The organism is Paraconexibacter antarcticus (assembly GCF_024220175.1).
Taxonomy (GTDB): domain Bacteria; phylum Actinomycetota; class Thermoleophilia; order Solirubrobacterales; family Solirubrobacteraceae; genus Paraconexibacter; species Paraconexibacter antarcticus.
In genome coordinates this window covers 3,234,443-3,459,486 of the sequence record NZ_CP098502.1, presented here as the reverse complement: position 1 = coordinate 3,459,486, position 225,044 = coordinate 3,234,443, and the positions used below count along the sequence as shown (strand labels likewise).

Annotated in this window: 208 protein-coding genes, 3 rRNA genes, 2 pseudogenes and 4 riboswitches (2 of these 217 running past the window's edge); of the genes and pseudogenes, 135 read left to right on the top strand and 78 right to left on the bottom strand. The window is 72.8% G+C overall.

Annotated elements, in window-relative coordinates; all coding sequences use genetic code 11:
* From NBH00_RS16900 to NBH00_RS16890, 3 genes are all read right to left on the bottom strand, one after another.
* Positions 1-66, bottom strand: partial view of an acetate uptake transporter family protein gene (locus tag NBH00_RS16900; protein WP_254569767.1) — the 5' portion only. The gene continues 681 nt to the left of window position 1, outside the view; 66 of the gene's 747 nt are visible here — the first part of the coding sequence; the start codon lies at positions 64-66; its stop codon lies off the left edge, out of view.
* A gap of 72 nt (positions 67-138) precedes the next feature.
* Entirely contained in the window at positions 139-2,343 is a 2,205-nt protein-coding gene (locus tag NBH00_RS16895) for an MMPL family transporter (RefSeq protein ID WP_254569766.1), read from the bottom strand.
* 4 nt (positions 2,344-2,347) lie between these two features.
* Positions 2,348-2,983, bottom strand: a complete 636-nt coding sequence (locus NBH00_RS16890; protein WP_254569765.1) for a hypothetical protein — start codon at positions 2,981-2,983, stop codon at positions 2,348-2,350.
* A gap of 290 nt (positions 2,984-3,273) precedes the next feature.
* Between NBH00_RS16890 and NBH00_RS16885 the strand changes: the two genes are divergently transcribed.
* The 6 genes from NBH00_RS16885 to NBH00_RS16860 all read left to right on the top strand — a co-directional run bounded on the left by NBH00_RS16885 (position 3,274) and on the right by NBH00_RS16860 (position 11,279).
* Positions 3,274-3,558 (top strand): hypothetical protein, encoded by a 285-nt coding sequence (locus tag NBH00_RS16885; RefSeq protein ID WP_254569764.1) that lies wholly within the window; start codon positions 3,274-3,276, stop codon positions 3,556-3,558.
* Entirely contained in the window at positions 3,558-6,770 is a 3,213-nt protein-coding gene (gene fdh, locus NBH00_RS16880; protein ID WP_254569763.1) for a formate dehydrogenase, read from the top strand. The genes NBH00_RS16885 and fdh overlap by 1 nt, the downstream gene beginning before the upstream one ends.
* Positions 6,767-7,651 carry a 4Fe-4S dicluster domain-containing protein gene (locus tag NBH00_RS16875; protein ID WP_254569762.1) on the top strand — a complete coding sequence of 295 codons (885 nt, stop codon included), beginning with the start codon at positions 6,767-6,769 and terminating at the stop codon, positions 7,649-7,651. The genes fdh and NBH00_RS16875 overlap by 4 nt, the downstream gene beginning before the upstream one ends.
* Positions 7,648-8,670, top strand: a complete 1,023-nt coding sequence (gene nrfD / locus NBH00_RS16870; protein ID WP_254569761.1) for an NrfD/PsrC family molybdoenzyme membrane anchor subunit — start codon at positions 7,648-7,650, stop codon at positions 8,668-8,670. Before NBH00_RS16875 ends, nrfD begins: the two co-directional genes overlap by 4 nt.
* 6 nt (positions 8,671-8,676) lie before the next feature.
* Positions 8,677-10,290, top strand: coding sequence for a phytoene desaturase family protein (locus tag NBH00_RS16865; protein ID WP_254569760.1), 1,614 nt, complete (start codon positions 8,677-8,679; stop codon positions 10,288-10,290).
* A 167-nt stretch (positions 10,291-10,457) separates the two neighbouring features.
* Positions 10,458-11,279 carry a ferritin-like domain-containing protein gene (locus NBH00_RS16860; protein ID WP_254569759.1) on the top strand — a complete coding sequence of 274 codons (822 nt, stop codon included), beginning with the start codon at positions 10,458-10,460 and terminating at the stop codon, positions 11,277-11,279.
* Here NBH00_RS16860 and NBH00_RS16855 read toward each other — a convergent pair.
* The 5 genes from NBH00_RS16855 to NBH00_RS16835 all read right to left on the bottom strand — a co-directional run bounded on the left by NBH00_RS16855 (position 11,276) and on the right by NBH00_RS16835 (position 15,678).
* Entirely contained in the window at positions 11,276-11,659 is a 384-nt protein-coding gene (locus NBH00_RS16855) for a rhodanese-like domain-containing protein (protein WP_254569758.1), read from the bottom strand. The two genes, NBH00_RS16860 and NBH00_RS16855, sit on opposite strands and share 4 nt — an antisense overlap.
* A 2-nt stretch (positions 11,660-11,661) precedes the next feature.
* The gene (locus tag NBH00_RS16850; RefSeq protein ID WP_254569757.1) at positions 11,662-13,824 is read right to left on the bottom strand and encodes an MMPL family transporter; all 2,163 of its coding nucleotides are present in this window, start codon (positions 13,822-13,824) and stop codon (positions 11,662-11,664) included.
* Positions 13,825-13,942: 118 nt separating this feature from the next.
* Positions 13,943-14,206, bottom strand: coding sequence for a DUF2892 domain-containing protein (locus NBH00_RS16845; RefSeq protein WP_254569756.1), 264 nt, complete (start codon positions 14,204-14,206; stop codon positions 13,943-13,945).
* Positions 14,203-14,541 carry an ArsR/SmtB family transcription factor gene (locus tag NBH00_RS16840; RefSeq protein ID WP_254569755.1) on the bottom strand — a complete coding sequence of 113 codons (339 nt, stop codon included), beginning with the start codon at positions 14,539-14,541 and terminating at the stop codon, positions 14,203-14,205. Before NBH00_RS16840 ends, NBH00_RS16845 begins: the two co-directional genes overlap by 4 nt.
* Before the next feature lie 21 nt (positions 14,542-14,562).
* Positions 14,563-15,678 (bottom strand): MBL fold metallo-hydrolase, encoded by a 1,116-nt coding sequence (locus NBH00_RS16835; RefSeq protein WP_254569754.1) that lies wholly within the window; start codon positions 15,676-15,678, stop codon positions 14,563-14,565.
* A gap of 80 nt (positions 15,679-15,758) precedes the next feature.
* Here NBH00_RS16835 and NBH00_RS16830 point away from each other — a divergent pair, with 80 nt between their 5' ends.
* Positions 15,759-16,220 carry a rhodanese-like domain-containing protein gene (locus tag NBH00_RS16830; protein WP_254569753.1) on the top strand — a complete coding sequence of 154 codons (462 nt, stop codon included), beginning with the start codon at positions 15,759-15,761 and terminating at the stop codon, positions 16,218-16,220.
* On the opposite strand, the gene NBH00_RS16825 is transcribed toward NBH00_RS16830, so the two are convergent.
* Complete coding sequence (locus NBH00_RS16825; RefSeq protein WP_254569752.1) at positions 16,210-16,971, bottom strand: sulfite exporter TauE/SafE family protein; 762 nt, start codon at positions 16,969-16,971, stop codon at positions 16,210-16,212. The genes NBH00_RS16830 and NBH00_RS16825 overlap by 11 nt on opposite strands.
* 311 nt (positions 16,972-17,282) lie before the next feature.
* A complete protein-coding gene (locus NBH00_RS16820; protein ID WP_254569751.1) occupies positions 17,283-19,211 on the bottom strand; it encodes a hypothetical protein in 1,929 nt (642 codons plus the stop codon).
* A gap of 118 nt (positions 19,212-19,329) precedes the next feature.
* Here NBH00_RS16820 and NBH00_RS16815 point away from each other — a divergent pair, with 118 nt between their 5' ends.
* Both NBH00_RS16815 and NBH00_RS16810 read left to right on the top strand, forming a co-directional pair.
* Entirely contained in the window at positions 19,330-19,923 is a 594-nt protein-coding gene (locus tag NBH00_RS16815; RefSeq protein ID WP_254569750.1) for a hypothetical protein, read from the top strand.
* A 25-nt stretch (positions 19,924-19,948) separates the two neighbouring features.
* On the top strand, positions 19,949-20,332 hold the full coding sequence (locus NBH00_RS16810) for a hypothetical protein (RefSeq protein WP_254569749.1): 384 nt from the start codon (positions 19,949-19,951) through the stop codon (positions 20,330-20,332).
* Positions 20,333-20,389: 57 nt separating this feature from the next.
* Here the strand turns inward: NBH00_RS16810 and pstB (NBH00_RS16805) are convergent, their stop codons facing one another.
* Genes pstB (NBH00_RS16805) through pstC (NBH00_RS16795) form a run of 3 tightly spaced genes read right to left on the bottom strand, consistent with a single transcriptional unit; the run spans position 20,390 to position 23,117 of the window.
* Positions 20,390-21,295, bottom strand: a complete 906-nt coding sequence (gene pstB / locus NBH00_RS16805; RefSeq protein WP_254569748.1) for a phosphate ABC transporter ATP-binding protein PstB — start codon at positions 21,293-21,295, stop codon at positions 20,390-20,392.
* Positions 21,292-22,185: a phosphate ABC transporter permease PstA gene (gene pstA / locus NBH00_RS16800; RefSeq protein WP_254569747.1), complete on the bottom strand. Its 894-nt coding sequence runs from the start codon at positions 22,183-22,185 to the stop codon at positions 21,292-21,294. Before pstA (NBH00_RS16800) ends, pstB (NBH00_RS16805) begins: the two co-directional genes overlap by 4 nt.
* Entirely contained in the window at positions 22,182-23,117 is a 936-nt protein-coding gene (pstC, locus tag NBH00_RS16795) for a phosphate ABC transporter permease subunit PstC (RefSeq protein WP_254569746.1), read from the bottom strand. The genes pstA (NBH00_RS16800) and pstC (NBH00_RS16795) overlap by 4 nt, the downstream gene beginning before the upstream one ends.
* Positions 23,118-23,318: 201 nt before the next feature.
* On the opposite strand from pstC (NBH00_RS16795), the gene pstS (NBH00_RS16790) reads away from it, so the two are divergent.
* Positions 23,319-24,350 carry a phosphate ABC transporter substrate-binding protein PstS gene (pstS, locus tag NBH00_RS16790; protein ID WP_254569745.1) on the top strand — a complete coding sequence of 344 codons (1,032 nt, stop codon included), beginning with the start codon at positions 23,319-23,321 and terminating at the stop codon, positions 24,348-24,350.
* Between the two features lie 71 nt (positions 24,351-24,421).
* On the opposite strand, the gene NBH00_RS16785 is transcribed toward pstS (NBH00_RS16790), so the two are convergent.
* Positions 24,422-25,015 (bottom strand): DUF47 domain-containing protein, encoded by a 594-nt coding sequence (locus NBH00_RS16785; protein WP_254569744.1) that lies wholly within the window; start codon positions 25,013-25,015, stop codon positions 24,422-24,424.
* Positions 25,016-25,165: 150 nt separating this feature from the next.
* On the opposite strand from NBH00_RS16785, the gene NBH00_RS16780 reads away from it, so the two are divergent.
* From NBH00_RS16780 to phoU, 6 genes are all read left to right on the top strand, one after another.
* Positions 25,166-25,567 (top strand): winged helix-turn-helix domain-containing protein, encoded by a 402-nt coding sequence (locus NBH00_RS16780; RefSeq protein WP_254569743.1) that lies wholly within the window; start codon positions 25,166-25,168, stop codon positions 25,565-25,567.
* A 31-nt stretch (positions 25,568-25,598) separates the two neighbouring features.
* Entirely contained in the window at positions 25,599-26,711 is a 1,113-nt protein-coding gene (gene pstS, locus NBH00_RS16775) for a phosphate ABC transporter substrate-binding protein PstS (protein ID WP_254569742.1), read from the top strand.
* Positions 26,711-27,751 (top strand): phosphate ABC transporter permease subunit PstC, encoded by a 1,041-nt coding sequence (gene pstC / locus NBH00_RS16770; RefSeq protein WP_254569741.1) that lies wholly within the window; start codon positions 26,711-26,713, stop codon positions 27,749-27,751. Before pstS (NBH00_RS16775) ends, pstC (NBH00_RS16770) begins: the two co-directional genes overlap by 1 nt.
* Positions 27,748-28,635 (top strand): phosphate ABC transporter permease PstA, encoded by an 888-nt coding sequence (pstA, locus tag NBH00_RS16765; protein ID WP_254569740.1) that lies wholly within the window; start codon positions 27,748-27,750, stop codon positions 28,633-28,635. The genes pstC (NBH00_RS16770) and pstA (NBH00_RS16765) overlap by 4 nt, the downstream gene beginning before the upstream one ends.
* Positions 28,636-28,781: 146 nt before the next feature.
* Entirely contained in the window at positions 28,782-29,525 is a 744-nt protein-coding gene (gene pstB, locus NBH00_RS16760) for a phosphate ABC transporter ATP-binding protein PstB (RefSeq protein WP_254573737.1), read from the top strand.
* A 3-nt stretch (positions 29,526-29,528) separates the two neighbouring features.
* The gene (gene phoU, locus NBH00_RS16755) at positions 29,529-30,221 is read left to right on the top strand and encodes a phosphate signaling complex protein PhoU (RefSeq protein ID WP_254569739.1); all 693 of its coding nucleotides are present in this window, start codon (positions 29,529-29,531) and stop codon (positions 30,219-30,221) included.
* A 32-nt stretch (positions 30,222-30,253) separates the two neighbouring features.
* Here phoU and NBH00_RS16750 read toward each other — a convergent pair whose 3' ends face one another.
* From NBH00_RS16750 to NBH00_RS16725, 6 genes are all read right to left on the bottom strand, one after another.
* Positions 30,254-30,808 (bottom strand): phosphatase PAP2 family protein, encoded by a 555-nt coding sequence (locus NBH00_RS16750; RefSeq protein ID WP_254569738.1) that lies wholly within the window; start codon positions 30,806-30,808, stop codon positions 30,254-30,256.
* 200 nt (positions 30,809-31,008) lie between these two features.
* Positions 31,009-31,935, bottom strand: a complete 927-nt coding sequence (arsB, locus tag NBH00_RS16745) for an ACR3 family arsenite efflux transporter (RefSeq protein WP_254569737.1) — start codon at positions 31,933-31,935, stop codon at positions 31,009-31,011.
* 292 nt (positions 31,936-32,227) lie between these two features.
* On the bottom strand, positions 32,228-33,487 hold the full coding sequence (gene arsJ / locus NBH00_RS16740; RefSeq protein WP_254569736.1) for an organoarsenical effux MFS transporter ArsJ: 1,260 nt from the start codon (positions 33,485-33,487) through the stop codon (positions 32,228-32,230).
* A gap of 4 nt (positions 33,488-33,491) precedes the next feature.
* Positions 33,492-34,499 (bottom strand): ArsJ-associated glyceraldehyde-3-phosphate dehydrogenase, encoded by a 1,008-nt coding sequence (locus NBH00_RS16735; RefSeq protein WP_254569735.1) that lies wholly within the window; start codon positions 34,497-34,499, stop codon positions 33,492-33,494.
* A 48-nt stretch (positions 34,500-34,547) separates the two neighbouring features.
* The gene (locus NBH00_RS16730) at positions 34,548-34,901 is read right to left on the bottom strand and encodes an ArsR/SmtB family transcription factor (RefSeq protein WP_254569734.1); all 354 of its coding nucleotides are present in this window, start codon (positions 34,899-34,901) and stop codon (positions 34,548-34,550) included.
* 393 nt (positions 34,902-35,294) lie between these two features.
* The gene (locus tag NBH00_RS16725) at positions 35,295-35,615 is read right to left on the bottom strand and encodes a hypothetical protein (protein WP_254569733.1); all 321 of its coding nucleotides are present in this window, start codon (positions 35,613-35,615) and stop codon (positions 35,295-35,297) included.
* 525 nt (positions 35,616-36,140) lie between these two features.
* Between NBH00_RS16725 and NBH00_RS16720 the strand changes: the two genes are divergently transcribed.
* Both NBH00_RS16720 and NBH00_RS16715 read left to right on the top strand, forming a co-directional pair.
* Complete coding sequence (locus NBH00_RS16720) at positions 36,141-36,671, top strand: tyrosine-type recombinase/integrase (protein WP_254569732.1); 531 nt, start codon at positions 36,141-36,143, stop codon at positions 36,669-36,671.
* Between the two features lie 112 nt (positions 36,672-36,783).
* The gene (locus NBH00_RS16715) at positions 36,784-37,011 is read left to right on the top strand and encodes a hypothetical protein (protein ID WP_254569731.1); all 228 of its coding nucleotides are present in this window, start codon (positions 36,784-36,786) and stop codon (positions 37,009-37,011) included.
* A gap of 367 nt (positions 37,012-37,378) precedes the next feature.
* On the opposite strand, the gene NBH00_RS16710 is transcribed toward NBH00_RS16715, so the two are convergent.
* The 7 genes from NBH00_RS16710 to NBH00_RS16680 form a co-directional block, all read right to left on the bottom strand.
* Positions 37,379-38,428: an FkbM family methyltransferase gene (locus NBH00_RS16710; RefSeq protein WP_254569730.1), complete on the bottom strand. Its 1,050-nt coding sequence runs from the start codon at positions 38,426-38,428 to the stop codon at positions 37,379-37,381.
* A 63-nt stretch (positions 38,429-38,491) separates the two neighbouring features.
* Complete coding sequence (locus NBH00_RS16705; RefSeq protein ID WP_254569729.1) at positions 38,492-38,680, bottom strand: hypothetical protein; 189 nt, start codon at positions 38,678-38,680, stop codon at positions 38,492-38,494.
* 9 nt (positions 38,681-38,689) lie between these two features.
* A complete protein-coding gene (locus tag NBH00_RS16700) occupies positions 38,690-39,328 on the bottom strand; it encodes a class I SAM-dependent methyltransferase (RefSeq protein WP_254569728.1) in 639 nt (212 codons plus the stop codon).
* Between the two features lie 209 nt (positions 39,329-39,537).
* Positions 39,538-41,103, bottom strand: a complete 1,566-nt coding sequence (locus tag NBH00_RS16695) for a sigma-70 family RNA polymerase sigma factor (RefSeq protein ID WP_254569727.1) — start codon at positions 41,101-41,103, stop codon at positions 39,538-39,540.
* 342 nt (positions 41,104-41,445) lie between these two features.
* Positions 41,446-41,525, bottom strand: a riboswitch (cyclic di-GMP riboswitch).
* Positions 41,526-41,557: 32 nt separating this feature from the next.
* On the bottom strand, positions 41,558-42,883 hold the full coding sequence (locus NBH00_RS16690; RefSeq protein WP_254569726.1) for an EAL domain-containing protein: 1,326 nt from the start codon (positions 42,881-42,883) through the stop codon (positions 41,558-41,560).
* Between the two features lie 71 nt (positions 42,884-42,954).
* On the bottom strand, positions 42,955-43,569 hold the full coding sequence (locus NBH00_RS16685) for a hypothetical protein (protein WP_254569725.1): 615 nt from the start codon (positions 43,567-43,569) through the stop codon (positions 42,955-42,957).
* 9 nt (positions 43,570-43,578) lie between these two features.
* Positions 43,579-43,660, bottom strand: a riboswitch (cyclic di-GMP riboswitch).
* 148 nt (positions 43,661-43,808) lie between these two features.
* Positions 43,809-45,062 carry an IS701 family transposase gene (locus tag NBH00_RS16680; protein WP_254569724.1) on the bottom strand — a complete coding sequence of 418 codons (1,254 nt, stop codon included), beginning with the start codon at positions 45,060-45,062 and terminating at the stop codon, positions 43,809-43,811.
* A 295-nt stretch (positions 45,063-45,357) separates the two neighbouring features.
* On the opposite strand from NBH00_RS16680, the gene NBH00_RS16675 reads away from it, so the two are divergent.
* The 4 genes from NBH00_RS16675 to NBH00_RS16660 all read left to right on the top strand — a co-directional run bounded on the left by NBH00_RS16675 (position 45,358) and on the right by NBH00_RS16660 (position 50,623).
* The gene (locus NBH00_RS16675) at positions 45,358-46,515 is read left to right on the top strand and encodes a tyrosine-type recombinase/integrase (RefSeq protein WP_254569723.1); all 1,158 of its coding nucleotides are present in this window, start codon (positions 45,358-45,360) and stop codon (positions 46,513-46,515) included.
* A gap of 131 nt (positions 46,516-46,646) precedes the next feature.
* On the top strand, positions 46,647-46,817 hold the full coding sequence (locus tag NBH00_RS16670) for a hypothetical protein (protein ID WP_254569722.1): 171 nt from the start codon (positions 46,647-46,649) through the stop codon (positions 46,815-46,817).
* A gap of 126 nt (positions 46,818-46,943) precedes the next feature.
* Complete coding sequence (locus NBH00_RS16665; protein ID WP_254569721.1) at positions 46,944-48,125, top strand: acetyl-CoA C-acyltransferase; 1,182 nt, start codon at positions 46,944-46,946, stop codon at positions 48,123-48,125.
* Positions 48,126-48,319: 194 nt separating this feature from the next.
* Complete coding sequence (locus NBH00_RS16660) at positions 48,320-50,623, top strand: bifunctional diguanylate cyclase/phosphodiesterase (RefSeq protein ID WP_254569720.1); 2,304 nt, start codon at positions 48,320-48,322, stop codon at positions 50,621-50,623.
* 36 nt (positions 50,624-50,659) lie between these two features.
* Here the strand turns inward: NBH00_RS16660 and NBH00_RS16655 are convergent, their stop codons facing one another.
* The 3 genes from NBH00_RS16655 to NBH00_RS16645 are packed head-to-tail and all read right to left on the bottom strand — an operon-like array spanning position 50,660 to position 53,220.
* Complete coding sequence (locus NBH00_RS16655) at positions 50,660-51,286, bottom strand: acyltransferase (RefSeq protein WP_254569719.1); 627 nt, start codon at positions 51,284-51,286, stop codon at positions 50,660-50,662.
* 12 nt (positions 51,287-51,298) lie between these two features.
* A complete protein-coding gene (locus NBH00_RS16650; protein ID WP_254569718.1) occupies positions 51,299-51,991 on the bottom strand; it encodes an SGNH/GDSL hydrolase family protein in 693 nt (230 codons plus the stop codon).
* Positions 51,988-53,220: a 4-alpha-glucanotransferase gene (locus NBH00_RS16645; protein WP_367401259.1), complete on the bottom strand. Its 1,233-nt coding sequence runs from the start codon at positions 53,218-53,220 to the stop codon at positions 51,988-51,990. The genes NBH00_RS16650 and NBH00_RS16645 overlap by 4 nt, the downstream gene beginning before the upstream one ends.
* 50 nt (positions 53,221-53,270) lie before the next feature.
* Between NBH00_RS16645 and NBH00_RS16640 the strand changes: the two genes are divergently transcribed.
* The 8 genes from NBH00_RS16640 to NBH00_RS16605 are packed head-to-tail and all read left to right on the top strand — an operon-like array spanning position 53,271 to position 67,473.
* Positions 53,271-55,223 (top strand): alpha-1,4-glucan--maltose-1-phosphate maltosyltransferase, encoded by a 1,953-nt coding sequence (locus NBH00_RS16640; protein ID WP_254569716.1) that lies wholly within the window; start codon positions 53,271-53,273, stop codon positions 55,221-55,223.
* Positions 55,223-56,995 (top strand): maltose alpha-D-glucosyltransferase, encoded by a 1,773-nt coding sequence (gene treS / locus NBH00_RS16635; RefSeq protein ID WP_254569715.1) that lies wholly within the window; start codon positions 55,223-55,225, stop codon positions 56,993-56,995. Before NBH00_RS16640 ends, treS begins: the two co-directional genes overlap by 1 nt.
* Positions 56,992-58,398 (top strand): maltokinase N-terminal cap-like domain-containing protein, encoded by a 1,407-nt coding sequence (locus NBH00_RS16630; RefSeq protein WP_254569714.1) that lies wholly within the window; start codon positions 56,992-56,994, stop codon positions 58,396-58,398. The genes treS and NBH00_RS16630 overlap by 4 nt, the downstream gene beginning before the upstream one ends.
* Positions 58,395-60,317, top strand: a complete 1,923-nt coding sequence (gene glgB, locus NBH00_RS16625) for a 1,4-alpha-glucan branching protein GlgB (RefSeq protein WP_254569713.1) — start codon at positions 58,395-58,397, stop codon at positions 60,315-60,317. Before NBH00_RS16630 ends, glgB begins: the two co-directional genes overlap by 4 nt.
* Positions 60,314-62,050 (top strand): malto-oligosyltrehalose trehalohydrolase, encoded by a 1,737-nt coding sequence (gene treZ / locus NBH00_RS16620; RefSeq protein WP_254569712.1) that lies wholly within the window; start codon positions 60,314-60,316, stop codon positions 62,048-62,050. The genes glgB and treZ overlap by 4 nt, the downstream gene beginning before the upstream one ends.
* Positions 62,047-64,176, top strand: a complete 2,130-nt coding sequence (gene glgX, locus NBH00_RS16615; protein ID WP_254569711.1) for a glycogen debranching protein GlgX — start codon at positions 62,047-62,049, stop codon at positions 64,174-64,176. The genes treZ and glgX overlap by 4 nt, the downstream gene beginning before the upstream one ends.
* Positions 64,173-66,230, top strand: coding sequence for a malto-oligosyltrehalose synthase (treY, locus tag NBH00_RS16610; RefSeq protein ID WP_254569710.1), 2,058 nt, complete (start codon positions 64,173-64,175; stop codon positions 66,228-66,230). Before glgX ends, treY begins: the two co-directional genes overlap by 4 nt.
* 43 nt (positions 66,231-66,273) lie before the next feature.
* Positions 66,274-67,473: a glycosyltransferase family 4 protein gene (locus NBH00_RS16605; protein WP_254569709.1), complete on the top strand. Its 1,200-nt coding sequence runs from the start codon at positions 66,274-66,276 to the stop codon at positions 67,471-67,473.
* Positions 67,474-67,610: 137 nt separating this feature from the next.
* Here NBH00_RS16605 and NBH00_RS16600 read toward each other — a convergent pair whose 3' ends face one another.
* Positions 67,611-67,796 (bottom strand): hypothetical protein, encoded by a 186-nt coding sequence (locus tag NBH00_RS16600; RefSeq protein ID WP_254569708.1) that lies wholly within the window; start codon positions 67,794-67,796, stop codon positions 67,611-67,613.
* Positions 67,797-67,873: 77 nt separating this feature from the next.
* Between NBH00_RS16600 and NBH00_RS16595 the strand changes: the two genes are divergently transcribed.
* The 5 genes from NBH00_RS16595 (at position 67,874) to cysK (ending at position 72,841) form a co-directional block, all read left to right on the top strand.
* Positions 67,874-69,568: an FAD-binding oxidoreductase gene (locus NBH00_RS16595; RefSeq protein ID WP_254569707.1), complete on the top strand. Its 1,695-nt coding sequence runs from the start codon at positions 67,874-67,876 to the stop codon at positions 69,566-69,568.
* 58 nt (positions 69,569-69,626) lie between these two features.
* Positions 69,627-70,445, top strand: coding sequence for a lysophospholipid acyltransferase family protein (locus tag NBH00_RS16590; RefSeq protein WP_254569706.1), 819 nt, complete (start codon positions 69,627-69,629; stop codon positions 70,443-70,445).
* Positions 70,446-70,448: 3 nt separating this feature from the next.
* Positions 70,449-71,462 (top strand): NAD-dependent epimerase/dehydratase family protein, encoded by a 1,014-nt coding sequence (locus NBH00_RS16585; protein ID WP_254569705.1) that lies wholly within the window; start codon positions 70,449-70,451, stop codon positions 71,460-71,462.
* Positions 71,463-71,561: 99 nt separating this feature from the next.
* Complete coding sequence (locus tag NBH00_RS16580) at positions 71,562-71,807, top strand: hypothetical protein (RefSeq protein ID WP_254569704.1); 246 nt, start codon at positions 71,562-71,564, stop codon at positions 71,805-71,807.
* Positions 71,808-71,917: 110 nt separating this feature from the next.
* The gene (gene cysK, locus NBH00_RS16575; RefSeq protein WP_254569703.1) at positions 71,918-72,841 is read left to right on the top strand and encodes a cysteine synthase A; all 924 of its coding nucleotides are present in this window, start codon (positions 71,918-71,920) and stop codon (positions 72,839-72,841) included.
* A gap of 14 nt (positions 72,842-72,855) precedes the next feature.
* Here cysK and NBH00_RS16570 read toward each other — a convergent pair whose 3' ends face one another.
* Positions 72,856-73,455, bottom strand: coding sequence for an RBBP9/YdeN family alpha/beta hydrolase (locus NBH00_RS16570; RefSeq protein ID WP_254569702.1), 600 nt, complete (start codon positions 73,453-73,455; stop codon positions 72,856-72,858).
* 40 nt (positions 73,456-73,495) lie between these two features.
* Between NBH00_RS16570 and epsC the strand changes: the two genes are divergently transcribed.
* Entirely contained in the window at positions 73,496-74,245 is a 750-nt protein-coding gene (gene epsC, locus NBH00_RS16565) for a serine O-acetyltransferase EpsC (protein WP_254569701.1), read from the top strand.
* Positions 74,246-74,263: 18 nt separating this feature from the next.
* On the opposite strand, the gene NBH00_RS16560 is transcribed toward epsC, so the two are convergent.
* Together NBH00_RS16560 and NBH00_RS16555 are read right to left on the bottom strand one after the other, a co-directional pair.
* A complete protein-coding gene (locus NBH00_RS16560; protein ID WP_254569700.1) occupies positions 74,264-74,599 on the bottom strand; it encodes a PilZ domain-containing protein in 336 nt (111 codons plus the stop codon).
* Between the two features lie 48 nt (positions 74,600-74,647).
* Positions 74,648-75,556, bottom strand: a complete 909-nt coding sequence (locus tag NBH00_RS16555) for a queuosine salvage family protein (RefSeq protein ID WP_254569699.1) — start codon at positions 75,554-75,556, stop codon at positions 74,648-74,650.
* A gap of 81 nt (positions 75,557-75,637) precedes the next feature.
* Between NBH00_RS16555 and NBH00_RS16550 the strand changes: the two genes are divergently transcribed.
* A complete protein-coding gene (locus NBH00_RS16550) occupies positions 75,638-78,490 on the top strand; it encodes a UvrD-helicase domain-containing protein (protein WP_254569698.1) in 2,853 nt (950 codons plus the stop codon).
* Here the strand turns inward: NBH00_RS16550 and NBH00_RS16545 are convergent.
* The 5 genes from NBH00_RS16545 to NBH00_RS16525 are packed head-to-tail and all read right to left on the bottom strand — an operon-like array spanning position 78,477 to position 82,405.
* On the bottom strand, positions 78,477-78,692 hold the full coding sequence (locus NBH00_RS16545) for a ferredoxin (protein ID WP_254569697.1): 216 nt from the start codon (positions 78,690-78,692) through the stop codon (positions 78,477-78,479). The two genes, NBH00_RS16550 and NBH00_RS16545, sit on opposite strands and share 14 nt — an antisense overlap.
* Positions 78,689-79,933 carry an NADH-ubiquinone oxidoreductase-F iron-sulfur binding region domain-containing protein gene (locus NBH00_RS16540; RefSeq protein WP_254569696.1) on the bottom strand — a complete coding sequence of 415 codons (1,245 nt, stop codon included), beginning with the start codon at positions 79,931-79,933 and terminating at the stop codon, positions 78,689-78,691. The genes NBH00_RS16545 and NBH00_RS16540 overlap by 4 nt, the downstream gene beginning before the upstream one ends.
* Positions 79,930-81,045: a ferric reductase-like transmembrane domain-containing protein gene (locus tag NBH00_RS16535; RefSeq protein WP_254569695.1), complete on the bottom strand. Its 1,116-nt coding sequence runs from the start codon at positions 81,043-81,045 to the stop codon at positions 79,930-79,932. The genes NBH00_RS16540 and NBH00_RS16535 overlap by 4 nt, the downstream gene beginning before the upstream one ends.
* A complete protein-coding gene (locus NBH00_RS16530; protein ID WP_254569694.1) occupies positions 81,042-82,022 on the bottom strand; it encodes an FAD:protein FMN transferase in 981 nt (326 codons plus the stop codon). Before NBH00_RS16530 ends, NBH00_RS16535 begins: the two co-directional genes overlap by 4 nt.
* Entirely contained in the window at positions 82,019-82,405 is a 387-nt protein-coding gene (locus NBH00_RS16525; protein ID WP_254569693.1) for a hypothetical protein, read from the bottom strand. Before NBH00_RS16525 ends, NBH00_RS16530 begins: the two co-directional genes overlap by 4 nt.
* Positions 82,406-82,492: 87 nt before the next feature.
* Here NBH00_RS16525 and folD point away from each other — a divergent pair, with 87 nt between their 5' ends.
* The 13 genes from folD to NBH00_RS16460 all read left to right on the top strand — a co-directional run bounded on the left by folD (position 82,493) and on the right by NBH00_RS16460 (position 93,001).
* Entirely contained in the window at positions 82,493-83,347 is an 855-nt protein-coding gene (gene folD / locus NBH00_RS16520; RefSeq protein WP_254569692.1) for a bifunctional methylenetetrahydrofolate dehydrogenase/methenyltetrahydrofolate cyclohydrolase FolD, read from the top strand.
* Positions 83,344-83,913 carry a hypothetical protein gene (locus NBH00_RS16515; protein ID WP_254569691.1) on the top strand — a complete coding sequence of 190 codons (570 nt, stop codon included), beginning with the start codon at positions 83,344-83,346 and terminating at the stop codon, positions 83,911-83,913. The genes folD and NBH00_RS16515 overlap by 4 nt, the downstream gene beginning before the upstream one ends.
* 51 nt (positions 83,914-83,964) lie before the next feature.
* Positions 83,965-84,249, top strand: coding sequence for an Asp-tRNA(Asn)/Glu-tRNA(Gln) amidotransferase subunit GatC (gene gatC, locus NBH00_RS16510; RefSeq protein ID WP_254569690.1), 285 nt, complete (start codon positions 83,965-83,967; stop codon positions 84,247-84,249).
* Positions 84,250-84,253: 4 nt separating this feature from the next.
* Entirely contained in the window at positions 84,254-85,702 is a 1,449-nt protein-coding gene (gene gatA, locus NBH00_RS16505) for an Asp-tRNA(Asn)/Glu-tRNA(Gln) amidotransferase subunit GatA (protein ID WP_254569689.1), read from the top strand.
* Positions 85,699-87,147, top strand: a complete 1,449-nt coding sequence (gene gatB / locus NBH00_RS16500; RefSeq protein ID WP_254569688.1) for an Asp-tRNA(Asn)/Glu-tRNA(Gln) amidotransferase subunit GatB — start codon at positions 85,699-85,701, stop codon at positions 87,145-87,147. Before gatA ends, gatB begins: the two co-directional genes overlap by 4 nt.
* Positions 87,148-87,303: 156 nt before the next feature.
* A complete protein-coding gene (locus NBH00_RS16495) occupies positions 87,304-87,528 on the top strand; it encodes a hypothetical protein (RefSeq protein WP_254569687.1) in 225 nt (74 codons plus the stop codon).
* An 18-nt stretch (positions 87,529-87,546) separates the two neighbouring features.
* Complete coding sequence (locus tag NBH00_RS16490) at positions 87,547-88,227, top strand: hypothetical protein (RefSeq protein ID WP_254569686.1); 681 nt, start codon at positions 87,547-87,549, stop codon at positions 88,225-88,227.
* A 123-nt stretch (positions 88,228-88,350) separates the two neighbouring features.
* On the top strand, positions 88,351-88,518 hold the full coding sequence (locus NBH00_RS16485; RefSeq protein ID WP_254569685.1) for a hypothetical protein: 168 nt from the start codon (positions 88,351-88,353) through the stop codon (positions 88,516-88,518).
* 52 nt (positions 88,519-88,570) lie between these two features.
* Positions 88,571-88,741, top strand: a complete 171-nt coding sequence (locus NBH00_RS16480; RefSeq protein ID WP_254569684.1) for a hypothetical protein — start codon at positions 88,571-88,573, stop codon at positions 88,739-88,741.
* A 12-nt stretch (positions 88,742-88,753) separates the two neighbouring features.
* Entirely contained in the window at positions 88,754-89,056 is a 303-nt protein-coding gene (locus tag NBH00_RS16475) for a hypothetical protein (protein WP_254569683.1), read from the top strand.
* A gap of 154 nt (positions 89,057-89,210) precedes the next feature.
* Positions 89,211-90,893: a biosynthetic-type acetolactate synthase large subunit gene (ilvB, locus tag NBH00_RS16470; RefSeq protein WP_254569682.1), complete on the top strand. Its 1,683-nt coding sequence runs from the start codon at positions 89,211-89,213 to the stop codon at positions 90,891-90,893.
* A 5-nt stretch (positions 90,894-90,898) separates the two neighbouring features.
* The gene (gene ilvN / locus NBH00_RS16465; RefSeq protein WP_254569681.1) at positions 90,899-91,456 is read left to right on the top strand and encodes an acetolactate synthase small subunit; all 558 of its coding nucleotides are present in this window, start codon (positions 90,899-90,901) and stop codon (positions 91,454-91,456) included.
* 102 nt (positions 91,457-91,558) lie between these two features.
* A complete protein-coding gene (locus tag NBH00_RS16460) occupies positions 91,559-93,001 on the top strand; it encodes an isochorismate synthase (protein ID WP_254569680.1) in 1,443 nt (480 codons plus the stop codon).
* Between the two features lie 70 nt (positions 93,002-93,071).
* On the opposite strand, the gene NBH00_RS16455 is transcribed toward NBH00_RS16460, so the two are convergent.
* The 3 genes from NBH00_RS16455 to NBH00_RS16445 all read right to left on the bottom strand — a co-directional run bounded on the left by NBH00_RS16455 (position 93,072) and on the right by NBH00_RS16445 (position 95,842).
* On the bottom strand, positions 93,072-93,299 hold the full coding sequence (locus NBH00_RS16455; protein WP_254569679.1) for a hypothetical protein: 228 nt from the start codon (positions 93,297-93,299) through the stop codon (positions 93,072-93,074).
* Between the two features lie 33 nt (positions 93,300-93,332).
* Positions 93,333-95,483, bottom strand: coding sequence for a radical SAM protein (locus NBH00_RS16450; protein WP_254569678.1), 2,151 nt, complete (start codon positions 95,481-95,483; stop codon positions 93,333-93,335).
* 62 nt (positions 95,484-95,545) lie between these two features.
* Entirely contained in the window at positions 95,546-95,842 is a 297-nt protein-coding gene (locus tag NBH00_RS16445; protein WP_254569677.1) for a hypothetical protein, read from the bottom strand.
* Between the two features lie 52 nt (positions 95,843-95,894).
* Between NBH00_RS16445 and NBH00_RS16440 the strand changes: the two genes are divergently transcribed.
* Positions 95,895-96,215 carry a YbjQ family protein gene (locus tag NBH00_RS16440; RefSeq protein WP_254569676.1) on the top strand — a complete coding sequence of 107 codons (321 nt, stop codon included), beginning with the start codon at positions 95,895-95,897 and terminating at the stop codon, positions 96,213-96,215.
* Positions 96,216-96,217: 2 nt separating this feature from the next.
* Here NBH00_RS16440 and menD read toward each other — a convergent pair whose 3' ends face one another.
* Entirely contained in the window at positions 96,218-97,957 is a 1,740-nt protein-coding gene (menD, locus tag NBH00_RS16435; RefSeq protein WP_254569675.1) for a 2-succinyl-5-enolpyruvyl-6-hydroxy-3-cyclohexene-1-carboxylic-acid synthase, read from the bottom strand.
* Between the two features lie 106 nt (positions 97,958-98,063).
* On the opposite strand from menD, the gene NBH00_RS16430 reads away from it, so the two are divergent.
* On the top strand, positions 98,064-98,828 hold the full coding sequence (locus NBH00_RS16430) for an alpha/beta fold hydrolase (RefSeq protein ID WP_254569674.1): 765 nt from the start codon (positions 98,064-98,066) through the stop codon (positions 98,826-98,828).
* Between the two features lie 9 nt (positions 98,829-98,837).
* On the opposite strand, the gene NBH00_RS16425 is transcribed toward NBH00_RS16430, so the two are convergent.
* From NBH00_RS16425 to menB, 4 genes are all read right to left on the bottom strand, one after another.
* A complete protein-coding gene (locus NBH00_RS16425) occupies positions 98,838-99,224 on the bottom strand; it encodes a hypothetical protein (RefSeq protein WP_254569673.1) in 387 nt (128 codons plus the stop codon).
* Positions 99,225-99,324: 100 nt separating this feature from the next.
* Entirely contained in the window at positions 99,325-100,353 is a 1,029-nt protein-coding gene (locus NBH00_RS16420) for a mandelate racemase/muconate lactonizing enzyme family protein (RefSeq protein ID WP_254569672.1), read from the bottom strand.
* Between the two features lie 39 nt (positions 100,354-100,392).
* The gene (locus NBH00_RS16415) at positions 100,393-101,271 is read right to left on the bottom strand and encodes a 1,4-dihydroxy-2-naphthoate polyprenyltransferase (RefSeq protein ID WP_254569671.1); all 879 of its coding nucleotides are present in this window, start codon (positions 101,269-101,271) and stop codon (positions 100,393-100,395) included.
* A 9-nt stretch (positions 101,272-101,280) separates the two neighbouring features.
* The gene (gene menB / locus NBH00_RS16410; RefSeq protein ID WP_254569670.1) at positions 101,281-102,120 is read right to left on the bottom strand and encodes a 1,4-dihydroxy-2-naphthoyl-CoA synthase; all 840 of its coding nucleotides are present in this window, start codon (positions 102,118-102,120) and stop codon (positions 101,281-101,283) included.
* A gap of 24 nt (positions 102,121-102,144) precedes the next feature.
* On the opposite strand from menB, the gene NBH00_RS16405 reads away from it, so the two are divergent.
* The 4 genes from NBH00_RS16405 to ilvC all read left to right on the top strand — a co-directional run bounded on the left by NBH00_RS16405 (position 102,145) and on the right by ilvC (position 107,460).
* A complete protein-coding gene (locus NBH00_RS16405) occupies positions 102,145-103,431 on the top strand; it encodes a class I adenylate-forming enzyme family protein (RefSeq protein ID WP_254569669.1) in 1,287 nt (428 codons plus the stop codon).
* A gap of 66 nt (positions 103,432-103,497) precedes the next feature.
* Positions 103,498-105,543 (top strand): PKD domain-containing protein, encoded by a 2,046-nt coding sequence (locus NBH00_RS16400; RefSeq protein WP_254569668.1) that lies wholly within the window; start codon positions 103,498-103,500, stop codon positions 105,541-105,543.
* 5 nt (positions 105,544-105,548) lie between these two features.
* On the top strand, positions 105,549-106,409 hold the full coding sequence (locus NBH00_RS16395) for a class I SAM-dependent methyltransferase (protein ID WP_254569667.1): 861 nt from the start codon (positions 105,549-105,551) through the stop codon (positions 106,407-106,409).
* A gap of 49 nt (positions 106,410-106,458) precedes the next feature.
* Positions 106,459-107,460 (top strand): ketol-acid reductoisomerase, encoded by a 1,002-nt coding sequence (gene ilvC, locus NBH00_RS16390; protein WP_254569666.1) that lies wholly within the window; start codon positions 106,459-106,461, stop codon positions 107,458-107,460.
* Between the two features lie 81 nt (positions 107,461-107,541).
* On the opposite strand, the gene NBH00_RS16385 is transcribed toward ilvC, so the two are convergent.
* Positions 107,542-108,423, bottom strand: coding sequence for a type IV toxin-antitoxin system AbiEi family antitoxin domain-containing protein (locus tag NBH00_RS16385; protein ID WP_254569665.1), 882 nt, complete (start codon positions 108,421-108,423; stop codon positions 107,542-107,544).
* A 167-nt stretch (positions 108,424-108,590) separates the two neighbouring features.
* A riboswitch (ZMP/ZTP riboswitch) is annotated at positions 108,591-108,680 on the top strand.
* A gap of 27 nt (positions 108,681-108,707) precedes the next feature.
* Here NBH00_RS16385 and serC point away from each other — a divergent pair.
* From serC to NBH00_RS16290, 18 genes are all read left to right on the top strand, one after another.
* Positions 108,708-109,856: a phosphoserine transaminase gene (gene serC / locus NBH00_RS16380; RefSeq protein WP_254569664.1), complete on the top strand. Its 1,149-nt coding sequence runs from the start codon at positions 108,708-108,710 to the stop codon at positions 109,854-109,856.
* Positions 109,853-111,460, top strand: coding sequence for a phosphoglycerate dehydrogenase (gene serA, locus NBH00_RS16375; RefSeq protein ID WP_254569663.1), 1,608 nt, complete (start codon positions 109,853-109,855; stop codon positions 111,458-111,460). Before serC ends, serA begins: the two co-directional genes overlap by 4 nt.
* 162 nt (positions 111,461-111,622) lie before the next feature.
* A complete protein-coding gene (locus tag NBH00_RS16370; protein ID WP_254569662.1) occupies positions 111,623-113,134 on the top strand; it encodes an APC family permease in 1,512 nt (503 codons plus the stop codon).
* Positions 113,134-113,559 (top strand): universal stress protein, encoded by a 426-nt coding sequence (locus tag NBH00_RS16365; RefSeq protein WP_254569661.1) that lies wholly within the window; start codon positions 113,134-113,136, stop codon positions 113,557-113,559. The genes NBH00_RS16370 and NBH00_RS16365 overlap by 1 nt, the downstream gene beginning before the upstream one ends.
* A gap of 20 nt (positions 113,560-113,579) precedes the next feature.
* Positions 113,580-114,590 carry an alcohol dehydrogenase catalytic domain-containing protein gene (locus tag NBH00_RS16360; protein ID WP_254569660.1) on the top strand — a complete coding sequence of 337 codons (1,011 nt, stop codon included), beginning with the start codon at positions 113,580-113,582 and terminating at the stop codon, positions 114,588-114,590.
* 234 nt (positions 114,591-114,824) lie between these two features.
* Complete coding sequence (locus tag NBH00_RS16355; protein ID WP_254569659.1) at positions 114,825-116,453, top strand: 2-isopropylmalate synthase; 1,629 nt, start codon at positions 114,825-114,827, stop codon at positions 116,451-116,453.
* A gap of 3 nt (positions 116,454-116,456) precedes the next feature.
* Complete coding sequence (locus NBH00_RS16350) at positions 116,457-117,716, top strand: M20 family metallopeptidase (RefSeq protein ID WP_254569658.1); 1,260 nt, start codon at positions 116,457-116,459, stop codon at positions 117,714-117,716.
* Positions 117,717-117,939: 223 nt separating this feature from the next.
* The gene (locus NBH00_RS25300; RefSeq protein ID WP_302182644.1) at positions 117,940-118,527 is read left to right on the top strand and encodes a helix-turn-helix domain-containing protein; all 588 of its coding nucleotides are present in this window, start codon (positions 117,940-117,942) and stop codon (positions 118,525-118,527) included.
* A complete protein-coding gene (leuC, locus tag NBH00_RS16335; RefSeq protein ID WP_254569657.1) occupies positions 118,524-119,876 on the top strand; it encodes a 3-isopropylmalate dehydratase large subunit in 1,353 nt (450 codons plus the stop codon). Before NBH00_RS25300 ends, leuC begins: the two co-directional genes overlap by 4 nt.
* 11 nt (positions 119,877-119,887) lie before the next feature.
* Complete coding sequence (gene leuD, locus NBH00_RS16330; RefSeq protein WP_254569656.1) at positions 119,888-120,448, top strand: 3-isopropylmalate dehydratase small subunit; 561 nt, start codon at positions 119,888-119,890, stop codon at positions 120,446-120,448.
* Positions 120,445-121,482: a 3-isopropylmalate dehydrogenase gene (leuB, locus tag NBH00_RS16325; protein ID WP_254569655.1), complete on the top strand. Its 1,038-nt coding sequence runs from the start codon at positions 120,445-120,447 to the stop codon at positions 121,480-121,482. Before leuD ends, leuB begins: the two co-directional genes overlap by 4 nt.
* 10 nt (positions 121,483-121,492) lie before the next feature.
* Entirely contained in the window at positions 121,493-122,494 is a 1,002-nt protein-coding gene (locus tag NBH00_RS16320) for a ketopantoate reductase family protein (RefSeq protein ID WP_254569654.1), read from the top strand.
* Between the two features lie 70 nt (positions 122,495-122,564).
* Positions 122,565-123,533: a branched-chain amino acid transaminase gene (locus tag NBH00_RS16315; protein WP_254569653.1), complete on the top strand. Its 969-nt coding sequence runs from the start codon at positions 122,565-122,567 to the stop codon at positions 123,531-123,533.
* A gap of 127 nt (positions 123,534-123,660) precedes the next feature.
* Positions 123,661-125,313, top strand: coding sequence for a citramalate synthase (cimA, locus tag NBH00_RS16310; protein ID WP_254569652.1), 1,653 nt, complete (start codon positions 123,661-123,663; stop codon positions 125,311-125,313).
* Positions 125,310-126,449, top strand: coding sequence for a DegT/DnrJ/EryC1/StrS family aminotransferase (locus tag NBH00_RS16305; RefSeq protein ID WP_254569651.1), 1,140 nt, complete (start codon positions 125,310-125,312; stop codon positions 126,447-126,449). The genes cimA and NBH00_RS16305 overlap by 4 nt, the downstream gene beginning before the upstream one ends.
* Before the next feature lie 8 nt (positions 126,450-126,457).
* Positions 126,458-126,820, top strand: coding sequence for a hypothetical protein (locus NBH00_RS16300; protein ID WP_254569650.1), 363 nt, complete (start codon positions 126,458-126,460; stop codon positions 126,818-126,820).
* A 56-nt stretch (positions 126,821-126,876) separates the two neighbouring features.
* Positions 126,877-128,217: an argininosuccinate lyase gene (gene argH / locus NBH00_RS16295; protein WP_254569649.1), complete on the top strand. Its 1,341-nt coding sequence runs from the start codon at positions 126,877-126,879 to the stop codon at positions 128,215-128,217.
* Between the two features lies 1 nt (position 128,218).
* Complete coding sequence (locus tag NBH00_RS16290; protein WP_254569648.1) at positions 128,219-128,818, top strand: DNA-3-methyladenine glycosylase; 600 nt, start codon at positions 128,219-128,221, stop codon at positions 128,816-128,818.
* A gap of 15 nt (positions 128,819-128,833) precedes the next feature.
* On the opposite strand, the gene NBH00_RS16285 is transcribed toward NBH00_RS16290, so the two are convergent.
* Positions 128,834-131,239 (bottom strand): transglycosylase domain-containing protein, encoded by a 2,406-nt coding sequence (locus tag NBH00_RS16285; RefSeq protein WP_254569647.1) that lies wholly within the window; start codon positions 131,237-131,239, stop codon positions 128,834-128,836.
* A gap of 120 nt (positions 131,240-131,359) precedes the next feature.
* Here NBH00_RS16285 and tyrS point away from each other — a divergent pair, with 120 nt between their 5' ends.
* From tyrS to NBH00_RS16255, 6 genes are all read left to right on the top strand, one after another.
* Entirely contained in the window at positions 131,360-132,547 is a 1,188-nt protein-coding gene (gene tyrS / locus NBH00_RS16280) for a tyrosine--tRNA ligase (protein WP_254569646.1), read from the top strand.
* Between the two features lie 467 nt (positions 132,548-133,014).
* Positions 133,015-134,559, top strand: a 16S ribosomal RNA gene (locus NBH00_RS16275).
* Positions 134,560-134,962: 403 nt separating this feature from the next.
* Positions 134,963-137,958: ribosomal RNA gene (locus NBH00_RS16270) — 23S ribosomal RNA — on the top strand.
* Between the two features lie 106 nt (positions 137,959-138,064).
* Positions 138,065-138,181 (top strand): 5S ribosomal RNA (rrf, locus tag NBH00_RS16265).
* The 16S, 23S and 5S rRNA genes sit together here, the layout of an rRNA operon.
* A gap of 205 nt (positions 138,182-138,386) precedes the next feature.
* Positions 138,387-139,493 (top strand): isocitrate/isopropylmalate family dehydrogenase, encoded by a 1,107-nt coding sequence (locus NBH00_RS16260; RefSeq protein ID WP_254569645.1) that lies wholly within the window; start codon positions 138,387-138,389, stop codon positions 139,491-139,493.
* Between the two features lie 124 nt (positions 139,494-139,617).
* On the top strand, positions 139,618-140,013 hold the full coding sequence (locus tag NBH00_RS16255) for a hypothetical protein (protein ID WP_254569644.1): 396 nt from the start codon (positions 139,618-139,620) through the stop codon (positions 140,011-140,013).
* Here NBH00_RS16255 and NBH00_RS16250 read toward each other — a convergent pair.
* Positions 139,968-140,552: an HDIG domain-containing metalloprotein gene (locus NBH00_RS16250; RefSeq protein WP_254569643.1), complete on the bottom strand. Its 585-nt coding sequence runs from the start codon at positions 140,550-140,552 to the stop codon at positions 139,968-139,970. The two genes, NBH00_RS16255 and NBH00_RS16250, sit on opposite strands and share 46 nt — an antisense overlap.
* Positions 140,553-140,622: 70 nt before the next feature.
* On the opposite strand from NBH00_RS16250, the gene murA reads away from it, so the two are divergent.
* The 6 genes from murA to hisF all read left to right on the top strand — a co-directional run bounded on the left by murA (position 140,623) and on the right by hisF (position 145,869).
* Positions 140,623-141,942: a UDP-N-acetylglucosamine 1-carboxyvinyltransferase gene (gene murA, locus NBH00_RS16245; RefSeq protein ID WP_254569642.1), complete on the top strand. Its 1,320-nt coding sequence runs from the start codon at positions 140,623-140,625 to the stop codon at positions 141,940-141,942.
* Positions 141,943-142,007: 65 nt separating this feature from the next.
* Positions 142,008-142,976: an ATP phosphoribosyltransferase regulatory subunit gene (locus NBH00_RS16240; RefSeq protein ID WP_254569641.1), complete on the top strand. Its 969-nt coding sequence runs from the start codon at positions 142,008-142,010 to the stop codon at positions 142,974-142,976.
* Complete coding sequence (gene hisG / locus NBH00_RS16235) at positions 142,973-143,608, top strand: ATP phosphoribosyltransferase (RefSeq protein WP_254569640.1); 636 nt, start codon at positions 142,973-142,975, stop codon at positions 143,606-143,608. Before NBH00_RS16240 ends, hisG begins: the two co-directional genes overlap by 4 nt.
* Positions 143,609-143,666: 58 nt before the next feature.
* A complete protein-coding gene (gene hisH / locus NBH00_RS16230; protein WP_254569639.1) occupies positions 143,667-144,320 on the top strand; it encodes an imidazole glycerol phosphate synthase subunit HisH in 654 nt (217 codons plus the stop codon).
* Positions 144,317-145,090: a 1-(5-phosphoribosyl)-5-[(5-phosphoribosylamino)methylideneamino]imidazole-4-carboxamide isomerase gene (gene hisA, locus NBH00_RS16225; protein ID WP_254569638.1), complete on the top strand. Its 774-nt coding sequence runs from the start codon at positions 144,317-144,319 to the stop codon at positions 145,088-145,090. The genes hisH and hisA overlap by 4 nt, the downstream gene beginning before the upstream one ends.
* A 17-nt stretch (positions 145,091-145,107) precedes the next feature.
* Complete coding sequence (gene hisF, locus NBH00_RS16220) at positions 145,108-145,869, top strand: imidazole glycerol phosphate synthase subunit HisF (RefSeq protein ID WP_254569637.1); 762 nt, start codon at positions 145,108-145,110, stop codon at positions 145,867-145,869.
* A 118-nt stretch (positions 145,870-145,987) separates the two neighbouring features.
* Here hisF and NBH00_RS16215 read toward each other — a convergent pair whose 3' ends face one another.
* Positions 145,988-147,568, bottom strand: coding sequence for an outer membrane protein assembly factor BamB family protein (locus NBH00_RS16215; protein ID WP_254569636.1), 1,581 nt, complete (start codon positions 147,566-147,568; stop codon positions 145,988-145,990).
* A 32-nt stretch (positions 147,569-147,600) separates the two neighbouring features.
* Between NBH00_RS16215 and NBH00_RS16210 the strand changes: the two genes are divergently transcribed.
* The 14 genes from NBH00_RS16210 to NBH00_RS16145 all read left to right on the top strand — a co-directional run bounded on the left by NBH00_RS16210 (position 147,601) and on the right by NBH00_RS16145 (position 157,874).
* On the top strand, positions 147,601-148,791 hold the full coding sequence (locus NBH00_RS16210) for a tRNA nucleotidyltransferase/poly(A) polymerase family protein (protein WP_254569635.1): 1,191 nt from the start codon (positions 147,601-147,603) through the stop codon (positions 148,789-148,791).
* Complete coding sequence (locus NBH00_RS16205; protein WP_254569634.1) at positions 148,788-149,576, top strand: purine nucleoside phosphorylase YfiH/LACC1 family protein; 789 nt, start codon at positions 148,788-148,790, stop codon at positions 149,574-149,576. Before NBH00_RS16210 ends, NBH00_RS16205 begins: the two co-directional genes overlap by 4 nt.
* Positions 149,564-150,214, top strand: coding sequence for a YggS family pyridoxal phosphate enzyme (locus NBH00_RS16200; protein ID WP_254569633.1), 651 nt, complete (start codon positions 149,564-149,566; stop codon positions 150,212-150,214). The genes NBH00_RS16205 and NBH00_RS16200 overlap by 13 nt, the downstream gene beginning before the upstream one ends.
* Before the next feature lie 66 nt (positions 150,215-150,280).
* The gene (locus NBH00_RS16195; RefSeq protein WP_254569632.1) at positions 150,281-150,817 is read left to right on the top strand and encodes a cell division protein SepF; all 537 of its coding nucleotides are present in this window, start codon (positions 150,281-150,283) and stop codon (positions 150,815-150,817) included.
* A 48-nt stretch (positions 150,818-150,865) separates the two neighbouring features.
* Positions 150,866-151,606: a pyrroline-5-carboxylate reductase family protein gene (locus NBH00_RS16190; protein ID WP_254569631.1), complete on the top strand. Its 741-nt coding sequence runs from the start codon at positions 150,866-150,868 to the stop codon at positions 151,604-151,606.
* Between the two features lie 5 nt (positions 151,607-151,611).
* Complete coding sequence (locus tag NBH00_RS16185; RefSeq protein ID WP_254569630.1) at positions 151,612-151,920, top strand: YggT family protein; 309 nt, start codon at positions 151,612-151,614, stop codon at positions 151,918-151,920.
* 6 nt (positions 151,921-151,926) lie between these two features.
* Entirely contained in the window at positions 151,927-152,412 is a 486-nt protein-coding gene (gene lspA / locus NBH00_RS16180; RefSeq protein WP_254569629.1) for a signal peptidase II, read from the top strand.
* Positions 152,384-153,304: an RluA family pseudouridine synthase gene (locus tag NBH00_RS16175; RefSeq protein ID WP_254569628.1), complete on the top strand. Its 921-nt coding sequence runs from the start codon at positions 152,384-152,386 to the stop codon at positions 153,302-153,304. Before lspA ends, NBH00_RS16175 begins: the two co-directional genes overlap by 29 nt.
* A 173-nt stretch (positions 153,305-153,477) precedes the next feature.
* Positions 153,478-154,422, top strand: coding sequence for a 30S ribosomal protein S2 (gene rpsB / locus NBH00_RS16170; RefSeq protein ID WP_254569627.1), 945 nt, complete (start codon positions 153,478-153,480; stop codon positions 154,420-154,422).
* Entirely contained in the window at positions 154,415-155,017 is a 603-nt protein-coding gene (tsf, locus tag NBH00_RS16165) for a translation elongation factor Ts (RefSeq protein ID WP_254569626.1), read from the top strand. Before rpsB ends, tsf begins: the two co-directional genes overlap by 8 nt.
* Positions 155,018-155,026: 9 nt before the next feature.
* Positions 155,027-155,761 (top strand): UMP kinase, encoded by a 735-nt coding sequence (gene pyrH, locus NBH00_RS16160; protein WP_254569625.1) that lies wholly within the window; start codon positions 155,027-155,029, stop codon positions 155,759-155,761.
* A gap of 1 nt (position 155,762) precedes the next feature.
* The gene (gene frr, locus NBH00_RS16155; protein WP_254569624.1) at positions 155,763-156,320 is read left to right on the top strand and encodes a ribosome recycling factor; all 558 of its coding nucleotides are present in this window, start codon (positions 155,763-155,765) and stop codon (positions 156,318-156,320) included.
* A 72-nt stretch (positions 156,321-156,392) separates the two neighbouring features.
* Positions 156,393-157,061, top strand: a complete 669-nt coding sequence (gene uppS / locus NBH00_RS16150; protein WP_254569623.1) for a polyprenyl diphosphate synthase — start codon at positions 156,393-156,395, stop codon at positions 157,059-157,061.
* Positions 157,062-157,064: 3 nt separating this feature from the next.
* Positions 157,065-157,874 (top strand): phosphatidate cytidylyltransferase, encoded by an 810-nt coding sequence (locus NBH00_RS16145; RefSeq protein WP_254569622.1) that lies wholly within the window; start codon positions 157,065-157,067, stop codon positions 157,872-157,874.
* Here NBH00_RS16145 and NBH00_RS16140 read toward each other — a convergent pair.
* Positions 157,840-159,063: an SGNH hydrolase domain-containing protein gene (locus tag NBH00_RS16140; protein WP_254569621.1), complete on the bottom strand. Its 1,224-nt coding sequence runs from the start codon at positions 159,061-159,063 to the stop codon at positions 157,840-157,842. The genes NBH00_RS16145 and NBH00_RS16140 overlap by 35 nt on opposite strands.
* 82 nt (positions 159,064-159,145) lie before the next feature.
* On the opposite strand from NBH00_RS16140, the gene dxr reads away from it, so the two are divergent.
* The 5 genes from dxr to NBH00_RS16115 all read left to right on the top strand — a co-directional run bounded on the left by dxr (position 159,146) and on the right by NBH00_RS16115 (position 164,735).
* A complete protein-coding gene (gene dxr / locus NBH00_RS16135; protein WP_254569620.1) occupies positions 159,146-160,300 on the top strand; it encodes a 1-deoxy-D-xylulose-5-phosphate reductoisomerase in 1,155 nt (384 codons plus the stop codon).
* Positions 160,297-161,379: a M50 family metallopeptidase gene (locus NBH00_RS16130; RefSeq protein WP_254569619.1), complete on the top strand. Its 1,083-nt coding sequence runs from the start codon at positions 160,297-160,299 to the stop codon at positions 161,377-161,379. Before dxr ends, NBH00_RS16130 begins: the two co-directional genes overlap by 4 nt.
* A 95-nt stretch (positions 161,380-161,474) precedes the next feature.
* On the top strand, positions 161,475-163,277 hold the full coding sequence (locus NBH00_RS16125; RefSeq protein WP_254569618.1) for an AMP-dependent synthetase/ligase: 1,803 nt from the start codon (positions 161,475-161,477) through the stop codon (positions 163,275-163,277).
* A 1-nt stretch (position 163,278) separates the two neighbouring features.
* Positions 163,279-164,256, top strand: a complete 978-nt coding sequence (locus NBH00_RS16120; protein ID WP_254569617.1) for a magnesium and cobalt transport protein CorA — start codon at positions 163,279-163,281, stop codon at positions 164,254-164,256.
* Positions 164,257-164,258: 2 nt separating this feature from the next.
* Entirely contained in the window at positions 164,259-164,735 is a 477-nt protein-coding gene (locus tag NBH00_RS16115; RefSeq protein WP_254569616.1) for a GNAT family N-acetyltransferase, read from the top strand.
* A 77-nt stretch (positions 164,736-164,812) separates the two neighbouring features.
* Here NBH00_RS16115 and NBH00_RS16110 read toward each other — a convergent pair whose 3' ends face one another.
* The gene (locus NBH00_RS16110) at positions 164,813-165,877 is read right to left on the bottom strand and encodes an alpha-hydroxy acid oxidase (RefSeq protein ID WP_254569615.1); all 1,065 of its coding nucleotides are present in this window, start codon (positions 165,875-165,877) and stop codon (positions 164,813-164,815) included.
* A gap of 42 nt (positions 165,878-165,919) precedes the next feature.
* Between NBH00_RS16110 and ispG the strand changes: the two genes are divergently transcribed.
* From ispG to NBH00_RS16090, 4 genes are all read left to right on the top strand, one after another.
* Positions 165,920-167,170 carry a flavodoxin-dependent (E)-4-hydroxy-3-methylbut-2-enyl-diphosphate synthase gene (gene ispG / locus NBH00_RS16105; protein ID WP_254569614.1) on the top strand — a complete coding sequence of 417 codons (1,251 nt, stop codon included), beginning with the start codon at positions 165,920-165,922 and terminating at the stop codon, positions 167,168-167,170.
* Between the two features lie 10 nt (positions 167,171-167,180).
* Positions 167,181-167,654: a Fur family transcriptional regulator gene (locus tag NBH00_RS16100; protein WP_254569613.1), complete on the top strand. Its 474-nt coding sequence runs from the start codon at positions 167,181-167,183 to the stop codon at positions 167,652-167,654.
* 60 nt (positions 167,655-167,714) lie between these two features.
* The gene (gene nicT, locus NBH00_RS16095; RefSeq protein WP_254569612.1) at positions 167,715-168,851 is read left to right on the top strand and encodes a Nickel transporter NicT; all 1,137 of its coding nucleotides are present in this window, start codon (positions 167,715-167,717) and stop codon (positions 168,849-168,851) included.
* 70 nt (positions 168,852-168,921) lie between these two features.
* Entirely contained in the window at positions 168,922-169,989 is a 1,068-nt protein-coding gene (locus NBH00_RS16090) for a hypothetical protein (RefSeq protein WP_254569611.1), read from the top strand.
* A 75-nt stretch (positions 169,990-170,064) separates the two neighbouring features.
* Here NBH00_RS16090 and NBH00_RS16085 read toward each other — a convergent pair whose 3' ends face one another.
* The 4 genes from NBH00_RS16085 to NBH00_RS16070 all read right to left on the bottom strand — a co-directional run bounded on the left by NBH00_RS16085 (position 170,065) and on the right by NBH00_RS16070 (position 175,438).
* Positions 170,065-171,564 carry a glycoside hydrolase family protein gene (locus NBH00_RS16085; protein WP_254569610.1) on the bottom strand — a complete coding sequence of 500 codons (1,500 nt, stop codon included), beginning with the start codon at positions 171,562-171,564 and terminating at the stop codon, positions 170,065-170,067.
* On the bottom strand, positions 171,561-173,096 hold the full coding sequence (locus tag NBH00_RS16080) for a hypothetical protein (RefSeq protein WP_254569609.1): 1,536 nt from the start codon (positions 173,094-173,096) through the stop codon (positions 171,561-171,563). Before NBH00_RS16080 ends, NBH00_RS16085 begins: the two co-directional genes overlap by 4 nt.
* On the bottom strand, positions 173,093-174,676 hold the full coding sequence (locus tag NBH00_RS16075; protein WP_254569608.1) for a glycoside hydrolase 5 family protein: 1,584 nt from the start codon (positions 174,674-174,676) through the stop codon (positions 173,093-173,095). The genes NBH00_RS16080 and NBH00_RS16075 overlap by 4 nt, the downstream gene beginning before the upstream one ends.
* Before the next feature lie 156 nt (positions 174,677-174,832).
* Positions 174,833-175,438, bottom strand: coding sequence for a superoxide dismutase (locus NBH00_RS16070; protein ID WP_254569607.1), 606 nt, complete (start codon positions 175,436-175,438; stop codon positions 174,833-174,835).
* A 153-nt stretch (positions 175,439-175,591) separates the two neighbouring features.
* Here NBH00_RS16070 and NBH00_RS16065 point away from each other — a divergent pair, with 153 nt between their 5' ends.
* The 7 genes from NBH00_RS16065 (at position 175,592) to NBH00_RS16035 (ending at position 180,649) form a co-directional block, all read left to right on the top strand.
* Positions 175,592-177,277 (top strand): proline--tRNA ligase, encoded by a 1,686-nt coding sequence (locus NBH00_RS16065; protein ID WP_254569606.1) that lies wholly within the window; start codon positions 175,592-175,594, stop codon positions 177,275-177,277.
* A 37-nt stretch (positions 177,278-177,314) separates the two neighbouring features.
* A complete protein-coding gene (locus NBH00_RS16060; protein ID WP_254569605.1) occupies positions 177,315-177,962 on the top strand; it encodes a CDP-alcohol phosphatidyltransferase family protein in 648 nt (215 codons plus the stop codon).
* A 99-nt stretch (positions 177,963-178,061) separates the two neighbouring features.
* Positions 178,062-178,319, top strand: coding sequence for an RsiG family protein (locus NBH00_RS16055; protein ID WP_254569604.1), 258 nt, complete (start codon positions 178,062-178,064; stop codon positions 178,317-178,319).
* Between the two features lie 22 nt (positions 178,320-178,341).
* Positions 178,342-178,815, top strand: a complete 474-nt coding sequence (locus tag NBH00_RS16050; RefSeq protein WP_254569603.1) for a double zinc ribbon and FHA domain-containing protein — start codon at positions 178,342-178,344, stop codon at positions 178,813-178,815.
* Positions 178,815-179,666 carry a transcriptional regulator FtsR gene (ftsR, locus tag NBH00_RS16045; RefSeq protein ID WP_254569602.1) on the top strand — a complete coding sequence of 284 codons (852 nt, stop codon included), beginning with the start codon at positions 178,815-178,817 and terminating at the stop codon, positions 179,664-179,666. The genes NBH00_RS16050 and ftsR overlap by 1 nt, the downstream gene beginning before the upstream one ends.
* A gap of 2 nt (positions 179,667-179,668) precedes the next feature.
* Positions 179,669-180,190 (top strand): adenine phosphoribosyltransferase, encoded by a 522-nt coding sequence (locus NBH00_RS16040; RefSeq protein WP_254573735.1) that lies wholly within the window; start codon positions 179,669-179,671, stop codon positions 180,188-180,190.
* A gap of 9 nt (positions 180,191-180,199) precedes the next feature.
* The gene (locus tag NBH00_RS16035) at positions 180,200-180,649 is read left to right on the top strand and encodes an SRPBCC family protein (protein ID WP_254569601.1); all 450 of its coding nucleotides are present in this window, start codon (positions 180,200-180,202) and stop codon (positions 180,647-180,649) included.
* Positions 180,650-180,658: 9 nt separating this feature from the next.
* Here NBH00_RS16035 and NBH00_RS16030 read toward each other — a convergent pair whose 3' ends face one another.
* The gene (locus tag NBH00_RS16030; protein WP_254569600.1) at positions 180,659-181,735 is read right to left on the bottom strand and encodes a hypothetical protein; all 1,077 of its coding nucleotides are present in this window, start codon (positions 181,733-181,735) and stop codon (positions 180,659-180,661) included.
* Between the two features lie 78 nt (positions 181,736-181,813).
* Here NBH00_RS16030 and NBH00_RS16025 point away from each other — a divergent pair, with 78 nt between their 5' ends.
* Positions 181,814-182,230, top strand: coding sequence for a PaaI family thioesterase (locus NBH00_RS16025; protein WP_254569599.1), 417 nt, complete (start codon positions 181,814-181,816; stop codon positions 182,228-182,230).
* A gap of 38 nt (positions 182,231-182,268) precedes the next feature.
* Here NBH00_RS16025 and NBH00_RS16020 read toward each other — a convergent pair whose 3' ends face one another.
* A complete protein-coding gene (locus NBH00_RS16020; RefSeq protein ID WP_254569598.1) occupies positions 182,269-184,005 on the bottom strand; it encodes an NAD+ synthase in 1,737 nt (578 codons plus the stop codon).
* A 174-nt stretch (positions 184,006-184,179) separates the two neighbouring features.
* Here NBH00_RS16020 and NBH00_RS16015 point away from each other — a divergent pair, with 174 nt between their 5' ends.
* From NBH00_RS16015 to NBH00_RS15995, 5 genes are all read left to right on the top strand, one after another.
* Entirely contained in the window at positions 184,180-184,719 is a 540-nt protein-coding gene (locus tag NBH00_RS16015; RefSeq protein WP_254569597.1) for a sigma-70 family RNA polymerase sigma factor, read from the top strand.
* A 55-nt stretch (positions 184,720-184,774) separates the two neighbouring features.
* A complete protein-coding gene (locus tag NBH00_RS16010) occupies positions 184,775-185,917 on the top strand; it encodes an amidohydrolase family protein (protein WP_254569596.1) in 1,143 nt (380 codons plus the stop codon).
* Between the two features lie 78 nt (positions 185,918-185,995).
* A riboswitch (cyclic di-AMP (ydaO/yuaA leader) is annotated at positions 185,996-186,194 on the top strand.
* A gap of 11 nt (positions 186,195-186,205) precedes the next feature.
* Positions 186,206-186,919 (top strand): septal ring lytic transglycosylase RlpA family protein, encoded by a 714-nt coding sequence (locus tag NBH00_RS16005; protein WP_254569595.1) that lies wholly within the window; start codon positions 186,206-186,208, stop codon positions 186,917-186,919.
* Between the two features lie 81 nt (positions 186,920-187,000).
* Complete coding sequence (gene dinB / locus NBH00_RS16000; RefSeq protein WP_254569594.1) at positions 187,001-188,062, top strand: DNA polymerase IV; 1,062 nt, start codon at positions 187,001-187,003, stop codon at positions 188,060-188,062.
* A 26-nt stretch (positions 188,063-188,088) separates the two neighbouring features.
* Positions 188,089-188,862 carry an alpha/beta fold hydrolase gene (locus tag NBH00_RS15995; protein ID WP_254569593.1) on the top strand — a complete coding sequence of 258 codons (774 nt, stop codon included), beginning with the start codon at positions 188,089-188,091 and terminating at the stop codon, positions 188,860-188,862.
* 23 nt (positions 188,863-188,885) lie between these two features.
* Here the strand turns inward: NBH00_RS15995 and NBH00_RS15990 are convergent, their stop codons facing one another.
* The gene (locus NBH00_RS15990) at positions 188,886-190,001 is read right to left on the bottom strand and encodes an SDR family oxidoreductase (protein ID WP_254569592.1); all 1,116 of its coding nucleotides are present in this window, start codon (positions 189,999-190,001) and stop codon (positions 188,886-188,888) included.
* A 221-nt stretch (positions 190,002-190,222) separates the two neighbouring features.
* On the opposite strand from NBH00_RS15990, the gene NBH00_RS15985 reads away from it, so the two are divergent.
* Entirely contained in the window at positions 190,223-190,711 is a 489-nt protein-coding gene (locus NBH00_RS15985) for a hypothetical protein (protein ID WP_254569591.1), read from the top strand.
* A 7-nt stretch (positions 190,712-190,718) separates the two neighbouring features.
* Here the strand turns inward: NBH00_RS15985 and NBH00_RS15980 are convergent, their stop codons facing one another.
* Positions 190,719-191,462 carry a tetratricopeptide repeat protein gene (locus tag NBH00_RS15980; protein ID WP_254569590.1) on the bottom strand — a complete coding sequence of 248 codons (744 nt, stop codon included), beginning with the start codon at positions 191,460-191,462 and terminating at the stop codon, positions 190,719-190,721.
* A 66-nt stretch (positions 191,463-191,528) separates the two neighbouring features.
* Between NBH00_RS15980 and NBH00_RS15975 the strand changes: the two genes are divergently transcribed.
* From NBH00_RS15975 to NBH00_RS15960, 4 genes are all read left to right on the top strand, one after another.
* A complete protein-coding gene (locus tag NBH00_RS15975) occupies positions 191,529-192,317 on the top strand; it encodes an alpha/beta fold hydrolase (protein ID WP_254569589.1) in 789 nt (262 codons plus the stop codon).
* A 27-nt stretch (positions 192,318-192,344) separates the two neighbouring features.
* Positions 192,345-193,172, top strand: a complete 828-nt coding sequence (locus NBH00_RS15970; protein ID WP_254569588.1) for a thioesterase family protein — start codon at positions 192,345-192,347, stop codon at positions 193,170-193,172.
* A 45-nt stretch (positions 193,173-193,217) separates the two neighbouring features.
* Positions 193,218-193,931, top strand: coding sequence for a class I SAM-dependent methyltransferase (locus NBH00_RS15965; RefSeq protein WP_254569587.1), 714 nt, complete (start codon positions 193,218-193,220; stop codon positions 193,929-193,931).
* 251 nt (positions 193,932-194,182) lie between these two features.
* Positions 194,183-196,528: a S8 family serine peptidase gene (locus NBH00_RS15960; RefSeq protein ID WP_254569586.1), complete on the top strand. Its 2,346-nt coding sequence runs from the start codon at positions 194,183-194,185 to the stop codon at positions 196,526-196,528.
* A gap of 30 nt (positions 196,529-196,558) precedes the next feature.
* Here NBH00_RS15960 and NBH00_RS15955 read toward each other — a convergent pair whose 3' ends face one another.
* Positions 196,559-197,986 carry an MFS transporter gene (locus tag NBH00_RS15955; protein ID WP_254569585.1) on the bottom strand — a complete coding sequence of 476 codons (1,428 nt, stop codon included), beginning with the start codon at positions 197,984-197,986 and terminating at the stop codon, positions 196,559-196,561.
* Positions 197,987-198,099: 113 nt separating this feature from the next.
* Here NBH00_RS15955 and NBH00_RS15950 point away from each other — a divergent pair, with 113 nt between their 5' ends.
* Both NBH00_RS15950 and NBH00_RS15945 read left to right on the top strand, forming a co-directional pair.
* Positions 198,100-199,569: a WS/DGAT/MGAT family O-acyltransferase gene (locus NBH00_RS15950; protein ID WP_254569584.1), complete on the top strand. Its 1,470-nt coding sequence runs from the start codon at positions 198,100-198,102 to the stop codon at positions 199,567-199,569.
* A gap of 16 nt (positions 199,570-199,585) precedes the next feature.
* Positions 199,586-200,080, top strand: coding sequence for a hypothetical protein (locus tag NBH00_RS15945; RefSeq protein ID WP_254569583.1), 495 nt, complete (start codon positions 199,586-199,588; stop codon positions 200,078-200,080).
* A gap of 71 nt (positions 200,081-200,151) precedes the next feature.
* Here the strand turns inward: NBH00_RS15945 and NBH00_RS15940 are convergent, their stop codons facing one another.
* The 3 genes from NBH00_RS15940 to NBH00_RS15930 are packed head-to-tail and all read right to left on the bottom strand — an operon-like array spanning position 200,152 to position 203,237.
* Entirely contained in the window at positions 200,152-200,973 is an 822-nt protein-coding gene (locus tag NBH00_RS15940; RefSeq protein WP_254569582.1) for a polyphosphate kinase 2 family protein, read from the bottom strand.
* A gap of 3 nt (positions 200,974-200,976) precedes the next feature.
* The gene (locus NBH00_RS15935) at positions 200,977-201,495 is read right to left on the bottom strand and encodes a hypothetical protein (RefSeq protein WP_254569581.1); all 519 of its coding nucleotides are present in this window, start codon (positions 201,493-201,495) and stop codon (positions 200,977-200,979) included.
* Positions 201,492-203,237, bottom strand: coding sequence for a right-handed parallel beta-helix repeat-containing protein (locus tag NBH00_RS15930; RefSeq protein WP_254569580.1), 1,746 nt, complete (start codon positions 203,235-203,237; stop codon positions 201,492-201,494). Before NBH00_RS15930 ends, NBH00_RS15935 begins: the two co-directional genes overlap by 4 nt.
* A gap of 80 nt (positions 203,238-203,317) precedes the next feature.
* Between NBH00_RS15930 and NBH00_RS15925 the strand changes: the two genes are divergently transcribed.
* Positions 203,318-204,784 (top strand): carotenoid oxygenase family protein, encoded by a 1,467-nt coding sequence (locus NBH00_RS15925; RefSeq protein ID WP_254569579.1) that lies wholly within the window; start codon positions 203,318-203,320, stop codon positions 204,782-204,784.
* On the opposite strand, the gene NBH00_RS15920 is transcribed toward NBH00_RS15925, so the two are convergent.
* Entirely contained in the window at positions 204,693-205,682 is a 990-nt protein-coding gene (locus NBH00_RS15920) for a YihY/virulence factor BrkB family protein (protein ID WP_254569578.1), read from the bottom strand. The two genes, NBH00_RS15925 and NBH00_RS15920, sit on opposite strands and share 92 nt — an antisense overlap.
* Before the next feature lie 78 nt (positions 205,683-205,760).
* On the opposite strand from NBH00_RS15920, the gene NBH00_RS15915 reads away from it, so the two are divergent.
* Together NBH00_RS15915 and NBH00_RS15910 are read left to right on the top strand one after the other, a co-directional pair.
* Complete coding sequence (locus NBH00_RS15915; protein WP_254569577.1) at positions 205,761-207,464, top strand: NAD(P)/FAD-dependent oxidoreductase; 1,704 nt, start codon at positions 205,761-205,763, stop codon at positions 207,462-207,464.
* A gap of 3 nt (positions 207,465-207,467) precedes the next feature.
* On the top strand, positions 207,468-208,871 hold the full coding sequence (locus NBH00_RS15910) for a sensor histidine kinase (RefSeq protein ID WP_254569576.1): 1,404 nt from the start codon (positions 207,468-207,470) through the stop codon (positions 208,869-208,871).
* A gap of 120 nt (positions 208,872-208,991) precedes the next feature.
* Here NBH00_RS15910 and glmS read toward each other — a convergent pair whose 3' ends face one another.
* The 10 genes and pseudogenes from glmS to NBH00_RS15865 form a co-directional block, all read right to left on the bottom strand.
* Positions 208,992-210,806 (bottom strand): glutamine--fructose-6-phosphate transaminase (isomerizing), encoded by a 1,815-nt coding sequence (gene glmS, locus NBH00_RS15905; protein ID WP_254569575.1) that lies wholly within the window; start codon positions 210,804-210,806, stop codon positions 208,992-208,994.
* Positions 210,807-210,818: 12 nt separating this feature from the next.
* Complete coding sequence (locus NBH00_RS15900; RefSeq protein ID WP_254569574.1) at positions 210,819-211,094, bottom strand: hypothetical protein; 276 nt, start codon at positions 211,092-211,094, stop codon at positions 210,819-210,821.
* Positions 211,095-211,196: 102 nt separating this feature from the next.
* Positions 211,197-211,979 carry an isocitrate lyase/PEP mutase family protein gene (locus NBH00_RS15895; RefSeq protein ID WP_254569573.1) on the bottom strand — a complete coding sequence of 261 codons (783 nt, stop codon included), beginning with the start codon at positions 211,977-211,979 and terminating at the stop codon, positions 211,197-211,199.
* Between the two features lie 39 nt (positions 211,980-212,018).
* Entirely contained in the window at positions 212,019-212,462 is a 444-nt protein-coding gene (locus tag NBH00_RS15890) for a hypothetical protein (RefSeq protein ID WP_254569572.1), read from the bottom strand.
* 66 nt (positions 212,463-212,528) lie between these two features.
* A complete protein-coding gene (locus NBH00_RS15885; protein ID WP_254569571.1) occupies positions 212,529-215,096 on the bottom strand; it encodes a DEAD/DEAH box helicase in 2,568 nt (855 codons plus the stop codon).
* A 68-nt stretch (positions 215,097-215,164) separates the two neighbouring features.
* Positions 215,165-216,360: pseudogene (locus NBH00_RS15880) on the bottom strand (cytochrome P450).
* Between the two features lie 310 nt (positions 216,361-216,670).
* A pseudogene (locus tag NBH00_RS25555) lies at positions 216,671-217,219 on the bottom strand (ferredoxin reductase family protein); the annotation flags it as partial.
* A gap of 462 nt (positions 217,220-217,681) precedes the next feature.
* On the bottom strand, positions 217,682-218,860 hold the full coding sequence (locus NBH00_RS15875) for a BaiN/RdsA family NAD(P)/FAD-dependent oxidoreductase (protein WP_367401337.1): 1,179 nt from the start codon (positions 218,858-218,860) through the stop codon (positions 217,682-217,684).
* Between the two features lie 84 nt (positions 218,861-218,944).
* A complete protein-coding gene (locus NBH00_RS15870) occupies positions 218,945-219,517 on the bottom strand; it encodes a DUF1206 domain-containing protein (protein ID WP_254569569.1) in 573 nt (190 codons plus the stop codon).
* Between the two features lie 71 nt (positions 219,518-219,588).
* Positions 219,589-220,458 carry an LLM class F420-dependent oxidoreductase gene (locus NBH00_RS15865; protein ID WP_254569568.1) on the bottom strand — a complete coding sequence of 290 codons (870 nt, stop codon included), beginning with the start codon at positions 220,456-220,458 and terminating at the stop codon, positions 219,589-219,591.
* Between the two features lie 208 nt (positions 220,459-220,666).
* Between NBH00_RS15865 and NBH00_RS15860 the strand changes: the two genes are divergently transcribed.
* Complete coding sequence (locus NBH00_RS15860) at positions 220,667-221,362, top strand: VldE C-terminal domain-containing protein (RefSeq protein ID WP_254569567.1); 696 nt, start codon at positions 220,667-220,669, stop codon at positions 221,360-221,362.
* 115 nt (positions 221,363-221,477) lie between these two features.
* On the opposite strand, the gene NBH00_RS15855 is transcribed toward NBH00_RS15860, so the two are convergent.
* Entirely contained in the window at positions 221,478-221,663 is a 186-nt protein-coding gene (locus NBH00_RS15855) for a hypothetical protein (RefSeq protein ID WP_254569566.1), read from the bottom strand.
* A gap of 104 nt (positions 221,664-221,767) precedes the next feature.
* Here NBH00_RS15855 and NBH00_RS15850 point away from each other — a divergent pair, with 104 nt between their 5' ends.
* A complete protein-coding gene (locus NBH00_RS15850; protein ID WP_254569565.1) occupies positions 221,768-223,414 on the top strand; it encodes an ABC transporter ATP-binding protein/permease in 1,647 nt (548 codons plus the stop codon).
* A 26-nt stretch (positions 223,415-223,440) separates the two neighbouring features.
* On the opposite strand, the gene NBH00_RS15845 is transcribed toward NBH00_RS15850, so the two are convergent.
* Complete coding sequence (locus NBH00_RS15845) at positions 223,441-224,088, bottom strand: DUF2461 domain-containing protein (protein ID WP_254569564.1); 648 nt, start codon at positions 224,086-224,088, stop codon at positions 223,441-223,443.
* Between the two features lie 156 nt (positions 224,089-224,244).
* Between NBH00_RS15845 and NBH00_RS15840 the strand changes: the two genes are divergently transcribed.
* Positions 224,245-225,044, top strand: partial view of an AarF/UbiB family protein gene (locus NBH00_RS15840; RefSeq protein WP_254569563.1) — the 5' portion only. Its footprint extends 394 nt past the window's final position; the window shows 800 of its 1,194 coding nt (coding positions 1-800); its start codon is at positions 224,245-224,247; its stop codon lies beyond the right edge, outside the window.

Below are 225,044 nucleotides of genomic sequence, written 5' to 3'. Positions count from 1 at the left end.
GCTGGTGGCCTCGGTCGGCGGCGGCGCGCTCTGGAAGTGGTTCGAGCGGGTGGTCTGGGTGGCCATGATGACCTCCTGTCGTGGGTGGTTGGCCCCTCATCGGCTACCCGCGGCCCCCGGGCGGCCTGCACCCCGACGTCAGGCGGGCGACCGCTCGGCGTGGACGTGGTCCGTTGACCGGCGGAGGGCGGAGCCGGGCCACCCGCTGCGCCGCCCGACCAGGACCATGAGCGCAGGGACGAGGACGGTTCGCAGCAGGAGCGTGTCGAGGAGGAGGCCGAAGGTCATGACGAACGCGATCTCGCGGAAGGCGCGGATCGGCACGATCGCCATGAGGGCGAAGGAGCTGGCGAGGACGAGTCCCGCGAGCGTGATCGCCCGGGTGGCCCGGGTGGCCGTGACGGGGATGGCCTCCTCGAGCGGCCGGCGCCGGGCCTCCTGCCAGACCCGACCGACGAGGAAGACGTTGTAGTCGGAGCCGAGCGCCACGAGGAGGACCGCGACCGTGAACGGCACGTAGTAGGTCATCTCGCCGAAGACGTAGGCGGAGACCCCGAGCGAGGCCGCGAAGCCGAGGACGCTGACCCCGACGAGGTAGAGCGGGGCCACGACGGCGCGGAGGTACAGCGACAGGACGAGGAGGATCGCCAGCAGCGCGAGTGGCGCGATCCGCGCGAGGTCGCCGAGGGTCTTGTCGATCGTCTCGGCCGAGAGCGCCGTGTCGCCGGCGAGCGACGCCTGCGCCCCCGACAGGCCGGCGGTGTCGAGCAGGCCCGGCAGCCGTCGCTCGATCCCGCGGACCGCGGCGATCGCCCGCGCCCCGACCGGATCGTCGCGCAGGACCACGAAGTACCGGGCGGCGTTGCCGTCGCGTGAGAGCGTGGCGCCGAAGCGCACGCCGGGGACCGGGTTCAGCCTCGGTCCCACGGCGAGCGCGACGCCCGGCTGACGTTCCAGGGCCCGGCCGAGCCGGGCGAGCGCGGCCCGCCGGCGCACGATGCCGCGCCCTGAGACGACGACGACCGTGGGCGAGAGCATGCCCGGGGCGAATCCGCGGGCGGCCACCGCGTAGGTGTGCCGCGGCTCGCTGCCGCGGGGCAGGCCGCGCACGATCGGGTTGGCGAGCTTGAGGGTCGTGAGTCCCGAGGCCCCGAGGGCGAGCACGACCAGACAGCCGGTGACGGCCCACCGCGGCCGCTCGCAGGCGAGCCGGACCGCGCGCGATCGTCGTGGCGGCGGGCCGGGGGGCGCCGGCCCGGGCGAGTCCGAGAGGACGGTGGCCCGGCCCTCACCCGGGCGGCGCGGCCAGAACAGCCGGCGGCCGAGGATCGCCAGGCACGCGGGGACGAACGTCGTCGCGACGAGCACGCCGACGAGGACCGAGGCGGCGAGGCCGGGGCCGAAGACGCGCAGGAACTCGAGCTGCGCGGCGAGGAGGCTCGCGGTCCCCGCGATGACGGTGATGCCGGCGACGAGGATGATCGGGGACATCTGCGCGGTGGTGGTGCGCGCGGCGGCCAGGCGCTCGCCGCCGGCGCCGAGCAGCGAGCCGAAGCGCGAGAGGTAGAAGATGCTGTAGTCGGTCACCACCCCGAACAGGAGCACGACGATCACGGGCTCGACCTCCTGGGGCACCGCGAACCCGGCCTGCCGCCCGACGAGCGCGACGAGATGGCTCGCGATGAGGTAGGCGATGGCGACGGCCATCAGGGTGACGAGCGGCGGCCCGGGAGCGCGGAAGCGGAACCCGACGGCGAGCCCGACGAGGAGGACCGTGGCGAGCTCGATGATGGGGAGCCGGTTCTTGACGAGCGCGCGCTGCCGTCCGGCGGCGACGGCCTGCCCGGTCACCCCGACGGTCGTGCCGGCCTCGGGAGGGACGTGGTACTTCACGAAGCGCTCGGCGAGATGCGCGCGCGTGTCGACGCTGACGTCGGGCGCGAAGAAGAGATAGGTGATCGTCGTCGTCGACCGCTCGCGCACGAAGGGGGCGGCGCCGATCGCGTTCGTGACCGGGAGCGCCGCGGCGATCTGACCGTAGCCGCGGACCTCGTGCCGGGTCAGCGCCGCCGCCCGCCGGAAGACCGCGAGCTGGCGCGCCGCGGAGAGCCCGTGCGGGTTGCGCTCGACGATCAGGGTCCGGGAGAGCAGGGGGAACCCGAACTTCGTCTTGGACGTCACCTCGGTCTTCACGGCCTGCGCGTTGCGCGGCACGAGCGCCCCGAGCGCACCCGAGTCGGCGTCCTTGATCGCCGGGAGGAGCGTGGCGCAGACGGCCGCCGCGGCGATCCAGAACACGACGATGGGCCACCGCAGGCGGACGAGGAGCGAAGCGATGCGCACGCGTTCAGCTCTCCCGGGCCGGCCAGGAACCGGCGGCGCGCGGCGGGGCGAGCCCGAGGCGCGCGAGCTCGGCGTCGGCGAGCTCCTCCAGGACACCCGGAGCCCAGTGACCGAGCGGATCGGCGTCGAGCTCGAGCAGCACCTGGTAGGGCAGCGTGGCGAGGGCACGGCGCGCCAGGAGCCGCCGGAGGGCGGGGCTCGCCCCGTTCGCCACGACGTGGCGCCGGAGGGTGCGGCGCTCCCGGGCGTCGAGGACCCGGGCGGGGAGGTACAGGGCGAGGACCGGGGCGGACGGGATGACGGCAAGGAACAGCCCGAGCATCCAGCTGAGGTTGTGGATGCTCCGCCGGCTGTGTCGCCCGCTCGCCACGGCGCTGTCGCCCGCGGCCGAGATGTCGCGGCCGGTGCGTCCGATGCGGTCGCCGACGAGGGGCACGCCGCTCAGCCCGTCGACGGTCGAGCCGGTCTGCTCCAGCGCGACGCCGACCCGCCCGACCGTCGTGCTGAGCTGCCGCAGCCCGCGCACCTCGCCCGCGATCGCGAGGCCGAGGACGATCCACAGCACCACCCAGGCGGCGATCAGGACGTCGACCGCGACCAGGGCACGCCCGCGCGGCAGCAGCGCGCGCATCCCGCTCATCGGCCGGGGGCGAGCGGTCGGGCGACGCGGTCCGGGGGGTGCATGTCCGCTGCCTGCCCGCGGCGGGCCCCGAGGCCGCCCGGATGGTCAGGGGAAAGACTCCGCCGCGGCACCGGACGGCCTCGGGGCCGGCGGTGGCGGCGGCGGTGGCCGGTTCGCGTTAGCGGGCCGGGCGCCTCGCCGCACGGCCGCGGTCAGCTGGATGACCGTGGACCGGTGGCCGGGTCGGGCGCACGACCTCGGCGTCGCCGCCGAGGTTGGGGTGCCGCGCTCCGGGGAGGCAGCGGGTCATGGCGACGCGCGCGCAGGTGAACGCCCTCCTGGACCAGGGCCACAGCTACGAGACCGCAGGACGGACGCTCGGCATCCCGCCCGGGCAGGCGTTCATGATCGTGACCGGGCTACCCGCGGACGGCAGCGATGCGCCGGCGCCGGAGGACCTCGCGAGCCGCCGCGCGCTGCCGGGCAGCTCCCAGCACCTCGTGAACCCGCCGGCCATGAACCCGACCCGCAAGGCGAGCGTCATGGCGTGGGTGCAGGGGCGGGCGGCGCGCGACCTGAAGGGCGGCAGCTGATGGCCCCCTCGTCGCGGTGGGCGCTGCTGCGGCAGCTGCAGGGTGGCGATCACCTCGGCCGCGGCGCCGCGGTGAAGTCCGCCCGCTCCAAGCAGCTTCGCCCGCGGACCGCGGACGCCGACATGGTCGTGAAGTCGGTCTGCCCGTACTGCGCGGTCGGGTGCGCGCAGAACGTCTACGTCAAGGACGAGCGGGTCGTGCAGATCGAGGGGGACCCCGACGCGCCGCACAGCCGCGGCCGGCTGTGCCCGAAGGGCTCGGCCACGCTGCAGCTCACGACGGGCGACGCGCGCGAGCAGCACGTCCTGTACCGCCGGCCCTACGGGACCGAGTGGGAGCGGATGGATCTCGAGACGGCGATGGACATGGTCGTCGACCGCGTCGTGCGCACCCGCCGCGAGGGCTTCGAGTGGGAGCACGAGGGCAAGCGCACCCGCCGCTGCAACGCCATCGCGGCGCTCGGCGGGGCGACGCTCGACAACGAGGAGAACTACCTCATCAAGAAGCTCTTCACGGGCCTGGGGATCACGCAGATCGAGAACCAGGCGCGGGTCTGCCACAGCTCGACGGTCGTCGGCCTGGGGACGTCGTTCGGGCGCGGCGCGTCGAGCACGCTCCCGGGTGACCTGCAGCACTCCGACCTCATCGTGCTCGAGGGCTCGAACATGGCGGAGGCGCATCCGGTTGCCTTCCAGTGGGTCATGGAGGCGAAGGCGCGCGGGGCGACCGTCGTGCACGTCGACCCGCACTACAGCCGCACGAGCGCCCTGGCGGACCTGTTCGTTCCGCTGCGCGCAGGGACGGACATCGCCTTCCTCGGCGGCATCATCAACCACGTCCTGCAGACGGGGTCGGACTTCCGCGAGTACGTCCTCGCCTACACGAACGCGCCGACGATCATCCGGGAGGAGTTCGGCGAGGCGGGCGCCGACGGGTTGTTCTCCGGCTACGACCCGGAGAAGATGAGCTACGACCCCACGAGCTGGCAGTACGAGGACGCGTTCATGGCCGCGGCCTCCGGCCAGCGCGACCAGCTGAGCGCGATGGGCGCCGGCGGCCGGGGGGCCGGCCAGGACCGCGACGAGGCCCGCGGCCGCCCGAAGCTCGACCCGACGCTCGAGCACCCGCGCTGCGTCTGGCAGATCCTGAAGCGCCACTACGCCTCCTACACGCCCGAGATGGTCGAGCGGGTCTGCGGCATCCCGCAGAGCACCTTCGCGGAGGTCTGCCGCCTGTTCGTGGAGAACTCCGGCCGCGAGCGCACCACCGCGTTCGTGCACGGCGTCGGCTGGACGCAGCACACGACGGGCTCGCAGTACATCCGCGCGGCGTCGATCCTGCAGCTGCTGCTCGGCAACATGGGGCGCCCGGGCGGCGGCGTCATGGCGATGCGCGGGCACGCGTCGATCCAGGGCTCGAGCGACATCCCGACGCTCTTCGACACGCTCCCCGGCTACATCCCCACGCCCCACGCCCACCAGCACGAGGACCTCGACGCGTTCATCGCCGCCGACGCGCCCGACAAGGGCTTCTGGGGCAACATGCGCGCCTACACCGTCAGCCTGCTGAAGGCGTGGTGGGGCGAGGCGGCGACCGCGGAGAACGACTTCGCGTTCGACTACCTGCCGCGCCTCGTCCGCAGCCAGAGCACCTACGACACCGTGATGGAGCAGGTCAAGGGTCTCGTGAAGGGCTACTTCCTGTTCGGGCAGAACCCGGCGGTCGGGTCGGCGAACGCGCGGATGCAGCGGCTCGGGATGTCGAAGCTCGACTGGCTCGTCGTGCGCGACTTCTCGCTCATCGAGAGCGCGACGTGGTGGAAGGACGGCCCGGAGATCGAGTCGGGTGAATGGCGCACGGAGGAGCTCGCGACCGAGGTCTTCTTCTTCCCCGCCGCCGCCCACATCGAGAAGAACGGCACCTTCACGAACACGCAGCGGATGGTGCAGTGGCACCACAAGGCGCAGGACTCGCGCGGGGACCAGCGCAGCGAGCTGTGGTTCATGTACCACCTCGGTCGCAAGATCCGCGAGCGCCTGGCGGGGTCCACCGACGCCATGGACCGGCCCGTCCTCGACCTCACCTGGGACTACCCCGTCGAGGGACCGATCGACGAGCCCGACGCGCACGCCGTGCTGGCCGAGATCAGCGGGTGGAACGCGGACGGCGAGATGCTCTCGACCTACACGGAGCTGAAGTCCGACGGGTCGACCTCGTGCGGCTGCTGGGTCTACTGCGGCGCGTACGCCGACGGCGTGAACCAGACCGCCCGGCGCACGCCCGCGCGCGAGCAGAACTGGCTCGGCAGCGAGTGGGCCTGGGCGTGGCCCGCGAACCGGCGCATCCTCTACAACCGCGCGTCCGCCGACCCGGAGGGGAGGCCCTGGAGCGAGCGCAAGGCGCTCGTGTGGTGGGACGCGGAGAACGGGAAGTGGACGGGTCACGACGTCCCCGACTTCGAGGCCGACAAGCCGCCGTCCTACCGCCCGCCGGAGGACGCCACGGGTCCCGACGCGATCGCCGGCGACGACCCGTTCATCATGCAGGCCGACGGCCGGGGCTGGCTCTACGCGCCGGCCGGCGTGGCCGACGGACCGCTGCCGACCCACTACGAGCCCCAGGACTCGCCGGTCGTCAACCGGCTGTACGAGCATCAGCGCAATCCGGCGCGGCAGCTCTTCGAGCACCCGGACAACCGCTTCCACCCGGACCCGCAGGCGCCGGGCGCGGACGTCTTCCCGTTCATCGTCACCACCTACCGCCTGACGGAGCACTTCACCGCCGGCGGCATGTCGCGCTGGACGCCGTACCTCGCGGAGCTGCAGCCCGAGTTCTTCTGCGAGGTCTCGCCGGAGCTCGCGGCCGAGCGCGGGCTCGAGCACGGCGGCTGGGCGACGATGGCGACCGCGCGGGGGGTCATCGAGGCGCGGGTCATGGTCACCGACCGGATGACGCCGCTGCGCATCGACGGCCGGGTCGTCCACCAGATCGGGGTGCCCTATCACTGGGGCGCGAATGGGCTGACCACCGGCGACTCGATGAACGAGCTGTCGGCGATGGCCCTGGATCCGAGCTCCCACATCCAGGAGGTCAAGACGCTGTCGGTCGACATCCAGCCCGGCCGGCGCCCCCGTGGGGCCGGGCGGCAGGCGCTCGTCCGCGAGTACCAGCAGCGCGCCGGGATCACCGCGACGACGGGAACGACACCATGAGCACGACCGACTCCGGCCCGCTGAACGTCCTGCTGCGCGGCGGCGATCCCGCGACGCTCGACGGCTACGAGGACGCGCCGCCGCGGATGGGCTTCTTCACCGACACCTCCGTCTGCATCGGGTGCAAGGCGTGCGAGGTCGCCTGCAAGGAGTGGAACCAGATCCCGGAGGACGGCCTGGAGTGGCTCGGCCGGTCCCATGACAACACGGGCGGCCTCGGCGCGGACTCCTGGCGTCACGTCGCCTTCGTCGAGCAGCGCGTGCCGGTCGGCGAGCAGGACACGAACCTCGAGGTCAGCCGTGACGCCGAGGGCTTCCGCTGGCTCATGGCCTCCGACGTGTGCAAGCACTGCACGCATGCGGCGTGCCTCGACGTCTGCCCGACCGGCTCGATCTTCCGCACCGAGTTCGGGACCGTCGTCGTGCAGGAGGACATCTGCAACGGCTGCGGCTACTGCGTGCCCGCCTGTCCGTACGGCGTGCTGAACCGCAGCGAGGCCGACGGCGCCGTCCACAAGTGCACTCTCTGCTACGACCGCCTCGGGGTGGGGCAGGAGCCGGCGTGCGCGAAGGCCTGCCCGACGGACTCGATCCAGTTCGGCCCGCTCGAGGAGCTGCGCGAGCGCGCGGCCGGCCGCGTCGAGCTGCTGCACGAGGCCGGCGTCCCCGAGGCGCGCCTGTACGGCCACGACCCGGACGACGGCGTCGGAGGCGACGGCGCCTTCTTCCTCCTCCTCGACGAGCCCGAGGTCTACGGGCTGCCGCCGGACCCCGTCGTCACCACCCGCGACCTGCCCGCGATGTGGCGCCGGGTCGCCGTCGCGTCGGGCGCGCTGCTGGCCGGCGCCGTGGCCTGCGCCGCCGTCGGGAGGCCCTCATGAGCAGTTCGGAGGTGACCCGGGACGGGCTGGAGGGCGTCCGTCCGGGCCGGGAGGCGCGAACCTGGTCCAAGGGGCGGGCCGCGCGCCGGCCGCAGGCCCACGACCACCCCGGCGGCTCCTACTACGGACGCCCGATCATCAATCCGCCGGTGTGGCAGGAGCTCGACATCGCGGGCTACCTCTTCCTCGGCGGCCTCGCGGGCGGCTCGTCGATCCTCGCGTCCGCCGCGAGCTCCACGGCCCGGCCGTCGCTCGCGCGCCGCTCGGGGCTGTGCGCCTCCGCGGCCATCACCGTGTCGCTCGTCGCGCTCATCCACGACCTCGGCCGGCCCGCCCGGTTCCTCAACATGCTGCGCGTCTTCAAGCCGAGCTCGCCGATGAGCGTCGGCGTGTGGCTGCTGTCGGCGTACACGCCGCTCGCCTACGCGGGCAGCGCGAGCGATCTGCTCCGGCGCGCGCCCCGCACCGGCCGCGTCGCCGGGGCAGGAGCCGCGGTGCTCGGCGCCGGCGTGTGCTCCTACACGGCCGCGCTCATCGCGGACACCGCCGTCCCCGCCTGGCACGAGGGCCACCGCGAGCTCCCGTTCCTGTTCGCCGGGTCGGCCGCGTCGGCTGCGGGTGGGTTCGCGCTGCTCGCCGCGCCGCTCACCGAGACCGGCCTCGCGGCACGCTTCGCCGTCCTCGGCACCGTCGGTGAGCTCGTGGCCGAGCACCGCATGGAGCGCCGGCTCGGGGTCGTCGCCGAGACGCTGCACGACGGCAAGGCCGGCAAGCGGCTCAAGCTCGCCAAGGCGCTCTCGGTGGCGGGCGTCGCCGTCACGGTCGCGGCCGGCCGGCGCCACCGCGGCGCCGCGGCCGCCGGCGGGGCGATGCTCGTCGCCGCGTCGGCGCTCACCCGGTTCGGGCTCTTCGCCGCGGGCATGGCCTCGGCGCAGGACCCCCGGTACACCGTCGAGCCGCAGCGCGCCCGGCGGGCGGCCGCCGGGTCCGCGGCGGCCGCCCGCGGCCGGCCCGCCTGAGCGCGGATGCCGGACGCCATCGTCATCGGCGCCGGCCCGAACGGCCTCGTCGCCGCCAACATGCTCGCCGACCACGGCTTGTCGGTGGTCGTGCTGGAGGCCGAGCCCGACCCGGGCGGCGCGGTCCGCAGCGGCGAGCTGACGCTGCCCGGCTTCGTCCATGACCGCTTCAGCTCGTTCTACCCGCTGGCCGCCGCGTCGCCGTCGATCGTCGACCTGAAGCTCGAGGAGCACGGCCTGCGCTGGCGCCGGCCGCCCCTCCCCGTGGCGCACCCCGCCCGCGACGGCAGCGTGGCCTACATCGGCGGGACCGTCGAGGAGACGATGGCCTGCCTGGAGGGCTTCGGGGCCGGGGACGGCGAGGCCTGGCGCCGCCTCATGGACCGCTGGACGACGATCGACGACGCACTGCTGCAGGCGCTCGCGACCCCCTTCCCGCCGGCGCTGGCCGGCCTGAAGATCGCCCGGCGCCTCGGGTACCGGGGGGTCGTGAACCTCGCGCGCTTCGGCCTGCTGCCCCTGCGGCGCCTGGCCGACGAGGAGTTCGCCGGCGCGGGCGCCGCGCGGCTCGTCGGGGGCCACGCGCTGCACGCCGACTTCAGCCCCGAGCAGCCGGGCAGCTCGATGTTCGGCTGGGTGCTGTGCGGCCTCGCCCAGACCGTCGGCTTCCCCGTCCCCGAGGGCGGCAGCGGCCGGCTGACCGACGCGCTCGTGCGGCGCCTGGAGTCGCGCGGCGGCACGGTCCGCTGCGGCAACCGCGTCGCGCGCATCGAGGTCCGGCGGGGGCGGGCGGCCGGCGTCACCCTCGAGGACGGTGAGCGCGTCAGCGCCGGCCGCGCGATCCTCGCGGACGTCGACGCCCCGCAGCTGTACCTCGAGCTGCTCGACGAGGCCCACGTCCCGCCGCCCGTGCGGCGCGCGCTGCAGCGCTTCCAGTTCGGGTTCTCGACGTTCAAGCTCGACTTCGCGCTCGACGGGCCGATCCCGTGGCTCGCGCCCGACACCGGCCGGGCCGGGACGGTCCACATCGCCGAGGACGTCGACGCGCTCACGCGCGCGATGACCGACATCGCGCTGCGCCAGGTGCCGGCCGAGCCGTTCCTCGTCGCCGGCCAGTACGCGGCGGCCGACCCGAGCCGGATGCCGCCGGGCAAGGAGATCTTCTGGGCCTACACGCACGTGCCGCAGCACGTGACCGGCGACGCCGGGGGCGACGGCCTGACGGGGGACTGGCACGGCGAGGAGCGTGAGCGCTTCGCCGACCGCCTGCAGGCGCAGATCGAGGCGGTGGCCCCGGGGTTCGGCGACCGCGTCCTCGCCCGGCACATCACGGCCCCGCACGAGCTCGAGGCCGCGGACGCGAACCTCAAGGGCGGCGCGCTGAACGGCGGGACAGCCCAGCTGCACCAGGAGCTGCTCTTCCGCCCGATCCCCGGGCTCGGGCGCAGCGAGACGACCGTCGCCGGCCTCTACCTCGCGTCGGCGTCGGCCTGGCCGAGCGGCGGGGTCCACGGTGCCTGCGGCGCGAACGCCGCGCGGTCGGCGCTGCGCGAGGGCAAGCTCATCCAGCGCGGGGCGGCGGCCCTGACCCGACGCCTGAGCGGCGAGGACGCGGAATGACACTGGGCGCGGCCATGCCCGCGCGGCAACGCGACGGGTTCCCCCGTCGACGGTGCGCACGAACACGGACATCGATGTTTCGCGCGTCCGCGGCGACGCGAACGTGCGCAGCCACCGGTGGTTGAAGTCACCTGTCCACCATCCCGCGAGAGCGGAAGGAGTCATCCATGACCGACGTGAGCAACCACCTGTACGAGACCATCGAGCGGCAGCATCGCGACGAGAGCGCGGCAACGCGCCGGCAGCTCATCAAGGGCACCGGTGCCGCGCTCGCCGGAGCCGGGATCCTCGGCCTGGCGACGGGCGCGAGCCCCGCGTCGGCGGCGGTGAAGACCGACCCGGCGAACTCCGTCGAGACGATCCTGGCCGTGGCCGCGACCGCGGAGGTCCTGGCGACGATCGTGAACACCCTCGGCCCGGAGAAGCTCGGCTCGAAGCTCGACAAGACGACCCTGCGCAACATCCGCGCGGCGGCCCAGCAGGAGAAGAACCACTACGAGGTGCTGACGAGCGCCGGCGTCGGCGGCAAGCCCGTCACGACGTCGATCCACGTCCCGGACGAGATCTTCTCCTCGCCGGAGGCGCTGCTCAAGACGCTCGTGGTCGGGGACCAGGTGTTCGTCAACGCCTACCTCATCGGCCTGACCGTGTTCGCGCGTCAGGGCACCCTCAGCGGGTCGCGCTTCGCGCGGTACGCGGGTGAGATCATGGCGGTGGAGTCCGTGCACCGCGCGCTGGCGCTGCAGTCGCTCGGGCAGCTCGGCAACGACCGCGCCTACGGCAAGTTCGCCGAGCGCGAGGCGGTTGCGGGCCTGCCGACCACGGGCGCCCCGGGCTTCTACCGGATCACCGATGCGGTGACGGTCCTCGAGTCGGCCGGGTTCGGCTTCGGCAAGGCGGGGAGCAAGCCCGGCCAGATGTACACGTACGCCGAGGTGTCCGCCCGGACGCCCAGCGACCCGGACGTCAACACCCTGACGCCGTCCTAGCGGGACGGCGGGTCGCGGCGCCCACGGCGCCGCGGCCCGCCGTCGCCCGTCGCGGTGGGGAGCCCCGCGCGGCCCCAGGCGGCCATGCCGCCGCGGACGTTGCGGGCGTCGATGCCCGCGGCCCGGGCCTGACGGGTCGCGCGGGCGCTGCGGGCGCCGGAGTGGCAGACGAACGCGACCGGGCGGCCCTCGTCCCGGAGCCCGTCGAGGCCGGCGGCGAGCTGCCCGAGGGGCATGTGGCGCGCCTGCGGGGCGTGGCCGGCGGTGAACTCGCCGGTCTCACGGACGTCGACGAGCACGAGCGTGCCGTCGGCGGCGCCCGCCGCCGCCGCGGCGGGCGTCAGCTGACCGGCGCCGGTGAACCGGCTGAGGAAGCCCATGCTCAGTGCCCGAACTTGACGTCGGGGAGGATGCGGTCCAGCCACCTGGGCAGGTACCAGGCCTTGGTGCCGGTGAGGCGCAGGAGGATCGGCACGAGCATCAGGCGGACGAGTAGCGCGTCCAGGAGCACGGCGACGCCGAGGATGATGCCCATCTCCTTCGGGGGCAGCGGGCCGGACAGGGCGAAGGTGAGGAACACGGCGACCATCACCGCGCCGGCGGCGAAGATGACGCGGCCGGAGTGCGCCAGGCCGCCGACCATCGCCTCCTTCGGGTCACCGGTCCGGTCCCAGTGCTCCTTCGCGCTGGAGAGCAGGAAGACGGTGTAGTCCATGGAGATCGCGAAGATCATCGCGAAGAAGAACACGGGTCCCCAGGCGTCCAGGAAGCCCTGCGACTCGAAGCCGAGCAGGCTCGCGCCGTGACCCTCCTGGAAGATGAGCTTGGCGACGCCGAACGCGGCGCCGGTCGCCAGGAGGTTGGTGAGCACGCCGATCGCCGCGATCAGCGGGGCCTGCAGGGCGATGAGCAGGAGCAGGAAGCCGAGGCCGAGGACGACGCCGATGACGAGCGGCGTCTTGTCGTGCAGCTCGGTCTCGAGGTCGTGGTTCTCGGCGGGGGCGCCGCCGACCATGGCGCCGGCCGGGAGCGAGGCGCGGAGGCGGTCGATCGCCTGGCCGAGCGCCTTGGAGGACGGGTCGACCTTCGGGACCGCCTGCAGCAGCACGAACTTCCCGGACGCGCCGGGCTGCGGCGGGGTGACCTGGGCGATCGCGGGGTCGGCGAGCAGGGCGGTGCGGACGCGGGCGGCGTCGGCGGCCGGTGCGGTCACCTGCAGGGCGCCGGGGGCACCGATGCCGAACGCCTGCTGGACGAGCTCGTAGCCCTGGCGGCTCGTGTCGTGCTTGGGGACGACCTTGATCGAGGGCATGCCGGTGCTGAGCGTGAGGACGGGGACGGCCAGCGCGCCGAGCACGGCCACGGTCGCGATGCCCAGGGCCCAGGGGCGGCGCCAAAGGTACTCGCCCCAGGCGGCGAACCGCGCGGACCGGTGCTCGCCGTGGTGCGCCCACGGCAGCGAGACGTTGTCGACCTTCGTGCCGAGCTTGCCGAGCACGGCGGGCAGCAGCGTGAGGGTCGCCGCGAGGATGAAGACGACCGAGAGCATGATCCCGAGGGCCATCGAGCGGAACGCGGGGCTGTCGACGAGCATCACCGCCGTCAGCGAGATGAGGACCGTGACCCCGCTGAAGAGCACCGCCTTCCCGGCAGTGTCCATCGTCTCCTCGACGGCGTCGACGCGGTTCTCGTGCCGCCCGAACAGCGCGCCGCGGAAGCGCATGACGATGAACAGGGCGTAGTCGATGCCGAGCGCCAGCGCGAACATGAGCGCGAAGTTCATCGCCCATATCGAGATCGGGGAGACCTTCGTCAGCAGGAAGAGCGAGCCGGCGGAGGCCATCAGGCCGAGGATCGTGAGCAGCAGCGGCAGGCCCGCGGCGACGAGCGAGCCGAACGCGAGCACGAGGATGCCGAGCGTCACCGGCCACGAGAACGCCTCAGAGCGCATCATCGCGCTGCGGTTGGCCGCGTTGAAGTCCGACCACATCCCGGAAGCGCCGGTCAGCGCGACCTGCACGTCCTTGGTGCCCAGCGCGGTGAGCGGGGCCTTGAGGTCATCGGCGGCGCGGACCATCGTGTTCGCGTCGGCCTTCGCACCGGCCATGACGATGGCCGTGTGCCCGTCGCGGCTGATCGTCTGCCCGGCCTGCGGCAGCGACACGGACGCCACCCGGCCGTCGGCCTTCAGCTTGGCGGCGATCTGCGCGACGGTCCGCTGGAACGCGGGCGACGAGGCGGTCTGCGCCTTGCTGTGCACCACGACCATCAGCCCGGTGCTGTTGAGGCCGGCGAACTCCGACTTCACGAGATCACGGACCTGCACCGACTCAGAGCCGTTGGCCTGCCAGCCTGCGCCGGACAGCGCCGTCTCGACGCGCGGGGCGAAGATCCCGAGCGCCACTGCGACGATCGCCCAGGCGATGAAGACGGTGCGGGTGTTCGTCGCCGCGTAGCGGCCGAGGCGGCCGAGGCGGCCGGACCGGTGGGTGCCGGCCGGCGGTGTGGGCGGTGCGGTGCGGGGGGTGGGGGCGGTGGTGCTCATCAGGGTTCCTCCGAGAGGGAAAGGCGGCTCAGGGCAGCGTGGTGTGACGCCGCGGCGGGCGCATCGGGGCGGGGTACGGGTCGGGGGTGCGGGGAAGCCGCTCGGCGCGGGCGGCCGCTCAGCGCGGGCAGCCGCGCTGCACGTGCAGCACGCGCGTGAGGACGAGCGACGCGGGGCAGTCGCCCAGCGCGACGAACAGCCACTGGTTGACGCCGACGAACGCGACGAGCAGCAGGAACCACGGGCTCACGACCGCGCTCAGCAGCGCGCCGAGCAGGGACATCGTCCCCGCCACCGCGAACAGGACGCGCTCCAGCGGCCAGCCGCTGCGCCGCGCCACCAGATCGGCGGGGCAGGCCTTCTCGGGGGCGGCGGTGCTCATCGCGTGCCCTCGATCATCGCGGTGAGTTCGGCGAGCTGCATCTGCAGCCCGCCGCAGACCTGCTCGCAGAGGTCGTAGACGCCCTGGTCGGCGACGCTGTAGAGCGAGCTCGTGCCGTCCTTGCGGCGGGCGACGATCCCGGCCTGCAGGAGCACGCCGAGGTGCTTGGAGGCGTTCTGCTGGCTCGTGCCGAGGCGCTCGGTGATCTGCGCGACCGAGAGCTCGCCCTCGCGGAGCAGGTCGAGGATGCGGATGCGGTTGGGGTCGCCGATGACGCGCAGGCGCGCGGCGATCATCTCGGCGAGGTCCATCGGGATGGGGCTGGGGAGCTTCATGGGACGGTCTCCGTGGGTCGATCAGCGGGTCGAGCAGCTGTTGCCGCCGGTTTCCAGCTCGGGGTCAAAGGGGTGGGTGCCGGCGTTCACGGCGATGACGGCCTCGTAGTTGGCCGGGCGCGGGGGCATCCCGGCGAGCAGGGCCTCGGCGAACTCGGCCGGGTCGTCGATGCGCAGTTCCGGGACCGCGGCGCGCACGGCCGCCAGCGGCGGGGCGATCGCGGTCGCGTTGACCCCGGGGTGCGTGTGGCCGGGCAGCAGCAGGACGTCGTCGCCGAGCGCGAGGATGCGCTCGTGCAGCGTGGCGTGCAGCATCCGGGCCATCGCGCGGGCGCCGTCGGGATCGCCCTCCTGCAGGTCCGGGCGGGCGACGCCGTCAGCGAACAGCGAGTCGCCGCTGAGCAGCGCCCGGTCGGCGATCATCAGCCCGGTCATGTCGGTCGTGTGGCCCGGGAGCGACAGGGCGCGGACGGTGATGTCGCCGACGGCCAGCGTGTCGCCGTCGTGCAGCGCGGTCACGGCGTAGGCCACGCCGCGCTCGAGCGCCGGCGCCGGGAGGCGCAGGGTCGCGCCGGTCAGGTCGGCGAGGGCGCGCGCACCCGAGAGGTGGTCGGCGTGCAGGTGGGTGTCCACGACCGTGGTGACCCTGGCGCCGAGGCCCGCGGCGAGCGCGACGTAGAACGCGGCGTCGGGCGCGGGGTCGACGACGAGCGCCTCGGTGCCCGAGGCGATCACGTACGAGAGGCAGCCGCGGCCGGGACGCTGGACCTGGAGCACCGACAGCCCGTCGATCCCGAGGTCGACCTCTCGCGACTGCAGCGCGCCGATCCAGCCGCGCATGCCGCCCTCCACGACCAGCGCGGCGACGCCCTCGGCGCGGAGCGCCAGGGCGACGTCGCCGGCGCTGATGCCCCGGTTGCAGACCACCGCGACCGGACCGTCCAGACGCTGGGCCGCGGCCCGGGGGTCGGCGAGGACGGTCGCCGCCGGCATGTGGCACGAGGTCGCGCCGGGAGCCTCGATGCCCCACGTCGCGTCGTCGCGCACGTCGAGGACCGTGAGGTGCGGGCCGTGCGTCAGGCGCTCGGCGAGGTCGGACGCGGTGATCGAGGTGGCGGCTGAGGGTGCGAGCGTCATGCGGGCTCCTGCGGGTGGGGGCGACTGCATGGAAGTAGACTAATGTACAAACGTACAGTTGTCAAAGGGAGGGAATGTCCATGCCGCATCACCATCAGCCGTCCGAGCGCATCGAGCGCCGTGACCCCGTCGCCAGGCTGCCGCGCGCCGTTCCGGGCGAGCCCGGCCTGTTCGTCGTCGATGCGACCTGGGGGCACATCCAGCCGCTGCGGCTGCCCGGTGGCGTCGAGACGGTCGGGGAGCTCGAGGTGCTCGACCACCTCCGGGTCGGCGGCGCGCTCGTCGACACGCGGCAGCCCTCGGATGTCCTCCACGGGACGCTTCCGCGAGCTGTCGCGATCCGTCACGAGGACATCCTGGAGGGCCTGGCGGGGCTGGACGTCGATGGGCCCGTGGTCCTGTTCTGCAACGGCCCGCAGTGCACGGCGACGCCTCAGGCGGTCGCTGCGCTGCTCGAGGCGGGCTGGGATCCGGCGCGGCTGCGCTACTACCGAGGCGGGATTCACGACTGGGTCACCCTCGGCCTGCCGCTCACACGCTGACGCCGGCGACGGTGGCCCCCGCGACGCCCAGCGCGACGAGGACCACGAGCACCGCGAAGCCCTGGCCGAGGACGCGGGTCGAGAAGCGGTCGGCGAAGCGGGGGCCGAGCAGGGCGCCGGCCACGGCGGCGCCGCCCATCGCCGCGGCGATGGGGACGTCGAGGTGGCTGCCGGCCGCCAGGTGCGCGAACAGCCCGCACAGCGACACGATCGCGACGATGACCATCGAGGTGCCCATGGCCTCGCGCATCCCGAAGCTCAGCCCGATCGCGAGGGCCGGGACGACGACGAAGCCGCCGCCCACGCCGACGAGGCCGGTGAGGGCGCCGACGAGCAGGCCGGCGGGAAGCAGGACGCGGGCGCGGGCCTGGGGGCAGCCGCCGACGCCGCACGCCGGCGAGCCGGCGCGCTGCCAGGTCGCGCGCGCCGCGAGCAGCATCACGCCGCTGAAGAGCAGCAGCAGTGCAGCGCCGCCCATCGCGCGGTTGGCGATCGTGCCGAGGATGCTGCCGCCCGCCGCGGCGACGGCGAACCACGCGGCCGAGGTCCAGCAGACCGCTCCGCGGCGGGCCTGGCCGATCGCCCCGGTGGCGGCACCGGCGGCGACGACCGCCAGGCTGGCGGTCGTCGCCGCGTGCACGTCCAGTCCGACGGCGTAGACGAGGGCGGGCACGGCGAGGACGGCGCCGCCACCGCCCACCATGCCGAGAATCAGGCCGATGACCAGACCGAAGAGCAGTGCGCTGAGCATCGGAGCGGGTGCCTGGACCCGGGGCTCAGGTGGCGCGGCCGGGCGCGGCGAGGCGGCTGCGCAGGGGGTCGGGGCTGGGGTCCGTGGATTCGCTGGTCATGGCAACTCGGCGGGTGTAGGGGCGGATGTACCGATGTACAGCCGTGTGGCTGTCAATCTACCGCCCTTCCCGACGAGATGCAACTTCACAATCGTACAGTGGTAGATACCGGACGAAGCGACCGCGACGCCGGGGGGACGCGGCGGGACGGCTCGTCGTCCCGAGGTGAAGCGGCCGTTCGGCGCGCCGGGCGACGACGCCCGGCGCGCGATCAACCCGTCTTCGCAGGCGCGTTGTAGACGGCGGAGTCGAAGGTCGGCAGGGCCGCGTCCTTGGCGTAGCCGAGGTGGGCCAGGTCGAAGAGGTCCTCGATGCTGCCGAGCAGCGAGTAGTGGTTGTAGGACCCGACCACGTTCTGGGATCCGGCCTTCACGTACGGCGAGAGCAGCAGCAGCCCGACCTTGCCGCCGCCGGGGGAGCTCGTGGGATCGGCCGGCACGGCCGGGGTCGTCGGCGCGGTCGTGGCCGTCGTGCCCGCGGGCGGCGCCGCGGCGGCCGGGGCGCTGGTGGCGGCACCGGTCGCAGGCCCGGGGGCGTCGGCGGGGGTGCCGGGGGCCGCGGGCGGCGGGTCGGCGGGTGTCGTTCCGGGCGCGGGCAGGTTCGGGTAGAGCGGCGCGACGCAGCAGCTCGACGGGTCGGCGTGCTCGCCGCGCTGGGGCGCCTGCGCGAACGTGATCGCGATCAGGCCCCCGGCCCGGTAGGCGGGCGAGCGCATGATCCGGGTGACGGTGGTGCGCAGGAAGGGATCGGCGGCGGCCAGCCCGGCGGGGGCACCGGTGGCGCAGGGCTGCGGGCTGCCGTCGTGGCAGCGGTCCGGGACGATGTACGACACCGCCGGCGTGTCCTTCTCGGCCGCGAGGTCGTGATCGAGCGCGTCGAGGCCGGCGATCTGCGCGGCGCAGGCGGGGGCGTCGATGACCGAGTGGAAGTAGACGAAGGGGTTGCGCCAGGTGACGTAGGGGTCGCCGGGGCGGGGGACGCCCTCGGTGTCCGGGGTGCCGGCCTGCGGGTGCCGGCACGTGGGCCCGGTCCCGGTGGCCGCGCGCAGGCCGGCGGGCGGCGACGTCGCCACCGTGGGCGAGCCGGGCGCGGTCGTTGCGGGCGCCGGGGTCGCAAGGGTGGTGGGTGTCGCGGCGACGAGTGGCGCCGGCGCCGCCGGCGCAGCGCTCGCGGGGTCCTGCGGGGCCGCGGCGGCCGGCGGGGTGTCCACGCCCTCGACGTACGCCTTCCAGGTACGCCCGTCCGCCGCGAGCTGGTCGGCCAGCGTCTGCGCCTTGGCCGGGTAGACGCAGCCGGCGCCCGAGACCTGTCCGGTCTTGTCGTCGATCGTCGCCGGGGTGATGTCGGTGTACTGCGGGCAGTCGGCCGTCGTCTGCACCGTCGGACCCTGTCCGCTGACCAGGGCGATCTCGTTCGCGAGCTCGCCCTGGGCGACCGCGTAGTAGTTCGGGAGCACCTCGCCCTGCTTCACGAGCGCCCCCAGCTCCTTCGACGGCGAGGCGGGGCCGAAGGCGCCCGCGTCCTCCTGCTGGGAGAGCATGACGACGAAGACGTGCTTCACGGGCGGAAGCGACGGGCCGTCGGGGGCGGTGGCGCTGTCGTCCACGGTCGCCGGGGTGGCGCTCGGGCTCGGGGTCGGGGTCGGGGTCGGCGTCGCGGTGGCCGGGGCGGCGTCGGCCACCGGGGCGTCCGCGACGGGGAGCGGCGCCGGGACGTCCGGGACGGCGGGCGCCGGCGTGGGCGCGGGCGGCGCCGCCGGCACGGAAGCGGTGATGGCGGTGGCCGGCCGAGGCGCGACCGCGACGAGGACGCGCCGCCGGCTCGCGCTGTCGGCCGACGGGCTCGCGACCGATCCGAGCACGACCCCGAAGCCGAGCACGCCCATGACGGCGACGGCGGCCGCGCGCGGGCCGGGCATCGCGAAGCCGAAGGGGGCCGGCTGCGCACGACCGTCGCCGGCCGCTGCGGCGGCGGCGTCTGGCGCCGTCCCGCCCCCCGGCTCCGGCTCCGGCTCCGGCGTGGGCGCGAGGCGGGTCCCGCAGATCGTGCAGTAGTGCTGCCCGGGCACGGCGGGGGTGCCGCACTCGTCGCAGGTGCAGGCGGGCGGACCGGACGCGGACGGCGGGCTGGGCGAAGTCATGGGCAGCGTGGCATCGTCACGGACGCGGGCGCCGCGGTCGTGAACATCCGGCAAACGCAATGGAAACAGGTGGTTCACAAGTCCCGGCCGGCGATGGCCCACACTCCGGGCCATCGCCATGACCGACACGATCGAGTTCCTGCCGTCCCCGCTCGTCCCGACCGCGGGTGACTCCTGCCCGAACTGCGCGGCGAAGCTCGCGGTCGATCAGCGCTACTGCCTGCGCTGCGGCGAGCGCCGGGGCCGGCCGCGCTTCACGCCGCCGCCGGCTGCGGCGACCGTCGTGCCGTCGACCGAGACCATCCGCACCGAGCGGGGGCCGGCCACGACGAGCACGGCGCTCATCGCCGGGGTCGCGACGCTCGTGCTCGCCATGGGGGTGGGTGTCCTCATCGGCCACTCGGCCGGCGGCGACGGCAGCACACAGGCCGCCGCCCCGCAGGTCGTCACGATCGCGGGCGGCGCCGCGGCGCCGGCCGCGACCGACGCGACCGCGACGACGCCGGGTGCGTCGGACGCCGCCGCGACCGCCTCCACCCCTTCGGCGAAGAAGAGCACCGCGAAGGCCGCCGCCGCGGCGAAGGTCCCCAAGACGAAGCCCGCGGCGAAGAAGAAGCCGGTGCCCGGCAAGGTCGTGAAGGTCGGGCAGAAGGGATCCGGGCCCGGCTACACGGGCGGCAAGTTCACCGGCAACTTCTTCGGCAGCCCATGACCGCGACAGGACCAGGAGCAGATCGATGAGAGCCCAGAACCCCTTCGCCCGTCGCCGCGGCCCGAGCGCGGCGCCGTTCGGCCCGCCGCCGGCGACGACGGCGCTCGTCGACCTCGAGCGCCGCCGCGAGCAGCTGAACGCCCGCTTCGCCGAGCTGCAGTGGGACCTCGGCGGCCTCGCGTACGAGATGGCGATCCGCGACCACGTCCGCGTGGACCTGCTCGTCGAGCGGGCGGCCGCGCTGCAGACCGTCGACGCGGAACTCGCCGAGGTGGAGCGCATCCTGCGCACCGACCAGACCGGCGCGTCCGGGGCGTGCCCGACGTGCGCCTCGCCGCACAGCAGCGGCGCGGTCTTCTGCTGGCAGTGCGGCAGCGCGCTGCTGGCGCCGGCCGCGGCCGCGGGCTGACGGCGCCGCCGGCGGCCGTGGGCTGACCGGCACCGGCCGCGGCCGCGGCGTGGCCGCTCAGCCGAAGCGCCCGGTGACGTAGTCCCGCGTGCGGGTGTCGGCGGGCCGCGTGAAGATCATCTCGGTCGTGTCGTACTCGACGAGCGTCCCGACCCGATCGCTTCCGGAGACATCGAGGCTGAAGAACGCGGTGCGATCGGCGACCCGCGCGGCCTGCTGCATGTTGTGGGTGACGATGACGATCGTGTACCGCTGCTTCAGCGTGTGCATGAGCTCCTCGATCGCGAGCGTCGCGATCGGGTCGAGGGCCGAGGCCGGTTCGTCGAGCAGCAGGACGTCGGGCTCGATCGCGATGGCCCGGGCGATGCACAGGCGCTGCTGCTGGCCGCCGGAGAGCCCGAGCGCCGAGTCCTTCAGCCGGTCCTTGACCTCGTCCCACAGGGCGGCGCCGCGGAGCGCGCGCTCCACGCGGGCGTCGAGCCCCTCGCGCAGGCCGAGGTTGCGCGGCGCCCAGGCGACGTTGTCGTAGATCGACTTCGGGAAGGGGTTGGGCTTCTGGAAGACCATCCCGATGCGGCGGCGCACCTCCACGCGGTCGACCCCGGGGCCGTAGACGTCGTGCCCGTGGTAGAGCACCTGGCCGTCGAGGCGGAAACCGGGGACCGTGTCGTTCATCCGGTTCAGGCTGCGCAGGAAGGTCGACTTCCCGCAGCCCGACGGGCCGATGATCGCGGTCACGAGGTTGCGGGGGATGTCGAGGTCCACGCCGGCGATGGCCCGCTTCTCGCCGTAGCTCACGCCGACCCCGCGGGCCTGGAAGACGACCTCGCGCGGTACGGCGGCGACGGACGGCGAGGCGGCCGCGGCGGCCGGTGCCCGCCTCTCGCCGCCGATGCGGATGCGGGGCAGGACGGCGGTCACGGCCTCGAGGTCGGCGCTGCCGTCGGTGCTGCTTCTCGTCATCGGCCCATCTTCTTTCGACTGCGGGTCAGCAAGGCCCTCGCGCCGATGTTGGCGACGAGGATGAAGGACAGGAGCACGAAGGCTGCGCCCCAGGCGCGCTCGTACCCCGAGGGATCGGGGGTCTCGGAGAGCGTGAAGATCTGGACGGGGATGTTCGGGATCGGCGTCCCGAGCAGGTCGAGCGTGACCCGGTTTCCGAAGATCGAGCTCGTGAAGATCAGCGGCGCCGTCTCGCCCGCCGCCCGCGCGACGGCGAGGACGGTGCCCGTCACGATGCCGCCGGCCGCACTGGGGAGCACGACGGTGAGCACGGTCCGCCAGCGGCTCACGCCCAGTGCGTCCGCGGCCTCACGGAGCTGACGGGGCACGAGGCCGAGCATCTCCTGCGTGGACCGCGCGATCAGCGGCAGCATGATGATCGACAGCGCGAAGGCCGCCGCGAACCCGGACTGGTGCTTGCCCACGACGAGCAGGCCGAACACGAACAGGCCGACGACAATCGACGGGAGGCCGTTGAGGAGGTCGAGCGCGAGGCGGATCGGTCGTGCCGCCGCCGGGCCGGCGAACTCGGTCAGGTAGACCGCGACGAGCACGCCGATCGGCATCGCGATGACGGTCGCGACCCCGACGAGGAGCCCGGTGCCGACGATCGCCGGGGCGATCCCCCCGCCCGGCCCGCCCCCGGGGGACGGCTCCTTGGTCAGGAAGTCGAGGCTCAGCGCCCCGGCGCCGTGGACCACGACGTAGGCGACGATGATGCCGAGCACCGCGACGGCGGCGACGCTGGAGCCCAGGGCCAGGCCCTCCGCCGCCCGGCTGACCCGGTGGCGCCGGCGCAGGTTCCCCGTCGCCACGAGTGGCGCGGTGAAGTCCACCTCCGTGGTGCTCATCGGGCGACGAGCCGGCTGGGGTCGAAGCGGCGTCCGATCCACTGCGCGAAGAGGTTCGTGCTGAGCCCGATGACGAGCAGGATGGCCGCGGCGTAGAAGATCGCCGCGGTGTGCAGCGTCGACGTGGCGCCGGCGAACTCGTTCGCGACGCGGCTGGCGAGCGTGTCGCCGGTGGCGAAGAGCGAGGCGTGGATGCCGGTTCCGGCGCCGATGACCTGGGTGACCGCGATCGCCTCGCCGAGGGCGCGCCCGAGCCCGAGGAACGCGGCCGCTGCGACCCCGGAGGCGGTCGACGGGAGAATGACGCCGCGGACGATCTCCCAGCGCGTGGCCCCGAGGGCCGCGGCTCCGTCCTGGAGCTCCTGCGGGACGGTGTCGAAGAGGTCCCGGCTGACCGAGGCGATGATCGGGATGACCATGATCGTGAGGATGAGTCCCGCCGTGAACGTGCTGCTGCCGGTGGTCTGGGGCGGCCCGAACAGGGGGATGAACCCGAAGGCCCCGTGCAGCCACGGCTCCAGGTGGTCGCGGACGAACGGGGAGAGGACGAGGATGCCCCAGAACCCGATGACGACGCTGGGGACGGCGGCGAGCATCTCGACGAGGGAGCCGACGATGCTGCGGACCCCGCGTGGCGCCATGAGGCTGAGGTAGAGCGCGATGGCGATGGCGAGGGGCGTCGCGATGAGGAGGGCCATGAGCGAGCTCACGATCGTCCCGTAGAGGAACGAGCCGGCGCCGAAGACGTCGAAGTTCGGCCGCCAGGTCGTGTGCACGAGGAAGCCGAGCCCGAACTTCGAGAGCGCCTGGTGGCTGCCGTGGAGGACCTGGTAGGCGATGTCCACCATGACGGCGATGACCGCGACCGCGGCGGTGGCGCACAGGCCGCGCAGGAGGGTGTCGCCCGCCCGGTCGGAGGGCCGGACGCCCACCGACGCGGTGGCGGGGGATACGTCGCGTGCTGACAACCGGCCGATCACGACCGGGAGGGTAGGCCAGCTTGCCGGAACCCGGGGCGACGTTCACACGATTTCTACGACGTGAGCACACCCTGGAAACAGGGCGGTCGCTCGGTGCCGTGAGTCTTCCGCCTGCTTCCTGCACCACCACACAACGACGTGAAAGGCACACACGTGAACCGCAGCAGACTGCTCGGCGTCACGGTCGCCGCGCTGGTGACCACCAGCGCATCGGCCGGGCTGACCGCCAACGCCATGGCCGCAGGCTCCCTCACCGGCGCCGGGTCGACCCTCGTGGCCCCGCTCATGACGAGCTGGACCCAGGACTTCGCCAACAAGCACGACATCAACGTCACCTACGGCGCCGTCGGCTCCGGGGCGGGCATCGCCCAGGTGACGGCCCGGACCGTCGACTTCGGCGCGTCCGACGCGCCGCTCAACCCGTCGCAGGCCGCCGCCTGCAACGGCTGCGTCCAGATCCCGTGGGCGCTCACCGCCACGGGCATCGCCTACCGCCTCAACGGCGTGCGCAACCTCCGGCTCACGGGCAAGATCATCTCCCGGATCTACCAGGGGGCGATCACGAAGTGGAACGACAAGAGCATCAAGAAGATCAACCCGAAGCTCAAGCTCCCGAACCTGACGATCACGCCGGTGTACCGCAGCGACGGGTCCGGCGACACGTACGCGTTCACGGATTTCCTCTCGCGTGTTGACGCCGGCTGGAAGTCGCGGATCGGCAACGCCACCGCGGTCAGCTTCCCGAAGGGCGTCGGCGGCAAGGGCAACGACGGCGTCACCGCGGTCGTCAGCTCGACCAACGGGTCGATCGGCTACATCTCCGCGTCCTACATCATCGCCCACCACCTGAACACGGCGCTGCTGCAGAACCGGGCCGGCAAGTTCGAGTACCCGAACCTCGCGAACATCAAGGCCGCCGCGGCAGCCGTGAAGTCCGTGCCGGCGAACAACGAGTTGCACATCGTCGATCCGCCCGCGAAGTACAAGACGGCCTACCCGCTCTCGACCTTCACGTACGCGATCGTGCCAAAGGTCTCCAAGCAGGCGGGTGCGGTCCGGCTCTTCGTGCTCTACGCGATGAGCGGTGCCGGGCAGTCGTTCGGCCCGGCGCTGGACTTCTCGCCGATCCCCGGCGTCGTCTACAAGGCGGCCGTCGCGGCGACCTCGCAGCTCCAGCAGGGGTAGCCGTCTCCGGCAGACCCGATCGGTGGACGGCGGGCGCCCCTTCACGGGCGCCCGTCGTGCTGCGCGGGCGGTCAGCGCCGGCGCCGCAGCCCGATCCCCTCGAGGACATGCGCGACCGTCTCGCACGCGTCGACGGAGGCCTCGAGGGCGCCGAAGATGTCCTTCCACCGGATGACGACCATCGGGTCGATGCCGTCGGCGAAGAGCGAGGCGACGCCATCGCGGGTGATGCGGTCGCCCTCGTTCTCGAGGCGGTGGATCTCGACGAGGTGGGGGGCCATGTCCGCGCCGGTGCGCAGGGCGCGGAGCGCACGGGCCACCTGCTCGCCGGCGCCCACGAGGACCTCGGCGAGCGCCGTGGCCTGCTCCATCGGGGCCTCGATGCCGTAGGTCGAGAGCGTGTCGGCGGTCTGCTCGGCGAAGTCGACGATGTCGTCCAGGGCGGTTGCGAGGGCGTGGCCGTCGGCGGGGCCGACGATCGCCCGGCGTCCGCCGCCGTCGTGGAGCAGATGGATGATGTCGTGGGTGATGCGGTCGCCCTCGTGCTCGCAGAGGACCATCTCGCGGGCGAGGTCGCTGCGCTCGGGGTAGTCGCGGACGAGGTCGTGGAGGATGAGCGTCGAGCGCTCCACGTTCCGGCCCGACTCCTCCAGCAGCTGGAGCACGGCTCCTTCGTCGGCCCGACGGCCCGGCATCCTCATCGGCCTGACCTTAAGCGCGTGAAGGGGAGTTCCGACGGTCGTTCACAACTCTTTCACGATCGGTTCACCGCGCGGTAACCGGATCGCGGGCCGCCCGCGGGAGGCTGCTCGTCGATGGAGGCCGCGAAGCGAGAAGACGTGCTGACCGCCGGTGCGCTCGAGATCCGCCCGGAGGATGGGCTGGTCCTGGCGGCCGGACGTGCGCTGACCCTGTCCGTGCGGGAGTTCCAGCTGCTGTGCGCCCTCGTGCGCCGGCAGGGCGGGATCGTCGCCCGGAACGACCTCTATCGCACCGTCTGGGGCGGAGAGCTCCGGGACGGCGACCGGTCGATCGACGTGTACGTGCACAAACTGCGCGTGAAGCTCGATTCGGCGCTCCCCGGGTGGCACCACATCCACACCCACGTCGGGTTCGGCTACCGGTTCCAACCTGAGTCGGTATCCGAGGTTTCACACCCTTTTCACAACGCAGGCACATCCACGCAACACCATCCAGGCGGGTCGACGGCACCGTGATGGTCGCCCGTCCAACAACGAAGGAGCTGTCTTGAGGTCAACCACGTTCATCGCCGCGCTCAGCACGGGGGCTCTCGCCCTCGGCGTCGCGGCCTGTGGCAGCAGTAACAACTCGTCCACCACCGCCGCATCCGGGACGGGCGGCTCCAGCGCGCCGACGGTCTCGGCGACGCTCAACGGCGCCGGCTCCACCTTCGCCGCCCCGATCTACCAGCAGGTCGGCAGCGAGCTGAAGTCCAGCGGCCTCACGGTCAACTACCAGGGCGTCGGTTCCGGTGACGGTGTCGCGCAGCTGCAGGCCGGCACGGCGGACTTCGCGGGCTCCGACCCGGCCCTCGCGCCGGAGGACAAGAGCAAGATGAAGGTCGCTCCGGTCCAGGTGCCGATCGCCCTCGGTGCGATCACGCTGTCCTACAACCTGTCGGGCCAGAAGTCGGGCATCAAGCTCGACGGCGTGACGGCGGCCGACATCTACCTCGGCAAGATCAAGAAGTGGAACGACCCGGCGATCGCCAAGCTCAACAGCGGCCTCAGCCTGCCGTCCACGAACATCACCGTCGTCCACCGCTCGGACTCCTCGGGCACGACGAAGGGCTTCACGCAGTTCCTCGCGAACTACTCGCCCGCCTGGAAGAGCGGCCCCGGTGTCGACAAGGACATCAAGTGGCCGACCGGCACGGGCGCCAAGGGCAACGACGGCGTCGCCGCCGCCGTGAAGCAGACCGACGGCGCCATCGGCTACGTGGAGCAGGCGTACGCGCTGCAGAACGGCTTCACGTTCGCGGACGTGAAGAACAAGTCGGGCGCCTTCGTCGCCCCGACCCTCGACTCGACCTCGGCCGCGGCCGAGGGCCTGACCGTGCCCGCCGACCTCGGCATCAGCACGATCGACGCCCCGAACGCGAAGGCCTACCCGATCGTCTCGCAGACGTTCCTCGACTTCCCGACCGACCCGTGCAAGGCCGGCGGCTCCAAGGACGTCGCGAACGGCCTCGTGGCCTTCGCCAAGTACCTCCTCGGACCCTCCGGCCAGGGCACGGTCAAGAAGCTGTCCTACGCGCCGCTGCCGGCCAACCTCATCACCAAGGGCACCGCCGCCCTCGGCAAGGTCACCTGCAACGGGGCCGCGGTCACGGGCTCCTGATGGAAGCCGGCGCCGCCCGCCTGAAGCCGGCCGGCCGTCGCGACACGTTGTCGCGGCGGTCACCGGCGGCGCGCCGCGCCGACGGCGTGTTCCGCGGGGGCCTCACGGCCCTCGCGGGGCTCGTCCTCGTCCTGCTGGCCTTCTTCTTCGTCTTCCTCGTCGTGAAGGCGCGGCCGGCGCTCGCCCACCAGGGCGTCCTCTCGTTCGTCACCTCGAACGACTGGAATCCGTCGAAGGACGTCTTCGGCGCCTGGCCGCTGCTCGCCGGCACGCTCATCACCTCGGCGACGGCGCTGGTCATCGGAGTCCCGGTCGCGGTGGCGACGGCGCTCTTCATCACCGAGATCAGCCCGCCGCGGCTGCGCCAGCCGCTGACGATCCTCGTCGAGCTGCTCGCCGCCGTCCCGTCCGTCGTCTACGGGCTCTGGGGCGTCTTCGTCCTCATCCCGAAGCTCCGCGGCACCGAGCAGAGCTTCTCCGACACCCTGCACTTCCTGCCCTTCATCGGGGGCAACGTGGCGGGGCCGAACTACTTCATCGCGGGCCTGCTGCTCGCGATCATGATCCTGCCGATCGTCTCGGCGATCTCGCGCGAGGTCATCGCGACCGTCCCGGCCGAGCACAAGGAGGCGGCGCTCGCGGTCGGCGCCACGCGGTGGGAGATGATCCGCATCGCGGTCCTCCCGTACTCGCGGTCGGGCATCACCGGCGCCGCGCTCCTCGGCCTCGGCCGCGCCGTCGGCGAGACGATCGCCGTCGTCCTCGTCATCGGGAACTCGCCGGTCGTCGGCAAGCAGCTCTTCGATCAGGGCTACTCGCTCGCCGCCGTCATCGCGAACGAGTTCGGCGAGGCGGCGAACGATCCGCTGCACGCCGGCGCGCTCATCGCCGCCGGCCTGCTGCTCTTCATCCTCACGCTCGCCATCAACGGCGTCGCCCGCGGCCTCGTCATCCGCGCCGAGGGCCGCCAGGGCACCCGTCTGCCGCCGCCGGCCGTCACGGCCGCGGCGCTCAACGACCCGGAGGCCGCGACGTCATGAGCACCCCGAGCTCCGCCGCCACCCTGCTCGCGCCGGTCTCCGGGCGCCGCCGCACCACCGACCTCATCATGCGCGGGCTGCTCGGGCTCGGGACGGTCATCGCGCTCATCCCGCTCGTCCTCGTCATCTACTACCTCTTCTCCCGCGGGCTGAAGGGGATCGGATCGGGCTTCTTCACGACCGACCCGACCGGCAACTTCCTCGGCGACCCGGGGGGCGTGAAGTCCGCGATCATCGGCACGCTCGAGATCGTCGGGCTCGCCTCGGTCATCGCGATCCCGCTCGGGATCGGCGTCGCCCTCTACCTCGTCGAGTTCGGCAAGAAGACGGTCTTCGCGCAGATCGTCCGCTACCTCGTCGACGTCATGACCGGCGTCCCGTCGATCGTCTTCGGCCTCTTCGTCTACATCACGCTCGTCACGACGAAGTTCGGCGGCGCGTCGTTCACCGGCTACAAGGGCTCGTTCGCCCTGGCACTCCTCATGCTGCCCGTCGTGACGCGCTCGGCGGAGGTCGTGCTCGGGCTCGTGCCCGAGGCACTCCGCGAGGCGGCGCTCGCCCTCGGCGTCCCGCGCTGGAAGGTCACGCTCAAGATCGTCCTTCCGACGGCGCTGCCCGGTCTCATCACCGGGTCGCTGCTCGCGGTCGCCCGCGGGATGGGGGAGACGGCGCCGCTGCTCTTCACCGCCGCGACGGTGAACGGGACGACCTACAACCTCGGGCAGCGGATGAACTCGCTGCCCGCGCAGATCTACGCCGACATCAGCCAGCCGAACAACGACATCGTCAACCGGGCGTGGGCCGCCGCCCTGACGCTCGTGGTGCTTATCCTCGTCATCACGCTGATCGCGCGCGTCGCCGCGCGCAGGAGCCGCGTCTCATGAGCTCAGACCCCATCACCCGAGAGCCGAAGCAGGAGATCCCCATGTCGTCCACCGAGGCCGACCCCCCGGAGACCCGCACCGACCCCGCTGCCGCGGGCGCTTCCGCGTCCGGCGCCGCGGCCGTGTCCGCGCCGCCCGGCCACTCGATGTCCGTGCGCGACGTGAACGCCTACTACGGCGACACGCACGCGATCAAGGGCGTGAGCATCGAGTACAAGGCCAACGAGGTGACGGCGATGATCGGGCCGTCGGGCTGCGGCAAGTCGACGCTCCTGCGGTGCCTGAACCGCATGCACGAGGAGATCCCGGGCGCGCGTGCCGAGGGGCAGATCCTCCTCGACGACACCGACATCTACGGTCCCGGCGTCGACGTCGTGTCGGTGCGGCGGGCGGTCGGCATGGTCTTCCAGAAGCCGAACCCCTTCCCGACGATGTCGATCTTCGACAACGTCGCGGCCGGGCTGAAGCTCAACGGCGTCAAGGGCGTCGACATGAAGGAGCGCGTCGAGAAGTCGCTCCGCGGCGCGGGCCTGTGGGACGAGGTCAAGGACCGGCTGTCGTCGCCGGGCATCGGGCTCTCCGGCGGGCAGCAGCAGCGGCTCTGCATCGCCCGGACGATCGCGGTCGAGCCGCGGGTCGTGCTCATGGACGAGCCCTGCTCGGCGCTGGACCCGATCGCGACCCTCAAGGTCGAGGACCTGATCCACGACCTCAAGCAGGAGTACACGATCGTCATCGTCACCCACAACATGCAGCAGGCGGCGCGCGTCGCCGACACCACGGCGTTCTTCCTGCTCGGCGACATGGTCGAGCATGCGAAGACCGAGGACATCTTCTCCAACCCCAAGGACTCCCGGACCGAGGAGTACGTCACCGGGAAGTTCGGCTAGCGGATGCCGGCGTCCGGACGGCCGCACTTCCAGGAGCAGCTCCGCGGGCTCGAGGAGTCCGCGCTCGGCGGGATGGACCTCGTGCTCGGGCAGATCGACCGGACGCTCGAGGCGGTCGAGCAGGTCGACGTGGAGCTCGCCGAGTTCATCGTCGCCGACGACGACCGCATCGACGGGCGCTACCTGGAGGTCCATCAGGGCGTGCTGTCGCTGCTCGCGCTGCAGGCCCCGGTGGCCGGCGACCTGCGGGTCGTCGCGGCGCTCCTGCAGGTCATCAAGAACATCGAGCGCATGGGCGACCAGTGCGTGAACATCGCGAAGCTCATCCCGCTCACGGGGCACGAGCCGCCGGTGCAGGACGAGATCCTGCAGCGGATCCTCACCATGGGGCAGGCGGCGCGGGACGAGGTGGCGCTGTCGAAGCGCGCCTTCGAGGAGCGGGACATCCATCTCGCCGAGGATCTCTGGCGCCAGGACCGCGCGATCAACCGGCTGAACCGGGAGATCTTCGCGCTCGCCGTGAAGCTCGGCGACGACGCCGACATCCGCGAGTGGACGATGACGATGACGATGGTCGCGCGGGCGTACGAGCGCATCGGTGACAACGCGGTCGACGTGGGCGAGCAGACGGCCTTCATCGTGACCGGGCTCTTCCGGGAGTTCTCCGACTCCTCGCAGGCCCCGCCGCGGGCCTGAGGACCGCCGCCGGGGGCGCGGGGTCGTGGCGTCTAGGCGGCTCGGCGCGCGAGCAGGGGGATTCGCACGTCGGGCAGCCGCCGCGCCACTGCCGCCACCGCCAGCGCCGATGCGGTTCCCAGCAAAGCGCCGACGGCGACGTCGGAGAGGTAGTGGACCCCGAGGAACACCCGCCCGAGCGCGAGCACGGTGGCCGCCACCAGGACGGCCGCGCCCGCCCGGCGATGGGCCACCAGGATCGCCGTGCCGATCGCGAACGCGGCCGTGGCGTGGTCGCTCGGCATCCCGGGATCCGCCGCGTGGGCGAGGAAGTCGTGGATCGAGCTGTGGCTCACGAAGGGCCTCGGCCGATCGACGGCCGTGCTGATGACCTTCCCCACCAGGAGGGCCAGGCCCGCACTCACGCCGGCCAGGACGCCGACCGCACGGGTCAGGTATTCGCCGCGCACGACCGCGGCGAGGAGCAGCGCGGCGACCAAAGCCATGAAGAGGTACTCCGACGCGACGACATACGCGCGAAGCACGTCTTCGAAGCCGTCGTGGCGGAGCGCGAAGTGGTCAAGGGCATGAGCGATCGTGAAGTCCATGAGAAAGGGGTCCCCGCTGTGAACACGGAGTGAACATCATGATCCCTCGGGCCGATGAGACGACGCTGAGAGTCCGCCCGGCGACACCCGCGGCCCCGCGGGCCCGCCGAGCGAGCGCCGGGGCGGCGGGGGGTGCGCAGTCCCGGCGGGGTCGTCGGGCCACCAGCGGCGGCGAAGCCACAGGGCGACGTAGACGAGCGTCACGAGGACGGGGACTTCGATGAGGGTCCGACGACGCCGGCGAGGGCCTGTCCGGAGCTCGCGCCCCAGACGCCGACGGCGACGGCGATCGCCAACTCGAAGTCGTTGGAGGCCACGGTGAAGGCGAGCGTCGCGGTCTTCGGGTACCCGAGGTGCATGGCGCGGCCGACGAGGAAGCCGAGGATCCACATCCCGGCGAAGTAGCCGAGCAGCGGCAGCGCGATCCGCGCGACGGTCAGTGGCTTGGTGGTGATGGTGTCGCCCTGGATGGCGAACAACAGCACGATGGTGAACAGCAGGCCGTAGAGGGTGATGGGAGCGATCTTCGGGATGACCGTGGCTTCGAACCACTCGCGGCCGTGGGCGCGCAGGCCCCAGCGGCGGGTGAGGTATCCGGCGGTCAGCGGGATGCCGAGGAAGATGAGGGTGGTGCGCCCGACCTCCCAGATCCCGGCGTGGAAGCCCTGGTTGTCCAGACCCAGCAGGTCGGGGAGGGCGTCGAGGTAGAACCAGCCCAGGAGTGCGTAGGCGACGACCTGGAAGATCGCGTTGAAGATCACCAGCACGGCGGCGCGCTCGTTGTCGCCGCCGGCCAGGTCGTTCCAGACGAGGACCATCGCGATGCAGCGGGCGAGGCCCACGACGATCACGCCCGTGCGGTATTCGGGCTGATCGGCGAGAAGCAGCCAGGCCAGCGTGAACATCAGGGCCGGTCCGACGACCCAGGACAGCACCAGCGACACCGCGAAGAACCGGCCGTCGCCGCGCATCCTGCCCAGGTCCTCGTAACGGACCTTCGTCAGGACCGGGTACATCATCGCCAGGAGCCCGAGGGCGATCGGCAGGCTGACCGTCCCGACCTTCAGCCCGTCGAGGACGTCGTTGAGACCCGGAACCAGCGACCCGAGGGCGAGGCCGCCGGCCATGGCCACGGCGATCCACAGCGGCAGGAACCGGTCCAGGGTCGCCAGGCGTCCGACGACGGCCGACTCGGACGGATGCGCGTGTGGCGGTCATCGGTGAGGGAGGTGTCGCGCACGCCGGTGCATCGGCTGGACACTAGGCACCGGAAGGCTGCGCGGAAGCCCTCGCGGCCGAAGTCGGCGGCGGATCCGCAGCGGAACTGCCGAGAACTACGCAGACGGCGGCCGCCGTCGCGCGGCGGATCGCGTCGACGGGCGTGCGGCCGAGAGGCTGTCTTGATACCTCGGACAGCCCCTAGGCGGAGGTCGCCACGTTCGCCCGGGTCGCTGCGCCGCCACGTCGCCGGCCCGGGGTGAGGTTCCCGGGCAGCCTGCGCGCGAGGAGGCCGGCGGCGAGCACGAAGGCGGCTGACGCCCAGAGGCAGGCCTCGAGGCCCTGCCACTGGTAGAGCGCCCCGGACAGCACGGTGCCCGTGAGGCGTCCGCCGGCGTTGGCCATGTAGTAGAAGCCGACGTTCATCGCGACCTTGTCCCCGTCGGCGTAGGCGAGGATGAGGTAGCTGTGGACCGCGCTGTTCAGCGCGAAGACGAGGCCGAAGGCGATGAGGCCGGCGACGACGACCAGCACCGGGTCCACGCCGGTCGCCATGACGAGCGCGATGGCGGCCGGGAGGAGCGCGAGCACGAACGCCAGCCCGGTGGCCGTGCGGCCGTCGGGATCCTTGACGTAGCGCGGGGCGGTGGCCTGGACGACGCCGTAGCCGATGACCCACACGGCCATGAAGATCCCGACCTGCCAGAAGGACCAGCCGTGCTCGGTCCGCAGGAAGACCGGCAGGCCGACGACGAACCAGACGTCGCGGGAGGCGAAGAGGAAGATCCGCGCGGCGGCGAGGACGTTCACCGAGCGGTTGTTGGAGAACATCTGACGGAACCTGGCCTTGGCGTTCGGCTTCCCCAGCTCGCCGTGCATCAGCGTGAGCACCGACACCAGGGCGACGAGGATGAGGCCCGACAGGGCGAGCATCCCGGCACGGAACCCGACGAGGGTGAGCAGGAGGCAGCCGAGGAAGAAGCCGACGCCCTTCAGCGCGTTCTTCGATCCCGTGAGGATCGCCACCCACCGGTAGAGCGCCCCCGCGTCGCCGTCGACGACCACGAGCTTCACCGCGCTCTTGGAGCTCATCTTCGTCAGGTCCTTGGCGATGCCCGCCAGGGCCTGGGCGACCATCACGTAGGCGACGACGAGCCAGGAGCGGGGGACGGCGCCGAGCATCGTCAAGGCCACGAGCTGGATCGACAGGCCGGCGACCAGCGTGGCGCGGAGGCCGAGACGCGCGGCCAGCCAGCCGCCGACGAGGTTCGTGACGACGCCGAAGACCTCGTAGAAGAGGAACAGCATCGCGACCTTGAACGGGCTGTAGCCGAGCTCGTAGAAGTAGAAGAGGACGAGCATGCGGCCGGCCCCGTCGGCGACGGTGTCCGCCCAGTAGGCCCCGGTGACGAGGATGTAGTTGCGGAGGTCTCCGGGCCGCCGTGGCGCCGTGGTGCCCATGACGCTAGGCGGCGAGCCCCGCGCCGACGAGCCCGGCGAGCTCGACCAGGCGATTCGCGTAGCCCCACTCGTTGTCGTACCAGGCGAGGACCTTCACCTGGGTCTCGTCGGTGACCATCGTCGAGAGCGCGTCGACGACGCCCGACCGCGGGTCGTTCACGTAGTCGACGGAGACGAGGGGGCGCTCCTCGTAGCCGAGGATGCCCTTGAGCGGCCCGTCCGCGCCCGCCTTCAGCAGGGCGTTGACCTCCTCCACGGTGGTGGGGCGGGCGACCTCGAAGACCGCGTCGGTGAGGGAGGCGTTGAGCAGCGGCACGCGGACGGCGAGTCCGTCGAGCTTGCCCTGCAGGGTGGGGAAGATGAGGCCGATCGCGGTGGCCGACCCGGTCGTGGTCGGGATCAGGGACATCGACGCGGCGCGCGCCCGGCGCAGGTCCTTGTGGGGGGCGTCGACGATGGTCTGCGTGTTGGTGACGTCGTGCAGCGTCGTGATGGACCCACGGCGGATGCCGAGACCCTCGTGGATGACCTTCACCACCGGGGCCAGGCAGTTGGTGGTGCACGAGGCCGCGGTCACGACGTCGTGGACGCCCGGGTCGTAGCGGTCGTCGTTGACCCCCATGACGACGTTCAGGGCGCGGTCGTCCTTGACGGGGGCGGCGACGATGACCTTCTTCACGCCGGCGTCGAGGTACGGCTGCAGCGCGTCGATCGTCCGGAACCTGCCCGAGCACTCGAGTACGACATCGATGCCGTCCCAGTCGACGTCGGCGGGGGACGACGCCGACGTGTAGGCGAGGTCCCGGTCCTCGAGCGTGAGGGTGTGCCCGGCACCGGCGGCCGAGTGGGCCCACCGCCCGTGGACGGAGTCGAACATCATCAGGTGCGCTGCGGTGGCCGCGTCGCCCTTGGGCTCGTTGACGTGGACGACGTCGATGTCGGGGCGGTCCCAGCCGGCGCGCACGGACAGGCGGCCCATCCGGCCGAAGCCGTTGATCGCGATACGGGTCATGGTGCTCGGTGCTCGAGGTGGTGGCTCAGCGTCGGTCGGGTGCGGCCGTCAGCCCAGCCATGCGGCCAGCTCCTTCAGCGCCGTCGGGCCCAGGAAGTAGTACATCCAGGTCCCGCGGCGCTCGGATCCGAGCACGCCGGCCGCGACGAGGACCTTCAGGTGCTTGGCCACCGCGGCCTGCGTCATGTCGAACAGGGGGAGCAGCTCGCACTGGCAGATCGCTTCCGGATCGGCCTTGCGGATGGCGTCGACGATCCGCAGCCGGGTGGGATCGGCGAGCGCCTTGACCACGACCGCGAGGTCGATCGCCTGCGCGGCGTCGAGATCAGGCTCCACGACGGCGGTGCAGCAGCCGCCGGGCTGTCTCTCGCGGGGGGACATCACGGGGGCGCCGACGCTCACGCCCGGGATCGTACACAACCAAAAGGTGATGTCACGACCGGTTGGCTGTTTCTTCACGGCGCTCACGTCGGGGCCGGCGCAACCCCCTCCGGAACGAGGAAACCCCCGCGGTTGCGGGGGTTTCGATCCAAGCGGCTGAAGAGACTCGAACTCTCGACCCTCTGCATGGCAACGGACTTTTCCGGCGCTGGAAGGCTCAGATACGGGCTTTTAGGAGCGGCTAAAGCGCACTAAACAAGCGGTTTTCACGACACTTTGGTCCGTTCTTGGTCCGCTGGGGATGAGCTGGTCCGCTCGTGGTCCGCCGGTAGAAAGGGTTACAATGTGCGGCGCGATGGCTCGCGTGGATCCGATCACGACGGCGTTCCTCCTCATCGAGACACGGCGCAAGGATCAGGAGCCCGTATGGGTCGTGAAGTGGCGCAGCGCGGACGGCACGCGCATCCGCCGCCGGCTCGGCGCGACCGCATGGATGACCCGCGACGACGCCGGCCAGTGGCAGCCCCGGACCGGCCGACCCACCGACGGCGCGATCACCGAGTTCCAGGCACGCCGGCGCATCACGCCGTTCATCACCGACATCGAGGAGGAGCGGGCGCTGGCCCGCGACGGGTCGGCCGCCGCCAAGGCCGCGCTGGCCGCGCGCCGCGCGCCGATGTTCCGCGAGCTCGCCCACGCCTGGCTCGACCACCTCGAGCTCGTCGAGGGGGTCAAGCCCGCGACGATGCGTGACTACCGCTCGGCACTCGCCGAACCCGGAACGACGCCGACGTGCAACGGCCGTATCCGCAAGGGCCGGATCATGAAGGCGATCGGCGACAAAGCCGCCGGCGAGGTCACAACTCCGGACGTCGAGCGCATACTGGCCGGCCACGCCCGCGAAGGCGTCGGCGCCCGGAGCGTCAACAAACACCGGCAGATCATCGGAGCGATCTACAACTATGCGCTGCGCCCCGACCGTGCCGAGCAGTGGCGCGTCACCCAGAACCCGGCGCGCTTCGCCGCCCGGCGCCGCGAGGACGGCCCGGCGCGACTTGAGGTCTTCACCGTCGAGCAGGTCGAGGCGATCGCCCGCGCCGCAGCCGCGGGCACCTGGCGCACCTGGACGCGCGGCACGACCGAGGCCGGGGAGCTGCAGCGCGCGGAGGAGGACGCGCAGCTCGGCGAGCTCGTCAGAGTCGCCGCCTATACCGGCCTCAGGCGCGGAGAGCTCGTCGCGCTTCGTTGGCGCGACGTGAAATGGGAGGAGCGCGTGCTCGTCGTCGAACGGGCGATCTCCGCCGGTATCGAGAGCAGCACCAAGGCCGGCGCGTCCGTTACGTGCCGCTCGCCGACCAGACGCTCGCCGCGCTCGACCGTCTCTCCCGGCGACCGAACTTCACCCGCGCGGACGACTACGTGTTCGCGAACGTCGTCGGCGAGCGCCTCGACGACTCGGCCCTGCGCCGCCGGTACGTCGCCGCTCGCGACGCTGCCGGCGCGCCACCGCTGCGCTTCCACGACCTCCGTCACACCGCCGGCACGCTTCTGACCCGGGTGCTCGATCCCGTGACCGTCCGCGACGTCCTCGGCCACGCCGATCTGAAGACGACGCAGCGCTACCTGCACTCGGTCAAGGCGTCGCGGCTGTCTGAGGCCGCCACGCGGGCGTTCACCCCGGAGAGCGCGCCGGCGCGGGACGGGGGAGAGGCCGACGCGGCCGCCGCCCGATTTGCCGCCGTCGCCAAGCTCGGGCCGGACGAGGCGCGCCGCCTGCTCGGCGCCGGATAGTCGCCCGCCTTCCACGACTGGGTCACCGTCGGCCCGCCCGTCGTGCGCAAAGTTCTCGTCCGCGACGTGGGCCTTTCCGAGGACGAGGCGCTCAAGCTACTCTGATGCGGCCGTGACCATTCGCGTTCTCTACCACGAGGATCCGCCCGGCTGGTGGGCCGAGTCGCCCGACAGCGACGGGTGGACCGTCGCGGGAGACACCTACGACGACGTCCGCGCCCTCGTCGAGGACGGCGTCGCGTTCGCGCTCACCTGCGCGGCCGAGGACCGCGGCGAGACGGTCGACGAGACGGCCCTCGTCGTCGAGCACTTCGTCCCGGCGCCCGCACGCGCCGCCTGAACGACCGCCGCCCGGCCGTGGCACAGGACGACGAAATCACGTCCGAGGCGCTCTGACTCGCTCCTCGACCTCGCCGAGAGCCTGGACACCACGCGGCCGATCGGTGGGACCGACGTCGGCCTCTACATGCGCGTCGATGCCGAGACCCTCCGCGCGCTTGAGCTCCGAGCCGCGTCCGAGGGCGCCGACGTCAGCGCAGTCGCCGCGGAAGCACTTCGCGCGGCGGTGCGCGCAGCCTGACGAAGCCGCAGCAGGGCACAGACGGCGCCGCCGCAATCCGTCCGCCTCAAGCAGCGCGACGGCCGGCCCGGCGGCCGCCTCCACGCGGCGACATCGGGCTTGGCACGCCACAGCAGACACCGAACCGTCAGGCGGGCATCCGTGTCAGGTCGAAGATCACGAGGCGGCGGTTCTCGAGCACGCAGGCGGCATGGGCCGTGAGCGCGTCCCGCAGCCCGGGCAGCTCCTCGAACCACCAGAACGCCGGCCACGCGAAGACGACGAGCTCGGCGCCCTCGGCACGCCGGGCGGCTAGCTCCTCGATGGCTTCTGTGGTGTCCGCGGGCAGTCCCCAGTCCTCGCCGTCGCGCTCGACGAGCCGCAGGGGGCGTCGCCCTTCGAACTCGCCGCCCTCCCACCACAGGCCGGAGTCGACGAGGACGAACGCCGCCTCTGGCGGGACGATGGCGCAGACCTCCTCGGTCGCACGCCGCTGCTGGGCCGCGGGGAGGTAGTCGGCGGCGCGGTTGGCGCCGCCGTCGGGGGTCGCCGTTCGCTCGAGCACGAAGACGTCGTCGCTCGACGTCGCCGGGTCGAACGCGAAGCCTGCGTCCTCGATCGCGGCGAGCGCTTCCGCGCAACCGTCCTCGCCGATCACGCCGGGGTGCAGCTCGATGATCACGGTCCGCACGCCGTCAAGGCACAGCGTGGGCGTCAGCTCGCGCTCTCCGCCCTCGATGTCGATGATGAGGAGTGTCGGCGCGACGTCTCGGATCGCTTCCGCGAACGGGCGCATCGGCACGGCGACCGCCGATGAGGCGGTGCCCTCGGCGCTCACGGTCGACGACGCCCAGAAGTCCTCGTGGACGTGCAGGCGGACCTCACCGTGGTGGCCGCCGAGAACGCACATCTGAAGCGTCGGTGCCACGTCGTTGGCGCGGTAGAGCGCACGGATCGGGGTCTCGAGCGCGGGATTGGCCTCGAACGTGAAGACGCTGGCCGATCCGGTGATGCGCGCGCAGTAGGCCGACAGGACGCCGATGCCCGTCCCGAGCTCCATCACCGTGTCGTCCGTGCGCAGCTTCGCCCGCAGTGCCGCGAGCTCGGCTCGCTCGTAGCGTCCGGAGGCGAGCTGGTCGCGGATCTCGCTGGTCAGATGCGGCCCGGGAGGAATCGTCAGACCGGCGAGCTCGTACATCGACCGAGGGTAAAGCGCAACTGGTGTGAGCAGCGCGGAGGCTTGGCCGGGGCTGCGCGGGGTTCAGGCGTCTCCGGTCGCCTTGGGCTTGCGCCCGGTCGCGATGAGCACCGACCCCTGGAGCACGATCCCGTCCGGCGAGGCCGTGGCGGACCGGGCGCCTGTCGCCAGCGCGCGTTCGCGGATCGCCTCCCGCACGTCGGCGTCCATGCCGGCCAGGGCGGTGGCGAGCGGGCCGGCGAGCTGCGGCACCCGCTCCCACTAGGCGTCGAGTGACCCGATGCTCATCGGGGCAGGTACGGCCGCGACGGTCGCCTGCTCGAGCCCCGCCTGACCCAGCACATCGGTGAGGTGCTCGGGCCGCGCGAGCGAGAACGGTCCGGGGACGGTCGGGGGCGGGAACGGGATGCCGAACTGCGCGCCGACGGCGTCGAGGATCAGCCCGAGCCACGGGTTGTCGGTCCGTGGCCCCCAGACCATGGCGCCGTAGCGTCCGCCGGGACGGAGCACCCGCCGTGCCTCCCGCACCGCCTCCACGGGATCCTCGGCGAACATGAGACCGTGACGGACGATCACCGCGTCAAAGCTCGCATCGGGAGCGTCGATCGCGCTCTGGTCGCAGACCAGGGTGCTGATCCTGGCGCGCCCCGCCGCCCGCCGCACGGCGACCCGCACCATGTCGCGGGCGACGTCGGCGAGGATCACGCTGCCGAACGTGCCTACTCGCTCGGCCGCGGCTAGACCAGCGCCGCCGGGGCCCGTTGCGAGGTCCAGCACATCCGCCCCGCGCCTGACGTCGACGGCATCCAGCAGCGCCTCGGTGACGGAGTGCAGGTGCGCGTCGACGAACGCCGCATTCTGCTCCCAGGCGGGCGCGACCCCGTTCCACATCTCAGACATCCCGCGACGGTCGCACGTTTCCCGCCTCAGGGCGAAATCGCCCCGTGCCGGGCAGAGTTCGCGGCGGGAGGAGGGGTCAGGCGACGTCCGTGCCGCCAGTCTGAGAGCCGGGTCGTGGCCGTGCTCTGCGGGCAGACGTTCACCGCGCACGTGACGTTGCTCGCGTCCTGATAGTCCCGGGGCGACGTCCCGCCCGCAGACGGGCTCGGTCAGCCGGCCGCGGTGCCGCCGGCCCCGGGGCCGGAGCGAGGGGCGGTGCCGCTGCCACCACCGCTGGTCGGGACAGTGGGCGTCGTCGGTGCGGTCGTCGGGGTGGTGCTCGGGGCGTTTGCAGGTGCCGTGGTCGTTGTGGGAGTGGATGACGATGGGACCGCCGCGGTGGGCGTGGGTCTCGTCGGTGCGGCGGTCGGCCCTGTGGTGGTGAGCGGACGCGCGGCGGTCGTCGGCGCTGCTGCCGGTCCGGTGCTCGTCGGCTGACGTGTCGCGGTGCTCGGGCGCGTCACGGTCGTCGGGGCGGGCGCCGAAGGTGTCGCGGTGACCGGGCTTGTCCGCGTCGGCGCGGGACGCTGGGCGGCGGGGACGCTCGTCTGCGACGCGGAGGGCTGATGTGCGGCCGTGGCCTGCGACGCGGCGCCCGCCCCGCTGTTGTGCGCTTGCGGCATGTTGTGGGTCGAGTCGCCGCCGGCCGTCGTCGGTCCGGACGCGCGGCTGGAGGCTGCGCGGCGGCTCGTCCCCGCGGTCGCCGGTGGCGTGGCTGCAGGACCGGAGGTCGCGGCGCGGTGCCCGGCCGTGTTGGCGGGTCCGTTGGAGCTGATGGACGTCCGCGGCGCCGGGTGGGTCGTGGCGTGGTGATGGACCGCGACGCCGGTGGCCCCGGCGGCGGCGACGCCCGTCGCGGCCAGGACGGCCATCTTGGTGGTGATGGCGGCGGCGACGGTGCTGGTCGTTCCGGCGGCACCGCCCGCGCCGGCGGTGAGGGCGCCGCCCTTGGCGGCGGCGCCGCCGGTGTGGAAGAGGTGGCCGAGCAGCGCCGTGCTTGCGGCGACGGGCAGGACGGGGAAGAGGGCCCCCATCTCCTGGGGCCGCGCCGTGAGCGCGAAGTCGAAGTGACGGCAGGTGCTGCAGCTTGCGAGGTGGCCGCGCATACGCCGGCCGCGGCGGACGCGGCCGTCTCCGTCGGAGAGCTTGCGCTGGATCTCATCGCACTGCATCGCGCGTCCTTCGGCGAGCTCGGCCAGGGCGGTGCGGGCTTCGAAGATCGTCTGCTTGACCACGGTCGGGGCGCACTCCAGGACCTTGGCGATCTCCTGGTGGGAGAAGCCGCTGAGCTCGCGCAGCACGAGCGCCTGCCGCTGGCGGTCGGGGAGCAGCGTCAGGTCGCTCCACAGCTGCTTGAGGCGGTCGCGGTCGGCGACCATGTCGCTCGTCGGCGGGCCCTTGCTGGCGTGTGTGGTGTCCAGTTCGCTCGTCGGGCGCTGCTGGCGGATGCGGTTGATCGCTTCGTTGTGGGCGATCCGGAACAGCCAGGGGCGCAGCTCGAAGTCGCGGTCCTCTTTCTGCAGGGCGACCATCGCCTTGAGCATCACGCTCTGCAGGACATCCTCGGCGTCGGCCGGGTCGCGGAGGATCGAGCGGATGTACCGGTACAGGTCCTGATGGTGCTCGCGGTAGACCTGCGAGAACAGCGTCGAGTCCGCCCGGACCGCGCTCGAGCGCACGGGTAGGCGCCGGGCGAGCAGGCCCGTCGGCGAGGGGAGGGTGTGTGGTGGGCTCATGGCCACGTCCCATGTATCGACAACACCGGACCCACGCTGAAGTCAGCCCCTATCTGCACCGGACGAGGTGTCGTGCGTGCAGGAAGGCTCCCGTCCGGCACCGGTCAGTACCCCGGGTTGGTCGGGCACCAGGCGACGGGATCCGGTGACCCCTGCGGGCAGCGGCGGGCAACGGGTGTAGTCACGGCGGAGGGCGATCTGCCGCACGGTGAGCTGTCGGGCGGGAGGCTCGCGGCGGCGACGGTCCTGGGAAGGGTGATCGTCGCGGAGATCGCGTGGCCCGCGAGCGTGAAGCCGGCCTCATCGAGTCGGCGGTGGGTGGGCGGAAGGCGGTTGAGAGTCATGGGCGGCTGGGCCGCCTCACCGCGGTGGGGCCACTGGCTTTGCGGCCCCGCCCTGCGGCGGGTTTGCCTTTGGTCGGTGTCACCGGGCCCGAACAGGCTCGTGCGGCGGGTCAGGCCCTCCCCGCCGTGTCGTTTGCGGCGATGGCGGGAAGCGCCCGCAAGGTGGTCAGTCCGGGGGGCCCGGAATGCCCGACCGCTCGCGCCTGAGCGTGAGCGGGGAGATGACGCAGGAGCGTGGCGAGATGGTGGGCGACCGTGCGCGCGAGCGTGAGCTGCTGGCGGGTCCAGGGCCGGTCCTCGCTGCTGAAGACCTCAAGCAGCCCGACGGCCTGCCCGCCGGCGCGCAGCGGGATCATCATCAGTGCGGCCAGGCCGTTGGTGTGCAGCAGTTGCAGCTCGTGCTCGTCGGCGCCGGTATCCCCACGCAGGACCTGGGCGGCGTCTCCGGTCCGCAGCAACGCGCCCGTGGTCGGGTAGTCGGCGACGCGATAGCAGGGCTCGTCCTCCCAGACGGACCCGGCGCAGGTCTGCAGGTAGGGGTCCCCGCCCGGGTCCTCGAGGCGGGAGATGCTCAGGCCGTCGGCTTGCAGCAGCAGCTGCAGCTGGGGAAGGGTAGCGTTGAGGTCTGCGAGGGAGGTGCAGTTGCTCAGCCGGGCGGCGAGCGCCTCCTGCAGGATCTGGACGTGGTCGCCGAGCGGCCGGTCGCCGTGGCGCAGCGCCGAGGCCAGGCCCTCCCGGCAGGCCAGCGCGGCCATCGGCGCGACGGTCGGCCACCGGGCGTGGGGGCGGGCGAGGTAGAAGCCCTGGCCGATCGGCACGTCGAGGTCGGCGAGCGTGGCGAGCTCGTCCTCGTGCTCGATGCCCTCGGCGCAGAGCATCGCGCCGGTGCGCACAGCGAAGCGGCTGAGGGCCTCGATGAGCGCAACCTTCGCCGGGTCAAGGTGCACGCCGGACACGAGCTCGCGGTCGAGCTTGATGATGTCGGGGCGCAGCAGCATCACCTGCCTGAGGCTCGCGTACCCCGCGCCGGCGTCGTCGACCGCGATCAAGGCTCCTCGGCCACGGAGGTCGTCCAAGTGGGTCTGGATCGAGGAGCCGTGCAGCACGAGCTCGTTCTCGGTGATCTCCAGGATGAGCCCCGACAGATCACGAGGCAGCATCCGCTGCACCGCGTCGGAGGCCAACGCTGAGGCGCTGACGTTGACCGCCAGCAGCGCGCCGCCGGGTGGCCGACCGCCGCGGAGGGCCAGCGTGATCGCCAGCGCCTCGGCCACCGGGCCGGCGCCCTCGCGGCGGGCCTTCGCAAGCCACGCGGACGGCGAGGCCGACTCTGGGCGCAGGAGCGCCTCGTACGCCCACGGTCGCCCGGTCTGCAGATCGACCATCGGCTGATAGGCGATCGTGAGGCCCTCGGTGATGTCGGTGCTGGACGTCATCGCGTAGGTGGAGTTGAACCGCACGGCGATCGGCGGCGACCCTTCGGGGGTCGCCGCCGACAGGCCGTTGCTCAGCGGCGGCTCGTGGCCGTCGTCGGGTCCGTCGGGGCCGGGTCCGTCGTCGGGTCGGTCGCGGGCGCCGGGTCGGTGCTCGGGTCCGGGGTCGTGACGGCCTGATCCTTGGCGAGCTTCGCGGCGGCCTTCACGCACTGGCTGAACGCGGTCCCGTGCTGACCGGCGACGTGCTTCTTGCTCAGCGACTTGCAGGCGCTGGTGGGGTTGCTCGTCACGCCCGAGGCGAGCTTGGCCATGGCGGTGACGCACTTGCTGAACGGCGTGCCGGTCTGCCCGTCGACCGGCTGCTTGCTCTCACCCTTGCAGTAGGTGCCGTAGGCCTTCGCCTTGCTCGAGGCCGACGCGTTCGGCCCCGGCGTGCCGGCGGGCTTGTGGCTCATACCCGGGTTGCTCGTCCCGGTCGGGTGGTTGTCGGCGGTCGGCGTGCCCGACGGCACGTACGCGCTACCGGGGTTGCTCGTCGCGGTCGGGGTGCCCGACGGCGCAGCGGTCGTGGCCAATGCGGGCGGGCCGGCGGTGAACCCGGCCGGGATCCCAGCCGCGAACGCGGCGGCGGGCGTGAGCGCGACCGAGAGGGTCGCGGCGATGGTGGTGAGCGTCGTGCGGTACATGGATGCCTCCTGGGCAACTGGGCGGCCTTCCGTCCGTGGAAGACCCCTGGCTTTGCGTCCCCGCCTCGCAACGGGTTTGCCTTGATCGGGTAGGTCCGAGGACAAGCCTCTAATAGTGCTCCGTTAGGTGTCGTTGAGGTAGGGGGTGTCGGGCGGCAGCCGTCTGCGGCAGGTCGGGCATGTCCCGTGCCAGCAGGCCAAGAGCGTTTGCAGCTCCCGAACGACCTCGAACAGTGAGGTCAGGCGGCCGCCCGGCGTTGAGGTCGCCGCAGTCGTTCCAGGGTCAGGAAGCCGTGCGCGACGGAGACGAGGGTTGTGTGGTGGTGCCAGCCGGGCCAGGAGCGGCCTTCGAAGTGGTCTAGGCCGAGGGCGTCTTTGAGCTCGCGGTAGTCCTGCTCGATCCGCCAGCGCAGCTTCGCCAGCGCGACGAGGTCCGCGATCGGCGTGTCGTCGGGGAGGTCGCTGATCCAGAAGTCGGTCGGGGCGCTCTTGCCTTCGGGCCACTCCGCCAGCAGCCACCGGACCGGCAGATTGCCGTCTGCGTGGGCGCTGCGCAGCTTGATGTTGCAGAGCTTCACGCGGATCGCGGTGAAGCGCGAGGCCAGCTCGCCCTTGGTGCCCTGGCGCCAGCAGATCCGCAGATAGGCGTCCTCGCCGACCTCGGCCGCCAAAGCCGCGACGCTGCTGAACGGTCGGCGGTAGCGCGGCGCGGGCGGCCGTCCTTTGCCGGCGTAGGTCGGCGTCTGCGGCTCGGTGCTGGCCGGGAGCGCCGACGTGGTGCCCTTGACGTCCAGCACGTAGCGGATGTCGCGCTCTTCCAGGCCGATGCGCAGCTCCGTCACGTCACCGTAGGCGGCGTCGCCGAGCACCGGCGGAGCCTGCAGCCCCCACGCCTGAAGCTCGTCGATCATGTCCAACGCGAGCTGCCACTTCGGCCGATGCACGACGTCGTCGGGGACTTTGCAGCCGGCGCGGCGCGGGTCCTCGTTCCACGACTCGGGCAGGAACAGACGCCAGTCGATCGGGCACGACGCGTGCACGGTGGCGGCGGTGATCGAGACCCCGATCTGGCAGTTGCCGACCTTCCCCAAAGCGCCGGAGTACTGGCGCGCCACGCCGACTGACTTGTCGCCGAACTTCGGAAAGCCGGTGTCGTCAATCACCCAAGCCGCCGGCACGATCGCCTCGCTGAGCCGGACCGCCAAGCGCTTACGCACCGGTTCCCACCGCCACGGCGACTGGTTGACGAACTGCTGCAAGCACTGCTCATCGCCATCTTCCAGGCGGGCAGCCATCGGCTCGATGCTCTTGCGCTTGCCATCGAGCATCAACCCCCGCAGATACACGCCGCCCCACCGCCGCTGATCGCGACGCACCATTGGCTCGAACATGTCCTCCGCGAACGCCTCAAGCCGCGGCCGCACCCGCGCCAGCTGCTTGTCCGAGAGACCGGCCACCGACCCGATCTTGACCTGCCCCGCCGACGAACTCATGCACAAGAAGTTCGCCAAGACTCCATAACCTCCTGCAACAACCTAACGGAGCACTACTAGGCGACGACGGCCTGACCACCGCCGAGATCGCCGAGCGGTTCAACACCCACCTGCCTGAGCTGGGCCTGTATCCCGGCCATATCCAGCCGATCGTCGCTGACATGCTCAAGAAGCGGGAGCTGCGTCGAGAGTCAACCGGGCTGTCCGGGCCGAACCCGAGGTGGCGGTACTTCCGAAACTCAGCCCTCGAGGGTCCGATCGCGGACCTTGAGCGCGCCATGCGAGAGGACGCCTGATGGCGACCCCGGGCATCCAGATCCGGCACTCCAAGGCCTGCGCGTCGCGCGCAGGCCGCGGGTGCAACTGCAAGCCGACGTGGCAGGCCCAGGCGTTCGACTCCCGGAACAACCGCCGGATCACGAAGACGTGCGCCACGAAGACCGAGGCCGTCGCCTGGCGCGAAGCGATCCGCACCGGCATCCGCGACGGGTCGACCCCGGTCGTTGTCACCGGCACGAAGGTCCTGACCATCGGCGGGGCCGTGACCGAGTGGGCCGCCGCCGCCCGCGCGGGGACCGCGCGGAAGCGCAACCGCGAGCAGTTCGCCGGCTCTTCGATCGTCGCCATCGAGCAGAACTGGAAGCTCCGCCTGAAGGACGTCTACGAGAACCGCAGGATCGACCGGCTGTCCCTGACGGAGCTTCAGGAGTTCGTCGACGGGCTCGAGGCCGACGAGATCAACCCCGGCACGATCGAGTCGACCGTCCTCGTGCTCCGCGTCGTGTACCGCAGGCTGAAGACGAAGGGGCTCGTGAAGATCGACCCCACGGACGGGATCGAGCTCCCGATGAAGACCTCCCGCGGACAGCGGAAGCCGCCGGCCCCACAGGACGCCTTCCGGCTCCTGTGCGCCGTCCCGGAGACTGACCGGGCCGTGTGGGCCACCGCGATGCTGTCCGGGCTCAGGCGCGGCGAGCTGATGGGTCTGCAGTGGAAGGACGTCGACCTCGACGCGGGCACCCTCCGGGTAGTCCGGAACTATCACCCCGTCCACGGCTACGGGCCGCCGAAGTCCAAGCAGGGCACGCGCACCGTCCCGGTTCTCGCCACGCTCCTGCCGTACCTCCGTGAGCACCGGGTGACCACGGCTCGCGTCGGCGGGCTCGTGTTCGGGACGGGGGAGGACGTGCCGTTCCGGTCCGCGTCGCTGCAGAAGCGGGCGGACAAGGTGTGGAAGGCCGCGGGGCTGCAGCGGGTCACGCTTCACGCCTGCAGGCACCTGTACGCGTCGCTGAGCATCGCCGCCGGGGTCAACGCGCACTCGCTCTCGAAGTACATGGGGCACTCGTCGATCGCCGTCACGTTCGACCTGTACGGGCACCTGTTCCCGGGCAACGAGGCGGAGGCGGCGACCCTCATGGACACCTACCTGTCGGCGGTCTTCACGGGGTGAACTGCAGCGCCAGTGCAGCGCGGGTCCGTCTGGGCCAGTGTTCATCGGCCATGACACTCATGTACTACATCTAGGCGCCCACTCCGCCCGACGCGGCGCCGGGTGCCCGGGCGCCCGGTACGGTCACCGCCATGATCGTCGCCTTCGGCCTCTTCCTGCTCCTGCTGGGCGTGGCGGCGCACGTCGTGTTCGTCTTCCGCCTGGGCGGGTTCATCCTCGCGCTCGGCCTCGTCCTGATGGGCCTGCGCGCGCTCGGGCGCGCCATGGGCGGCGAGGACTTCAGCGGGCCCCGGTCGGACTGAGCCGCCCGCCCGGTCCGCGACGGTCCAGAACCCGGTCGTGTGACAGCGGCGAGTGCCGCGGACACGGTGTCCACACACGATGTAATACGATGGGCGCATGGCCCAGACCGCTGCCCGGACGTCGACGTGAGGACCGCCGCCGGTGACCGCCCGGTGATCGTCGACGTCCGGCGGTCGCCCGTGGGCCGGGCGCACAAGGGCTCGCTCGCCGACGTCCGCCCCGACGATCTCGCGGCGCGCATGGTCCGCGCGCTGCTGGAGGCGAATCCGGCGGTCGACCCCGCGACGATCGACGACCTCGTGTGCGGCTGCGCGTTCCCGTGGGGCGAGCAGGGCTACAACGTCGGGCGGAACATCGCGATCCTCGCCGGCCTGCCGCATCACGTCCCGGCGCAGACCGTCACGCGCCTCTGCGGCTCGTCGCTGCAGGCGCTGCGCACCGCCGCCCACGCGATCATGGCCGGCGAGGGCGACACCTTCGTCGTCAGCGGCGTCGAGTCGGTGTCACGCGTCGGGCACGGCCACCACCTCGCGACGAAGAACCCGCTGCTCGATCCCGAGGCCGACGGCGACACGCTCGGGGCGGTCTTCATGCCGATGGGCCTCACCGCCGAGAACGTGGCCGACCGCTGGGGCGTCACCCGCGAGCGGATGGACGCCTTCGCCCAGCGCTCGCAGGAGCGTGCCGTCGCGGCCCGTGAGGCGGGCATCACCGGGCGCGAGATCGTCCCGGTCGAGCTTCCGTCGGGCCAGGCGATGACCGAGGACGACTGCCCTCGCGCGAGCTCGACGCTCGAGAAGCTCGCCTCGCTCGACCCCGTGTTCCGCAGCGACGGGCGCGTCACCGCGGGCAACTCGTGCCCGCTGAACGACGGTGCCGCCGCCGCGCTCGTCATGGGCGAGCGGCGGGCCGCGGCGCTCGGGCTCACGCCACGGGCGCGCGTCCTCGCCTCCGCGGTCTCCGCCGTCGACCCGGCGCTCATGGGCGTTGGGCCGATCGAGGCGGTGAAGCAGGCCCTCGGCCTCGCCGGCGTCACGATCGACGACGTCGACGTCTTCGAGCTCAACGAGGCGTTCGCCGCCCAGGTGATCCCGGTCTGCGAGGAGGTCGGCATCGACCCCTTCGACGACCGCGTGAACCCGTTCGGCGGCGCGATCGCGATCGGCCACCCGTTCGGCATGACCGGCCTGCGGATCATGTCCTCGCTCCTGAACGGACTGGACGAGACCGGCGGCACGATCGGGGTCGAGTGCATGTGCATCGGCGGCGGTCAGGGCCAGGCGATGGTCGTCGAGCGCCTGAGTTGACGCCGGCCGGCACGCCGCGTCCGTGGTAGCACCGAAATCGGGAGCGACCGCGCCGCCGTTCGTCCAGATTCTTGGCGTGCCGCCGATCGGGAGGTACCGTCTTACGACATAGGGCTGTCCGGCGACAGGCGGACCGGCCCCGTCATGCCGTCCACCCGTCCGAGAGCTCCGCCTTGCCCGACCACTCGCTCGAGATGCCTGGCTCCGCCGTCGTCGGCAACACGGCCCGGATGCGCGCACTCGGACTCGGCGGATTGGTGAGCCCCGACCGCGAGGCGTCCGTCGAGCGGTGGGTCCAGGTCACCGCCGAGGCGCTCGAGGCGCCGGTCGCCCTCGCGACGCTCGTCGACTCGGGCCGCCAGTTCGTCCGGGCGATCGTCGGCCTCGACGGCCTGGCGATCGCCGAGCACCGGGCCCCGATGGCGGACGCGCTCTGCGAGCGCGTCGTGACCGAGGCGGTCCCGGTGGTCCACGGGGACGTCCACGAGGTCGCCCACGGTGCGGACCTCGTCGCCGCCGGGTTCTCCGCTTTCGCGGGGATGCCGCTCCGGGTCGGCGGGACGCCTGCGGGCACGCTCTGCGTCCTGGACCGTCGCCGGCGCGCCTGGACGCCCGCGCAGGTCCGGCTCCTGCAGAAGCTCAGCGACGGCCTTTCGTCCGAGATCGAGCTGCGCCTCGCGGGCGCCGAGCTCACCCGGACGGCCAGGCTGACCGAGGCGCACAACCGCATCCACGAGCTCATCGCCGCCGACGAGCCGTTGCCGAGCATCCTCGGCGCGATCATCACGAGCATCGAGACGCATGACCCCGCGCTCATGGGCTCGATCATGCTGCTCGACCCGACGACGGCGACGCTGCACCACGGCAGTCCGTCGCGCCTGCCCGCCGACTACCTGGCGGGCGTCGACGGGATCGCCGTCGGCCCGCAGATCGGCTCGTGCGGCGCCGCCGCCTACTCCGGGCAGGAGGTCATCGGTCACGACTTGCACACCGACCCGCGGTGGGCGGCCTTCCAGGACCTCATCCGCCCGCACGGCCTGCGTCACTGCTGGTCCTTCCCGATCACCGGGCGGGCGGGGACGGTGCTCGGGAGCTTTGGCGTCTACGGCCCGCAGCCGCGCTCGCCGAGCGAGGAGGACCGGCGCTTCATGCGCGACGCGGCGAAGCTCGCCGGCATCGCGATCGAGCGCCGGCAGACCTCCGACCGCCTCATCCACGACGCGACGCACGACTCGCTCACCGGGCTCTCCAACCGCGCGAGCGCGTTCGCCCACCTCCAGGACGTCCTCGCCCGCCAGGCCGACCACCCGACGCCGGTGTCCGTGCTCTTCATCGACCTCGACCGCCTCAAGCGGGTCAACGACTCGCTCGGGCACGATGTCGGCGACCAGGTCATCCGCGAGGCGGCCCAGCGCCTCGACCGCTGCGCCGGACCGGAGTTCGTGGCCCGGATCGGCGGGGAGGAGTTCCTCATCGTCGCCGTCGGCGGCCACGATCGCGCGGCGCAGCTCGGCGACGCGGTGCTCGAGGCGCTGCAGGCCCCCGTCACCGCCCGCCGCCACGTCGAGGACCTCACGATCACCGGCAGCGTCGGCGTCGCCGTCATCTCCGGGCCGGGGGTCGACGCGCAGGAGGCCATGCGGCGGGCGGACCTCGCGATGTACGCGGCGAAGGTCCGCGGCGGCAACACGTACGCGTGGGCGGACGACGACGGCGAGCGCGGCGCGGCGGGCCGGCGCCTCCAGGTGGAGACGGCGCTGCGCAGCGCCGTCGAGCGCGGTGAGCTGAGCGTCGTCTTCCAGCCGATCATCGGGTTCGAGGACGAGGGGGTCGTGGCCGTCGAGGCGCTCGCCCGCTGGACGCATCCGGACCTCGGCGCCGTGCCCCCCGACGAGTTCGTGCCGATCGCCGAGCAGACGGGGCTCATCCACGGGATCGGCGCCTTCGTCCTCGCTGCGGCCTGCGCCGCGCTGCCCGCCCTCGCGGAGCGGCACGGGCCGGGCCTGCAGCTGGCGGTCAACGTGTCCGCGCAGCAGCTGCACGATCCCGGGCTCCCGCGGCGGGTCGCCGAGATCCTCACCGCGCACGGCATCAGCCCGGACCGCCTCGCGCTCGAGGTCACCGAGACGGCGCTGCTCAGCGTCGACGCCGGGACCGCGACGACCGTCGAGGGACTCGACGCGATGGGGGTGCGGATCGTCCTGGACGACTTCGGCACCGGGTACTCGTCGCCGACGCTCCTCAAGCGCCACCCGATCGCCGCGATCAAGCTCGACCGGTCCTTCGTCGACGGCATCCCGGACGAGCGGGACGACGTGGCGATCGTCACCGCGCTCGTCGGGATGGCGAAGGGGCTCGGCCTCCTGATCGTCGCCGAGGGGATCGAGACGCCGGAGCAGTTCGCCGTCCTGCGGGACCTCGGCTGCGACCGCGCGCAGGGCTACCTCGTCGGCCGGCCCGGGGCGCTCACCGACCCGCCGGACGTCACCGCCGCCTGAGCGGCGCCCGGACGACCCTGCGGACCCCGCGGGCCGTCAGTGCGGCGCGGCGTCGGGCCGGGCCGGGAGGTCCGGCGAGTCCGCGGCGACGTCGCCGCGCACGACGAGCTGCGCGCCGACCTGGACCCCGGCCGCGATCCGCGCCCCGCCGAGGACCACCGCGCGGGGCCCGATCCGCACGCCGGCGCCCACGGCGATCGGCGCCGCCCGCAGGCCCTGACGGCGCAGGGGCGTCTCGACGTCGCTCGTCACCGGACCGCAGTCGGCGAGGACCACCTCGTCCGCCAGGCGGCACTGCGGGCCCACGTCGGCGCCGGCGAGGAGCCGCGCGACGCAGCGCTCGCCGAGGACGGTGCCGCGGCCGATCCGCAGCTCGCCGGCGGCGACGTGCAGGCGGGTCCCGTCGCCGATCGCGCAGCCGGGGCCGAGGAGCAGGAGCGCGCCGGGGGCGACGTGGACGACGACGCCCGGCCCGACGGCGGCGCCGCGCGCGGCCCGCACCCGGCCGCGGTGGCGGAGGACGAGGAGCCGCGCGCGCAGGAGCGCGCGGAGCCCCGACGGAGGCGGGCCGGCGGGCGGGGCCGCGACGAGACGCGGCTCGGGCGCCGCGCCGGTGACGGACGGCACGGAGGGGGCGGCGGGCGGCGGAGGTGCGGCGGGCACGGGCCCGCGAGGCTACCGGTGCAGCCGCCGTGCCACGTCCTCGCGCACCCGGCGCCGCGCGTCCCGCCCGACCGCCGGGACGTGGGTCGTGAGGAGGAAACGCAGCCGGGCCCGTCGCCCGCGATGGACGGGCGGGCCGGCCCGCGGGTGCGGCGGCTCCCCGAGGGCGCGGGCCGCCCGCTCGGCGATCTCGACGAGGCCGACGGCGGTGGGGTGGACGGCGTCGGGCTGGACGAGCTCCCGGCCCCGGAGATCCTCGAGCGACGCGACGACGGCGCCGTGGCGCGCCGCCGTCGCCCGGATGATCGCGTTCGCGCCGCGGACCTTGGCCGCCCCGGCGCGCGGGCGGCCGAGGTCGAGCGGGATCGTGCAGAGGACGAGGCGGTCCGCGCACGCCGCGACGGCGGCGACGACCGTCTCGAGGCCCGCGGCGTAGGCCGCCGCGTCGAAGTCGACCGCGCGCACGTCGTTCACCCCGAGGTAGACGGCGCCGACGGCGTGGCGATGGCGCAGCCGCGGCACCTGCGTGGCGAGGGCGACCGGGACGGTCGCGCCGTCCTCGGCGAGGTTCGTGAACGGGAGGTCGAGCGCCTCGGCGAGCCACTGCGCCCAGGAGAGGCAGGGCACGCCGAGGACCATCGTCCCGCTGCCGCGGGTGATCGAGTCGCCGACCGCGACGAGCCCGGCCTGCGGGGCGAGCGTCACGGCAGCCGTCCGGCCTCGGCGGTGACGTCGCGCAGCCGGCGGGCGTGACGGGCGGTGAGCTGCCCGGGTTCGAGCCGCCAGCGCCAGTTGCCGGTCGCCCGCCCGGGGGTGTTCATGCGGGCCTCGGAGCCGAGCTCGAGGACGTCCTGCGCCTGGAGCATCACGAGCGGCGCGACCGACTGCATCCACCAGGCGGTGAGGCCCCAGACGGGGCTGCGGCGGCCGAAGCCCGCCGCCGCGACGGTCCGGTCGACCTCGGCGCGGACGTCCGGCGGCAGCGCGGCGAGCCAGCCCGCGAGCGTGTCGGAGTCGTGCGTGCCGGTGTAGGCGATGCGGTCGGGCGCGTGGTGGGCGAGGCGGTGGGGCGACGTCTCGTCATCCGGTTCGAAGGCGAACTGCGCGACGACCATGCCCGGCAGCCCGAGCTCGACGCGGAGGCGCTCGACGGCGGCGGTGATGACGCCGAGGTCCTCGGCGATGAGCGGCAACGGCGCCCCGCCGAGCGCCGCGCCGGCCGCGTCGAAGAGCGCGCGGCCCGGCCCGCGCCGCCAGCGGCCCCCGCGGGCGTCGCGGGCGCCCTCCGGGACCGCCCAGCCCGCGACGAAGCCGCGGAAGTGGTCCACCCGGGCGACGTCGAACAGCGAGAGCGTCCGCTGGAGCCGCGCGATCCACCAGGCGTAGCCCTCGCGGCGGTTCGCCGGCCAGTCGTAGAACGGGTTGCCCCACAGCTGCCCGGTGTCGCTGTACGCGTCCGGCGGGGCCCCGGCCACGACGCCGTCGAGGAACAGCCCGGGGTGGTCCAGGTGGTCGGCGCTCCCGGGGGCGACGTAGATCGGGACGTCGCCGATGACCCGCACGCCGCGGTCGGCCGCGTGGGCGCGCAGGGCGTCCCACTCCCGCTGGAAGCGCACCTGGTCGGCGAGCGCGCGCCGTCCGCCGGCCGCCGCCGCCCATCCTGGCGCCCACGCCGGGTGCGCGGCCGCGAACGCGTCCGCCTCGTCGGCCGAGACCGGCGCCGACGGGTCGCCGAGGAGGCCCCGCCAGGCGGCGAACGCCGAGCGCGACTTGTACGGGGACCCGTGACGGTCGGGCGGTCCGACCGGCAGCACCTGCCACCAGGACTGTCCGGCCGTGGACAACCAGTCCACCCACCGGTATGCCTCTGGGCCGAGCCGACCGCCCGGGAGAGACGTGATGTGCAGCTGGATGCCGCTGGATCTGGTGAACAACCGACGCTCCGAGGTTGAGGACGTGCTCAGTCTGGATAGAGAGGAAGAGCATGCCCGTCCACACCGCCCCCACACCTGCCCGCAAGACCGAGGCCCCGCCGCGCATCATCATCCGCGGCGCGGAGCCCGTCCTCGACGGCGGCCGCTACGCCGCCAAGCGCACGGTGGGGGAGACGCTCACGGTCTCCGCCGAGGTCTTCGCGGACGGGCATGACGTCATCCGCGCGGCGGTCCGCTGGCGCGCGCCGGGCAAGCGGGCCTGGCGCGAGGCGCCGATGCGCCACATCGACGCGCACATCGACGGCGACACGTGGGAGGGCGACATCACGGTCGACGCGCTCGGCCGCTGGAGCTGGACGATCGAGGCGTGGGTCGACGCGCTCGCCTCCTGGCGCCACGAGATCGCCCGCAAGCTCGACGGCGGGCAGGAGGACCTGACGAGCGAGCTCGCCGAGGGGGCGCTGTTGCTCGAGGCCGCCGCCGAGCGCGCCAAGCCGGCGGACGCGCGCATCCTCACGAAGTCCGCCGCCGAGGTCACCGACCCGGCGCGCACGACCGAGCAGCGCGTCGCCGCCGCCCTCGCCGGACCGGTCGTGGCGGCGGCCGAGCGGGCGCCGGACCGCACCCGGTCCGCGACGCTCGAGCCCGCCGTCGCGCTCGACGCCGACCCCGAGCGGGCCCGCTTCGGCAGCTGGTACGAGCTCTTCCCGCGGTCGTGGGGCGGCCTCCGCGGCACGGCGCAGGTCGTCCCGCAGCTCGCCGAGCTCGGCTTCGACGTCCTCTACCTCCCGCCCGTCCACCCGATCGGCCGCAAGAACCGCAAGGGGCCGAACAACGCGCTGACCGCCGGCCCCGAAGACCCCGGCAGCCCGTGGGCGATCGGCGCCGCCGAGGGCGGCCACGAGGCGCTCCACCCCGAGCTCGGCACGCTCGACGACTTCGCCGCGCTCGTCGACACCTGCGACTCGCACGGCGTCGACCTCGCGCTCGACCTCGCCTTCCAGTGCTCGGCCGACCACCCGTGGCTCACCGAGCACCCGGAGTGGTTCCACCACCGCCCCGACGGGACGCTGAAGTACGCGGAGAACCCGCCCAAGCGCTACCAGGACATCTACAACCTGCACTTCGGCTGCGAGGACTGGAAGGCGCTGTGGCAGGCGCTGCTCGACGTGACGCTCACGTGGGTCGACCGCGGCGTGCGCGTCTTCCGCGTCGACAACCCGCACACGAAGCCGCTCGCCTTCTGGGAGTGGATGATCGCCGAGGTCCGCGGCCAGCACCCCGAGGTGATCTTCCTCGCGGAGGCGTTCACGCGGCAGGCGATGATGCGCGCGCTCGGCAAGGCCGGCTTCAACCAGTCCTACACGTACTTCACGTGGAAGAACGAGCGCACCGAGCTCGAGGAGTACCTCACCGAGCTCAGCACGGAGATGGCCGACTACTACCGGCCGAACTTCTTCGCGAACACGCCGGACATCCTCCACGCCTATCTCCAGCACGGTGGACGGCCGGCCTTCGAGGCGCGGCTCGTCCTCGCCGCGACGCTCTCGCCGACGTACGGCATCTACTCCGGCTTCGAGGACTGCGAGAACGTCCCGGTCCGCCCGGGCTCGGAGGAGTACCTCGACAGCGAGAAGTACGAGACGAAGGCGCGCACCCTCGACGGCCCGCTGCTGCCGATGGCGGCCGCGCTGAACCGGGCGCGGCGCGCGCACCCCGCGCTGCAGCAACTGCCCGGTCTGGAGTTCATGGACACGGCGAACGGGCAGCTCATCGCCTACGTCCGCCGCGCCGGTCGCGACACGGTGCTCGTCGTCGTGAACGTCGATCCGCATCACCCCCAGGAAGGACTCGTCAACGTGCCCGCCTCCTCCGGCCTCCCGCCGGCCTTCACCGTCCGCGACGTCCTCGACGGCGGCGAGTACCACTGGCGCCTCGGTGGCAACTACGTCCGCCTCACGCCCGGCGAGCGGCAGGCCCACGTCCTCGAGGTCGTCTCCTGATGTCGATCGAGGTCCACGGCCACGACGCCGCCGCCACCCAGGCCGACCCGCAGCGCTGGTTCGAGCACGACCCGCTCTGGTACAAGCGCGCGGTCTTCTACGAGATCCACCTGCGCGGCTTCTTCGACGGCAACGACGACGGCTCCGGCGACTTCATCGGGCTCACCGCGAAGCTCGACTACCTCGCGTGGCTCGGGGTCGACTGCATCTGGCTGCTGCCGATGTACGCGAGCCCGCTGCGCGACGGCGGCTACGACATCGCCGACTACAACGAGATCCACCCCGACTACGGGACGGTCGATGACTTCCACAAGTTCGTTGAGGCCGCCCACCAGCGCGGGATGCGGGTCATCGCCGACCTCGTCGTCAACCACACCTCGTCCGACCACCCGTGGTTCCAGGAGTCGCGCTCCTCGCCCGACAGCCCGAAGCGCGACTGGTACATGTGGTCCGACACCGACCAGTTGTACGCCGACGCGCGGATCATCTTCACCGACACCGAGCCGTCGAACTGGACGTGGGATCCGGTTGCCGGCCAGTACTACTGGCACCGCTTCTTCAGCCACCAGCCGGACCTCAACTACGACAACCCCGAGGTCCAGGAGGCGATGCTCGACGCCCTGCGCTTCTGGCTCGACCTCGGCCTCGACGGCTTCCGCCTGGACGCGGTGCCCTACCTCTACGCCCGCGACGGCACGAACTGCGAGAACCTCCCCGAGACGCACGCCTACCTCAAGCGGCTGCGCAAGACGATCGACGAGGAGTACCCGGACCGCGTGCTGCTCGCCGAGGCGAACCAGTGGCCGGAGGACGTCGTCGAGTACTTCGGCGACGGCGACGAGTGCCAGATGGCCTTCCACTTCCCGCTCATGCCCCGGATGTTCATGGCGCTGCGGCGGGAGGACGCGACGCCGATCATCGAGATCCTCGAGCGGACCCCGGCGATCCCCGACAACTGCCAGTGGGGCCTGTTCCTGCGCAACCACGACGAGCTGACCCTCGAGATGGTCACCGACGAGGAGCGCGACTACATGTACAAGGAGTACGCGAAGGACCCGCGGATGAAGCTCAACCTCGGCATCCGCCGCCGCCTCGCGCCGCTCCTGGACAACGGCCGCGACGAGATCGAGCTCATGACGGCGATCCTCTTCTCGCTCCCCGGGTCGCCGGTCCTCTACTACGGCGACGAGATCGCCATGGGGGACAACTTCTACCTCGGCGACCGCGACGGCGTGCGGACGCCGATGCAGTGGACGGGCGACCGCAACGGCGGCTTCAGCCGGGCGGACTTCGCGCAGCTCTACGCGCCGCCGCTCATGGACCCGGTCTACGGCTACCAGGCGGTGAACGTCGAGGCGCAGCTGCGCACGCCGACGTCGCTCCTGCGGTGGGTGCGGCGCTTCATCTCGCTGCGCAAGGAGCACCCGGTGTTCGGGCTCGGCACCTACGAGCCGCTGACGGTCTCCAACCCGCGGATCTTCGCCCACATCCGCAAGCACGCCGACGACATCGCGCTCTGCGTCCACAACGTCGCGCGCTCCGCGCAGGCGGTCGAGCTCGACCTCTCCGCCTTCGAGGGCTCCTACCCCGAGGAGATGTTCGGCCGCACGCGCTTCCCGCGGATCGGCGAGCTGCCGTATCTCCTGACGCTTGCGCCGCGCGGCTTCTACTGGTTCCTCCTCACGTCCGGCGAAAGCGGCGAGGATGAGGCGGCCCGGGCCATCGAGGCCGCCACCGTCAATGCCCACGACAACGGGGGGGCCACCGCATGACCGCCATCGACACGCTCATCAGCGAGGAGACGCTCGCCGAATTCGTCCTCGGCCAGCGCTGGTTCGGCTCGAAGTCGCGCGAGGTCGCCGGGATCTCGGTCCTCGAGTCGATCCCGATCCTCGAGGAGGATCCGCGCCTGGCGCTTGCGATCATCGAGGTGCGCTTCCACCCGGGCACACACGAGCTCTACCAGCTGCCGATCGGCCGCCGGCCGTCGGCCAGCGGCTGGCAGCACGGCATCATCTGCCAGGACGACGAGCACATCGTCTACGACGCGATGACCGACCCGGCGTTCGTCCGCGAGGTCGTGCGGCTCATGGCGTCGGGGACCGACGTGGAGACGCCCGCGGGCGTCGCCGAGTTCCGCAGCCCCGACGGCCGGCCGGTGCCGGTCCCGGACGACGTGCGCCCGCTCGGCGCCGAGCAGTCCAACTCGTCGGTCGTCCTCGACGAGAAGCAGGTCCTGAAGGCGTTCCGCCGCCTCGGCGCCGGCGTCAACCCGGAGCTCGAGATGCTCCACTTCCTCAGCGCGCACGGCTTCGACCACATCGCGCCGCTGCGGGCCTGGTACTCGCACACCGGACGCCTCATCGACGCGACGCTCGGGGTCGTGCAGGACTTCGTCCCCGGCTCGACCGACGGCTGGGACCTCGTCCTCGACGTCCTGCGCTCGGACGACCCGCACCGCTTCGTCGCCGAGGCGCGCACGCTCGGCGAGATCACCGGTCAGATGCACACGGCCCTCGCGTCCGACAGCCAGGACGAGGCCTTCGCGCCCGCCGACACGTCGACCGAGGCCCTCGGCCTGCTCACCGCGACCGTCGACGAGGAGATCGAGCGGATCTTCCGCGACCTGCCCCAGGACGTCGGGCCGCTGCAGCCGATCGCCGGCCGCGGGCAGGAGGTCCGCGAGCTGCTCGGCGCGCTCACCGTCGGCTCGGCCGGCCGCATCATCCGCCATCACGGCGACTACCACCTCGGCCAGGTCCTCCGCGGGCAGGACGGCGGCTGGGTCGTCCTCGACTTCGAGGGCGAGCCGGCGCGGACGCTCGCCGAGCGCCGCGCCAAGCGCTCGCCGCTGCGCGACGTCGCCGGGATGCTGCGCTCCTTCGCCTACGCGGCGTCCGCGTCGCGCATCCTCAACGGCGTCCCCGCGCCGGCCGGCTGGGAGGACGCGGTGCGCGAGGCGTTCCTCGAGGGCTATCTCGCCGAGGCCGATCAGACGCTGCTTCCGCCGGGGCGCCAGAACGTCGACCGGCTGCTCAACGTCTTCGAGCTCGAGAAGGCGGTCTACGAGCTGCGCTACGAGATCGACCACCGCCCGGACTGGGTCTCGATCCCGGTCGCCGGGATCGCCCGCATGCTCGAGCTCGACGACGACGAGGAGGCCACCCCCGCGTGACCCGCACGAACGGCAAGACGAAGACGCCGCCGATCCTCGGCGAGCTCGACCTGCACCTCGCGGGGGAGGGCCGCCACGAGCGGATCTACGAGCGCCTGGGCGCGCACGTGACGACGGTCGACGGGACCGAGGGCGTCGCCTTCGCCGTGTGGGCGCCGAACGCGACGAGCGTCACCGTCATCGGCGACTTCAACGAGTGGGACCACGACCACGACGCGATGCGGGCGGCGGGGTCCGGATCCTCCGGCATCTGGGAGGCGTTCGTCCCCGGGGCGCGCCCGGGGCAGGCGTACAAGTACGCGATCCGCACCGCGTCGGGCGACGTGCGCCTGAAGGCCGACCCGTACGCCGCCCAGGCGCAGCAGGCCCCGGGCACCGACTCGGTCGTCCACGCCCCGCAGCACGGGTGGCAGGACGCGGCGTGGCTGCAGCGCCGGCGCGCCGCGGTCCCGCACCGCGAGCCGATGTCGGTCTACGAGGTGCACCTCGGCTCGTGGCGCCGCGACCCGGACGACCCCGAGACGCCGCTGCCGTTCGCGCAGCTCGCGCAGGAGCTCGCCGCCTACGCGACCGACATGGGCTTCACCCACGTCGAGCTGCTGCCGGTCATGTCGCACCCGTTCCCGGGGTCCTGGGGCTACCAGGTGACCGGCTACTTCGCGCCCGACGCGCGCCACGGGACCCCCGACGACTTCCGCGCCTTCGTCGACACGCTCCACGCGGCGGGCATCGGCGTCATCCTCGACTGGGTCCCGGCGCACTTCCCGAAGGACGACTGGGCGCTGCGCCGCTTCGACGGCTCGGCGCTCTACGAGCACGAGGACCCGCGTCGCGGCGAGCACCCCGACTGGGGCACGCTCATCTTCAACGTCGGCCGCAACGAGGTGCGCAACTTCCTCCTCGCCAACGCCCTCTACTGGCTGCGCGAGATGCACGTCGACGGCCTGCGCGTGGACGCCGTGGCGTCGATGCTCTACCTCGACTACTCCCGCAAGGACGGCGAGTGGCTCCCGAACGAGCACGGCGGCCGCGAGAACCTCGAGACGGTCGCCTTCCTGCGCGAGTTCAACGAGGTCATCCACGCCCGCGAGCCTGGCGTCCTGTCCATCGCCGAGGAGTCGACGGCGTGGCCGGGCGTCTCCCGGCCGACCCACGTCGGTGGGCTGGGCTTCGGCTTCAAGTGGAACATGGGCTGGATGCACGACACGCTCGCGTACTTCCAGCAGGACCCGATCCACCGCAAGTACCACCACCACACGCTGACCTTCAGCCTCATGTACGCCTTCAGCGAGAACTTCGTGCTGCCGCTGAGCCACGACGAGGTCGTCCACGGCAAAGGGTCGATCCTCGAGAAGATGCCGGGCGACCGCTGGCAGCAGCTCGCGAACGTCCGCGCGCTCTACGCGTACATGTGGGCGCACCCGGGCAAGAAACTTCTCTTCATGGGCAACGAGCTGGCACAGGAGCGGGAGTGGTCGCACGAGCGGTCGCTCGACTGGCATCTCCTGCAGGACGCGGGGTACGGGGGCGTGCAGGCGCTCGTCCGCGACCTCAACCACGCCTACTCGGACCTGCCCGCCCTGTGGGAGCGCGACGACGACGCGTCGGCCTTCCGCTGGCTCGAGGCGAACGACGCCGACGCGAACGTCGTCTGTTTCCTCCGCGAGGGGGACCCGGGGACGCCGCCGCTCGTCTGCGTCTGCAACTTCGCGCCGGTCGTCCGCGAGGGCTACCGCGTCGGGCTGCCCTCCGGCGGCACGTGGCGCGAGGTCCTCAACTCCGACGCGTCCGCGTACGGCGGCAGCGGCGTGGAGAACGGCACGATCACCGCCGACGAGGAGCCCTGGCACGACCAGCCGGCGTCCGCCGCGCTGACCCTTCCGCCGCTCGGCGTGATCTGGTTCTCGCCCGAGCTGTGACCCGTGCACCCGCCCTGCCCTTCGAACGTCCCCTCGGCACGACCGTGCTGGGGGACGGCCGCGTGCGCTTCCGCGTCTGGGCCCCGAAGCCCGAGCAGGTCGCGATCCGGCTGCGCTCCGGCGACCACGCGCTGACCGACGCCGGGTCCGGCGTCTGGGAGGGCGTCCTCGACGCCGCGCCGGGCGACGACTACTGGGTGATCGCCGACGGCCGGCGGGTCCCGGACCCGTGCACCCGCTGGCAGCCGAAGGGCCTGCGCGGGCCCTCGCGCGTCGTCGACCCCGCCACCTTCGCGTGGACCGACGAGGCGTGGGACGGGGTGCCGCTGCGCGACGCGGTGATCTACGAGCTCCACGTCGGGACGTTCACGCCGGAGGGCACGTTCGACGCCGCGATCAGAGAGCTGCCGCGCCTCGCCGCGCTCGGCGTCACCGCGATCGAGCTCATGCCGGTCGCCGAGTTTCCCGGCGAGCACGGCTGGGGCTACGACGGCGTCTACCTGTGGGCCGCGCACCACGCCTACGGCGGCCCGGAGGCGCTCGCCAGGCTCGTCGACGCCGCCCACCGGGCCGGCATCGCCGTCATCCTCGACGTCGTCTACAACCACGTCGGCGCGTCCGGCGAGCGCGCGCTGCGGATGCTCGGCCCGTTCTTCACCGACCGCTACTCGACGTTCTGGGGCGAGGCGTTGAACTACGACGGCGAGGGCAGCGGCGGGGTGCGCGAGTGGGTCCTGCAGAACGCCGAGATGTGGGTCCGCGACCTCCATGTCGACGGCCTGCGCCTCGACGCGATCCACGCGATCTTCGACGGCTCCGCCGAGCCGCTCCTCGCCGAGCTCGCCACCCGGGTGAGGGCCGTCGACCCGCGCGCGCTGATCATCGCCGAGTCGGGGCGCAACGACCCGCAGGTCATGCGCCCGCGGGCCGTCGGCGGCCTCGGGCACGACGCGGCCTGGGCGGACGACTTCCACCACGCGCTGCGCACGCTGCTCACCGGCGAGCAGGAGGGGTACTACGAGGAGTTCGGCAGCGTCGCCGACCTCGCGAAGGCCTGGCGCGTGCCGCACGTCCACGACGGCGGCTGGTCGACCTTCCGCGGCCGGCGCTTCGGCGCCCCCGCACCCGACCTGCCCCCCGAGGCGTTCGTCGTCTTCTCCGCGAACCACGACCAGGTCGGCAACCGCGCGCTCGGGGACCGCCTGCCGCCCGCGCTGCGCCCGCTCGCCGCGTTCTGCACGCTGCTCTCGCCGTTCACGCCGATGCTCTTCATGGGGGAGGAGTACGGGGAGGCCGCGCCCTTCCAGTTCTTCTCCGACCACATCGACAAGCGGATCGCGAAGGCCACCCGCGACGGCCGCCGGCGCGAGTTCGCCGCCTTCGCCGCCTTCTCCGGCCAGGAGGTGCCCGACCCGCAGGACCGCGCGACGTTCCTCGCCTCCAAGCTCGTGCGCACGGAGGACGCCGCGCTCGCCGCGCTCCACGCAGACCTCCTGGCCCTGCGCGCCGAGCTCACCCTCGCGGCCCCCGGCCACGCCGAGGTCACCGGCTACGACGAGGCCGCCCGCTGGCTCCGCGTCCGGCGCGGCACCCACACCTTGATCATGAGCTTCTCCGACACCCCCCAGACCGTGCCCGCGCCCGCGGGCGAGATCGTCCTCGCGACCGCACCGGCCCGGCGGGCCGCCGCCGGCCTCCGCCTGGCCCCGATGAGCGGCGTGGTGATCCGGTGAGCGCGCGCGAGGTCTGGCCGGGCCGGCCCTTCCCGCTCGGGCCCGTGTGGGACGGGGAGGGGACGAACTTCTCGATCTTCTCCGAGAACGCCGAGCGCGTCGTCCTCTGCCTCTTCGACGCCGACGGAGCCGAGGAGCAGATCGACGTCACCGCGGTCACCGCCCACAACTGGCACTGCTACCTGCCGGGCGTCGGGCCCGGCCAGCGGTACGGCTACCGCGTCCATGGGCCGTACGCGCCGGAGGAGGGGCACCGGTTCAACCCGTGCAAGCTCCTCATCGACCCGTACGCGAAGGCCATCGAGGGCGGGGTCGACTTCGACGCCGCGAGCGTCCTGCCGTACGTCCCCGACCCGGACGCGGGGGACGACGCCGACCTCGAGGCGGACGACGAGGACTCCGCGCCCGCGATGCCGAAGTGCGTCGTCGTCGACGACCACTTCGACTGGGAGGGGGACCGGCCGCTCGCCCGCCCGTGGACGCAGACCGTCATCTACGAGACGCACGTCAAGGGCTTCACGAAGCTCCTCGACGCGATCCCGGAGGAGCTGCGCGGCACCTACGCCGGCCTGGCGAGCGACGAGGCGATCGGCTACCTGAAGGCGATGGGCATCACCGCCCTCGAGCTGCTGCCCGTCCACCACATCATCGACGAGTCCTTCCTCCACGACCGCGGGCTCTCGAACTACTGGGGCTACTCGTCGATCGGCTACCTCGCGCCGCACGCGCAGTACGCGGCGACCGGCCGCCTCGGGGAGCAGGTCCGCGAGTTCAAGGGGATGGTCAAGGCGCTGCACCGCGCGGGCATCGAGGTCATCCTCGACGTCGTCTACAACCACACCGCCGAGGGCAACCACCTCGGCCCGATGCTCTCCTTCCGCGGCGTCGACAACGCCTCCTACTACCGCCTCGTCCCCGACGACAAGCGGCACTACATGGACTACACGGGGACGGGCAACACGCTCAACGCCGTCGAGCCCGAGGTGCTGCGGCTCATCATGGACTCGCTGCGCTACTTCGCGATCGAGTGCCACGTGGACGGCTTCCGCTTCGACCTCGCCTCGGCGCTCGCGCGCGGCCTCTACGACGTGGACCGCCTGAGCGCGTTCTTCGACACGATCCACCAGGACCCCGTCCTCTCCCAGGTGAAGCTCATCGCCGAGCCGTGGGACGTCGGCCCCGGCGGCTACCAGGTGGGCAACTTCCCGGTGCTGTGGTCGGAGTGGAACGGGATGTACCGGGACGTCGTGCGCGACTTCTGGCGCGGCGAGGCGCCGCTGAACGAGTTCGCCTCGCGCTTCACCGGCTCGAGCGACCTCTACGAGTCGGACGGGCGCAAGCCGTTCGCCTCGGTCAACTTCGTCACCGCCCACGACGGCTTCACGCTCGCCGACATGACGGCGTTCAACGAGAAGCACAACGAGGAGAACCTCGAGGACTCCAAGGACGGCACCGACGACAACCGCTCCTGGAACTGCGGGGTGGAGGGGCCGACCGACGACCCCGAGGTGAACACGCTCCGCTGGCGCCAGCGGCGCAACTTCCTCATGACGCTGCTCCTCTCGCAGGGCGTGCCGATGCTCCTCGGCGGCGACGAGATGGCCCGCTCGCAGGGCGGCAACAACAACGCCTGGTGCCAGGACAACGAGGTCTCGTGGTTCCACTGGGACGTCGACGAGGAGGCGCGCAGCCTCCGTGAGTTCACCCAGCGGCTCGTCGCGCTCCGCGCCGCCGAGCCCGTCTTCCGCCGCGAGCACTTCCTCGAGGGGGACGAGGCCGACACCGTCCTGCCGGACATCTGGTGGTTCCGCCTCGACGGCCGCCGCATGACGCGCAAGCAGTGGGAGGACGAGGAGCTCCGCTGGCTCGGCGTCTTCCTCAACGGCTCCTCGACGGGGATGCAGGACGAGCGCGGGCAGCCGGTCCACGGCGGCTCCTTCCTCCTCTTCCTCAACGCGAGCGAGCACGACGTCGAGTTCACGCTCCCGGCCGCCCGTTTCGGGGCCGAGTGGACGCTCGAGCTCGCGACGGCGGCCCCCGCCGCCGCGCCCGGCTCGGTCGACGTCGCCGCCCGTGGCTCGCTGTTCGTCTCCGCCCGCTCGATGACCCTGCTGCGGCGCAGATGACGCCCACCGGCCCCCGCCCCCTCCGCGCCACCTACCGCCTGCAGCTCGGGCCCGACCTCGGCTTCGCGGACGCGCAGGCGCTGCTGCCGTACCTCGACGACCTCGGCGTCTCGCACCTGTACCTCTCACCGGTGTGGGAGGCGCGCGCCGGCTCGACCCACGGCTACGACGTCATCGACCCGGCGGCGGTCTCCGTCGCCCTCGGCGGGGAGGACGGCCTGCGCGCGCTCGCCGCCGACGCCCACCGGCGCGGCATGGGCCTCGTCCTCGACGTCGTCCCGAACCACATGGCGACCGACGACGCCAACCGCTACTGGTCGGACCCGGCCCTGCGGGCGAAGTTCTTCGACCTCGACCGCGTCACCGGCAGGCACCGCCGGTTCTTCGACGTCGACGAGCTCGCCGGCGTGCGGCAGGAGGACCCCGAGGTGTTCGCCGCGACGCACGCGAAGGTCATCGAGCTCGTACGCGACGGCGTCGCCGACGGGATCCGGGTCGACCACCCCGATGGGATGGCCGACCCGGCCGGCTACCTGCGACGGCTGCACGACGCCGGCGTCGACCGCGTCTGGGTCGAGAAGATCCTCTCGGCCGAGACCGGCGAGCAGCTCCGCGTCGGCTGGCCGACCGCGGGGACGACCGGCTACGAGTTCTGCGTCGACGTGCAGGCGATCTTCGTCGACCCGGCCGGGGAGGCGCCGCTCACGGCGCTGTGGACGGAGCTCAGCGGCGACGCGCGGCCGTTCTCGGACTGGGCCGACGAGGCGAAGGCCGAGCAGGCCGCGACGACGTTCGGCCGCGAGGTCGACCGGCTGGGCGCCGTCCACGACGTCCCCGGGACGACCGAGGCGCTCAGCGCCCTGGAGATCTACCGCACCTACGTCGTCCCCGAGCGCGACGAGGTCGCGCCGGAGGACCGCGAGGCGCTCGCCCACGTCCCGGAGGCCGTCCGCCGCGCCGCCCTCCTCGAGGACCCCAAGGTCCCCGCCGAGTGGGTCGTCCGCTTCCAGCAGACGACGTCCCCGGTCATGGCCAAGGGCGTCGAGGACACCGCCTTCTACCGCTATCACCGCCTGCTCGCGCTCAACGAGGTCGGGGGGGACCCCGGCCGCTTCGGGCTCTCCGTCGACGCCTTCCACGCCCGCGCCGCCGAGCGCGGCCGGCGCTTCCCCGAGAACCTGCTCGCGACGAGCACGCACGACACGAAGCGCTCCGGCGACGTCCGCGCCCGCCTCGGGGCGCTTGCGGGCCTGGGGGAGGAGTGGGCCGGCGCCGTCCGCCGCTGGCACGCCGACAACGCCGAGCTGCGCGACGTGGCCGCGCCGACGCCGGCCGAGGAGCTGCTCGTCTACCAGACGCTCATCGGGGCCTGGCCGATCGAGCTCGAGCGCCTCGAGCCGTACCTCATCAAGGCGCTGCGCGAGGCGAAGCAGGGCACCTCGTGGGTCGACCCCGACGAGGCGCACGAGCACGGCGTCCTCGAGTTCGCCCGGCGCCTCTACGAGCACGGCCCGTTCCGCTACGGCTTCGACGGCTGGGCGGCCCGCGTCGCCGACGTCGGTGCGCGCGCCGCGCTCGGCCAGGTCCTGCTGAAGCTCACCGTCCCCGGGGTCCCCGACCTCTACCAGGGCGACGAGACGTGGTTCTCCGCGCTCGTCGACCCGGACAACCGCCGCCCGGTCGACTTCGCCGCGCGCGCCGAGGCCCTCGCGGCGCTCCGCGGTGGCGACGCGCCCTCGCGCGAGCGGGCGAAGCTCCACCTCGTCTGGAAGGCGCTCGAGCTCCGCCGCGAGCTGCCCGGGACGTTCGCGCAGGGCGCCTACACCCCGATCCCCGCGGGCGACGGCGTCTGCGCCTTCCTGCGCGGCGAGGACGTCCTCGTCGCCGTCGCGCTCCGTGACGCCGGGGCCGGGACCGAGGGCTGGGCGCTCCCGGCGGCGGCCGCCGGGACGTGGCGCAGCGTCCTCGACGGGGCCGAGTTCGACCTGCCCGACCAGGCGAGCCTCGCGGGCGTCCTCGGCCCGGACGGACGGGCGCTGCTGCGCCGGATCTGACCGTGCGCCGGGCGTTCTGGCACGCTCGTCTAGGATCTGGGCCTTGACGTCGCGCGTCCTGATCGTCACGTGGGAGTACCCGCCGATCGTCGAGGGCGGACTCGCCCGCCACGCACGCAAGCTCTCCGAGCAGCTCGTGCGCGACGGCGTGGAGGTGCACGTCCTCACGCGCGGCGACCAGCGCAGCGCCGCCCGCGAGGAGCGCCACGGCGTCATCGTGCACCGCGTCCCCGAGCCCAGCTACCCGCAGGGCCTCAACGAGTTCGTCGCCTGGGTGCGCCAGCTCAACGACGACCTCCTCGTCGCCGGCCGTGCCCTCTGCGACGAGCTGCAGTTCGACCTCGTCCACAGCCACGACTGGCTCGTCGCCGTCGCCGCCAAGCGCCTCGCCGACGGCGTCCGCCGCCCGCTCGTCACGACCGTCCACGCGACGGAGTTCGGCCGCCACCAGGGGTGGGTCCACGTCGCGCCGCAGTCGGACATCCATCGCACCGAGCGCTGGATGGTCCACGCCGCCGACCAGGTCATCGTCTGCTCGCACTACATGCGTGGCCACGTCGCCGACATCTTCGACGTGGAGGAGGCGCGCATCGCCGTCATCCCGAACGGGATCGACCCCGACGACCTGCAGCCCAAGGGCGACCTCGACGCGCTCCGCGCCCGCTTCGCGCAGCCGCACGAGCGGCTCGTCCTGCTCGTCGGGCGGCTCGTCTACGAGAAGGGCTTCCAGGTCGCGCTCGACGCGCTGCCGGACGTCATCGACCACGTCGGCGACCTGCGCTTCCTCGTGGCCGGGTCGGGGACCGCCGATCAGGAGCTCCGCGCGCAGGCCACCCGCCTCGGGCTCGACGAGCACGGCACGTTCCTCGGCTGGATCGGCGACGACGCCCTGCACAACCTCTACCGGATCGCCGACCTGACGGTCGTCCCGTCGCTCTACGAGCCGTTCGGGCTCGTCGCCCTCGAGGCGATGGCCTCCGGCTGCCCGTGCATCGTCGCCGACACCGGCGGCCTGCGGGAGGTCGTCCCGCCCGGCGAGCGCGTCGGCCTGCGCTTCAACGGCGGCGACGCCGAGCACCTCGGCATCATGATCGAGCGGCTGCTGACGAGCGACGAGCTGCGCGACCGGCTCGTCGTGCAGGCCCGCGAGCACGTGCTCCAGTTCGACTGGGCGGACGTCGCGGAGCAGACGCGCGCGGTCTACGACGGGCTGCTCACGGACACCCCGGCGCGACGCGCCTGAAGAAGGTGAGTCCGGGGCCCCCGGGACGTCGAATCCCGGACGCGGCACCTCGTGCGGCGGCCCTTCCGACCTGGGCCGCCCCGTCCTCACTTGGTCATGGAGATCGGCCGGACCGGCCCTGACCTTGAGGCGGCCGGTCAGTCCTCTGGCACCGGTTCGTCGGTCTCGTCGTCGTCGGCGAGCGGCGCGTCGGGCAGCTCGGGCTCGTCGAGGGGGACGGGCAGGTCGTCCTGCGCGCTGAACTCGTGATCGGACTCGTGCGGCCCCGGCGCGCCGGGCGCGGGGTGCTGCGACTCGGTGGCCGGAACATCGGTCGGGAGCATGAGACGGCTACCTCCTCGAGTGGACTTGGGAAACGCTCACCTACCGTACTCCGCCGGTGCCGTACGATCGACCCCACATGACGGCGATGAAATGGTGGGGCTGGGGCCTCGACGGCGTGGCCTTCACGCACGAGGACAAACCGGAGCTCCGGGGCTTCATCCGCGAGAAGATCGGGCTCGACATCGGGCAGGCGACGGCCGCCCCGCTCGGCTTCGACGAGCTCGCGATCCCGGACGCGCACCTGCCGGACGGCCTGCGCGCGGCGCTCGCCGGCGCGGTCGGCTCCGAGCACCTCAGCGTCGACCCGCTCGACCGCGTCGTCCACGCCCGCGGCAAGAGCATCCGCGACCTCATCCGCCAGCGCCGGGGCGACCTGCCGCGCGTCCCCGACGCCGTCGTGCGGCCCGCGGACGAGGCGCAGGTGACCGCCGTCCTGCAGGCCGCGCTCGAGGCGGACGCGGTCGTCATCCCGTTCGGCGGCGGCACGTCGATCTCCGGCAGCCTGGAGCCCGAGGCGACCGAGACCCGTCCGGTCCTCTCGGTCGACATGGGCCGCCTGGATCAGGTCCTCGAGATCGACGCCGCCTCGCGCCTGGCGCGGGTGCAGGCCGGCGTCTTCGGCCCGCACCTGGAGGAGCAGCTGAACGCGCAGGGCTACACGTTCGGCCACTTCCCCGACAGCTTCACCCACTCGACGCTCGGCGGCTGGATCGCCACGCGCTCGTCGGGCATGCAGTCCGACCGCTACGGCGACATCGCCGACATGACGCGCGGCCTGCGGGTCGTCACCCCGTCGGGCACGCTCGTCGTGCGGCCGGTGCCGAGCACGTCGACCGGCCCGTCGGTGCGCGAGATGATCCTCGGCAGCGAGGGGCGCCTCGGGCTCATCACCGAGGCGACGGTCCACGTGCGCCCGCTGCCGCAGCGCCGCGAGATCCTCGGCTACCTCTTCCCGACCTTCGACGCCGGCCTCGCCGCGATGCGCGAGATCGCCGCGAGCGAGGCGTCGGTCTCCGTCAGCCGCGTCTCCGACGCGCCGGAGACGCAGTTCTCCTTCGCGACGCGCAAGGCGTCGACGCGGATGGACAAGGTCCAGTCCAAGGCGCTGACGACGTTCCTCCAGCGCGCGAAGGGCTTCGACCTCGGCTCCATGTGCCTGTCCTTCCTCGGCTACGAGGGCAGCGACGGCCACGTCACCGAGCAGCGCCGCATCGTCGGGCGGATCGTCGGCCGGCACGGCGGCATCTGCATCGGCACGAGCCCCGGCCAGCTCTACGACCAGAAGAAGTTCGACACCCCGTACATCCGCGACTTCCTCCTCGACCGCGGCGCCGCCGCCGACGTCTCGGAGACCGCCGCGCCCTGGTCGCAGCTCGAGGCCGTGCACCGCAACACGAGCGCCGCGGCGAACGCGGCCTTCGCGCAGCTCGGCGTCACCGGGTACCTCATGTGCCACCTCTCGCACAGCTACCACGCGGGGGCGTGCCTCTACTTCACCTTCGCCTTCGTGCCGAGCCCCGGCGGCGACATGCTCGAGGAGTACGACGTGGTGAAGCAGGCGATCCAGCAGGCGTTCGTCGACAACGGCGCGACGCTCTCGCACCACCACGCGGTCGGCACCGAGCACAGCCAGTGGCTCGAGGAGGACATCTCCGCGCCGGGCGTCCGCCTCCTCGAGGCGCTCTTCGACGGCACCGACCCGGGGGCGAACCTCAACCCGGGCAAGCTCGTCGGCGGCGCCGGTCGCGCGGCGACCGAACCCGCACGCTGAGCGGGCGCGCGTGCGCCCGCCCGGGAAACCTTCTCGGCGCCGGGGAGTAGCAAGGTCAATGGACGGGAACGAGGACTCGGGCAGCCTGGACCAGCCGTGGGCGAGGACCCTGCCCGCGCGCCTGTTCCGCGAGGCGGTCATCTGCGGTGTCCTCGGCACCTGCATGGACGCCTACACGCGCCGGCAGATCAACGGCCACGAGCACCTGCGTGACCTCGACCAGCCGGTGATCTTCGTCGCGAACCACGCGAGCCACATGGACACGCCCGCCCTGCTGCGCGCGCTCCCGGGCCGCTGGCGCCGCCGGACCGCCGTCGCGGCCGCGGCCGACTACTTCTACGTCAAGCGCCTCCTCGCGCACACCGTCTCGCTCGTCTTCGGGACGGTGCCGCTGCACCGCCGCGGCGGGTCGCTCCACGCCGGGCCGCCGCCGCACCTCGCGCGCCTGCTCGACGAGCGCTGGTCGGTCGTCGTCTTCGCCGAGGGGACGCGCTCCCGCGACGGCAGGGTCGGCCGCCTGCGGGCGGGCTCCGCCGTCATCGCCGCCGAGTACGGCGTCCCGATCGTCCCGGTGCACGTCGCCGGGACGCACGAGGCGATGCCGACCGGCCGCCGCTGGATGACCCGCGCGCCCGGCCGCTTCCTCGGCCGCCGCCGGCCGATCGAGATCTCCTTCGGCCCGCCGATCGTCCCGCAGCCCGGCGAGGACCACCGCCACGTCATGGAGCGCGTGCGCCTCTTCCTCGCGTCGGCGGGCGCCGACACGACGCCCGACCCGCGCGTCGAGCAGCTCCGTCGCCGGATGGAGCTCGCGGCTGTCGCCGCCGGCGGGGCGGACTCCGGAGACGCCGGCGCGCCCACGCGCCAGGCCGTCTGAGCCGTGGCGCAGGTCTTCCTGACGGGCGGCGGCGGCTTCATCGGCGGCCGGCTCGCCGCGGCGCTCGCCGCGCGCGGGGACACGGTCGTCGGCCTCGCACGGACCCCGGCGTCCGCCGCCGCGCTCAAGGCCCACGGTGCCGCGGTCGTCGACGGCGACGTCCTCGACGAGGCGGGCCTCCGCGCCGCGATGGCGGGCTGCGAGGTCGTCCACCACGTCGCCGGGGTGAACTCGCACTGCCCGGCGGACCCCGGCCGGCTGCTCCGCGTGAACGTCGACGGCACCGCGGCCGTCGTGCGCGCCGCCGCGGCCGCCGGCGTGCGCCGCGTCGTCTTCACCTCGTCCGCCGCCTCGGTCGGCGAGGCCCACGGCACCGTCGGGACCGAGGACTCGCCGCATCGCGGCAGCTACCTCTCGGTGTACGACCGCTCCAAGCACGAGTCCGAGCAGGTGGCCTTCCGCCTCGCGGCGGAGACCGGGGTGGAGGTCGTCGCGCTCAACCCCTCGTCCGTCCAGGGGCCGCCGCGCAAGGGCGGCAACGGCGCGATCATCATCGCCTACCTCAACGGGCGCCTGCGGGCCTTCGTCGACACGTTCGTCTCCGTCGTCGACGTCGAGGACGTCGTCGCCGCGCACCTCCTCGCGGCCGAGCGCGGAACGCCCGGCGCGCGCTACATCCTCAACGGCGCGACGATCTCGTCGGCCGAGGCGCTGGAGATCGTCGCCGGCCTCTCGGGGGTCCGGCAGCGCGTCCCGATGATCCCGGCGCCGGTCGCCCGCGGCCTGTCCGGGGCGGTCGACGTTCTCTTCCGGCTGCGGGGGAGGACCTCGCCGATCTGCCCGGCCCGCGTCGAGACGATCCTCCACGGCCACCGCTACGACGGCTCGCGCGCGACGCGGGAGCTCGGCGTCGTCTACACGCCGGTGGAGGAGACCTTCCGCCGCACCATGGAGTGGGCGGTCGCCGAGGGCCTCGTGACGCGCCCGCTGCCGGGTGCGGCATCGAACATCCGCTGACTCAGGCGCGCTGTGCTCAAGGCCGCGCTCAAGCCCGGCGCGCCGCGATCCGATGGGGACCCAGGCCCTCTCACCCTGTCCGAAAAAGGATCGCCCCCCATGACCTTCGTCCTCATCGCCGGCTACATCCCCGCCATGATCCTCGTGCTCATCGGCGGCATGGTCTGGTCCAGCCGCACGCCCGACAGCGACACCGCCCACGAGCTCGGGGATCGCATCTGCCGCCGCAAGGGCAGCGACCGCCGTCACCTCGAGCTGCCGTACGTCGGGGTCGAGCGCCGCGCCGGCGAGCGCCGCGGGGCCCAGCCGGCCCAGGCGGAGCAGCCGGCCCGTCACGTCTCCTAGCCGGGCCCAGCCGGCACGAGGCGGGCCGGACGGGCCCGTCACGTCTCCTAGCCGGGCCCAGCCGGCACGAGGCGGGCCGGACCGAGCCGTCCCTTATGCTCGGAGACCGGATGGCCTCAATCCCGATCAACGTTTCTGCCCTTGTCGGCCGGACGCCGATGGTCCAGCTCACGCGGCTCGCCCCCGAGGGCGTATCGATCTTCGGCAAGATCGAGGCGTCGAACCCGGGCGGCAGCGTCAAGGACCGCATCGGCGTCGCGATGATCGAGGCGGCGGAGGCCGAGGGCGCGATCGAGCCGGGACGCACGACGATCGTCGAGGCGACGAGCGGCAACACCGGCATCGCCCTCGCCTTCGTCTGCGCCGCGAAGGGCTACGAGCTCGTGCTGACCCTGCCGCAGGGGATGAGCCGCGAGCGCGAGGGCCTGCTGCGGCTGTACGGCGCGCGCGTCGAGGTCATCGAGTCGCTCGGCGGGATGAACGAGGCCGTGAAGGCCGCGCAGGGGATGGCGCAGCAGCCCGACGTCTTCCTGCCCGACCAGTTCTCGAACCCCGCGAACCCCGAGGCCCACCGGCGGACGACCGGGCCGGAGATCTGGCGCCAGCTCGACGAGCAGGTCGACATCCTCGTGGCCGGTGTCGGCACGGGCGGCACGATCACCGGGGCCGGGGAGTTCCTCAAGGAGCGTAACCCGGCGCTGAAGGTCGTCGCCTGCGAGCCCGCGACCTCCGCCGTCCTGAGCGGGCGCACGGCCGGACCGCACCGCATCCAGGGCATCGGGGCCGGGTTCGTCCCGCCGGTGCTCAACCGCGAGCTCCTCGACGAGGTCATCCCCGTCAGCGACGAGGACGCGATCGAGACCGCCCGCCTCTGCGCCCGGCGCGAGGGCCTGCTCGTCGGCATGTCCTGCGGTGCGGCGCTCTGGGCGGCGATCGAGGTCGCCAGGCGTCCCGAGTCGGCCGGCGCGCGGATCGCGGTCGTCCTGCCGGACAGCGGCGAGCGGTACGTCTCGCTGCCGTTCTTCGCCTACTGAGCCCGGGCGCGGCGTCAGGCCGCGGCGGCGAGGCGCTCGCGGCGCCCGAGGACCCAGTCCGCCATCGCCGGCCACGGGCCGTAACCGGCCTCGATGTTCAGGTGGCCCTGGCCCGGCAGCACGTCCGGCTCGAGGCCAAGCGGGCGGCCCCAGTGCTCGGCCGCGCCGGTCCCGGGGCAGTAGGGGTCGTCGTCCGAGCAGACGAGCAGCGTCTCGTCGCGGGCGGCGCCGAGGACGTCCTCGCGCTGCGCCCGGGTGGGGTAGAAGCGGGCGAGCTCCGGCACGGCCGACCCCGGGCACGGCGGGGCGACGAGCACGACTCGGTCGACGCGGTGCGCGGGCGCGAGGCGGTGCGCCTCGCGGAACCACAGGACGCAGCCGAGCGAGTGGCAGCAGACGACGCGCTCGCCGCCGCCGGGGAGGGCGGCGAGCGCCGCGAGCTCCGGGTGCAGCGCCGCGCCCCAGCGGTCGGGGCACGGGGTGTCGCACGCCGGAAGGGCGGGGAAGCGGACGGCGGCGCCCGCCGCGCGGAGCTCGCCGGCCAGCCAGTGCTGCCAGTGTCCGGGCGGCGAGCCGTGCCAGCCGTGCAGGATGAGGACACGGGGCGGGGTCATGCGGCAGGGCCAGTATCGCGCACCGCTACGCTTTCCGGACATGTTCGGTCTGCGCACCATCGCCCGTGTGGCGGGGGAGATCCGCAAGGACGTCGCCGCCGCCCACGCCCGCGACCCCGCGGCCCGCGGGGTGAGCTCGGTCGAGGTGCTGGCGGCGTGGCCCGGCGTGCACGCGCTGCTCGCGCACCGCGTCGCCCACGCGCTCGACGGCCTGCACGTGCCGATCGTCCCGCGCGGGATCGCGATGGTCACGCGGTCGGTGACCGGCGTCGAGATCCATCCGGCCGCCCGCATCGGCGACGGGCTCTTCATCGACCACGGCATGGGCGTCGTCATCGGGGAGACCGCGGAGATCGGGGCGAACGTCACGCTCTACCAGGGGGTGACGCTCGGCGGCACGGGCTTCGCGACCGGCAAGCGCCATCCGACCGTCCAGGACAACGTCACGATCGGCTCGGGCGCGAAGCTCCTCGGCCCGATCACCGTCGGGCACGGCGCGAAGATCGGGGCGAACACCGTCGTCATCAAGGACGTCCCGCCGAACGCGACCGTCGTCGGCAACCCGGGGCACCCGGTGCGGGTCGACGGTCGTCGCCCCGAGGGCCCGGACGCCGACTGGATCCACCTGCCCGACCCGATCTCCGACGCGCTGCGCGCGCTCAGCGGCCGGCTCGCGGCGCTCGAGGCAGCGGTCGGCGAGCTCGGCGGGCCCGAGGCGGACGCGGCCGCGAACGCCGCCGAGGTCCGCAGGCTCCGCGCCGTCCGCGGGCCGAATCCCGCCGGCGGCTGACCCCGGCGGGACGGGACCTCAGGCGAACGAGCCGACGGCCGCGACGGCAGCCTGCAGCTCGAGGAGGGCGTCCGGCCCGATGTGCTCGAACCGCAGGGCGTAGGCGCTGTTCGGGTGCTGGCGCAGCACGCGGGCGGTCCCGGCCACGTGGCGGCCGGTCACGGGCAGGTCAAGGTCGAAGTGCAGCTCCTCGTCGACCCGCAGCGGGCGGGCGCTGACGAAGCGGGCGCCGCCGGCGCCGAGGTCGAGGGTCTGCACGCTCACGGGGTTCCCGACCTTCCGCTTCAGGCGCACGTCGAGCGCAACCGCCATCCGGGGGCTGCTGCGTCGCTCGCTCGCCGGCACGGTCGCCATGGGCAGAGCATCCGCCGTGCGGGGCGGACCGTCAACCACGGGCCGCGCTCAGTAGAAGACGCAGCGGCAGCGATGCCGCGGACGGGCCTTGATCGCCGGGTCCTGGCCGCGGTTCCACAGCCACGTGTCGAGGACGCGCGGCGGGACGCCGAGCGCCGGGGCGAGGCGCTCACAGGCGACGAGGGCGGCGGCGCGGATCTCGCGCTCGGCACCCCCGAGCGGGAGCGTCCGGCCGGCGTCGATGTGGGCGGCGAGCGCCGGGTCATAGACGAGCACGCCCTCGCAGCGCAGGACGTGGGGGACGAGGTTGTCGGCGAAGATCGTCAGGTCGTCGAGGTCGGTGAATGTCGCCACCCCCGCGAGCGCGAGGTCGTTCGCGGTGATCTGGGCGCGCTTGTAGAAGCCGGTGTCGGCGAAGAGGGCCATGCCGTCGGCGAGCGACCGCGCGAGGCGGTCCGCGGAGCCACGTGCGTCCGCGATGACGCCGAGCGCGCCGCGGCCGCCGACGAAGGCGCCGAGCGAGCGCAGCGCCTGGGCGTAGAGGCTCATGAGCTCGTGGTCGGGGCGCTGGCCGAGGAGGGCCGCGAGCGCGTCCGCGCGGGTCGCCTGGAGCTCGGTCGCGGTCCACACGCCGTGGGCGCGGTGGTGGTCGGCGAGCGCCCAGGCGATCGTGATCGAGCCCGACAGCGTCCGGCCCGTCGCCGGGTCCACCCGCTTGCGCAGCGTCGGGAACCAGCCCGACCCGAAGTTGATCGCGTCGGCGATGAGCATCGCCATCGCGATGTCCTCGGGCTCGCCGTCGAGGAGGTGGCGCCGCGCGTCGAGGCCCGGGTCGACGACGTCCCAGGCGCCGGCGGCGATCCGCTCGAGCGCGGCCTCGTCGATGCGGACGGCCGTCGCGGCCGCGGTGACGGCGGCGCAGTGGTCGCGGACCGTGTCGGTCAGGCGGAGGGCCATCGGGCGGGAGGTTACGGGGCGCCCCGGGCGGGGACGCGGCGGGGGCCCGGCGCCGCCGGGCGGACTCGTATCCTGGGGGTGGTGCCCGATGCCGCCCCCGCCAGCCACCTCGAGACCCTGCTCGAGGGTCTGAACGACCCCCAGCGGCAGGCCGTCGTCCACGGCGAGGGCCCGCTGCTCGTGCTCGCCGGCGCCGGGTCGGGCAAGACCCGCGTCCTCACGCACCGCATCGCCTACCTCATCGGCACCCAGCAGGCGCGGCCGGGCGAGATCCTCGCCATCACGTTCACGAACAAGGCCGCCCAGGAGATGCGCGAGCGCGTCGGCCTGCTCCTCGGCCACTCGGTCCGCTCGATGTGGGTCATGACGTTCCACGCCGCGTGCGTGCGCATCCTGCGCAGCGAGGCGCCGCGCCTGGGCTACACCCGCCAGTTCACGATCTACGACACGGCGGACTCCAAGCGCCTCGTCAAGCGCTGCCTCGACGAGCTCGACCTCGACAGCAAGCGCTTCACGCCCGCCGCGGTCCTGCACCAGATCTCCGACGCGAAGAACAAGCTCCGCGACCCGGACGCCTACAAGCAGCTCACCGGCGGCTACTACGAGCAGACGATCGGCGAGGTCTACACGCTGTACCAGTCGCAGCTGCACGCGATGAACGCGATGGACTTCGACGACCTCCTGAACAACGTCGTCGCCGTCCTCGAGCTCTTCCCGGAGGTCCGCGCCCGCTACCAGGCGACCTTCCGCCACATCCTCGTCGACGAGTACCAGGACACGAACCACGCCCAGTACCGGCTCCTGCAGCTACTGGCGGGGGACGCGCCGGACTCGCCGCAGAACCTCATGGTGGTGGGTGACGACGGGCAGTGCCTCGCGGAGGGGACGCTCGTCACGATGGCGGACGGGACGCGGCGGCCGATCGAGGCGGTCGCCGTGGGTGACCACGTGCAGTCATGCCACGGCGAGGGGGTGTTCGGCCCGGCGACCGTCCTTCGCACGTCGGCGTCACGCCGCCGCGACGGCGTCGCGATCACGCTGGCGAGCGGCCGATGCGTCGTGTCGACGCCCGAGCACACCCACTTCGCCGGGTTCGCGCGGGGCACCGCGGACGCCGAAGCCGCCCGAGCGTCGATCATCCACCCCGGTGAGGGGGGAAGATCGACGCCCGGTGCCGGGACGATGGTCCGGGTGGTCGACGCGGTCCGCGGCCGGACGCACGGCGTCGTCCGTCACCTGGCCCGGCTCGGCGCGGGCGCCGACGGCGTGCTGCCGTTCCTGCCCGCGCGCGACGTGCGCCCGGGCATGGTCATGTTCGCGGAGGACGGGGCGCTCGACGCGGTCACGTCCGTCGGGACGGTCGTCCTCGACGCACCCGTCTACGACATCGACGTCGAGCACACCCACAACTTCGTCGCCGGCGGGATCGTCACGCACAACTCCGTCTACTCCTTCCGCGGCGCCGACATCTCGAACATCCTGAACTTCCAGGACGATTACCCCTCCGCGACGCAGGTGAAGCTCGAGCAGAACTACCGCTCGAACCAGACGATCCTCAGCGCGGCGAACGCGATCATCGGTCACAACCGCAGCCAGATCCCGAAGACGCTCTGGACCGACCAGGGGGACGGCGACCCGATCGTCGTCCGTGAGCTCGACGACGAGCACGCGGAGGCGCGGTACGTCGTCGGGGAGATCGAGCGGCTCGTCGACGAGGGCGTCTCGCGGGCGGAGATCGCGATCTTCTACCGGACGAACGCGCAGTCCCGGGTCATCGAGGACACGCTCGTGCGGCGCGAGATCGCCTACCAGGTCATCGGCGGCACGAAGTTCTACGAGCGGGCCGAGATCAAGGACGCGATCGCGTACCTGACGATCCTCGGCAACGGGCAGGACGTCGTCTCGTTCACGCGCGTGGCGAACTCGCCGCGCCGCGGCATCGGGCAGACGTCGCTCTCGCGGGTCATCAGCCACGCGGCGACGATGGGCATCCCCGTGTGGGAGGCGGCGGAGGACCCCATGGGCGTCCCCGGCCTCGGCACGGCGGCGGTCAAGGCGCTCGGCCGCTTCATGGACACGATGAACGGGCTGCGCGCGCGGATGGACGACGGCATCCCGGTCGGTGACCTCCTCGAGGCGGTCCTCAGCGAGACGGGCTACCTCGAGGCGCTCGAGGCCGAGCGGACGATCGAGGCGCAGGGCCGCACCGAGAACCTCCAGGAGCTCGTCGAGGTCGCCCGCGAGTTCGACCACGCGACCGCGCAGGACCCCGAGCTCGAGGACACGGTCGACGTCTTCCTGCAGCAGGTCTCGCTCGTCGCCGACGCGGACACCCGGCAGGACGACGAGGGCATGGTCACCCTCATGACGCTCCACAACGCGAAGGGCCTGGAGTACCCGATCGTCTACCTCATCGGCTGCGAGGAGGGCGTCTTCCCGCACTCGCGCTCGATCGAGGAGGGGACACTCGAGGAGGAGCGCCGCCTCATGTACGTCGGCATCACCCGCGCGATGCGGTCGCTGACGCTCACCCACGCCCGGCGCCGGGCCGTGTTCGGCGGCGCACCGAACTACGGGCTGCCGAGCCGATTCCTCGCCGAGCTGCCGCCGGACCTCGTCGACCGGCAGGGGACCGCGTCCGGCTGGGGGGCGGCGAGCGTCGCGTCCGGTGCCCCGCGCCCTCGCGCGATCTCCTCGTGGTCGGGCGGCGCGATCGGATCCGCGTCCGGCAGCGGCAGCCGCTCCGGCCAGACGTGGGGCAACGAATCCGGCGCGACCCCGTCCTTCCGCATGGGGGACGACGTCGTCCACGCCGCGTTCGGCGACGGCGTCGTGACCGGGGTGGAGAGCGGCGGCGTCGTCGTCGTCCGCTTCGCCTCCGACGGCTCCGAGCGCAAGCTCATGGCCGACTACGCGCCGATCACGAAGCGCTGAGCGCCCGGAGCCTCAGCGCGAGCTTCGGGCACGCCGCGACCGCCCGGCGGGCGTGCGGCAGCAGCTCCGGCGGGATCGCCTCGGGCCGCAGGATCGGGTAACCCCACTCGTCGAGGGTGATCCACTCGGGAAGCAGCTCGGCGCAGAGGCCGTGACCCGCGCAGCCGATCGGGTCGAGGACGAGCACCTCGTCGCGGCTCATGCGGCCACCCGGGACGCGACGCGCAGGACGGGCGGCCGGCGGCAGGCCGCGCACGGCCCTCGCCGGGCATGCTCGGCCACCTCGGGCGCGAAGGCGCGCAGGCCGCTGCGGACGAGCCGCGCGGCGCCGTCGGGCAGGTGGCACGCGCCGCGGCCGGTGATCAGGCGCGTCCAGCGGTCCAGGTCGGCGGCGCTGCCGGAGGGCGCCCGGCCATCCGCGACGGCCGCGAGCCGCGTCGCGATCGCGGGCAGCCCGTTCGCGCACGGGCCGCACTGGCCGGCGCTCTGGGCGGCGAGCCACCCGGCGACGTTCGCGAGCTCCCGCACCGGGCAACTCTTCGGCCCGAGGACGGCGATGACCCCGGCGGCGAGCGTCGCCCCGTGCGCCGCGAGGTCCTCGGCGGCGAGCGTCAGGCCCGCGAGCTCGTCAGGGCCCAGCCAGGTCCCGTGGTAGCCGCCGACGAGCACGGCGCGCGGTCCCCCGCGCCCGGCGGGCATCCCCGTGAGCTCGGCCAGGCGCATGCGGCGGTCGACCTCGTAGACGCCCGGCGCCACGACGTCGCCGGCGAGGGAGACGAGCACCGATCCGGGGTCGGCCGCCGTGCCCGCCTCGCGGAACCAGGCCGCCCCGTGGCGCGCGACGAGTCCGACGTGGGCGAGCGTCTCCGGGTTCTGGACGAGCGTCGGCCGTCGTCCCAGCCCGCGCTCGGCCGGACGCGGCGGGACGACCGTCGGCTTCAGCGGGCCGCCGTCGAGATGGCGGATGAGCGCGCTCTCCTCGCCGGCGAGGTAGGCGACCGGGACGGCGGTGACCGTGATCGCGGGGCCGCCGCCGGGGCGCTCGTGCACCGCGGTGCGCATCGCGTCCAGCGCGTCGGTCGCCGCGCGCGGCAGCGCGACGGTGACGCGGCGGGCGCCGATCGCGGCCGCCGCCGCCTGCGCCCCGTCGAGGACGAGGTGCGGCGTCCGCGCGCAGAGGGTCCGGTCCTTCGCGCTCATCGGCTCGCCCTCGGCGCCGTTGACGAGGACGACGGGGCGGTGGCGACCGGCCGCGGCCGTCGCGGCCACGGCCTGCAGCTTGCGGGCGGTGGGGAAGGCGGCGCCGCCGCGACCGCGCAGGCCGGCGGCGGCGAGGGCCGCGGAGACGTCGCCCGCGGGCAGCGGGCCGTGCACGCCGACGTGCTCGGCGTGCGTGAGCGCGCGGCCGTCCTGCGTGCCGAGCAGCAGCCGCGGCAGGGTCATCGCACCGGGCTCCCGGTCACCTGCCCGGCGACGTGGCCCGAACCGTCGACGGAGACGACCACCCGCAGGCGCAGGACGGCGCCGGCCGCGTCGCCCACGACGGTCTCCAGGTGGTTGCCGTCGAGCTGCTCCAGGCGGCCGCGGAAGCGCGTGGGCGCCACCGCCGGCCCGAACGTGACGGCGCTGCGGCTCATGACGATCCCGCCGTTCTCGGCGGCGCTCCCGGCGATCCGCACGCGCAGGCGGCGGTCGGCGGCGTCGTGCAGCCGCAGCCGCAGGTCGACCACCTGCTCGCCGCTGGAGGAGGGGCCGGTGCGGAGCGTGCCCGCGAGCGGGACGTCGAAGGGCGCCGGGGCGGGCGTGGGGCGCGGACGTGAGGAGGCGCGGCCGCGCGCCCGGCGCGCGAGGGCCGCGGGCGGGCGCGGGCCGGAGAACGCGGCCAGGACGGATTCGGGCGTCCCCGCCCGGCGCGCCCAGCCGCGTGCGAAGGGACCCTGCTGCGCCCAGACGACGGTGGCGCCGACCGCGAGCAGCGCGGCGACGGGCAGCCCGGCGCGGACGGCGCGCGGGAGGCCGGGGTGCGCGACGCGGACCGCGACGGCCCCGAGGACGGCGAGGACGCACGCCGCCGTCAGCGCCTGCATCCACGCGGCCTGCGCGTCCGAGCCGGTGCCGAGGCCGTGCAGGACGGCCGCCGGCCAGCAGACGACGGCGGCGACGTGGATGGCGCGCCACGCCCCGTAGCCGAGGCGCGCGCGGACGACGCTCGTGACGACGAGCACGACGAGCAGGTCGGCGGCGAGCGTGCCGAGCCCGACCCAGAGCGGACGGTAGCTCCCGGCGAACGGCACGACCGCCGTGAGCAGCCCGAACTTCGGGAACGGGTCCAGCAGCACGGTGACGATGTGGACGACGAGCAGCACGAGCGCCCCGAGCGACGCGCTGCGGTGCAGGGCGGCGACCGTGAACCGCGGCAGCCCCCGGGCGTGCAGGCCGCGGACCTCCGCGACGCCGAGGACGGTGCTCACCGTGAGCAGGACGAGCAGCATCGCGCCGGCCCCGCGGCTCGCGTACCAGAGGGGCGACGGACCGTGGGCGGCGGCAAGGATCACGATGCGTCTTCCGGCCAGCCGCCGACGGCGAGGACGCGGCCGTGCGTGCCGACGAGGCGGGCGGGCAGGTCGCGCCCGGCGAGCCAGGCGACGGCGTCCTCGCCGAGGACGAGCGCGGCGGTGCTCGCGATGTTCGCGTCGGCGCAGGAGCCGGCCGCGACCGTCGCCGTCCGCCAGGGGCCCGCGGCCGGCCGCCCGGTGCGCGGGTCGATGAGGTGGTGCGCGCCGTCGCCCCAGCGCCGGACGGTGGTGCTCGAGCTGGCCAGGCCGCCCCCCGTGACGGTCACCGCGGGCGCCCCAGCGGACGGCGACGCCGCATGATCCTCGGCCAGGAGCACGCGCCAGCCGCCGGCGGGCGCGGGGCCGGCCACCGCGACGTCGCCGCCGAGGGAGACGAGGACGCCGGCGTGGGCGACGACCGCGGCCGCGGCGTCACGGGCGGCGGCGGCGGCCCGGTCGGCGCAGGCGGCCTTCGCGGTCGCCCCGAGGTCGAGCCGCACCCCGGACGGGACCCGGACGGTCGACGCCGCCGGGTCGACGCGGACGCTGCGCCAGTCGGCCGCGCGATGCCGCAGGCGCAGGCGCAGCCGGTCGGCGCGGCGGCCCCGGCCGGGGGCGCCGCCGGCGGCGAGCAGGGGGAAGTCGCGGTCGTAGCCGGCGGCGACGAGAGCCGCGCCGACCGTCGGGTCCACCGCGCCCTCGGTCAGCGCGGCCGCCCGCAGCGCGAGGGTCACGGCGTCGAGCAGCCGCGCCGAGACCCGGACCTCCCGGCCGGCGCGGGCGTTCAGCCGCACGAGCTCGGCGTCGGGGCGGAAGCGGCTGCAGACGAGGTCGGTCGCGGCGAGCTCCGCCTCGACCGCAGAACGGGCCGGGGGCAGGGCGGCCGCGTCGGTGACGAGCAGGCGCACGCCGGTGCCGAGGGCGCGCCAGGCGGCGTCGCCGGTGACGGGACGGCCGGTCGTGGCCGCCCGGCTCACGACCCACCCGTCACGACCGGCGGCGGAGGCGGCGGCGCCGGGGCAGGCTGGGCCGCCTGCGGAGCGGACTGCGGCGCGGCCGACGGAGCCGACGGCGGGGGCTCGAGCGGAGCGGGGTCCCCGGCGATGGGCGGGACGGCCTGGGGCGGAGGCACCGCAGTCGCGGGGCGCGCGGCGGGCGCCGGCGCGGGCGCGGCGGCGGGCGGCACGGTCGCGGCCGCCGCGGACGCCGTCCCGGTGTGTCCCTTGAAGGCATGGGACGCGAGGAGCGACAGCCCGGCCGTCGCGCCGGCGACGGCGACGCCGGCGACCCGGTGGACGGTCCGGGTGCGCCGAAGGGCCCGGTCGCGCGCGGTGGGGCTCAGGGAGGTGGGAGGGGGCACGGGTCTCCAAGTGTGGCGCAGGCCTGGTCAAGGTCCGGCAAAGGTCACGAGACGGCGCGCGAGGCCCTCCATTAGCCTCCGGCGAAGATGTCGAGCGCCACGATCATCGACGGCAAGGCCGTCGCCGCCGCGGTCCGGGCCCAGGTGGCCGAGGATGTCGCCGCGTACACCGCCGAGACCGGCCGCACGCCTGGCCTCGCCACGATCCTCGTGGGGGACGACGCGGGCAGCGCCGTCTACGTCGCCGGCAAGCAGAAGGCCTGCGCCGAGGTCGGGATCAAGGGCTTCGACCACCGTCTGCCCGCGGACACGAGCCGCGAGGAGCTCCTCGCCCTCATCGACGCGCTGAACGCCGACGACGCGGTCAGCGGCATCCTCTGCCAGCTCCCGGTGCCCGCACCGCTGGACGGCGTCGAGCTGACGAACCGCATCGACGCCCGCAAGGACGTCGACGGCCTGACGATCGCCTCGACCGGTCGCCTGTCGCTCGGCATGGACGGCCTGCGCCCGTGCACCCCCAAGGGCGTGATGCTGCTGCTCGAGCACGCGGGCGTGGCGCCGCAGGGCAGGGAGGCGGTCATCGTCGGCCGCTCGAACCTCTTCGGCAAGCCGATGGCGCAGCTCCTGCTCGCGGCGAACGCGACGGTCACGACGTGCCACTCGCGGACCGCCGACCTGCAGGCCGTCTGCCGGCGGGCCGACATCCTCATCGCCGCCGTCGGGGTCCCGCACCTCGTCAAGGGCGACTGGGTCAAGCCCGGCGCGACCGTCATCGACGTCGGTATGAACCGGCTCGAGAGCGGCCTCACCGGCGATGTCGACTTCGAGGCCGCCCGCGAGGTCGCGTCCGCGATCACGCCCGTGCCCGGCGGCGTCGGCCCGATGACGATCGCCTGCCTGCTGCGCAACACGCTCACGGCGGCGCGGATGGTCGGAGCATGAGCCTCGCCCGCCTCCGCGGCGGCGAGATCCTCGCCGGCGTCGGCTCGCTCCTTCTCACCGTGATGCTGTTCCTGCACTGGGCGCGTCCCGAGGCGCACGTGCGGTCCGCCCCGGGCGTGGACCTCTCGACCCCGCTGCGCACGACGGCGGAGAACATCATCGGCTCGTTCCTGGACCAGTACGCGCAGTCGGGCTGGTCGGCGCTGGGCTGGTTCCTCGTCCTGATGCTGCTCGTGAGCATCCTCGGCGGGCTCGGCCTCGTCGCCCTGACCGTCATGGAGCGCGACACGCCGGTGCTCCCCGTCGTCGCCGCCGTCTGCACGACCGGCTGGACGGCGCTCACCGCGCTCGTCCTGCTCGTCCGGCTGACGCTCGCGCAGCCCGGCCTCGAGCTCGGCTGGAGCGACGCGGACGTCCACATCCTCGCGCCCGCCTGGATCGGCCTGCTCGCGCTCGTCGCCATCGGCGCGGGGGGCTGGCTCACGCTCCGCGACGACCGGCTCGACAGCCCGGTCAGCGCGCCGCCCGAGGTCCCGATGCGGCCCGCGCCGCCCGCGACCGCGTAGCCGCCGCCCGGGCAACGCCGCCCGGGGGCAGGCCCCTAGACTGCGCCCCTGATGATCGACCGCACGCAGGTCCTCCACGTCGCCCGACTGGCCCGGCTGCAGCTCACCGATGACGAGGTGGAGCGCATGAGCACGGAGCTCTCGAGCATCCTCGACCACATCGAGACGATCTCCGAGCTCGACCTCTCCGACGTGGCGCCGACCGCCCACGTCGTCGCCTCCGAGGGCGCCCTGCGCGCCGACGCGCCGCGGGCCTCGCTCGACCACGACGTCGCGCTCGCCCAGGCGCCCGACCCGGCCGACGACGGCTTCCGCGTCCCGAGCCCGCAGGCCTAGCGCGATGACGAACCTCACGAACCTCACCGACCTCACCGCGAAGGCCGCGGTCGACGCCATCGCCGCCGGCGACCTCGACGCCGCCGAGCTCTTCACCGCCTACCGCGAGGCCGCCGCCGCGGAGGACCTGAACGCCTACACCTGGGTCGCCGACCAGACGCCGGACCTGAGCGCCGCGGCCGCGCTCCCGCTGCGTGGCGTCCCCCTCGCCGTCAAGGACCTCTTCTGCACGCAGGGCGTCCCGTCGCAGGCGGGCTCGAAGATCCTCGAGGGCTACCGGCCGCCGTACGACGCGACCGTCGTCGCCCAGCTGGCGGCCGCGGGCACGAGCCTCCTCGGCAAGACGAACCAGGACGAGTTCGCCATGGGCTCGTCGAACGAGAACTCCGCGTACGGGCCGGTGAAGAACCCGTGGGACCACACGCGCGTCCCCGGCGGCTCGTCGGGCGGCAGCGCCGCCGCGGTCGCCGCCGGCCTCGCGCCCTGGGCGCTCGGCACCGACACGGGCGGCTCGATCCGCCAGCCCGCCGCGCTCTGCGGCATCGTCGGCCTGAAGCCCACATACGGCTCGGTCAGCCGCTACGGGATGATCGCCTTCGCCTCGTCGCTCGACCAGGCGGGCCCCTTCGCGCGGGACGTCACCGACGCGGCGCTCCTCTACTCGCACATGCACGGGCGCGACCCGCGCGACGCCACGTCGGTCGGCCGGCCCGACGCGGACGCGATCGCGCTGCCGACCGGCGAGCGCCTCGACGGCCTGCGCCTCGGCGTCCCCGACGACCTCACCGGCGAGGGCGTCGAGCCCGGCGTCTGGACGGCCTTCGAGGCGGCACTCGAGACGGCGAAGGGCCTCGGCGCGACCGTCGAGCGCGTCGCCCTCCCGCACGCCGGCTACGGCCTGAACGCGTACTACGTCATCGCCCCGGCGGAGGCCTCGTCGAATCTCGCGCGCTTCGACGGCGTCCGCTACGGCGCCCGCGCCGAGGCCGACGACCTCATCACGATGTACACGAAGACCCGCCACGACTACATGGGGACCGAGGTCAAGCGCCGCATCCTCATCGGGACGTACGCGCTCTCGTCGGGCTTCTACGACGCCTACTACGCGAGCGCCCAGAAGGTCCGCACGCTCATCGCGCGCGACTTCACGACGGCGTTCGCGGGCGTCGACCTCATCGTCACGCCGACGAGCCCGGGCGTCGCCTTCCCGCTCGGCGCGAAGACCGAGGACCCGCTGTCGATGTACCTCAACGACATCTTCACGATCCCGATCTCGCTCGCCGGCATCCCGGCGCTCTCGCTGCCGTGCGGCCTGAGCGAAGGGCTGCCGGTCGGGCTCCAGCTCGCCGGGCCGGCCTTCAGCGAGAACCGCATCCTCGAGGCCGCGTACGCGCTCGAGCAGGCCTTCGCCTTCGACAACACGCCGTCCGCGATCGGGGGCGCCCCGTCATGAGCACGACGACCTACGAGACCGTCATCGGGCTGGAGATCCACGTCCAGCTGAAGACCGCCACGAAGATGTTCTGCGGCTGCGAGCTGACCTTCGGCGAGCCACCGAACACGCGCGTCTGCCCGGTCTGCCTCGCGCTGCCCGGCGCCCTGCCGGTCGGCAACGCCGAGGCGATCCACCTGGGGATCATGATCGGGCACGCGCTCGGCTGCGAGATCGCGCCGCGGATGAAGTTCGACCGCAAGCAGTACTTCTATCCCGACAGCCCCAAGGGCTACCAGATCAGCCAGTTCGACGAACCGCTCTGCGCGGGTGGCGAGATCGGCGGCGTGCGGATCAACCGCGTGCACCTGGAGGAGGACGCGGCGAAGACGATCCACGCCGGCGCGTCGGGGCGCATCCACGGCTCCGAGGCGTCCGTCGTCGACTTCAACCGCGGCGGCACCCCGCTCGCGGAGATCGTCACCGAGCCGGACATCCACTCGGCCGAGCAGGCCGGCGAGTTCCTGCGCCTGCTGCGCACGACGCTCCGCGTCCTCGGCGTGAGCGACGTGAACATGGAGGAGGGCTCGCTGCGCTGCGACGCGAACATCTCCATCCGCCCCGCGGGGACGACCGAGCTCGGGACGAAGACCGAGCTGAAGAACATGAACTCCTTCCGCTACATCGAGCGCGGCATCCGCGCCGAGGTGGCCCGGCAGACGGCGCTCCTCGACGCCGGCGAGCGGATCGTCCAGGAGACGCTGCACTTCGACCCCCGGACCGAGCGGCTGACGTCGATGCGCTCGAAGGAGGAGGCGCAGGACTACCGCTACTTCCCCGAGCCCGACCTCGTGCCCGTGCCCGTCGACGCGGCGATGCTCGACCGCGCCCGCGCGGCGATGCCCGAGCTGCCCGCCGCCCGGCAGGCGCGCTTCGAGGCCGACCTCTCGCTGCACCCGGACACCGCGAAGCTCCTCGCCTGGCGCTCCGAGCTCGGCGACTGGTTCGAGGCGGCGCTCGCCGCCTCACCGGACGGCGTCTCGCCGCAGACCGCGGGCCCGCTGGCCAACTGGACGACGAACGAGCTGCTGACCCGGCTGGGCGGCGACGTCGACCCCGCGACGTCGAAGGTCACGCCGGCGGCGATGGCGCAGCTCGTCGCCCTCGTCACCGCCCGGACGGTCACCGCCGGGGCGGGCAAGGAGGTTCTCGACACCCTGATCGCCGAGGGTGGGGACCCCGCGCAGATCGTCGAGGCCAAGGGCCTGGGCGCCGTCGGCGGCGAGGACACCCTCGCGCCGATCGTCGCCGAGGCGCTCGCCGCCAACCCCGACATCGCCGAGCGCCTGCGCGGCGGGGACATGAAGCCGATGGGCGTCATCATCGGCCACGTCATGAAGGCGACGAAGGGCCGCGCCGACGGCGGCGAGGTCACGAAGCTCGTCCGCGCCCAGCTCGGCGTCTAGACGATCCGGTCGTCCGCGCGGCGCACCCGCCGGGCCCGCGGTCGGCGAACGGCAGCGAAGGCCACCTCTGCGGTGGGTTCGCTGCCGGACGGCCGCGTCGAGCGCCGCCGCGCCCGGCGTCCCACGAGGCACGTGCGTCGGCGTAGCATGGGTCGCATGTCGCGACTCATCCGCATGGACCACACCGGCCACACCGAGGTCGCCGAGTGGACGGCCGGCGACGCCGCGAGCGTCGAGGCCGCCGTCACCGCCTTCAGGGCCGAGCTCGACCGCGGCTACTTCGCCGTCGTGAGCGACGGCGAGGGCCACGCCGAGCAGGTGCACGAGCTCCCGGTCGACGCCGGGCTCGTCATCCTGCGCCGGCCGATCGCCGGCGGCTGAGCCGCCGGCGCGGTTCCGATGACCGACCTCGCCCACGGGGCCGTCACGGCCGCGCCGTCGAGCGCACTGCCCGAGACGGCGGGCGTCCACTGGCGCGCCCGCGTCGACGAGACGCGCCTGAACCGCACCGCGCGGTCGTGGACGGCGAGCACGCTCGCGCACGTCGTGCCGTTCGTCGCGACCGGCGCCGGGCTCATCGTCCTCGAGCCGCTGTCGGCCCCCGTCGCGCTCGCGGCCTTCGCGCAGGCGTGGATCCTGCCGGAGCTCTACGCCCAGCGCGGCGCGAACGTCGTGCGGCCCAAGCCGCTCGCCGCCGGCACGAATCCCGCCGCCGAGAGCCGCGCGCTCGGGCTGCTCGGCGACCTCGTCGGGCACGCGGCCCGTGACCTCCACGGCGAGACCGGACTCGTGCTCGAGCGTGGCCGGCTCGGCGTCTGGCTCGTCGGCCCGGCGGGGGCCCTGCTCGTACGCCGCGGCGGCCGTCGCACCCACTGCTGGTGCGTCCGGGTGCCCGATCCGGCGCTGCCGACGGCCGATCGGGTCGCGCACCTGCTGCTCGCGCTGCGGGCCGACGAGGAGGGCTTCGCGACCGTCGCGAACCAGGCGTTCAGCGGCGCGACGTGGCGCGTGCGTCGCCGGCTGAACCGCGAGCAGCGGCCGGCGCTCGACACCGCCCGCGCGGCCGCCAAGGCCCTGTAGGGCGGGTCGCCCGCCGGGGCGGGACCGTGCGGCGGCGCCTCGACCGGCCGTCCGAACGCGGTCGCCGAGGTTCCGACCGCCGGGACATGGGCACGCGGCGGTTCGCCGGGGAACATCCTGTCCATGTCCGACACCTCCGCCATCACCCGCCTGACGCTCGTGCCGACCGCCCCGCGTGAGCGCGGGGCGCACGAGCCGAAGATCCGCCGCTACCGCCTCGCGACCGTGCGCGCGCCGGCGTCGCCCGAGCCCGGCGCGCGCTTCGCGCACCTCAAGCGCGCGTACGACTGACGGCTCGGCGGGAAGGCCGCCCGCGCCGTCCGGCCGCCGCTACCCTGGACCCATGCGTGAACGTGCTGGCGACCTGGGGAACCGCGTGATCGCCCTCCTGGTGCTGATCGTCGCCGTCTGGTTCCTCCTGAAGTTCGTCATCGGGCTCATCACCGGCATCGCGACGGCGATCGCGATCGTCATCGCGATCGGCGCCGTGTTCTGGGCCGTCAACCGGCTCTGAGGCGAGCGTCCGATGCTCTACATCATCCTCTGCATCTCGTTCGGGCTCGCGACCGGCATCGTCGCGAAGATCAAGGGCAGCTCCTTCGTGATCTGGGGGCTGCTCGGCGCGGTCTTCCCGGTCCTCGGGCTCGTCGCCGCGATCCTCTACCGCTACGAGACCGCCGAGCTGCGCCGGCAGTGCGACCGCTGCGGCAACGTCGTGAAGCTCTACGACGCCATCTGCACCCGGTGCGGCCACGAGCTCGACTTCCCCGAGGTCGCGATCGAGCCGATCGACCCGACGCTCCCCGGCGGGCGTCGCGCCACCGTCTGAACGGGCGCGCGCGGCGGGCGGACCGGCGGCGAACCGGTGATACCCTCCGCTGTCCGGGCCGTCACCACGTGACGGCCCCTCTTCAAACCCCCGGACACCGGCCGGACGGGCGCCGCCCGCACGGTCATGACCTTTTTGGAAGGAGGTCGAAAGCATGCGAGCGGTCGAAGCCGTGATGGAGTGCCTGAAAGCGGAGGGTGTCGAGGTCGTATTCGGCCTCCCGGGGGGTGCGAACATCCCCACCTACGACGCCCTCTATGACGGCGGCATCCGCCACATCCTCGTGCGTCACGAGGCGGGCGGCGGTCACGCCGCCGAGGGCTACGCGAAGGCGACCGGCAAGGTCGGCGTCTCCCTGGGCACGAGCGGCCCGGGCGCGACGAACCTCGTCACGCCGATCATGGACGCGATGATGGACTCGGTCCCCGTCGTGTTCATCACCGGCCAGGTCAAGACCGAGCTGCTCGGCACGGACGGCTTCCAGGAGGCCGACGTCATCGGCATCACGATGCCGGCCGTCAAGCACTCGATCATGATCCAGCACCCGAACGAGATCCCGCGGGCGCTGCACGAGGCCTTCCACATCGCGCGGACCGGCCGGCCGGGCCCGGTCGTCGTCGACATCCCGACCGACCTCTCGCGGGTCGACATCCCGTACGAGCCGATCACCGACGTGCACCTGCCCGGGTACCAGACGTTCACCGAGGGCAACGCGAAGCAGATCCGCCAGGCGGCGAAGGCCCTCGCGGCCGCGCGCCGTCCCGTCATCTACGGCGGCGGCGGGATCATCAACTCGAACGCCGCCGCGGAGTTCACCGAGTTCTGCCGCACCGACCGCTTCCCGGTCACGTGCACGCTGATGGGGCTCGGCGCCTACCCGGCGCCCGACCCGCAGTGGCTCGGCATGCTCGGCATGCACGGCACCCGCGCGGCGAACTACGCGATGGACGAGGCCGACCTCATCTGCTGCATCGGGGCCCGCTTCGACGACCGCATCACCGGCAAGCTCTCCGAGTTCGCGCCGCGGGCGAAGTTCATCCACGTGGACGTCGATCCGGCCGAGATCTCGAAGAACATCCCCGCGCACATCCCGATCGTGGGTGACGCGAAGAACGTCCTCGTGAAGCTCATCGCCGAGTACCGCGCGCTGGACACCGAGGCGCACCGTCTCGACGAGTGGTGGCAGCGGATCGACGGGTGGCAGAAGCAGTACCCGATCGAGAAGTCCTTCACGGACTCCGAGGACACCGAGATCAAGCCGCAGCGGCTGATCCAGGCCGTCTACGAGGCGACCGGCGGCGACGCGATCATCACGTCGGACGTCGGCCAGCACCAGATGTGGACGGCGCAGCACTACCCGTTCAAGGCGCCCCGCCAGTGGATCAACTCCGGCGGCCTCGGCACGATGGGCTTCGGCCTGCCGGCCGCGATGGGCGCGGCGATCGGCTGCCCGGACAAGACCGTCGTCTGCATCACCGGCGACGGCTCCTTCCAGATGAACACCCAGGAGCTCGCGACCTGCGCGCAGGAGGGGATCCCCGTCAAGGTGATCATCTCCAACAACGGGTACCTCGGCATGGTCCGCCAGTGGCAGGAGCTGTTCTGGGAGAAGCGCTACTCGAACGTCGACCTCGGCCGCTTCCCGGACTTCGTGAAGCTCGCGGAGGCCTACGGCTGCCACGGCGTGCGGCTCACGGACAAGACGACGCTCGTGGACGACCTGAAGGCCGCCATCGCGACGCCGGGTCCCGTCGTCGTCGACGTCTCGGTGACGCGCGAGGAGAACACGTACCCGATGATCTCGCCCGGCGCCGCCGCGCGGGACATGGTGGGGTGAGCGTCATGGGCGATCCCGGAACCAAGGACCGGCTGACGCTGGAGGAGCTCGAGGCTTCGGGCTCCATCCGCACCGGCCGCAAGCACATCCTCTCGATCCTCGTCGAGAACAAGCCCGGCGTCCTGACCCGCGTCGCCGGCCTCTTCGCGCGGCGCGGCTTCAACATCGACACGCTCTCCGTCGGCCCGACCGACGACGACCACGTGTCGCGCATCACGATCACGCTCGACGGGGCCAACCACCCCATCGACCAGGTCACGAAGCAGCTCCACAAGCTCATCAACGTCCTGAAGATCCGGGACCTCGAGCCGTCGGAGACCGTCGCGCGCGAGCTCGCGCTCTTCAAGATCGCGGCGGACGGGACCCAGCGCGCGGAGATCATGCAGATCTGCGAGATCTTCCGCGGCAAGGTCGTCGACGTGACGAAGCGGTCGATCATCATCGAGATCACCGGCACGACCGAGAAGGTCGAGGCCTTCGAGCGCATGGTGCGCCCGTTCGGGCTGGTCGAGATGATGCGGACCGGCGAGATCGCCATCGCCCGCGGGCGCGGCGAGACCTGAGCGGGACCTGATCGGCCGCCGGGACCGTCCCCGGCGGCCCGGTCGCCGCGCCCCAGCCAAGCAGACACGGGGCCGCGGACAGGCGCAACTATCATCCTGGGCGTGGCCGTCGCCTCCCAGACTGCGTCGCCCTTCGCCCTTTCGGCGGACGACCGCGCGCGGCTCCTCCGGCGTCTGCAGGCCGCCGCGCGCCGCGCGGCGGGCAAGGGCGGCGGGCCGGTGCTCGCCGCCGTCAGCGTCCGGGTGGACGCGACGGTCGACCCGGCGGGCACGGTCGTCGCCTCGCGGCGCGACGGCGAGCCGTGGTTCGTCATGGAGCAGCCCGATCGCGACGGGAGTGCCGTCGCCGCCCTCGGCTGCATCCGCGCGCTCGAGGCCGGCGGGCCCGATCGCTTCTCGGTCGTCGCGCGCCGCTGGCGCGAGATCCTCGCCACCGCGTGCGTCGACCCGCCCGCGGGACCGCGCGGCAGCGGACCGGTCGCCGTCGGCGGCTTCGCGTTCGCCGACCGCGGCGGCACGGTGCCGCACTGGGCCGGGTACGCCCCGGCATCGCTCCACGTACCGGAGGTCGGGCTGGCCCGGCGCGGCGACGAGGTCTGGATGACGCTCGGCGCCATGGTCGGCCGCGACGACGACCCGGCCGCACTCCTCGACCACCTCGTGGGCCGGACCGAGGCGCTCGTCTCGCGGCCGCTCCCGTTGCTCGACCCCGACCCGGTCGGTCGTCACCAGGTCGTCGGCGCCATGCCGCCCGAGCACTACGTCGGCGCCGTCGCCCGGGCCGTCGAGCGGATCCGGGCGGGCCGGCTCGACAAGATCGTCCTGGCACGTGAGGTGCAGGTGCACGCGTCCTCGCCGCACGAGGCCGCGGCCGTGCTCGGCGTCCTCCGCGAGGCGTTCCCGTCCTGCTACCTCTTCTGCGTCGGCCGCGGCGACAGCACATTCATCGCCGCGAGCCCCGAGCTCCTCATCCGCCGCGACGGCCTGCGCGCCGGGACCCTCGCGCTCGCCGGCTCGACCCGGCGCAGCGCCGACCCGGCCGTCGACGACCACCTCGGCGAGCAGCTGCTGCAGTCGGCGAAGGACCGTGGCGAGCAGAAGATCGTCACCACCCGCATCGTCCGGGCGCTGCGTCCGCACTCCGTGTGGGTCACCGCGGCCGACGAGCCGGAGGTCGTGAGGATGGCGAACATCCAGCACCTCGCGACGCCGATCCGGGCGCAGCTCGCCTCACCGGTCCCGGCGGTCGAGCTGGCCGGCCTCCTGCACCCGACGCCGGCCGTCGGCGGCGAGCCGCTCGCCGTCGCCGCGCCGATGATCCCGGAGCTCGAGGGCCTCGATCGCGGCTGGTATGCGGGCCCCGTCGGCTGGACCGACGCGCACGAGGACGGCGAGTTCTGCGTCGCCCTCCGCAGCGCCCTCCTGACCGGCCCGGTGGCGCGCTGCTTCGCGGGGGTCGGGGTCGTCGCCGACAGCGACCCGGCCGCCGAGCTCGCCGAGACGGAGATCAAGCTCCAGGCGCTGCTGCCGGTCCTCGCGCTGTAGGCGCAGGCCGCCGCTCACCACGCGGTCGCCGGCGGCGCGCCTGGAGACCGCCCGCCCGCGTCGACCCGCGTCAGTCCTCGTCGACGTCCGGCGGCGAGTCGTCGAAGATCGTCCGCAGCGGGTGGCGCAGGAGGGCCCGGGCACTTGACCGGTCCTCGCCACCGAACGTCAGGTACATCGCCCCGCCCCCGACGAGGATCGCGACGATCGCGACGCCGAAGGTGATGAGGATCGTCGTGGTCGCCGACGCGAGCACGAGTGCATGGAGGACCGGGAAGAGGCGGTGCGAGGAGGCCATGCCGGGGTTGTAGCGCACGCCCGCAGCACCGCGTCAGAAGAGCGACGTCTGCACCGGTGGGCACCGCGGCGCCTCGCGCGCGCGACCGTCGCCGGGCCGGGCGCCACCGTCGGCCGCCGCGCCCCCGCTCCCCGGCCCCCGCCGCGGCCCGAAGCGCGCCTGCGCCGCCGGGTCGAGTGACCCGTCCGGCCCGCGCGTGCGGAAGACGTCCTTGCCCTGGAAGGCGTCCGGCCGGGCCTCCCGGCCTTGGGCGATCAGCCGCGCGAGCCGGACCCGCTCGCGCTCCGGCGCGTACGCCCCGCGCTCGTAGAGCTCCTCGTACAGTGCCACGAGGTCGGGGCGCTCGGAGCGCAGCCAGTCCATGAAGACGCCACGCACCTCGCCGCGCAGGTGCAGCGCGACGCCGCCGATGTTCGTCGCGCCCGCCGCGGCCGCGAGCGTGAGGATCTCCTCGACCTGCCGTGGGTCGTCGTTGATCCCCGGCATCAGCGGCGCCACGAGGACGCTCGTCGGGATGCCGGCCCGGTTCAGCTCGGCCACCGCCTCCAGCCGGGCCCGCGGGTTCGGGGTGTGCGGCTCGGTCGCCCGCCACGCCCGCTCGTCGATCGTCGGGACGCTCAGCGCCGCGCTGACGTCAGTCACCGCAGCGACCTCGAGCAGAAGGTCGAGGTCGCGGAGCAGCAGCGGCGACTTCGTCAGCACCGAGCACGGGTTCGCGGCGTCGCGGAGCGCCTCCCAGACCCCGCGCATGAGCCGATAGCGCCCCTCGACCCACTGGTACGGGTCGGTGTTCGTCCCGAGCGCGACGTGCTCGCCCCGCCACGACGGTCGCGCGAGCTCCGCCCGCAACACCTCGGGCGTGTTGACCTTCACGACGATCTCCCGCTCGAAATCCTGGCCTGCGTCGAAGCCGAGGAATGTGTGGGTCGGCCTCGCGAAGCAGTTGTGGCTGACGACCCCGTTGGCGATGAAGTCCCCGGTGCTGGTGGTGATGTCGCAGAGGCGCTGCGTCCCCAGAGCCGTGACGCTGACGACGCCGAGATCGGCGGTCGTCTTAACCGCCTGCCCGTCGATGGAGCACTTGCGCCTGATGGCCGGGTCAACGAGGTGGATGAACCGCAGGTGCTCGGAGAGGCCGCCGCGGAGCCGGACCGTACGCACGCCACTCGGCCGCGCACCTTCGAGGACGGCATCGAACCCGAAGCGACGGCAGCACTCCATCGTCCACCGCAGGATCTCGGGGTCGCTGTTCGAAATGCGCAGGACAGAGCCGCCGCGGTGTCCCTCGGCGTCGAAGATCCCGGCCAGAAATCCCTTCCGCCAATCGTCGTCAGGGAACTCGGGCCATGCGATCCGGTCCTCGATCCGGGCGACGCTGGGCCCGGACTGCGTTCGGATCATCTGCGCCGGCTGCCCCGCCGATGCAAAGACGCGCAGTGGGAGCCTGCCCACGTCTTCGATGAGGTATCGCTGCACACGGAGGAGCGCTTCCTCGTCGATGAGCGCCAGACGGAACAGGTGGTGAGTCCACGGGCGCCCATTGCGTCGGTGGTAGGGGCGATGACCGATGGTGCCGTCCCCGCGAATGATTCCGCACAGGTATCCGGTCCGGTATCCGGCGCTCTCACGCGGCGGATCGGCGAATGCGCCCGAACCGATGAGCCGGTTGTTCGACGTGAGGTACGGCCGCGTCTTCTCGCCTACCCCGGCCGCGGTCACGTGCTTCCAGCCTCGATCGGTGAGAAAGCGGTGGTCACCGCTGGCGGTCAGGGTCGTGCCGTCGGCGAGTTCGATCCGGTACGCGGGCTTGGTGGTGTTCCATTTCGCGAGGACCTCGGTGCGGACGAAGCGACGGTAGACGCCGCGTCGCTCGGTGCCGTAGATGCGATCGCCGGCGCGGAGATCCGCGATCCGCCGGTGCCGTCCGTCGGCCATAAGCACTGGCGTGTCCGGACCCATGCAGTACGTGCACGCATGGCTGCAGCCCCGGTACGGGTTGATCGTCCACCGGAAGGGCATGCGCGAGCGCTCGGGCACGCGGTTGAGGACGGACTTCGCGCGGACCTCGTAGAAGCGGGTCCTCAGCGCCTCCGGGGCGTCGAAGGTCCGCACGGTCGCGGCGTCGCGGTAGCCGGGGAGGCGCGTCCCCTCGTCGGCCCCGGTCGTCAGGTTCTCCCATCGCACGAACGTATGTTCGCATCGAGCTCGGACGGATGACGCGGCCGGATGCGTGACGCCCGGAGCGGTCAGACGGCCCGGCGCCACACCGCGACGACGTCGCGCACGGTGCCGGTCCGGTGCGTGACCCCGCGCTGCAGCGGACGCCACTCGAGGTCGAAGCGCCCGGACTCGCGCTGGTCGATCGCGACGACGACCGCGTGGAAGCGGCGCCCGCGCTTGTCGACCTCGACGATGTCGCCGGGGGCGATGCCCTTCGAGGAGAGCCGCCGCACCCGGACCTCGCCGGCCGGCTCGGCGGCGGGGCCGGCGTCGGCCGGGACGTCGAGCAGGCGGAACTGGCCGTCGTCGGGTGGGCCGGGCATCGGCGCGCACGTTAGCCGCAGCGGCGGCGGCCCCGCCCTCTAGGCTCCGCCCATGCAGATCGTCACGACGAACGACATCCCCGGGTACGTCGTCGAGGAGGTGTTCGGCGAGGTCTTCGGCCTCACCGTCCGCTCCCGCAACATCGGCTCGAACATCGGCGCCGGCCTGAAGTCGCTCGTCGGCGGGGAGCTGAAGGGCATCACGAAGATGCTCCACGACAGCCGGCAGGAGGCGCTCGCGCGGCTCGGCGAGGAGGCGATCGCGAAGGGCGCGAACGCCGTGCTCGCCTTCCGCTTCCAGACGAACGAGTACGAGGGCATGGGCGCCGAGATCTGCGCCTACGGCAGCGCCGTGCGCGTCCGCCCCGCCTGAGGTCAGCCCCCGGAAAGCTCGGCCTGCACCGCCTCGGTCACCCGGCGGTGCAGCCGCACGTTAGCCGCCCGGTCCGACCGGACCTCCACGAGCGTCACCCCGTCGGACGCGAGGCCGTGGTCCACCGCGGCCCGCAGCTCCCCGACGTCCCGCACGAGCCGGTGGTCGAGCCCGAAGAGCGTCGCGACGTCGGCCGGGTCCAGGCCCGTCGGCGTGGCGACATGCTCCTCGAAGGCATCGCGCTGCGAGGCGACCGGGAGGAAGTCGAAGATCCCGCCGCCGCCGTTGTCGATGAGGACGATCGTCAGCGGGAGCCGCAGCCGGTGGGCGGCGAGCAGGCCGCCGAGGTCGTGCGCGAGCGTCACGTCGCCGAGCAGCAGGACGACGGGACCCGGCGAGCCCGCCGCGACCCCGAAGGCCGTCGACGTCGTCCCGTCGATCCCGTTCGCGCCGCGGTTGGCGAGCACCCGCGGCCCGTCGTCGCGCACGCCGAAGAAGCTCTCGACGTCCCGGATCGGCATCGACGCGGCGACGAAGAGCGTCGCCGAGGCGGGGAGCCGGGCCCCGAGCTCGGCGGCGACACGGATCTCCGTCAGGTCCTCGCCCGCCGCCGTGACGATCGCGTTCGCGGTCCGCGCGTCGGCGGCCCGCCAGGCGTCGAGCCAGGCCTCCGGCCCGCGCGGCAGCCCCGCCGCGACGGCGGCGCCCAGGGCGGGCGCCGTCGCGTACGGCAGCCGCAGGTCGAGGCGCGCCGACGGGTCCTGCCAGGCACCCTCGGGGTCGAGCGCCACCTGGACGCCGATCTCCTCGCGCGCGAGCCACGCCCGCAGCGGCTTGGACGTCGGCAGGTCCCCGACCCGCAGGACGACGTCCGGCACCGTGGCGTCGGCGAACCCCGCGTGCCGGAGCATGAGGTCCCAGTGGGCGATCGCCGCCGACCCGGCCCGCGCCCCCGACAGCGGATCGGCGAGCAGCGGCCAGCCGATCGCCTCCGCGAAGGCCGCGACCGCCCGGCCGCCCGTGCGGCCGCCGCGCTCGTCGCGCCCGGCGACGACGACGCCCCGCTCGGCCGCGGCGACGATCGGGCGCAGCGCGTCGGCCGCCTCGGCGGCGCCGGTCGGGGCCGCCGGCCGCGAGACCCACGGCCGCCCGTCGGGCCGGCCGCCGCCGCCGACGCTCCCCTCGTCCGGCAGCTCCTCGGTGAGCACGAGCGGCTCGCGGAGCGGCAGGTTCAGGTGCACGACGCCGGGCCGTCCGTCGATCGCGGTCCACATCGCCCGGCACGCGAGCTGCCGGATCCACCGCAGCCGCTCCGGGGTCGCGGGGTGCGTCCCGACCTCGACGAACCACTTCACGACGTCCCCGTAGAGCTTCACCTGGTCGATCGTCTGGCCGGCCCCGACGTCCCGCAGCTCCGGCGGCCGGTCGGTCGTCAGGACGACGAGGGGGACGCGCGACTCGCGCGCCTCGATGATCGCCGGCAGGTAGTTCGCCGCCGCCGTCCCGGAGGTGCACGCGAGCGCGGCCGGGCGGCCGGTCGCCTTCGCGACGCCGAGCGCGAAGAAGGCGGCGCAGCGCTCGTCGACGTGCGACCACGTCGGGACGCCCGGGTGGCGCGCCAGCGTCAGCACGAGCGGGGTCGACCGGGACCCCGGCGAGGTGCAGGCGCCCGCGAGCCCGCAGCGCGACAGCTCGTCCACGAGGGCACGGAGCAGGAGGTACTGGTCGACGGTCTCGCTCATCGGGGAACCTTCCGGGTCGTTGACCACGTGGACGGGACGCGAGCCCCCTGGCCGAAGCTCTTCGTGCTCATGCGGCTCGCACGGTATACGCGCGATGATGTGGACCGTGGCCACCCCGAGCACCGCCGACGCGCCCGCTCCGCTCGTCCTGCTGCACGGGTTCGCCGGGACCGGCGCGATGTGGGACGGCGTGCGCGCCGGCCTGGCGCCGGGCCTCGACGTCCGCACCCCGGACCTCCGCGGCCACGGCACGCGCGCGGGCGCGCGCCCGGTGAGCTTCGCGGCCTGCACGCGGGACGTCCTCGGCGAGGCGCCGCCGCGCTTTGTCCTCGGGGGCTACTCGCTCGGCGGCCGGGTCGCGCTCCACGTGGCGCTCGCGGCCCCCGAGCGGGTCGCCGGCCTCGTCCTCGTCGCGACGACGGCGGGCCTGGACGCCGAGCAGGACCGCGCCGCCCGCCGCGACGCCGACACCGCGCTCGCCCTCCGGATCCAGCGCGACGGCCTGGCGCCGTTCGCCGTCGAGTGGACGACGCAGCCGCTCTTCGCGCAGGACCCGCCGCACGCCCGGGCCGCCCAGCGCGCCGACATCGCCCGCTCCACGCCGGAGGGACTCGCCGCGTCGCTGCGCGGCATCGGGACCGGCGAGATGACGCCGCTGTGGGACCGGCTCGGCGAGCTGACGATGCCCGCCCACGTCGTCGTCGGGGAGCGCGACGCGAAGTTCCGCGCCCTCGGGGAGCGCCTCGCGGCCGCGCTGCCGGCCGCGACGCTCACCGTCGTCCCCGGCGCCGGACACGGCCTGCCCCGCGAGGTGCCCGGGGCGGTGGCGGGTGTCCTCGCCACCGCGGTCGCCGTACCCGGCGCCCCCTGACCCCGGTGCTCAGGCGTAGTGCGGGACCTCCCGCAGCGGGTCGCCGGCGACCTCGCCGAGCGCCTCGCGGTAGGTCGCCATCTTGCGGTTCACCCCGGCGCCCGCCCAGCCCTCGACGTGGCGGACGTCGGCCACCGCGAGCTGGGCGTCCGCGGTGTTGCGGACGAACTCGGGGTGGGCACGGAGCGCCGCGATCTGCTCGACGGTCCCCGCCACCTGGATGTAGCCGTTCAGGTCCCGGTTCGGGTCCAGGAGGACGACGTCGAACCCGACGATCCGGCCGTCCTGCTCGGCCCGGCCGAGGATGCCGATCGCGTCGTCGAAGACCTCCAGCGCCCGGTCCTCGCGCCCGGGGACCGGAGTGCCCCAGCCGATGAACAGCGTCCGCTCAGCCATCTGCAGCTCCTTGGGTCGGCGGCCCGGATCCGGCGCCCGGACCTCTCCCGCGCATCGTCCTCCCGGCGGGCGCCGCGGCGCAAGTGTCTTTCCGCCGACCTCAGAGCTCGCCGAGCAGGCCGCCGCCGGTCGGCACGCGGATCGACCCCGCGCGGACGGCGAGCTCGGGCGGGACGTCGAGGTCGAGGTGCTCGAGCGTGGCGAGCCCGCAGGCGGCCTGGACCCGCAGCGCGGCGGCGACGTGCACCGCGGCGGCGATCCCGAGCGGCCCGTCGAACGTCGACGCGAGGTAGACCTCGGCGCCGCCCTGCTGGACGAGCGCGGCCTGGGCGAGCAGGCCGGAGATCCCGCCGCAACGGGAGATCTTCAGGCAGACGGCGTCGGCGCCGCCGGCGATGAGGGCACCGATGTCCTCGGCGGTCTCGTCCATCGCGATGCGCACGGCGACCCGCTCCCGGACGGCGCGCAGCCCCTCGACCCCGTGGACGGGCTCCTCGACGAGCTCGAGGCCGGCGGGGGAGAGCGCGTCGATCGTGGCAACCGCCTGCTCGACGTCCCAGGCGCCGTTGGCGTCCAGGCGGAGCAGCATCTCCGGGCCCGCGGCGGCGCGGACCGCGGCGACGCGGCCGGCGTCGTCCCCGACACCGACCTTGAGCTTGATGCAGCCGTACCCGGCGTCGCGGGCCGCCGCTGCGGCGGTGGCCGCCCCGGCGCGGTCGTGGGCGCCGATCGTCGCGTTGACCGGCACGGCGTCGAGGGCGTCGTCGGTGATGAGCGAGGCGACGGACCGGCCCGCCCGCCGGCCCGCGCGGTCCCACAGCGCGAGGTCGACGGCGGCGAGCGCGACCGGGATGTCCGCGGCGTCCCGGCAGGCGTCGAGCATCCGCATCCCGGGCGTGTCGTCGTCGAAGCCCTGGAGGATCGACGCGTAGACGGCGAGCGCCTCGACGGCGACCTCGAGCGGGACGCCGTCATAGGCGGTGAGCGGCGCGCACTCGCCGCGCCCGGTGACGCCGTCGGCGCCGGTGAGTTCGAAGAGGAGCAGGTCGCGCTCGCGGACGTCCCCGAAGGCCGTCACGAGCGGCGTCTTCAGGCGGACGGTCTCGTGGTGGAGCGCGACGGTCGGCACGGCTGAGGCGAGTCTATGCGGGCCGCGCGGCCCGCTGCCTCACGTGAGCAGGATGCCCGCGGACAACAGCACGCAGAACACGAGCTGCAGCTGGCCGGTCCCCGCGAGCGCGCCGTTGAGCGTCGGGCCGTCGGTGTGGCCGCTGACCGTCCGGACGAGCTTCGCCGCGAGCGGGATCGCGAGGAGGCAGAGCGCCGTCCACGCGCTGAGCGGGCCGAAGACCCACGGGATGAGCGCGGTGAGGAAGGCGCCGTAGACCATGACGGCGTACATCCGCCGGGTCTTCGCGCGCCCGAGCCGCACCGCGAGCGTCCGCTTGCCCACGCGGCGGTCGGTGTCCATGTCGCGGACGTTGTTCACGACGAGGATCGCGCTCGCGAGCAGGCCGACCGGCACCGCGTACGCGAGCGCCTCCCACGGCCAGCGCTCGATCTGCGCGAACGTCGACCCGGCGACGGCGGCGAGGCCGAAGAAGATGAAGACGAAGACCTCGCCGAGGCCTTCGTAGCCGTAGGGGCGCGGGCCGCCCGTGTAGAGGACGCCCGCGGCGATCGAGAGCACGCCGACGATGAGCAGCTCGTAGCCGGCGGTCGCGACGAGGTAGACGCCGCAGAGCACGGCCAGGCCGAACGTGATGTAGGTGGCGAGGAGGACCTGGGACGGCGGGACGAGGCCGCCGGCGGTCACCCGTACCGGCCCGAGGCGGTCCTCGGTGTCCGCGCCGCGGCGTGCGTCCGAGTAGTCGTTGGAGAGGTTCGTCCCGACCTGGATGAAGAGCGCGCCGAGCAGCGCGGCGAGGAACCGGAAGACGTCGAAGCGGTCGTCCAGCGCCTGCGCGATCGCGGTGCCGACGAGCACGGGGGCGATGGCCGCGGGGAGCGTCCGCACCCGCGCGGCCATGAGCCAGATCTTCACCATCCGCGCGCCCTAGGCCCGTCGCGGGAACTTGCCGAAGTCGGGCTTGCGCTTCTCGCGGTAGGCGTTGCGGCCCTCCTGCGCCTCCTCGTTCCCGTAGAAGAGGAGGTTCGCGTCGTGGGCGAGCTGCTGGATGCCCGCGTAGCCGTCCTCGTGCGCGTTGAAGCTCGACTTCACGAGGCGCAGGGCGAAGGGGGAGAGGGCGAGCATCTCGCGGCACCACTTCACCGTCTCCTCCTCGAGCTGCTCGAGCGGGACGACGGTGTTGATGAGCCCCATCCGGAGGGCCTCCTGCGCGTCGTACTGACGGCAGAGCATCCAGACCTCCTTGGCCTTCTTCGTCCCGATGAGGTCGGCGAGGAGCGACGCGCCGAAACCGCCGTCCCACGAGCCGACGCGGGGGCCGGTCTGCCCGAAGCGCGCGTTGTCCGCGGCGATCGTCAGGTCGCAGCAGAGGTGCAGGACGTGGCCGCCGCCGACCGCGTAGCCCGCGACCATCGCGATGACCGGCTTCGGCAGGCGCCGCATCTGGACCTGGAGGTCGGTGACGTGGAAGCGCCCGACCGCGGCGCGGCCCGAGGCGGTCGGGTCGGTCAGGTAGCCCGTGTCGCCGCGGACGTTCTGGTCCCCGCCGGAGCAGAACGCCAGCGGCCCCTCGCCGGTGAGGATGATGACGCCGACGTCGACGTCCTCCCGGGCCGCCTCGAAGGCGTGGGAGACCTCGATGAGGGTTTGGGGACGGAACGCGTTGCGGACCTCGGGGCGGTTGATCGTCACCTTCGCGATCCCGTCCTCGCTGATCTCGTAGCGGATGTCCTCGTACTCGCCGGCCGGCGTCCAGGTCACAGACATGGGACGCAGGCTACTTTGAGCGGCGTGCTCATCGACGCCTGGCTTCCCCGCGCGGCGGCGGCCCATCCGGACCGGCCGGCCGTCGGCGCGCTCACCTACGCCGAGCTGGAGCGGGCCGCGCGGCGCGCGGCCGCCGGCCTCGACGGGGTCCTCGCGGGCGATCGTGTCGCGATCGCGCTCCCGCCCGGTGAGGACTTCGCCGTCGCGCTGCACGCCGTCTGGCGCCGCGGCGCGGTCGCGGTCCCGCACGACCTGCGCCTCACCGAGGCCGAGCGGCCCGCCGCCGACCACGTCCTGGGCGAGCTGCCCGCCGGCGACCCGTCGACCGCATCGGGCCGCTTCGCCCCGGTCCTCACCCATGACCTCGACGCGCCCGCCGCGGTCATCCAGACGAGCGGGACGAGCGGCACGCCGAAGCCCGTCGGGCTCACGTTCGGCAACTGGCTGTGGAGCGCGCTCGGCGGCGCGAGCGCCCTGCGGTCGCCTGGCCCCGAGCGCTGGCTCTGCACCCTGCCGCTGAGCCACGTCGGCGGCCTCTCGATCCTCATCCGCTCGGCGATCACCGGCGGGACCGCGGTCATCCACGAGCGCTGGGACACCGAGCGGGCGCTCGCGGCGCTCATGGAGGACGACATCACGATCGTCTCGGTCGTCTCGACGACCCTCGCCCGGCTCCTCGACGCGGGGCTGCAGGACCCCCCGGCCCTGCGCTGCGCCCTCGTCGGCGGCGGGCCGGTCCCGCCCGAGATCATGCGCCGCGCGGCCGCCGCCGGCGTCCCGGTCTCGCAGACCTACGGCCTGACGGAGGCGTGCTCCCAGGTGACGACCCAGCGTCCGGGCGACGTGCGGCCGGACGCGGGGACCCCGCTCTTCTGCACGCGCGTGCGGGTCGAGGCCGATGGCGGGATCCAGGTGCGCGGCCTGACCGTCAACGGCACCGACCCGGCGCGCTGGCTCGCGACGGGGGACCTCGGGCGGCTCGATGCGGAGGGGCGGCTCACCATCGTCGGCCGCAAGGCGGACACCATCGTGAGCGGTGGCGAGAACATCGCCCCGGCCGAGGTCGAGGCGGCGCTCGCCGAGCACCCCGCCGTCGCGCACGCCGCGGTCCTCGGGCGGCCGGACCCGGAGTGGGGGGAGGCGGTCCACGCGCGGGTCATCCTCCGGCCCGGCTCCGAGGTGACGCCGGACGAGCTGCGCGCCCACTGCGCGGCGCGTCTCGCGCGGTTCAAGGTGCCGAAGGAGGTCCGCTTCGTGGACGACTTGCCGAGGACGGCGTCCGGGAAGCTCCTGCGCCGCTCCCTCACCTAGGAGCACCGACGAGGACCCGGCACCACCGTCCCATGGTCCGTCTAGGATGCGCGGATGCCTCGACGGGTGACCATCTTGACCCTCGCCACGGCCGCGGCGGGGGTGCTCGCACCGGCCGCTGCGCAGGCTGCCACCACGTACACGGTGGACGGCGCGGCCGCCGCGGGCTGCGACGCCGGCCACACGTGCAAGACGCTCACGGCCGCGGTCGCGGCGGTCGCGGCGGGCGACACGATCATCGTCAGGCCGGGCACCTACTCGGAGCCCGCCAAGGTCGTCCTGACGAAGGCGAACGTCCTCATCCAGGGCACCGCGGGGTCGACGACGATCACGACCGCGAGCACGACGAGCGGCGACCCGACGCTGACGCTCGCCGGCGGCGACGTCGTCGACGGACTGACCATCACCCCGGCCGCGAACGCCGGCCCCGGCATCCTCGTGAACGGGCGTGACACGACGGTGAAGAACACCGCCATCGTCCGCCTCGCGGCCGGCGGCACGGACACCGGCGCCTACAAGGTGGATCCGACCGTCGGCGGCGGCACGAACAAGCTCGACCGCGTGACGATCGTCAACGGTCCCGCCGGCGCGACCGGCCAGACGGCGGCCGCCGTCGTCGGCAACCCGTCCTCGTCGATCGCGATGAACGACAGCCTCGTCCTCTCGGGCGCGAACCAGGGCCCCGCCGTCTCGATCACCGGCGCCGACACGACCGGCACGCCGGTCCTCAACACGATCACCCGCAGCTCCCTCGTCGCGGGCAACCCGGCCGGGGACGCGCTGAGCGTCTCGAGCGCGGCGACGTCGGCCGCGAAGACGGTCAACCTCGACACGTCGGTCCTGCTCGGCGGCGCCACGAGCGGCTCCGGCATCCACATGTTCTCGACGCCCGGCTCGATCTCGGGCATGGACTCGCCCGGCAACATCACGGTCGTCGGGACGCACGTCACGATCCAGGGCGCGAAGTACCCGTTCGTCGTCAACGCCGCGGCCGGCGGGCAGACCGCGGTCGGCAACATGGCGCTGACCCTCGACCGCTCGATCGTCCACGGCGCGAGCGCCGGCACCGTCGACAGCTTCACGCCGGCGCTCCCGGTCCCGCTCCTCCCGCTGACGGGCGTGCCGAACACCGCCAAGGTCACGATCACCCAGTCCGACACGTCGACCGTCGCGAAGAGCGCGAACAGCGGCAACGCGACCATCGTCACCTCCGGCACCTCGAACAACACGGACGCGGCGCTGTTCGTGAACGTCGCGAAGCAGAACATCCACCTGCGCGGCTCGGCGGCGGTCATCGACACCGGCGGCGCGGCGATCGCCTCCGAGAGCCAGACCGACATCGACGGGCAGCCCCGCCAGGTCGGCCCGGCGACGGACCTCGGCGCCGACGAGTTCGTCAACCGGCCGCCGGTCGCCGCGGTGAGCACGTCGACGAACAGGACGATCACGGGCACGGCCGTCACCTACGACGGCTCGAAGTCCTCCGACCCCGACGGCGGCGGTGTCGCGAAGTACCACTGGATCTTCGGCGACGGCGTGGTCGTCGAGACGACGACGCCCACGACGACGCACGTCTTCGCGCAGCCGGGGCTCTACAACGGGTCGCTCACGGTCTACGACACGTCGGGGGCCCAGAGCACGACGGTGACGATCCCGACGGTCGCGGTCGCCGAGGGCACGCCCCCGGTCGTCACGGTCACGACCCCGAGCCGCAACGGCAAGTACGCGATCACGGCGAACGAGAAGATCGGGAGGAGGATCAAGCGCGTGCTCGACCCGGTGCTCGTCGGCAAGGTCGCCTTCACCGGCACCGCGACCGACCAGTCGGGCATCAAGGGCGTCCAGATCTCGATCCGCCGCCTCGCGATCGGCACGGCCAGGGCCCCGAAGAACCCGAAGGCCTGCGTGTACCTCGACGGGAGGACGACCTTCAAGAGCGCGAGCTGCAAGAAGCCCCGGTACTTCCCGGTCGTGTTCAAGACCGGGCGGTTCAGCTACCGGCTGAAGAAGACGCTGAAGGTCAAGCCCGGCCTCTACGAACTCTCGGTCGTGGCGATCGACGGCATCGGGGTCCCGTCCTCGCCCGTGGTCGTCCGCTTCCGGCTCAAGTAGCCCCGATGGGGCTCGAGGAGGACGTCGCCGCGTTCCGGACGGCGTCCCGGACGCAATGGGAGAAGGGCGCCGCCGGGTGGGGCGCCCGCCGCGAGGCATTCCAGGCGGCGGCCGCGCCGGTGTCGCGCTGGATGATCGACGCGATCGCGCCGCAGCCGGGGCAGACCGTCCTCGAGCTCGCCGCCGGCCCGGGCGACACGGGCCTGCTCGCCGCCGAGCTCGTCGCGCCGGGCGGGAGGCTCATCTGCACCGACGGCGCCGAGGCGATGGTCGAGGTCGCGCGGGCGCGGGCGGCGGAGCTCGGCCTGAGCGACGTCGTCGAGGCCCGGCCGATGGAGGCCGAGTGGATCGACCTCGAGACGGCGACGGTCGACGGCGTCCTCTGCCGCTGGGGCTACATGCTGCTCGCCGATCCGGAGACGGCGCTGCGCGAGACGCGGCGCGTGCTGCGCCCCGAGGGGCGCGTGGCGCTGGCGGTGTGGGACGTCCGTGAGGTCAACCCGCTGCTCGCGACGCCGAGCGCGATCTCGGTCGAGCTCGGGTTCGCGAAGCCGACGCCGCCCGGCCGGCCCGGGCCGTTCGCGCTCGCCGACCGTCAGGAGCTCTTCGACATCCTCGCCACCGCGGGCTTCGCCGACATCGCGGTCGACGCCGTCGACCTGACCTTCACGTTCCCGGACGTCGACGCCGCCTGGGAGCACCAGCGCGACCTGTCGCCGACGCTCGCCGGCCTCACGAAGGACCTTGCGCCCGCGGACCACTACCGGCTGCGGGACGCGTTCGACGCGCGGCTCGCGACGTTCACGGCCGAGGACGGCGCGGTCGCGGTGCCGGGCCGGACGCTCGTGGCCGTCGCGACCGCCTGAGCGCGCGAGGACGCGGCGGCCCGGCCTCCGTCGGTATCGTCCGCGCCCCATGTACTACGACAACGACGCAGACCTCACCCTCCTCGACGGCAAGACCGTCGCGATCATCGGCTTCGGGTCGCAGGGCCACGCCCACGCCCAGAACCTGAAGGACTCCGGCGTGAACGTCGTCGTAGGCCTGCGCGATGACTCCTCCTCGGTGCAGAAGGCGAAGGACGCGGGCCTCACGGTCCTCCCGATCGCCGAGGCTGCGTCGCAGGGTGACGTCGTGATGATGCTCGTCCCCGACGAGCTGCACCGCCAGGTGTGGGAGGACGAGGTCCGCGACGGCATCGCCGAGGGCAACCTGCTCCTCTTCGGCCACGGCTTCTCGGTCCTCTACGGCGAGGTCGAGCCGCCCGCCGGCGTCGACGTCGCGCTCGCCGCGCCGAAGGGCCCGGGCCACCTCGTCCGCCGCCAGTACCTCGAGGGCTCCGGCGTCCCCGGCCTCATCGCGATCCACCAGGACGCGACCGGCCACGCGAAGGACTTGACCCTCGCGTACGCCAAGGGCATCGGCTGCACGCGCGGCGGCGTCTTCGAGACGACCTTCAAGGACGAGACCGAGACCGACCTCTTCGGCGAGCAGGCCGTGCTGTGCGGCGGCGCGTCCGAGCTCGTCCAGGCCGGCTTCGACACGCTCGTCGAGGCGGGCTACGACCCGCAGATGGCGTACTTCGAGTGCCTCCACGAGCTGAAGCTCATCGTCGACCTCATGTACGAGAAGGGCCTCGCGGGGATGCGCTACTCGATCTCCAACACGGCCGAGTACGGCGACTACAGCCGCGGCAAGCGCGTCATCACCGACGACACGCGCGCCGAGATGAAGAACATCCTCAAGGAGATCCAGGACGGCGACTTCGCCCGCGAGTGGATCGCGGAGAACCGCGCCGGCCAGGAGAACTTCAAGCGCATGCGCGCCGAGCAGGCCGCGATGCCGATCGAGACGACCGGCAAGGACCTGCGCAAGATGATGGACTGGATCGACGACTCGGGCTTCGCCCAGGGCTGAGCCCCGCCCGCGGGCGCTCCGGCGCCCGCCACCCCCATGACCGCCGAGCCGAGTGTGGCTCAGGTTCGCGTGACGCGAACCTCAGCCACACTCACCGAGGAACGTCGCGATCTCGGCGAGAAAGCGGGCCGGCGCGTCGTCGAGAACCTCCACCCGGTGGCGCTGCACCACGACGCCGCGGGCGCGGAGCTCGGCGTCGCGCCGCCGGTCCTTCGCCCGTTGCCAGGGGAGGTCGTGGTGGGGCCCGTCGGTCTCGGCGTTCTTCCCGAGTCGCGGCCAGTAGAGGTCGAGCTCGTGTCCGCCGCCCGCACCGATGGCGAACCACTGGTTCACGACCGGTGCAGGCAGTCCGGCACCGACGATGAGGTCACGCGCCTGCCGCTCCTTGCGTGAGCGGAACGACGCGGGCTCGTCCGGCAGGACGGCGACCGCGGCGCGCAGTCGCGCCGCGCCGCGGTGTCCCCTACAGCGGTCGAGGATGTCGAGGACGTCTCGGTGGTCATAGACCTGGAGGATGAGGGACTGCTCGAGCGCCTCGACCAGGCGGCGCGGCTCGCTGCCCGCAAGGTCCAGGAGCGTCCGTGCCAGGCTCGTGACCGGAAGGCCGTGGACCTCGTCACGGTCGATCGGATCGACCTTGCAGCGGTGCGGCCGGATGAAGTTCAGGGCCGCGCCCTGCTGCCGCGTGACGATGATGTCCGTCGTCGACACCGCCCGCAGCAGACCGCGCGCGGCCGTCGCAGCGCGGTGGGAGAGGAGCGTTCCCTCGCCGCCCACGCGGACCGCCACACTCCACCAACCCTCGTTGGTCAGGTGGCGATGGCCGACGGCATAGACGCCGTGGGTGACGGGGACGAGCGTGCCGTCGCAGACCATCCTCGAGGCCGTGCTCGGCCCGAAGCCGAGCGCCCGCAGCTCGGACCACGAGACGACGCCGAACTGGCGCTCCGCCAGCGCTGCCAACGCCTTCCGTCGCCGAGCGACGCTGGAGTTCTCCCCTCGGGAAGCTGAACCACTCTCGGCGCGTGACATGGGTCGATGGTGCAGGTGCCCACGCCGGGGACGGCCGACCGCGCGAGCGTCGTCACAGCTCCGGAACAGTCCCGGCACAACCTCTCCGCTATCCTCGGCGGGGCCTTCGCGACTGGCGTTGTCAGGTGGGTCACCACCGGGGAGCGAGGGCGTCGTGACCACCACCGCCGCGCGCCTGGGCACCACCCTGTTCCCGACCTCCACAGGAGGCCAACGTGGCGCCGAGCACCGACACCCTGCAGATCCCGGACGACCTCAAGCCCGCCGACGGCCGCTTCGGTTGCGGCCCTTCGAAGGTCAGCCAGGCGCACCTGGACGCGCTGGCCGCCCACGGCGCCGCCGTCATGGGCACGAGCCACCGCCAGGCGCCCGTGAAGAACCTGGTCGGCGAGGTCCGCGACGGCCTCGCGAACCTCTTCACCCTCCCGGACGGCTACACCGTCGCGCTCGGCAACGGCGGCGCGACCGCCTTCTGGGACGCCGCCGTCTTCGGCCTCATCGAGCGCCGCTCGCTCCACCTGACCTTCGGCGAGTTCTCCAAGAAGTTCTCGAGCTGCGCGAAGGGCGCGCCCTTCCTCGAGGACCCGATCCTCGTCGAGGCCGAGCCCGGCAGCGCGCCGGCGCCCGTCACCGACCCCGACGTGGACGTCGTCGCCTGGGCCCACAACGAGACCTCGACCGGCGTCATGGTCCCGGTCACGCGCCCGGCCGGCACGACGTCGGACCAGCTCGTCCTCATCGACGCGACGTCCGGTGCCGGCGGCCTCCCGCTCGACGCGAGCCAGGCCGACGCCTACTACTTCGCCCCGCAGAAGTGCTTCGCGAGCGACGGCGGCCTGTGGCTCGCGCTGCTCAGCCCCGCCGCGCAGGAGCGCATCGCGAAGATCGGCGCGTCGGACCGCTGGATCCCCGACTTCCTCAGCCTCACGACGGCGCTCGACAACAGCCTGAAGAACCAGACGTACAACACGCCCGCGCTCGCGACCCTCTTCCTCCTCAACGAGCAGGTGAAGTGGATGAACGAGAACGGCGGCCTGGACTTCGCCGTCGGACGGACGACCGCCTCGAGCGACGCCCTCTACGGCTGGGCCGAGGCGAGCGAGTACGCGACCCCGTTCGTCACCGACCCCGCGCAGCGCAGCCTCGTCGTCGGCACGATCGACTTCGACGACGCCGTCGACGCGGCCGCCGTCGCCAGGACGCTCCGCGCGAACGGCATCGTCGACACCGAGCCGTACCGCAAGCTCGGCCGCAACCAGCTGCGCATCGCGATGTTCCCGGCCGTGGATCCGGAGGACATCAAAGCCCTGACCGCCTGCATCGATCACGTGGTCGCCAACATCAACACCGAGGTGAAGGCATGACCAAGGTCCTCGTCGCCGAGAACATCGGCGCCTCCGGCATCGACCTGCTCAAGGAGCACTTCGACGTCGACGTCAAGACCGACTGGGCCGACGGCGAGCTCGCGACCGAGATCGGCGCCTACGACGGCATCCTGATCCGCAGCGCGTCCAAGCTCACCGCCGAGCTGCTCCAGCACGCGACGAACCTCAAGGCCATCGGCCGTGCCGGCGTCGGCGTCGACAACGTCGACGTCCCCGCGGCGACGAGGCGCGGCATCATCGTCGCCAACGCACCGCAGTCGAACGTCGTCACCGCCGCCGAGCACACCGTCGCGCTGCTGCTCGCGCTCGCCCGCAACATCCCGCAGGCCCACGCGAGCCTCATCGCCGGCCGCTGGGACCGCAGCAAGTACAGCGGCGTCGAGGTCATGGACAAGACGCTCGGCATCATCGGCTTCGGTCGCATCGGCCAGCTCGTCGCCCAGCGCGCGCAGGGCTTCGGCATGAAGATCATCGCGTTCGACCCGTTCGTCGGCGCGGAGCTCTACAAGGAGCTCGGGGTCGAGAAGGCCGAGTCCTCCGACGACATCTACGCCGTCGCCGACTTCATCACGATCCACCTGCCCAAGACGCCGGAGACCGAGGGCTGGCTCAACGCCGCCGCCTTCGCGAAGTGCCGCGACGGCGTGCGCATCCTCAATGTCGCGCGCGGCCCGCTCGTCGTCGAGGAGGACCTCGTCGCCGCGCTCGAGTCCGGCAAGGTCGGCGGCGCCGCCCTCGACGTCTTCAGGACCGAGCCGATGACCGAGTCGCCGCTCTTCGCCTTCCCGAACGTCATCGTCACGCCGCACCTCGGCGCGTCGACGGCGGAGGCGACCGACCGCGCCGGCTTCCAGGCCGCCGAGCAGGTCGTCGCCGCCCTCACCGGCGGCAGCGTCACGAGCGCCGTCAACGTCCCCGCCGTCGCCGCGGAGGACCTCGAGGTCCTCGGGCCGTTCCTCCCGCTCACCCGCCAGCTCGGCAAGCTCGCGATGGCGCTCGTCGAGGGGACGTCGCTCGACGCCGTCGAGGTCGAGGAGTTCGGCCGCATCGCCGAGCGGGACACCCGCCCGCTCGGCCTCGAGGCGCTGCTCGGCGCCCTCGACGGCAAGACCGAGGAGGAGCTCAACGCCGTCAACGTGCTGAGCACCGCCGAGGAGCGCGGCATCGAGCTCGTCGAGTCCAAGCGCACGAGCGCCCGCGACTTCACCGACCTCGTCCGCGTCAGCGTCGTCGCCGGCGAGCAGCGTGTCCGCGTGGTCGGCACGGTCGTCGGCCGCCAGGCCCGCCCGCACCTGCTCGAGGCCTGGGGCCAGCGCTTCAACCTCCAGCTGTCGAGCCACATCGCGCTCTTCCGCTACTCCGACCAGCCGGGGATGATCGGCCGCGTCGGGACCGCCTTCGGGAAGCACGGCGTGAACATCGACTCGTGCGCGGTCGGCCACGTCGAGGGCGAGGACGACGGCGCCGGCGGCAAGGTCGCCGTCATGGTCGTCACGACCGACGGCCCGGTCCCGCAGGCCGTCATCGACGAGCTCATCGGCTCGGACGGCTTCGTCGACGGCCGTGCCGTCACGTTCCGCTGACCCGCTGACCCGCTGACGGCCGGCGGCGCCGGCCGCGCCGCTTTGGACAACGGCGGCCTGCCCTTCTAGGACAGGCTGCCGCTGTTCGACGGCCGACCAGCGCCGTATGGTCGCCCCTCCAGTCCTTTGCGAGACCCGGAGGCATCACCGAACGTGGCGAGCGTGGAAGCAGCACCGCAGGCGACGGGCCTGGGGGACGCGGCCGGCGACAAGGGCCTGAAGACCGGCGCGATCAGCTACCTCTCAGGGATCGTCATCGCCGTCGCCTCGACGGCGCCCGGCTACTCCCTCGCGGCGACGCTCGGCTTCATCGTCGCGATCCAGGGCATCGGCGTGCAGGCGCCGGCCGTCATCCTCATCGCCTTCATCCCGATGGGGTGCATCGCCGCCGCCTACAACTACCTCAACCGCGCGGACCCCGACTGCGGCACGACGTTCAGCTGGGTGACGACCGCGATGGGTCCCCGGATCGGCTGGATGTCCGGCTGGGCCGTCGTCGTCGCCGACGTCCTCGTCATGCCGAGCCTCGCGTCGATCGCCGCGATCTACTCGTGCGACCTCTTCGGCTACAGCAACCCGTCGACCGCGGTCATCCTGCTCATCGGCATCGGGTGGATCGTCGTCATGACGGCCATCTGCTTCATCGGCATCGAGCTGTCGGCCCGTACGCAGCAGCTGCTCCTCGGCATGGAGTTCCTCACGCTCCTGCTCTTCTCCGTGGTCGCGCTCGTGAAGGTCTACACGCAGGACCCGAAGGGCGCGATCAAGCCGCAGGGGACGTGGTTCAACCCGCTCGACATCTCCTCCTCGAGCGCGATGGCCGGCGGCGTCCTGCTCGCCATCTTCATCTACTGGGGCTGGGACTCGGCGGTCTCCGTCAACGAGGAGACCGAGAACGGCGCGCAGTCCTCGGGCCGGGCGGCGGTCCTCTCGACCTTCATCCTCCTCGGCATCTACGTCGTCGTCGCCGCCGCGGCACAGGCGTTCGGGGGGACGCAGAGCCTCATCGACAACCAGGACGACGTCTTCGCCCCGATCGCGAAGAGCGTCCTCGGCTCGCCGTGGGACAAGCTCCTCATCATCGCGGTGCTCACCTCGGCCTCGGCCTCGACGCAGACGACGATCCTCCCGGCGACCCGGTCGACGCTCTCGATGGCGCGCAAGAAGGCGATCCCCGACAGCTTCGGCAAGGTCCACTCGCGCTACATGACCCCGTCGGACTCGACGATCTGGATGGGCGCCGTCTCGATCCTCGTCTTCGGCTTCCTCGAGCTCACGAGCCAGAACCTCATCGCCGACGCGTTCACGTCGCTCTCGATGACGATCGCCTTCTACTACGGCATGACGGGCATCGCGTGCACGTGGTTCTACCGTCACCACCTGCTGTCGAGCGCACGCAACCTGCTCTTCCTCGCGGTGCTCCCGCTCGTCGGCTCGGGCATCCTCGCCTACATCTTCTACAAGGCGGTGAAGGACTACTCGGCCACGGACGGCGGCTACGCCAAGCCGCTCCTCGGGGTCGGGTCGCCGGTGATGATCACGGTGTTCATGATCGTCCTCGGGCTCGTCCTCATGCTCGCCCAGTGGCGCAACAACGGCGAGTTCTTCCGCCGGCGGCCGGTGCCGGTCGACCCGGCGCTCGGCGCGCGCATCACCGACAAGGACTTCTTCTGATGTCGGGCGGGGCACTCGTCGTCGGCCACGACGGGACCGAGGGCGCGCGCGCCGCCCTCGACGAGGCGATGCGCCTGGCGAAGGACATGGGCGGGGCCGACATCCACCTCGTGTTCTCCTTCGCGGCGCCCCGGATCGGCGGCGAGCTCCACGACCTCGACGAGGCCATCGCCGAGCGCGGGCAGCGGATGCTCGAGCACGGCGTGCATCACGCGCGGTCCGCCGGCGTGAGCGTGCAGACGCACTGCCGTCGCGACGATTCGGCCGAGGGCCTCGTCGCGGTCGCCGAGGAGGTCGACGCCCGCTACATCATCGTCGGCTCCTACGGGGAGCGGCCGCTGAAGAGCGTCCTCGTCGGGGCGACGCCGACCCGCCTGCTGCACCTCAGCGAGCGTCCGGTGCTCGTCGTCCGCACCCCCGACTGACGCGGCGTTACGGTCTGCGCATGCGCGCGATCGTCATCACGTCCGCCGGGTCGTACGACTGTCTCCAGGTGCAGGAGCGGCCGGAGCCCCGGTGCGCCGCCGGGCAGGTCCGCATCGACGTGAAGGCGGCGGGCGTGAACTTCGCCGACCTCATGGCCCGCATGGGCCTGTACCCGGATGCGCCCCCGCTGCCCGCCGTCGTCGGCTACGAGGTGAGCGGCACGGTCGCCGAGATCGGAGCCGGCGTGGAGGGCGTCGCCGTCGGTGACCGCGTCATGGCCGGCACGCAGTTCGGCGGGTACGCGGAGCAGGTCGTCGTCCCCGCCGCGGACGTCGTCCCGCTGCCGGACGCGCTGAGCTTCGAGCAGGGCGCCGCGATCCCGGTGAACTACGCGACGGCGTGGGCGGGGCTCGTCGGCTACGGCTCGCTCCGCGCGGGCGACCGCGTCCTCATCCACGCCGCGGCCGGCGGCGTCGGGATCGCCGCCACGCAGATCGCCCGCCGCCACGGAGCCGAGGTGTGGGGGACGGCGTCGCCCGGCAAGCACGAGGCGATCCGCGGCTTCGGCGTCCAGCATCCCCTCGACTACACGCGCAAGGGTTGGGACAAGGGCCCGCCCGCCCTGCCGCCCTTCGACCTCATCATGGACGCGATCGGCGGCGAGTCGCTGCGACGCTCCTACCGGATGCTGCGGGCCGGCGGGCGCGTGGTGGCCTTCGGCGCGTCGTCCGTCGTCACCGGCGACAGGAAGAACCTCCTCACCGCGGCGCCCCAGGCCCTGCGCATGGTCCGCGGCTTCAACCTCATGGACCAGATGGGCGATTCGAAGACCGTCATCGGCCTGAACATGCTCACGCTGTGGAAGGACCGCGGCACGCTCGAGCCCTGGGTCACGCCGCTCCTGGACCTCATGGCGGACGGCACGATCGCGCCGGTCGTCTCCGACGCGGTGCCGTTCGCGAACGCGGGGGAGGCCCACCGCATCCTCACCGAACGCCGCAACATCGGGAAGGTCGTCCTCGTCCCCTGAGCCGACGATCCACGTCCGCAGGAAGTTTCGGACACGGTGTCCATGCGCTATCTTTGGCCGCGCATGTCGCACCGGGCCCCGCTTCTCCCCCGACCGCACGCGCGCAGCGCGTCCGTTCGGCTGCTTCTCCTCCTTCCCCGCTAGGGGAATCGATCAGCGCGTGGCGGCCGCCCGAAGCCGCGAAACCACCGGAGAAGCCCAGCAGGATTCGAGCCCAGAAAGGCAGCAGACGACATGAGCAGCACGAGTGACGCGGTAACCATCTTCGACACGACGCTCCGCGACGGGGAGCAGTCGCCGGGCATCTCGCTCAACACGGGGGAGAAGCTCGAGATCGCGCACCAGCTCGCGCGCCTCGGCGTCGACGTCATCGAGGCGGGCTTCCCGATTGCGTCCCCCGGCGACTTCGAGGCCGTCGAGGCCATCGCGCGCCAGGTCCAGGGCCCGGTCATCTGCGGCCTCGCCCGCGCGAACGCCGCCGACATCGATCGCGCCTGGGAGGCCATCCGCGACTCCGAGCGGCCGCGCATCCACACCTTCCTGTCGACGTCCGACATCCACATCGAGCACCAGCTCATGTCGACCCGCGAGGACGTCAAGGGCCTCGCCCGCGCGTCCGTGGCCCAGGCGAAGGCCCTCTGCGAGGACGTCGAGTTCTCGCCGATGGACGCCACGCGCGCCGACGTCGAGTTCACCGCCGAGGTCCTGCAGATCGCGCTCGACGAGGGCGCGACGACGATCAACGTGCCGGACACCGTCGGCTACACGATGCCCGAGGAGTACGCGGGCTTCCTGACGAAGCTCTACGAGTACGTGCCGGACCTCCGCAAGGCCGTCCTCTCGGTGCACTGCCACAACGACCTCGGCCTCGCCGTCGCGAACTCCTTCGCCGGGGTGCTCGCGGGCGCCCGCCAGGTCGAGTGCGCGATCAACGGCATCGGCGAGCGCGCGGGCAACGCGGCTCTCGAGGAGTTCGTGATGCTCCTGCACACGCGCGGCTCGAGCGTCGGCCTGCACACGAACGTCACGACGACCGAGATCGCCCGCACGAGCCGCCTCGTCAGCCGCCTCACGGGCTATGCAGTCCAGCCGAACAAGGCGATCATCGGGCGCAACGCCTTCGCGCACGAGTCCGGCATCCACCAGGACGGCGTCCTGAAGCACCGCGAGACGTACGAGATCATGGACGCGACCTCGATCGGCCTGGACGCGAACTCGCTCGTCCTCGGCAAGCACTCGGGCCGCGCGGCGCTGAAGCAGGCGCTGCAGGACCTCGGCTACACGATCGACGGCGCGACGCTCAACACCGCCTTCAAGAAGTTCAAGGAGATCGCGGACAAGAAGAAGCAGGTCACCGCGATGGACCTCGAGGCCCTCGTCACCGACGAGCTGCGTGACGAGATCAGCGGCTACACGCTCGAGTGGTTCGACGTCGAGGCCTCCTCGCGCCGTCCGCCGCACGCGACCGTCGCGGTGAAGACGCCCGGCGGCGAGCTCGTCGAGGGGCGCTTCACCGGGGACGGCCCGATCGACGCGATCTTCCGCGCGATCAACGCCGCCACCGGGGTGGACGCGCGCCTGCGCGAGTTCCGCGTCGACGCGGTCACCGGCGGGCAGGACGCCCTCGGCGAGGCGAGCGTCGTCGTCGAGCTCGGCGATCCGGCGGCCGCGATCAAGGCGGACTTCGAGGGCGTGCTCAAGGGCGAGCGCGTGACCGGCGCCGGCCAGGCCGTCGCGACCGACATCATCCAGGCGGCCGGCACGGCCTACGCCCGCGCGGTGACGAGCGCCGTCCACAAGGCGCAGGCGGTCGCCGAGGCAGGCGACGCCGACGCCCGCGCGGCGCTGCTCGCCACGCCGTAGGCGGTGCCCGCGGGCGGGGCGGCCGGGGGAGGGACCGGCGCGGCGCTCGCCGCGCTGGACCGCCACCGGCTCCTCGCCGGCCTGCAGCAGCTCGTCCGGACGCCGAGCGTGACGGGCGAGGAGCGGGCCGTCCTGGAGGTCGCCGCGGCGCAGGCGCGCGCGGCGGGTCTGCACGACGTGGTCCTTCGCGAGTACGACCTCGCCGGGCTGCGCGCCGACCCGGAGCACCCGGGCGAGGAGGCGCCGCGCACCGCGCTGTGGAACCTGCGCGCCCGCCTGCCGGGCGCCACGCCGGGCGCCCCGGTCCTCGTGCTCTGCGCCCACCTCGACGTCGTGGCGCCCGGGACCGTCCCGTGGCCGCACGGCTCGCCCTGGAGCGGCGTCGTCGAGGACGGCCTGCTCCATGGCCGCGGCAGCGCCGACATGAAGGGCGGCTTCGCGGCGGCACTGGCCGCGCTCGCGGCGGTCCGCGCGGCGGGCGCCGTCCCCGCCTGCGCGGTCGAGCTGCTGGCCGTCTCCTCGGAGGAGGACGGCGGGCTCGGCGCGTTCGCCGCGCTGCGCGAGGACGACCGCTACGCCGCCTGCGTCATCCCCGAGCCGACCGGGTTCGACGTCGTCTGCGCGCAGGCGGGCGCGATCACCTTCACGGGCGTCGTGCACGGCGTGGCGGCGCACGCTGCGCACCGCCTGGAGGGCGCCAGCGCGATCGACCGCTACCTGCCGGTCCACGCCGCGCTGCAGGCGCTCGAGGCGGAGGTCAACGCGGGCGTCGCCCACCCGCTCATGCGCGCGCTCGAGCTGCCGTACCCGGTGAGCGTCGGACGGGTCGCGGCGGGGGACTGGTCCTCCTCGGTCCCCGACCGGCTCGAGTTCGAGGGGCGTGCGCCGGTCGTCGTGGGGGAGACCGTGGCGCAGGCGCGCGGCCGCGTCGAGGCGGCGGTCGCCGGCGCGGGGGCCGGTCACGTCGAGCTGCGGTGGACCGGCGGCTCGTTCGGGTCGGCGGAGACCGCCCCGGACCATCCGCTCGCAGTGCTCGTGCAGCGCGCCGCGCGGGCTCACGGCACCGGAGCCCAGCCCGGTCGCCTCGCCGGCGTCCCGTGGGGCGCGGACATGCGCCTCTTCACCGCCCGCGGCATCCCGACGGTCATGTGCGGGACGGCGGGCATCCGCGTCGCGCACGGGGTCGACGAGCACGTCCCCGTCGCGGACGTCGAGGCCCTCGCCCGCGTCTTCGTCGAGGTGATCTGCGGATTCGGCGCCTGACCCCGCCCTCAGCCGCCGCCGACGACCAACCGCAGGCGGCGCGGCTCGAGCCGGAGCCCGTCCATTTCCCCCGACTCCGCTCGGGGGAGATGGACGGGGTTGCGGGCGCCGCGTGGAGGGCGTCCATTTCCCCCGACTCTGCTCGGGGGAAAAGGACGTCGCCATCGGTTGCCACTTCCGCCCCCGGCCGCAATACGTCTGTACGTGATAACGTACAGCGAGCATGGCGACCGCCGACGACTACGAGGCCCAGGTCCACATCGGGCCGCGCGTTCGCGCGCTGCGTGAGGCGATGGACCTCAGCCTCCGCGACCTCGCCGAGCGCTCCGGCGTCAGCGCGCCGATGCTGAGCCAGGTCGAGCGGGGGGAGACCTCGCCGACGCTTGCCGTCGCCAGCCGCATCGCGCACGGGCTCGAGCTGAAGCTCAGCCAGCTGCTGCGCCTCGACGAGTCCGAGACGGTCTCGATCGTCCGCGCGAAGGAGCGCCGCCGCGGCGGGGCCGGCAAGCACACCTTCGAGATCCTCACCGCGCCCCTGCCCGGTCAGCGCGCCGAGCTGAGCCGCCACCTGCTGAAGCCCGGCGCCCACACCGGCGGCCCGGGCGACCCGCCGATGCACGAGGCGGGCAGCCGCGAGATCGCCGTCGTCGAGCGCGGCGAGGCCGTCCTCGTCATCGACGGGGGCACCCACCACCTCTACGCGGGGGACTGCGTCACCTTCGACGCCGACCTGCCGCACCACTTCGAGAACCCGACCACGGAGGAGACCAGCCTGCTGAACGTCGTGTCAGCCGGGCTGCGCCGATCATGACCGCACCAAAGACGCTGTTCGACAAGATCTGGGAGGCCCACGAGGTCGCGCCCGGTCTCATCTACATCGACCTGCACCTCGTCCACGAGGTCACCTCGCCGCAGGCCTTCGACGGCCTGCGCCTCGCGGGTCGCACCGTCCGCCGCCCGGACCGCACGCTCGCGACCGCCGATCACAACACCCCGACCGACGGCACGCCCACCGCGCAGCTCATCAAGGACGAGCTCTCGCGCAAGCAGGTGCAGACGCTCGAGGTCAACTGCGCGGAGTTCGGCGTCCCGATCTACTCGCTGGGCTCGGACAAGCAGGGCATCGTCCACGTCATCGGGCCGGAGCTCGGGGTCACCCAGCCGGGCATGACGATCGTCTGCGGCGACTCGCACACCGCGACCCACGGCGCCTTCGGGGCGCTCGCGTTCGGCATCGGCACCTCCGAGGTCGAGCACGTCCTCGCGACCCAGACGCTCGGGCAGACGAAGCCGAAGTCGATGCGCATCCGCTACGAGGGCGAGCTCGGCGCCGGCGTCACCGCGAAGGACCTCATCCTCGCGACGATCGGCCAGATGGGCGTCGACGGCGCCACCGGCCACGTCGTCGAGTTCGCCGGCCCGGCCATCGAGGCGCTCTCGATGGAGGGCCGCATGACCGTCTGCAACATGACGATCGAGGGCGGCGGCCGGGCGGGCATGGTCGCCCCGGACGAGAAGACCTTCCAGTGGCTGCGCGACCGCGGCGTCGACGTCCCCGACTCCTGGAAGGACCTCTACACCGAGGAGGGCGCGAGCTTCGACACGGAGATCGTCGTCGACGCGAGCGCGATCAGCCCCCAGGTCACCTGGGGCACGACTCCTTCGATGGTCGTCGGCGTCGCCGCCGAGGTACCGCAGCCCGAGGACGCCGGTGACCAGCGCGCGCTGGAGTACATGGCGCTCGAGGCCGGCACGCCGATGACGGAGATCAAGCTCGACCGCGTCTTCATCGGCTCGTGCACGAACTCCCGGATCGGCGACCTGCGCGCCGCCGCGTCGATGATCGGCGGCAAGAAGGTCGCCGACGGCGTCGTCGCGATGGTCGTCCCGGGCTCACAGCAGATCAAGGCCCAGGCCGAGGCCGAGGGCCTCGACAAGGTCTTCATCGAGGCGGGCTTCGACTGGCGCGTCGCCGGCTGCTCCATGTGCCTGGGCATGAACCCGGACGTCGCGGCGCCCGGCGAGCGCGTCGCCTCGACGTCCAACCGCAACTTCGAGGGGCGCCAGGGCCGCGGGGCCCGCAGCCACCTCGTCTCCCCGCAGATGGCCGCCGCCGCCGCCATCGAGGGCCACTTCGTCGACATCCGTACCTGGAGCTGAGGACTATCCCCATGGACCCCGTGAACATCATCGAAGGCGCCATCACCTTCGTCGACCAGGACGACGTCGACACCGACCAGATCATCCCCGCGCGCTACATGAAGCGCGTCGAGCGGACCGGCTTCGGCGAGTACCTCTTCCACGAGTGGCGCGCCAACGGCTACGACCTGCCGTCCAACCCGATCCTCGTCGCCGGCGAGAACTTCGGCTGCGGCTCGAGCCGCGAGCACGCCCCGTGGGCGCTGCTCGACTACGGCTTCGTCGCGCTCGTCGCGCCCCGCTTCGCCGACATCTTCAAGAACAACTGCACGAAGAACGGGATGCTCCCGATCGAGCTGCCCAAGGCGCAGTGCGACGAGCTCGTCAAGCGCGGGAAGGCGCGCATCGACCTCGAGCACCAGACCGTCGACGAGTTCTCCTTCGAGATCGACCCCGAGATCAAGCACCGGCTCCTCAACGGGCTGGACGACATCTCGATCACCCTCACGAAGGAGGACGCGATCGCCGCCTACGAGCGCGACCGCGAGCGTCACGGCCCCGTGACGACGGACCTGCAGGGAGCGGGCGTATGACGCACATCGCCCTCCTTCCCGGTGACGGGATCGGCCCCGAGATCATGGCCCCGGCCGTGCAGCTCCTCGAGCACTTCGTCCCGGGCGTCAGCACCGAGGAGCACCTCTTCGGCGGCGCCTCGATCGACGCCCACGGCACCGCCCTGACCGACGAGGTCCTCGCGGGCTGCCAGCAGGCGGACGCCGTCCTGCTCGCCGCCGTCGGCGGCCCGAAGTGGGACACGACGAACCCGGACGACCCGCGCCCGGAGCAGGGCCTGCTCGGCCTGCGCAAGGCGCTCGGGCTGTTCGCGAACCTCCGCCCGGTCCGGCCGCTGCCCGCCCTCTACGACGCGTCCCCGCTCAAGCGCGAGCGCATCGAGGGCACCGACCTGCTCGTCGTGCGCGAGCTCACCGGCGGCATCTACTTCGGCGAGAAGACGCGGACGGACACCGACGCCTCGGACCTGTGCCACTACACGACGGCCGAGGTGGACCGCATCGCCCGCGTCGCGTTCGAGGCGGCGAAGCTGCGCCGCAACAAGGTCTCGTCGGTCGACAAGGCGAACGTCATGGAGACCTCGCGGCAGTGGCGCCAGGTCGTCCACGCCGTCCACGCGGCCGACTTCGCCGGCGTCGAGCTCGAGGACGTCCTCGTCGACAACGCCGCGATGCAGCTCGTGTCGCGGCCCTCCGACTTCGACGTCATCGTCACCGAGAACCTCTTCGGGGACATCCTCAGCGACGAGGCGGCGATGATCACCGGCTCGATCGGGATGCTGCCGAGCGCCTCGCTGGGCAACCCCGACGGCCCCGGCCTGTTCGAGCCTGTCCACGGCTCCGCCCCGGACATCGCGGGCACCGGTGCCGCGAACCCGCTGGCGATGTTCCTCTCGCTCGCGATGCTCCTGCGCCACGGTCTGTCGCTCGAGGCCGAGGCGGGGGCGCTCGAGACCGCGGTGGACGCCGCGCTCGACGGTGGCCTGCGCACGAAGGACCTCGGCGGCTCGGCCGGGACCGCCGAGGCCACGGCTGCCGTCCTGGCCCACCTCTAGGGGACGCGCCGTGAGCGCCGCCGCCCCCGCCGCAGCCCCCCGCGTCGCCGTCATGGGCGCGGGGGCGATCGGCACCTGGATGGGGGCGGCGCTCGCCGAGGCGGGCGTCGACACGACGCTCGTCGCGCGCGGCGCCCACCTGCAGGGGCTGCGGCAGCAGGGCGGGGCGCGGCTCCTCGGCCCCGACGGCGAGCGGACGGTCCCCGTCCGCGCCGTCGCGACCGCGGCCGAGGCTGGCGGCCCGGTCGACGTCGTCATCGCCGCCGTCAAGGCGCACGACCTCGTCGGCGCCGCGCCGGCGATGGCGCCGCTGCTCCACGACGGGACCGTCGTCGTCGCGGCGCAGAACGGCATCCCGTGGTGGTGGTTCCACGGGACCGGCGATCCCGGCCGCACGCTCGCGGCCGTCGACCCGTCCGGCACGGTGGCGGCCGCGCTCCCGCCCGCCTGCGCGCTCGGCAGCGTCGTCTACCTCGGCGCGTCGATCGCCGCGCCCGGCGCCGTCGACACCCGCCCGGAGGCCGGCCTCATCCTCGGCGAGCCGGACGGCACGACGTCGCCGCGCCTTGAGCTCGTCGCCTCGCTGCTCGAACGCGCCGGCTTCCCCGTCCGCCGCACGACGGACATCCGCGCCGAGATCTTCACGAAGCTCATGGGGAACGCGTCGATCAACCTCATGAGCGTCCTGACGCGCGCCGGGCTCGGGACGATGGTGAACGACGCGGGCACCGGCCCGATCATCGAGCGGCTCATGCGCGAGATCACGGAGATCGCCGCCGCGGCCGGCCACCCCGTGCGGCTCTCGGTCGAGGAGCGCATCGCGGTGACCCGCCGGCTCGGCGACCACAAGTCGTCCACCCTGCAGGACCTCGAGGCGGGCAAGCGCCTCGAGCTCGACGCGCTCGGCGCCGCCGTCGTCGAGCTCGCCGACATCGCCGGCGTGGCCGCGCCGACCCTCCGCGCGGTCTACGCGACGGCTGACCTCCAGGCCCGCAGCCTCGGTCTGCGCTGAGGCGCGGGCCGGTGCGGACGGCGCTCGGGCGCCACTCGATCCCGAGCCCCCTGCGCTAAAGTCCGCCGCCATGGAAGCCGCTGATCTCATCTGGCTCAACGGCGAGTTCGTCGCCTGGGAAGACGCGAAGATCCACGTCCTGACCCACGGCCTGCACTACGGCACCGGCGTCTTCGAGGGCGTCCGCTGCTACGACACCGAGTCGCACGGTCCGGCGATCTTCCGCCACCAGGACCACATCGACCGGCTCTTCAAGTCGGCGTCGCTCTACTACATGGACATCCCGTACGACCGGGAGACGCTCCGCCAGGCGACGCTCGAGCTCGTCGGCCGCAACGGCTTCAAGGACTGCTACATCCGCCCGCTCGTCTACCGCGGCTACGGCACGATGGGACTCTTCCCGCTCGACGCCCCGGTCGAGGTGACGCTCGCCTGCTGGAAGTGGGGCGCGTACCTCGGCGAGGAGGGCAAACGCCACGGCGTGCGGGCGAAGGTCAGCTCGTGGCGGCGCATCAGCTCCGACTCGCTCATCCCGCAGTCCAAGGCCTCCGGTCAGTACCTCAACTCGATCCTCGCGAAGATCGAGACGCACAAGGCCGGCTACGAGGAGGCCATCGTCCTCGACGACAAGGGCCACGTGTGCGAGGGCTCCGGCGAGAACATCTTCGTCGTCCGGGACGGGGTCATTTACACGCCGCCGCCGACCGCCTCGATCCTCGACGGCATCAACCGCAAGTCGGCGATCCAGATCGCGCAGGACCTCGGGCTGCGGGTCGTCGAGCGCGACATCGCCCGCGCCGAGCTCTACCTCGCCGACGAGATCTACCTCACCGGCACCGCCGCGGAGCTCGTCCCGGTCCGCGAGGTCGACGACCACGCCGTCGGCACCGGCAGCCCCGGCGAGGTGACGAAGGCGGTCCAGAAGGCGTTCGAGGACGCCCTCCACGGCCGGAGCCCGCGCTACGCCGAGTGGCTCGACGCGATCCCCTCGCACTTCTATCCGGCCACGTCGGACACCTCGTCCGGCTCGGCGGGCTGAGGCGCACGCACGGTGACGCGGCAGCGGCGAATTCCCGGGCGGCGAGCGGTCTGACCTCCCGGTCGGTTCGCTTCGTCGCTCCCTCGCCGCCCCCGCTCACCACGCTCACCAGAGGACCGCACGCATCATGAACCCGACCATCCAGCTCTACGACGCCACGCTCCGTGACGGCATGCAGGGCGAGGGCATGTCCCTCACCGCCGAGGAGAAGGTCCGCGTCGCCCATCACCTGGACGCGCTCGGCATCGACATCATCGAGGCGGGTTTCCCGTCCTCGAACCCGAAGGAGCTCGAGCTCTTCAAGCGCCTCGAGCAGGAGACCTTCCAGCACGCGCAGATCGCGGCCTTCGGCATGACGAGCCGGCGCGGCATCCCGTCCCACGAGGACGAGAGCCTCCACATCCTCGCGGACTGCTTCGCGCCGCTCGTGACGATCGTCGGCAAGACCTGGGACCTGCACCTCGAGAAGGTCGTGAAGGTCGATCGCGAGGAGAACCTCGTGATGATCTCGGAGTCGATCGAGTTCCTCATCCGCGAGGGTAAGCGGGTCATCTACGACGCCGAGCACTTCTTCGACGCCTACCGGTCGGACGCGTCCTACGCGATGCGATGCCTGCGCGCCGCCGCGAGCGCCGGGGCCGAGCGCATCGTCCTGTGCGACACGAACGGCTCCTCGCTGCCGCACCAGATCGGCAGCGCCGTCAAGGAGGTCGTGGCCGGCCTGGGTGGCCGCGTCGCCACCGGCATCCACTGCCACAACGACCTCGAGTGCGGCGTCGCGAACAGCCTCGCCGCGGTCCTCAACGGGGCGACGCAGGTGCAGGGCACGATGAACGGCATCGGCGAGCGGACCGGGAACGCGAACCTCGTCTCGATCATCGGCAACCTGCAGACGAAGCTCGGCTACGCCGTCCTCACCGACGAGCAGCTCGTCCGCCTGACGCCCACCGCCCACGTCATCGACGAGCTGCTCAACGTCGCGCCCGACCCGAACCAGCCGTTCGTCGGCCGCAACGCGTTCGCGCACAAGGGCGGCCTCCACGTCGCCGGCATCCGGGCCGACGCCTCGACCTTCGAGCACATGGAGCCCGAGCTCGTCGGCAACGAGCGCGCGCTGCTCGTCTCCGAGCTCGCCGGCCGCCACACGATCATCGAGAAGGCCGCCGGCGCCGGCCTGGACATCGACGACGCCGCCTGCGCGCGCGTCATGGACCACGTCAAGCGGCTCGAGCACGACGGCTTCCAGTTCGAGGCGGCCGACGCGTCGCTCGAGCTCCTGCTCCGGAAGGAGGCGGGGGAGTACGAGCCGCTCTTCACGCTCCACTCGTGGCGGACGATCGTCGAGCAGGACGCCTCCGGGCGCGTCTCCTGCGAGGCGACGATCAAGATCGACATCGGCGGCGACCGGTACGTCCGCACCGCCGAGGGCAACGGCCCGGTCAACGCGCTGGACGCCGCCCTGCGCTCGGCGATCGGTGAGGTCCACCCGCACCTCACCGACGTCGAGCTCGTGAACTACAAGGTCCGCATCCTCGACGAGCACCACGGGACGACCGCGACGACGCGCGTTCTCATCGACTCGAGCGACGGCGAGCGGACGTGGGGGACGATCGGGGTGGCGCCGAACATCATCGCCGCCTCGTGGCAGGCCCTGGTGGACTCGCTGGAGTACGCCGAGCAGGCGAAGCCCTCGCCGCGCGGCTCGGGTCCGAGGCGGGAGCTCGCCCAGGGGCTCGCTCCCGCGGCCTCGGGGGACATCACCGCGACGGTCGAGACGTGAGCGCCGAGCCGCCCGGCGACCTCCCCGACGTCCCGATGGCCCAGCCGGTCCTCGGGACCGAGGAGGAGGAGCTCGTCCTCGAGGTCCTGCGGTCCGGCTACCTCTCGCTCGGGCCGACCGGCCCGCGCTTCGAGCGGGACTTCGCCGCGTTCGTCGGCACCCCGTACGCGAGCGCGGTGAGCTCGGGCACGGCCGGGCTGCACCTCGCGGTGCGCGCCGCGGGCGTGAAGGACGGCGACGAGGTCATCACGTCGCCGTTCTCGTTCGTCGCGAGCGCGAACGTCATCGCCTACGAGCGCGCGACGCCGGTGTTCGCGGACATCGACCCGGTGACGCTCAACGTCGATCCGGCCGCGGTGGCCGCCGCGATCACCGACCGCACGACGGCACTCCTGCCCGTTCACATCTTCGGCTACCCGGCCGACGTCCCGGCGCTCGAGACGCACGGGCTGCCGATCGTCGAGGACGCCTGCGAGGCGCTCGGCGCCCGCCACGCCGACGGTGTCGCCGTGGGCGCGCGTGGTCACGCCGCCGTCTTCGGCTTCTACGCGAACAAGCAGCTCACGACGGGCGAGGGCGGGATGGTCACCCTCGGCGACGAGGCCACGAAGGCCCGCATCGACTCCGAGCGCAACCAGGGGCGCGCGCCGGACATGGGCTGGCTCGACCACGACCGCCTCGGCTTCAACTACCGCCTCACCGACCTGCAGGCCGCGGTCGGGATCGCCCAGGTGCAGCGGCTCCCGCAGATGCTGGCCGACCGCGCGGCGGTCGCCGGCCGGTACCGCGAGGCGCTCGCCCCGCTCGCGTCCGAGCTCGACCTGCAGCTGCCCTGCGAGGACCACGACGGCGACGTCCGGGGCTGGTTCGTCTTCGTCGTCCAGGTGCCGCGCGGCCACGACCGCGATGACGTCATCCGCGCGCTGCGCGCGCGGGGCGTGCAGTCGAAGCCGTACCTGCCCGCGATCCACCTCATGTCCTACTACCGCGAGACGTACGGGCTGCGCGAAGGGATGTTCCCCGTCTGCGAGGACGTGGCCGCGCGGTCGATCGCGCTGCCGTTCTTCCCGGCGATGCGCCAGGATCAGGTCGAGCGCGTCGCGGACGCCTTGCGGGAGGCCCTGAGGGGGTCATAATCCCGCGGATGGCGAGCGTTGCATGCGGACGGGACGAACGCGCGCGCCGACGCTCCGAACGCGTCGGCGCCGCCGGGGTCCTCGCGGCCGCCGCACTCCCGGTCGTGCTCTGGCACGCGGTCATCGCCGACATCGCCCGGATCACGACGAGCGCCCGCACCTCCGAGGCCGTCCTCGGCTGGACGCCGTGGGTGATGATGGCGCTCGGTGTCCTCTGCGCCGTCCCGGTCGCCATCGACCGGCGCCGCTCGCGGGGCGGGCGTTTCCACACCGCGGGGGCGGGCGCGTGGACGGGCTGGGGCGTGACGCTCTACCTCCTCGGCTTCGGCCTCGCCACGCAGGTCGCCCAGCTGCACTCGCTCAGCACCTGACGGCCGCCTCCCGCACCGGGCGGCCGGGCACGACGGGTCCATAGACTCCCTCGCCGATGTCACGCTTCTCGCTGCCCCAGGACGCCGCCTTCCAGGCGCTCAACACCTCCCTCGGCTTCGACCGCCGCCTCTGGCCGTTCGACGTCGCGCAGTCCCGCGCCCACGTCCGGATGCTCGCGGCGCAGGGGATCATCTCCGAGGCCGACCGCGACGAGATCCTCGGCGGCCTCGACCAGGCGGCGTCCGAGCTGGAGGCGGGGACGTTCCCCTTCCTGCCCGACGACGAGGACATCCACATGGCGGTGGAGCGCCGGGTCACGGAGCTCACGGGCCCGGCCGGCGGGAAGATCCACACCGGCCGCTCCCGCAACGATCAGGTCATCACCGACCTCGCGATGTTCACGCGGGACGCCGCGACACGGCTCAGCGGCGACCTCGAGCAGCTGCGGGCGGTCGTCCTGCAGGTGGCCGAGGCGCACCTGGACTGGCCGATCCCCGGCTACACGCACCTGCAGCGGGCGCAGCCGGTCTACCTCAGCCACCACCTGCTCGCCTACTTCTGGATGCTCACCCGCGACATCGAGCGCTTCGCCGCCGTGCTCCGGGCGACGAGCGAGCTGCCGCTCGGCGCGGGCGCCCTCGCGGGCGTGAACTTCGACACGGACCGGCGGATGGTCGCCGCCGAGCTCGGCTTCGCGGGGGTGACGCCGAACTCCGTCGACTCGGTGTCGAACCGCGACTTCGTGCTCGACCTCCTGCACGCGCTCTCGGTCACCGCGACCCACCTGAGCCGCCTCGGCCAGGAGATCGTCCTGTGGACGAGCACCGAGTTCGGCTTCATGACGCTGTCGGACGCGTGGTCGTCGGGCTCCTCGATCATGCCGCAGAAGAAGAACCCGGACGCCGCCGAGCTCCTGCGGGGCAAGGCGCCGCGGGTGTGGGCGCACCAGGCCGCCCTGCACGGGGTCATCCACGCCCTGCCGCTGACGTACAACAAGGACCTGCAGGAGGACAAGGAGCACCTCTTCGACGCGGTCGACACCGTCGCGCTCTGCATCGCCGCGGCCGGCGGGATGCTCGAGACGGCGACCTTCCACCGCGACGCGATGTCCGCGGCGGCGTCGGATCCGATGATCGCCGCGGTCGACCTCGCCGACTTCATGGTCAAGCGGGGGATGCCGTTCCGCGAGGCGCACGGCGTGGTCGCGCGGCTCGTCCGCGAGTCCGTCGACGGGGGCACGTCGCTCGCCGACGTGACGACCGCCGAGCTCGGCGCCGAGGCGGGCGCGATCTTCGAGCAGTCCTCGTGGCTCGAGTCCAAGGTCTCCGAGGGCGGCACCGCGCTCGCCCGCGTCCGCGAGCAGCTCGAGCAGGCGCGCGCCCTCCTGCCGGCCTGAGGTGGCGGCCGCGCCGGAGATCCTGCCGCTCGGGTTCTACGACCGCCCGGTCCTCGACGTCGCCCGCGACCTCGTCGGCTGTGTCGTCCGCCACGGCGACGCGTCGGGCGTGGTCCTGGAGACCGAGGCCTACCACGACTCCGAGGCCGCCTGCCACGCCCACATCGGCCTCACGCCGCGCACGCAGGTGCTGCTCGGGCCGCCCGGGATCGCCTACGTCTACCGCTCCTACGGGATCCACGCCCTGCTCAACGCGGTCTGCGAGCCGGACGGTGTCGGCGCCGCCGTACTCATCCGGGCGATCGCGCCGCTCACCGCCCTCGAGGACATGCGGGCGCGCCGCGGCTTCGTCCCCGACGCGCGCCTCGCGGACGGCCCGGGGAAGCTCACGCAGGCGCTCGGGCTCGGCCTCGAGGCAAACGCCACCTCGCTCGTCGACGGGCCGGTGACCTTCGGCCCGCGGCCGCCGGAGTGGGAGGACGTGCGGCTCGTCAGCGGCGTGCGGATCGGCATCACGAAGGCGGCCGATCTCGAATGGCGCTTCGCCGCCGCGGGAGCCCGCGGCGTCTCGCGTCCGTGGCCGCCCGGCCTGCTCGGGTGAGGCGGCCGCGCCGGGTCAGCCGGTCGGCGGCCCGGCGCCACCGGTCGGGTCCGCGCCGCCGGTGCCGCCCGTGCCGCCGGTGCCGCCCGCCGGCGGGGTCGGCGCCGGGGTCGGCGCGGGCGCGGGGGTCGGCGCCGGCGTCGGGGTGGGCGTCGGGGCCGGCGTCGCGGGAGCGGACTTCTTGGGGGTCGCGGTGTTCGGGGCGGCGGGCGCGGCGCCCGCGCCCCCGGTCGTCCCGCCGGCGGTCCCGCCCGTCGTGCCGGCGCCGGCGCCCGTGCCCCCGGTCACGCCGGGGTCGGGCGCGACGGTCCCGCTCGTGTCGGTCGTGCCCTCGGTGACCACCTGCCCCGCGGGGTTCGTCGTCGTCCGCGGCGCGGTGTCACCCGTGCCGGAGCGCTTGGCGCGCTCCTTCGCGGCCTGCTCGTCGAGGTACGTCATCGACGGGAGCATGAAGTCGTGCCAGATGAGGGCCGGGTACGTCCCGCCCTCGACGGGGCCGCCCTCGAAGTTCGTCTTCATCGGGATGAGCTTGTCCGGGTACCCGACCCACACCGCGACGGTGAGCTTGTCGGTGAACCCGACGAACCAGGCGTCGCCGTAGTTCGAGGTGGTCCCGGTCTTGCCGGCCGCGAACTGCCCGATCTGCGCGCGCTTCGCCGTCCCCTGGGAGACGACCGTCGTCATGATCTGGGAGGTCTCCTGGGCGATGTTCTTCGGGAGGACGCGCTGCCTGCGCGGCTCGTTCTCGATCCGGTGGCCCTTGTCGTCCTCGATGTAGCGGATGCCGACGGGGCCGCCGTCGCTCGCGCCGAGGGTCCCGGAGATCCGCTGCCCGCCGTCGGCGAACGTCTCGTAGGCGTGGGCCATGTCGAGCGGCGTGACGCCTTGTTTCAGGCCGCCGAGCGTCATCGCGAGGTTGTGGGAGACCGAGGTGCGGATGCCCATGCGCTGGGCGAGCGTCGCGATCTTCTTCGTCCCGATCTGGATGCCGACGGTCGCGAAGACCGAGTTGTCGGAGAAGGTCAGCGCGTTCGCGAGCGTCCGCTGGCCGACGAAGACGCCCTCGTCGTTGCTCACCGGGAACTCCTCCTTGCAGCGCCCGTCCTTGAACTGGGCGACGCAGAAGATCTTCTTCTTGGACTCCCACACCGAGGCGGGGCTGATGCCCTTGCGCAGGGCCTCGGCGAGGATGAACGGCTTGAAGGACGAGCCCGGCTGGCGCTGGCCCTGGGTCGCGAGGTTGAACGGCCGGTCGCTGTAGGGCTGGGTGCCGGACACCATCGCCCGGACCTCGCCGCTGTCGTTGTCGATCGCGACGAGCGCGGCGGTCGGCCCGTTCGGGTTGCCCGCCATCCACCGGTTGACGGCGTTCTGCGCGAAGTCCTGCATCTTCATGTCGATCGTCGTGCGGACCTTGAAGCCGCCCTCGAACGCGCGGCGCGCGCCGTAGCGGTCGACGAGCTGCTGGCGCACCCACGAGACGAAGTACGGCGCCTTCGTGTTGAGCGACGGCGGCTTGACGTTCTCCGGCGCGGGCAGCGCCTCCGCGATCGCCTTCGAGTACTGGTACGGCGTGATCGCCTTCTGGTCGCGCATCTTCTGCAGGACGAGGTTGCGGCGGGCACGGGCGGCCACCGGATGGGCGACCGGATCGAAGCGGCTCGGCGACGCGACGATCGCCGCGAGCAGCGCCGCCTCCTGCGGGGCGAGCTCCTTCGCGCACGGGCGCTTGATCGTCCCGCAGCCCGGCTGGTCGGGCGTCCCGACGTGGTTGACGTCCTGGCCGAAATACGTCTCGGCGGCGGCCTCGATGCCGTAGGCGCCGTTGCCGAAGTAGATGGAGTTCAGGTACTCGGTGAGGATCTTCTTCTTCGACCACTTGCGGGTCAGGTGGTAGGCGAGCGCCGCCTCCCGGAGCTTCTGGAAGACGGTCCGCTTGTCCTGGGCCTGCAGCGCGTTCTTGACGAACTGCTGGGTGATCGTGGACCCGCCCTGGACCGCGCCGCCCTTGACGATGTCCTCCACGAAGGCGCGCGCGATGCCGCGGATGTCGACGCCGGAGTTCGTGTAGAAGCGCCGGTCCTCGATCGCGATGATCGCCGAGCGCATGTTGTACGAGATGTCGTCGTACTGGACGAAGATGCGGTGCTGGTCGGAGGCCAGGCGCCCGAGCGTGTTGCCCTGGACGTCGAGCAGCACCGAGTTCTGACCGCCGCGGCCCTGGTACTGGGGTTCGTTCTCGAGCGCCGGCAGGTCGCTGGCGACGGCCATCATCATCCCGAAGACCGTGGAGACGACGGCGAGGACGCCGAGCGGCACGAGCAGCGCGAGCAGCCGCAGCCATTTCAGGCGCGGCTTGACCCGGACGGGAGGGGTCTCGTCGGTGACGGGACGGAGATGGGGGCGTTCGGCGTCGCTCATCGCTGATCGGCTCGTTCGCCGGCGTGGACGTCCCGGGGCGCGCCTCGTGCGCGCGGGACGCGCACGCGTGGGACCTGGCGGCAGAAGGTCCCCGGGCCGCTGAGACTAGCATTCGCCGCCATGGCCGAACCCGCTCAGCAGGCCGCGTTCCTGACGCGCAACACCGTCGAGGACCTGCCGTCCGGCGGGCTGGAGGCCCGGCTGAAGGCCGCGGCGACCGAGGGCCGGCAGCTCCGCGTGAAGCTCGGGCTCGACCCGACGGCCCCCGATCTGCACCTCGGGCACACGGTCGTGCTGCAGAAGCTCCGCGAGTTCCAGGACCTCGGGCACCGTGTCGTCCTCATCGTCGGCGACTACACCGCGCGCGTGGGCGACCCCTCGGGCCGGTCGCTGACGCGCCCCGCGCTGAGCGGCGAGCAGATCGACGAGAACGCCGCGACCTACCAGGCCCAGGCCTTCCGGGTGCTCCGCGACGATCCGGATCTCCTCGAGGTCCGCCGCAACAGCGAGTGGCTCGACATGCGCATGGAGGAGCTCTTCCGTCTCGCGCGCACGACGACGGTCGCGCAGCTGCTCGAGCGCAACGACTTCGCCAAGCGGTTCGCCGCCCGCACGCCGATCTCGATCCTCGAGCTGCTCTACCCGCTGCTGCAGGGATACGACTCGGTGGCGATCCGGGCCGACGTCGAGCTCGGGGGGACCGACCAGACCTTCAACCTCATGCTCGGGCGGGACGTGCAGCGCGCCTACGGGCTGCCGGAGCAGTGCGTCCTGACGGTGCCGCTCCTGGCGGGCCTCGACGGCAGGGAGAAGATGTCCAAGTCGCTCGGCAACCACATCGGCGTGACCGACGACGCCGGCGAGATGTTCGGCCGGACGCTGAGCCTGCCCGACGACGCGATGCGCGAGTGGTTCCGCCTGCTGGGGTTCGACGAGCCCGGCCCGGACGTGGGGCCGCGTGACGCCAAGCGCGCGCTGGGCCGCGCGATCGTCGAGCGCTTCCACGGCGCCGACGCGGCGGCGGCGGCGCAGGCGGGCTTCGACCGCCAGTTCATCGCGCGGGACGTGCCCGAGGACCTGCCGACGCTCGTCGTCGTCCCGGGGGAGGACGGGACCGTGCACCTGCCGGCCCTGATCGCCGAGGCCTTCGGGCGCTCGCGGTCGGAGGGGCGCCGGCTGCTGACGGACGGCGGCGTGCGCCTCGGCGGGGACGTCGTGCGCACCGCGGACGTTTCGGCCGCCGAGGTGGCGGGGAAAGTCCTCCAGGTCGGAAAGAGAGCGTTTACGCGCCTGGAAATCGGGTCCTGAACGGCCGAATCCCCAGCATCCAACGGGGGTCGGTCCCGGGTGGCCCGCCGGGCGGGGGCACCCGGAACGCATCCCGTTCACGGCTGTGTCACACTGCCGTGGCGGTCGGAGCAAGCGCCCCGGCGGAAGCGGCAGAGTTGGACGCCGACCCGCAAGTGTGCTACAGTCTCCGCCCGGTCCGCAGACGGCAGTTGGAGTCAGCGGGCTGCACCTCTCCAAGAAGGCATCACCTTCCCGAGTCGGGTGCGACGGTCTTTGAAAACTCAACAGCATGCGCACCTTTTGGCTCTCTGAGTCTGAGGTGTGCGTCCAGGTTCGATCTGCCGGGCTCTTAGCCGACCCGGTGGACCTGAGAAGTACCTGTCACTGACGCTGTGCCCTGTGTATGGGGCATGGCTAAAAGGTCATGACAACTCTTTGTGCCGGCGCTCGGAGATCTTCGGATCGAGGGGCGTTGGATGTCGTTCTTCACGGAGAGTTTGATCCTGGCTCAGGACGAACGCTGGCGGCGTGCTTAACACATGCAAGTGGAGCGACGAACCATCTTCGGATGGGGCAAAGCCGCGAACGGGTGAGTAACACGTGGGTAACCTGCCTTGATGATTGGGACAACCCCGGGAAACCGGGGCTAATACCAAATGTGCTCCTTCCCTTTGAGGGGAAGGTGGAAAGGAAGCTTCGGCCTCCGCATCGAGATGGGCCCGCGGCGCATTAGCTTGTTGGTGGGGTAACGGCCTACCAAGGCGACGATGCGTAGCTGGTCTGAGAGGACGATCAGCCACACTGGGACTGAGACACGGCCCAGACTCCTACGGGAGGCAGCAGTGGGGAATCTTGCACAATGCACGAAAGTGTGATGCAGCAACGCCGCGTGCGGGAAGACGGCCTTCGGGTTGTAAACCGCTTTCAGTTGGGACGAAGGTTCACGAGTTAATAGCTCGTTGGACTGACGGTACCTTCACAAGAAGCCCCGGCTAACTACGTGCCAGCAGCCGCGGTAATACGTAGGGGGCAAGCGTTGTCCGGAATCATTGGGCGTAAAGCGCGTGTAGGCGGCTCGATAAGTCTGCTGTGAAAGTCCAGGGCTCAACCCTGGGATGCCGGTGGATACTGTCGAGCTCGAGTCCGGAAGAGGAGTGTGGAATTCCTGGTGTAGCGGTGAAATGCGCAGATATCAGGAGGAACACCGATAGCGAAGGCAGCACTCTGGTACGTGACTGACGCTGAGACGCGAAAGCGTGGGGAGCAAACAGGATTAGATACCCTGGTAGTCCACGCCGTAAACGATGGGCACTAGGTGTGGGAGGTGTCGACTCCTCCCGTGCCGAAGCTAACGCATTAAGTGCCCCGCCTGGGGAGTACGGTCGCAAGACTAAAACTCAAAGGAATTGACGGGGGCCCGCACAAGCAGCGGAGCATGTGGTTTAATTCGACGCAACGCGAAGAACCTTACCTGGGCTTGACATGTGCCTGACCGGCCTGGAAACAGGTCTTCTCTTCGGAGCAGGTTCACAGGTGGTGCATGGCTGTCGTCAGCTCGTGTCGTGAGATGTTGGGTTAAGTCCCGCAACGAGCGCAACCCCCGTCGTATGTTGCCAGCATTTAGTTGGGGACTCATACGAGACTGCCGGTGACAAACCGGAGGAAGGTGGGGATGACGTCAAGTCATCATGCCCCTTATGTCCAGGGCTACACACGTGCTACATTGGCGTCTACAGAGGGCTGCGATACCGCGAGGTGGAGCGAATCCCTTAAAGGACGTCTCGGTTCGGATTGTAGGCTGAAACCCGCCTACATGAAGGTGGAGTTGCTAGTAATCGCGGATCAGCATTGCCGCGGTGAATACGTTCCCGGGCCTTGTACACACCGCCCGTCACACCACGGGAGTGAGCAACACCCGAAGCCGGTGGGCTAACCCGCAAGGGAGGCAGCCGTCTAAGGTGGGGCTCGTGACTGGGGTGAAGTCGTAACAAGGTAGCCGTACCGGAAGGTGCGGCTGGATCACCTCCTTTCTAGGGAGCCTCTTGAATGAGGCACGTTCGAAAACGCGTCGTCGGCGCCGGCGGTGGATCTTGATCCATAGCCAAGCGTGACCGGCGACTACGCTCGGACGGCTAGCATGTCGACCGAACCTGGACCAGACTGATGTCGCAGCTCCAATGAGCTGTGGCCGCGCCTTCGGCGTGCCACACAATCGTGGGTCACGATCTGGAAGCAAAGATCGCAAGATCAACGCATGCTGTTGAGTTTTGAGAGACTGGCATGGTCTCCCGTTCAGCCACCGTGCTGCAGCGGGATTCCGCCCTCTCGGACGGCCCTTGAAAACTGCACAGTAGCCACACATACCCGCCCTTCGATAAGCGGGCGGGTATGCGGGTAATCACCGAGTCCATGTAAATGGACTCAAAAGATCACCGTCAAGATAGTAAGGGCACGTGGTGGATGCCTTGGCACAGAGAGCCGATGAAGGACGTGGACGACTGCGATAAGCCACGGTGAGGCGTTGAACAGCCTTTGACCCGTGGATTTCCGAATGGGGAAACCCAGCGCTGGTAATGCGGCGTTATTTCTGCCTGAACACATAGGGCAGATAAAGGCAAGCGGGGGAAGTGAAACATCTCAGTACCCCGAGGAAAGTAAATCAACCGAGACTCCCTGAGTAGTGGCGAGCGAAAAGGGATCAGCCCAAACCTCATACGTGTAAGCGATCATGCGTTGCGTATGTGGTGTTGTAGGGCGTTACTTCCAGGTCATGATCGGCCTGGCGACAGTTACAAAGTTGTGTGGTAGTCGAATGGCTTGGAAAGGCCATCCATAGAGGGTAATAGTCCCGTAGACGAAACTACACAGCCTGTCGTGTGACGTTCCTGAGTAGGTCCGCACCCGTGAAACGCGGACTGAACCTGGGGGGACCACCCTCCAAGGCTAAGTACTCCTCTGTGACCGATAGCGGACTAGTACCGTGAGGGAAAGGTGAAAAGTACCCCGGAAGGGGAGTGAAATAGTACCTGAAACCGCGTGCCTACAAGCGGTGGGAGCAGACTTGTTCTGTGACCGCGTGCTTTTTGCATAACGAGCCGGCGAGTTACTCGTCTGCGGCAAGGTTAAGCGATGAGCGGAGCCGAAGCGAAAGCGAGTCCTAATAGGGCGATTTGAGTCGTAGGCGGTAGACCCGAAACTGAGCGAGCTACCCATGGGCAGGTTGAAGCGGGGGTAAGACCTCGTGGAGGACCGAACCGACCTAGGTTGAAAACTGGGCGGATGACCTGTGGGTCGGAGTGAAAGGCTAATCAAGCTCAGTGATATCTGGTTCTCTCCGAAATATATTTAGGTATAGCCTCGAGTAAAGAGCGTTATGGCCGTAGAGCTACTGTTTGGTCTAGGGGGCCCACCAGCTTACCGAAATCAGGCAAACTCCGAAGACCATAACGTGTTCCTCGGGAGTCAGTTGCTGGGGGATAAACTTCAGCGTCAAAAGGGAAACAGCCCAGACCGCCAGCTAAGGTCCCTAAGTGCTAGCTAAGTGGGAAACGATGTCCGAGTGCATAGACAACCAGGAGGTTGGCTTAGAGGCAGCCACCCTTGAAAGAGTGCGTAACAGCTCACTGGTCAAGTGTTCGGGCGCGGATAATGTAACGGGGCTCAAGCTAGTCACCGAAGCTGCGGATTCATCCTTTGGGGTGAGTGGTAGGAGAGCGTTCCCAGGGCAGAGAAGCGGCAGCGGAAGCTCGCCGTGGAGCGCTGGGAAGTGAGAATGCCGGCATGAGTAACGAAAGAAGAGTGAGAATCTCTTCCACCGATTGCGTAAGGATTCCTGGGTAAAGTTCGTCTGCCCAGGGTTAGTCGGGACCTAAGGCGAGGCCGAAAGGCGTAGTCGATGGCCAACAGGTTGATATTCCTGTACCACGTCGAATTCGTTTGACCGATGGGGGGACGGGGAAGGCTACGGGAACCCAGGCGATGGTCGTCCTGGGGTAAGCGTGTAGGGGTGGACCTAGGCAAATCCGGGTCCGCATAACCTGAGGCGCGATGCCAGCTGGCTCATGAGCCGGCGAGTCCCTTACGCCATGCCCTCTAGAAAAGCCTCTAGGGAGAATTCGCGTGCCCGTACCAAAACCGACACAGGTACGCAAGTAGAGAATACTAAGGTGATCGAGATAACCATCGTTAAGGAACTCGGCAAAATTGCCCCGTAACTTCGGGATAAGGGGCGCCCCGGTAGAGTGACGCACTTCGCGTGTTGAGCTCGAGGGGGCCGCAGTGAATAGGTCCAACCGACTGTTTACCAAAAACACAGGTCTCTGCTAAGTCGCAAGACGACGTATAGGGGCTGACGCCTGCCCGGTGCCGGAAGGTTACGTGGAGTTGTTAGGGCTTGACCCGAAGCAGCGAAGCTAAGCCCCGGTAAACGGCGGCCGTAACTATAACGGTCCTAAGGTAGCGAAATTCCTTGTCGGGTAAGTTCCGACCTGCACGAATGGCGTAACGAGTTGGACGCTGTCTCAACGATGGGCTCGGTGAAATTGCAGTCTCGGTGAAGATGCCGAGTACCCGCGGCTAGACGGAAAGACCCCGTGCACCTTTACTACAACCTGGTATTGCTGTTCGGTCCATTTCGCTCAGGATAGGTGGGAGGCTTTGAAGCACCGGCTGCGGCTGGTGTGGAGCCAACCTTGAGATACCACCCTTGGTGTATTGGACACCTAACAGCGCGCCGTGAATCCGGGCGCTGGACAGTGCCAGGCGGGTAGTTTGACTGGGGCGGTCGCCTCCCAAAATGTAACGGAGGCGCACAAAGGTTCCCTCAGTACGGTTGGAAATCGTACGTAGAGTGCAAACGCAACAAGGGAGCTTGACTGCGAGACAGACATGTCGAGCAGGTGCGAAAGCAGGTGTTAGTGATCCGGCGGTAGCAAGTGGAAGTGCCGTCGCTCAACGGATAAAAGGTACGCCGGGGATAACAGGCTTATCGGGCCCAAGAGTCCACATCGACGGCCCGGTTTGGCACCTCGATGTCGGCTCGTCGCATCCTGGGGCTGGAGTAGGTCCCAAGGGTTGGGCTGTTCGCCCATTAAAGCGGTACGCGAGCTGGGTTCAGAACGTCGTGAGACAGTTCGGTCCCTATCTGCCGTGGGCGTTGGAGAATTGAGAGGATTTGCCCCTAGTACGAGAGGACCGGGGTGAACAGACCTCTGGTGTATCAGTTGTCCTGCCAAGGGCATCGCTGGTTAGCTACGTCTGGATCGGATAACCGCTGAAAGCATCTAAGCGGGAAGCCGGCCTCGAGATGAGTTCTCCCATTCCCATTGAGGAAGTAAGACCCCTGGTAGACCACCAGGTTGATAGGCCAGATCTAGAAGAGTGGTGACACTCGTAGGAGACTGGTACTAATGGGTCGAGGGCTTGACGGATTTTTGATTACCTTGTGGCAAACTGTGTAGTTTTGAAGGGCCGCCGAGAGCGGTCGCTCGTCCGCGTGCGCAAGCGTGCGGAGGCGTGATCGATCTTTCATGAGTTTCCGGTGGTTTTGGCGAGAGGGAAACACCCCTTCCCATTCCGAACAGGGCAGTTAAGCCTCTCAGCGCTGATGGTACTTGGCTCGCAAGGGCCCGGGAGAGTAAGACGCCGCCGGTTTTAAAGTAGGGAAAGGGCCTCCTTCGGGGGGCCCTTTCTCGTTTAACCACTCTGCCACGCCCCGGCCCATGAAGGCCGGCGGCTCGGGCCCGGTCGGCCCCGGACGCGGCGTTGCCTGGCCCGACGCGATCCGGGCGGCAACCACCACCTCCTCATCGGCGAGGAGGGCCTTGCATCGAAGCGCCTGTCTATTAGGGTCAACCAGGTGTCCGCACCGCTGAAGATCGCCATCCTCGAGGGCGACGAGACCGGCCAGGAGCTCCTCGAGCAGGCCGTCCGCGTTCTCGCCCGCGACGTGAGCGGGGTCGTGCTCGAGCTCGTCCCGTTCGACCTGTCGCTGGAGAACCGGCGCGCGACCGCCAACGGCGTCGTGGACGAGGCGGCCCAGGCGATGAAGGCGTTCGGCTTCGGCATCAAGGCGGCGACGATCACCCCCGAGGGTAAGGACGACGTCGGCTCGCCGAACCGCCTGCTCCGCGAGGGGATCGACGGCAAGGTCATCGTCCGGACGGGTCGCCGGATCCCCGGGGTCACGCCGATCGCCGGCACCTACCACCCGATCTCCGTCGTCCGGATGGCCGTCGGGGACGCCTACGGGGCGAAGGAGTCGCGCGAGGGGGAGGCCGGCAGCGCCGACGAGGTCGCGATCCGCGTCGAGCGCATCACGCGCTCGGTGTGTCGAGCGGTGGCCGAATACAGCTTCCGGCAGGCCGAGAAGATGGGGGGCAAGGTCTACGGCGGCCCGAAGTGGACGGTGTCCCCGGTCTACGAGGGGATGCTGAAGGAGGAGATGGACAAGGCCGCGGCCCTGTACCCCGCGGTCGAGTACCGGCCCATGCTCATCGACGCGACGTACGCGGGCCTCATCTCGGGGGCGACGGAGACGCCGCTGGTCATCCCGGCGCTGAACCGCGACGGCGACTGCCTGTCGGACCTCGTCATGCCGATGTTCGGCTCGATCGCCGGCGCGGAGTCGGTGCTCCTGGCCTTCGACGCGGAGTACCGGACGTCGGCCGCGATGGCCGAGGCCCCGCACGGCACGGCGCCGAGCCTGATGGGGAAGGACGTCGCGAACCCGATGGCGATGATCCTCAGCTGCGCCGCCGTCCTGCACTACGCGGCGACGGCCGGGCACGAGGGCTGCGACCGGGCCTCCCGGGCGATCTACGAGTCGGTGCTCGAGGCGACGGCCGCCGGCGTGCGCACGCCCGACCTCGGCGGCGACCACGGCACGACCGACTTCACGACGGACGTCGTGACCCGCATCCGGACGAAGATCGACGTCTGGTCCTCGCTCGGGTCGACCGTCTGAGCGCGCGGCCGGTGCAACTTTCGTTGCCGCTTTCGGCGTGACTTTGGCTCTGGAGAGTCAAATACGCTGGCGAACGCCTGTTCGCACCGATTCCGTCCGGCGCGTCGCCTAGCTTTGCGAACACATGTTCTCCCCTACGGAAGATCAGAGCCGGGCGCCGCGGCAGTGGCGCGCCGCACTGCGCAACGCCGCCGAGCTCGTCGTCGCCTTCGCGACCCTGGACAGCTATCCCGCCGCCCGGGCCCCGCACGACGCCCTCGACGCCGCTGACGCACCCGCCTTCGACCGCTGCGAGGGGCGCCGTTCCGCGGAGCACGCCCCCGTCGACACGTCGCTCTCGGGCCGCCGCACGCCGCGGCCCGATCCGCACGGCCGCGGATCGCGGATCACTCGCACGGGGACGCGGCGCGGGCACGGGACGCCCGCGCCCGCTCCGGCCATCTGCCTGCACCGGGCGCGCGGCGAGGCGCCGGCTCAGACGGCCTCGGTCGAGCCCTCGATGCCGAGCGCCTCGGCCTGACCCGCCAGGGCGTCGATGACGAACGCGATGTGGGCGTCGAGCTCCACCCCGAGCTCCTCGGCGCCGCGGCGGATGTCGTCCCGGTTCACGGCGGCCGCGAACGCGACCGTCTTGAGCTTCTTCTTCACCGACTTCGGGGTCATGCCGTGGATGCCCTGGGGGCGCACGTACGCACAGGCGACGACGAAGCCCGACAGCTCGTCCACGGCGTAGAGCGCCTTCTCGAGGTCGCTGTCGCGCGAGACGTGCAGGTAGTCGGCGTGCGAGGCGATCGCCCGCACGAGCTCCGGTGGCTGCCCGAGGCGCTCGAGCTCGGCCATCGCCATCCGCGGATGGCCGGTGTCAGGGTCCGGGTACCGTTCGTAGTCCAGGTCGTGCAGCAGGCCCGCGAGGCCCCAGAGCCCGACATCGGCCCCGCGGGCCTCCGCCATCGCGCGCATCGACGCCTCGACCGCGAGGCAGTGCCGGCGCAGGGAATCGGACTCGACCCACTCGGTGAGCAGGGACCACGCGGCGTCGCGCGAAAGGGTCTGGGACATGGCTGGTAGCCTAGCCCCGCGTCGCCACCACGGATCCGGCCCCGGGTCTGGGGCCGCGCCACCCCCGCTCATGGAGAAGTTCGTCATCGACGGTGGGGTTCCGCTGTCCGGCACGGTCACGCCTGCCGGCAACAAGAACGCCGCCCTGCCCATCCTCGCCGCCTCGGTCCTGACCGCGGCGGAGGTCGTGATCCGCAACGTCCCGCGGATCCGCGACACGGAGGCGATGATCGAGCTGCTCGAGCTCCTCGGCGTCACCGTCGACTGGCGCGGCGAGCACGAGGTCGCGCTGTGCGCCGCCGGGGTGACCGCGGACGCCGTCGTCGACCCCGACGTCGCCGAGAAGATCCGGGCCTCGTTCCTCCTCGCCGGACCGCTGCTGGCGCGCTTCGGCGCCGCCGTCATGCCGCCGCCCGGCGGCGACGTCATCGGCCGCCGCCGCCTGGACCCGCACCTCGACGCCTTCCGCGCCCTCGGCGCCCGGGACTCGATCGCCGACGGCCAGATCGTCCTGCGGGCGCCGGTCGGCGGCCTGCGCGCGGGCGACGTCTTCATGGACGAGCCGTCGGTCATGGCGACCGAGAACGCGCTCATGGCCGCCGCGCTGACGCCCGGCGAGACGATCATCGGCAACGCGGCCTCCGAGCCGCACGTCCAGGACCTCGCCCGGATGCTCGTCCACATGGGTGCGCGCATCATCGGCATCGGCTCGAACGTCATGCGCATCTCCGGCGTCGCCGAGCTCGGCGGCTGCACCCACGACGTCGGCCCCGACCACATCGAGATCGGCTCGTTCATGGCGATGGCCGGGATGACGGGCGGCGAGCTGCGGATCAAGGACACCGACCCCGGTGACCTGCGGATGATCATGCTCGTCTTCGAGCGGCTCGGCCTCCACTCCGAGCTCGACGGCCTCGACCTGCTCGTCCCCGGCGGCCAGGACCTCGCCGTCGCCCGCGATCACGGCGGTCACACCGCGAAGGTGCAGGACGGCCCGTGGCCGCAGTTCCCGGCCGACCTCACGTCGATCGCCGTCGCGCTCGCGACCCAGTCGCGTGGCCAGGTCCTCATTCACGAGTGGATGTTCGAGTCGCGCCTGTTCTTCACCGACAAGCTCGTCTCGATGGGGGCGAACATCCTCATCGCCGATCCGCACCGCGCGCTCGTGACCGGCAAGACGCCGCTCAGCGCCCAGCGCGTCGAGTCCCCGGACATCCGTGCCGGCATGGCCGTGCTGCTGGCCGCGCTCTGCGCCGACGGCCGCACCGAGATCGGCAACATCCGCCAGATCGACCGCGGCTACGAGCGCATCGACGAGCGCCTGCGCGCACTCGGCGCCCGCATCGAGCGCGTGCCGATCGACGGGCCCTCGCCCGTGGGGGCGCGCTGATGGCGTCTGCGACGATGCCCGCGCGCGCCCTCGCGCCGTCCCCCGCCCACTAGAAGGCCCGCCCGATGACCGCCATGTACCCCACGCCCAGCGGGACGCGCGACGTCCTGCCCGACGAGATGCGCGAGCTGCGCGCCATCACCGACGCGATCCGCACGGTCTTCGAGGACCACGGCTACGGCGAGGTGTGGACGCCGGCGATCGAGTTCGAGTCGGCGGTCGACCGCATGGGCGGCTCGGGGGGCGGCTATCGCCTCTTCGACGACCACGGCAGCGTCCTGTGCCTGCGCTCGGACCTCACGGTGCCGATCGCGCGTGTCGCGGCCACCCGTTACGCGACGGCCGAGCCGCCGCTGCGGTTCAGTTCCTTCGCGCACGTCTACCGCGGCGTGAAGCCCGGGCGCGGCCAGATGCGGGAGACGCTGCAGGCCGGCGTCGAGCTCATCGGTGCCGCCGGGCCGGAGGGGACCGCCGAGGTCCTCACCGTCCTCTGCCGCGCGCTCGAGGCCGCGGGCCTGCGCGAGTACCGGATCGGCATCGGCGACGCCGGTCTCTACAGCGCCCTGCTCGCCGAGTGCGGCGTCGACGACGCGCGGAGCGCGCGGATCCTCGACGCGCTCGTCGGGCGCGACCTCGTACGGCTGTCCGTCGAGGTCCACGACGCGGGCCTCGACGCGGAGAGCACCGAGCTGCTGACGACGATCCCGCTGCTGCGCGGCGGCGCCGAGCTGCTCGACACCGTCTCCGAGCGCGTCGCGACGGAGCGCCTGCGGGCGGTCCACGGCGCCGTCTCGCGCGAGGTCGCCGAGCGTCTCATCTTCGACCTCGGCCTCGTCCGCGACCTCGACTACTACACGGGCGCGGTCTTCGAGATCTACGACCCGGCCGCCGGGATGCCGCTCGGTGGCGGCGGTCGCTACGACGACCTCGTCGGCCGGTTCGGCCGCGACATGCCCGCCGTCGGCTTCTCGTTCGACCTGAACGGCGTCCACATCGCGCTCGCCGGCGAGCAGCGCGGGGAGGGGGTCGCATGAGCACGAAGACCGGCCTCACGATCGCGGTCCCGCGCGGCGCGCTCATGGGCGACACGCTCGACCTCCTCGATCGCATCGGCATCGACACGAGCGAGGTCCGCTCGAACGACCGCAAGCTCCTCTTCGAGGACATCGGGATCGTCACGATGCGGCCGTCCGACGTCCCGACCTACGTCGAGGCGGGCGCGGCGGACATCGGCTTCACCGGCAAGGACGTCCTCCTCGAGCAGCCCGAGCGCGCGGTGTACGAGCTGATGGACCTCGGGTACGGACGCTGCACGCTCGTCCTGGCGAGCGTCGCGGGACCCGACCCGGGCGCGGAGGCGCTGCGGCGCCTCGGCGTCATGCGCGTGGCGACGAAGTACACGAAGATCGCGCGCCGGTTCTTCGAGGAGACCGGTCGTCAGGTCGAGCTCGTCGAGGTCAAGGGCTCGGTCGAGCTCGCGCCGCTCACCGGCCTCGTCGACGCGATCGTCGACCTCACCGCCACCGGCACGACGCTCCGCGAGAACGGCCTCGTCGTCCGTGAGGAGATCCTCGTCGCGACCGCCCGGCTCATCGCGAACCCGGTCGCCCACAAGCTCAAGGCCGCCGCGATCGACGACCTCGTCGAGCGCCTCCGTGCCGAATAACCGGTCTCGCGGGACCCGGCAGGCGGTCGAACGCCGCTTTACGGGACAATAAAGACACATGCCCGACCGGCCCGCCCCCGACGCCGCCCCGACGATCGCGATCGTCGATTACGGCATGGGCAATCGGCGGTCGGTCGAGAAGGCGCTGCAGCGGACGGGCGCGAGGACGCTCATGACGCGCGACCACGCGGAGCTGCGGGCGGCCGACGGCCTCCTGCTTCCCGGCGTCGGGGCCTTCCCGGCCGCGATGCGGGTCATCCGCGACCTCGGCCTCGACGAGGTCCTCAAGGAGTGCGCGAGCCGCGGCACGCCGCTCTTCGGGAGCTGCATGGGCATGCAGCTGCTGTTCGAGGAGTCCGAGGAGCACGGTGGCGCCGAGGGGCTGGGGCTGCTGCGGGGCAGCGTCCGCCGCCTCGACAGCCACGGCCAGAACCTCCCGCACATCGGCTGGAGCGAGGTGAAGTGGGTCCGCGAGAGCCCGCTTCGCGACGGGTTGCCCGACCCCATCCATCTCTACCACGTCCATACGTTCGCGCCGCATCCCACGGACGAAGACGCGGTGCTCGGCGTGGCCGAGTACGGCGAGACCTTCGCCACCGTCGTCGCGCAGGGGAACATCTACGGGGCGCAGTCGCACCCCGAGAAGTCCTCCGCCCACGGCCTCGGGCTGCTCGCGAACTTCACGAAGCGCTGCGCACAGGTGATCGCTTGATCCTCTACCCCGCCATCGACATCTACGAGGGCAAGGCCGTCCGGCTCGTCAAGGGCGACTTCGACGCCAAGACCGTCTACGAGGACTCGCCGCTGGAGGCGGCCCGCGCGTGGGTCGAGGCCGGCGCGCGCTTCCTCCACATCGTCGACCTCGACGGGGCGAAGTCCGGTAGCCCGAAGAACCTGCACCACATCGAGCAGATCGCCGGCGAGCTCGGCGTGCCGGTGCAGACCGGCGGCGGCCTGCGGACCCTCGGGGCCGTGAAGGACGCGCTCGCCGCCGGCGCCGAGCGGGCGATTCTCGGTACCGCGGCCTACGCGAACCAGGACTTCCTCGACGACGTGCTCGCCCAGTACCGCGACCGCATCATCGTGTCGGTCGACACGCGGGGCGGCAACGTCTCGACGTCCGGCTGGCAGGAGACGTCGACGTCGACCGGTGAGGCCGTCATCGAGCGCCTGCAGAACCGCGGCGTGCGCTCGTTCGTCTACACGAACGTCGATCGCGACGGCATGCTCGAGGGCCCGGACCTCGCCGAGGTCAGGCGCATCGCCGCCGCCGTCCGCGGACGCTTCATCTACTCCGGCGGCATCGGCAAGCGCGAGGACCTCGAGAACCTCGCGGCCCTCCGCCAGGTGAACCTCGGCGGCGTCATCGTCGGCAAGGCCCTGTACGAGAAAAAGTTCACGGTGAAGGAGGGGCAGGCCGCCCTCGAGCCGCCGCGCAGCGACCGGCCCTACCGCCCCGCGTACGACGCGACCGGCGACTAGGGCGAGGTCGGCCGGACTTGCACCTCAAGCGCGTCATCCCCTGCCTGGACGTCGCCGACGGCCGCGTCGTCAAGGGGACGAACTTCGTCGACATCCGCGACGCGGGTGACCCCGTCGAGCTCGCCGAGCGCTACGACGCGGCCGGGGCCGACGAGCTCGTCTTCCTCGACATCACCGCGACGCACGAGAACCGCGACACGATCGTCGAGCTCGCGCGGCGGACGGCGGACAACGTCTTCATCCCGTTCACGATCGGCGGCGGCATCCGCTCGGTGGCCGACGCGCAGGCCGTCCTCGACGCCGGCGCCGACAAGGTCTCGATCAACTCCGCCGCGGTCGCCCGGCCGGAGCTCATCGACGAGCTCGCCGCCCAGTTCGGCGCCCAGTGCGTCGTCCTCGCGATCGACGCCAAGGCGCGTGAGGAGGGCGACGGCTGGGACGTGTACGTCGCCGGTGGCCGCCGGAACACCGGCCTGGACGTGCTCGAGTGGGTCCGCGAGGGCGTGGAGCGCGGCGCGGGGGAGATCCTCCTCACCTCGATGGACCGGGACGGGACGAACGACGGATACGACCTTCCGCTCACCCGGGCGGTGTCGGACGCCGTGAGCGTCCCCGTCATCGCCTCCGGCGGGGCCGGCGAGCTGGCGCACATGGCCGAGGCGCTGACCGAGGGCGGCGCCGACGCGGCGCTCGTCGCCTCGATCTTCCACTACGGCAAGCACACCGTCGCCGAGGCGAAGGCCGCGCTCGCCGCGGCCGGCGTCGCCGTCCGCGCCTGACCGCGCCGCGCCGTCCGCGCCTGACGTCGCCGACGCGACCGCGCCGGCGTGCGGCCCGGTGGGACATATGACCCCACGAGACCGCACGCCGATGGGGGATGGGCGCGAGGTCGGGGGCCTACCGGCGGCGACGTGTCGCCGCGCCGGTCCCGAACGCCCGGCAGATCGTCGGCCCGTACTTCCCCTGCTTCGTGCAGAACAACGGGCGGGGACGGTGGCAGGAGATCTTCCCGCCCCGCCGCGTGCAGATCATGCCGCCGCTGCGGATGAGGGCGTTGCGGCGGCGGATCGCGGCGCGGCGGGCGGCGACGCGCCGGTTCAGCGCGGCCCGGCGGCGCATGACGCGCCGGATGAGCGCGACGTGGCGCGCCTCGCGCGCGCGGGCCCGGCGGTCGGCCTCGGCCTGCGGACCGGTTTTCGGCGGCCGCCCGTCGAGCCCGTACAGCGTCGTGTAGCCGACGAGGATGATGTCGCGGTCGGTGGCGACGACGGGGTTGAAGCCGCCGCGCCGCGTGAACCAGATCTGCCGGCCCATGCCGGCGGTGATCGCCGTCGTCGTGCGCGCGAGCGTCGAGTACCAGACGAGGTCGCCGAGGACGACGATGCCGCCGGAGACGCGCCCCTCGGTGTGGTGCTTCCAGCGGACCGAGCCGGACTGGGCGTCGAAGGCGTACACGTGGCGGTCGTAGGAGCCGACGTAGACCGTGGGCGGCGTGCCGGGGACCTGCGCCACCGCGGCGGACGAGTAGACGTACCCGCCGGTCTTCTTGCGCCAGGCGAGCTTGCCGCTGGACTGGGCGAACGAGTAGACGAAGCCGTCGGTGTTGCCGATGTACACCCGCCCGAACGCGGCGGCGGGGGTCGCGTAGAAGTTCCCCGAGCGCAGGCCGAAGCTGCCGCCGCTCGTCCCCGTCGACCAGATGAGGCCGCCGGTGTCGTGGCGCAGCGCCTGCACCGTGCCGCCGTAGGTCCCGAGGAAGAGCCGGCCCCGGTCGAGCGCGAGGCCGCCCTTGACCGCGCCGGGTGCCCTGTGTGTCCAGCGCACCTGCCCGTCGCGGGCGCGCAGCGCGTACACGGTCCCGTTCTCGGAGCCGAAGTAGACGGTGCCGTGGTCGACGAGCGGCGAGGACTCGCTGCGGCTCTGCAGGCGGACCGACCAGCGCGTGTGGCCGTTCGCGGCGTTGACCGCGACGACGCGGCCGCCCTTCGTGCCGCGCCCGCGCTCGAGGATCGTCACGAAGACCGTCCCGTTCGCGTAGGCCGGTGACGACGCGGCGAGGTGGCCCATGTGGCGCTTCCAGAGCAGCCGCCCGGTCCGGCGGGAGATCGCCTCGAGCCGCGCGTCGTCGCGCAGCGAGAAGACCGACCGCCCGCCGAGGGCGGGCGGGAACTCGAGCAGCACGTTGCCGCCGTGGGTCCAGCGCTCGGCGAACGGCGGGCGCAGGTCGTGCCTCAGGGGGAGGTAGCGCGTGCGGCCGGCGTCGTACCCGTACGTCGGCCAGCTGAACGACGAGCCGCGGTCGCTCGTCGCGCGGTCGACGGTCTTCGCCCGGGGGCGGTCCTTCGCGTTGAACTCGACATTCGGGTTGGAGACGTCGCCTGGCTGGCGGGAGGAGAGGATCGCGATCGCCGCTCCGGCGAGGAGGGCGAGCACGACCCCGGCGAGGACCAGGCGCCGGAGGCGGGGATGCGCACGCATCGACCCCATACGGTAGACAGGCGAGTCCGCCCATGCTGAACCCCTCCGCCGCCCTCGACCGCCTCCGCACGCTCCCCGCCGGCCCGCGCGTGCTCGGTCTCGTCGCCGCGACGCCGGGCGCCTGGGTCGTGGGCGGCGCCGTCCGCGACGCCCTCCTGGACCTCGATGCGCGCGAGCTCGACCTCGTCGTCGAGGGCGATCCGACGGGGCTGCTGGACGCGCTGGGCGGCACCGTCGTCGCCCACGAGCGCTTCGGCACCGCCACCGTCACGCTGCCCGAGCCCGGGCCGGCCGGCGAGCCGCTGACCGTCGACGTCGCCCGGGCCCGTCGCGAGACGTACGCCGTGCCCGGTGCGCTCCCCGACGTCGAGTTCACGACCGTCGCGGAGGATCTGCACCGCCGCGACGTGAGCGTCAACGCCATCGCGCTGCGGCCCGCGGGGGAGGGCGAGCCCGAGCTGCTCGCCGTCGACGGCGCCCTCGACGACCTCGGCGCGGGGGTGCTCCGCGTCCTGCACGACCGCTCCTTCGCCGACGACCCGACCCGCCTGTGGCGCGTCGCGCGCTACGCCGCCCGGCTCGGCTTCGCCGCCGACGCCCACACCACCGCGCTTGCGGCCCGCGCCGACCCGCGCTCGGTGTCCGGCCCGCGCCTCGGCAGCGAGCTGCGCCTGGCGCTGCGTGAGCCGGACGCGCTCGCCGCGCTGCGCGCCGCGGCGGCGCTGAACGACGGGCTCCTCCCGGCCGGGCTCGACCTGGACCCGGCGCGGCTGCCGGCCGCGCTCGAGCTCCTCTCCGGAGCCGGCGAGGTCCGGCGCGACCTCGTGCTGCTCGCCGCCTGCGCCCGGACGACCGATGCCGCCGCGCTCGTCGACTGGCTCGGGCACCTCGGCTTCGGCTCGCGGGAGCTCGACATCGTCGCCGCCGGCTCGCGGAGCTCCACCTACATGCCGCTGCAGCGGGCGCAGACGCCGGCCGAGATCGCCCGCGCCGCCCGTGGGGTGCCGCTCGAGGTCGTCGCGCTCGCCGGCGGCGAGCAGGCGCGCCGCTGGATCGACGAGCTGCGCCACGTCGGCCTCGCGATCACCGGTGAGGACCTCCTCGGCGCCGGCGTGCCGGAGGGGCCGGAGGTCGGGCGTCGGCTGCAGGCCGCGCTCGACCAGCGCCTCGACGGGGCGATCCCGCCCGGCCGCGACGCCGAGCTGCAGGCGGCGCTCGCATGACGGCCCCGGCCCCGGCCCCATCGCCCGCCCTGCCGGCCGGTTTCCGCTGGGACGGCCCCCTGCTCGCGGTGACGCTGGGCGGCGCCGAGGTGCGCTTCACCGGCCGGGCCGGCGGCGTGTCCACCGGCCCGTACGCGTCGCTCGACCTCGCCCGCCACGAGCCCGCCCGGGCCGGCGACGTCGCCGCGAACATGGAGCGACTCGCGCGCTGGACGGGCGTGCCGGTCGCGCAGTGGGTCCAGTCCCGCCAGGTCCACGGCAGCGTCGTGCACCGGACGACCGACGCCGCGGCGCTGCCGGACCCGGCCGCCGAGGGCGACGGCCAGGCGATCACCGCCCCCGAGGTGGCGGGCGTCGTCCTCACCGCGGACTGCCTGCCGGTGGTCGTCGCCGGCGCCGGGGGCGTCGCGGTGCTCCACGCCGGGTGGCGCGGGCTCGCGGACGGCATCCTCGAGGCGGGCGTACGGGCGCTCCGCGAGCTCGGCGTCGCCGGCCGCCTCGAGGCCGCCATCGGCCCGGGCGCGGGCGGCTGCTGCTACGACGTGGGCCCCGATGTCCGCGCGGCCTTCGCGGCCGACGGCGTCCTCGCCCGCGCCGGGAGCGCCCCGATCGACCTGAAGGCGATCGCCGCGCGGCGGCTGCACGCCGCCGGCGTCGCCACCGCGCACGACGCGGGCCTGTGCACGATGTGCGCGACCTCGGGCGACGGCGAGCGCCTCTTCTTCAGCCACCGCGCGGACGGCGGCACGACCGGACGACAGGCGGGCATCGCATGGCTGAGCTGATCACGGGCCTCGAGGCGGACGTCGTCCGCCGCAACCTCGACGCGATCCGGGAGGACGTCGGGCACGGCGTCCAGATCCTCGCCGCGATCAAGTACGTCGCCACCGAGGAGCTCGGCGTGCTCGCCGAGGCCGGCGTGACGCTCGTGGGGGAGAATCGGGCCCAGGCGCTGCAGGAGAAGCACGCCGCCCTCGGCCCCGCCTTCACCTGGGACTTCATCGGCCACCTGCAGTCGCGCAAGGTCAAGGACGTCGTCCCGCTCGTCCGCCTCATCCACTCCGTCGGCAGCGAGAGCGCCCTCGACCGGCTCGACCGGCTCGGTCCGGAGGGGCGCGGCGACGTCCGCGTCCTGCTCGAGGTGAACGTCGCGCAAGAGGAGGGCAAGAGCGGGTTCGCGCCCGCCGACCTCCCGGCCATGCTCGAGCGCGCGGCGGCCGCGGGCGTGCCGGTCGACGGCCTCATGACGATGCCGCCGCTCGCGCCGCGGGCCGAGGACAACCGGCGCTGGTTCGCCGCCCTCGCCGAGCTCGCCGGGGCCCACGGCCTGCGCGAGCTCTCGATGGGGACGAGCCAGGACTATGCCGTCGCCGCGGCCGAGGGCGCGACGATCGTCCGCATCGGCTCGAGCCTCTACCGCTGAGCGCGGCCGCCGAAAGCCATTCAGCTTGCAGGAGAATTGCCGGAAAGGGCTAACCTTCCCCTCGGTATGGCCTTTCGTGACACCTGGCACCGCGGACTCGTCTACTTCGGCCTCGCCGAAGACCGCGACCCTGCGTACGACGACGAGCCCGAGTACGAGCCGGAGGCCGCGCTCGCCGAGAGCTACCGCGAGCGCCCGAACGTCCGCCGCCTGAGCACGCGCCGCCGCGGCGACGACTTCGACGACATCTTCGCCGACGACAGCGCCCGCACGACGCGGCTGCGCGCCGTCGGCGGCGCCGCGCCCGGCGGCCGCAACGGCAGCGACGTCCGCGTGCACCTCGTCATCCCGAAGTCGTTCAACGACGCCCAACAGGTCGCCGACAAGTTCAAGGACTCGATTCCGGTCGTCCTGAACCTCCAGGGGACCGACAACGACCTCGCGAAGCGCCTCATCGACTTCGCCTCCGGCCTCACCTACGCCCTCGACGGCGGCATGCAGCGGATCGCCGACAAGGTGTTCATGCTCACGCCGCGCAACGTCGAGATCAGCGCGGAGGAGCGGGCCGAGCTCATCGAGAAGGGCTTCTTCAACCAGTCCTGACGGCGGGCGCAGGGCGTCTTCGCCCGGCCCGCCAATACGATGACCCCAATGCAGATCGGGCTCATCGGATCGGGGAACATGGCGCGCGCCATGGTGCGGGGCTGGGGTGACCCCGTCCTGTGCACCGACGCGCTGCCGGAGCGGGCGGCCGCGCTCGCGGCCGAGGTCGGTGGCGAGGCCGTCGCCACGAACGCGGAGCTCGCGGAGCGTGCCGACCTCGTCGTGCTCTGCCACAAGCCCCCGCAGCTCGCCGCCGTCGCGGCCGAGGTCGCCCCGCACGCGAAGGCCGTCGCCTCGATCCTCGGCGGCGTGCCGCTGAGCGACCTGCAGGCCGCGTACCCGGAAACGACCGTCTACCGCTTCCTGCCGTCGACCCCCGTCGAGGTCCGCCAGGGCGCGGTCATCCACGCGCTCGAGGGCGCCGGCGACCCGGAGGTCCTCGCGCTCTTCGCCCGGCTCGGCACGCTCGTCTCGCTGCCGGAGGCCCAGGTCGACGTCGCGATGGGGCTCATGAGCAACACGCCGGCGTACTGGGCGCTCGTCGCCGAGGCGCAGATCGACGCCGGCATCCGTCGCGGCCTTCCCGCCGACCAGGCCGCCGAGCTCGTCGTGCAGACGATGGCCGGCACCGCCGCCCTCCTGCGCAGGCGCGAGTTCGACACGCTCGCGGTCCGCCGCGAGGTCACCTCGCCCGGCGGCTCGACCGCCCGCGGCCTGGACGCCCTGGAGCGGGGTGGCGTGCGCGCCGCCTTCAGCGACGCCATCGACGCCGTCCTCGGAGGACGCTGAACCCCATGCCCGCGCTGCCCCTCGCCCTCGCCCGCGGCGACGTCGCCGACTTCGTCTCGGCGCTCATCCTCGTCTACACGCTGCTCGTCATCGCGTGGATCCTGCAGTCGATGTACTTCGGCTTCGGCGGGCGCATGCCGTACTCGCGCTGGTCGAGCGGCGTCATCGGCTTCCTCGACGACACGGTCGGGCCGTTCCTCGCCTTCTTCCGCCGCTACATCCCGCAGTTCGGCCCGCTCGACCTCAGCCCGATGGTCGCCATCCTCGTCCTGCAGTTCGCGGGCGCCATTCTCGTCAACATCATCCGCGGCTGAGCGCGCATGGCCGGGCCGTCCTCCACGGCGACCCGAGCGTGGTCGCGCGCCGGCCTCGTGCTCGCCGTCGTCGTCCTGCTCGACCAGCTCACGAAGAAGCTCGTCAAGGACGGCCTCGACGTGGGTGAGGAGAACGCGGTCCTCCCGGCCGTGAAGCTCGTCCACGCGCAGAACCGCGGCGTCGCCTTCAGCGCCCTGGAGGGCAAGGGCGCGATCGTCTCGCTCGTCATCGGGCTCGCCGTGCTCGGCCTGCTCGTCTACGTCGCGCGGAACATCGCCACGCCGTACATCTGGCTGCCGACCGGGATGCTCACCGGCGGCGCCCTCGGGAACATCATCGACCGCGTCCGCGACGGGGCCGTCACCGACTTCGTGAAGCTCCCGGCGTGGCCGGCGTTCAACGTCGCCGACATGGCGATCACCTTCGGCGTCCTCGCGCTGCTCTACGTCATGGAACGGGGGGATGGCGATGCGGCTGACGGCGGGTCCTGACGACGACGGCGAGCGCCTCGACGCGGTCCTGGCCGGCTCGCTCGGCTCCCGCACACGCGCGGCGCGGCTCATCGCCGAGGGCGCCGTGCGGATCGGCGGGCGGACGGTCGTCAAGCGCCACGTCGTGAGCGCGGGCGACGAGATCGACGTCGACGACGCGGCGATCGAGGCCGCCCAGCCGGTCACCGCGCCGACGGGCGAGATCGACCCGGACGTACCGGTCGCCGAGTACACCGTCGCCTACGAGGACGAGCACCTCATCGTCGTCGACAAGCCCGCGGGCGTCGTCGTGCACCCGGCGCGCGGTCACTGGCAGGGGACGCTCGCGCAGGCGCTGGCCGGTACCGCGGCCGGCGGGGAGGACCCGTGGCGCGCGGGGCTCGTCCACCGCCTCGACAAGGACACGAGCGGCCTGCTCGTCGTCGCGAAGTCCGACGCGGTCCACGAGGCGCTGAAGGCGGCGCTCCAGGCCCGCGACATCACCCGGGAGTACCTCGCGCTCGTCGAGGGCCGCCCGACGGCGCGCTCCGGGACGATCGACGCCCCGATCGGCCGCGACCGCCACGTCCGCACTCGCCACTCGATCGACACCGACCAGCCGCGCGAGGCCCGGACCCACTTCACGATCGAGCGCGCGCTCGAGCGCTACACGCTGCTCCGCGTCCACCTGGAGACCGGCCGCACGCACCAGATCCGCGTGCACATGCAGGCGATCGGGCTGCCGATCGCCGGGGATCCCGAGTACGGGCGCGAGGGGCTGCTCGGCCTCCAGCGGCAGTTCCTCCACGCCACGCGGCTCGCGTTCCCGCACCCGGTGACCGGCGAGAGCATCGCCTGCGAGTCGCCGCTCCCGCCGGACCTCGCCGACGCGCTGGCCGCCGCCGGCGGCTGACCGCGCCGCGGGCGGCGACTCGCGTACACTGGTCCGGCAGTTTTCCGACGTCCCCTACCCGCCCGGACACCCCGGTCGTGGAGCTGCCCCGCCACCGTCCCGATGACGGCGGCCCGGGGTCCACGCCCAGCCGCGCGGTCACACCAGTACCCACAAGCGAGAAGGAGCAGCACATGGCGACTCAGGTCGGCATCAAGGAGCTGCTGGAGTCCGGAGTGCACTTCGGGCATCAGACGCGCCGCTGGAACCCCAAGATGCGCCGGTTCATCCACGGTGAGCGTGGCGGCATCTACATCATCGATCTGCTGAAGGCCCAGGCCCTCCTGGCCCAGGCGCAGGAGTTCGCGCTGCAGACCGCGCACCGCGGCGGCACGATCCTCTTCGTCGGCACGAAGAAGCAGGCGCGTGACGGCATCAAGGAGATGGCGGAGGCCTGCGGGCAGCCGTACGTCAACCACCGCTGGCTCGGTGGCCTGCTCACGAACTTCCAGACGATCCAGAACCGGATCAAGCGCCTGCACGACCTCGAGCGCTGGGAGGAGGCGGGCCAGCTCGCGCTGCTCCCGACCCGCGAGCGCATGGCGGCCCAGGCCGACCTCGCGAAGCTCCGCGCGAACCTCGGCGGCGTGAAGAACATGACCCGTCCGCCGGACGCGATCTTCATCATCGACCTGAAGACCGAGCTCATCGGCGTGCAGGAGGCCAAGCGCCTGCGCATCCCGATCATCGGCCTCGTCGACACGAACTGCGACCCCGACGGGATCGACTACATCATCCCGGGCAACGACGACGCGATCCGCTCGTGCAACGTCATCACGAAGGCGATCACCGACTGCGTCGCCGAGGGTCGCGGCGCGTTCGTGGCCGCCGAGCAGGAGCGCCAGGCGCGTGAGCAGGCCGCCGCCGCCCAGCGTGCCGCCGAGGAGCAGGCCCGCCGTGCCGCCGAGGAGGCCGCCAAGGCCGCCGCCGAGGCCGAGCAGAAGGCCGCCGCCGAGGCCAAGGCCGCCGCCGAGGCCACCGCGCCCGCCGAGGCCACCGCGCCCGCCGAGGCCGCCCCCGCTGCCCCCGAGGCCCCCGCGGCCGCCGCGACGACCACCGAGGAGACGACGAATGGCTGACATCACCGCGACGATGGTGAAGGAGCTGCGCCAGAAGACGGGCGCGGGCATGATGGAGTGCAAGAACGCGCTGACCGAGGTCGAGGGTGACGTCGAGAAGGCCGTCGAGCTGCTCCGCGTGAAGCTCGGCAAGAAGGTCGGCAAGCTCGCCGACCGCGAGGCCGCCGAGGGCACCGTCCAGTCCTACATCCACGCCAACGGCAAGGTCGGCGTGCTCGTCGAGGTCGACTGCAACACCGACTTCGTCGCCCGCAACGAGGACTTCATCGCGTTCGCCCGCGAGATCGCGATGCACCTCGCGGCGTCGCCGACGACGAAGTACATCTCGTCGGACGACATCCCCCAGGAGGACAAGGACAAGGAGTCCCGCGTCTTCGAGCAGCAGGTCGCCGACAAGCCGGAGAACATCCGGCCGAAGATCGTCGAGGGCATGCTGAAGAAGTGGTACTCGGAGGTCTCCCTCCTGGACCAGAAGCACGTCAACGAGGACAAGCACGAGTCCAAGACGATCGAGCAGCTCCGCGCGGACCTGTCGGCGAAGACCGGCGAGAACGTCGTCATCAGCCGCTTCAGCCGGTTCGCGGTCGGCGAGTAGCCCGAGCGCATGTCCGAGGCGCCGGCACCCGTCTTCGGGCGGATCCTGCTGAAGCTGTCGGGGGAGTCCCTCATGGGCTCCCTCGACTACGGCACCGATCCGGAGCGGGTGAAGGCCGTCTCGGCCGCGATCAAGGCGGTCGTGGACCGCGGGGTGCAGGTCGCGATCGTCGTCGGCGGCGGCAACATCTACCGCGGGATGAAGGGCGCGGCCGCCGGGATGGACCGGGCGACCGCGGACTACATGGGCATGCTCGCGACGGTGCTCAACGCCCTGCCGCTGCAGGACGGCCTCGAGCGCCTCGGGCAGAACACCCGCGTGATGAGCGCGCTCACGATCCACGAGGTCGCCGAGCCGTACATCCGCCGCCGGGCCATGCGCCACCTCGAGAAGGGGCGCGTCGTCATCTTCGCGGCGGGTACCGGCAACCCGTTCTTCACGACCGACACCGCCGCGGCCCTGCGGTCGGTGGAGATCCACGCCGAGGCCATCCTCATGGCGAAGAACGGGGTCGAGGGCGTCTACGACGACGACCCGCGCGAGAACCCCGAGGCGATGCTGCTGCGCCACGTCACCCACATGGAGGCGCTGCAGCGCGGCCTGAAGGTGATGGACTCCACCGCGCTGAGCCTCTGCATGGACAACAAGGTCCCGATCCACGTGTTCAACATGGACGATGAGCGGAACATCGACCGGATAGTGTCGGGCGAACGAGTGGGGACGCTGGTGACTTCTGATGACTGAGATGAGTGACGAGCTCCTGGCCGACGCCATGGAGCAGATGGGCAAGCGTGTGGAGGCCTGCGTGGGCCTCTTCGGGACCGTGCGCACGGGCCGCGCGAGCCCGTCGCTGCTGGACCGCGTCTCGGTCGACTACTACGGCGCGCAGACCCCGCTGAAGCAGCTCGCGACGATCAACGCGCCCGAGGCGCGGCTGCTCACCGTGCAGCCGTTCGACGCCGGCTCGATCACCGCGATCGAGAAGGCGATCTCGCTCGCGCAGCTCGGGCTCAACCCGTCGAACGACGGCAAGATCATCCGCCTCTCCGTCCCGGAGCTCACCGAGGAGCGCCGCCGCGAGATGGTGAAGATGGTCCGCGGGATCGCCGAGGACGGCCGTGTCGCCGTGCGCAACGTGCGCCGCGACACGATGCAGGACCTGAAGGAGCTGAAGGACGAGGGCGAGATCGGTGCCGACGACGAGCACCGGGCCGAGGGCGAGCTGCAGAAGCTGACCGATCAGCGGATCGCGGAGCTCGACGCCGCCCTGAAGTCCAAGGAAGCCGAGATCCTCGAGGTCTAGTGGCGTCCTCGCGCAGAGCGCCCGGACGCCACTGCGAGTTCGCCCAGGGGGCGAACATCGCGGAGTCCGGGCGTGACTGAACCGGCGCGCTACGTCGCGATCATCACCGACGGCAACGGGCGGTGGGCGCAGGCCCGGGGCGTCCCGGTGGCGGAGGGGCACGAGGCCGGGGCCGACGTCGTCAAGGCGCGGCTGAAGGACGCCGTCCGCCTCGGCATCGAGGAGCTGACGGTCTACTCGTTCTCGACCGAGAACTGGCAGCGGAGCGCCGAGGAGGTCACGACGCTCATGCGGATGTTCTCCGAGCGGATCCTGCGCGAGACGCCCGAGCTCGACGATCAGGGGGTGCGCATGCGGTTCATCGGCCGGCGCGACCGCGTCGCGAAGGCGCTCCTGGACCAGATGGAGGAGGCCGAGGCGATCACCGCGGCGAACACCCGCATCACGCTCTTCATCGCGTTCGACTACGGCGGCCGGCAGGAGATCCTCGACGCCGCCGAGCGCTACCAGGGCGGGGGCGAGGAGGCGTTCGCGCGGGGCCTGTACGCGCCCGAAATGCACGACCCCGACCTCGTCATCCGGACCTCGGGCGAGCAGCGCATCTCGAACTTCCTCCTCTGGCAGGCGGCCTACAGCGAGCTCGTCTTCGCGCCCGAGCTGTGGCCCGACTTCGACGCCGCGGCCTTCGAGCGGTGCCTGGACGAGTACGACACCCGTCAGCGCCGTTTCGGGGGGCGGTGAGTCATGGACGAGGTGCTCGACGCGGCGACCCGCTCGGACCTGAAGGCCCGTGTCATCGTGGCGATCCCCGCGGTGGCCGTCGCGCTCATCCTCGTCGTCGCCGGCGGCGGCGTCTTCGCCGCGGGCATGTTCGCGCTCGGCGCGATCATGTTCCACGAGCTGTTCCTCATGTTCTCGAACGCGCACCCGTCGCGGCTCGGGGCGATCATCGGCCTGCTCGGGCTCATCGTGGCCGCACAGCTCGGCGACGAGCGCAACGTCCTCATGGTGATGATGGCGTCGTTCCCCATCGTCTTCGTCCTCATCCTCATGCAGCCGAAGGGCGGGGCGCCCGGGATCTCCGTGACGATGCTCGCCCTCGCGTGGATCGGCCTCGCGCTCGCGCACGCCGTCCTCCTGCGGCGGCTGCCCCACGGCGAGGCGGTGCTCATCGACATCCTCGTCGGCACGTTCCTCGGGGATACCGGCGCCTACCTCGGGGGCCGGGCGTTCGGGCGGACGAAGCTCGCGCCGCGCGTCTCCCCGAACAAGACCGTCGAGGGGCTCGCCTGCGGCTTCCTCACCGCCGTGGTCGCGGTGTGGTGCGCCGGGCTCTACCAGGACTGGATGTCCGGGGTCGACGCCCTCGTCCTCGGCGCGGCCGTCGCCGTGCTCGCCCCGATCGGCGACCTCTTCGAGAGCTACCTCAAGCGGGACGCGGGCACGAAGGACACCGGCACGCTGTTCGGGGCCCACGGCGGCGCGCTCGACCGGCTCGACGCGGTGATGTTCACCGTCGTCACCGGCTACTACGTCTGGCTCGCGCTGCTCTGACCGGCCGGGTCGTGGCGGTGCGGGCCTTCGCGAGCGCCGCCGCCTCGAGCGCGTGCTTCGCCGCCGCCGGCCACGCCGTCGCGAGCCGGTCGACCGTCCGCAGCAGGTAGGGCCCCAGCGTCGCGCTGAACGTCGTCGTCATGTGCGAGACGTCGCGCAGGACGAGCGCGCCGCCGATGACCGGGCGGCAGACGGCGGGGCCGCAGAAGAAGCGGGAGAGGTCGGCGACCTGGATCTGGGGCGAGCGCAGGCTGCGCGCCGCGCGGCTCGCCGGGTCGGGCGGCAGGGCGACGCGGCGGGGGAGTGCGCACTCGGCCCCGGCGTCCGCGTGGGTGGCCACCGCGGTCCCGACGCATGTCAGCGCGGCGGCGGTCGTCCGCGGGGTGTCGCGGAGGACGACGACGTGCCGGACGCCGGAGGAGCGCAGCAGCTCGTGCCACGCGCGCACGTAGCCGGCGCGGCGGGCGGCGATGGCGGTCTCGCCGCCGGCCGGGACGACCCTGATCCGGTGGGCGCCGGTGAAGACGACGCTGATCGCGCGGTGCGCGGCGATCCACCGCTGCACCTGCCGGTTCCACGCCTCGCACTGGGCGGCCTGGCCGGGCCGGCGGAAGAGCGGGCGCGCGAGCGTCAGGGGGCAGCCGGCGCGCGAGATCGAGACGGCCCGCCAGCCCCGGGTGCGGACGACGTCGCCGAGGGCGGCGCGCCAGTGCGACGCGTGGCTGTCGCCGACGAGCGCGACGGTGCGGCGGCCGGGCGCTGCCACGGCGCCCCACAGGCAGATGCGCAGCAGGCCGTCGTCGTAGCTGCGCCGGCAGCCCTCCTGGCGCTGGGCGGCCTTCGCCGTGGCAGGGGTGGGGAAGACAGTCGTCGCGAGGCGGAGGTTGCGGCAGGGGGCCCGCGGGTCCTCCGAGGCCGCGCCGAAGCAGGGCGAGCGGACGATCGCCGGCAGCGGCGTGCGGGCGTCGGGCAGGAGCGGGGCGGGGGCGGGCGTCGGGGCCTGCGCCGGGGCCGGGGTGGGCCGGGCGGGGTCGCGGGGCGCGGCGGGGGCGACGGCGATCGTCGACCCCGGGCCGGCCGGCGCGGCACCGTCGTCACCCGACCCGGCGAGACGCGCGACGAGGGCGGCGGTGACCGCGGCGACGACGACGAGGAAGACCACCGTCCTGAGGGCCGAGGGCACGCGCATCGCCCGTGAACTGTAGGAAGCCGCGGGGCGCTGCGGCGCCACCTGCGGCGGGTGGCCGAGCCGCGGGTGCCATCATGGACCGGTGTCCGCCCCCCGCCGTCTGCTCATCCTCGGCTCCACCGGCTCGATCGGGACCCAGGCCCTGGACATCGTGGGCCGCTCCCCCGACCTCGAGCTCGTCGGGCTCAGCGCCGAGCGCTCCTGGGAGCCGCTCGTCGAGCAGGCGATCGCCCACGGCGTGGACCGGATCGCCCTCGCGGACGCCGACGCCGCCGCCCGTGCCGGGGAGGCGTGGACCGACGGAGAGGTGCTCGTCGGCGCCGAGGGGCTCGTCCGCCTCGTCCTCGAGACGCAGCCCGACCTCGTCCTCAACGCGCTCGTCGGGAGCGCCGGCCTCGGTCCGACCGTCGCGACCCTCGGTGAGGGCATCGACCTCGCGCTCGCGAACAAGGAGTCGCTCGTCGTCGGTGGCGAGCTCGTCATGCAGCTCGCGGAGGCGACGGGCGCCCAGCTGCTGCCGGTGGACTCCGAGCACTCCGCGCTGCATCAGCTCCTCGCCGGCGAGCATCCCGCCGCGGTCGACAGGCTCGTCCTCACCGCGAGCGGCGGCCCGTTCCGCGGGCGCACCCGCGCCGACCTCGAGCACGTGACCGTCGAGGAGGCGCTCGCGCACCCCACGTGGGCGATGGGCGGCAAGATCTCGATCGACTCCGCGACGCTCATGAACAAGGGCCTCGAGGTCATCGAGGCGCACCACCTCTTCGGCACGCCGTACGACCGCATCGACGTCGTCGTGCACCCGCAGTCGATCATCCACGCGCTCATCAACCTCAGCGACGGGGCGACGCTCGCCCACCTCGGGCACCCCGACATGCGCGTCCCGATCGCCTACGCGCTCCATCACCCCGAGCGCATGGACCTCCCGGTCGCCCCGCTCGACCTCGCCGAGCTGGGGGCCCTGACCTTCGAGCACGTCGACCACGACGCGTTCCCGTGCCTGCGGCTCGCCCGCGAGGCGGCGATCGAGGGCGGCACCGCGCCGTGCGTCCTCAACGCGGCCAACGAGGTCGCCGTGCACGCCTTCCTGAGCGGGCGGCTGGGCTTCCTCGGCATCCCCGAGGTCATCGAGCGGACGCTCGACGAGGTCGGCGCCGCCCCGATCCGCGCGTTCGAGACGCTCTACGAGGCCGACCGCGAGGCACGCGACGTCGCCGGGGGCCTGGTCACCGCCGCATGAGCTACGTCCTCGCCTTCGCCGGGTTCGCCGCCCTCATCGTCCTCCACGAGCTCGGCCACTTCCTCGCGGCCAAGGCGGTGGGGATGCGCGTGGAGCGGTTCGCGCTCTTCTTCCCGCCGCTCGTCGCGAAGAAGAGGTGGGGCGAGACCGAGTACGGGATCGGGGCGATCCCGCTCGGCGGCTACGTGAAGATCACCGGCATGAACCCGGCGGAGGACATCCCGCCGGAGGTGGCGCACCGCGCCTACTACCGCCAGGCCCCGTGGAAGCGGATCGTCGTCATCGCCGCCGGCCCGATCATGAACATCATCGTCGCGTTCGTGATCCTGTGGGCGCTGTTCGCCTTCCAGGGCGTCGCGACCGGCATCTCGCAGAAGGTCGACACGGTCAACGCCGGCTCGCCCGCCGCCGGGAAGCTCCAGCCCGGCGACCGGATCGTCTCGATCGACGGGCAGAAGGGCGACGCCGCGCTGTTCTCCGCCGCCGTGCAGTCGCACGTCTGCTTCGGCATCCCGCACAAGGGCTGCCAGGCGCTGACCCCGGCCCGGGTCGTCATCCGGCGGGACGGCGCGCGCAAGGTCCTGCACCTCACGCCGACCTACGACCCCGGCGCGAAGCGCACGCGCCTCGGCTTCGCCTTCGGCATCGTGTACGACCGCCAGGGCGTGCTCGAGGCCTCCTCGTCGTCCATCTCCGGCATGTGGCGGGTGACGAAGGCGACCGTCAGCTCGCTCGGGCGGATCTTCGTGTCGAGCAAGGCCCGCAAGGAGGTCTCGGGGGTCGTCGGCTCCTACGAGACGACCCGCCAGACGATCTCGACGTTCGGGTTCGTCGACGCGATGAACATCCTCGCGATCATCAGCCTGTCGCTCGCGATCGTGAACCTCTTCCCGTTCCTCCCGCTCGACGGCGGCCACATCTTCTGGGCGATCGCCGAGAAGCTCCGCGGCCGCGCCGTCCCGTTCGACTGGATGGAGAAGGCGAGCGTGCTCGGCTTCATGCTCGTCATCGTCCTCTTCGCCATCGGGCTGACGAACGACATCGGGCGCCTGCAGGGCCAGGGTTTCGGCGTGCGGTAGGCTCGCCAGCGGCCGGTCCCCCGCAACGGGGGACGCCCCCGGACGGGGGCCCGCGGCCGCCACATCACGGTCCCTTGAGAGGGAGGAGTTCATCCATGGAATCCAGCACTGCCGCGTCCCGGAAGGCGATCGACGCCGCGTCGATGGCCGAGGCGTTCCGCATCACCGCGAGCCAGCAGCCCGGCGAGGTCGCCGTCCGCACGCTCGACGACTCGATCGCCTGGACCTGGGGTGAGCTGCGGGAGAAGGTCGACCTCCTCGCGCAGTCGCTGGTCGGCCTCGGCCTGGAGCGCGGGCAGACGATCGCGCTCATGCTGGCCAACCGCCCCGAGTTCCACCTCTGCGACCTCGCCGCGATGATGATCGGGGCGACGCCGTTCTCGATCTACATGCAGTACACGCCGGAGCAGGTGCAGTTCGTCGTCTCCGACGCAGACGCGCACATCATCATCACCGAGCCCCAGTTCCTCGACGTCGTGCTCGAGGCGCGCAAGGAGCTCCCGGGCCTGCAGCACGTCGTCGTCGTGGGCGCCGAGGGTGACGTCCCGGAGGGCTGCACGACGCTCGAGGCGGTCATGGCCGCGCCGGACACGTCCTTCGACGTCGACGCGGCGGTCGCGGCCCTCGGCTCCGACGACATCCTCACGCTCATCTACACGTCGGGCACGACCGGGCCGCCGAAGGGCGTGCAGCTCACGCACGGCAACCTGCTCGTCGCCGTGGAGGCGGTCGAGGCGATGGTGCAGTTCCCGAGCGGCTCGCGGGTCATCTCGTGGCTCCCGAGCGCGCACATCGCCGAGCGCGCCGCCCACCACTACCTGCCGGTCGCCTTCGGCCTGCAGATCACCTCGTGCCCCGACCCGCGCGCGGTGCTCGGCGTCCTGCCGCAGGTGCGCCCGCACTGGTTCTTTGCGGTGCCGCGCATCTGGGAGAAGCTCAAGGCCGGCCTGGAGACGGCGGTCGCCGGCCTGCCGGACGAGCAGCAGGAGGCGGCCCAGAAGGGCCTCGCCGCCGCGACCGAGCGGGTGCGCCTGCGCCAGCGCGGCGAGGAGGTGCCCGCCGAGATCGATGCGGCCGCCGATGCCGCGGACGCCTCGCTCTTCGCGGGCTGGCGGGCGATGCTCGGCCTCGACCAGGTGAAGGCGATCAACGTCGGCGCCGCGCCGACGCCCGTCGAGGTGCTCGAGTTCTTCCACGCGATCGGCCTGCCGCTCGCCGAGCTCTGGGGGATGAGCGAGACGTGCGGCGCCGGCGCCGTGAACCCGCCCGACCGGATCAAGATCGGGACGGTCGGCCCGGCCGCGCCCGGCGTGGAGATCAGGATCGCCGAGGACGGCGAGGTGCTCATCCGCGGCGGCGTCGTCATGCCCGGCTACCGGAACCTCCCGGAGAAGACGGCCGAGGCGATCCAGGACGGCTGGCTGCACACCGGTGACATCGGGAAGCTCGACGAGGACGGCTACCTCTCGATCGTCGACCGCAAGAAGGAGATCATCATCAACGCCGCGGGCAAGAACATGTCCCCGGCGAACATCGAGGCGACGCTGAAGTCCGCCCACCCGCTCATCGGGCAGGCGTGCTGCATCGGCGACGGGCGCCTCTACAACACGGCGCTCATCGTCCTGGACGCCGACTTCGCGCCGGCCTGGGCGGCGAAGCGCGGCATCGAGGACACGTCGCTGGAGGCGCTCGCGGCCAACGAGGAGGTCCGGGCCGAGATCCAGGGCGGGGTCGACGCGGCGAACGCGAAGCTCGCCCGCGTGGAGCAGCTGAAGAAGTTCACGATCGTCGCGGGCGACTGGCTGCCCGGCGGCGACGAGCTGACCCCGACGATGAAGCTCAAGCGGCGCCCGATCGACGCGAAGTACACCGCCGACATCGAGGCGATGTACGCGTGACGTGATCGTCGACTGCGCCCTGTACCGCCACGGGCGGCGCGTCCCCGGCCACATCGACCCGGCGGACGCGTGCGCGGAGACGCTCGACGACCCGGACAGCTTCGTCTGGGTCGGCGTCGCCGACCCGGTGGGGGAGGAGTTCGAGCGGATCGTCGAGGCGTTCGACCTTCCGCCGCTCGCGGTCGAGGACGCGATCAACGCCCACCAGCGGCCGAAGTTCGAGGTCTACGGGGAGACGCTGTTCGTCGTCGTCAAGCCGGTCGAGTACGTCGACACCGAGGAGGTCGTGCGGGTCGGCGAGGTGCAGATCTTCATCCACAAGCGGTTCCTCGTCACCGTGCGACACGGGGCGGCGACCGCGCTCGCGGACGTGCGGCACGCCGCGGAGGAGAACCCGACGCTGCTGAAGCACGGCCCGCCCGCCGCGCTCCACGCCATCCTCGACCGCGTCGTCGACGACTACGACCTCGTCGTCGACGGGGTCGAGGTCGACATCCAGCAGGTCGAGGAGCAGGTCTTCTCGGGCGAGGCGCACATGAACCCGGCGGCGCGCATCTTCAAGCTCGAGCGCGAGGTGCTCGAGTTCCAGCGCGCGGTGGCCCCGCTGCTGCCGGCCGTCGACCGGCTGGCCCGCGGACGGCTCGCCGAGGTCGTGCCGGAGCTGTCGGCGTACTTCCGCGACGTCCACGACCACCTGCTGCGCACGTCCACCCGGATCGACGGCTTCCGGGCCCTGCTGTCGAGCGCGCTGCAGGCGAACCTCACGCAGATCACGGTGCGGCAGAACGAGGACATGCGCCGGATCTCCGCCTGGGTCGCGATCGCGGCGATCCCGACGATGTTCGCCGGCATCTGGGGCATGAACTACGACCACATGCCGGAGCTGCACTGGCAGTACGGCTACCCGCTCGCGCTCGGCGTCATGGCGACCGCCTGCGGGCTGCTCTACCGGCGGCTGCGACGGGCGGGGTGGCTGTAGCGATGTCCGGGCTGCGGCCCGTGACGGCGGGCGACGTCGACGCGATGACCGCGAACATCGTGCGGGGCTTCGAGACCTATCGTGCCTTCGCGCCCCGCGCCTGGGAGCCGCCGTCCGCGGAGGATCATCGCGACCGCATCGTCCTGCGGATGCGGATCGACGGCTTCGCCGGGTGGATCGCGCCCACAGGCCGCTCGCACGTCGCCGGGTACCCGCTCGAGGAGGAGCCCGGCGTCTGGCACCTCTTCCACCTCTTCGTCGACGAGGCGGCGTGGGGGACCGGGCTCGCCGCGGAGCTGCTCGCGCGTGCGGTCGGTGCGGCCGCCGCGAGCACGGCGGACGCCATGCGCCTCTTCACCCCGGCCGGGCAGGCGCGGGCGCGCGCCTTCGACGGCCACGAGGGCTGGCACCTCCACGTCGAGCCCTACTTCGAGCCGCACCTCGGCATGGACATGGTGGAGCTCCGGCGGCCGCTCTGAGCAAACGGAATGCTGCCACTGTCGCTCAGCGACAGTGGCTGCGTTCCCGTTGTCGGGGGGCGTCCGGCAGAGGGCCCTCAGGCGAGCCGGTCGGCGGTGATGTCCTCCACCCGCGCGCAGCCGAGCAGCGTCATCGCGAGCTCGAGCTCGGCCTGGAGGAGCTTCAGGACCTGCAGCGCCCCGGCCTCGCCGCCGGCCGTGAGGCCCCAGAGGGCCGGGCGGCCGACGAGGACGGCCCGCGCGCCGAGCGCGAGCGCGGCGCAGACGTCGGTGCCGCGGCGGATGCCGCCGTCGACGAGGATCTCCGCGGCCCCGGCGACCGCGTCGACGACCGGCCCGAGCATGTCGGCGGTCGCCGGGACGTTGTCGAGCTGTCGGCCGCCGTGGTTTGAGACGACGACGCCCGCGACGCCGCGCTCGACCGCCTTCCGCGCGTCGGCGGGGTGGTGGATGCCCTTCACGAGGACCGGGAGCGGGCTGTCCGCGACGAACGTCTCGAGGTCGTCCCAGCTGAGGGTCGTGTCCATGAGCGAGAAGAAGCCCGCCGGCGTGATGCCCGCGCTGCCGCCGGTCGCGGAGGTGACCGCGGGCATGTCGATCCCCTCGGGGACGGCGAAGCCGGTGCGCAGGTCGCACTCGCGGCGGCCGGCGCGCGGCGCGTCGACGGTAAGGACGAGGGCGGTGAAGCCGCAGGCCTCGGCCTCCTCCACGAGCGTCCGGGTGACGCCGCGGTCCGACAGGACGTAGACCTGGAACCAGCGCGGGGCGTCGGCGGGCGCCCCCGTTGCGACCTCCGACGGGGTCGAGGTCGCGATCGTCGAGAGCGTCATGATCGTCCCCGCCGCGGCGGCCGCCCGCGCCATCCCTGCCTCACCGTCCGGATGCGCCATCTTCTGCAGCGCTACCGGGGCGACGAGCACCGGCATCGACACCGGCGTCCCGAGGACCGTCGTCGCCGTGGAGACGTCGTGCACGTCGACGAGGACCCGCGGGAGGAGCCGGTGCTCGCCCCAGGCGGCGACGTTCGCGCGGAGGGTGCGCTCGTCGCCCGCCCCGCCGGCGAAGTAGCCGTGCGGACCGGCGTCCAGCAGCTCCTGCGCGAGCGCCTCGTAGTCGGCCAGGCAGCACGGGTCGATCGGCATCGCGATGAGACCCTAACGGAGCGTCGCTCGTACACTGGAGGTATGGCTTCGCAGCGGCAGATCAACGTCGGCGGCGTCCTCATCGGGGGCGGCGCCCCTGTCGCCGTCCAGACGATGACGAAGACGGAGACGGCGAACCTGCCGGAGACGATGGCGCAGATCCGCCGCGTCGCCGAGGCGGGCGCCGACCTCGTGCGCGTCGCGGTCCCGCGGGCGGAGGACGTCGAGGCGCTGAAGACGATCGTCGCGCAGTCGCCGATCCCGATCATCGCCGACATCCACTTCAACCACACGCTCGCGATCAAGGCGATCGAGGCGGGCGCCCACTGCGTCCGCCTGAACCCGGGCAACATCGGGGGCCCCGAGAAGGTCGCCGAGGTCATCAAGGTCGCCAAGGCCCACGGCACGCCGATGCGCATCGGCGTGAACTCCGGCTCGCTGCCCGCGCACCTGCGCGACCTCGAGTACTCGAACCCGGTCGAGGCGCTCGTCAGCGCCGCCGTCGGCTTCGTCGAGCTCATGGAGCAGCTCGACTTCACGGACTTCAAGGTCTCGATGAAGTCGACGAGCGTCCCGAACACGATCGCCTCCAACCGGCTGCTGAGCGAGCGGATCCCGTACCCGCTGCACCTCGGCATCACCGAGGCGGGGACGAAGTGGGCCGGCTCGCTGAAGAGCGCCGTCGGCCTCGGCACGCTGCTCGCCGACGGCATCGGCGACACCGTCCGCATCTCGCTGTCGACGTTCCACGCCGAGGAGGAGGTGAAGGTCGCCTGGGAGATCCTCAAGGCGCTGAAGCTCCGCGAGCGCGGACCCGTCCTCATCGCCTGCCCGACGTGCGGCCGCCTGCAGTTCGACATGGACTCGGTCGTGAACGAGGTCGAGCGACGCCTCGAGGCCTACGAGGACCCGATCGAGGTCTCGGTCCTCGGCTGCGGCGTCAACGGCATCGGCGAGGCCCGCCACGCGGACTTCGGCATCTCCGGCGCGAAGGACGCGGGCGTCGTGTTCGCCAAGGGCGAGCTCATCCGCAAGGTGAAGACCGAGAACCTCGTCGACGCGCTCTTCGAGGAGATCGACAAGTTCTACGAGGCGGGGCGCAAGGTCGTGTTCGACGACGCCGAGTCCGCCGCGGCGAAGCAGTGGCTCGCCGAGAACGAGGACATGACGGCCGACACGCCGGAGCGGCGTGCCGCCGCCGAGAAGGCGAAGGCCGACGAGGAGGCCGCCGCCGCGGCCGCCGCGCTGGAGGCCGCGTCGCCGACCGCCGGGCGCCGCTTCTCCCGGACCTGAGGGCGGGGCGGTGACGCAGGCGCCGCACCGCGTCCCGCTCGCCTTCGACACCGTCGACGAGGTCGCCGCCGCGATCCGTGCGCGCGGCGGGCGGCTGACGAGCGCGCGCCGCGTCCTGCTCGAAGGGCTCTTCGCAGCCGACGGCCTCGTCACCGCCGAGGAGCTCGCGGACGGCATGGATGGGCGCATCGTCCGCTCCGAGGTGAGCTCGGTGTACCGCAACCTCGAGCTGCTCGAGCAGCTCGGCGTCGTGCGCCACGTCCACCTCGGTCACGGGCCCGGGCTGTACGCGCTGGAGCGCGGCGGACCGTGCGAGTACCTCGTCTGCGAGCAGTGCGACCGCGTGGAGATCCTCGCCACGGCGGACCTCGACCCGGTCCGCGACGACGTGCGCGCGCGCTTCGGCTACGAGGTCCGCTTCAGCCACTTCCCGCTCGTCGGGCGCTGCCCGAAATGCGTTGCAATTGCGAATGACTCTCCATAAGGTCGAACGCGAGGTGCCCGGTGGGTCGCCGGGCACGCAGCGCCGACCCAGGGGAGCGCCATGGCCGTCGTACCGACGCAGCTCGCCGCGCGCCCCTCGTGCGCGCAGCGCCTCCGGTACGCGCTGACGCCGGGGGAGTGGCGCCGGGCCGCCGGCCTCGCGCTCGTCGTCCTGCTGCTCCACGTCGTCGGCTTCGGCGTCCTGTTCCTCCTCGTCATCCCGGGGCACTACGCCCTCGGGTCCGGCTCGGGCGCCGTCGGGATCGGGGTCGGGCTGACCGCGTACACGCTCGGGCTGCGCCACGCGTTCGACGCCGATCACATCGCGGCGATCGACAACACGACCCGCAAGCTCATGGCGGACGGCCAGCGGCCGCTGAGCGTCGGCTTCTTCTTCTCGCTCGGGCATTCGAGCGTCGTCTTCGTGCTCGCCGGCGGGTTCGCGCTCGGGGTGCGCGGCCTCGGCGGCGGCGTGGCGCACGACGGGTCGACGCTGCACCAGGTCACCGGGACGGTCGGCCCCTCGGTGTCGGGGGCCTTCCTGCTCCTCATCGGCTTCGTGAACCTCGCGATCCTCTGGGGCATCGTGCAGACGTTCCTCCGCATGCGCCACGGCGAGCTCGACGAGGCGCAACTGGAGGAGCAGCTGCAGCGTCGCGGCCTCATGAACCGCGTGCTCGGGCGGGCGACGCGCGCGGTCCGCCGGCCGTGGCAGATGTACCCGCTGGGGATCCTCTTCGGGCTCGGCTTCGACACGGCGACCGAGATCGCGCTGCTCGCGACCGCGGGTGCCGCCGCGACGGGCGGCCTGCCGTTCTGGGCGATTCTCTGCCTCCCGGTCATCTTCGCCGCCGGCATGTCGCTGCTCGACACGATCGACGGCGCCTTCATGAACGTCGCGTACGGCTGGGCCTTCTCCCAGCCGGTGCGGAAGGTCTATTACAACATCACGGTGACCGCCCTCTCGGTGCTGGTGGCGCTCGTCGTCGGCACCGTCGAGGCGCTGCAGGTGGTGTCGGACCGGCTCGGGCTGCGCGGCACCTTCTGGGACGGCGTGGGCGGCCTGAACCTCAACCTCGTCGGCTACGGCATCGGCGTGCTCTTCGCGCTCACGTGGGCGGTCGCGCTCGCGGTGTGGCGGTACGGGCGCATCGAGGAGCGCTGGACGGCTGGCCTCGCCCCGTCGGACCCGGTATAGAACCCTCTCACGCCCCCGGGGGCGCGGCCCGCCGCCGCGACCGGGGTGGGTACGGTGCAGGACGCCGCGTATGTCCGCCCGCCTCGCCCCGAGCCCGGCCGTCCGCCGGGCCCTCGCCGTCTTCGGCCTCTGCACGCTCGTCATCGTGCTGCTCGACGCGCTCGTCGCGGACGAGGCGACGCCGCGGGGGGACGACCGCATCTACGAGCTCATGGCGCAGCACCCCTTCGCCACGCACACGTTCCCGTTCGCCTACCGGATCCTCGTGCCGACGCTCGTGCACGTCCTCCCGTTCGGCCACACGTTCTCGTTCAACCTGCTCGCGTGGCTGTGCACGGGGGCGTCGGGCGCCGTGGCGTACGTGCTGCTGCGGCGCTTCGACGTGCCGGACCTCGTCGCCGCCGGGCTCGGGGTCGTCCTCGCGAGCTCGCCCGGGCTGCTCATCGTGAGCCTGCGCGACGGGCGCAACACCGACGCGGCGACGGTCCTCGTCATGCTGCTCGCCGTCCTCTTCATGGTCGACCGGCGGCCGCGGGCGCTCGCGGTCACGCTGCTCGTCGCGGCGCTGACCCGGGAGTCGGCGATGTTCCTCGTCCCGCTGACGTACGCGCTGTGGGCCGAGCGCTGGGTCGACCGGGACGCGCTGCGCCGCACCGCGCTCGTCTGCGCACCCGCGATCCTCGTGTACGCCGCGCTGCGACTCGGCCTGCCGACGGTCGGCCGCGAGCAGGTGAAGGGCTACGGCGCCGGGCTCGTCCAGGGGCGGATCGACAACGTCAGCGAGGGGCTGCGGGCCTGGCGGACCGAGGGGCGCCGCATCGCCCTCGCCTTCGGCCCGCTGTGGCTGCTCGCGCCCTTCGCGCTGCGCACGACGCCGTTCGCCCGTCGCGGGCTCGTCCTCGTCGCCTGCTGCCTGGCCTCGATGACGTTCGCGCTCGACTGGGGGCGGATGGTCCTCCTCGCGGCGCCGGTCGTGCTCGTCGCGGCGGGCGTCGTGCTCGAGCGCCACCGGCGCCTCGTCCTGCCGGTCCTCCTCGCCTGCCTCTCCGTCAACGCGGGCTACGCGATCCACATGGACCGCGGCGGCGTCCGCGACGGGATCGACCACAACGGCCTGCCGCCCTACCCGGTGCGCTGAGCCTCCCGGCGAAGGTGAATGAAGGTTCAGGGTGCGCACGACACCCCGAACCTTCATCGAGGCTCGGGGGCGGCCTCAGGGGCGGGGGACGACGTCCTGCGGCAGGCTCGTGAACGTGCGCGGCGGGCCGCCGCTCGGCAGGACGAGCCGGTAGGTGAAGCGGTAGCGCCCCGGGGTCCCGATCGGGCGGTCGATCGTCCAGTAGCCGTGGGCGTTCGTGAACGCCTGCGCGACGGCGGTCCAGCGCGTGCCCGAGGCTTGCTGGAGCGTGATCTGGGTCGCCCCGCCCGGGCGGACCTGTCCCCAGAAGCGCGCCTGCAGGTGGGGGCGCGCGTCGATGTAGAACGGGTTGGGGAAGGCGTGGGCGAGCGGCTTCGGGGGGCCGCCGACGTATCGCAGGCCCGACTGCCAGCCGGCGTACTGCGCGCCGAAGCGGGAGACCTTCGTCGGCTCGTCGATCCACTCGTACTGGGTGACGTTCTTCACCCGCGGGTCGCGCCAGGCGAGGTAGTCGGCCTGCTGGATCCAGGCGGCCTGCCGCGCCGGCGTGACGCCGGAGATCGGGTCCGGCGGATTCGTCTGGTAGCCGAACTCGGTGAAGTAGAGGTCGAAGCGGGCGCCGGTCGTCGGCCGGAGGATGCCCGCCGCGGTCGTGCGGTCGAGCGCGCGCTCGAGCCGTTTCGTGTCCCCGAAGGAAGCGTCGTCCGGCTCCGGGTCGTGCGCGGTCGGCGCGAGGCGCACCGGGTGCGGGTGGTAGGCGAAGCCGCTGGCCCGGATCGCCGCCGCGCCGGCGCACGCGCCCGAGCGGTCACGCCGGTAGTCGGCCTTCACGCAGCCGAGCGACCGCAGGAACTGCAGCGGCCGCATGACCGCGTTCTCCTTGTGGGGCGCCTGCCCGCGCGGCGCGAGCGTGCCGACGAGGACCTCCGCGGAGGGGTCGACCCCGCGGACCGCGGCGGCGGCCGCGCGGAAGAGCTCGCGGTACAGGTGCGGCGCGACCGGGGTGCAGACCCGGCGGGAGGTGCAGCTGAACTGCGGCTGCAGCCAGCCGGGCTGGTTCGGCTCGTTCCACACGAGATAGCGCGTGACGCGGCCCCTGTAGCGCGCCGCGACCGCGTGGCTGAAGTCGCCGAAGCCGTGCGGCGAGGGCCGGTAGCGCGGATTACCGAGGGCGGGCTTCGCGGTCGCCCACAGGGGCCCCGAGCCGGTGAGCGCGAGCATCGGCCGGATGTGCGCCGCGATGAGCAGGTCCACCGCGTGGTCGAGCGCGGCGAAGTTGTAGAGCGGGTCGTCCGGGTCGCGCGGGTGGAAGCCCTTCGGGGCGCGGGGGTCGTCCGGGTGCGGCGCGATGAACGCCCAGCGGGCGTGGATGCGCACCGTGTCGATCCCGAGGTCCTGCCAGGCGGCGACGGCGCGCGCGGCGGCGGACGGGCCCTCGTAGAGGATCTGCGCGTCGTCGGCGATCCCGACCTCGGTGTCGACGGCGGCGCGGGCGGGACTCGCGCCGCTCGCGCCGAACGCGACGAGCGACGCGAGCAGCCCGGCGAGGACGACCCGCGGGCCGCCGCGTCTCATCGCCCCGGCTCGGCCGTCCGGCTGGTGATCGTCGGCCCGCCGGTGGACGGCGACCACCGCAGGCGCCAGGTGCCGGGCGTCTTCGGCACCTTCACGTCGACGAACCCGCGTCGCGCGGACGACATGACCGTCGTGACGGTCTGGAAGTCGTCGCCGCCCGCGGGGTCGTTCTGGACGTCGACGGCCTCGGGGGTCCCGGTCGCGGCGGGGCGGACCTGGCCCCACACGCGCAGCCGGCTGCCGGACCGCGAGACCCAGATCGGCATCCGGTAGGCCGCGAACGACGGCTTCGCGGTGCCGTCGAGGAAGCGCAGCCCGGTCTGGAAGCCGCCGAGGTCCTTCTCGTCGCGCAGCTCGTACTGGGCGACCGCCTTGATCGACGAGTCCTCGTACGCGAGGAAGTCGCTGTGGTTCAGGTACGCCGCCTGGTTGGCGAGCGAGACCCCGAAGAGCGTGTCGGGCGGGTTCGTCTGGAAGCCGAACTCGGTGTAGTAGATCGGGAGTCTGAACGGGATCCGCCTGTGCGCCGCCCCGGCCTTGATGATTGTCCTCAGCCGCGAGACGGAGCTGATCGTGATCTCGCTCGGGCCCCCGCGCGAGGTCGGCGGCTGGCTGCCGCCGCGCGTGTACGGATGGTGGGCGATGCCGGTCACGGCGAGCCGGCGGAAGCCGCCGCAGTCCTGCGCCTTCGCGGCGGCGCCCCTCAGCGGGCGGTCCTTGCCGTCGAGGCAGAGCACCCCGCGCAGGAAGTCGCCGGGGGCGATCGGCCGGGTCGCGAGCGAGCCGGTGACCCGCCCGAGCGGCGCGGTCTCGCCGAGGAGGACCTGGTCCCGGGTGTGTCCGGACGCGGCGAGGCCCTTCAGCGCCGCGCGTACGAGCGTGCGGTAGATCGCGGGCGCGGCGGGGCTGACGGCGCCGTTCTGCTTGACGTACTGCGGCGTGAGCCAGCCGCCCTGGTTCGGCTCGTTCCACACCGACCAGCGCGAGACGCGCGGCAGCATCGTCTGGCCCTGGTTCTCGTCGCGGTACTCGCCGGAGTAGCGCAGGCCGATCGCCTGCACGAAGCGCTTGAACTGCGTGGGGTTCGGGCGGCACGTGCGCCGGACCGAGACCGACGCGTGGCAGCCCGACGCCCACGCGGGCATCGGACTCGCCGGGGAGAGGATGAGATCCAGGCCACGGGCGACGGCGCCGCGGACGAGGCCGTCGTACTTGTCCCACAGCTCCGGTGGGTAGGACGCCGGGTCGGCTCCGTCGAAGCCCGCCGGGCGCCGCTTCGCCGTCGGCTGGGGGGCGACGCGGTTCCAGAAGACGATCGAGTGGACCGTGTCGGCCCCGAGCGACTGCAGGTCGTCGAGCGTCCGCTCGCGCGCGGCGTCGCCGGAGAGGACGAGCTGCGCGTCGTCCTCGAAGAGCGAGTCCTGCGTCCGTGAGGCGAGGGCGGGCGCCGGCGCGAGAACCGGGGCCGCGAGCCCGAGGGCCGCGGCCACGAGCGCCGGCGCCAGCGCGCCGGCGCGGGGCCGCCGCCTCACTGCACCGCCTGCGGCAGCGAGGTGAGCCGGTACGGCACCGCCAGGCCGGTCCACAGCGCGCGGATCTGCCCGGGGCCCGGGATCGTCACCGCGGGCGCCTGGTAGTAGCCGACCTGGTTCGTGACGGTGATCGGGTCGCCGATGTTCACGAAGTCGAACGGGCTGCCCGCCGCCTTGAACTGGAGCTGGACCGTCTCCGGGCGGGTGGGGGACAGGACGTTCGGGAGGAAGCGCAGCTGCCCGAAGACCGAGGCGGTCAGCGGCCCCGCCGGGTCCCGCGCGACGACCTGCGCGAGGAACGGCATCTTGTACGCCGTCGCCGCGGGCTTCTCGGTGCCGCCCGCGGTGAGCAGGCCGGACTGGTACGTCGCCCAGTACGCCCGCGAGCCCTTCGGCTTCTTCTTGTTCGGCTTCACGTCGCGCAGGAGGAACTGCGTGTTGCCGACGATCCGCGGGTTGAGGAACGTGATGAGGTCCGCGAGCTGGTCGTAGGCGGCCTGCTGCTCCGGAGTCGTCGCCGCGTACGGGTCTGGCGGGTTCGTCTCGTACCCGAACTCCGTGGAGATGAGCGGCATGCCGACCCGGATGTTGCCCGTGGCCTGGCCGAGCTGGTCGAGCTGGGTCCCGAGGTCGCTGAAGTTCGCGAGCGTGTAGGCCGTCGGGTCGGGGTCGCGCTGGGTCGGCGCGAGCTTCTTCGTGTACGGGTGGTGCGCCCACGCGTACGCCTGGATCGGGCCGTCCTTCTTGAACTCCGAGCAGCCGAGCCCGTTGGAGCCCGGGCCGCAGAGCAGCTCGTTGATGAACGTCTTCGGGCCGATGGCCGACGTCGTCGTCTGGCGGGTCACGCCGGTGGGGGCGGTCTCGCCGGCGAGGATGATGTCGCCGCCGTGGCCGGTGCTCACGAGCGCGCGGCGGCCGAAGAGGAAGAGGCCGCGGTAGAGCGAGGGGGAGACGGCCTTGCCGTTCAGCCACTGCGGGCGCAGCCAGCCGCCCTGGTTCGGCTCGTTCCACAGCGACCAGAAGTGGACGGCGGGCAGGATGTTCGGCGTGTTCTCGTCGCGGTACTTGCCGTCGTAGCGCTTGCCGACCGCCTGGACGAACTTGTAGAACTCGCGCGGCTTCGGCTTCCACCACTTGTTGTCCTTGCGGTGGTTCGACGGCGCCTTCTCGTGCGTGTACGACGGCCCGGGGCCGGTGACGTCGAGGTAGCACACGAGGCCGAGCGTCTTGCAGGCCCGGACGACGCCGTCGTAGCGGTCCCAGTTCGCCTTCGGGTACGCCTTCGGATTGGCGGCGCCGAGCCTCCTGAAGCGCCGCTTCTGCGCCTTCGTCGCCTTGCCGTCGTTCGCGTTCTCGGCGACGACGCTCCACAGGACGGTGACGCGGACGACGTCGACGCCCATGCCCTTCATCTGGCGCATCGTCTGGTCGCGAACCGTGTCCGTGCGGTACACGAGCAGGTCGTCGTCCATCATGATCGACAGCTGCCCGTCGCTGGCCTGGGCGGCCGCCGGTGCGAGGAAGCACGCGAGCAGGGTGACGAGCGCGGCGGCCCGGAGGGAACGGAGGATCGGCGGCATGCGGAAAAGCGCTCCAGGATGGGAGTCGGGAGATGGCGGACGGCCCCGGCCCTGCCTGGCACGTCCGACGAGAAGAACGCGAGGGTAGTACGAAAGTTTTGCTGCCGCGCCGCGCCCGGACGTCCGACCGACGACGTCCGGGCGGCGCGCAGGCGGCTACTTCGCGGCGGCGTACCGCTCGGCGACGACGTCCCAGTTGACGACGTTCCACCACGCCTTGAGGTACTCCGGGCGGCGGTTGCGGTAGGTGACGTAGTACGCGTGCTCCCACACGTCGTTGCCGAGGAGCGCGACCTTGCCGTCGGAGATCGGGTTGTCCTGGTTCGCCGTGGACGTGATCTTCAGCTCGCCGCCGTCGAGCACGAGCCACGCCCAGCCGGAGCCGAACTGCCCGACGCCGGCGGCCTCGAACTGCTCCTTGAAGCTGTCGAAGGAGCCGAACGCCGCGGAGATCGCCGCGCCGAGGTCGCCGCCGGGCTCACCGCCGCCGTCGGGGCTCATAGACTCCCAGAACATCGTGTGGTTGAGGTGGCCGCCGCCGTTGTTGCGCACGGCGCCCTTCTTGTCCGGCTGCACGGCGTCGAGGTTCGCGATGACCTCCTCGATCGGCTTACCGGCGAGCTCGGTGCCCTCGAGGGCCGCGTTCACCTTGTCGACGTAGGCCTGGTGGTGCTTGTCGTGGTGGAGCGTCATCGTCTCGGCGTCGATGTGCGGCTCCAGCGCGTCGTACGCGTAGGGCAGTGCGGGGACCTCGTAGGCCATGTCGATGTTCTCCTGTGTTGCGGAAAATGGGGTGTGTCGGGGTTACCCGTCCGAGCATATCCCCACCCGTCCGCCAACCCGTGACCGCCCGGCCGCCTCGGCGGTGGTCATCGCCGTGACGGGGCCCGGAGGCGATCCGTAGGCTGTCGATCGATGCGTCGCTCTGCCCTCTTCCTGCCCACCGAACGCCAGCCGCCTGCCGACGCGGAGGCGCTGTCGCACAAGCTCATGGTTCGAGCCGGGCTCGTCCGCCAGCTCGGCGCCGGGCTCTGGAGCTGGCTGCCGGCCGGCTGGCGCGTGCACCAGAAGGTCGTCCAGATCATCCGCGAGGAGATCGACGCCATCGGCGGGCAGGAGCTGCTGCTTCCCGTCATGCACCCGCGCGAGCTGTGGCGGAAGACCGGCCGCGACCAGATCGAGGAGCTCTTCACGCTCGAGGACCGCAAGGGCGCGGAGATGGTCCTCGCGATGACCCACGAGGAGGCGGTGACCTTCCACGTCGGCGCCGCCGTGAAGTCCTACCGCGACCTGCCCAAGACGCTGTACCACTTCCAGGTGAAGGAGCGGGACGAGGCGCGCCCGCGCGCGGGGATCCTGCGCACCCGCGAGTTCATCATGAAGGACTCCTACTCCTTCGACCGCGACGAGGCCGGGCTCGACGTCCAGTACGAGGCGCACCGCGGCGCCTACGCGAAGATCTACGACCGCACCGGCCTGGAGTGGTTCGAGTGCCGGTCCGACGTCGGGATGATGGGCGGCACCGTCGCGCACGAGTACATGGCGCCGTGCCCCGCCGGCGAGGACGACGTCGTCCTCGCGCGCGGGTACGCGTCGAACCTCGAGGTCGCCTCGGCGGATCCGCAGCCCGTCGAGCTGCCCGGCGACACGGAGGCCGCCGAGGTCACGACCCCGGGCGCCACGACCGTCGAGGCGCTCACCGCGTCGCTCGGCCTGCCCGCCGGCGCGCTCCTCAAGGCCTACCCGGTCATCGCCGAGGACGACGGGCGCCTCGTGCTCGTCATGGTCCGCGGCGACCACCGCGTGAACCCCGTCAAGCTCCAGAACGCGCTGCGCTCCCCGTTCCGGCCCGCCGGGACCGAGGAGATCGCCGCGCAGGTCGGGCCCGCCGGGTACATCGGCCCCCACGCGCCGCTCACCGCCGTCGAGACGCTGTACGACGCCGCGATCGAGGCCGGGCCGTACGTCGTCGGCGCGAACCGGGCGGACACCCACCTGCGCGGCTTCGTCGTGCCGGAGGGCGCGACCCGCGCCGACGTCCGTCTCGTCGAGCCCGGGGACACGATCGGCGGCGAGCCCGTCCGGATCGTCACCGCGATCGAGATCGGCAACATCTTCAAGCTCGGCACGCGCTACTCCGAGCCGCTCGGCGCGACGTACCTCGACGCCGACGGCAAGCCGCAGAAGATCGTCATGGGCTCCTACGGCATCGGCCCCGCGCGCATCGCGGCGGCCGCCGTCGAGCAGTTCGCCGACGAGAAGGGCATCTCCTGGCCGGTCGCGATCGCCCCGTGGACGGTCAACCTCGTGTCGCTCGGCAAGGGCGGCACACCCGAGCGCGCCGCCGCGGACGCGCTCTACGAGCAGCTCCGGGCGGCCGGGGTCGAGGTCCTCTACGACGACCGCGACACCGGCAACGGCGAGAAGTTCGCCGAGGCCGAGCTGCTCGGCTGCCCGCTGCGGATCACGCTGGGCAAGCGCTCGCTCGACTCCGGGCTGCTCGAGGCGCAGATCCGGCGCGAGCTGCAGGACGTCGAGGGCGGCATCCCGCTCGAGGGTGCGGTCGGCGCGGTGCTGGGCATCCTCCCGACGCTGGCCTGATCCGGCGACCACGCGCCTCCGCACGACCGAGCACCCCATGACCGACGACGAGACCACCCCCGCCTGGCGCAACCCGCGGCTCACCCTGCGGCGCTTCAGCGGGCTGGACCGCAGCGGCCCGCCGCCGCCCGCCACGCTCGCCGGCGCGCCGCTGAACCCGTGGACGATCCCGAACGCCATCGGCTTCGTCCGCGCGCTCGGCATCCCGCTCTTCCTCTACCTCGCGTTCTCCTCCGACGACGGCACCGACTTCACGCCCGCGCTCATCTTCGCGCTCGTGGCCTGGGGCGACCAGCTCGACGGCATGGCCGCGCGGGTCACCGGCCAGTACAGCCGCCTCGGCGCCATGCTAGACCCGATCCTCGACCGTCTGCTCGTCGTCAGCGGTGTCGTCGTCTGCTTCCACTTCGACCTCATCCTCCGCTGGGCGCTCGCGATCCTCGTCGCGCGTGAGCTCTTCATGCTCGCCGTCGGGCCGTTCGCGGTGCGGCGCGGGGTGGACCTGAAGATCAACTGGCCCGGGCGGTGGAGCGTGTGGCCGCTGATGATGGGCATCGGCTTCGGCCTCCTCGGCTGGCGCACCCCCGGCTCGGCCTTCCTGCTCGTCGGGGTCTTCCTGTCGCTCTGGGCCACCGTGCTCTACGCCCAGGACGCCCGCCGGCAGCTCGCGGAGAAGCAGATCTAGGCCCACCCGCCCTGCACCCTCAAGCTCAGCTTGAACCTCCGTTGTGGGGCGCTGGTATGCTCGCGAAGCCCCGCGCAAACAGAGGAGATCGTCGCGCACATGGACACCTTCCCGGACCTTGGCTCACTGACCGATCAGGAGCTGAAGGACCTCATCCAGAACCTGACGGAAGAGGAGATCGACATCTCCTACAAGCGACGCATCCTGCACGGCAAGATCGACATCCTGCGCGCCGAGCTCGTCAACCGCCTGCGCAAGAAGCACGAGGGTGGCGAGGACGTCATCACCGGGGCGGACGTCCAGCGGCTCACCGACATCCTGTCGGGCCGCGCGGGCGCCGACGAGCCCACGGGCTGAGCGCCGGACGGGGCTGATCGCGGTGGCCATCCACTGCCCGGAGTGCGGGTTCACGAACGTCGAGGGCGCCAACTACTGCCAGAAGTGCGGGAGTTACCTCGGCGATCGCGCGCCCGAGGCGGCCGAGCCGCAGACGGCGACCTACCGCGTCGGCGAGACCGGTGAGTTCATCCCCGTCGACGTCGGCGACGTCGTCGAGGCCGAGGGCGCCGCGCTCGTCATCCGGGCCGGCGGCGGCCGGGTGGGGGAGTCCTTCCCGCTCCAGGCCGACCGCCTCACCATCGGACGCCGCCCCGACTCCGACGTGTTCCTCGACGACGTGACGGTCTCGCGCGACCACGCGCTGCTCGTGCGTCGCGGGGACCACTACTACCTCGACGACCTCGGCTCGCTCAACGGCACGTACGTCAACCGCAAGCGGATCGAGTCCGAGCAGCTCCACGACGGTGACGAACTGCAGGTCGGCAAGTACAAGCTGACGTTCCTCTCCCGCTGATGGCGCTGACCGACGCCGACTCCTCACGCCCGCAGCCGCCCGCCGGCCCGTCGGGGCGCGGCCGCGAGGAGCAGCCGCGCAAGTCGATGACGATCGGCGCGGTGTGCAAGGCGCTCGAGCAGGAGTTCCCCGACATCTCGATCTCGAAGATCCGCTACCTCGAGGACCAGAAGCTCCTCACGCCACGGCGCACGCCGGGCGGGTACCGGCTCTACGCGCAGAGCGACGTCCAGCGCCTGCGGACGATCCTGCGCCTGCAGCGCGACGAGTTCCTCCCGCTGCGCGTCATCCGCCAGGAGCTCGCCGCCGGCCGCGCCGCCGACGCGACCCCGGCCGCCCCGGCGCCCGAGGCGCCCGCGGGCGAGGCCGCCGAGCCCGCCGGCGACGACGGTCGTCCCCGCCGCCGCGTGAGCATGTCGGTCCGCGGGGTCGGGGCGTCCTACTCGCTGGAGGACGTCCTGGAGGAGACCCGTGCCGAGCCGTCGCTCGTCGCCGAGCTCGAGGACTACGGCGTCATCCGCGGCGAGGTCCGCGCGGGCGTGAAGTACTTCGACGAGACCGAGCGCGAGATCATCCGCGCCGTCACCGAGCTCGCCCGCTACGGCGTCGGCGGCCGCAACCTGCGCGCCTTCCGCACCTCGGCGGACCGCGAGGCGGCGCTCCTGCAGCAAATCCTCGCGCCCGCGCTGCGCTCGCGGAACCAGGACCGGCGCAAGGAGGCGCTCGACGCGCTCGAGAACCTCGCGGCCGTCACGACGCACCTCAAGCACCTGCTGCTCATCCGCGACCTGCGCAAGATCGTGGGACCGCCGACGACGCCGCCCGGGCCCGACCTGCCCCGCCGCCCGTGACGGTGGACCTGCGCGCGTTCATCCGGGACATCCCGGACTTCCCCGAACCGGGGATCGTCTTCCGGGACATCACGCCGCTGCTCGCCGACGCGGGCGCGCTGGACGCCGCCCTCGAGGGTCTCGCCGCGATCGCGCGCCCGCTGAAGCCCGACGTCGTCATCGCCGCCGAGGCGCGCGGCTTCCTCCTCGGGGCGGCGCTCGCGCGGGAGCTCGGCGCCGGTTTCGTCCTCGCCCGCAAGCCGGGCAAGCTCCCGCACGACACGACGAGCGCCGAGTACGCGCTCGAGTACGGCACCGACGCGCTCGAGGTCCACACCGACGCGATCGCCCCCGGCTCGCGGGTCCTCGTCCACGACGACCTGCTCGCGACGGGCGGGACCGCCGGGGCCCTCTGCGCGCTCGCCGAGCAGCTCGGCGGCGAGGTCGTCGGCTGCGCGTTCCTCATCGAGCTCGGGTTCCTGCCCGGCCGGGCGGCGCTCGCGCCCCACGCGGTCCACTCGCTCATCGTCGACGCAGGCGAGTAGGCGGCGGACGTGACGAGGACCCGCCGCCGCCGCGTCCTGCCCGCCGACCCGGCTGCCGTCTGGGCCGTCGTCGGCGACCCCTACGCGCTGCGGCGCTGGTGGCCGCGCGTCGAGCGGGTCGAGCAGGTGGCCGCCGGCGAGTTCACCGAGGTGCTGCGCAGCGAGCGCGGCCGCACCGTCAGGGCCGACTACCGCCTGACGACGCTCGAGGAGCCGACCGAGATCGCCTGGGAGCAGATGATCGAGAACACGCCCTTCGAGCGGGTCATGGCCTACAGCTCGACGACGATCCGACTGACGCCGGAGGGTGACGGGACGCGGATCGAGATCGAGCGCGGCCAGCAGATGCGGGGCATGTCCCGTCTCGGCGGCTTCATGATCCGCCGCGCGACCGGCCGCGTGCTCGACGAGGCGTTCGATGCGCTTGCCGGGGAGCTCGCCGCGCCCCCGGCGGGCTGAGCGCCCGGCTCAGCCGGACGTCGCGGGCCTGACGATCGGGCCGGAGACGACGATCTGACCGGGCTTCGTCGAGTTGGAGCCGGCGGGCTCCTTCGTGATGATGAGCTCCTTGAACGCGTAGACGTTCGCGAGCGCGGTGCGGATCGCCTTCGCGGTCGCAAGGCCGGCGGCCTTGACCTTCGGGTCCTTCGACGCGTTCGCGGCCTTCTCGATCTGGTCCGGGTCCGCGCCGGTCTGGAGCCGGCCCTTGTTCGGGCCCGTCGCCGGGACGCCCGCGCCCACGAAGCCGAGGCGGAAGGCCTTGGCCGGGGAGGTGTAGAGCCAGACGGCGTAGTTGAACTGCTTGCCGTCGGTCGGGGGGAAGTTCTGGCCGTTGATCCCGAGGACGCGCTCGCCGTTCGTGCGCAGGAGGAAGCCGGCGGCGAGGGCCTGCCCACCGTTCGCGGACTGCATCGGGATCTGGAGCTCGATGCCGCCGTTGCCGGCGGTGCTCGACGTGGTCGAGGCGGTCGAGGTCGTGTCGGCCTGCGTGGTCGTCGTGTCGCTCGACGCCGAGTCCGACGAGCTCGAGTCGTTGCCGCCGAGCCGCGAGACGATGAGGATGACGAGCACCGCGACGATCGCCGCCGCGCCGAGGAGGAGCAGGACGCCGCCGATGCGCGAGGACTGCTCCTGGCGCTCGCGGGCCTCGGTGCGCGCGCTGAGGGCGCCGAACGCCTCGTCGATCTCGGCCGCCTCGGCCGGGATCTCCGGGAGGTTGTCGCCCGCGAAGGGACGCAGCTCGGCGGCGACGGCGCGAGCCCAGGTGCGTCCGCCCTTGGACTCCCCGAGGAAGGAGCGCGTCGCGGCCCGCTCGGAGGCCGTCTGCTGGCCGAGGAGGTAGTCCGAGATCTCGTCCTGCCGCGACGGGGTCAGGCCGCCGGCGGACCCGGGGCCGAGCGCGTCGAGCGCGTTCAGGGCCCGGTCGCGCACCGCGTCGGGCTCGAGTCGCAGCAGCGTGCCGAGCTCCTCGTAGCTCTTGCCCTGCTTGAGCAGCAGCTGGAGCGTGGCCTTCTGGTCCGCGGGCAGGTCGTCGAGACGGCTCATCGCGGTGAAGCCTAGTCAGCGGTGCGGCCGGGCGCGGCGCACCTCGCGGGGGCGCACGGCGAAAGTAGGGTGCCGGGCATGGACCTCCCGCCGCTCATCCCCTTCGAGGAGACCTTCGACGCGCTGTACGGCCTCGAGGTCGACGAACAGACCGAGGACCGCGTCGTCGCGCACGTGCCCGTCTCCAACCGCGTCAAGCAGCCGATGGGCCTCGTGCACGGCGGCGTCTACGCGTCGATCGCCGAGGCGATCACCTCGATGGGGACCGCGCGCGCCGTCTACGCCGACGGCATGTCCGCGCAGGGCCTGAGCAACCAGACCTCCTTCCTGCGGCCGATCCTCGAGGGCACGATCCACGCGACCGCGACCCGCCGTCACCGCGGCCGCACGACCTGGGTCTGGGAGGTCGACATCACCGACGACGCCGGCCGCCTGTGCGCGGTCGTCCGGATGACGATCGCGGTGCGCCCGCTCCCGAAGCCCGAGACCCGATAAGCGCCCCACTGGGGGACGGAAATCGGGTTTCGGCCGCGTCAGCCCCGCCAGCGGGACGTGATCGGCAGGCGCCGGTCGCGCCCGAAGGCCCGCGGCGTGATCTTGATGCCGGGCGGCGACTGGCGGCGCTTGTACTCCGCGAGGTCGACGAGCCGGACGATCTGGTGCACGGCGGCCTCGTCGTGGCCGCGGGCGATGAGCGCGTCGGGCCCGAGGTCCTGCTCGACGTAGCCGAGGAGGATCGGGTCCAGGACGTCGTAGGGCGGCAGCGAATCGGAGTCCTTCTGGTCCGGGCGCAGCTCGGCCGACGGCGGGCGGGAAACGATCGTGTCCGGCAGCGGGTCGACCCCGTCGCGCGTCCGGCGCCAGGCGACGAGCTCGTAGACGAGCGTCTTCGGCACGTCCTTGATGACCGCGAAGCCGCCGGCGGAGTCGCCGTAGAGCGTCGAGTAGCCGACCGACATCTCGGACTTGTTGCCCGTCGTCAGGACGATCCAGCCGAACTTGTTCGACAGCGCCATGAGGAGGTTGCCGCGGATGCGGGCCTGGAGGTTCTCCTCGGTGAGGTCGGGATCGCGCCCGGCGAAGACCTCGCCGAGGAGCTGCTCGTAGCTCTCCATCGGCTCGTGGATGGGGAGGTCCAGGCACTGCACGCCGAGGTTCGCGGCGAGTGTCCGCGCGTCGCCCTGGGTGCCGCCGGAGGAGTACCGCGACGGCATGACGGCGACGCTGACGCGATCGGCGCCGAGCGCGTCGACGGCGACGAGCAGGACGAGCGCCGAGTCGACCCCGCCGGAGAGGCCGAGGACGGCGTGGCGGAAGCCGTTCTTGCCGAGGTAGTCGCGGGTGCCGAGGACGAGCGCCTCGTAGACCTCCTGCACCGCGGGCGGGCGCTCGGCGATCGTGCCCTCCTGGGCCCGGGTCGTCGACGGCGCGAGCGCGTGATCGGGGGCGGCCGTCGTGAACGAGCCGCCGTGGGCGACCGCGGCGCGCTCGCCGCCGCGCCAGGCGAGGCGCGGGCGCGTGTCGTGCAGGCGCGCGGCGCCGGCGGCGTCCGTGTCGACGTCGCAGACGAGCAGCGCGGAGGTGAACTGGGGCGCGCGGGCGATCGGCAGGCCGTGGTGGTCCACGACGACCGAGGAGCCGTCGAACACGAGCTCGTCCTGCCCGCCGACCTGCGCGCAGAACGCGACGGCGGTGAGGTTGTCGCGGGCGCGCTGGGCGATCATCGCCTCGCGCGCGGCCGCCTTGCCCGCGTGGAACGGCGAGGCGGAGATGTTGACGAGCAGCCGCGCGCCCGCGAGCGCCTCGGGCGTCGCGGGGGCGCCCGGCATCCACAGGTCCTCGCAGATCGTCAGGCCGACGGTGACGCCGTCGACCTCGATGACCATCGGCTCGGTGCCGGCCTGGAAATAGCGGAGCTCGTCGAAGACGCCGTAGTTCGGGAGACGGAGCTTGCGGTAGACCGCGCGCACGCCCCCGTCGGCGAGGACCGCCGCGCTGTTGTAGACGTCCTCCGCCCGCTCGGGGAAGCCGACGACCGCGACGATCCCGTGCGTCTGCGCGGCGATCGCCTCGAGCTCCGCGCGCGCGGCGGTGAAGAGGTGCTCCTTGAGCAGGAGATCCTCCGGCGGGTAGCCGGTGATGGCGAGCTCGGGGACGAGGACGAGCGCGGCGCCCGCGCTCTTCGCGTCGGCGATCGCGCCCTCGATGAGCGTGCGGTTGCCCGCCAGGTCCCCGACGACGGTGTTCAGCTGGGCGAGCGCGATCCGCATGGGCCGGGGATTCTCGCACGGCGCCGGGCGGGGACCCGGGTCCGGGCCGGCGCGGTCGGCGGCGACCAGACCTTCAACAAGATGTGTTGACGTTGTTGAACGTTGTGTGTAAGGTTCTGTCCACGAGCTGTTGAAGGTCACCTCTCCACCCGGCTCACTCCGAAAGGCCCCCCGATGAACCTCAGCGATCCCACCGTGTTCGGCCGTGTGTACGACGAGCATCACCGCGGCGTCTACGGGGCCGCGTTCCGGATCCTGGGCAACCAGGCCCAGGCCCAGGACGTCGCGCAGGACGTCTTCCTGCGCGTCTGGCGCAACCCCGCGAAGTTCGACTCCCGCCGCGGCGAGCTCGGCAGCTACCTGCGTCTCATGGCGCGCTCGCGGGCCCTGGACCTGTGGCGCGAGGGCCAGGCCGCCGGCCGCGCCGGGGACCGCCTGAAGCTCGTCGTCGCCCAACAGGAGGCACGGGTCGAGGACCGGCCCGCCGCGATGGCCGAGCGCGAGAACGAGCGCGGCCTCGTCCGCGAGGCTCTCGGCCGCCTCCCCGACGCCCAGCGCGAGGCGGTCGTGCTCGCCTACTGGGGCGGCCTCACCGCCGACCAGATCGCGCGCCGCGCCGGGGTGCCGCTCGGCACGGCGAAGAGCCGCATCCGCCTCGGGCTGACGAAGCTCCGCGAGGAGATCGCGGCGGACGTCATGCCGGTCGCCGCCTGAGCACCGGACGGGGCGCCCCGGGGTCACCGGGGCGCCGGCGGCTAGGCTCGGCGTCATGCCGGTGAACGGTCTCGACCACGCGCTCGCCCTCGCGCCGATCCTCCGCGAGCCGGCCGCGGGCCTCGAGTTCCTCGACGCGCACCTGCACATCGGGCAGAACGACCCCGACGGGGTGAAGGGGACCCTCGAGGAGATCCTCGGCGGTCTCGACGCCGCGGGCCACGCCGGCGGCCTCGTCTACCCGATGCACGAGCCGGACGGCTACCCGCCGGCGAACGACATGATCGCCGCGGCGGTCGCGGCCTCCGGGGGGCGCCTGGACTGGCTCTGCCGCGTCGACCCGAACGCCCCGGGCGCCGTCGACGAGGCCCGGCGGTGCCTCGGGCTCGGGGCGGCGGGCATCAAGCTCCATCCCCGCAGCGACGCCTTCGGCCTCCCGCACCCGGTCGTCGACGAGCTCGCCGCGCTCGCCGGGTCCGTCGGCGCGCCCGTCCTCTTCCACGCCGGGCGGGGCATCCCGAACCTCGGCCTCGCCGCCGCCGAGCTCGCGCGGCGCCACCCGGACGTGCGGATCATCCTCGCGCACGCGGGGATCAGCGACCTCGGCCTGCTCGCCGGGCCCGCGGCCGAGCTGCCCAACCTCCTCTTCGACACCTCCTGGTGGAACGCGGCCGACCTCCTCGCGCTGCTCACGACGATCCCGCCCGGGCAGATCCTCTACGCGAGCGACATGCCGTACGGCACCGGCCTCTACGCCGCGTTCGCCCTGACGCGGTGCGCGCGGCAGGCCGGGATCGCCCCGGACGCGCTCGCCGACATGGCCGGCGCGCAGCTGCGGCGCGTCATCGCGCGCGAACCGCTCGTGGACCACGGACCGGCCGTGGGGCCCGGAAGCCTCGGGCCGCGGGTCCCGGCGCTCGAGCGGGTCCAGAGCTACACGGCGTCCGCGCTGCAGGTCTCGTTCGGGTACGCCGACCCGACCGAGGCGCTGTCGCTGGCCCGGCTCGGCTGCCAGCACGGCCCGGACGCCGAGCACGGCGAGCTCCTCGACATCGCGGACCGGCTCCTCGAGCTCGCGTCCGAGCACCGAGCGGCCGCGACGGAGGAGACGCTGCGCTGGGCGATCTTCTCGACCGCGGCCACCGCGCACATCCTCTGCGCGACGCCGGCGGCCGGCGTGCCGACGGCGACGGTCTAGGCGCAGTGCCGCTGCCCCGGAACCCTGTGTGACGGGGAGCACAGAGCGGACCGGATTTCCCGCTATCCTGTGCGAACAACTGTTCGACCGCTGAGTCGCCTCCCGTCAACGAGGGGGCGAGCGGGGGACCCACTGCCGCGCCGGGAATGGCTTCCGGAGCGGATGGGGCGAATCGCCGGCTGATGCCGGTGTAGCGGCAGGGCCACGCCACGCCAGGAGTGTGGTGGGTCTGTTGCGAGCCCGACAGCTAACCCCGTAAGCGGCACGTCACGAAGGAGGTCGACCTCGATGAGGCCGATGACCACGTCCCGCGCCCGCTTCACCGCCGGTGCCACCGCCCTCGGCGCTGTCCTCGCCGTGGTGCCCGCCACCGCTACGTCCAGCACGCAGGCCGCCCAGGCTGCCCAGGCGACGACCGCCGCTCCTGCTGTCCCCGCCGCCGAGCGCGTGCGCAAGCGCACGCCCCGCCTGACGGTGCGCCATGTCCGGCGCAACGTCCTGGCCGGTCGCTCCACGACCGTCGCCGGCCGGCTCGTCGGCATGAAGGGCCACGTCGTCCGCCTGCAGGCCCGGCGCGGCGACAGCTGGAAGACCGTCGACCGCACGCTCACCCGGACGCACGGCTCCTACCGGCTGCGCTTCAAGCCGTCCCGCCCCGGCACGATGAAGCTCCGGGTCGTCTTCCCGGGCGACAAGACCGCGACGAAGACCCGCCGCGCCGCCGGCCGCATCAACGTCTTCCGCCAGGCGCAGGCCTCGTGGTACGACGACTACGGCAGCCCGCTCGCCTGCGGCGGTACGCTCGGCTACGACGAGCTCGGCGTCGCGAACAAGGAGCTCCCCTGCGGCACGAAGCTCACGCTGCGCTACCGCGGGCGCTCGGTCCGCGTGAAGGTCATCGACCGCGGCCCGTACGTCGGCGGCCGGGACTTCGACCTCACCGGCGCGACGAAGCGCGCGCTCGGCTTCGGCGACCTCGGCACGGTGCTCGCCACCCGCTGAGGTTCCTGTCCCGCATCCCGGGCGGCGAGGCGAACGGATGTTCGCCTTGTCCGTCCTGGGCGCGGCGTACCCTGGGCGGGCGTGCCGACGGTCATCGCCCACCTGGACATCGACGCCTTCTACGCGTCGGTGGAGCTGCTCCGGCGCCCCGAGCTGCGCGGGCGCCCGGTCATCGTCTCGGGCGACGGCCCGCGGGCGGTCGTCACGACCGCGAGCTACGAGGCGCGGAAGTTCGGCGTCGGCTCCGCGATGCCGACGAGGCGCGCCCTGCGGCTGTGCCCCGACGCCGTCCTCATCCCGCCCGACTTCGGCGCCTACCGCGCCGCCTCGGAGGTCGTCATGCGCCTCGTGCGCGGGACCGTGGACGAGGTCGAGGTCATGGGGCTCGACGAGGCCTACCTCGACCTCGGCGGCCTGTTGTCCCCGCGCGCGGCGATGCGCCGCCTCGTCACCGAGATCCGGGCCGCGACGGGCCTGGACGCGTCCGTCGGCATCGGACCGAACAAGCTCATCGCGAAGGTCGCCTCCGACGCCGAGAAGCCGCGCGGCTTCGTCGTCCTGACCCGTGAGCAGGCGTGCGCCCGCTTCGCCGGCCACCCGCCGAGGCTCGTCCCCGGCATCGGCGGCAAGACCGCCGAGCGCCTCGAGGTGCTCGGCATCACGACGCTCGCGGCGCTCGCCGCCGCCGACCCCGGGCTGCTCGCCGAGCACTTCGGCCCGCGGCAGGGGCCGTGGCTCGTCGCGCGTGGCCGCTTCGAGGGGGAGGAGTCGCTGCAGGCGGTCCGCGAGGCCGTCTCGGAGTCCCGCGAGAGCACCTTCGACGTCGACATCGCCGGCCCCGCGGAGCTCGACGCGCAGCTCCAGCGGCTGGCCGACCAGCTCTGCCGCGGCCTGCAGAAGCACGACCGGACCGGCCGCACGATCGCGATCAAGGTCCGGCTCGACGACTGGACGACCGTCACCCGCGCCCGGACGATCGCCCATCCGACGAACGCGGTCGAGCACGTCGGGCAGATCGCCGCCGAGCTCCTGCGCGAATACGCGCCGCCGCGGCCCGTGCGGCTGCTCGGGGTCCGCGTCGCCTCGTTCGGCGGGGTGGAGGAACCGCCGGCGCAGACGGCGCAGCTCGCGCTCCCGGTCTGAAGCGCGCATCCCTAGACTCGCGCGCCATGGATCTGCACCACGTCCTCGGCGGCGACGGCGAGCCCCTGCTCCTCATCCAGGGGATGAGCGGCACCCACCTCTCGTGGGGGGAGGAGTTCCTCTCCGCGCTGCAGGACGACCTGCGGACGGTGAGCTACGACCACCGCGGCATCGGGCTGTCGCCGGCGGCGAACGACCCCTTCACGATCAAGGACCTCGCCGAGGACGCCGCCGGCCTGCTGGACACGCTCGGCTGGGAGAGCGCGCACGTCCTCGGCATCTCGATGGGCGGCATGGTCGCCCAGGAGCTCGCCCTCGCGTACCCCGGCCGGATCCGGACGCTGACGCTCGGCTGCACGTTCTGCGGCGGCCCGGGCTCGCAGCTCACGCCTCAGGAGACGATGGCGAAGCTCGGCGCCGCGATGACGTCCGGCGACCGCGAGGAGGCGATCCGCGTCGGGTACGAGGTGAACGTCTCGGCGGAGTTCCGCCGGCAGGCCGCGCACTACGACAGCTTCCGTGCGATGGCCCTGGCCGCGCCCGCGAAGGTCGCGACGATCATGCTCCAGATGCAGGCCTGCCTGGCCCACGACACGCACGACCGGCTGGCGCAGATCACGGCGCCGACGCTCGTCCTCCACGGCCGCGAGGACCAGATGCTCCCGGCGGCCAACGGGGAGCTCATCGCCTCGCTCGTCCCGGGCGCCTCGCTCGAGGTGTGGGACGGCGTCGGGCACATGTTCTGGTGGGAGCAGCCGCAGCTCAGCGCCGGCGCGCTGAAGGACCACATCCTCGGCTGAGGACGGACGCGGGGAGGGCGCGGCTAGACGCGCACAGCGGCGTCGCGCACGGCCTCGGCGCGGGGCACGCCCGTCTTGCCCCAGTTCGCGGCCAGGGCGTAGTCGGTCAGGCGCGTGAAGTACGAGAGCAGCGGCGGGCACGTGATGCCGGCGGGCTCGAGCACCGCGCGCGCCCGGGCCGTCTCGTAGTGGCTGTGCACGTCGAAGTACGGGACGAAGACGCCGCCCTGGTGGTCGCCGGCCTCGGCGTCCAGCACCGCGGTCGGCGCCTCGACGCGCGGGACCGGGCAGCCGAGGATCCCGCAGGCCACCTCGAGCATCGCGCCGAGCGACGGCACGTCGCCGCCCGCGGTGAGGTGGTAGGCGCCGCTCACCGGCCCGTCGGTCGTCGCGAGGTGGGTGATCGCGTCCGCCACGTAGTCGATCGGGACGGCGTCGACGAGGCTCGCGGGGTCGGCCGGGACCTCGACGAGCAGCCGCCGGGCGAGCGCCCGCAGCGGGAAGTAGAGGACGTTGAACGCCGGGGTCCAGCCGGTGTGCGAGTCGCCGACGACGATGCTCGGCCGTGCGACGACGACGGGCAGCCCGTCGTCCATCGCGGCGAACACGAGCGCCTCGGCCTCGCGCTTGGTCTGCTCGTAGGTGTTGCGCGGCTCGCCGGCGACCGTGCGGTCGTCCTCGGCGACCGCCCCGGCGTGACGCCCGGCGACGTAGGCCGTCGAGACGTGCACGTAACGCTCCAGGCGCCCGTCGGCGTGGATCGCCCGGCCGAGGGCGAGGACCTGCCGGGTGCCGGCGACGTTCACCGCCCGGGCCTCCTCGAGCGGGAGGTCGAAGCTGATCGTCGCGGCGCTGTGGACGATGCGCGTGACGGTGGCGGCGACGTCGGCCCGCGCCGCGTCGCCCAGGCCGAGCCCGTCGCGCTCGAGGTCACCCGCGACGGCGCGGAGGCGACGGTCCGCCGCCGGCGGGACCTCGTCGCCGTAGAGCCGGGCGAGCGTGTCCGCGAGCCGCCGGGCGGCGTGCGCGTCGTCGGCGGCGCGGATGACGCAGATGACGTCGCGGTCGTCGGCCTCGACGGCGCGGACGAGGAGCTCCATCCCGAGGAAGCCCGTCGCACCGGTCAGCAGCAGCGTCATGCGGCTCAGGCAAGCAGGTGACGTGCGCGCGCGGAAGCGGCCCGCGGCACTTCTCCCCCCGCATGGGGGTTGACGCGGTGGCGGCGCCGACGGACGATCCGGTCGACGCCGGGCGGCCGCCGACGCGCCATCTGCCGTGAACGACGGTTCTCCGGTCGCTCCTGCGGTCACACTTACGGGCAGGGCGCGCGCAGGGCGCGGCCACGAGCAGGGGAGACGCGATGTACCGCAGCGCACGCAGGACCTTCACCACGGTCGTCGCCGTCGCCGGCGCGCTCACCGCCGTCGCGGCGGGCGCCACGCCGGCCGGGGCCGCCGCCCCGGTCCAGAAGGCCGACGCCGACGTCACGAGCGGCTCGTTCCATCTGACCTTCCACGCGACCCGGCAGGCCGACCAGGCCCCGAGCACCGCGAAGGGCACGTTCGACGCCTGGACCACCGCGGGCCCGCTGACCCTCATGCACTTGGCGGGTCCCGTCACCTGCCTCGACGTGCGCGGCAACCGGATGGGCCTCTTCTACCCGATCGCGAGCAGCAGCCCCTCGCTCTTCTCGCAGATCAACTCGGGCGTCCTCATCTCGATGACCGTCGACGGCAACGGCCACGCGACCGCCGTCCAGTTCCTGCCGGTCCCGGTGACCCACGTGTCGAGCTGCGCGCCGCTGCCGACGCTGCTGCCCGCCACGGGCAGCGCGACGCTCGTCTCCTGACGGGCGCCTAGTAGAGCGCGGCGGCCAGGCGCCGCCGCGTGTCCCGCGCGAGCGGATGCTCGACGCCGAGCGCGTCGAGCACGCCGACGATGACCGCGCGCAGCTCGTCGCGGTGCGGCGGGAAGCGCTGCACCCGGTCGAGGAGGACGTCGAGCCCGTCGGCCTCGCGGCCCTCGTCGAGCGCGGTGAGGGCGTCGCCGAGGTCGAGCTCGGGGTCGGCGGCGATGCGGATGCGGGCGGCGAGCCCGTCGGCCTGGAAGCTCCCGCGGACCTTCTCGAGCACCGCCAGGGCCTCGGTGTCGTCGCCGCGGGCGAGCAGGAGGCGGGCGAGCTTCAGCGAGGCCGCGGCGTGGCCGGGCTCGGCGGCGAGCGCGCGCCGGAGCGACTCCTCGTCGCCGCCCTCGCTGGCGAGGTCCGCCTCGGACGGGATGAGCCGGGCGAAGAACCGCTGGACCTCGGCGGGCGGCTTGGCGCCGACGAACTCGTCGACGATCTTCCCGTCGACGAACGCCTTCACCGCGGGGATGCCCTGGACCCCGAACGACTGCGAGATGCCCGGGTGGTCGTCGGTGTTGATCTTCGCGAGGACGACGGCGCCCTCGGCCGCGGCGGCCATCTTCTCGAGAACCGGCGTGAGCTGACGGCACGGCCCGCACCACGGCGCCCAGAAGTCGACGACGACCGGCGTCTCGTGCGAGCGGTCGATGACGTCCCGCTGGAAGTCGGTCTCGGTCGTCTCGATCACGGTCATGCCGAGGAGTGTAGGAGCGCTGCCCGCCGGGGGCCCGGCCGCCGCGGGTCGTAGGGTGGGGGGCCCATGCCCGACCCCGACCTGCACGTGGAGGACCGCGGCTCCGGTCCGGCCGTCGTCCTGCTCCACGGCCTCACCGCGACCCATCGCTACGTCGTGATGGGGTCGAAGGCCCTCGAGCGCTCCGGTCACCGCGTCATCGCCTACGACGCCCGCGGGCACGGCGGGAGCGGCCCGGGCGACCGCTACGACTACCCGGCCCTCGCCGACGACCTCGCGCGGGTCCTGGACGAGCGCGGCCTCGAGCGCGCGGTCCTCGCGGGGGCGTCGATGGGCGCCCACACCCTGCTGCGCCTCGCGCTCGCCGACCCCGGGCGCGTCGCGGGCCTCGTCGTCATCACGCCCGCGCACCACGAGGACACAGAACGCGACCTCGACCGCTGGGACCGGCTCGCCGCCGGGCTGCGGAGCGGGGGCGTGGAGGGCTTCGTCGACGCCTACGGCGACCCCGGCGTCCCGGAGCAGTGGCGTGAGACGGTGACGAAGGTCCTGCGTCAGCGCCTCGGCGCCCACGAGCACCCCGCGGCGGTGGCCGACGCCCTCGAGCAGGTGCCGCGCTCGGTCCCGTTCGACCGCGTCGCCGACCTCGCCGCGCTGCCGGACGTCCCGACCGTCATCGTCGCCGACCGCGACGAGGCCGACCCCGGCCACCCGCTCTGGGTGGGGGAGGCGTACGCCGCCGCGATCCCCGGCGCGACGCTCGTCGTCGAGGACGAGGGCAGCTCGCCGATCGCCTGGCAGGGCGGCCGGCTGTCGAAGGTCATCGCGCAGGTCGCGGCCGCCGGGAGGTACTGAGTCCACCGCGATTCGTAAGGTGACCGGGTGAGCCGTCCCGTCTTCCCCGACACCGACCCCGCCGCGCCGCTGTTCCGCCGTGAGCGTGAGGTCTTCGTGCCGAGCGCGCACGCCCGCGGACCCTGGGATCCGCAGGCGATGCACGGCGGCGCACCCACCGCGCTCATCGCCCAGCACCTGGACGAGCTCGCCGCGGGCGCGCGGCTCGCGCGGCTGACGTTCGAGTTCCTCGGCCCGGTCCCGCTGGCGCCGGTCCGCGTCGCCACCGCCGTCGTCAAGCCGGGCCGGAACTTCCGGCTCCTCGAGGCGACGCTCAGCGACACCGTCGGCCGGCCGCTGCTCCTGGCGCGGGCGGTGGCCCTGGCGCCCGGCGAGGCCGGCGAGCTGCCACCCGAGGCGGCGACCCCGCCGCTCCTGCCACCCCCGCCGGCGCCGCAGGACGCGGTCGACTCGCCGTTCCCGCCCGACGCGAGCGGGGCCGCCGAGGGCATGCACCGCACCGGGATGGAGATCCGCTTCGCCCGCGGCTCGGTGAACGAGGTCGGGCCTGCCCTCGTGTGGATGCGCCTCGCGCGCGACCTCGTCGACGACGAGCCGCCGTGCCCGGCCGCGCGCGTGTGCACCGCGGCGGACTTCGGGAACGGCGTCAGCCGCGTCGTCGGCTTCGACACGCACGTCTTCGTCAACACCGACCTGACGATCACCCTCATCCGCGAGCCGGTCGGGGAATGGATCCTCATGGACGCGGTCACCCGGATCGAGCCCACCGGCATCGGGTGGGCGGTCTCGGCGCTCCACGACGCCGACGGCGGGCTTGGGCAGTCCCATCAGACGCTCTTCGTCCGCGCCCGGTGACCGGTCCGGGCGCCGCCCGGCAGCGGCGCGGGTAGGCTCCCGACGATGACCGCCGGGGCGCAAGGAGCTCTGCGGCGCGCCGCGGGCCTGCTGCGCGACCGCCAACAGGCTGCGGCCTTCCGCCGCGCCGTGATCGCCGCGCCGCTCCCCGGCCTGGTGACGGTCGGCGACGTGCGGGCCGGCGGCTTCGAGGTACCGGGCGACGCGCTCGACGCCGGCAGCGTCGTCTACGTCGCCGGGACCGGGCCGGACGGCGGCGTCGCGCCGGGGATCGTCGCCCGCTTCGGCTGCACTGTCCACCTCTACGACGCCGACCCGCGCGCGGCGGAGCACGTGGCGCGCGTCGCCGCCCGCGAGCCGCGCGTCGCCTTCCAGCCGGTCGCGCTGTGGGACACCGACGGGACGGTCACCGTCCACGCCCCGCGGCTCGGCGGCTACCAGGCCCACCGGCCGACCGACCTGCGCGGCTCGCACGAGAGCTTCAGCGCGCCGGCACGGTCGCTCGCGGGCGCGCTGGAAGAGGAGGGACACGCGCACGTGGACCTGCTGTGCGTCGCCGTCGACGGGGCTGAGTACCGGCTCGTGGACCACATCCTCCGCACGCCCGTCGACGTCCGCGCCCTGTGCCTGCGCTGGGCGCAGCCGGCTCCGCTCGAGCGCGTCCTGGAGTCCCTCGGCCGTCTGCGGGGCGCCGGATTCGAGCCGGTCGCGCGTTCGGGCGACGCGCTCGCGTGGAAGACGACGCTGGTCAGGCGCTGACCACCGGCGCCGCACGCCTCGGGCCGCTGCGACAATGGGCGGCGGCATGACGCGGACGTGGCTGGGGGCAGCGGCGGCGGTCGGGGTGCTCGGCGTCGCCGGGCTGCTCGCACGCGGCTCCGGCCGCCGGGACACCGGCGGCGGCGAAGGTCGACTCGGCGCTGCGCGCCGTCGCGGACGTCCGCCGGGCCGGCAGGGACGTCGGCGCGGCCGCCCGGAAGAAGGGGCTGCTGACGAGCCCCCCCGGCGCGGTGCTCGCCGACGTGCAGGTCGACGGGAGCGCCGCCGACGCCGCCGCTGCGCTCCGGCACGCCGGGCTCGAGCATGCGCTCGTCGCGGACGCCGCGCCGTACGTCACCTTCGAGGGCTGGGTCGACCCGGCGCGGCTGGACGACATCGCGGCGCTCGGCCTCGTCCGCAACATCTCCTCGGTGCCGCCGGCCGGGTCCGACTACGGCCCGACGATGACCGAGGGGGAAGCGCGCAGCGGCGGCCCCGCCGCCCGCGCGCTCGGCCCGACCGGGGCGGGGGTGAAGGTCGGCATCGTCTCGGACTCCTTCGACGAGGCCACCGGCGCCTCGTCGTTCGCGTCGCCGGAGTTCCCGGGGCCGGTCTCGATCCTCTCCGACGACGACAACCTCGGGCTCGACGAGGGCCGGGCGATCGGCGAGGTCGTCGCCGACGGCGCGCCGGGCGCGAGCCTCGTGTTCGCGTCGGGCACCGCGGGGGAAGGTCCGGTCGGCAAGCGGACGGCCATCGAGCAGCTCGTCGCCCAGGGCGCCGGGGTCATCGTCGACGACGTCTACTTCCTGCAGGAGCCGTTCTTCCAGGACGGGATCATCGCGCAGGCCGTCGAGGCCGCCCGCGCGGCGGGGGTCGTCTACGTCGCCTCGGCGGGCAACCGTGGCCGGCAGAGCTGGGAGGGGACGTTCACCCCGCTGACCGGCGCGACGAACACCGACGAGGCCTTCGCGCCCGGCGACTCCTACCAGACGGTCGCCGTCGTCCCGGACGGCGCCTCGGTGGACCTCGAGCTGCAGTGGGCCGAGCCCTGGGGCAACGCGGCGACCGACCTGAACGCCTTCCTCGTCAACGCCGCCGGCGTGAGCACCGTCCTCGACACGTCGATGACCGACAACGTCCCGAACGGCAACCCGCGCGAGCATCTCCACTGGACGAACACGACGGGCGCCACGACGACGGTCGCCCTCCGGATCCGCCGGACGGCCGGCACGACCGGGACCCCGCTCATGAAGTACATCGTGCAGGGCAGCGCGCCCGTGTCCTTCCCGATCCAGCACCCGACGGCCTCGCCGGCGATCAACCCCGACGCGGCCTCCGCGCGTGGCGCCGTCACCGTGGGCGCGGTCCGGTGGACCGACCCCGGCGTGGACACCCCGGAGCCGTACAGCTCCCGCGGACCGGTGACCCGCCGCTTCGACGCGGGCGGCGGCGTCCTCATCACGCCCGAGGTCCGTCAGAAGCCGCAGGTGGCCGGCGCCGACTGCATCTCGACGAGCGTCGCGACGCCTCCGCGCGCGGCGTCGCCCGGTGTGCCGGCGGTCCCCGCGCACAGCTTCCAGACGTTCTGCGGCACGAGTGCGGGCGCCGCCTCCGTCGCCGGGATCGCCGCGCTCGCCCGCTCGGCGAAGCCGTCGCTCACCGCCGACCAGGTCACGGCGCTGCTCACCCAGCCGGGGTTCGCGATCGACTGCACCGCGACGGCCGGCGCGCCGGACCCCGACTGCGGCACGGGCTTCCTCCTCGCCGACCGCGTCGTGCGCGCGGCGCTGGACGCCACGCCGCCGGTCGTCGTGCCGTCGCTCACACCGGCGACGCCGCAGGGCGACAACGGCTGGTACACGAGCCCCCCGACGGTGAGCTTCGCCGTCGGCGACCCGGACTCGCCGGTCTTCGCCACGAGCGGCTGCGACACGCGCCCGGTGACGACGCAGGGCAGCACGGCGGTGACGTGCCTGGCCACGAGCGCCGGCGGGACGACGACGCTGCCGGTCACGGTCATGCTCGATACGGTGCCGCCCGGCACGCCCACGGCCACCGGCATCGTGCCGGGCCGCAGGTACCCGGCGAACGAGCTGCCGAAGGCGCCGGGCTGCCGGGCGACGGACAGCGGCTCGGGACTCGCCCGGTGCGGCCTCACCGCGGCGCTCCGCCACACGGTCGGGCCGCACGTCGCGACGCTCCTCGCCCGCGACCGCGCCGGCCTCGTCTCGACCGCCGCGCTGCCCTACACCGTCGGGCACGCCGACCGCATCCGCCCGCGGCTCGTCATCGCGCTGTCGGCGGCCCGGCCGACGGTCCACCGGCTCGCGCTCGGCCTGCACGTCCGCGCGACGAAGCTCCCGGCGGGCCGGCTCACGCTGCGGCTGCTGCGGGCGCGGCGCGTCCTCCTGCGGACGGCGGTGCGGGCCCGGCGCGGACGCGTCACCGCGATCCTGAAGCCGCGCACGGCCCGGCAGCGCACGGCGCTACGGGGCGCCCGCGGCGCGACGGTGAGGCTCGAGGCGACGTACATCGCGACGTCCGGCAGCACCGCCCGCAGCCGCTACGCGAAGACGGTCCGCCGGCTGCGCTGACGGCCCGATCGCCGTCCGAGGGTGTCGCGGTCAGGCGGTGGCGGTCGCGGCGCGCAGGCGCCGGGCGGGCAGGACGAGCAGCAGCACGCACGCGACGGCGCCGACCGCGCCGATGCCGGCGCCGACGCCGAACGCGCGCTGGTAGCCGTCGGTCAGCGCCGTGAGGTGGGGGACCGTCCCGGCGACGTGCGCCGTGCGCTGGGTGGCGAACGTCGCGAGCAGCGCGAGCCCGAGCGAGCCGCCGACCTGGCGGAAGGTGTTCACGAGGCCGGACGCGAGGCCGGACTCCGCGCGGGCCACGCCGGTGGTCGCGGCGATCGTCACCGGGACGAACGAGAAGCCGATGCCGGCGGCGCACAGGATCGACGGCGCGAGCACGTCGCCGACGTAGGTGCCGTCGGCGCTCACGCCGGTGAACAACAGCATGCCGAGCGTGATCGACGCCATGCCGGCGGCGAGCACGGGGCCGGGCCCCAGGCGGTTCGTCAGGCGCGAGGCGAGCTGCGAGCACAGGACGATCGACGCCGTCATCGGCAGGAAGGCGAGGCCCGCGCGGATGGGGGAGTACCCCAGGACACGCTGGAGGTAGAGGCTCACGAAGTACCACATGGCGAACGACGAGCCGCCCATGCACAGGACGACGACGTTCGCGCCCGTCACCGGCCGCGACCCGAAGATCCGCAACGGCATGAGCGGGGCCGTCGCGAGCCGGCCCTCGATGACGAGGAAGACCGCGAGGAGGGCGACCCCGGCCCCGACGATCCCGAGCGTGTACCCCGAGCCCCAGCCGTGCTGCTCGGTCCCGACGATGCCGTAGGTCAGCACGACGAGGCCCGCGGTGACGGCGACGGCGCCCGCGGCGTCGAACCGCCGCCGCGCGGCGGGGTTGACGGAGCGCGGCACCATGACCCGCAGCGCCGCGACGCCGACGGCGAGGCCGACCGGGACGTTGATGAGGAGGATCCAGCGCCAGGAGAGCGACTCGGTGAGGATGCCGCCGAGCAGTGCGCCCGTGGCTCCGCCGACGCCGCCCATGGCGCCCCACAGGCCGAGGGCGCGGTTGCGCTCGGCGCCCTCGGTGAACGTCGTGGCGAGGATCGAGAGCGTCGCGGGGGCGACGACGGCGCCGCCGAGCCCCTGGACGGCGCGGGCGGCGACGAGCATCCCGCTGCCCTGGGCAACGCCGCCGATGAGCGAGGCGACCCCGAAGAGCGAGAGGCCGGCGACGAACACCTCACGCCGCCCGATGAGGTCCGCGGCCCGGCCGCCGAGGAGGAGGAAGCCGGCGAAGGTCAGCGTGTACCCGTTGACGACCCACTGCAGGTCGGCGTCGGAGAATCCGAGGTCGGCCTGGATCGACGGCAGCGCGACGTTCACGATCGAGACGTCGAGGATGACCATGAACTGCGCGAGGCAGCAGAGGGCGAGGATCAGCGAACGGCGACGGTCTTCGGTCACGTCGCCAATAGTTGCACAGGCAATCACCGCTGTGTGGTGCCGTGGGCGCGCCCGGAGCCGCCAGGACACCGTCGTCGTTGCACTCCTGACCGCGGAGCGGATACAACCGGGCGATGAGACAGCTCACGAGCCTCGACGCGCAGTTCCTCGCGATCGAGAGCCCCACGACCACCGGCCACGTCGGCGGTCTCGCCGTCTTCGACCCGTCGACGGCGCCGGGTGGGGTCGTGACGCTCGACGGCGTGCAGGCGATGCTCCGCGAGCGCCTGCACCTCCTGCCGCCGCTGCGCTGGCGCCTGGCGGAGGTCCCGCTCGGCCTCGACCGCCCGTACTGGATCGAGGACCCCGACTTCGAGCTCGAGTTCCACGTCCGCGAGCTCGCGTTGCCCGCGCCGGGCAGCGACGAGCAGCTCGCCGAGCAGGTCGCCCGGATCAGCGCCCGGCACCTCGACCGCGCCCGCCCGCTGTGGGAGCTCTACCTCATCCACGGCCTCCCGGACGGCCACGTCGCGGTCCTCACGAAGATGCACCACGCGATGATCGACGGCATGTCCGGGGCGGAGATCATGGGCATCCTCTTCGACCTCGGCCCCGAGGGCCGCGAGTTCCCCGACGCGCCGGACGAGCTCCACGGCGAGCAGGCCCCCGGACAGATCGAGATGCTCGGCCGGGGCGTGGCCGCCCTCCCGCTGCAGCCGCTGCGGATGTTGCGCGCGGCGCCCGGCGTCCTGCCGCACCTCGACGTCGCCCCGTCGATCCTCGGCATGCCCGGGGCCGAGACGATGAGCCGCACCCTCTCGCGCATGCGCAACATCGCGAACGGCACCCGCGACGGCGACGTCCTCGAGCGGCCGAAGATGCGGGCGCCGAAGACGACGTTCAACGGCAAGATCTCCCCGCACCGGCGCTTCACCTTCGGGTCGCTCTCGCTGCCGGCGGTCAAGGCGCTGAAGAAGCACTTCGGCGTGACGGTCAACGACGTCGTCGTGAGCCTCTCGACGACGGCGATCCGCCAGTGGCTCATCGCGCACGACGAGCTCCCGGACGAGCCGCTGCTCGCGCAGATCCCCGTGTCCGTGCGCACCGACGAGGAGCGCGGCACCTACGGCAACAAGATCAGCATCATGATCGCGCCGCTCGCGACGAACGAGCCCGACCCCGTCGCGCGCCTGATGGCCACGCACGAAGCGATGAAGGCGGCGAAGGACCGCCATCGCGCGCTCCCGGCGTCCGCGCTGCAGGAGATCACGCAGTTCATCCCGCCTGCGGTCAACGCGCGCGCCGCCCGCGTCGCGCTCCAGATGGGCACGCGCCAGGGGATGCGCCCGCTCTACAACGTCGTCATCTCGAACGTCCCGGGGCCGCCGATCCCGATCTACATGGTGGGCGCCGAGCTGCAGCACAACTACCCCGTGTCGGTCATCACCGACGGCGCCGGTCTCAACATCACCGTGCTGAGCTACCGCGATCACCTGGATTTCGGGATCATCGCCGACCGCGGCCAGATGCCCGACCTCGCGATGATGATGGACTCGCTCCGCGGAGCCCTCGCCGAGCTCGAGGCGGCCGCCGCGGCCGGATGATTGCCACCATGGGGGGGTGAACACGCCCCTCCACGTGCCTGCTCGTCCCCGTTCCGCGCGTCGCTCGCGGCGCCTGCGCGGCGCCGTCGCCGCGCTCTGTCTCGCCGGCGGCCTGGCCGCCGGCGCCGGGTGCGGCGGCAGCTCCTCGCCCGTGAGCGAGACGAGCCCGTCGATCTCGACGCCGTCGACGACGACCTCCGCGACCGACACGTCCGCGACCGTCGGGACGACGACCACGACGACCGCCGCCACGACCGCGGGCACCACCGCCGCGACGACGCCGACGAGCACGACCACGAGCACGAGCGCCGACGACGGCGGCGTGTCGGCCGACGGGGCGACGACGAGCACGACGGGCACCGGCACGACGCCGGCGCAGACCGTCACCGGGACCGGCACGACGACCGCCGCACAGGACCCGAACTGCAAGGCCGGCACCGGCCCCGGGCACCCGGACAAGCCGCAGTGCGAGCCGATCGCCGGGCCCGACTCGCGCGACGAGGGCCCGTGAGCGTGCGGGCCGGGGCACGGCGACCCCCGGCCCACCCTCACGCCCGGCGCCTGCGCGCGACCCGCTGAGCGTCAGACGACGACCGCGTCCTCCGCGCCCTCGGCGGCGGGCGGGAACTGGGGATTCATCTGCTCGAGCGTGTCGACGAGGATCTGCAGGACCGCCCAGTTGCGGTACCAGTTGCGGTCGGCCGGGACGACGTACCACGGGGCGTGGCGGGCGGTCGTCTGGCCGAGCGCCTCGCCGTAGGCCTCCTGGTAGGCGTCCCAGTGGTGGCGCTCGGAGAGGTCCGCCGGGTTGAACTTCCAGCGCTTCTCCGGGTTGTCGATCCGCTCCTGCAGCCGCTCCTTCTGCTCCTCGGCGGAGATGTGGAGCATGATCTTCACGATCGTGGTGCCCTCGGCGTGGAGGAGCTCCTCGAACGCGCGGATGCGCGCGTAGCGTCCCCGCCACACGGCCTCGGGGACGAGGTCGTGCACGCGGACGACGAGCACGTCCTCGTAGTGGCTGCGGTTGAAGACCGTGATGTCGCCGTCGGACGGCACCTGCGCGTGCACACGCCAGAGGAAGTCGTGCGCGAGCTCCTCCGGCGTCGGGGCCTTGAAGCTCACGACCTTCACGCCCTGGGGGTTGACGCCCTCGAAGACCGCGCGGATCGTGCCGTCCTTGCCGCCGGCGTCCATCGCCTGCAGGACGACGAGCAGCGACCGGGAGCCCTCGGCGTAGAGCTTGGCCTGCAGCTCCGCGAGGCGGGCGCGGAGCGTCGCCGTGTGGGCCTTGGTCGCGTCCTTGTCGCCGGGGGCGCCGGTCTTGGCCGACGCGTCGCGGGCGCTGAGATCGACCGGACGCCGCGACGTGACGCGCCAGCGGTCGGAGACGGGGCGGGCGGCCATGCTCTACCCCTCGCCCAGGCGGACGCGGGTCGGCAGCGTCAGGCGGCCCGCGCCGTAGTCGACGACCGGGCGTCCGCCCAGCGTCCTCGGCTGGTGCCACGACACGGCGAGCGGCGCGGTCTTCCCGGGGGCGATCGTCACCTCGATGCCGAGGCGGCTGAGCTCGCCCGGCGGGATGGGGTCCGGCTTCTGGAAGGCGCCGTAGAGGCCGTGGGCGTACCCGGCGGCGAACTGCCCGGTCGTGACGAGCCGGCGCCCGTCGGGCAGGCGGACCTTCAGCGCCGAGGCGTCGAGCTTCAGCGGCCGGCCGGACGTGTTGCGGACGGTCCCGACGACGATCCGGTCATCCGGCAGCGCCTTCGTGCGGAACACCTGCGGCGCGGCGGTCCACGCGAGCGCGCCGGCCGTGCGCGAGGTCGATCCGGCGCCCGAGCCCGAGCCCGAGCCGCAGCCCGCCGCGGCGAGGGCCGCCGCGACCGCGACCGTGACCGCCACGGGCCGGAGCTGCGCGGGCGGCCTCACGCCGGCTTCCTCGGGGTCGTGAACCAGTCGCAGCCGGGCGGGCTCGGCATGTTCTTCGGGTCCCACGCCGCGCACGAGATCATCGGCGCGAGGACCGCGAGGTTCGTGGGCATGACGATCGGGCTGCCGGGGCAGCCGGGGAGGATCGCCGGCATGGACTGATGCCCGGCGCCCGACCGCAGCCGGTTGCCGTCGAAGCAGTTGCCCGAGCCCTCCGAGTCCCAGGTGAAGTCCCGGCCGTTCGGCATCCGCGTGCCGTCGCTGCCGGCGCCCATGAGGTTGTCGATGAAGCGGTTGCCGTTCGAGGTGTCGAGCTGGTGCGCGGGGTCGAGGTCGCCGCGCAGCGCCGCCGGCACCGCGAAGAGCAGGATGCCCTGGCGCCAGTTGTCGTAGATGTCGTTGTCGCGGATGAGGTTGCGGTTGCCGCCCGCGATGATGATCCCCGTGCCGACGGGCACCTGGAACTGCGGGCAGACCATCGTCCGCGGCCGCAGGACGAACGGGGTCGCCCCGCAGTACTTCTGCTTCGCCGTCTCGAAGAAGTTCACGTTGTTCGAGTGGATCCGGTTGCGCTCCCACTTCACGCACTCCTGGGGCATGCCGGGATGGCCGGCCGCGAACGAGTCGGTCGAGAGGCCGGTGGCGTTGTCGTGGAAGTCGTTGTCGTGCACCCACGTCGAGTTGCCCGCCGTGCCCGAGTAGCCGAGCGTGTTGCCGTAGCTGTCGGAGTGGCGGATCTCGATCGAGTAGAACGCGCAGCCGCGGTTGCCGGTGCCGTTGGCGGCGGCCGTCCCGACGAGCGCGCCACACGTGCCGTAGGCGTTCGGGTTCGTGTTGCAGCCCTTCTCCGTCGACCCGGGGTAGATGCCCGAGTCGCCGTTGCCGTATGCGGTGACGTGGTCGTAGAGCCCGTTCGTGGAGGTGAACGAGAGGATCCCGTAGTCCTGCCCGTACCGGGCGACGACGTCGTGGATCTGGAAGCCGTTGACCTCGACGAGGTCGAGGTTGTTGAAGGCCGACTGCTCGACGGTGAAGTGCGCGAGGTAGATGCCCCAGGCCCGGTCGACGCGCAGGACGTCGCTCTTCTTGCGGTCCCCGCGGATGAGGACGTCGCCGGCGCGCTTCCCGAGGCCGACGATCTGCAGGTTGCACTTCTGCAGGCACTTGGGCAGCGACGGGTGCAGCGGGTCGGCCTCGTGCGTCGGGTCGCCGATGACCTCGATGAGGTTCTTCGCGTTCGGGCACGTCGTCTGCAGGTTGCGGTCGGGGCGGACCGGCGGGTCGTTCGAGCGCGGGCCCACCGGCGGCGGCGCGTCGTTGCCGAAGCCCTCCGTCACCACGTAGTCGTTGCCGCACGTCGAGCCGTCCTTGTACGTGCCGGTCGGCACCATCCGGCTCGGCATCTCCTCGTAGACGCCCGGCATGATCAGGACGCGGTAGTTCGACTTCGCGGCGTTCACCGCGGCCTGGATGTCGTGGAAGCGGCAGCGCCTGAGGGTCTTCAGCCGGCTCTTGAGCAGACGCCGGTTGCCGCGGAACTCGTGGACGAGCTTCGCCTTCGAGCTCGCCTTGCAGACGACGACGCTCGGGCCGCTCGATCGCGCCACCGGGATGCCGCCGGGCGCCGGCGGCTTGAGGTCGACGGACGGGAAGGACGTGCCCCGCTCCGGGTGGGCCACGGCCGTCGTGGGGAGCACCGCCGCGACCGCGAGCACGACGAGCACCACGAGGAGTCTGCGCATGGGCGCAAGCATACGTGCGCGTTCACGTGTCCGGGCCGACTGCCTGTTCGCACCGGCCGGCCCGCGATACGGTCGCAGGCGTGGACGCCCAGCCGCATCGACGGTTCGCCGGGACGCTTCCGGCCGACGACACGCACCCGTACCGCACGGGCGCCTGGCGACCGCAGAGCACCGAGTGGGACGCGACGGGGCTCACGGTCATCGGCGACCTGCCCGAGCTGAGCGGCGTCTACCTGCGGAACACCGAGAACCCGCTGCACGACGCCCTCGGCCGCTACCACCCGTTCGACGGCGACGGGATGGTCCACGCGCTCCATCTCCACGACGGCCGGGCCGACTACCGCAACCGCTTCGTCCGCACGAAGGGCTTCGAGGCCGAGCTCGAGGCCGGGCGGCCGCTGTGGCCCGGCGTCACCGAGTCCCCGGCGAAGGCGCTGCGCCCGAGCCCGGGGCCGAGCGCCCGGACGGGGACGAAGGACGCGTCGAGCACCGACGTCGTCGTCCACCGCGGGCGGGCGCTGACGAGCTTCTACCTCTGCGGCGACCTCTACGCGATGGACCCGCGGACGCTCGAGCAGCTCGGTCCCGAGACGTGGGACGGCGCCTTCCCGGCCGAGGGCGTCTGCTCGCACCCGAAGGTCGACCCGCTCACCGGCGAGCTGCTGTTCTTCAACTACGGGACCGCGTGGCCGTACCTGCACTTCGGCGTGGTCAGCGCCGCCGGCGAGCTCGTCCACTACGCGCCCGTCCCGCTGCCCGGTCCGCGCATGCCGCACGACATGGCGTTCACCGAGCACTACGTCATCCTCCCGGACCTCCCGATGTTCTGGGACCCGGCGGCGCTCGCGCGCGGCCTCTACGTCAACCGCTGGCACCCGGAGCTGCCGGCCCGCTTCGCGGTGGTCCCGCGCCGCGGCGGGGCCGAGGACGTCCGCTGGTTCGAGGCTTCCCCGACGAACGTGCTGCACTGGATCAACGCCTACGAGGAAGGCGAGGAGATCGTCCTGGACGGCTTCCACCAGGGCTGCCCCGACCCGCGGCGCGACGGCGACGACCGCTGGACGACCACGGCGCGCTACCTCGACGCGAACGAGCTGCAGACCCGCCCGCACCGCTGGACGCTGAACCTCGCCACCGGCCGCACGACCGAGCGGTTCCTCGACGACACCTACCGCGAGTTCGGGATGATCAACGCCGGCCGCGGCGGACGCCCGTACCGCTACGCGTACACGATGACCGCGGAGCCGGGGTGGTTCCTCTTCAACGGGCTCTCGCGCTTCGACACGCACACGGGCGCGGCGCAGGAGTGGCGCTTCCCGAAGGGCGTCTACGCGAGCGAGTCGCCGATGGCCGCGCGCGCCGGCGCGACGGCGGAGGACGACGGCCACGTCCTGACCTTCGTCACCGACCTGAACACGGACTCCTCCGAGTGTCAGATCTTCGACGCGTCCGACGTCAGCGCGGGGCCGGTGGCACGGATCCTGCTGCCGGAGCGGATCGCGAGCGGGACCCATACGGTGTGGGCACCGGAGGAGAGCCTGGGCTGAGGACCGCGGCGGGCGGCTCGCGGTTCACGGGCAGCCCGGCCACCGGCGGTGTGGGCTCCGGCGGCTCGGGCGGGTCGTTCAGCGCGCAGCCGACGGGCCCGCCGAGACGGCGGTGCACGCGGGCCGCGACCGTGCAGCCGAGGATGAGCGCGTGCGCGAGCACCGAGCAGGAGAAGACGAGCACCGCGAGCGTCACGAAGACCGTCGTGACGGTCACCTTCGCCTGGCCGTCGACGTAGACGCCGATGACCCACGGCAGCAGCTGCAGCGCCGCGGCCGGGATGACGGCGCCCGCGAAGGCCGCCTGCCAGCGCAGGCGGCGGGGCCCGGACAGCCGTAGGAGGATCGCCACCGCGACGATCGAGACGGCGGCGGGGATCCAGCCGCCCCAGGAGATCGCGTGGGGGACGGGGATGCGGCTGAGCAGCTGGCCGGCGGCCTGGGCGCCGACGACGAGCGCGAGGAGCAGGCCGGCGACGCCGCCCGCGAGCCCGACCTGCCGCAGCTTGCCCTGGAGCGGGCCCGGCCGGCGCCAGTCGAGCTGCTGCGCGAGGACGCGCTCGAGGACCGCGACGGCACCGGAGCACGTCCACAGCATCGTCACGACCGAGAAGAGGATGAGGACGGGGGAGTCGCGGCGCGCCTGGCGCACGAGGTTGATGATCTGGCTGCGGAGCGCCGGCGGCAGCACCCGGGCCGCGTGCTCGGTCGCGAGCTGCCCCTCGGTGTAGTTCCCGAAGAAGAGCGCGCCGAGGACCGTCAGGCCGAGCGCCACCGGGACGAGGCTGATGAGGAGGTAGTACGTCAGGGCGGGTGCCTCGACGGCCAGGCCGGGGCGCCACCAGAAGGCGTCGGCCTTCTCGACCGCACGGCCGGCGGCGCGTTTGAGGACACCCATCCGACCATTGTGGAGCCTCTGCACGCGCACCGCCGCCGGGGCCACGATCCGTCCTGCCCGGGCGGATAGCCTGAGGGCGTGTCCGACGTCAGCGCAGTGACCTCCGATCCGGCCACGAACGGGGAGGGGACCCGCCGCTCGCGCCCCGCGATCCTCGTGGTGGACGACGAGCCCGCGGTCCTCGCCGCGGTCGCCCGCGACCTGCGGCGCGGCTTCGGGGAGCGCCACCGGATCCTCCGCGCCGGGTCGGGCGCCGAGGCGCTCGAGATCCTCCGCGAGCTGCGCACGCGCGGTGACCAGGTCGCCCTGCTCATCGCCGACCAGCGGATGCCCGGCATGGCCGGGACGGCATACCTCGTCGAGGCGCGCAAGCTCTTCCCCGAGGCCCGGCGCGTCCTCCTGACCGCCTACGCCGACACGGAGGCGGCGATCGCCGCGATCAACGAGGTCGCACTCGACTTCTACCTGCTGAAGCCCTGGGACCCGCCGGAGGAGCAGCTCTACCCCGTCCTCGAGGATCTGCTCACCACGTGGGAGGCCGGCGCCGCCCTGGAGGCGGGGGGATTGCGTGTCATCGGCCATCGGTTCTCGAAGGATTCGCACGATCTCCGTGATTTCCTTGCGCGCAACCGCGTGCCGGCCCGCTGGCTGGACGTCGAGCGCGACGCCGAGGCGCGCGCGCTGCTCAAGGTCACGGGCGTCGCGGACGACCGCCTGCCGGTCGCGCTGCTCGAGGACGGGACGGTGCTCGAGCGCCCGACGGTGCTCGAGCTCGCCGAGCGCGTGGGCGGCCTGACGGTGACGCCGGCCGAGGAGCACTACGACCTCGTCATCGTCGGCGGCGGCCCGGCCGGGCTCGCGGCGGCGGTGTACGGCGCCTCCGAGGGGCTGCGGACGATCATGGTCGAACGGCAGGCGCCGGGCGGGCAGGCGGGGCAGTCGAGCCGGATCGAGAACTACCTCGGCTTCCCGGTCGGGCTGTCGGGCTCGGACCTCGCGCGCCGCGGGACCGATCAGGCCCGGCGGCTCGGCGCCGAGCTGCTCACCGTCCGCGACGCCGTCGCGCTGCGGGTCGAGGGCGCGGGCCGGATCGTCGAGCTCAGCGGCGGCGCGACGCTCAGCGCCTCGTGCGTCCTCGTCGCCTCCGGCGTCTCCTACAACCAGATGACCGCGCCCGGCTTCCCCGAGCTCACCGGCGCGGGCGTCTACTACGGCGCGGCGATGACCGAGGCCCGCGCGTGCGAGCGCCAGCAGGTCGTCGTCATCGGCGGGGCGAACTCCGCGGGCCAGGCCGCGGTGCACTTCGCGGGCTTCGCGAACAAGGTGACGATGCTCGTCCGGTCGACGGTCGCGAGGTCGATGTCGCACTACCTCATCGAGCAGCTCGCGGCCCTGCCGAACGTCGAGATCCTCGAGGGGACCGAGGCCGTCGCCGTCCACGCGGACGCCGGGCGCCTGCGGCACCTCGACGTGCGTCACGCCGACGGCACCGTCGCCCCGATGGAGGTCGACGCGTGCTTCGTCTTCATCGGGGCCGCCCCGCGGACCGACTGGCTCGCCGGGACCGTCGCGCGGGACGAGCTCGGCTTCATCCTCGCCGGACCGGTCGTCCGCGAGCACGGCTGGCCACTGCAGCGCGACCCGGCCCTGCTCGAGACGAGCGTGCCCGGCGTCTACGTCGCGGGCGACGTGCGGGCCCGCTCGATCAAGCGCGTCGCCAGCGCGGTCGGCGAGGGCTCGATGGCGGTCTCGCTCATGCACGAGTACCTCGCCGGGGCCTGAGCGGTGTCCGGGCCGCTGACCGTCAAGGACCTCTGCGTCGTCGACCTCCTCCACGGGCTGGAGCGGGAGCAGCTCGCGGAGTGGCTCGCCGTCGCCGAGGGCCAGGACGTCGCGGCCGGCGGGATCATCGTCGAGCAGGGCGTCCCCGCCCCGGGGGTGCACCTCCTGCTCGAGGGGACGGTGGAGATGTTCATGGTGTCCGACGGGCGGGCCGAGCCGATGGGCTACCAGCACGCGCCGACGTGGATGGGGGCGATCGGGGTCCTCACCGAGAACCCGATCTTCGTGCGGACCCAGGCCCGGACGGACTGCCGCCTCGCGCTGCTGCCCGCCGACGACTTCCGCCGCCTCGCGCTCGCCCACCCGGCCGTCCACGGGCGGGTCATGCGCCAGATCGCGCCGGTCATGCAGCGCGTCCAGGCCATCGAGTCCAGCCGCGACCGCCTCGAGTCCCTCGGGACGATGGCGGCGGGGCTCGCGCACGAGCTGAACAACCCGGCAGCCGCGGCCAAGCGCGCCTCGGCGCAGATGGCCGAGGCGCTCGACGTCCTCTCCTCGACGCTCGGCATGTTCGTCGACGCCGGGATCGAACGCGCCGACGCGCAGGTGCTGAGCGAGCTGCAGCGCGAGGCGCTGGCCCGGGCGGCGGGCCTCACCGCGCTCTCGGCGCTCGACGCGGCCGACGCCGAGGACGCGATCGCCGAGCGCCTGGAGGACCTCGGCGTCGAACAGGCGTGGGAGATCGCGGAGCCGCTCGCGGCCGCCGGCCTGGACGAGGCGTGGCTCGAGCAGGTCGTCACCCACGCCGGGCCGGCGCTCGATGCCGCGCTGCGCTGGGTCGCGGCGGCGCTCACGGCCCGCGGCCTCGCCGCCGAGCTCCGGGAGTCGACCCGGCGGATGTCCGAGCTCGTCGGCGCCGTGAAGGCCTACGCATACATGGACCGCGGCGCCGTCGTCGAGGTCGACCTCCACGAGGGCCTGGAGACGACGCTCACGGTCCTCGGGCACAAGCTCAAGCAGACGACGATCCGCGTCGTCCGCGACTACGACCGCGCGCTGCCGCACCTCACCGTCCGCGGATCCGAGCTCAACCAGGTGTGGACGAACCTCCTGGACAACGCGATCGACGCGCTCGGCGAGTCGGGGACGATCACGCTCACCACCCGCCGCGACGGGGAGCGCGCGCTCGTCGAGATCGCCGACGACGGGCCGGGCATCCCGGACGAGGTCGTCGCCCACATCTTCGACTCGTTCTACACGACGAAGGACGTCGGCCGCGGGACCGGGCTCGGCCTCGCGACCGCCCGGCGCATCGTCGTCGACCGCCACGGCGGGTCGATCATCGTCGGCTCCGAGCCGGGGCGGACAGCCTTTCGCGTGTGGCTGCCGCTGACGGCCCCGGACTGATCGCGGCACCACGAGCGGCGTGCGGCCGAGTGGGACATATGAGCCCACTCGGCCGCACGCCGCACCCGCGGGGGCGGGGCGGGCGGGCGGGGCGGGGGCGGGGCGGCGAGCGGGGCGGCGCTACTCGACCGTCACGCTCTTGGCGAGGTTGCGCGGCTGGTCCACGTCGCGCCCGAGCAGCATCGACGCGTGGTAGGCCAGGAGCTGGAGCGGCACCCCGAGGAGGACCGAGTCGAGCTCCGGCTCATTCTTGGGGACGATGAGGGTCTCGTCGGCGAGGCCCGCGAAGGGGCTGTGGCCGACGGCGACGACCGGCCCGCCGCGGGCCTTGATCTGCTCCATCGCCGACCGGTTCTTGTCGATGAGGTGGTCGTCGGGGGCGATGACGACCGTCGGCATCTCGGGGGAGATGAGCGCGAGCGGGCCGTGCTTCAGCTCGCTCGCCGGGTAGGCCTCGGCGTGGACGTAGGAGAGCTCCTTGAGCTTCTGGGCGCCCTCGAGCGCGATCGGGTAGCCCCGCACGCGGCCGATGTAGAAGGCGGACGGCGCGTCGGCGAAGCGCTGCGCGGCCTGGCGGACGACCTCCTCGTCCTCGAGGACCGTCGCGATCTGGTCGGGCAGGCGCTCGAGCCCGGTGATGAGCCGCTTGCCGTCGGCGGGGGAGAGGTCGCGCACGCGGCCGAGGTGGAGCGCGAGCAGGGCGAAGGCGACGACCGACGCATTGAACGCCTTCGTCGACGCGACCGAGACCTCGGGGCCGGCGTGGAGGTAGATGCCGCCCTCGCAGGCGCGGGCGATCGAGGAGCCGACGACGTTCACGACGCCGAGCACGCGGCCGCCCTTGCGCTGGACCTCGTGCACGGCGGCGAGCGTGTCGAACGTCTCGCCCGACTGCGATACCGCGAGGTAGAGCGTGTCGGGGTCGATGACCGGGTTGCGGTAACGGAACTCCGAGGCCGGCTCGGCGTCCGCCGGGAGCCGGGCGAGTGACTCGATGAGCTCCGCGCCGACGATGCCCGAGTAGTAGGCCGAGCCGCAGCCGAGGATCTTCACCCGGCGGATCGTCCGCAGGTCGCGCGCGCTCAGCTCGATGCCGCCGAGGTGCGCGGTGGCGAAGCGCTCGTCCAGTCGGCCACGGAGCGTCCCGGCGACGGCCTGGGGCTGGTCGGCGATCTCCTTGCGCAGGTAGTGCTCGTAGCCGCCCTTCTCGTAGTCCTCGACGTCGCCCTCGATCTCCTGGGGCTCCTTGTCGGTCTTCTTGCGGTCGAGCGTCGAGGTCGTGAAGCCGTCGGCGGTGAGGACGGCCATCTCGCCGTCGTCGAGGAAGACGACCTGCTGCACGTGCTTGACGAGCGCGGCGACGTCGGACGCGACGAGCATCTCGCGGTTGCCGATGCCGAGGACGACCGGCGACCCGTTGCGGGCGACGACGATCCGGTCCGGCGTGCGCGTGTCGATGACCGCGATGCCGTAGGCGCCCTGCACGCGGCGCAGCGCCTCGCGGACCTTGTCCTCGAGCTCGGGCTGCGTCGAGCGCCCGACGAGGTGGGCGAGGATCTCGGTGTCCGTGTCGGAGAGGAACTCGACGCCCTCGCGCTCGAGCTCGGCGCGGAGGGAGTCGGCGTTCTCGAGGATGCCGTTGTGGACGACGGCGACATGCTCGTCGGCGTCGACGTGCGGATGGGCGTTGAGGTCCGACGGCGGGCCGTGGGTCGCCCAGCGCGTGTGCCCGATGCCGATCGGCCCGGCGACCTTCTTCGGCAGGCCGTCGAGCAGGTCGCGGACCTTGCCCTCGGCCTTGGCGACGCGCAGCGTGCCGTTCTTCACGGCCGCGACGCCCGCGGAGTCGTAGCCGCGGTACTCGAGCCGCTGGAGCCCTTCGATGAGGAGCGGGACAGCGTCCTGCCGCCCGACGTATCCGACGATGCCACACATGCTGTCCTGCTCCTATCCGTAGATGACCCGGCGGACCTGCCGTTCGCTGAGGCGCGGGCCGGGGACCGGCCGCGCCGCCAGTTCGTCGGCGATGCGCGAGTACGCCCGGGCGTTGGGGACGCCCCGGTCCTGCAGCTCGCGGTGTCGCCGGCGGACGAACGCCTCCGGCGACTCGGCAAACCACGCCACGACCTCGTCCACGACCCGCTGCGCCTCGCTGCGCCGGAGCGGCAGCGCCCGCTGCAGGTGGTCCAGCAGCGGTTCGAGCGGATCGGGGTCCTCGGTCACGGCGTCGAGGAGTGTTACACAACAATCGCCCGTCGGTGACGCGAGTTGCCCGTTATCGGGCAGAATCCGCAGAAACTCGGCGAACGGAGGGCGAGCAGGCGGTCACGGGGTGAAGGCCGCCCGGACGGCGGCGCCCCCGCGGGCCGCGAGCTCCGTCCCGCCGAGCGTCCCCGCCTCGAGGAGCTCCCGCGCGGCGTCGACCACCGCGCCGAGGGCGGTGAAGGCGAACATCCCGCCGACGGACACCCGGGCGACGCCGACGGCCGCGAGCTCGCGCCCCCCGGGCCCGCCGGGACGCAGCAGGACGTTGACGGGCCGCGGGACGGCGTCGACGACGGCGCGGATGTCGTCGAGGTCCGTCGGCCCGGGGGCGTACACGACCTGCGCGCCCGCCTCCGCGTAGGCCCGGAGGCGGGCGATCGTGTCATCGCGCGTCTGGCCGGGCTCGCGCAGGTGCGCGTCGCAGCGGGCCGTGACGACGAAGTCCGGGCCGGCCCCGGCGACCGCGGCGGCGACCCGGGCCGCCGCCTCGTCGATCGTGAAGGTCCGCGTCCCGTCCCAGTCCTCGATGGAGCCGCCGGCGAGGCCCGTCGCGGCGGCGAGGCGGAAGGTCTCGGTGACCTCGGCCTCGGTGGCGCCGAACCCGTGCTCGAGGTCAGCGCTCACCGGGACGCCCGCCGCGGCGACGAGCTCGCGGGCGTGCGCGAGGGCCTCGTCGCGCGTCACGCCCCCGTCGACCCGGCCGAGGGTCGCCGCGAAGCCGCTGCTCGTCGTCGCGAGGGCGGCGAAGCCGAGGTGCTCGAAGAGGCGGGCCGAGCCGATGTCCCACGGGTTCGGGAGCAGCAGCGGGTCGCCGGGGCGGTGCAGGTCGAGGAAGGCGCTCATGGCGGACAGTCTCGCCGCTGCGCGCGCGGGGCGCGGCCGTCAGGTCAGCAGGGCGGGCACGCGATCGCCGGCGCGTTCGTCCTCCCACGCCCGCCGCGCGGCGTCGAAGCCGTCCCAGTCGGGCCCCAGGTCGCCGGCGGGGCCCGGGTCGCGCGGGCGCTCGGGGTCCGGGCGGTGCAGCCCGCCGCCGCCACCGCCGTCCCCGTCCGCGCGCTCGTCCGGCGGCCGCGGCGCGACGCGGTGCTGCCCGGCCGCGACGAGCGCGGCGCACATCAGCGCCGCGGCCGCGACGCTCAGCGTCGCGTCGACACGCAGCGCGAGCGCCGTGAGGGCGTAGAGGACGTAGCCGATGATCCCCGCCAGGACAGTGAGCACGCCGCCGGCGACGACGCCGAGCAGCGCGCGCTCGACGACGGACGGCGCGAGCATGCTCCCCGCGGTGAGCAGGGCGAGCGCGGCGGGCAGGATCCACAGGGCGGGCACGAGCGGGGCGGCTTCCTCGGGGCGGGGGCGGGCGGGGCGTGGCCCGTATGCTACGGGGGCGTACCTTTACGGCGCAAGTCCCGCTGCCGTCGTCCGCACGACGGGCTCGCCGGCGGCGTCGGAGGCGTCGAGGTCGATCGTCGCGACGATCGCGGCGTCGTGGTGGCCCTCGGGGTCGTCGAGGATCTGGCGCACGGTCCACACGCGGCCCTCGGTCCCCGGCGGGTCGCGATCGACGAGCAGCAGGCGCGGCGAGCGCGCGTCGGGACCGGTCCCGATCGCGGGGTACTCGGCGCGGATCTCCTCGCCGGCGGCGCGCCACTCGTCCTCGCCCATCGTCACGCGGGCCGGCGGCTCGGTCAGCGCGGCGGAGGCGGCCTCGAGCGCGGCGAGCGCAGCGGCGTCGCCGGCGGCGAGCAGGCGCACCCGCTGGAAGAGGGCGTTGCGCACCATGACCATGAAGGCGCGCTCGTTCGCGGTGATGGGGCGCGGCGGCGGCTCGGGCTCGCCGGCCGCCGCGGCGGCCGCGGCACGGGCGACCGCCTCGGGGTCGGTCAGTGCCTCCCACTCGTCGAGCAGGCTCGAGTCGGTCTGGCGGACGGTCTCGCCGAGCCACTCGACGATCTCGTCGAGCTCGTCGGTCTTCACCTCGTCGGGTACGGTCCGGCGCAGCGCGCGATAGGCGCTGGACAGGTAGCGCAGGACGAGGCCCTCCGAGCGCGCGAGCCCGTAGAACGCGACGGTCTCCGTGAACGTGCGCCCGGCCTCGTACATGTCGCGGACGACCGACTTCGGCGAGAGGTCGGACTCGCGCACCCACGGGTGACGCTCGCGGTAGCTGATGAGCGCGGCCCGGAGCGGCTCGGCGAGCGGCTGCGGGTAGGTGACCTCCTCCAGCAGCTCCATCCGCTCGTCGTACTCGATGCCCTCGGCCTTCATCTCGGCGACCGCCTCGCCGCGCGCCTTGTGCGCCTGGGCCATGAGCACGGGGAACGGGTCGTCGAGGATCGCCTCGACGACCGAGACGACGTCGAGGGTGTACGTCTCCGCGTCGGGGTCGAGCAGGCCGAAGGCGACGAGCGCGAACGACGCGAGCGGCTCGTTGAGGGCGAAGTCGTCCTGGAGGGCGAGCGCGAGCTGGAGCGTGCGGCCGTCCTCGTCGGGCTCGGGCAGCCACTCCAGGACGCCCGCGCGGACGAGCTCGTCCCCGAGCGCCTGGGCCTGGTCGGAGAGCTTGCGGCGGCCGCGCTCGTCCTCGTGGTTGTCCTCCATGAGCGCGCGCATCGCGGCGACCGGATCGGTCGGCTGGCGGACGACGTTGAGGATCATCGCGTGGTCGACGCGCATCTTCGAGACGAGCGGCTCGGGGGCCGCGTCGCGGAGCCGGTCGAACGTCTCCTCGGTCCACGTGACCGCGCCGTCGGCCGGCTTCCTCACCTGGATCTTGCGGCGCTTCTTCGGGTCGTCCCCGGCCTTCGCGAGCGCCTTCGCCCGCTCGATCGCGTGGTCCGGCGCCTGGACGACGACGTGCCCGGAGGTGTCGAACCCGGCCCGGCCGGCGCGCCCGGCGATCTGGTGGAACTCGCGCGCCTTGAGCATCCGGTGGCGGCTGCCGTCGTACTTCGCGAGGCTCGTGAAGACGACCGTCCGGATCGGGACGTTGATCCCGACCCCGAGCGTGTCGGTCCCGCAGATGACCTTCAGGAGCCCGGCCTGCGCGAGCTGCTCGACGAGCCGCCGGTAGCGCGGGAGCATCCCGGCGTGGTGGACGCCGATGCCGCTGCGCACGAGCTTCGACAGCGTGCGGCCGAACCCGGCGGTGAAGCGGAAGGCGCCGAGGGCCTCGGCGATCGCGTCGCGCTCCTCGCGGGTGCAGAGCTTCGCCGAGAGGAGCGACTGGGCGCGCTCCATCGCCGACGCCTGGGTGAAGTGGACGACGTAGATCGGCGCCTGACGGGTGGCGACGAGCTCCTCGAGCAGCTCGTGCAGCGGCTGCAGCGACCAGGCGTGCGTCAGCGGGACGGGCCGCTCGGCGTTCGCGATCGTCACCGTCTCGCGGCCGGTGCGCGCGGTGAGGTCCTCGGCGATGCGCTCGACGTCGCCGAGCGTCGCGGACATCAGGAGGAACTGGGCCTGGGGGAGGGTGAGGAGCGGGACCTGCCACGCCCAGCCCCGCCGGCCGTCGGCGTAGTAGTGGAACTCGTCCATGACGACCTGCCCGACGTCGGCGGCCGCCCCCTCGCGCAGGGCGATGTTCGCGAGCACCTCGGCGGTGCAGCAGATGATGGGGGCGCCGGCGTTGACGGCCGCGTCGCCGGTGAGCATCCCGACCTCGGTCGAGCCGAACGTCTCGCAGAGGGCGAAGAACTTCTCGGAGACGAGCGCCTTGATCGGCGCGGTGTAGTACGTCCGGCGCCCGTCGGCGAGCGCGGCGAGGTGGGCGGCGACCGCGACGAGCGACTTGCCCGAGCCGGTCGGTGTCGCGAGGACGACGTTGCTCCCGCTGAAGAGCTCCATCGCTGCCTCGTCCTGGTGCGGGTAGAGCGTCAGGCCCTGCTCGTCCGCCCAGGCGAGGAACGCGTCGTAGAGGGCGTCCGGGTCGGACGTCGGGGGCAGGGCCGCGGTGAGGCTCATCCGTGCCGGGCACGCTAGCGCGCCGGGCGCGCGTGGCCGCGTCCGCCGCGTGTCCGGCCGTGCCGCCCCTACAGCGGCTGCAGGTCGATCGGCAGGCCGTTCCCGGGGAACGGGCCCGTCCCGAAGTCGATGACCGGCTCGTAGCCGGCGGGCACCGTCCAGCGGTAGCGGAGCAGCAGCTGGTGGAGGATCGCCTTGACCTCCATGGAGCCGAAGTGCATCCCGATGCACTTGTGGACGTTGCCGCCGAACGGCGCCCACGCGTACTTGTGCGAGCGGTCCTCGGCGCGCTCCGGGCTGAAGCGCTCGGGGTCGAAGGTGTCCGGGTCGCGCCACCACGGCTCCATGCGATGGCTCGGGTAGATCGCGAGCATGACCTTCGTCCCCTTCGGCACGAAGCGGCCGTCGATCGCCGTGTCCTTCAGCGTCTCGCGGGCGAGCATCCCGACCGGGGCGTTGATGCGCAGCGTCTCCTTGAACGCGAGGTCCATGTCGGGCAGGCGCTCGACGTCGTCGTAGCCGATCGTCGCCTGGCCGAGGCCGCGGGACTCGGCCCGCAGCCGCTCCTGCCACCCGGGTGGCGGGCGAGGTAGTAGCCCATCATCGCGAGCGTGATCGTGCTCGTGTCGTGGGCGGCCATCATCGTGAAGATCATGTGGTTGACGATGTCCTCGTCGGCGAAGCGCTCGCCGTCCTCGCTCACCGCGTGGCAGAGGACGCTGAAGAGGTCGTCGCCGGTCCCCGCGCGCTTCTTCGGGATCTGCGCGCGGAAGTAGTCCTCGAGCATCCGCCGGCTCTGCAGGCCGCGGTGCCACTTGCCGCCCGGCACGTCGGCCCGCACGACGGCCTGGCCGCCGACGACGACGTCGATGAACGCCTCGTTGATGCGGTCGGCCTGGGCCCCGATCTGCTCGCCCATGAAGACCTCGGTGGCGATGTCGAGCGTCAGCTGCTTCGCGGCCTCGTAGAGCTCGAAGCCCGGCCCCGGGCGCCAGGCCGCGATGCTGCGGGCGATCGTCGCGTTGACCTTCTCGAGGTAGGCGAGCAGGCGGTCGCGCTTGAAGGCCTGCTGGAGGATGAGGCGGTGCTGGCGGTGCTCCTCGAAGTCCATGAGCATGACGCCGCGCTCGAAGAACGGGCCGATGAAGTAGTCCCAGCCCTCCTTGTTCGCGAAGGCCCGATCGCGGTTCGTCAGCACCGTCTCGATGGCGTCCGGGCCGAGGGCGATGACGAGCGGCGTGCCGAACGCGTTCGACCAGAACACCGTCCCGTACAGGGCGTGGAAGCGCCGTGAGTGCTCGAGGCTGCTCTGGAGGAAGCCGAGCGTGTGGCGCGCGGAGCGTCGGGTGCCGGGCGGCGACCGCCAGGATCTCGTCGGCGAACGGGGCGGGCCCGACCGAGGTGTAGAAGAAGTCGACCCGGTGGGCGAGGTCGCCGTCGAGGGCGCGCAGCCAGGAGAGGAACGGGGCCACGCCGACGCCGCCGGCGATCCACACCTGGTGGGCGGTGCCCTTCTGGTGGCTGAAGCGCCCGTGCGGGCCGCCGATGACCGCGGGCATCCCGGGCTCGAGCGTCCGGTGCAGCCCCGACGTGTAGTCGCCGAGCGCCTTGACGGTGACCCGGACGATCCCCTCGTGCGGGGCGCTCGCGATCGTGAACGGGTGGCGGTGCCAGCCGTCCTTGCCCTCGAGGTAGACCATCGCGAACTGACCGGGGACGTACTCGACGTGGCGGCCGAGCGGGCGCAGCGCGATCTCGACGAGGCCGTCGTGCACCTCGCTGACCGACGCGACCTCGTAGTCGTGGAGCGAGAGGAAGAACCGGGCGAGGACCTCGCGGTAGACGTAGAACGCCAGCCCGGTCCCGCCGATCGCGACGTAGGTCCAGCGCAGCAGCGGCGCCCCGGCGAACGGCGTGCCGTCCAGCAGGCCGTGGAGGAAGCCCGCGGCGACGAACAGCCCGGTCAGCCGGTGCAGCGCCCGCCAGCGCTCGTACCCGCCGAAGAGCCGGCGGACCTCCGCGATGCCCGGGGCGTCCCGCGCCGCCAGGACGACGGGGCGGACCGCGCGGGGGACGACCGACTGCCAGCGCGGGAGGATCGCCCACAGGGCCAGGGCGACCATACCGATCGCCCCGATGGCGCCGAGCGGGCCGCCGAGGCCGCCGCCCCCGTCGCCCGAGGACATGAGCACGTGGGGGGCGAGGAGGACGACGCCCGCGATGGCGAGCCTCCGGTGCCAGATCGCCGCGCGGTCGATCCCGTCGAACCACTCCTCGACCCACGGCAGCGTGCTGATGAGCACGAGCGCGATCGACAGCAGGAGAATCGCCTCCGCGCCGAGGAACTGCCCGGCGAAGCTCCCCGTGGACTGCCCGGCGGGCCGGTCCGCGATCCAGAGGACGGCGAGCGCGACGATGAGGACGACGATCGTGGCGGGCCCGACCTCGCGGGCGACGAACTGGGGGCGGGGGATCGGCACCCGGCGTCTCGCGTCGTCCATGGTCAGGTTCTCGCAGCCACCGGCGCGGCCGTCATCCGCGCCGAGCCGTGGCGTCGCTGCGTAGATGCCCGCAGCGGGCGGTGCTCACGCGACCTGTGCCGCCGCATGGCCCGACGCCCACGCCCATTGGAAGTTGAAGCCGCCCAGGTGGCCCGTGACGTCGAGCACCTCGCCGATGAAGTACAGGCCGGGGCTCTTGACGGACTCCATCGTCTTCGACGATACCTCGCGGGTGTCGACGCCGCCGAGCGTGACCTCCGCGGTGCGGTAGCCCTCGGTGCCGGCGGGCACGACCGGCCAGGCGCCGAGCGTGTCGGCGATGCCCCGCAGCTCGGCCGGCGTGTACCGCTTCATCGGCCGCGACGTGAACCAGCGGTCGGCCAGCAGGGTCGCCATCTTCTTGGTGAAGACCTCGCCGAGCACGGTCTTCAGCTCGCTGTCGGGGCGCGCGGCCTGGCGGCCCTGGAGCCACTCGAGGACGTCGTGGTCGGGCAGCAGGTCGATCGTCACGGTGTCGCCCGGATGCCAGAACGACGAGATCTGCAGGATGGCCGGTCCGCTGAGGCCGCGGTGGGTGAAGAGGATGTTCTCGCGGAAGCTCTCCTCGCCACAGCTGACGACGGCGGCCACCGATGTGCCGGTCAGCTCGGCGCACAGCTCCTTGAGCTCACCCGAGGTGGTGAACGGCACGAGACCCGCGCGGGTCGGGAGCACCGTGTGGCCGAAGCGGCGTGCGATCTCGTAGCCGAAGCCGGTGGCGCCCAGGGTCGGGATCGACAGGCCGCCGGTGGCGATCACGACCGACGACGCCGTGACCTCGCCGAGGTCGGTGTCCAGCACGTAGCCGGCGTCCGCCCGCGCGATCTCGCGGACCGCGGTGGTCACGTGCAGCTCGACGCCGGCCTGCCTGCACTCGTCGAGGAGCAGGTTCAGGATGTCCTTCGAGCGGTTGTCGCAGAACAGCTGGCCGAGCTTCTTCTCGTGGTACGGCACGCCGTGCCGGTCGACGAGCGCGATGAAGTCCCACGGCGTGTAGCGCGCCAGGGCCGACTTGCAGAAGTGCGGGTTCCGCGACGAGAAGTTCGCCGGCTCCGCGTACATGTTCGTGAAGTTGCAGCGGCCGCCCCCGGACATGAGGATCTTCTTGCCGGGTTTGTTGGAGCTGTCGAGGAGCAGCACCCGGCGGCCACGCGCCGCCGCGGTCATCGCGCACATCAGGCCGGCAGCTCCTGCGCCGATGATCACGACGTCGGTCGAGCGCATCACCGGCCGGATCTTCGCAGCGCCGCGGGCCTGCTGCTCGTCGCCCTCGGCAACTTCCAACCATCGAACTGGGCCGCCCGATCGTCAATGCTCGATAACGGTCGTTATGACAACTTTCGGGAAGAGGCGGGGATCAGGCGGCGGCCGCCAGGTGCTCGAGAGCCCCTTGTGGGCCTGGTAGCCGGCGACGCCGATGAGCACCGCGCCGGCGATGCCGACGAGCAGCGGGCCCATCGACCAGTCGAGGACGCCGCCGGTCGCCTTCCTCGGCGTCCCCGACCCGGTGCGCGCGCCGGTGAGGATCTTCACCGCGGTGACGCAGAGGACCGTGTACGCGACGCCGCTGGCCAGCGCGGCGACCCGGTCCCCGCCGTCGTCGTGCTGCTCGCGGCCGTGGCCGACCGCGGCCCGGAACAGGCGCCAGAACGCGTACCCGCCGAGCCCGATCGCGACGAGGACGAGCAGCGTCTTGCCGAACGGCCGGTCGGCGATCGCCTTCAGGGCGCCCTGCTGGTTCGTCGCCTCGCCGCCGCTGCCGAGGGCGAGCTTCAGCGCGAGGATCCCGATGACCGCGTAGACGGCGCCGCGGGCGGCGAGCCCGGCGCGGGCCAGCCACTCGAACTGCGGTCGGCGCGCGACGGTCGCGATGCTGCGCATGCCGATCGGGGTACCCGGTGGACGGCGAGGCCACTCCGACCCCGCCGAGAACATCCGTCCGGGCGCAGCCGCTACAGCTCGGCGAGCCGCGGCCCCGCCGTCTCGCACAGCTTCGTCACCCACGCCGCCGGGTCGGGCGCGAACGGGCTGACCCAGACCTTCGTGACGCCGAGCTTCGCGTACTCGGCCATGCTCGACAGGAAGCCGTCGACGTCGACGACGGGGTCGCCGTTGAAGATGATCGTCTTCTCGATCTCCGCCTCGTCGCGGCCCTCGGCGTCGCAGTGGCCGCGCAGGACGTCGAGCTTGTGCGCGACGACCGACGGGTCGGGCGCGAAGAGGTTGCAGGCGTCCGCGTACCGGGCGACGAGCAGCAGCGTCTTGCGCTCGCCCGACCCGCCGATGAGGATCGGCGGCGCCGGTGCCGAGATCGGCCGCGGCGTGCAGATCGTCTCGGCGAGCCGGAAGTGCTCGCCGTCGAACGGGCCGTCGTCGTCGCTCCACATCTGGCGAACGATCTGCAGCGTCTCCTCGAGGCGCTCGAAACGCTCGCCGAGGGGCGGGAACGGGACGCCGAGGCCGCGGTGCTCACGCTCGTACCAGGCGGCGCCGATCCCGAGCTGCGCGCGGCCTCCGGAGAGGACGTCGAGCGTCGTGACCGTCTTCGCGAGCAGCCCGGGGTGCCGGTACGTCACGCCGGTCACGAGCAGTCCGAGGCGGATCCGCGAGGTCTGGCCCGCGAGGAAGCCGAGGGACGTGTAGCCCTCGAGCATCGGGTCCTCGGAGCGGCCGATCGACTCCATCTGGAACCAGTGGTCCATGAGGGTGAACGTCGACGCGCCCCCGTCCTCGGCCGCGCGGGCGGTCGCGGCGAGGGCCGGACCGAGCGCCTCCGGGCCGCCGGGGAGCGTGAAGTTCGGGAAGTGCACCGCGAGTTCCATGCGCCCAGCCTAGGACGCCGGTCCGCGGCAGGCGCGGGCAACGCGCGCCGAGGGCAGAGCGGGTACCCGCCGGCGCGGGCGGGCGACGCAGGTCCTCACGAATCTCTCACGGAGGGTGAGGGGCACCTGAGAACGACCGCTCACCGGGGTCGCGGGCCGTCATAAACGTCCGCAGTCCGGCTCACCCCCGAAGAAACGAGTGCCTCCCATGCCGACCCTGTCCCTGCCTGACGCCCGCACCGCCGTCGCCGCGGCCGCCGCCGTCGGCTTCCTCGTCGCCCCCGGCGCCGCCCACGCCAGGCCCGCCTGCGGCGTCGACAGCGTGCCCTGCCCACAGCCCGTCGCGCACGTCGGGACGTTCAACGGCGGCGGCAAGGCGCTGCTCGCGGTGAAGGCGCTGCCGCGCACGGGCTCGAAGACGATCCGCCGCGTGCGCAGCGGCGCGAAGGCGTACATCGTCTGCCAGACCAACGGCTCGTCGGTGACCGGCCCGTACGGCACGAGCCGCATCCGGGACCGCCTCGAGAAGGGTGGCTACATGAGCGACACCCGGGTCTACACCGGTAGCGACGGCCGCGTCGCGCCCGACTGCTCCCACGCCGGCCCCCACCCCCACGCCGGCCGCCACCCCGGACAGGTTCAGGTACGACGATCCGGGCCCCTGGACCGGCCCGAGCGGCTGCGCCCCCGGCTTCACCGCCGGTGCCCAGGCGTTCGGGCCGACAACTGGGCCCTGGCCCGGGCGATGGGCATCCAGGAGATCATCTGGAACCACCGGATCTGGACCTCCTACCACCACGCCGAGGGCTTCCGCGCGTACACCGGCCCGAACCCGCACACCGAGCACATGCACATCGGGCTGAACCGGGCCGGCGCCGCGAAGCGGACGTCCTTCTACCGCTGAGCCGTCGTGCCTGAGGGCGGGCGTCCGGCGACGGACGGCCGCCCGCAGAACCCGCGGGCCCGTCGGACAGCCGATGGGCCCCGACGGTCTCTACCGGTTCGATCGGCTTCGGCGCTCACCCCGTGAGGCTCGTCTGCCCCGGGAGGGTCGCCGGCGTGGCCGCGCGCGCGTCCCCGGCGGACGGTCCGGCCGGGCGCTCGGACGCCGCGACGACCTCCGCGTGCGGCACCGCGCCACCGTCGATCGTCAGCTGCAGCTCGTTCCCCGGACCCACGAGCGGGATGTCGGCACCGGCACTCATCGGCCAGGGATTCTCCCGCGGACGCCCGATCCCTGCCCGCTCGCGGACGCACCGCGCACGAGGGTCTGGCGTGTCGCAGCGGCGAGATGGGGCAAGCTACGGGCGTGTCCACGATCACGGGAGCGGTCCAGGAGGCGGAGGTGGCCGGCATCAGCGCGCACGCGGTCACCGTCACGGCCGGCGGGCAGACGATCCTGCGCGAGGCGACCCTCGAGGTGCCGGTCGGCAAGCTCGTCGCCGTCATCGGCGCGAGCGGCTCGGGCAAGTCGACGCTGCTGCGCGCGCTCGCCGGGGTGCTGCTCCCGGCCGGCGGGACCGTCCACGTCGGCGGCGTCCCCGTCCGGCAGCGCATGACCGACGTCGGCTACGTCCCCTTCGGCACGCTCGTGCACCCCGAGCTCACCGTCCGCGAGGCGCTCCGCTACGCCGCCGAGCTGCGGTTGCCGCCGGGGACGAGCGCGGCCGACCTCGACGCCCGCGCCGACGAGGTCATTGCCGCGCTCCACATGGGCGAGCAGGCCGACGTCCGCATGGCGAGCCTCTCCGACGGCCAGCGCCGCCGTGCGTCGTGCGGCATCGAGCTCGTCGGCCGCCCGTCGGTCCTGCTCCTCGACGAGCCCGCCACCGGCCTCGACGCCGTCCTCGAGCAGCGCATGATGGAGCTCCTGCGCGGCCTCGCCGACGAGGGGCGCGGCGTCCTGCTGTCGACCCACGCGACGAGCAGCCTCGGCCTCTGCGACGTCGTCGCGGTCATGGCACCAGGCGGCGAGCTGCGCTTCGTCGGCAGCCCGCAGGAGATGCTCGAGCGCTTCGGCGTGCAGAACTTCGACCAGGTGTACGTCGCGCTCGCGCTCGAGGAACCGCGGCGCCCCGAGGGCGGCGGCGCCGACCGCCCCGCCCCCGCCCCGCCGCGCGGCGCCCGCGCGCCCCGCGGCGTCGCGCCGCCGCTCGCGACCCAGGCCCGCGTCCTCGCCCGCCGCTACGCGCAGTGCACGCTGCGCAACCGCCGTCAGCTGACGATCCTCGTCGGCCAGGCGCCGGTCATCGGCCTCGCGATCGGGTTCGCCCTCCCCCACGACATCCTGTCCGACCAGACGCTCGGCCAGTACTACGGCGTGATGCTCTGCTTCCTGCTGCTCGTCGGGGCGATCTGGCTCGGCATCATCGCCGCCTGCCGTGAGGTCGTGCGCGAGCGCGCCATCCTCGCGCGGGAGACGGCCATCGGCGTCCGCGTCGACGCCTACCTGTGCGCGAAGTGCGCCGTCCTGCTCCCGCTCTCCGCCGTCCAGGTCGTGCTGCTCGTCGTTCCGGTCTTCGTCCTGCAGCCGCCCGGCGCCGGCGTGAGCGGGGACGTCCAGATGCTCGCCGTCTGCGTCGCGGCGAGCTGGGCCGCGGTCGCGATGGGCCTGTGGCTGTCGGCGGCGGTGACGAGCTCCGACCAGGCGACGAGCTCGGTCCCGCTCGTCCTCATCCCGCAGCTGCTGCTCGCCGGGGCGATCATCCCGCTCGCGACGATGATCGCGCCGCTGAAGCTCGTCGCGAACCTCACGGTCTCACGCTGGGCGCTCACGGGCCTCGGCTCCGCGATGCACCTCGACACGCGCCTCTCGGGGGACATCGGGACGGTGACGGGCTTCGACCCGACGTTCTACTCGGTCCCGGTGCCGCTGACGATCGGCATCCTCGCCGGCGGGATGCTCATCATGCTGTCGGCGGCCGGCTTCCGCCTGGACCGCGGCCTCGTCCGCTGACGCGCCCGCGAGCCGCGGGCCACGCGTCAGCGCGCTCCGGACTGTGAGGGCCCGACGTGGCGCCGCAGCCACGTCACCATCGGCGCGGCGGCGTCGAGCGGCTCGCGGATGTGGTCGTACGCGGCGGGCCGGTGCAGCCACTTCGCGATCGGCATCGTCGCGGAGACGGTGAGGCTCTTCCGGCGCAGCAGCTCGGCGCGTGGATGGTCGGAGTCGTACCCGCGCGGCACCCGCAGGAGGTCCGGGTCGTTCAGCGCGAGCCCGGCGGCCCGCGCGACGGCGAGCGCGCGGGTGAGCGCGGCGGCCTTGCGGCCGTCGTCGATCGCGGCGCGCAGGCGGGTCACCTGGTCGGGCTTCGGGTTGTGCAGCCCGGCGGCGAGGAAGAGGCCGTCGATCGAGAGCTGCACGTACCAGCCGCCCGCGCCCTCGTAGCCGACGGCGAGCCCGAGGTGCTCCTTGATCGGCGGGCCCGGGCGGAAGCGCTGGTCGTTCCACGGCCGGAAGAGCTTCGGGGTGCCCAGATCGGACAGGGCCTCGCCGAGCGCGGTCGTCGGCAGCACGCACGCCTCGTCGTAGCGCGCGCGGTTTGCCTTGAACCACTCCCGATCGTTGTGGGCCTCCAGGTCGGCGAGGAACGTCAGCGCCTCCGGTGGCCAGCCGGAGAAGGCGGGCATCCCCCTACCCTGCCGAGTTCGCGGCCCGCCGTCCACCCCTCCGGGGCGGAAAATGCGACAGACCTGCACCTTTGGACGGATGGGCGGATGCCGGCGGTGCGTCCACTGCCGACCGGCGCGGCGCCCGCGGGCCGCACCGTCCGGTACAACCCCGCGATGGCCGACGACCGTCTCCCGCCCGCCGTCCGGGCGCTCATCTCCGCGGGGACGAAGCTCGCCCGCTCGACGACGGCCGGCCGGATCGCCTTCGCCGGCGCCCACACCGTCGTCGACCCCGCCGCGCTGCCCGAGCGCTACCGCGACGACATCATGGCCGAGCTCCTCGACGCGGCCGCCGGCGTCGAGCCCGTCGAGCCCAAGGCGGTGACGAAGGCGCTGAAGGACGCCTGGGGACGGGACCCCGCGAAGGTCGTCGACGGCCTCGACGCGGCGGCTCCGCTCGCGGTCACGCCCGGCGCGCAGACGCACCGCGCGAGCGTCGACGGCGAGGACGTCGTCGTGAAGCTCCTGCGGCCCGGCCTGCGTGAGTCGATCCGCTCGGACCTCGGGCTCCTCGAGACGCTCGCCGCCCCCGCGCGGGCCGCGTTCCCCGCCCTCGACGCGGGCGCCCTCATCCGCGAGGCCCGCGAGCGCATCCTCGACGAGCTCGACCTCGAGCACGAGGCGGCGACGCAGCGCACGGTCGCGCGGGCGCTCCGGCGCCACCCGTCGATCACCGTCCCCTCCCCCATGTCCGACCTCTGCCACGACGGCGTCATGGTCAGCGCGCACGTGGCGGGCCCGACGCTCGCCGACGCCCTGCCCACGGGCGAGGACGCGGCCGCCGTCGCCCGGACGCTGCTGCGCGCGGCCATCGGCCTCCCGCGCACGGCCGGGCTCGTCCACGCCGACCTCGAGCCGGCGAACGTCATCGTCACCGGGCCGGGGACGATCGCGCTCGTCGACCTCGGGGCGAC

Bases quoted from the DNA above. Each gene is read 5' to 3' on its own strand.
- NBH00_RS16890 (WP_254569765.1), bottom strand. From the start codon at position 2,983: ATGAGCGGGATGCGCGCGCTGCTGCCGCGCGGGCGTGCCCTGGTCGCG.
- NBH00_RS16885 (WP_254569764.1), top strand. From the start codon at position 3,274: ATGGCGACGCGCGCGCAGGTGAACGCCCTCCTGGACCAGGGCCACAGC.
- fdh (WP_254569763.1), top strand. From the start codon at position 3,558: ATGGCCCCCTCGTCGCGGTGGGCGCTGCTGCGGCAGCTGCAGGGTGGC.
- NBH00_RS16875 (WP_254569762.1), top strand. From the start codon at position 6,767: ATGAGCACGACCGACTCCGGCCCGCTGAACGTCCTGCTGCGCGGCGGC.
- nrfD (WP_254569761.1), top strand. From the start codon at position 7,648: ATGAGCAGTTCGGAGGTGACCCGGGACGGGCTGGAGGGCGTCCGTCCG.
- NBH00_RS16865 (WP_254569760.1), top strand. From the start codon at position 8,677: ATGCCGGACGCCATCGTCATCGGCGCCGGCCCGAACGGCCTCGTCGCC.
- NBH00_RS16860 (WP_254569759.1), top strand. From the start codon at position 10,458: ATGACCGACGTGAGCAACCACCTGTACGAGACCATCGAGCGGCAGCAT.
- NBH00_RS16855 (WP_254569758.1), bottom strand. From the start codon at position 11,659: ATGGGCTTCCTCAGCCGGTTCACCGGCGCCGGTCAGCTGACGCCCGCC.
- NBH00_RS16850 (WP_254569757.1), bottom strand. From the start codon at position 13,824: ATGAGCACCACCGCCCCCACCCCCCGCACCGCACCGCCCACACCGCCG.
- NBH00_RS16845 (WP_254569756.1), bottom strand. From the start codon at position 14,206: ATGAGCACCGCCGCCCCCGAGAAGGCCTGCCCCGCCGATCTGGTGGCG.
- NBH00_RS16840 (WP_254569755.1), bottom strand. From the start codon at position 14,541: ATGAAGCTCCCCAGCCCCATCCCGATGGACCTCGCCGAGATGATCGCC.
- NBH00_RS16835 (WP_254569754.1), bottom strand. From the start codon at position 15,678: ATGACGCTCGCACCCTCAGCCGCCACCTCGATCACCGCGTCCGACCTC.
- NBH00_RS16830 (WP_254569753.1), top strand. From the start codon at position 15,759: ATGCCGCATCACCATCAGCCGTCCGAGCGCATCGAGCGCCGTGACCCC.
- NBH00_RS16825 (WP_254569752.1), bottom strand. From the start codon at position 16,971: ATGCTCAGCGCACTGCTCTTCGGTCTGGTCATCGGCCTGATTCTCGGC.
- NBH00_RS16820 (WP_254569751.1), bottom strand. From the start codon at position 19,211: ATGACTTCGCCCAGCCCGCCGTCCGCGTCCGGTCCGCCCGCCTGCACC.
- NBH00_RS16815 (WP_254569750.1), top strand. From the start codon at position 19,330: ATGACCGACACGATCGAGTTCCTGCCGTCCCCGCTCGTCCCGACCGCG.
- NBH00_RS16810 (WP_254569749.1), top strand. From the start codon at position 19,949: ATGAGAGCCCAGAACCCCTTCGCCCGTCGCCGCGGCCCGAGCGCGGCG.
- pstB (WP_254569748.1), bottom strand. From the start codon at position 21,295: ATGACGAGAAGCAGCACCGACGGCAGCGCCGACCTCGAGGCCGTGACC.
- pstA (WP_254569747.1), bottom strand. From the start codon at position 22,185: ATGAGCACCACGGAGGTGGACTTCACCGCGCCACTCGTGGCGACGGGG.
- NBH00_RS16780 (WP_254569743.1), top strand. From the start codon at position 25,166: ATGGAGGCCGCGAAGCGAGAAGACGTGCTGACCGCCGGTGCGCTCGAG.
- pstC (WP_254569741.1), top strand. From the start codon at position 26,711: ATGGAAGCCGGCGCCGCCCGCCTGAAGCCGGCCGGCCGTCGCGACACG.
- pstA (WP_254569740.1), top strand. From the start codon at position 27,748: ATGAGCACCCCGAGCTCCGCCGCCACCCTGCTCGCGCCGGTCTCCGGG.
- pstB (WP_254573737.1), top strand. From the start codon at position 28,782: ATGTCCGTGCGCGACGTGAACGCCTACTACGGCGACACGCACGCGATC.
- phoU (WP_254569739.1), top strand. From the start codon at position 29,529: ATGCCGGCGTCCGGACGGCCGCACTTCCAGGAGCAGCTCCGCGGGCTC.
- NBH00_RS16750 (WP_254569738.1), bottom strand. From the start codon at position 30,808: ATGGACTTCACGATCGCTCATGCCCTTGACCACTTCGCGCTCCGCCAC.
- arsB (WP_254569737.1), bottom strand. From the start codon at position 31,935: ATGGCCGGCGGCCTCGCCCTCGGGTCGCTGGTTCCGGGTCTCAACGAC.
- arsJ (WP_254569736.1), bottom strand. From the start codon at position 33,487: ATGGGCACCACGGCGCCACGGCGGCCCGGAGACCTCCGCAACTACATC.
- NBH00_RS16735 (WP_254569735.1), bottom strand. From the start codon at position 34,499: ATGACCCGTATCGCGATCAACGGCTTCGGCCGGATGGGCCGCCTGTCC.
- NBH00_RS16720 (WP_254569732.1), top strand. From the start codon at position 36,141: ATGGGAGGAGCGCGTGCTCGTCGTCGAACGGGCGATCTCCGCCGGTAT.
- NBH00_RS16710 (WP_254569730.1), bottom strand. From the start codon at position 38,428: ATGTACGAGCTCGCCGGTCTGACGATTCCTCCCGGGCCGCATCTGACC.
- NBH00_RS16700 (WP_254569728.1), bottom strand. From the start codon at position 39,328: ATGTCTGAGATGTGGAACGGGGTCGCGCCCGCCTGGGAGCAGAATGCG.
- NBH00_RS16695 (WP_254569727.1), bottom strand. From the start codon at position 41,103: ATGAGCCCACCACACACCCTCCCCTCGCCGACGGGCCTGCTCGCCCGG.
- NBH00_RS16690 (WP_254569726.1), bottom strand. From the start codon at position 42,883: ATGACGTCCAGCACCGACATCACCGAGGGCCTCACGATCGCCTATCAG.
- NBH00_RS16685 (WP_254569725.1), bottom strand. From the start codon at position 43,569: ATGTACCGCACGACGCTCACCACCATCGCCGCGACCCTCTCGGTCGCG.
- NBH00_RS16680 (WP_254569724.1), bottom strand. From the start codon at position 45,062: ATGAGTTCGTCGGCGGGGCAGGTCAAGATCGGGTCGGTGGCCGGTCTC.
- NBH00_RS16675 (WP_254569723.1), top strand. From the start codon at position 45,358: ATGGCGACCCCGGGCATCCAGATCCGGCACTCCAAGGCCTGCGCGTCG.
- NBH00_RS16670 (WP_254569722.1), top strand. From the start codon at position 46,647: ATGATCGTCGCCTTCGGCCTCTTCCTGCTCCTGCTGGGCGTGGCGGCG.
- NBH00_RS16660 (WP_254569720.1), top strand. From the start codon at position 48,320: ATGCCTGGCTCCGCCGTCGTCGGCAACACGGCCCGGATGCGCGCACTC.
- NBH00_RS16640 (WP_254569716.1), top strand. From the start codon at position 53,271: ATGCCCGTCCACACCGCCCCCACACCTGCCCGCAAGACCGAGGCCCCG.
- treS (WP_254569715.1), top strand. From the start codon at position 55,223: ATGTCGATCGAGGTCCACGGCCACGACGCCGCCGCCACCCAGGCCGAC.
- NBH00_RS16630 (WP_254569714.1), top strand. From the start codon at position 56,992: ATGACCGCCATCGACACGCTCATCAGCGAGGAGACGCTCGCCGAATTC.
- treY (WP_254569710.1), top strand. From the start codon at position 64,173: ATGACGCCCACCGGCCCCCGCCCCCTCCGCGCCACCTACCGCCTGCAG.
- NBH00_RS16600 (WP_254569708.1), bottom strand. From the start codon at position 67,796: ATGCTCCCGACCGATGTTCCGGCCACCGAGTCGCAGCACCCCGCGCCC.
- NBH00_RS16595 (WP_254569707.1), top strand. From the start codon at position 67,874: ATGACGGCGATGAAATGGTGGGGCTGGGGCCTCGACGGCGTGGCCTTC.
- NBH00_RS16590 (WP_254569706.1), top strand. From the start codon at position 69,627: ATGGACGGGAACGAGGACTCGGGCAGCCTGGACCAGCCGTGGGCGAGG.
- NBH00_RS16580 (WP_254569704.1), top strand. From the start codon at position 71,562: ATGACCTTCGTCCTCATCGCCGGCTACATCCCCGCCATGATCCTCGTG.
- cysK (WP_254569703.1), top strand. From the start codon at position 71,918: ATGGCCTCAATCCCGATCAACGTTTCTGCCCTTGTCGGCCGGACGCCG.
- NBH00_RS16570 (WP_254569702.1), bottom strand. From the start codon at position 73,455: ATGACCCCGCCCCGTGTCCTCATCCTGCACGGCTGGCACGGCTCGCCG.
- epsC (WP_254569701.1), top strand. From the start codon at position 73,496: ATGTTCGGTCTGCGCACCATCGCCCGTGTGGCGGGGGAGATCCGCAAG.
- NBH00_RS16560 (WP_254569700.1), bottom strand. From the start codon at position 74,599: ATGGCGACCGTGCCGGCGAGCGAGCGACGCAGCAGCCCCCGGATGGCG.
- NBH00_RS16555 (WP_254569699.1), bottom strand. From the start codon at position 75,556: ATGGCCCTCCGCCTGACCGACACGGTCCGCGACCACTGCGCCGCCGTC.
- NBH00_RS16545 (WP_254569697.1), bottom strand. From the start codon at position 78,692: ATGAGCCGCGACGAGGTGCTCGTCCTCGACCCGATCGGCTGCGCGGGT.
- NBH00_RS16540 (WP_254569696.1), bottom strand. From the start codon at position 79,933: ATGACCCTGCCGCGGCTGCTGCTCGGCACGCAGGACGGCCGCGCGCTC.
- folD (WP_254569692.1), top strand. From the start codon at position 82,493: ATGTCGAGCGCCACGATCATCGACGGCAAGGCCGTCGCCGCCGCGGTC.
- NBH00_RS16515 (WP_254569691.1), top strand. From the start codon at position 83,344: ATGAGCCTCGCCCGCCTCCGCGGCGGCGAGATCCTCGCCGGCGTCGGC.
- gatC (WP_254569690.1), top strand. From the start codon at position 83,965: ATGATCGACCGCACGCAGGTCCTCCACGTCGCCCGACTGGCCCGGCTG.
- gatA (WP_254569689.1), top strand. From the start codon at position 84,254: ATGACGAACCTCACGAACCTCACCGACCTCACCGCGAAGGCCGCGGTC.
- gatB (WP_254569688.1), top strand. From the start codon at position 85,699: ATGAGCACGACGACCTACGAGACCGTCATCGGGCTGGAGATCCACGTC.
- NBH00_RS16495 (WP_254569687.1), top strand. From the start codon at position 87,304: ATGTCGCGACTCATCCGCATGGACCACACCGGCCACACCGAGGTCGCC.
- NBH00_RS16490 (WP_254569686.1), top strand. From the start codon at position 87,547: ATGACCGACCTCGCCCACGGGGCCGTCACGGCCGCGCCGTCGAGCGCA.
- NBH00_RS16485 (WP_254569685.1), top strand. From the start codon at position 88,351: ATGTCCGACACCTCCGCCATCACCCGCCTGACGCTCGTGCCGACCGCC.
- NBH00_RS16480 (WP_254569684.1), top strand. From the start codon at position 88,571: ATGCGTGAACGTGCTGGCGACCTGGGGAACCGCGTGATCGCCCTCCTG.
- NBH00_RS16475 (WP_254569683.1), top strand. From the start codon at position 88,754: ATGCTCTACATCATCCTCTGCATCTCGTTCGGGCTCGCGACCGGCATC.
- ilvB (WP_254569682.1), top strand. From the start codon at position 89,211: ATGCGAGCGGTCGAAGCCGTGATGGAGTGCCTGAAAGCGGAGGGTGTC.
- ilvN (WP_254569681.1), top strand. From the start codon at position 90,899: ATGGGCGATCCCGGAACCAAGGACCGGCTGACGCTGGAGGAGCTCGAG.
- NBH00_RS16455 (WP_254569679.1), bottom strand. From the start codon at position 93,299: ATGGCCTCCTCGCACCGCCTCTTCCCGGTCCTCCATGCACTCGTGCTC.
- NBH00_RS16445 (WP_254569677.1), bottom strand. From the start codon at position 95,842: ATGCCCGGCCCACCCGACGACGGCCAGTTCCGCCTGCTCGACGTCCCG.
- NBH00_RS16440 (WP_254569676.1), top strand. From the start codon at position 95,895: ATGCAGATCGTCACGACGAACGACATCCCCGGGTACGTCGTCGAGGAG.
- menD (WP_254569675.1), bottom strand. From the start codon at position 97,957: ATGAGCGAGACCGTCGACCAGTACCTCCTGCTCCGTGCCCTCGTGGAC.
- NBH00_RS16425 (WP_254569673.1), bottom strand. From the start codon at position 99,224: ATGGCTGAGCGGACGCTGTTCATCGGCTGGGGCACTCCGGTCCCCGGG.
- NBH00_RS16415 (WP_254569671.1), bottom strand. From the start codon at position 101,271: ATGGTGAAGATCTGGCTCATGGCCGCGCGGGTGCGGACGCTCCCCGCG.
- menB (WP_254569670.1), bottom strand. From the start codon at position 102,120: ATGTCTGTGACCTGGACGCCGGCCGGCGAGTACGAGGACATCCGCTAC.
- NBH00_RS16395 (WP_254569667.1), top strand. From the start codon at position 105,549: ATGGGGCTCGAGGAGGACGTCGCCGCGTTCCGGACGGCGTCCCGGACG.
- ilvC (WP_254569666.1), top strand. From the start codon at position 106,459: ATGTACTACGACAACGACGCAGACCTCACCCTCCTCGACGGCAAGACC.
- serA (WP_254569663.1), top strand. From the start codon at position 109,853: ATGACCAAGGTCCTCGTCGCCGAGAACATCGGCGCCTCCGGCATCGAC.
- NBH00_RS16365 (WP_254569661.1), top strand. From the start codon at position 113,134: ATGTCGGGCGGGGCACTCGTCGTCGGCCACGACGGGACCGAGGGCGCG.
- NBH00_RS16360 (WP_254569660.1), top strand. From the start codon at position 113,580: ATGCGCGCGATCGTCATCACGTCCGCCGGGTCGTACGACTGTCTCCAG.
- NBH00_RS16355 (WP_254569659.1), top strand. From the start codon at position 114,825: ATGAGCAGCACGAGTGACGCGGTAACCATCTTCGACACGACGCTCCGC.
- NBH00_RS25300 (WP_302182644.1), top strand. From the start codon at position 117,940: ATGGCGACCGCCGACGACTACGAGGCCCAGGTCCACATCGGGCCGCGC.
- leuC (WP_254569657.1), top strand. From the start codon at position 118,524: ATGACCGCACCAAAGACGCTGTTCGACAAGATCTGGGAGGCCCACGAG.
- leuD (WP_254569656.1), top strand. From the start codon at position 119,888: ATGGACCCCGTGAACATCATCGAAGGCGCCATCACCTTCGTCGACCAG.
- leuB (WP_254569655.1), top strand. From the start codon at position 120,445: ATGACGCACATCGCCCTCCTTCCCGGTGACGGGATCGGCCCCGAGATC.
- NBH00_RS16315 (WP_254569653.1), top strand. From the start codon at position 122,565: ATGGAAGCCGCTGATCTCATCTGGCTCAACGGCGAGTTCGTCGCCTGG.
- cimA (WP_254569652.1), top strand. From the start codon at position 123,661: ATGAACCCGACCATCCAGCTCTACGACGCCACGCTCCGTGACGGCATG.
- NBH00_RS16300 (WP_254569650.1), top strand. From the start codon at position 126,458: ATGGCGAGCGTTGCATGCGGACGGGACGAACGCGCGCGCCGACGCTCC.
- argH (WP_254569649.1), top strand. From the start codon at position 126,877: ATGTCACGCTTCTCGCTGCCCCAGGACGCCGCCTTCCAGGCGCTCAAC.
- NBH00_RS16285 (WP_254569647.1), bottom strand. From the start codon at position 131,239: ATGAGCGACGCCGAACGCCCCCATCTCCGTCCCGTCACCGACGAGACC.
- tyrS (WP_254569646.1), top strand. From the start codon at position 131,360: ATGGCCGAACCCGCTCAGCAGGCCGCGTTCCTGACGCGCAACACCGTC.
- NBH00_RS16255 (WP_254569644.1), top strand. From the start codon at position 139,618: ATGTTCTCCCCTACGGAAGATCAGAGCCGGGCGCCGCGGCAGTGGCGC.
- NBH00_RS16250 (WP_254569643.1), bottom strand. From the start codon at position 140,552: ATGTCCCAGACCCTTTCGCGCGACGCCGCGTGGTCCCTGCTCACCGAG.
- murA (WP_254569642.1), top strand. From the start codon at position 140,623: ATGGAGAAGTTCGTCATCGACGGTGGGGTTCCGCTGTCCGGCACGGTC.
- NBH00_RS16240 (WP_254569641.1), top strand. From the start codon at position 142,008: ATGACCGCCATGTACCCCACGCCCAGCGGGACGCGCGACGTCCTGCCC.
- hisG (WP_254569640.1), top strand. From the start codon at position 142,973: ATGAGCACGAAGACCGGCCTCACGATCGCGGTCCCGCGCGGCGCGCTC.
- hisH (WP_254569639.1), top strand. From the start codon at position 143,667: ATGCCCGACCGGCCCGCCCCCGACGCCGCCCCGACGATCGCGATCGTC.
- NBH00_RS16215 (WP_254569636.1), bottom strand. From the start codon at position 147,568: ATGCGTGCGCATCCCCGCCTCCGGCGCCTGGTCCTCGCCGGGGTCGTG.
- NBH00_RS16210 (WP_254569635.1), top strand. From the start codon at position 147,601: ATGCTGAACCCCTCCGCCGCCCTCGACCGCCTCCGCACGCTCCCCGCC.
- NBH00_RS16205 (WP_254569634.1), top strand. From the start codon at position 148,788: ATGACGGCCCCGGCCCCGGCCCCATCGCCCGCCCTGCCGGCCGGTTTC.
- NBH00_RS16200 (WP_254569633.1), top strand. From the start codon at position 149,564: ATGGCTGAGCTGATCACGGGCCTCGAGGCGGACGTCGTCCGCCGCAAC.
- NBH00_RS16195 (WP_254569632.1), top strand. From the start codon at position 150,281: ATGGCCTTTCGTGACACCTGGCACCGCGGACTCGTCTACTTCGGCCTC.
- NBH00_RS16190 (WP_254569631.1), top strand. From the start codon at position 150,866: ATGCAGATCGGGCTCATCGGATCGGGGAACATGGCGCGCGCCATGGTG.
- NBH00_RS16185 (WP_254569630.1), top strand. From the start codon at position 151,612: ATGCCCGCGCTGCCCCTCGCCCTCGCCCGCGGCGACGTCGCCGACTTC.
- lspA (WP_254569629.1), top strand. From the start codon at position 151,927: ATGGCCGGGCCGTCCTCCACGGCGACCCGAGCGTGGTCGCGCGCCGGC.
- NBH00_RS16175 (WP_254569628.1), top strand. From the start codon at position 152,384: ATGGCGATGCGGCTGACGGCGGGTCCTGACGACGACGGCGAGCGCCTC.
- rpsB (WP_254569627.1), top strand. From the start codon at position 153,478: ATGGCGACTCAGGTCGGCATCAAGGAGCTGCTGGAGTCCGGAGTGCAC.
- tsf (WP_254569626.1), top strand. From the start codon at position 154,415: ATGGCTGACATCACCGCGACGATGGTGAAGGAGCTGCGCCAGAAGACG.
- pyrH (WP_254569625.1), top strand. From the start codon at position 155,027: ATGTCCGAGGCGCCGGCACCCGTCTTCGGGCGGATCCTGCTGAAGCTG.
- frr (WP_254569624.1), top strand. From the start codon at position 155,763: ATGAGTGACGAGCTCCTGGCCGACGCCATGGAGCAGATGGGCAAGCGT.
- NBH00_RS16145 (WP_254569622.1), top strand. From the start codon at position 157,065: ATGGACGAGGTGCTCGACGCGGCGACCCGCTCGGACCTGAAGGCCCGT.
- NBH00_RS16140 (WP_254569621.1), bottom strand. From the start codon at position 159,063: ATGCGCGTGCCCTCGGCCCTCAGGACGGTGGTCTTCCTCGTCGTCGTC.
- NBH00_RS16130 (WP_254569619.1), top strand. From the start codon at position 160,297: ATGAGCTACGTCCTCGCCTTCGCCGGGTTCGCCGCCCTCATCGTCCTC.
- NBH00_RS16125 (WP_254569618.1), top strand. From the start codon at position 161,475: ATGGAATCCAGCACTGCCGCGTCCCGGAAGGCGATCGACGCCGCGTCG.
- NBH00_RS16115 (WP_254569616.1), top strand. From the start codon at position 164,259: ATGTCCGGGCTGCGGCCCGTGACGGCGGGCGACGTCGACGCGATGACC.
- NBH00_RS16110 (WP_254569615.1), bottom strand. From the start codon at position 165,877: ATGCCGATCGACCCGTGCTGCCTGGCCGACTACGAGGCGCTCGCGCAG.
- ispG (WP_254569614.1), top strand. From the start codon at position 165,920: ATGGCTTCGCAGCGGCAGATCAACGTCGGCGGCGTCCTCATCGGGGGC.
- nicT (WP_254569612.1), top strand. From the start codon at position 167,715: ATGGCCGTCGTACCGACGCAGCTCGCCGCGCGCCCCTCGTGCGCGCAG.
- NBH00_RS16090 (WP_254569611.1), top strand. From the start codon at position 168,922: ATGTCCGCCCGCCTCGCCCCGAGCCCGGCCGTCCGCCGGGCCCTCGCC.
- NBH00_RS16085 (WP_254569610.1), bottom strand. From the start codon at position 171,564: ATGAGACGCGGCGGCCCGCGGGTCGTCCTCGCCGGGCTGCTCGCGTCG.
- NBH00_RS16075 (WP_254569608.1), bottom strand. From the start codon at position 174,676: ATGCCGCCGATCCTCCGTTCCCTCCGGGCCGCCGCGCTCGTCACCCTG.
- NBH00_RS16070 (WP_254569607.1), bottom strand. From the start codon at position 175,438: ATGGCCTACGAGGTCCCCGCACTGCCCTACGCGTACGACGCGCTGGAG.
- NBH00_RS16065 (WP_254569606.1), top strand. From the start codon at position 175,592: ATGCGTCGCTCTGCCCTCTTCCTGCCCACCGAACGCCAGCCGCCTGCC.
- NBH00_RS16060 (WP_254569605.1), top strand. From the start codon at position 177,315: ATGACCGACGACGAGACCACCCCCGCCTGGCGCAACCCGCGGCTCACC.
- NBH00_RS16055 (WP_254569604.1), top strand. From the start codon at position 178,062: ATGGACACCTTCCCGGACCTTGGCTCACTGACCGATCAGGAGCTGAAG.
- ftsR (WP_254569602.1), top strand. From the start codon at position 178,815: ATGGCGCTGACCGACGCCGACTCCTCACGCCCGCAGCCGCCCGCCGGC.
- NBH00_RS16030 (WP_254569600.1), bottom strand. From the start codon at position 181,735: ATGAGCCGTCTCGACGACCTGCCCGCGGACCAGAAGGCCACGCTCCAG.
- NBH00_RS16025 (WP_254569599.1), top strand. From the start codon at position 181,814: ATGGACCTCCCGCCGCTCATCCCCTTCGAGGAGACCTTCGACGCGCTG.
- NBH00_RS16020 (WP_254569598.1), bottom strand. From the start codon at position 184,005: ATGCGGATCGCGCTCGCCCAGCTGAACACCGTCGTCGGGGACCTGGCG.
- NBH00_RS16015 (WP_254569597.1), top strand. From the start codon at position 184,180: ATGAACCTCAGCGATCCCACCGTGTTCGGCCGTGTGTACGACGAGCAT.
- NBH00_RS16010 (WP_254569596.1), top strand. From the start codon at position 184,775: ATGCCGGTGAACGGTCTCGACCACGCGCTCGCCCTCGCGCCGATCCTC.
- NBH00_RS16005 (WP_254569595.1), top strand. From the start codon at position 186,206: ATGAGGCCGATGACCACGTCCCGCGCCCGCTTCACCGCCGGTGCCACC.
- NBH00_RS15995 (WP_254569593.1), top strand. From the start codon at position 188,089: ATGGATCTGCACCACGTCCTCGGCGGCGACGGCGAGCCCCTGCTCCTC.
- NBH00_RS15990 (WP_254569592.1), bottom strand. From the start codon at position 190,001: ATGACGCTGCTGCTGACCGGTGCGACGGGCTTCCTCGGGATGGAGCTC.
- NBH00_RS15985 (WP_254569591.1), top strand. From the start codon at position 190,223: ATGTACCGCAGCGCACGCAGGACCTTCACCACGGTCGTCGCCGTCGCC.
- NBH00_RS15980 (WP_254569590.1), bottom strand. From the start codon at position 191,462: ATGACCGTGATCGAGACGACCGAGACCGACTTCCAGCGGGACGTCATC.
- NBH00_RS15975 (WP_254569589.1), top strand. From the start codon at position 191,529: ATGCCCGACCCCGACCTGCACGTGGAGGACCGCGGCTCCGGTCCGGCC.
- NBH00_RS15965 (WP_254569587.1), top strand. From the start codon at position 193,218: ATGACCGCCGGGGCGCAAGGAGCTCTGCGGCGCGCCGCGGGCCTGCTG.
- NBH00_RS15950 (WP_254569584.1), top strand. From the start codon at position 198,100: ATGAGACAGCTCACGAGCCTCGACGCGCAGTTCCTCGCGATCGAGAGC.
- NBH00_RS15940 (WP_254569582.1), bottom strand. From the start codon at position 200,973: ATGGCCGCCCGCCCCGTCTCCGACCGCTGGCGCGTCACGTCGCGGCGT.
- NBH00_RS15930 (WP_254569580.1), bottom strand. From the start codon at position 203,237: ATGCGCAGACTCCTCGTGGTGCTCGTCGTGCTCGCGGTCGCGGCGGTG.
- NBH00_RS15920 (WP_254569578.1), bottom strand. From the start codon at position 205,682: ATGGGTGTCCTCAAACGCGCCGCCGGCCGTGCGGTCGAGAAGGCCGAC.
- glmS (WP_254569575.1), bottom strand. From the start codon at position 210,806: ATGTGTGGCATCGTCGGATACGTCGGGCGGCAGGACGCTGTCCCGCTC.
- NBH00_RS15895 (WP_254569573.1), bottom strand. From the start codon at position 211,979: ATGAGCGCCTTCCTCGACCTGCACCGCCCCGGCGACCCGCTGCTGCTC.
- NBH00_RS15885 (WP_254569571.1), bottom strand. From the start codon at position 215,096: ATGAGCCTCACCGCGGCCCTGCCCCCGACGTCCGACCCGGACGCCCTC.
- NBH00_RS15875 (WP_367401337.1), bottom strand. From the start codon at position 218,860: ATGCGCTCGACCGACGTCGTGATCATCGGCGCAGGAGCTGCCGGCCTG.
- NBH00_RS15870 (WP_254569569.1), bottom strand. From the start codon at position 219,517: ATGCGCAGCATCGCGACCGTCGCGCGCCGACCGCAGTTCGAGTGGCTG.
- NBH00_RS15865 (WP_254569568.1), bottom strand. From the start codon at position 220,458: ATGGAACTCGCGGTGCACTTCCCGAACTTCACGCTCCCCGGCGGCCCG.
- NBH00_RS15860 (WP_254569567.1), top strand. From the start codon at position 220,667: ATGCCGACCCTGTCCCTGCCTGACGCCCGCACCGCCGTCGCCGCGGCC.
- NBH00_RS15855 (WP_254569566.1), bottom strand. From the start codon at position 221,663: ATGAGTGCCGGTGCCGACATCCCGCTCGTGGGTCCGGGGAACGAGCTG.
- NBH00_RS15845 (WP_254569564.1), bottom strand. From the start codon at position 224,088: ATGCCCGCCTTCTCCGGCTGGCCACCGGAGGCGCTGACGTTCCTCGCC.